222 protein-coding genes, 2 tRNA genes, 3 pseudogenes and 1 riboswitch (2 of these 228 running past the window's edge) are annotated in these 223,005 nt (G+C 61.4%); of the genes and pseudogenes, 135 read left to right on the top strand and 92 right to left on the bottom strand.

What is annotated here, in order from left to right:
- A protein-coding gene (locus tag NXC14_RS21000; RefSeq protein WP_011427159.1) for a response regulator transcription factor crosses the window boundary here: on the bottom strand, positions 1-173 show its 5' end (the start). It extends 511 nt beyond the left edge of the window; only the first 173 of its 684 coding nucleotides appear in the window; it begins with the start codon at positions 171-173; its stop codon lies beyond the left edge, outside the window.
- Between the two features lie 168 nt (positions 174-341).
- Here NXC14_RS21000 and NXC14_RS20995 point away from each other — a divergent pair, with 168 nt between their 5' ends.
- Both NXC14_RS20995 and NXC14_RS20990 read left to right on the top strand, forming a co-directional pair.
- Positions 342-863, top strand: a complete 522-nt coding sequence (locus NXC14_RS20995) for a L,D-transpeptidase (protein ID WP_085779776.1) — start codon at positions 342-344, stop codon at positions 861-863.
- Between the two features lie 131 nt (positions 864-994).
- Positions 995-1,825: an aldo/keto reductase gene (locus NXC14_RS20990; protein WP_085779775.1), complete on the top strand. Its 831-nt coding sequence runs from the start codon at positions 995-997 to the stop codon at positions 1,823-1,825.
- 108 nt (positions 1,826-1,933) lie between these two features.
- On the opposite strand, the gene leuC is transcribed toward NXC14_RS20990, so the two are convergent.
- The 9 genes from leuC to ffh all read right to left on the bottom strand — a co-directional run bounded on the left by leuC (position 1,934) and on the right by ffh (position 9,859).
- Positions 1,934-3,343 (bottom strand): 3-isopropylmalate dehydratase large subunit, encoded by a 1,410-nt coding sequence (leuC, locus tag NXC14_RS20985; RefSeq protein ID WP_085779774.1) that lies wholly within the window; start codon positions 3,341-3,343, stop codon positions 1,934-1,936.
- A 272-nt stretch (positions 3,344-3,615) separates the two neighbouring features.
- Positions 3,616-4,434 (bottom strand): amino acid ABC transporter permease, encoded by an 819-nt coding sequence (locus tag NXC14_RS20980; RefSeq protein ID WP_085779773.1) that lies wholly within the window; start codon positions 4,432-4,434, stop codon positions 3,616-3,618.
- 18 nt (positions 4,435-4,452) lie between these two features.
- Entirely contained in the window at positions 4,453-5,250 is a 798-nt protein-coding gene (locus NXC14_RS20975; RefSeq protein ID WP_085779772.1) for a transporter substrate-binding domain-containing protein, read from the bottom strand.
- Between the two features lie 139 nt (positions 5,251-5,389).
- Positions 5,390-5,926 (bottom strand): 50S ribosomal protein L19, encoded by a 537-nt coding sequence (gene rplS, locus NXC14_RS20970; protein WP_085779771.1) that lies wholly within the window; start codon positions 5,924-5,926, stop codon positions 5,390-5,392.
- Positions 5,927-6,137: 211 nt separating this feature from the next.
- Positions 6,138-6,839 carry a tRNA (guanosine(37)-N1)-methyltransferase TrmD gene (gene trmD, locus NXC14_RS20965; protein ID WP_085779770.1) on the bottom strand — a complete coding sequence of 234 codons (702 nt, stop codon included), beginning with the start codon at positions 6,837-6,839 and terminating at the stop codon, positions 6,138-6,140.
- A complete protein-coding gene (gene rimM, locus NXC14_RS20960) occupies positions 6,839-7,405 on the bottom strand; it encodes a ribosome maturation factor RimM (protein ID WP_085780230.1) in 567 nt (188 codons plus the stop codon). Before rimM ends, trmD begins: the two co-directional genes overlap by 1 nt.
- Before the next feature lie 115 nt (positions 7,406-7,520).
- On the bottom strand, positions 7,521-7,892 hold the full coding sequence (gene rpsP / locus NXC14_RS20955; RefSeq protein ID WP_085779769.1) for a 30S ribosomal protein S16: 372 nt from the start codon (positions 7,890-7,892) through the stop codon (positions 7,521-7,523).
- Positions 7,893-7,941: 49 nt separating this feature from the next.
- Positions 7,942-8,262 carry a chorismate mutase gene (locus NXC14_RS20950; protein WP_085779768.1) on the bottom strand — a complete coding sequence of 107 codons (321 nt, stop codon included), beginning with the start codon at positions 8,260-8,262 and terminating at the stop codon, positions 7,942-7,944.
- A 16-nt stretch (positions 8,263-8,278) separates the two neighbouring features.
- On the bottom strand, positions 8,279-9,859 hold the full coding sequence (gene ffh, locus NXC14_RS20945) for a signal recognition particle protein (RefSeq protein ID WP_085779767.1): 1,581 nt from the start codon (positions 9,857-9,859) through the stop codon (positions 8,279-8,281).
- A 398-nt stretch (positions 9,860-10,257) separates the two neighbouring features.
- Here ffh and NXC14_RS20940 point away from each other — a divergent pair, with 398 nt between their 5' ends.
- The 6 genes from NXC14_RS20940 (at position 10,258) to NXC14_RS20915 (ending at position 15,669) form a co-directional block, all read left to right on the top strand.
- Positions 10,258-10,482: a hypothetical protein gene (locus NXC14_RS20940; protein WP_085779766.1), complete on the top strand. Its 225-nt coding sequence runs from the start codon at positions 10,258-10,260 to the stop codon at positions 10,480-10,482.
- Positions 10,483-10,594: 112 nt separating this feature from the next.
- On the top strand, positions 10,595-11,500 hold the full coding sequence (dapF, locus tag NXC14_RS20935; protein ID WP_085779765.1) for a diaminopimelate epimerase: 906 nt from the start codon (positions 10,595-10,597) through the stop codon (positions 11,498-11,500).
- Positions 11,497-12,768: a tRNA (N(6)-L-threonylcarbamoyladenosine(37)-C(2))-methylthiotransferase MtaB gene (gene mtaB / locus NXC14_RS20930; protein WP_085779764.1), complete on the top strand. Its 1,272-nt coding sequence runs from the start codon at positions 11,497-11,499 to the stop codon at positions 12,766-12,768. Before dapF ends, mtaB begins: the two co-directional genes overlap by 4 nt.
- 16 nt (positions 12,769-12,784) lie before the next feature.
- Entirely contained in the window at positions 12,785-14,332 is a 1,548-nt protein-coding gene (gene ftsY, locus NXC14_RS20925; RefSeq protein WP_085779763.1) for a signal recognition particle-docking protein FtsY, read from the top strand.
- Positions 14,333-14,410: 78 nt separating this feature from the next.
- On the top strand, positions 14,411-15,085 hold the full coding sequence (locus NXC14_RS20920; protein ID WP_085779762.1) for a septation protein A: 675 nt from the start codon (positions 14,411-14,413) through the stop codon (positions 15,083-15,085).
- Positions 15,082-15,669, top strand: a complete 588-nt coding sequence (locus NXC14_RS20915; protein WP_085779761.1) for a DUF2585 domain-containing protein — start codon at positions 15,082-15,084, stop codon at positions 15,667-15,669. The genes NXC14_RS20920 and NXC14_RS20915 overlap by 4 nt, the downstream gene beginning before the upstream one ends.
- Before the next feature lie 88 nt (positions 15,670-15,757).
- Here NXC14_RS20915 and cysE read toward each other — a convergent pair whose 3' ends face one another.
- On the bottom strand, positions 15,758-16,606 hold the full coding sequence (gene cysE, locus NXC14_RS20910) for a serine O-acetyltransferase (protein WP_085779760.1): 849 nt from the start codon (positions 16,604-16,606) through the stop codon (positions 15,758-15,760).
- Between the two features lie 355 nt (positions 16,607-16,961).
- Between cysE and NXC14_RS20905 the strand changes: the two genes are divergently transcribed.
- From NXC14_RS20905 to NXC14_RS20875, 7 genes are all read left to right on the top strand, one after another.
- Positions 16,962-18,380, top strand: coding sequence for an FAD/NAD(P)-binding protein (locus tag NXC14_RS20905; protein ID WP_085779759.1), 1,419 nt, complete (start codon positions 16,962-16,964; stop codon positions 18,378-18,380).
- Between the two features lie 281 nt (positions 18,381-18,661).
- The gene (locus tag NXC14_RS20900) at positions 18,662-19,474 is read left to right on the top strand and encodes a MetQ/NlpA family ABC transporter substrate-binding protein (protein ID WP_085779758.1); all 813 of its coding nucleotides are present in this window, start codon (positions 18,662-18,664) and stop codon (positions 19,472-19,474) included.
- Positions 19,471-20,598, top strand: a complete 1,128-nt coding sequence (locus NXC14_RS20895; protein ID WP_281064502.1) for an ATP-binding cassette domain-containing protein — start codon at positions 19,471-19,473, stop codon at positions 20,596-20,598. Before NXC14_RS20900 ends, NXC14_RS20895 begins: the two co-directional genes overlap by 4 nt.
- A complete protein-coding gene (locus tag NXC14_RS20890; protein ID WP_085779756.1) occupies positions 20,579-21,232 on the top strand; it encodes a methionine ABC transporter permease in 654 nt (217 codons plus the stop codon). Before NXC14_RS20895 ends, NXC14_RS20890 begins: the two co-directional genes overlap by 20 nt.
- An 8-nt stretch (positions 21,233-21,240) precedes the next feature.
- On the top strand, positions 21,241-22,479 hold the full coding sequence (locus tag NXC14_RS20885) for an SfnB family sulfur acquisition oxidoreductase (protein WP_245362113.1): 1,239 nt from the start codon (positions 21,241-21,243) through the stop codon (positions 22,477-22,479).
- 2 nt (positions 22,480-22,481) lie between these two features.
- Positions 22,482-23,714, top strand: a complete 1,233-nt coding sequence (locus NXC14_RS20880; RefSeq protein ID WP_157131453.1) for an SfnB family sulfur acquisition oxidoreductase — start codon at positions 22,482-22,484, stop codon at positions 23,712-23,714.
- A gap of 11 nt (positions 23,715-23,725) precedes the next feature.
- Positions 23,726-24,601 (top strand): LLM class flavin-dependent oxidoreductase, encoded by an 876-nt coding sequence (locus tag NXC14_RS20875; protein ID WP_085779753.1) that lies wholly within the window; start codon positions 23,726-23,728, stop codon positions 24,599-24,601.
- A gap of 117 nt (positions 24,602-24,718) precedes the next feature.
- Here the strand turns inward: NXC14_RS20875 and NXC14_RS20870 are convergent, their stop codons facing one another.
- The 5 genes from NXC14_RS20870 to ccmA all read right to left on the bottom strand — a co-directional run bounded on the left by NXC14_RS20870 (position 24,719) and on the right by ccmA (position 27,843).
- A complete protein-coding gene (locus tag NXC14_RS20870) occupies positions 24,719-25,327 on the bottom strand; it encodes a DsbE family thiol:disulfide interchange protein (protein ID WP_085779752.1) in 609 nt (202 codons plus the stop codon).
- Positions 25,324-25,491 carry a heme exporter protein CcmD gene (gene ccmD / locus NXC14_RS20865; RefSeq protein ID WP_085779751.1) on the bottom strand — a complete coding sequence of 56 codons (168 nt, stop codon included), beginning with the start codon at positions 25,489-25,491 and terminating at the stop codon, positions 25,324-25,326. Before ccmD ends, NXC14_RS20870 begins: the two co-directional genes overlap by 4 nt.
- A 3-nt stretch (positions 25,492-25,494) precedes the next feature.
- The gene (locus tag NXC14_RS20860) at positions 25,495-26,256 is read right to left on the bottom strand and encodes a heme ABC transporter permease (protein ID WP_085779750.1); all 762 of its coding nucleotides are present in this window, start codon (positions 26,254-26,256) and stop codon (positions 25,495-25,497) included.
- Positions 26,257-26,303: 47 nt separating this feature from the next.
- Positions 26,304-26,963 carry a heme exporter protein CcmB gene (gene ccmB, locus NXC14_RS20855; RefSeq protein WP_085779749.1) on the bottom strand — a complete coding sequence of 220 codons (660 nt, stop codon included), beginning with the start codon at positions 26,961-26,963 and terminating at the stop codon, positions 26,304-26,306.
- Positions 26,964-27,198: 235 nt separating this feature from the next.
- Positions 27,199-27,843, bottom strand: coding sequence for a heme ABC exporter ATP-binding protein CcmA (gene ccmA / locus NXC14_RS20845; RefSeq protein WP_085779748.1), 645 nt, complete (start codon positions 27,841-27,843; stop codon positions 27,199-27,201).
- 261 nt (positions 27,844-28,104) lie between these two features.
- Here ccmA and acnA point away from each other — a divergent pair, with 261 nt between their 5' ends.
- The 3 genes from acnA (at position 28,105) to NXC14_RS20830 (ending at position 32,580) form a co-directional block, all read left to right on the top strand.
- Positions 28,105-30,795, top strand: coding sequence for an aconitate hydratase AcnA (gene acnA / locus NXC14_RS20840; protein WP_085779747.1), 2,691 nt, complete (start codon positions 28,105-28,107; stop codon positions 30,793-30,795).
- Positions 30,796-31,139: 344 nt separating this feature from the next.
- Complete coding sequence (locus NXC14_RS20835) at positions 31,140-31,880, top strand: thioredoxin family protein (protein ID WP_085779746.1); 741 nt, start codon at positions 31,140-31,142, stop codon at positions 31,878-31,880.
- 298 nt (positions 31,881-32,178) lie between these two features.
- Positions 32,179-32,580, top strand: coding sequence for a DUF2794 domain-containing protein (locus NXC14_RS20830; protein WP_085779745.1), 402 nt, complete (start codon positions 32,179-32,181; stop codon positions 32,578-32,580).
- 6 nt (positions 32,581-32,586) lie between these two features.
- On the opposite strand, the gene NXC14_RS20825 is transcribed toward NXC14_RS20830, so the two are convergent.
- The 4 genes from NXC14_RS20825 to NXC14_RS20810 all read right to left on the bottom strand — a co-directional run bounded on the left by NXC14_RS20825 (position 32,587) and on the right by NXC14_RS20810 (position 37,401).
- Positions 32,587-33,144 (bottom strand): GNAT family N-acetyltransferase, encoded by a 558-nt coding sequence (locus tag NXC14_RS20825; RefSeq protein WP_085779744.1) that lies wholly within the window; start codon positions 33,142-33,144, stop codon positions 32,587-32,589.
- Positions 33,145-33,251: 107 nt separating this feature from the next.
- The gene (locus NXC14_RS20820) at positions 33,252-33,980 is read right to left on the bottom strand and encodes a Bax inhibitor-1/YccA family protein (RefSeq protein ID WP_085779743.1); all 729 of its coding nucleotides are present in this window, start codon (positions 33,978-33,980) and stop codon (positions 33,252-33,254) included.
- Between the two features lie 173 nt (positions 33,981-34,153).
- The gene (locus tag NXC14_RS20815) at positions 34,154-36,697 is read right to left on the bottom strand and encodes an ABC transporter permease (RefSeq protein WP_085779742.1); all 2,544 of its coding nucleotides are present in this window, start codon (positions 36,695-36,697) and stop codon (positions 34,154-34,156) included.
- Entirely contained in the window at positions 36,694-37,401 is a 708-nt protein-coding gene (locus NXC14_RS20810; RefSeq protein WP_085779741.1) for an ABC transporter ATP-binding protein, read from the bottom strand. Before NXC14_RS20810 ends, NXC14_RS20815 begins: the two co-directional genes overlap by 4 nt.
- Before the next feature lie 72 nt (positions 37,402-37,473).
- Between NXC14_RS20810 and NXC14_RS20805 the strand changes: the two genes are divergently transcribed.
- Both NXC14_RS20805 and thpR read left to right on the top strand, forming a co-directional pair.
- Complete coding sequence (locus NXC14_RS20805; RefSeq protein ID WP_085779740.1) at positions 37,474-38,118, top strand: arylesterase; 645 nt, start codon at positions 37,474-37,476, stop codon at positions 38,116-38,118.
- Positions 38,119-38,186: 68 nt separating this feature from the next.
- Positions 38,187-38,780 (top strand): RNA 2',3'-cyclic phosphodiesterase, encoded by a 594-nt coding sequence (gene thpR, locus NXC14_RS20800; RefSeq protein ID WP_085779739.1) that lies wholly within the window; start codon positions 38,187-38,189, stop codon positions 38,778-38,780.
- On the opposite strand, the gene NXC14_RS20795 is transcribed toward thpR, so the two are convergent.
- The gene (locus tag NXC14_RS20795; protein ID WP_085779738.1) at positions 38,687-39,187 is read right to left on the bottom strand and encodes a low molecular weight protein-tyrosine-phosphatase; all 501 of its coding nucleotides are present in this window, start codon (positions 39,185-39,187) and stop codon (positions 38,687-38,689) included. The genes thpR and NXC14_RS20795 overlap by 94 nt on opposite strands.
- Positions 39,188-39,220: 33 nt before the next feature.
- Between NXC14_RS20795 and NXC14_RS20790 the strand changes: the two genes are divergently transcribed.
- Both NXC14_RS20790 and NXC14_RS20785 read left to right on the top strand, forming a co-directional pair.
- Positions 39,221-39,526: a 4a-hydroxytetrahydrobiopterin dehydratase gene (locus NXC14_RS20790; protein ID WP_085779737.1), complete on the top strand. Its 306-nt coding sequence runs from the start codon at positions 39,221-39,223 to the stop codon at positions 39,524-39,526.
- Between the two features lie 67 nt (positions 39,527-39,593).
- Entirely contained in the window at positions 39,594-39,986 is a 393-nt protein-coding gene (locus NXC14_RS20785; RefSeq protein ID WP_085780227.1) for a YkvA family protein, read from the top strand.
- 15 nt (positions 39,987-40,001) lie between these two features.
- Here NXC14_RS20785 and NXC14_RS20780 read toward each other — a convergent pair.
- Positions 40,002-40,542: pseudogene (locus tag NXC14_RS20780) on the bottom strand (sigma-70 family RNA polymerase sigma factor).
- A 336-nt stretch (positions 40,543-40,878) separates the two neighbouring features.
- Here NXC14_RS20780 and NXC14_RS20770 point away from each other — a divergent pair.
- The 5 genes from NXC14_RS20770 (at position 40,879) to NXC14_RS20750 (ending at position 45,714) form a co-directional block, all read left to right on the top strand.
- A complete protein-coding gene (locus NXC14_RS20770) occupies positions 40,879-41,400 on the top strand; it encodes an invasion associated locus B family protein (RefSeq protein ID WP_085779735.1) in 522 nt (173 codons plus the stop codon).
- 246 nt (positions 41,401-41,646) lie between these two features.
- Positions 41,647-42,876 (top strand): 23S rRNA (adenine(2503)-C(2))-methyltransferase RlmN, encoded by a 1,230-nt coding sequence (rlmN, locus tag NXC14_RS20765; protein WP_085779734.1) that lies wholly within the window; start codon positions 41,647-41,649, stop codon positions 42,874-42,876.
- Positions 42,877-42,969: 93 nt separating this feature from the next.
- Positions 42,970-43,923, top strand: coding sequence for an ABC transporter substrate-binding protein (locus tag NXC14_RS20760; RefSeq protein WP_085779733.1), 954 nt, complete (start codon positions 42,970-42,972; stop codon positions 43,921-43,923).
- Positions 43,924-44,044: 121 nt separating this feature from the next.
- Positions 44,045-44,923 carry an ABC transporter permease gene (locus tag NXC14_RS20755; protein WP_085779732.1) on the top strand — a complete coding sequence of 293 codons (879 nt, stop codon included), beginning with the start codon at positions 44,045-44,047 and terminating at the stop codon, positions 44,921-44,923.
- Positions 44,920-45,714, top strand: a complete 795-nt coding sequence (locus NXC14_RS20750) for an ABC transporter ATP-binding protein (RefSeq protein ID WP_085779731.1) — start codon at positions 44,920-44,922, stop codon at positions 45,712-45,714. Before NXC14_RS20755 ends, NXC14_RS20750 begins: the two co-directional genes overlap by 4 nt.
- Before the next feature lie 60 nt (positions 45,715-45,774).
- Here NXC14_RS20750 and NXC14_RS20745 read toward each other — a convergent pair whose 3' ends face one another.
- The gene (locus tag NXC14_RS20745; RefSeq protein WP_085779730.1) at positions 45,775-46,416 is read right to left on the bottom strand and encodes a LysE family translocator; all 642 of its coding nucleotides are present in this window, start codon (positions 46,414-46,416) and stop codon (positions 45,775-45,777) included.
- Between the two features lie 184 nt (positions 46,417-46,600).
- Positions 46,601-47,452 (bottom strand): SDR family NAD(P)-dependent oxidoreductase, encoded by an 852-nt coding sequence (locus NXC14_RS20740; RefSeq protein ID WP_085779729.1) that lies wholly within the window; start codon positions 47,450-47,452, stop codon positions 46,601-46,603.
- 178 nt (positions 47,453-47,630) lie between these two features.
- On the opposite strand from NXC14_RS20740, the gene NXC14_RS20735 reads away from it, so the two are divergent.
- The 4 genes from NXC14_RS20735 to NXC14_RS20720 all read left to right on the top strand — a co-directional run bounded on the left by NXC14_RS20735 (position 47,631) and on the right by NXC14_RS20720 (position 51,106).
- The gene (locus tag NXC14_RS20735; RefSeq protein WP_085780226.1) at positions 47,631-48,854 is read left to right on the top strand and encodes an argininosuccinate synthase; all 1,224 of its coding nucleotides are present in this window, start codon (positions 47,631-47,633) and stop codon (positions 48,852-48,854) included.
- A 378-nt stretch (positions 48,855-49,232) separates the two neighbouring features.
- On the top strand, positions 49,233-49,706 hold the full coding sequence (locus NXC14_RS20730; protein ID WP_245362112.1) for a TetR/AcrR family transcriptional regulator: 474 nt from the start codon (positions 49,233-49,235) through the stop codon (positions 49,704-49,706).
- Positions 49,707-49,748: 42 nt separating this feature from the next.
- Complete coding sequence (locus tag NXC14_RS20725; RefSeq protein WP_085780225.1) at positions 49,749-50,207, top strand: cupin domain-containing protein; 459 nt, start codon at positions 49,749-49,751, stop codon at positions 50,205-50,207.
- A gap of 257 nt (positions 50,208-50,464) precedes the next feature.
- Complete coding sequence (locus tag NXC14_RS20720) at positions 50,465-51,106, top strand: LysE family translocator (RefSeq protein WP_085779727.1); 642 nt, start codon at positions 50,465-50,467, stop codon at positions 51,104-51,106.
- Positions 51,107-51,136: 30 nt separating this feature from the next.
- Here NXC14_RS20720 and NXC14_RS20715 read toward each other — a convergent pair whose 3' ends face one another.
- A complete protein-coding gene (locus NXC14_RS20715) occupies positions 51,137-51,568 on the bottom strand; it encodes a hypothetical protein (protein WP_085779726.1) in 432 nt (143 codons plus the stop codon).
- A gap of 226 nt (positions 51,569-51,794) precedes the next feature.
- On the opposite strand from NXC14_RS20715, the gene NXC14_RS20710 reads away from it, so the two are divergent.
- The 4 genes from NXC14_RS20710 (at position 51,795) to ppa (ending at position 57,253) form a co-directional block, all read left to right on the top strand.
- The gene (locus tag NXC14_RS20710) at positions 51,795-53,882 is read left to right on the top strand and encodes a M3 family metallopeptidase (RefSeq protein WP_085779725.1); all 2,088 of its coding nucleotides are present in this window, start codon (positions 51,795-51,797) and stop codon (positions 53,880-53,882) included.
- 159 nt (positions 53,883-54,041) lie between these two features.
- Positions 54,042-55,862 carry a translational GTPase TypA gene (gene typA, locus NXC14_RS20705; protein ID WP_085779724.1) on the top strand — a complete coding sequence of 607 codons (1,821 nt, stop codon included), beginning with the start codon at positions 54,042-54,044 and terminating at the stop codon, positions 55,860-55,862.
- A gap of 200 nt (positions 55,863-56,062) precedes the next feature.
- On the top strand, positions 56,063-56,569 hold the full coding sequence (locus NXC14_RS20700; RefSeq protein WP_011427107.1) for a GNAT family N-acetyltransferase: 507 nt from the start codon (positions 56,063-56,065) through the stop codon (positions 56,567-56,569).
- Positions 56,570-56,716: 147 nt separating this feature from the next.
- Complete coding sequence (ppa, locus tag NXC14_RS20695) at positions 56,717-57,253, top strand: inorganic diphosphatase (protein WP_064805467.1); 537 nt, start codon at positions 56,717-56,719, stop codon at positions 57,251-57,253.
- Between the two features lie 4 nt (positions 57,254-57,257).
- Here ppa and NXC14_RS20690 read toward each other — a convergent pair whose 3' ends face one another.
- Both NXC14_RS20690 and NXC14_RS20685 read right to left on the bottom strand, forming a co-directional pair.
- On the bottom strand, positions 57,258-57,569 hold the full coding sequence (locus NXC14_RS20690) for a DUF167 domain-containing protein (RefSeq protein ID WP_085779723.1): 312 nt from the start codon (positions 57,567-57,569) through the stop codon (positions 57,258-57,260).
- The gene (locus tag NXC14_RS20685) at positions 57,566-57,880 is read right to left on the bottom strand and encodes a YggT family protein (protein ID WP_245362111.1); all 315 of its coding nucleotides are present in this window, start codon (positions 57,878-57,880) and stop codon (positions 57,566-57,568) included. The genes NXC14_RS20690 and NXC14_RS20685 overlap by 4 nt, the downstream gene beginning before the upstream one ends.
- A 139-nt stretch (positions 57,881-58,019) precedes the next feature.
- Between NXC14_RS20685 and NXC14_RS20680 the strand changes: the two genes are divergently transcribed.
- Positions 58,020-59,252 carry an MFS transporter gene (locus tag NXC14_RS20680; RefSeq protein ID WP_085779721.1) on the top strand — a complete coding sequence of 411 codons (1,233 nt, stop codon included), beginning with the start codon at positions 58,020-58,022 and terminating at the stop codon, positions 59,250-59,252.
- Positions 59,253-59,265: 13 nt separating this feature from the next.
- Here the strand turns inward: NXC14_RS20680 and NXC14_RS20675 are convergent, their stop codons facing one another.
- The 6 genes from NXC14_RS20675 to hemC all read right to left on the bottom strand — a co-directional run bounded on the left by NXC14_RS20675 (position 59,266) and on the right by hemC (position 65,094).
- A complete protein-coding gene (locus NXC14_RS20675) occupies positions 59,266-60,018 on the bottom strand; it encodes a glutamine amidotransferase (RefSeq protein ID WP_085779720.1) in 753 nt (250 codons plus the stop codon).
- Positions 60,008-60,493 carry a TerB family tellurite resistance protein gene (locus NXC14_RS20670; RefSeq protein ID WP_085779719.1) on the bottom strand — a complete coding sequence of 162 codons (486 nt, stop codon included), beginning with the start codon at positions 60,491-60,493 and terminating at the stop codon, positions 60,008-60,010. Before NXC14_RS20670 ends, NXC14_RS20675 begins: the two co-directional genes overlap by 11 nt.
- Positions 60,494-60,510: 17 nt before the next feature.
- The gene (locus NXC14_RS20665) at positions 60,511-62,112 is read right to left on the bottom strand and encodes a heme biosynthesis protein HemY (protein WP_085779718.1); all 1,602 of its coding nucleotides are present in this window, start codon (positions 62,110-62,112) and stop codon (positions 60,511-60,513) included.
- Between the two features lie 4 nt (positions 62,113-62,116).
- Positions 62,117-63,382: a COG4223 family protein gene (locus tag NXC14_RS20660; protein ID WP_198175479.1), complete on the bottom strand. Its 1,266-nt coding sequence runs from the start codon at positions 63,380-63,382 to the stop codon at positions 62,117-62,119.
- Positions 63,383-63,449: 67 nt separating this feature from the next.
- Positions 63,450-64,157: a uroporphyrinogen-III synthase gene (locus NXC14_RS20655; RefSeq protein WP_085779716.1), complete on the bottom strand. Its 708-nt coding sequence runs from the start codon at positions 64,155-64,157 to the stop codon at positions 63,450-63,452.
- 7 nt (positions 64,158-64,164) lie between these two features.
- The gene (gene hemC, locus NXC14_RS20650; protein ID WP_085779715.1) at positions 64,165-65,094 is read right to left on the bottom strand and encodes a hydroxymethylbilane synthase; all 930 of its coding nucleotides are present in this window, start codon (positions 65,092-65,094) and stop codon (positions 64,165-64,167) included.
- Positions 65,095-65,165: 71 nt separating this feature from the next.
- Between hemC and tsaD the strand changes: the two genes are divergently transcribed.
- From tsaD to NXC14_RS20625, 5 genes are read left to right on the top strand one after another with little or no spacing between them, the layout of a single operon-like run.
- The gene (gene tsaD, locus NXC14_RS20645) at positions 65,166-66,263 is read left to right on the top strand and encodes a tRNA (adenosine(37)-N6)-threonylcarbamoyltransferase complex transferase subunit TsaD (RefSeq protein ID WP_085779714.1); all 1,098 of its coding nucleotides are present in this window, start codon (positions 65,166-65,168) and stop codon (positions 66,261-66,263) included.
- Positions 66,260-67,243 (top strand): NAD(P)H-dependent glycerol-3-phosphate dehydrogenase, encoded by a 984-nt coding sequence (locus NXC14_RS20640; protein ID WP_085779713.1) that lies wholly within the window; start codon positions 66,260-66,262, stop codon positions 67,241-67,243. Before tsaD ends, NXC14_RS20640 begins: the two co-directional genes overlap by 4 nt.
- A 10-nt stretch (positions 67,244-67,253) precedes the next feature.
- Positions 67,254-67,547, top strand: coding sequence for a YciI-like protein (locus NXC14_RS20635; RefSeq protein ID WP_085779712.1), 294 nt, complete (start codon positions 67,254-67,256; stop codon positions 67,545-67,547).
- A gap of 2 nt (positions 67,548-67,549) precedes the next feature.
- Positions 67,550-67,981, top strand: a complete 432-nt coding sequence (locus NXC14_RS20630; protein WP_085779711.1) for an EVE domain-containing protein — start codon at positions 67,550-67,552, stop codon at positions 67,979-67,981.
- Positions 67,982-67,987: 6 nt separating this feature from the next.
- Positions 67,988-68,638 (top strand): methyltransferase, encoded by a 651-nt coding sequence (locus NXC14_RS20625; protein ID WP_085779710.1) that lies wholly within the window; start codon positions 67,988-67,990, stop codon positions 68,636-68,638.
- Positions 68,639-68,675: 37 nt separating this feature from the next.
- On the opposite strand, the gene NXC14_RS20620 is transcribed toward NXC14_RS20625, so the two are convergent.
- Positions 68,676-69,167, bottom strand: a complete 492-nt coding sequence (locus NXC14_RS20620) for a hypothetical protein (protein WP_085779709.1) — start codon at positions 69,165-69,167, stop codon at positions 68,676-68,678.
- 316 nt (positions 69,168-69,483) lie between these two features.
- Between NXC14_RS20620 and sdhC the strand changes: the two genes are divergently transcribed.
- The 19 genes and pseudogenes from sdhC (at position 69,484) to NXC14_RS20525 (ending at position 87,997) form a co-directional block, all read left to right on the top strand.
- The gene (gene sdhC, locus NXC14_RS20615) at positions 69,484-69,879 is read left to right on the top strand and encodes a succinate dehydrogenase, cytochrome b556 subunit (RefSeq protein ID WP_064811779.1); all 396 of its coding nucleotides are present in this window, start codon (positions 69,484-69,486) and stop codon (positions 69,877-69,879) included.
- Between the two features lie 10 nt (positions 69,880-69,889).
- Complete coding sequence (sdhD, locus tag NXC14_RS20610; protein ID WP_085779708.1) at positions 69,890-70,270, top strand: succinate dehydrogenase, hydrophobic membrane anchor protein; 381 nt, start codon at positions 69,890-69,892, stop codon at positions 70,268-70,270.
- Positions 70,271-70,277: 7 nt separating this feature from the next.
- The gene (gene sdhA / locus NXC14_RS20605) at positions 70,278-72,119 is read left to right on the top strand and encodes a succinate dehydrogenase flavoprotein subunit (RefSeq protein ID WP_085779707.1); all 1,842 of its coding nucleotides are present in this window, start codon (positions 70,278-70,280) and stop codon (positions 72,117-72,119) included.
- An 18-nt stretch (positions 72,120-72,137) separates the two neighbouring features.
- Positions 72,138-72,917 (top strand): succinate dehydrogenase iron-sulfur subunit, encoded by a 780-nt coding sequence (locus NXC14_RS20600; protein ID WP_011427088.1) that lies wholly within the window; start codon positions 72,138-72,140, stop codon positions 72,915-72,917.
- 5 nt (positions 72,918-72,922) lie between these two features.
- Positions 72,923-73,741, top strand: a complete 819-nt coding sequence (locus NXC14_RS20595; RefSeq protein ID WP_085779706.1) for a nucleotidyltransferase domain-containing protein — start codon at positions 72,923-72,925, stop codon at positions 73,739-73,741.
- Between the two features lie 135 nt (positions 73,742-73,876).
- A complete protein-coding gene (locus NXC14_RS20590; RefSeq protein ID WP_085780224.1) occupies positions 73,877-74,392 on the top strand; it encodes a protease inhibitor Inh/omp19 family protein in 516 nt (171 codons plus the stop codon).
- 63 nt (positions 74,393-74,455) lie between these two features.
- The gene (zapE, locus tag NXC14_RS20585; RefSeq protein ID WP_085779705.1) at positions 74,456-75,619 is read left to right on the top strand and encodes a cell division protein ZapE; all 1,164 of its coding nucleotides are present in this window, start codon (positions 74,456-74,458) and stop codon (positions 75,617-75,619) included.
- 174 nt (positions 75,620-75,793) lie between these two features.
- Entirely contained in the window at positions 75,794-76,756 is a 963-nt protein-coding gene (gene mdh / locus NXC14_RS20580; protein WP_004679265.1) for a malate dehydrogenase, read from the top strand.
- Positions 76,757-76,790: 34 nt separating this feature from the next.
- On the top strand, positions 76,791-77,984 hold the full coding sequence (gene sucC, locus NXC14_RS20575; RefSeq protein ID WP_085779704.1) for an ADP-forming succinate--CoA ligase subunit beta: 1,194 nt from the start codon (positions 76,791-76,793) through the stop codon (positions 77,982-77,984).
- Positions 77,985-78,003: 19 nt separating this feature from the next.
- Complete coding sequence (sucD, locus tag NXC14_RS20570) at positions 78,004-78,906, top strand: succinate--CoA ligase subunit alpha (RefSeq protein WP_008528022.1); 903 nt, start codon at positions 78,004-78,006, stop codon at positions 78,904-78,906.
- Positions 78,907-79,073: 167 nt separating this feature from the next.
- Positions 79,074-82,058, top strand: coding sequence for a 2-oxoglutarate dehydrogenase E1 component (locus NXC14_RS20565; RefSeq protein ID WP_085780223.1), 2,985 nt, complete (start codon positions 79,074-79,076; stop codon positions 82,056-82,058).
- A gap of 15 nt (positions 82,059-82,073) precedes the next feature.
- Positions 82,074-82,382 (top strand): YciI family protein, encoded by a 309-nt coding sequence (locus NXC14_RS20560; protein ID WP_085779703.1) that lies wholly within the window; start codon positions 82,074-82,076, stop codon positions 82,380-82,382.
- 39 nt (positions 82,383-82,421) lie between these two features.
- On the top strand, positions 82,422-83,681 hold the full coding sequence (gene odhB / locus NXC14_RS20555; protein ID WP_085779702.1) for a 2-oxoglutarate dehydrogenase complex dihydrolipoyllysine-residue succinyltransferase: 1,260 nt from the start codon (positions 82,422-82,424) through the stop codon (positions 83,679-83,681).
- Between the two features lie 11 nt (positions 83,682-83,692).
- Positions 83,693-84,442, top strand: a complete 750-nt coding sequence (locus NXC14_RS20550) for a DUF4241 domain-containing protein (RefSeq protein WP_085779701.1) — start codon at positions 83,693-83,695, stop codon at positions 84,440-84,442.
- Positions 84,439-84,969 carry a hypothetical protein gene (locus NXC14_RS20545; RefSeq protein ID WP_085779700.1) on the top strand — a complete coding sequence of 177 codons (531 nt, stop codon included), beginning with the start codon at positions 84,439-84,441 and terminating at the stop codon, positions 84,967-84,969. The genes NXC14_RS20550 and NXC14_RS20545 overlap by 4 nt, the downstream gene beginning before the upstream one ends.
- Complete coding sequence (locus NXC14_RS20540; RefSeq protein WP_085779699.1) at positions 84,966-85,718, top strand: SDR family oxidoreductase; 753 nt, start codon at positions 84,966-84,968, stop codon at positions 85,716-85,718. Before NXC14_RS20545 ends, NXC14_RS20540 begins: the two co-directional genes overlap by 4 nt.
- A 16-nt stretch (positions 85,719-85,734) precedes the next feature.
- Positions 85,735-85,971, top strand: a pseudogene (locus tag NXC14_RS20535) (LysE family translocator); the annotation flags it as partial.
- A gap of 17 nt (positions 85,972-85,988) precedes the next feature.
- Positions 85,989-87,395 (top strand): dihydrolipoyl dehydrogenase, encoded by a 1,407-nt coding sequence (lpdA, locus tag NXC14_RS20530; RefSeq protein ID WP_085779698.1) that lies wholly within the window; start codon positions 85,989-85,991, stop codon positions 87,393-87,395.
- A 101-nt stretch (positions 87,396-87,496) separates the two neighbouring features.
- Positions 87,497-87,997: a cytochrome b/b6 domain-containing protein gene (locus tag NXC14_RS20525; RefSeq protein ID WP_085779697.1), complete on the top strand. Its 501-nt coding sequence runs from the start codon at positions 87,497-87,499 to the stop codon at positions 87,995-87,997.
- Between the two features lie 12 nt (positions 87,998-88,009).
- Here the strand turns inward: NXC14_RS20525 and NXC14_RS20520 are convergent, their stop codons facing one another.
- On the bottom strand, positions 88,010-89,086 hold the full coding sequence (locus tag NXC14_RS20520) for a TraB/GumN family protein (protein WP_085780222.1): 1,077 nt from the start codon (positions 89,084-89,086) through the stop codon (positions 88,010-88,012).
- Between the two features lie 167 nt (positions 89,087-89,253).
- Positions 89,254-90,189 (bottom strand): tyrosine recombinase XerC, encoded by a 936-nt coding sequence (locus NXC14_RS20515; protein WP_085779696.1) that lies wholly within the window; start codon positions 90,187-90,189, stop codon positions 89,254-89,256.
- A gap of 139 nt (positions 90,190-90,328) precedes the next feature.
- Here NXC14_RS20515 and NXC14_RS20510 point away from each other — a divergent pair, with 139 nt between their 5' ends.
- Together NXC14_RS20510 and NXC14_RS20505 are read left to right on the top strand one after the other, a co-directional pair.
- Positions 90,329-91,279, top strand: coding sequence for a 1-acyl-sn-glycerol-3-phosphate acyltransferase (locus tag NXC14_RS20510; RefSeq protein ID WP_085779695.1), 951 nt, complete (start codon positions 90,329-90,331; stop codon positions 91,277-91,279).
- 4 nt (positions 91,280-91,283) lie between these two features.
- Positions 91,284-91,724: a GNAT family N-acetyltransferase gene (locus NXC14_RS20505; RefSeq protein WP_085779694.1), complete on the top strand. Its 441-nt coding sequence runs from the start codon at positions 91,284-91,286 to the stop codon at positions 91,722-91,724.
- Positions 91,725-91,741: 17 nt separating this feature from the next.
- On the opposite strand, the gene NXC14_RS20500 is transcribed toward NXC14_RS20505, so the two are convergent.
- On the bottom strand, positions 91,742-92,674 hold the full coding sequence (locus tag NXC14_RS20500) for a dihydrodipicolinate synthase family protein (protein WP_085779693.1): 933 nt from the start codon (positions 92,672-92,674) through the stop codon (positions 91,742-91,744).
- Positions 92,675-92,859: 185 nt separating this feature from the next.
- Here NXC14_RS20500 and NXC14_RS20495 point away from each other — a divergent pair, with 185 nt between their 5' ends.
- The 8 genes from NXC14_RS20495 to NXC14_RS20460 all read left to right on the top strand — a co-directional run bounded on the left by NXC14_RS20495 (position 92,860) and on the right by NXC14_RS20460 (position 100,902).
- On the top strand, positions 92,860-95,076 hold the full coding sequence (locus NXC14_RS20495; protein WP_085779692.1) for a primosomal protein N': 2,217 nt from the start codon (positions 92,860-92,862) through the stop codon (positions 95,074-95,076).
- 78 nt (positions 95,077-95,154) lie between these two features.
- A complete protein-coding gene (locus NXC14_RS20490) occupies positions 95,155-95,544 on the top strand; it encodes a DUF4345 domain-containing protein (protein WP_085779691.1) in 390 nt (129 codons plus the stop codon).
- A gap of 255 nt (positions 95,545-95,799) precedes the next feature.
- Positions 95,800-96,366, top strand: a complete 567-nt coding sequence (locus NXC14_RS20485; RefSeq protein ID WP_085779690.1) for a F0F1 ATP synthase subunit delta — start codon at positions 95,800-95,802, stop codon at positions 96,364-96,366.
- A complete protein-coding gene (gene atpA / locus NXC14_RS20480; protein ID WP_008527976.1) occupies positions 96,366-97,895 on the top strand; it encodes a F0F1 ATP synthase subunit alpha in 1,530 nt (509 codons plus the stop codon). The genes NXC14_RS20485 and atpA overlap by 1 nt, the downstream gene beginning before the upstream one ends.
- Before the next feature lie 26 nt (positions 97,896-97,921).
- Positions 97,922-98,806: a F0F1 ATP synthase subunit gamma gene (locus NXC14_RS20475; RefSeq protein ID WP_085779689.1), complete on the top strand. Its 885-nt coding sequence runs from the start codon at positions 97,922-97,924 to the stop codon at positions 98,804-98,806.
- A gap of 22 nt (positions 98,807-98,828) precedes the next feature.
- Entirely contained in the window at positions 98,829-100,256 is a 1,428-nt protein-coding gene (gene atpD, locus NXC14_RS20470; protein ID WP_085779688.1) for a F0F1 ATP synthase subunit beta, read from the top strand.
- Positions 100,256-100,495: a hypothetical protein gene (locus tag NXC14_RS20465; protein ID WP_085779687.1), complete on the top strand. Its 240-nt coding sequence runs from the start codon at positions 100,256-100,258 to the stop codon at positions 100,493-100,495. The genes atpD and NXC14_RS20465 overlap by 1 nt, the downstream gene beginning before the upstream one ends.
- Complete coding sequence (locus NXC14_RS20460) at positions 100,495-100,902, top strand: F0F1 ATP synthase subunit epsilon (RefSeq protein ID WP_085779686.1); 408 nt, start codon at positions 100,495-100,497, stop codon at positions 100,900-100,902. The genes NXC14_RS20465 and NXC14_RS20460 overlap by 1 nt, the downstream gene beginning before the upstream one ends.
- A 402-nt stretch (positions 100,903-101,304) precedes the next feature.
- Here NXC14_RS20460 and NXC14_RS20455 read toward each other — a convergent pair whose 3' ends face one another.
- From NXC14_RS20455 to NXC14_RS20435, 5 genes and pseudogenes are all read right to left on the bottom strand, one after another.
- On the bottom strand, positions 101,305-102,042 hold the full coding sequence (locus NXC14_RS20455) for a sugar transferase (protein ID WP_085779685.1): 738 nt from the start codon (positions 102,040-102,042) through the stop codon (positions 101,305-101,307).
- Positions 102,043-102,209: 167 nt separating this feature from the next.
- Positions 102,210-103,429 (bottom strand): annotated as a pseudogene (locus tag NXC14_RS20450) (acyltransferase).
- An 89-nt stretch (positions 103,430-103,518) separates the two neighbouring features.
- Complete coding sequence (locus tag NXC14_RS20445; RefSeq protein WP_085779684.1) at positions 103,519-104,529, bottom strand: ABC transporter substrate-binding protein; 1,011 nt, start codon at positions 104,527-104,529, stop codon at positions 103,519-103,521.
- A gap of 10 nt (positions 104,530-104,539) precedes the next feature.
- Positions 104,540-105,406, bottom strand: a complete 867-nt coding sequence (locus NXC14_RS20440) for an ABC transporter ATP-binding protein (RefSeq protein WP_085779683.1) — start codon at positions 105,404-105,406, stop codon at positions 104,540-104,542.
- Entirely contained in the window at positions 105,403-106,209 is an 807-nt protein-coding gene (locus NXC14_RS20435; protein WP_085779682.1) for an ABC transporter permease, read from the bottom strand. The genes NXC14_RS20440 and NXC14_RS20435 overlap by 4 nt, the downstream gene beginning before the upstream one ends.
- A gap of 160 nt (positions 106,210-106,369) precedes the next feature.
- A riboswitch (TPP riboswitch) is annotated at positions 106,370-106,483 on the bottom strand.
- 331 nt (positions 106,484-106,814) lie between these two features.
- On the opposite strand from NXC14_RS20435, the gene soxR reads away from it, so the two are divergent.
- The 9 genes from soxR to NXC14_RS20385 all read left to right on the top strand — a co-directional run bounded on the left by soxR (position 106,815) and on the right by NXC14_RS20385 (position 115,974).
- A complete protein-coding gene (gene soxR / locus NXC14_RS20430) occupies positions 106,815-107,285 on the top strand; it encodes a redox-sensitive transcriptional activator SoxR (protein ID WP_085779681.1) in 471 nt (156 codons plus the stop codon).
- Between the two features lie 124 nt (positions 107,286-107,409).
- Positions 107,410-108,180, top strand: coding sequence for an SDR family oxidoreductase (locus NXC14_RS20425; protein WP_085780221.1), 771 nt, complete (start codon positions 107,410-107,412; stop codon positions 108,178-108,180).
- 103 nt (positions 108,181-108,283) lie between these two features.
- Entirely contained in the window at positions 108,284-108,625 is a 342-nt protein-coding gene (locus NXC14_RS20420; RefSeq protein WP_085779680.1) for a metalloregulator ArsR/SmtB family transcription factor, read from the top strand.
- A 77-nt stretch (positions 108,626-108,702) separates the two neighbouring features.
- Positions 108,703-109,596, top strand: a complete 894-nt coding sequence (locus tag NXC14_RS20415) for a LysR family transcriptional regulator (protein ID WP_085779679.1) — start codon at positions 108,703-108,705, stop codon at positions 109,594-109,596.
- A gap of 134 nt (positions 109,597-109,730) precedes the next feature.
- Positions 109,731-110,210 (top strand): formate dehydrogenase subunit gamma, encoded by a 480-nt coding sequence (locus tag NXC14_RS20410; RefSeq protein ID WP_085779678.1) that lies wholly within the window; start codon positions 109,731-109,733, stop codon positions 110,208-110,210.
- Complete coding sequence (locus NXC14_RS20405) at positions 110,207-111,763, top strand: NADH-quinone oxidoreductase subunit NuoF (protein WP_085779677.1); 1,557 nt, start codon at positions 110,207-110,209, stop codon at positions 111,761-111,763. The genes NXC14_RS20410 and NXC14_RS20405 overlap by 4 nt, the downstream gene beginning before the upstream one ends.
- Before the next feature lie 198 nt (positions 111,764-111,961).
- On the top strand, positions 111,962-114,841 hold the full coding sequence (gene fdhF, locus NXC14_RS20395; protein WP_085779675.1) for a formate dehydrogenase subunit alpha: 2,880 nt from the start codon (positions 111,962-111,964) through the stop codon (positions 114,839-114,841).
- A gap of 73 nt (positions 114,842-114,914) precedes the next feature.
- Positions 114,915-115,739 (top strand): formate dehydrogenase accessory sulfurtransferase FdhD, encoded by an 825-nt coding sequence (gene fdhD, locus NXC14_RS20390; RefSeq protein ID WP_085779674.1) that lies wholly within the window; start codon positions 114,915-114,917, stop codon positions 115,737-115,739.
- The gene (locus NXC14_RS20385; protein WP_085779673.1) at positions 115,729-115,974 is read left to right on the top strand and encodes a formate dehydrogenase subunit delta; all 246 of its coding nucleotides are present in this window, start codon (positions 115,729-115,731) and stop codon (positions 115,972-115,974) included. The genes fdhD and NXC14_RS20385 overlap by 11 nt, the downstream gene beginning before the upstream one ends.
- Before the next feature lie 247 nt (positions 115,975-116,221).
- On the opposite strand, the gene NXC14_RS20380 is transcribed toward NXC14_RS20385, so the two are convergent.
- From NXC14_RS20380 to rocF, 3 genes are all read right to left on the bottom strand, one after another.
- Complete coding sequence (locus tag NXC14_RS20380; RefSeq protein ID WP_064707940.1) at positions 116,222-116,698, bottom strand: chemotaxis protein CheW; 477 nt, start codon at positions 116,696-116,698, stop codon at positions 116,222-116,224.
- A 195-nt stretch (positions 116,699-116,893) separates the two neighbouring features.
- Positions 116,894-118,093: an ornithine--oxo-acid transaminase gene (gene rocD / locus NXC14_RS20375; protein WP_085779672.1), complete on the bottom strand. Its 1,200-nt coding sequence runs from the start codon at positions 118,091-118,093 to the stop codon at positions 116,894-116,896.
- Positions 118,094-118,114: 21 nt separating this feature from the next.
- Positions 118,115-119,050 (bottom strand): arginase, encoded by a 936-nt coding sequence (gene rocF / locus NXC14_RS20370; RefSeq protein ID WP_085779671.1) that lies wholly within the window; start codon positions 119,048-119,050, stop codon positions 118,115-118,117.
- Between the two features lie 122 nt (positions 119,051-119,172).
- Here rocF and NXC14_RS20365 point away from each other — a divergent pair, with 122 nt between their 5' ends.
- Positions 119,173-119,610 carry an Lrp/AsnC family transcriptional regulator gene (locus tag NXC14_RS20365; protein ID WP_176536244.1) on the top strand — a complete coding sequence of 146 codons (438 nt, stop codon included), beginning with the start codon at positions 119,173-119,175 and terminating at the stop codon, positions 119,608-119,610.
- A 6-nt stretch (positions 119,611-119,616) separates the two neighbouring features.
- Here NXC14_RS20365 and NXC14_RS20360 read toward each other — a convergent pair whose 3' ends face one another.
- The 3 genes from NXC14_RS20360 to NXC14_RS20350 form a co-directional block, all read right to left on the bottom strand.
- Entirely contained in the window at positions 119,617-126,360 is a 6,744-nt protein-coding gene (locus NXC14_RS20360; protein ID WP_085779670.1) for a translocation/assembly module TamB domain-containing protein, read from the bottom strand.
- A gap of 60 nt (positions 126,361-126,420) precedes the next feature.
- On the bottom strand, positions 126,421-128,349 hold the full coding sequence (locus tag NXC14_RS20355; protein ID WP_198175478.1) for an autotransporter assembly complex family protein: 1,929 nt from the start codon (positions 128,347-128,349) through the stop codon (positions 126,421-126,423).
- A 166-nt stretch (positions 128,350-128,515) separates the two neighbouring features.
- Entirely contained in the window at positions 128,516-128,773 is a 258-nt protein-coding gene (locus NXC14_RS20350) for a YMGG-like glycine zipper-containing protein (RefSeq protein ID WP_004679653.1), read from the bottom strand.
- A gap of 323 nt (positions 128,774-129,096) precedes the next feature.
- Between NXC14_RS20350 and hemA the strand changes: the two genes are divergently transcribed.
- The 7 genes from hemA (at position 129,097) to ugpC (ending at position 137,919) form a co-directional block, all read left to right on the top strand.
- A complete protein-coding gene (hemA, locus tag NXC14_RS20345) occupies positions 129,097-130,311 on the top strand; it encodes a 5-aminolevulinate synthase (protein WP_085780218.1) in 1,215 nt (404 codons plus the stop codon).
- Between the two features lie 252 nt (positions 130,312-130,563).
- Positions 130,564-131,628: a LacI family DNA-binding transcriptional regulator gene (locus tag NXC14_RS20340; protein ID WP_245362110.1), complete on the top strand. Its 1,065-nt coding sequence runs from the start codon at positions 130,564-130,566 to the stop codon at positions 131,626-131,628.
- A 54-nt stretch (positions 131,629-131,682) separates the two neighbouring features.
- Complete coding sequence (locus NXC14_RS20335) at positions 131,683-132,921, top strand: sugar ABC transporter substrate-binding protein (RefSeq protein WP_085779669.1); 1,239 nt, start codon at positions 131,683-131,685, stop codon at positions 132,919-132,921.
- Between the two features lie 73 nt (positions 132,922-132,994).
- On the top strand, positions 132,995-133,912 hold the full coding sequence (locus NXC14_RS20330; protein WP_085779668.1) for a sugar ABC transporter permease: 918 nt from the start codon (positions 132,995-132,997) through the stop codon (positions 133,910-133,912).
- Positions 133,909-134,772: a carbohydrate ABC transporter permease gene (locus NXC14_RS20325; protein WP_085779667.1), complete on the top strand. Its 864-nt coding sequence runs from the start codon at positions 133,909-133,911 to the stop codon at positions 134,770-134,772. Before NXC14_RS20330 ends, NXC14_RS20325 begins: the two co-directional genes overlap by 4 nt.
- Before the next feature lie 127 nt (positions 134,773-134,899).
- Positions 134,900-136,822, top strand: coding sequence for a glycoside hydrolase family 127 protein (locus NXC14_RS20320; RefSeq protein WP_085780216.1), 1,923 nt, complete (start codon positions 134,900-134,902; stop codon positions 136,820-136,822).
- Between the two features lie 23 nt (positions 136,823-136,845).
- Positions 136,846-137,919 (top strand): sn-glycerol-3-phosphate ABC transporter ATP-binding protein UgpC, encoded by a 1,074-nt coding sequence (ugpC, locus tag NXC14_RS20315; RefSeq protein WP_198175477.1) that lies wholly within the window; start codon positions 136,846-136,848, stop codon positions 137,917-137,919.
- A gap of 12 nt (positions 137,920-137,931) precedes the next feature.
- On the opposite strand, the gene dxr is transcribed toward ugpC, so the two are convergent.
- Positions 137,932-139,122, bottom strand: coding sequence for a 1-deoxy-D-xylulose-5-phosphate reductoisomerase (dxr, locus tag NXC14_RS20310; RefSeq protein WP_085779665.1), 1,191 nt, complete (start codon positions 139,120-139,122; stop codon positions 137,932-137,934).
- Positions 139,123-139,500: 378 nt separating this feature from the next.
- Between dxr and NXC14_RS20305 the strand changes: the two genes are divergently transcribed.
- Both NXC14_RS20305 and NXC14_RS20300 read left to right on the top strand, forming a co-directional pair.
- Positions 139,501-140,151, top strand: coding sequence for a hypothetical protein (locus tag NXC14_RS20305; protein WP_085779664.1), 651 nt, complete (start codon positions 139,501-139,503; stop codon positions 140,149-140,151).
- Between the two features lie 60 nt (positions 140,152-140,211).
- On the top strand, positions 140,212-140,502 hold the full coding sequence (locus NXC14_RS20300) for a BON domain-containing protein (protein ID WP_085779663.1): 291 nt from the start codon (positions 140,212-140,214) through the stop codon (positions 140,500-140,502).
- 57 nt (positions 140,503-140,559) lie between these two features.
- Here NXC14_RS20300 and NXC14_RS33075 read toward each other — a convergent pair whose 3' ends face one another.
- Both NXC14_RS33075 and NXC14_RS20290 read right to left on the bottom strand, forming a co-directional pair.
- A complete protein-coding gene (locus tag NXC14_RS33075; RefSeq protein ID WP_176536406.1) occupies positions 140,560-140,712 on the bottom strand; it encodes a hypothetical protein in 153 nt (50 codons plus the stop codon).
- A gap of 101 nt (positions 140,713-140,813) precedes the next feature.
- A complete protein-coding gene (locus NXC14_RS20290) occupies positions 140,814-141,095 on the bottom strand; it encodes a hypothetical protein (RefSeq protein WP_085779661.1) in 282 nt (93 codons plus the stop codon).
- A 146-nt stretch (positions 141,096-141,241) separates the two neighbouring features.
- Here NXC14_RS20290 and NXC14_RS20285 point away from each other — a divergent pair, with 146 nt between their 5' ends.
- On the top strand, positions 141,242-141,766 hold the full coding sequence (locus NXC14_RS20285) for a DUF2937 family protein (RefSeq protein WP_085779660.1): 525 nt from the start codon (positions 141,242-141,244) through the stop codon (positions 141,764-141,766).
- A 90-nt stretch (positions 141,767-141,856) separates the two neighbouring features.
- On the opposite strand, the gene NXC14_RS20280 is transcribed toward NXC14_RS20285, so the two are convergent.
- Both NXC14_RS20280 and NXC14_RS20275 read right to left on the bottom strand, forming a co-directional pair.
- Positions 141,857-141,933, bottom strand: a tRNA-Arg gene (locus NXC14_RS20280).
- A 54-nt stretch (positions 141,934-141,987) separates the two neighbouring features.
- Positions 141,988-143,151: a M20 aminoacylase family protein gene (locus NXC14_RS20275; protein WP_085780215.1), complete on the bottom strand. Its 1,164-nt coding sequence runs from the start codon at positions 143,149-143,151 to the stop codon at positions 141,988-141,990.
- A gap of 157 nt (positions 143,152-143,308) precedes the next feature.
- On the opposite strand from NXC14_RS20275, the gene NXC14_RS20270 reads away from it, so the two are divergent.
- Both NXC14_RS20270 and NXC14_RS20265 read left to right on the top strand, forming a co-directional pair.
- On the top strand, positions 143,309-144,442 hold the full coding sequence (locus NXC14_RS20270) for a D-alanyl-D-alanine carboxypeptidase family protein (protein WP_085779659.1): 1,134 nt from the start codon (positions 143,309-143,311) through the stop codon (positions 144,440-144,442).
- Positions 144,443-144,472: 30 nt separating this feature from the next.
- Positions 144,473-145,642 carry a GTP-binding protein gene (locus NXC14_RS20265; RefSeq protein ID WP_085779658.1) on the top strand — a complete coding sequence of 390 codons (1,170 nt, stop codon included), beginning with the start codon at positions 144,473-144,475 and terminating at the stop codon, positions 145,640-145,642.
- 62 nt (positions 145,643-145,704) lie between these two features.
- Here the strand turns inward: NXC14_RS20265 and NXC14_RS20260 are convergent, their stop codons facing one another.
- The 5 genes from NXC14_RS20260 to NXC14_RS32515 all read right to left on the bottom strand — a co-directional run bounded on the left by NXC14_RS20260 (position 145,705) and on the right by NXC14_RS32515 (position 149,515).
- Complete coding sequence (locus tag NXC14_RS20260) at positions 145,705-145,929, bottom strand: sulfurtransferase TusA family protein (RefSeq protein WP_085779657.1); 225 nt, start codon at positions 145,927-145,929, stop codon at positions 145,705-145,707.
- 5 nt (positions 145,930-145,934) lie between these two features.
- The gene (locus tag NXC14_RS20255; RefSeq protein WP_085779656.1) at positions 145,935-147,167 is read right to left on the bottom strand and encodes a murein L,D-transpeptidase family protein; all 1,233 of its coding nucleotides are present in this window, start codon (positions 147,165-147,167) and stop codon (positions 145,935-145,937) included.
- Positions 147,168-147,363: 196 nt separating this feature from the next.
- Positions 147,364-148,317: an acetyl-CoA carboxylase carboxyltransferase subunit alpha gene (locus NXC14_RS20250; RefSeq protein WP_085779655.1), complete on the bottom strand. Its 954-nt coding sequence runs from the start codon at positions 148,315-148,317 to the stop codon at positions 147,364-147,366.
- A 62-nt stretch (positions 148,318-148,379) separates the two neighbouring features.
- Complete coding sequence (xerD, locus tag NXC14_RS20245) at positions 148,380-149,333, bottom strand: site-specific tyrosine recombinase XerD (RefSeq protein WP_085779654.1); 954 nt, start codon at positions 149,331-149,333, stop codon at positions 148,380-148,382.
- Positions 149,334-149,338: 5 nt separating this feature from the next.
- The gene (locus NXC14_RS32515; RefSeq protein ID WP_157131434.1) at positions 149,339-149,515 is read right to left on the bottom strand and encodes a hypothetical protein; all 177 of its coding nucleotides are present in this window, start codon (positions 149,513-149,515) and stop codon (positions 149,339-149,341) included.
- A 148-nt stretch (positions 149,516-149,663) separates the two neighbouring features.
- Between NXC14_RS32515 and NXC14_RS20240 the strand changes: the two genes are divergently transcribed.
- The 3 genes from NXC14_RS20240 to NXC14_RS20230 are packed head-to-tail and all read left to right on the top strand — an operon-like array spanning position 149,664 to position 152,688.
- Positions 149,664-150,251 carry a shikimate kinase gene (locus tag NXC14_RS20240; RefSeq protein WP_085779653.1) on the top strand — a complete coding sequence of 196 codons (588 nt, stop codon included), beginning with the start codon at positions 149,664-149,666 and terminating at the stop codon, positions 150,249-150,251.
- Complete coding sequence (gene aroB, locus NXC14_RS20235) at positions 150,248-151,378, top strand: 3-dehydroquinate synthase (RefSeq protein ID WP_085779652.1); 1,131 nt, start codon at positions 150,248-150,250, stop codon at positions 151,376-151,378. The genes NXC14_RS20240 and aroB overlap by 4 nt, the downstream gene beginning before the upstream one ends.
- The gene (locus tag NXC14_RS20230) at positions 151,375-152,688 is read left to right on the top strand and encodes an HlyC/CorC family transporter (protein ID WP_085779651.1); all 1,314 of its coding nucleotides are present in this window, start codon (positions 151,375-151,377) and stop codon (positions 152,686-152,688) included. The genes aroB and NXC14_RS20230 overlap by 4 nt, the downstream gene beginning before the upstream one ends.
- 47 nt (positions 152,689-152,735) lie before the next feature.
- Here NXC14_RS20230 and NXC14_RS20225 read toward each other — a convergent pair whose 3' ends face one another.
- The gene (locus tag NXC14_RS20225; RefSeq protein WP_176536407.1) at positions 152,736-153,020 is read right to left on the bottom strand and encodes a BolA family transcriptional regulator; all 285 of its coding nucleotides are present in this window, start codon (positions 153,018-153,020) and stop codon (positions 152,736-152,738) included.
- A gap of 102 nt (positions 153,021-153,122) precedes the next feature.
- Between NXC14_RS20225 and NXC14_RS20220 the strand changes: the two genes are divergently transcribed.
- The 5 genes from NXC14_RS20220 to NXC14_RS20200 all read left to right on the top strand — a co-directional run bounded on the left by NXC14_RS20220 (position 153,123) and on the right by NXC14_RS20200 (position 158,628).
- The gene (locus NXC14_RS20220; protein ID WP_085779650.1) at positions 153,123-153,740 is read left to right on the top strand and encodes a J domain-containing protein; all 618 of its coding nucleotides are present in this window, start codon (positions 153,123-153,125) and stop codon (positions 153,738-153,740) included.
- 309 nt (positions 153,741-154,049) lie between these two features.
- Entirely contained in the window at positions 154,050-155,042 is a 993-nt protein-coding gene (gene cobS, locus NXC14_RS20215) for a cobaltochelatase subunit CobS (protein ID WP_064805316.1), read from the top strand.
- A 13-nt stretch (positions 155,043-155,055) separates the two neighbouring features.
- Positions 155,056-156,981, top strand: coding sequence for a cobaltochelatase subunit CobT (gene cobT / locus NXC14_RS20210; RefSeq protein ID WP_085779649.1), 1,926 nt, complete (start codon positions 155,056-155,058; stop codon positions 156,979-156,981).
- Positions 156,978-158,003 carry an esterase-like activity of phytase family protein gene (locus NXC14_RS20205; RefSeq protein ID WP_085779648.1) on the top strand — a complete coding sequence of 342 codons (1,026 nt, stop codon included), beginning with the start codon at positions 156,978-156,980 and terminating at the stop codon, positions 158,001-158,003. The genes cobT and NXC14_RS20205 overlap by 4 nt, the downstream gene beginning before the upstream one ends.
- Positions 158,004-158,061: 58 nt before the next feature.
- Complete coding sequence (locus tag NXC14_RS20200) at positions 158,062-158,628, top strand: adenylate kinase (RefSeq protein ID WP_085779647.1); 567 nt, start codon at positions 158,062-158,064, stop codon at positions 158,626-158,628.
- Positions 158,629-158,634: 6 nt separating this feature from the next.
- Here the strand turns inward: NXC14_RS20200 and NXC14_RS20195 are convergent, their stop codons facing one another.
- Complete coding sequence (locus tag NXC14_RS20195; RefSeq protein WP_085779646.1) at positions 158,635-159,270, bottom strand: VUT family protein; 636 nt, start codon at positions 159,268-159,270, stop codon at positions 158,635-158,637.
- Positions 159,271-159,379: 109 nt separating this feature from the next.
- The gene (gene rpmB, locus NXC14_RS20190; RefSeq protein ID WP_008527777.1) at positions 159,380-159,676 is read right to left on the bottom strand and encodes a 50S ribosomal protein L28; all 297 of its coding nucleotides are present in this window, start codon (positions 159,674-159,676) and stop codon (positions 159,380-159,382) included.
- A 239-nt stretch (positions 159,677-159,915) separates the two neighbouring features.
- Between rpmB and NXC14_RS20185 the strand changes: the two genes are divergently transcribed.
- Both NXC14_RS20185 and NXC14_RS20180 read left to right on the top strand, forming a co-directional pair.
- On the top strand, positions 159,916-160,695 hold the full coding sequence (locus NXC14_RS20185) for a DUF3108 domain-containing protein (protein ID WP_085779645.1): 780 nt from the start codon (positions 159,916-159,918) through the stop codon (positions 160,693-160,695).
- Between the two features lie 30 nt (positions 160,696-160,725).
- Positions 160,726-161,616, top strand: a complete 891-nt coding sequence (locus NXC14_RS20180) for an EamA family transporter (protein ID WP_085779644.1) — start codon at positions 160,726-160,728, stop codon at positions 161,614-161,616.
- A 3-nt stretch (positions 161,617-161,619) separates the two neighbouring features.
- Here the strand turns inward: NXC14_RS20180 and NXC14_RS20175 are convergent, their stop codons facing one another.
- Positions 161,620-162,042, bottom strand: coding sequence for a cupin domain-containing protein (locus tag NXC14_RS20175; protein WP_085779643.1), 423 nt, complete (start codon positions 162,040-162,042; stop codon positions 161,620-161,622).
- Complete coding sequence (gene gloB, locus NXC14_RS20170; RefSeq protein ID WP_085779642.1) at positions 162,042-162,812, bottom strand: hydroxyacylglutathione hydrolase; 771 nt, start codon at positions 162,810-162,812, stop codon at positions 162,042-162,044. Before gloB ends, NXC14_RS20175 begins: the two co-directional genes overlap by 1 nt.
- 53 nt (positions 162,813-162,865) lie before the next feature.
- Here gloB and NXC14_RS20165 point away from each other — a divergent pair, with 53 nt between their 5' ends.
- The 4 genes from NXC14_RS20165 to NXC14_RS20150 all read left to right on the top strand — a co-directional run bounded on the left by NXC14_RS20165 (position 162,866) and on the right by NXC14_RS20150 (position 166,250).
- The gene (locus NXC14_RS20165) at positions 162,866-163,642 is read left to right on the top strand and encodes a class I SAM-dependent methyltransferase (RefSeq protein WP_085779641.1); all 777 of its coding nucleotides are present in this window, start codon (positions 162,866-162,868) and stop codon (positions 163,640-163,642) included.
- Between the two features lie 122 nt (positions 163,643-163,764).
- Complete coding sequence (gene hisC / locus NXC14_RS20160; protein ID WP_198175476.1) at positions 163,765-164,862, top strand: histidinol-phosphate transaminase; 1,098 nt, start codon at positions 163,765-163,767, stop codon at positions 164,860-164,862.
- Entirely contained in the window at positions 164,859-165,785 is a 927-nt protein-coding gene (locus tag NXC14_RS20155) for a prephenate/arogenate dehydrogenase family protein (RefSeq protein WP_085779639.1), read from the top strand. Before hisC ends, NXC14_RS20155 begins: the two co-directional genes overlap by 4 nt.
- Positions 165,786-165,794: 9 nt before the next feature.
- Positions 165,795-166,250 carry a GNAT family N-acetyltransferase gene (locus tag NXC14_RS20150; protein WP_085779638.1) on the top strand — a complete coding sequence of 152 codons (456 nt, stop codon included), beginning with the start codon at positions 165,795-165,797 and terminating at the stop codon, positions 166,248-166,250.
- On the opposite strand, the gene NXC14_RS20145 is transcribed toward NXC14_RS20150, so the two are convergent.
- Positions 166,247-167,263, bottom strand: coding sequence for a DUF2125 domain-containing protein (locus NXC14_RS20145; protein ID WP_085779637.1), 1,017 nt, complete (start codon positions 167,261-167,263; stop codon positions 166,247-166,249). The two genes, NXC14_RS20150 and NXC14_RS20145, sit on opposite strands and share 4 nt — an antisense overlap.
- Before the next feature lie 49 nt (positions 167,264-167,312).
- Here NXC14_RS20145 and NXC14_RS20140 point away from each other — a divergent pair, with 49 nt between their 5' ends.
- Positions 167,313-167,843 carry a gamma-glutamylcyclotransferase gene (locus tag NXC14_RS20140; protein WP_085780213.1) on the top strand — a complete coding sequence of 177 codons (531 nt, stop codon included), beginning with the start codon at positions 167,313-167,315 and terminating at the stop codon, positions 167,841-167,843.
- Here NXC14_RS20140 and NXC14_RS20135 read toward each other — a convergent pair whose 3' ends face one another.
- From NXC14_RS20135 to ftsE, 4 genes are all read right to left on the bottom strand, one after another.
- Complete coding sequence (locus tag NXC14_RS20135) at positions 167,844-168,641, bottom strand: 1-acyl-sn-glycerol-3-phosphate acyltransferase (protein WP_085779636.1); 798 nt, start codon at positions 168,639-168,641, stop codon at positions 167,844-167,846.
- A gap of 87 nt (positions 168,642-168,728) precedes the next feature.
- Positions 168,729-169,445 carry a YdcF family protein gene (locus NXC14_RS20130; RefSeq protein ID WP_198175475.1) on the bottom strand — a complete coding sequence of 239 codons (717 nt, stop codon included), beginning with the start codon at positions 169,443-169,445 and terminating at the stop codon, positions 168,729-168,731.
- 67 nt (positions 169,446-169,512) lie between these two features.
- The gene (locus NXC14_RS20125) at positions 169,513-170,532 is read right to left on the bottom strand and encodes an ABC transporter permease (protein WP_085779635.1); all 1,020 of its coding nucleotides are present in this window, start codon (positions 170,530-170,532) and stop codon (positions 169,513-169,515) included.
- Complete coding sequence (gene ftsE / locus NXC14_RS20120; protein WP_004671394.1) at positions 170,525-171,184, bottom strand: cell division ATP-binding protein FtsE; 660 nt, start codon at positions 171,182-171,184, stop codon at positions 170,525-170,527. Before ftsE ends, NXC14_RS20125 begins: the two co-directional genes overlap by 8 nt.
- A gap of 206 nt (positions 171,185-171,390) precedes the next feature.
- On the opposite strand from ftsE, the gene NXC14_RS20115 reads away from it, so the two are divergent.
- The 3 genes from NXC14_RS20115 to NXC14_RS20105 all read left to right on the top strand — a co-directional run bounded on the left by NXC14_RS20115 (position 171,391) and on the right by NXC14_RS20105 (position 173,208).
- The gene (locus NXC14_RS20115; RefSeq protein WP_085780211.1) at positions 171,391-172,041 is read left to right on the top strand and encodes a hypothetical protein; all 651 of its coding nucleotides are present in this window, start codon (positions 171,391-171,393) and stop codon (positions 172,039-172,041) included.
- Positions 172,042-172,169: 128 nt separating this feature from the next.
- Positions 172,170-172,712 carry a hypoxanthine phosphoribosyltransferase gene (gene hpt / locus NXC14_RS20110; RefSeq protein WP_064805282.1) on the top strand — a complete coding sequence of 181 codons (543 nt, stop codon included), beginning with the start codon at positions 172,170-172,172 and terminating at the stop codon, positions 172,710-172,712.
- Between the two features lie 136 nt (positions 172,713-172,848).
- Positions 172,849-173,208 (top strand): response regulator, encoded by a 360-nt coding sequence (locus tag NXC14_RS20105; protein ID WP_010028815.1) that lies wholly within the window; start codon positions 172,849-172,851, stop codon positions 173,206-173,208.
- 33 nt (positions 173,209-173,241) lie between these two features.
- Here the strand turns inward: NXC14_RS20105 and NXC14_RS20100 are convergent, their stop codons facing one another.
- The 4 genes from NXC14_RS20100 to argH form a co-directional block, all read right to left on the bottom strand.
- Positions 173,242-175,911: a TIGR02302 family protein gene (locus tag NXC14_RS20100; RefSeq protein ID WP_085779634.1), complete on the bottom strand. Its 2,670-nt coding sequence runs from the start codon at positions 175,909-175,911 to the stop codon at positions 173,242-173,244.
- 268 nt (positions 175,912-176,179) lie between these two features.
- Positions 176,180-177,448 carry a diaminopimelate decarboxylase gene (lysA, locus tag NXC14_RS20095; RefSeq protein ID WP_085779633.1) on the bottom strand — a complete coding sequence of 423 codons (1,269 nt, stop codon included), beginning with the start codon at positions 177,446-177,448 and terminating at the stop codon, positions 176,180-176,182.
- Between the two features lie 12 nt (positions 177,449-177,460).
- Positions 177,461-177,655, bottom strand: coding sequence for a lipoprotein (locus tag NXC14_RS20090; protein WP_003582619.1), 195 nt, complete (start codon positions 177,653-177,655; stop codon positions 177,461-177,463).
- A gap of 149 nt (positions 177,656-177,804) precedes the next feature.
- Positions 177,805-179,208, bottom strand: a complete 1,404-nt coding sequence (argH, locus tag NXC14_RS20085) for an argininosuccinate lyase (protein ID WP_085779632.1) — start codon at positions 179,206-179,208, stop codon at positions 177,805-177,807.
- Between the two features lie 24 nt (positions 179,209-179,232).
- Between argH and NXC14_RS20080 the strand changes: the two genes are divergently transcribed.
- Positions 179,233-179,895, top strand: a complete 663-nt coding sequence (locus tag NXC14_RS20080; RefSeq protein WP_085779631.1) for a TlpA disulfide reductase family protein — start codon at positions 179,233-179,235, stop codon at positions 179,893-179,895.
- A 173-nt stretch (positions 179,896-180,068) separates the two neighbouring features.
- Here NXC14_RS20080 and NXC14_RS20075 read toward each other — a convergent pair whose 3' ends face one another.
- The 7 genes from NXC14_RS20075 to NXC14_RS20040 all read right to left on the bottom strand — a co-directional run bounded on the left by NXC14_RS20075 (position 180,069) and on the right by NXC14_RS20040 (position 185,761).
- Complete coding sequence (locus NXC14_RS20075) at positions 180,069-180,950, bottom strand: 3-hydroxybutyryl-CoA dehydrogenase (protein ID WP_064805274.1); 882 nt, start codon at positions 180,948-180,950, stop codon at positions 180,069-180,071.
- 148 nt (positions 180,951-181,098) lie between these two features.
- Positions 181,099-182,028, bottom strand: a complete 930-nt coding sequence (locus tag NXC14_RS20070; protein WP_085779630.1) for an electron transfer flavoprotein subunit alpha/FixB family protein — start codon at positions 182,026-182,028, stop codon at positions 181,099-181,101.
- A 25-nt stretch (positions 182,029-182,053) separates the two neighbouring features.
- Positions 182,054-182,803 (bottom strand): electron transfer flavoprotein subunit beta/FixA family protein, encoded by a 750-nt coding sequence (locus NXC14_RS20065; RefSeq protein WP_085779629.1) that lies wholly within the window; start codon positions 182,801-182,803, stop codon positions 182,054-182,056.
- 184 nt (positions 182,804-182,987) lie between these two features.
- Entirely contained in the window at positions 182,988-183,770 is a 783-nt protein-coding gene (locus NXC14_RS20060) for a rhomboid family intramembrane serine protease (RefSeq protein WP_085779628.1), read from the bottom strand.
- Positions 183,771-183,802: 32 nt separating this feature from the next.
- The gene (locus tag NXC14_RS20055; protein WP_085779627.1) at positions 183,803-184,381 is read right to left on the bottom strand and encodes a cob(I)yrinic acid a,c-diamide adenosyltransferase; all 579 of its coding nucleotides are present in this window, start codon (positions 184,379-184,381) and stop codon (positions 183,803-183,805) included.
- Positions 184,382-184,705: 324 nt separating this feature from the next.
- Positions 184,706-184,909 carry a twin transmembrane helix small protein gene (locus tag NXC14_RS20045; protein ID WP_085779625.1) on the bottom strand — a complete coding sequence of 68 codons (204 nt, stop codon included), beginning with the start codon at positions 184,907-184,909 and terminating at the stop codon, positions 184,706-184,708.
- Between the two features lie 18 nt (positions 184,910-184,927).
- Positions 184,928-185,761, bottom strand: coding sequence for an SDR family oxidoreductase (locus NXC14_RS20040; protein WP_085779624.1), 834 nt, complete (start codon positions 185,759-185,761; stop codon positions 184,928-184,930).
- Positions 185,762-185,837: 76 nt separating this feature from the next.
- Between NXC14_RS20040 and NXC14_RS20035 the strand changes: the two genes are divergently transcribed.
- Complete coding sequence (locus NXC14_RS20035) at positions 185,838-186,761, top strand: YihY/virulence factor BrkB family protein (RefSeq protein WP_085779623.1); 924 nt, start codon at positions 185,838-185,840, stop codon at positions 186,759-186,761.
- Here NXC14_RS20035 and gluQRS read toward each other — a convergent pair.
- Complete coding sequence (gene gluQRS, locus NXC14_RS20030; RefSeq protein WP_085779622.1) at positions 186,726-187,607, bottom strand: tRNA glutamyl-Q(34) synthetase GluQRS; 882 nt, start codon at positions 187,605-187,607, stop codon at positions 186,726-186,728. The two genes, NXC14_RS20035 and gluQRS, sit on opposite strands and share 36 nt — an antisense overlap.
- Here gluQRS and NXC14_RS20025 point away from each other — a divergent pair.
- On the top strand, positions 187,606-188,298 hold the full coding sequence (locus NXC14_RS20025; RefSeq protein WP_085779621.1) for a DNA-3-methyladenine glycosylase: 693 nt from the start codon (positions 187,606-187,608) through the stop codon (positions 188,296-188,298). The genes gluQRS and NXC14_RS20025 overlap by 2 nt on opposite strands.
- A gap of 111 nt (positions 188,299-188,409) precedes the next feature.
- Positions 188,410-188,967 (top strand): HNH endonuclease, encoded by a 558-nt coding sequence (locus tag NXC14_RS20020; RefSeq protein ID WP_085779620.1) that lies wholly within the window; start codon positions 188,410-188,412, stop codon positions 188,965-188,967.
- Between the two features lie 10 nt (positions 188,968-188,977).
- Here NXC14_RS20020 and NXC14_RS20015 read toward each other — a convergent pair whose 3' ends face one another.
- On the bottom strand, positions 188,978-189,493 hold the full coding sequence (locus NXC14_RS20015; protein ID WP_085779619.1) for a disulfide bond formation protein B: 516 nt from the start codon (positions 189,491-189,493) through the stop codon (positions 188,978-188,980).
- Positions 189,494-189,515: 22 nt separating this feature from the next.
- Positions 189,516-190,106, bottom strand: a complete 591-nt coding sequence (locus NXC14_RS20010) for a YqaA family protein (RefSeq protein ID WP_085779618.1) — start codon at positions 190,104-190,106, stop codon at positions 189,516-189,518.
- A 195-nt stretch (positions 190,107-190,301) separates the two neighbouring features.
- On the opposite strand from NXC14_RS20010, the gene NXC14_RS20005 reads away from it, so the two are divergent.
- Positions 190,302-190,592, top strand: coding sequence for a hypothetical protein (locus NXC14_RS20005; protein WP_085780210.1), 291 nt, complete (start codon positions 190,302-190,304; stop codon positions 190,590-190,592).
- Between the two features lie 15 nt (positions 190,593-190,607).
- Here the strand turns inward: NXC14_RS20005 and NXC14_RS20000 are convergent, their stop codons facing one another.
- On the bottom strand, positions 190,608-192,353 hold the full coding sequence (locus NXC14_RS20000) for a cation:proton antiporter (RefSeq protein WP_085780209.1): 1,746 nt from the start codon (positions 192,351-192,353) through the stop codon (positions 190,608-190,610).
- 212 nt (positions 192,354-192,565) lie between these two features.
- On the opposite strand from NXC14_RS20000, the gene NXC14_RS19995 reads away from it, so the two are divergent.
- Both NXC14_RS19995 and NXC14_RS19990 read left to right on the top strand, forming a co-directional pair.
- Positions 192,566-192,850: a hypothetical protein gene (locus NXC14_RS19995; protein WP_085779617.1), complete on the top strand. Its 285-nt coding sequence runs from the start codon at positions 192,566-192,568 to the stop codon at positions 192,848-192,850.
- 163 nt (positions 192,851-193,013) lie between these two features.
- Positions 193,014-193,301: a hypothetical protein gene (locus NXC14_RS19990; protein ID WP_085779616.1), complete on the top strand. Its 288-nt coding sequence runs from the start codon at positions 193,014-193,016 to the stop codon at positions 193,299-193,301.
- Between the two features lie 200 nt (positions 193,302-193,501).
- Here NXC14_RS19990 and NXC14_RS19985 read toward each other — a convergent pair.
- Both NXC14_RS19985 and NXC14_RS19980 read right to left on the bottom strand, forming a co-directional pair.
- A tRNA-Leu gene (locus tag NXC14_RS19985) sits at positions 193,502-193,586 on the bottom strand.
- Positions 193,587-193,710: 124 nt separating this feature from the next.
- Positions 193,711-195,006: an MFS transporter gene (locus NXC14_RS19980; protein ID WP_085779615.1), complete on the bottom strand. Its 1,296-nt coding sequence runs from the start codon at positions 195,004-195,006 to the stop codon at positions 193,711-193,713.
- A 127-nt stretch (positions 195,007-195,133) separates the two neighbouring features.
- Here NXC14_RS19980 and NXC14_RS19975 point away from each other — a divergent pair, with 127 nt between their 5' ends.
- A complete protein-coding gene (locus NXC14_RS19975; protein ID WP_085779614.1) occupies positions 195,134-195,712 on the top strand; it encodes a TetR/AcrR family transcriptional regulator in 579 nt (192 codons plus the stop codon).
- 65 nt (positions 195,713-195,777) lie between these two features.
- On the opposite strand, the gene NXC14_RS19970 is transcribed toward NXC14_RS19975, so the two are convergent.
- Entirely contained in the window at positions 195,778-196,758 is a 981-nt protein-coding gene (locus NXC14_RS19970; RefSeq protein ID WP_085779613.1) for an aldo/keto reductase, read from the bottom strand.
- A gap of 193 nt (positions 196,759-196,951) precedes the next feature.
- On the opposite strand from NXC14_RS19970, the gene NXC14_RS19965 reads away from it, so the two are divergent.
- Entirely contained in the window at positions 196,952-198,580 is a 1,629-nt protein-coding gene (locus tag NXC14_RS19965; protein ID WP_085779612.1) for an AMP-binding protein, read from the top strand.
- 16 nt (positions 198,581-198,596) lie between these two features.
- Here the strand turns inward: NXC14_RS19965 and NXC14_RS19960 are convergent, their stop codons facing one another.
- From NXC14_RS19960 to secA, 3 genes are all read right to left on the bottom strand, one after another.
- Positions 198,597-199,874: a GNAT family N-acetyltransferase gene (locus NXC14_RS19960; RefSeq protein ID WP_085779611.1), complete on the bottom strand. Its 1,278-nt coding sequence runs from the start codon at positions 199,872-199,874 to the stop codon at positions 198,597-198,599.
- Entirely contained in the window at positions 199,875-201,290 is a 1,416-nt protein-coding gene (locus tag NXC14_RS19955; protein WP_085780208.1) for an oligosaccharide flippase family protein, read from the bottom strand. It lies immediately after the preceding gene.
- Positions 201,291-201,465: 175 nt separating this feature from the next.
- Positions 201,466-204,180 (bottom strand): preprotein translocase subunit SecA, encoded by a 2,715-nt coding sequence (gene secA, locus NXC14_RS19950; protein WP_085779610.1) that lies wholly within the window; start codon positions 204,178-204,180, stop codon positions 201,466-201,468.
- Positions 204,181-204,426: 246 nt separating this feature from the next.
- On the opposite strand from secA, the gene NXC14_RS19945 reads away from it, so the two are divergent.
- The 6 genes from NXC14_RS19945 (at position 204,427) to NXC14_RS19920 (ending at position 208,555) form a co-directional block, all read left to right on the top strand.
- Positions 204,427-205,308, top strand: a complete 882-nt coding sequence (locus tag NXC14_RS19945) for a peptidylprolyl isomerase (RefSeq protein ID WP_085780207.1) — start codon at positions 204,427-204,429, stop codon at positions 205,306-205,308.
- A 114-nt stretch (positions 205,309-205,422) separates the two neighbouring features.
- The gene (gene argJ / locus NXC14_RS19940) at positions 205,423-206,664 is read left to right on the top strand and encodes a bifunctional glutamate N-acetyltransferase/amino-acid acetyltransferase ArgJ (RefSeq protein WP_085780206.1); all 1,242 of its coding nucleotides are present in this window, start codon (positions 205,423-205,425) and stop codon (positions 206,662-206,664) included.
- Complete coding sequence (locus tag NXC14_RS19935) at positions 206,645-207,451, top strand: GNAT family N-acetyltransferase (protein ID WP_085779609.1); 807 nt, start codon at positions 206,645-206,647, stop codon at positions 207,449-207,451. Before argJ ends, NXC14_RS19935 begins: the two co-directional genes overlap by 20 nt.
- The gene (mutT, locus tag NXC14_RS19930) at positions 207,448-207,861 is read left to right on the top strand and encodes an 8-oxo-dGTP diphosphatase MutT (protein ID WP_085779608.1); all 414 of its coding nucleotides are present in this window, start codon (positions 207,448-207,450) and stop codon (positions 207,859-207,861) included. The genes NXC14_RS19935 and mutT overlap by 4 nt, the downstream gene beginning before the upstream one ends.
- A gap of 126 nt (positions 207,862-207,987) precedes the next feature.
- Positions 207,988-208,305, top strand: a complete 318-nt coding sequence (locus NXC14_RS19925) for a hypothetical protein (RefSeq protein WP_064697586.1) — start codon at positions 207,988-207,990, stop codon at positions 208,303-208,305.
- Positions 208,306-208,387: 82 nt separating this feature from the next.
- The gene (locus NXC14_RS19920; protein WP_085779607.1) at positions 208,388-208,555 is read left to right on the top strand and encodes a Flp family type IVb pilin; all 168 of its coding nucleotides are present in this window, start codon (positions 208,388-208,390) and stop codon (positions 208,553-208,555) included.
- A 15-nt stretch (positions 208,556-208,570) separates the two neighbouring features.
- Here NXC14_RS19920 and NXC14_RS19915 read toward each other — a convergent pair whose 3' ends face one another.
- Complete coding sequence (locus NXC14_RS19915; RefSeq protein ID WP_085780205.1) at positions 208,571-209,455, bottom strand: methyltransferase domain-containing protein; 885 nt, start codon at positions 209,453-209,455, stop codon at positions 208,571-208,573.
- 77 nt (positions 209,456-209,532) lie between these two features.
- Between NXC14_RS19915 and NXC14_RS19910 the strand changes: the two genes are divergently transcribed.
- From NXC14_RS19910 to NXC14_RS19895, 4 genes are read left to right on the top strand one after another with little or no spacing between them, the layout of a single operon-like run.
- Positions 209,533-210,309 carry a ComF family protein gene (locus tag NXC14_RS19910; RefSeq protein ID WP_085779606.1) on the top strand — a complete coding sequence of 259 codons (777 nt, stop codon included), beginning with the start codon at positions 209,533-209,535 and terminating at the stop codon, positions 210,307-210,309.
- Positions 210,310-210,341: 32 nt separating this feature from the next.
- Positions 210,342-210,599 carry a glutaredoxin 3 gene (gene grxC, locus NXC14_RS19905; protein WP_085779605.1) on the top strand — a complete coding sequence of 86 codons (258 nt, stop codon included), beginning with the start codon at positions 210,342-210,344 and terminating at the stop codon, positions 210,597-210,599.
- Between the two features lie 10 nt (positions 210,600-210,609).
- Entirely contained in the window at positions 210,610-211,467 is an 858-nt protein-coding gene (locus NXC14_RS19900; RefSeq protein ID WP_085779604.1) for a carbon-nitrogen hydrolase family protein, read from the top strand.
- Complete coding sequence (locus NXC14_RS19895) at positions 211,464-211,892, top strand: DUF1178 family protein (protein ID WP_085779603.1); 429 nt, start codon at positions 211,464-211,466, stop codon at positions 211,890-211,892. The genes NXC14_RS19900 and NXC14_RS19895 overlap by 4 nt, the downstream gene beginning before the upstream one ends.
- 64 nt (positions 211,893-211,956) lie before the next feature.
- Here NXC14_RS19895 and ubiG read toward each other — a convergent pair whose 3' ends face one another.
- On the bottom strand, positions 211,957-212,703 hold the full coding sequence (ubiG, locus tag NXC14_RS19890; RefSeq protein WP_085779602.1) for a bifunctional 2-polyprenyl-6-hydroxyphenol methylase/3-demethylubiquinol 3-O-methyltransferase UbiG: 747 nt from the start codon (positions 212,701-212,703) through the stop codon (positions 211,957-211,959).
- Positions 212,704-212,997: 294 nt separating this feature from the next.
- Here ubiG and NXC14_RS19885 point away from each other — a divergent pair, with 294 nt between their 5' ends.
- From NXC14_RS19885 to clpB, 6 genes are all read left to right on the top strand, one after another.
- On the top strand, positions 212,998-214,272 hold the full coding sequence (locus NXC14_RS19885) for an aspartate kinase (protein ID WP_011426959.1): 1,275 nt from the start codon (positions 212,998-213,000) through the stop codon (positions 214,270-214,272).
- 89 nt (positions 214,273-214,361) lie between these two features.
- The gene (gene ptsP, locus NXC14_RS19880; protein WP_085779601.1) at positions 214,362-216,629 is read left to right on the top strand and encodes a phosphoenolpyruvate--protein phosphotransferase; all 2,268 of its coding nucleotides are present in this window, start codon (positions 214,362-214,364) and stop codon (positions 216,627-216,629) included.
- A 28-nt stretch (positions 216,630-216,657) separates the two neighbouring features.
- Complete coding sequence (gene prfA, locus NXC14_RS19875) at positions 216,658-217,737, top strand: peptide chain release factor 1 (protein WP_085779600.1); 1,080 nt, start codon at positions 216,658-216,660, stop codon at positions 217,735-217,737.
- Entirely contained in the window at positions 217,734-218,594 is an 861-nt protein-coding gene (gene prmC / locus NXC14_RS19870) for a peptide chain release factor N(5)-glutamine methyltransferase (RefSeq protein ID WP_085779599.1), read from the top strand. Before prfA ends, prmC begins: the two co-directional genes overlap by 4 nt.
- 343 nt (positions 218,595-218,937) lie before the next feature.
- A complete protein-coding gene (locus tag NXC14_RS19865; protein WP_085779598.1) occupies positions 218,938-219,666 on the top strand; it encodes a DUF4167 domain-containing protein in 729 nt (242 codons plus the stop codon).
- Between the two features lie 253 nt (positions 219,667-219,919).
- On the top strand, positions 219,920-222,520 hold the full coding sequence (gene clpB, locus NXC14_RS19860) for an ATP-dependent chaperone ClpB (protein WP_085779597.1): 2,601 nt from the start codon (positions 219,920-219,922) through the stop codon (positions 222,518-222,520).
- Between the two features lie 55 nt (positions 222,521-222,575).
- Here clpB and NXC14_RS19855 read toward each other — a convergent pair whose 3' ends face one another.
- Positions 222,576-223,005: the 3' portion of a M23 family metallopeptidase gene (locus tag NXC14_RS19855; protein WP_085779596.1), read on the bottom strand. The gene runs 1,511 nt beyond the window's last position; 430 of the gene's 1,941 nt are visible here — the last part of the coding sequence; its start codon lies beyond the right edge, outside the window; the stop codon is at positions 222,576-222,578.

Genomic DNA, 223,005 nt, shown 5'->3' with positions numbered 1-223,005 from the left:
AGGCCGACATCCATGATCAAGAGGTCGACCGGCGTCGAACGGGCGGTCGCAACACCTTTGCCGGCGTTGGCTTCCTGCAGAACCGTGAATTCCTCATAAAGCGACAATTGCTCCGTCAGGGTCTGACGAAGATCCTCGTCGTCATCCACCAGAAGAATGGTGCGTGCGGTCATGCCGTTGCGTCCTCAAAGTTAAGTCCCCTAGTCCTACGCCAAATTGCAGCTTTGGCAAGGATCGGCCGGCGGTGCTGTTGCCGCGCAGCTTTTCATATGATTTCAATCAAGGCCTCAAGCAATGCAAGACATGCGAGAAAAATGGAAAAAGCAAGGCGGAGCCGGGGCATGCGGTCATCGACGATCATGGTGCGCCCCGCGCCAGGGAAGAAGAGCCGCGCCATCGTCCGATTCGGCGCAATCACCATCCCTGCCGCGATCGGCCGTTCGGGCCGGACCATCCTCAAACGCGAGGGTGACGGCGCCACGCCGATCGCCGCGATGCGGCTGATTTCCGGCTTCCGGCGTGGCGAACGGAATGGTCAGCTCATCACCTCGCTTCCCCTTCGCCGCATCCGCGCAGACATGCTCTGGTGCGACCAGCCCGGCAACGCCAACTACAATCGCCTCGTGCGCACGCCATTCGGCGCAAGTCATGAGGAGATGCGGCGTAGCGACGGCCTCTACGATATCTGCCTTGTCATGGACTGGAACATTTCCTCGCGGGTGCGCAACCGCGGTTCGGCGATCTTCTTCCATCTCATCAGGCCTGGCTACGAGCCGACGGCCGGCTGCGTAGCCGTAAGCCTGCGTGACATGCGCCGCCTTCTGCCCCACCTTCGAAAGGGAACGATTGTCCGGGTCCTCTGATTGTCTTCAGGATGCCGCCACCTATATGGTTCCGGTGACCGGACGCTCCGGCTGAAATGCGTTCCGGGACGTCCGCAGGTGCGGGCGCAATCCATGCCTCGTCCAATTCTTCAAACTCCCGGAGATATATTGTGACCGCTCAACCCATCATCACTTTCCATGACGGACATTCCATTCCCCAGGTCGGTCTCGGCGTCTGGCAGACGCCGCAGGAGATTGCCGCGCCGACGGTACGCACTGCCATTGCCGCCGGCTATCGGCATATCGACACGGCTTCGGGTTACGACAATGAAGAGGGTGTCGGCGAAGGCATCCGCTCGTCTGGCCTCGACCGAAAGGATATCTTCGTCACCACCAAACTCAGGAATACCGACCAGGGCTACGACAATGCGTTGCGCGCCTTCGACGGCAGCCTCAAGAAGCTCGGCTGCGACTATGTCGACCTCTATCTCATTCACTGGCCGTCGCCGCATCGCGGCCTCTACGCCGAGACCTGGAAAGCGTTCGTGCGCATCCGCGAAGAGGGCCGCGCCCGCTCGATCGGCGTGTCGAACTTCTATCCCGAACATCTCGAGCGCATCATCGGCGAGACCGGCGTCGTTCCGGTGATCAACCAGATCGAACTGCATCCCGACTTTCAGCAGAAGGCGGCGCAGGAGGTTCACAAGAAACTGAATATCGCCACCGAATCGTGGAGTCCGCTCGGTCAGGGCAAATTCATCTCGAACAAGGTCATCGGCGAGATTGCCAAGAAACATCGGAAGACACCGGCCCAGGTGATCATCCGCTGGCATATCGATACCGGCCTCGTCGTCATCCCGAAGTCGGTCACGCCGTCGCGCATCGAGGAGAACTTCCAGGTGTTCGACTTCAAGCTGGATGCCGACGACATGGCGGAGATTGCCAAGCTCGACACTGCTGGCGCCCGCATGGGTCCGGATCCGATGACGGCGGCTTTCTGATCGCCGGTTGCGCGAACACCGCCGATCGGCTGTCGGCGCCGCAATGTAAAAGCCGCCCGATGCGCGGAGACGCATCGGGCGGCTTTATCTTTCATTCCGTCGGACGGATCAGTTCCACTCGCGGATATCGACGAAGTGCCCGGCAATTGCGGCGGCGGCGGCCATGGCCGGCGAGACGAGATGCGTGCGGCCCTTGAAGCCCTGACGGCCTTCGAAATTTCGGTTCGAGGTCGAGGCGCAACGCTCGCCCGGCTTAAGGCGGTCGTCGTTCATGGCAAGGCACATGGAGCAACCCGGCTCGCGCCAGTCAAAACCGGCGGCCTTGAAGATCTTGTCGAGGCCTTCGGCTTCCGCCTGTTCCTTGACGAGGCCGGAGCCGGGGACGATCATCGCGTTGACGGTCGAGGCGACGGTCTTGCCCTCGACGACCTTGGCAGCGGCGCGAAGGTCTTCGATGCGACCGTTGGTGCACGAGCCGATGAAGACGCGATCGACAGCGATGTCGGTCATCTTCGTGCCCGGCTTCAGGCCCATGTAGTCAAGCGCACGCCACTTGGAGGCACGCTTCGTTTCGTCCTGGATCTCATCCGGATTGGGTACGATGCCCTGGACCGAGACGACGTCCTCAGGCGAGGAGCCCCAGGAGACGATCGGCGGCAGTTCGGCGGCGTTCAGTTTGACGACGCGGTCGAAATGAGCGCCTTCGTCTGATTTCAGCGTCTTCCAGTAGGCGATCGCCTGTTCCAGCGCTTCACCCTTCGGCGCGCGCGGCTTACCCTTGATATATTCGAAGGTGGTTTCGTCAGGGGCGATGAGGCCAGCGCGGGCGCCGCCTTCGATCGACATGTTGCAGATCGTCATGCGGCCTTCCATCGACAGCGCACGGATCGCTTCGCCGGCATATTCGATGACGTAGCCGGTGCCGCCTGCGGTGCCGATCTCGCCGATGATGGCAAGAACGATATCCTTGGCGGTGACGCCTGCCGGCAGCTGGCCGTCGACCTGCACCAGCATGTTCTTGGCCTTCTTCTGGATCAGCGTCTGGGTGGCGAGAACGTGCTCGACCTCAGATGTGCCGATGCCGTGGGCGAGCGAGCCGAAGGCGCCATGGGTGGAGGTGTGGCTGTCGCCGCAGACAATCGTCATGCCCGGCAGGGTGAAGCCCTGTTCCGGCCCGATGATGTGGACGATGCCCTGGCGCTTATCGTTCTCGGAATAATATTCTACGTTGAATTCGGCAGCGTTCTTGGCGAGCTGCTCGACCTGGATGCGGCTTTCCTCGTTCTTGATGCCGAGATGGCGGTCGGCCGAGGTCGGAACGTTGTGGTCGACGACGGCGAGCGTCTTTTCAGGGGCGCGAACCTTGCGGCCGGACATGCGCAGGCCTTCGAAAGCCTGCGGCGAGGTGACTTCATGGACCAGGTGGCGGTCGATGTAGAGAAGACAGGTGCCGTCTGCCTGCTCGTCGACCAGGTGGTCGTCCCAGATCTTGTCGTAGAGGGTACGCGGTGCGCTCATGGCGGTAAGTCCGTTTTTGGAAGCTTTGGAAAATCGGAAAAAGCGGATCAGGCTCCGCGGGCCGTCATTCGATCAACGAAGTCGGCTGTTGAGCGCACCGGAGACGCATGCAAAGAACCGCGCCGGCAGGCGATAATGATCCTGCAGCACGAATATATGCGCGCCAATGCAACTGAACTTGGATTCCATGGCGCTGGATATAGCGATTTTTGATCGAAACGGCAATTCGAATCGTGAGCGCGTCCTTTCTGCATCCGAATGGACGCAGGTGTTTAGTGTCGCGGCATCTGCTTCATCTTCTTCTCGATCCGCCGCAGCGCCAGCGACAGTCCGATCGTCAGGATCAGATAGATATAGGTGACGATCGAATAGGTCTCGAAGAAGCGGAAGGAGCCGGAGGCATAGACCTTACCCATCTGCGTAATATCGGCCACGCCGAGCACCGACACGAGAGACGAATCCTTCACCATCGAGACGAAATCGTTGGAGAGCGGCGGGAGGATGACCCGGATCGCCTGCGGGAAGACCACGAGCCGGAACCGGCGGTAGCGCGACAGGCCGAGCGACTTTGCCGCCTCGATCTGACCGATATCGACGGACTGGAAACCGGCGCGGAAGACCTCGGCGATGAAGGAAGAATAGCCGATCATCAGCGCGATGATGGCCCGCCACATCAGCGACAGGTCGCGCACCAGGATCGGCTCGGCGATACCTGATTTCACCAGGGGCGTGATGATGAAGTTGTAGGTCGTGACGAAACCGGGCGCACCGACGAAGGCGACGTAAAAGAGCAGCACCAGCATAGGGATGCCGCGGATGATCTCGATGTAGAAGCGGGCGATCTGGCGCAGCACGATGCTGTCCGCCAGCCCGAGCAGCGCGATGCCGAGACCAAGCACGGTTGCCAGCGCAAAGGCGACGAGCGTCACGAACACGGTGACGCCGACGCCATTCACCACGGTCCGGAAGACCTGGGTGTAAATGTCATTGGTGATGATGACGACGGCGAGAACGATGCCGATCAGGACAAGGACGGCCAGCCACCAGGGACGGTCGTCCTTCTCGTGTCGCGGGGATGGTTGTGGCGCCATCTGCGATCGCTCGGCGGATTATTCGCCCATCTTGTAGTCGAGGAACCATTTCTTGTTCAGTGCGTCGAAGGTGCCGTCGGACTTCAGCGCTGTGATAGCCGCATTGACGGGAGCGACGAGATCGGAACCCTTCGGGAAGATGAAGCCGAAATCCTCGGTGCCGAGCGGCTCTCCGACCACCTTGAGGGCGCCGTTCGAAGAATCGACATAGCCCTTGGCAGCGACGCTGTCGGTGAGGACGAGATCGACGTCGCCTGTTTTCAGGGCTTGCACGGTTGCGCCGAATGTTTCGAAAAGCTTGACGCGCGGGTTCTGTTCGTTGCCGTCGAGGATTTCATAGACGGCTGTGTAGAAAGGCGAGGTGCCGGGCTGGGCGCCGATCAGGCCTTCCTTGAATTCACCAAAGGACTTGGCGTCGGTGAAGCGCTTCTCGTCCCCGCGCACCAGCATGAATTGCTGCGAGCGCATATAAGGATCGGAAAAATCCACCTTCTGCTTGCGGTCATCCTTGATCGTGATGCCGGTCATGCCGATGTTGTACTGGCCGTCGGAAACCGCCTGGATCATCGCGTCCCAGCTGGTGTTCTGGTACTCGACCTTGAAATTCAGCCGCTTGGCGATCTCGTTCATCGCGTCATATTCCCAGCCGATCGCCTTGCCGGATTTCGGGTCGACGAACTGCAGCGGCGGATAGGCATTCTCGGTGACGACGACGACGGTCTTGCCGCCAAGATTCGGCAATTCGGCGGCCGATGCGGCAAGCGGCAGAAGAGCAAGGGCGGCAAAGCCAGCAAGAACGGTGCGGCGAAACAACATTGAACGGTTCCCTCAAATGAACGGCAAAAACTGTCACGGAAGATGGGTGTGAGGCAAGGCCGCCGGCTGCGTGGCGAAGCAAAAAATAGAAAAGGCGACCCGAAGGCCGCCTTTCCAGGAATAGAATTTTGCGCAGATCTTATTCTGCTGCCGGTTCCGCTGCGGCGGCTGCTTCAGCAGCGGCCTTGGCTTCGGCAGCTTCTGCTGCTGCCTTTTCGGCCGCGAGCGCCTGGGCGGCTGCAACCTTCTCGGCTTCGATACGGGCCTTCTCCTCGGCGACAGCAGCGCGTTCGGCGTCGTTGAGCTTGCGGGCGCGAACGCCGGTGTCTTCGACGATACGAGCGGACTTGCCGCGACGGTCGCGGAGGTAATAGAGCTTGGCGCGACGGACCTTACCGCGACGAACGACGTCGACGCTTTCGATCAGCGGCGAGTAGACCGGGAATACGCGCTCGACGCCTTCGCCGTAGGAGATCTTGCGGACCGTGAAGTTTTCCTGCAGGCCGCCGCCGGAGCGGGCGATGCAGACGCCTTCATAGGCCTGAACGCGGGTACGGTTGCCTTCCGTGACCTTCACGTTGACGCGGACGGTGTCGCCCGGGGAGAATTCGGGGAGGGTGCGCTTGGCTTCGATCTTGGCGGCCTGTTCGGCCTCAAGCTGCTGGATGATGTTCATCGTCTTAACCTTTGGTTCTTCTGAAACAGCCAGAGCGCTCGACACTGATCCTTTGGGTTAGCCTCAGGATTTTGCCCTTGCGGGCGGGAGCGGATTCGCCATTCTTTGTTTGCTGGCAGACGGGGCTAACCCCATTTCCGCGTGCGCCAATACACGAAAGGCCGGGGCTTGTCATCCCTCGCACGACATTTTTGTGAAAAGGCCGGCGAAATCAGCCGTTTTTCTCGCTTTTAACGCTTTCGAGCAAGTCCGGCCGCCGTTCCCGCGTCAGTCGCACCGCTTCCTGGTGGCGCCATTTCTCGATGGCCCCGTGGTTGCCGGACGTCAAGACGGAGGGAATTTCCCGGCCTTCCCACTCTTGGGGGCGGGTATAATGGGGATGTTCCAGCAGGCCGCCCTCGAAGCTTTCGTGCAGGCCGGAAAGATCGTTGCCCATAACGCCGGGCAGGGTGCGGATGATCGCATCAAGCAGAACCAGCGCCGCCGGCTCGCCACCCGACAGCACGTAATCGCCGATCGAGATCTCTTCCAATCCGCGTGCCTCGATGACCCGCTGGTCGACGCCCTCGAAGCGACCGCAGACGATGATCACGCCGTCACCCGCCGCAAGCTCACGCACGCGCCGCTGAGTCAGTGGACGGCCGCGCGGGCTCATCAGCAGGCGCGGCCGGGGATCATTCTCACCGCCGCTGTCGATCGCGCGAGCAAGAACGTCTGCCTTCAGCACCATGCCGGCGCCGCCGCCCGCCGGGGTGTCGTCGACGGTGCGGTGTCTGTCAGTGGCGAAATCACGTATTTGCACCAGATCCAGCGACCATTGCCCACGCTCCATCGCCTTGCCGGCGAGCGAGAAGCCAAGATGCCCCGGAAACATTTCCGGATAAAGTGTCAGTATGCGCGCCCGGAAAGCCATTACTTCTTCTTTTTCGGCTTGCCCGCAGTGAACTGCGACAGCTCGGGCTCATCGACCAGTCCCGCCGCCAGCGGATCGATCAGCAGCGTACCGGCTTCGAGATCGATTTCCAGCACCGAGGCTTCGGAGAAGGGAATGAGGACCGGGCGCTTGCCCGGACCCTTGAGCTCCAGGAGATCGCCGGCGCCGAAATCGAAGACGCCGGTGACCGTCCCGTAGCTGACGCCCTTGTCATCAAGCGCTTCAAGCCCTTCGAGATCTGCATAGTAGAATTCGTCGTCCTCGAGCTCCTCGTCCGGCAGGTTGTCTCGCTCGATATAGAGTTCGAGTCCGTTCAGCGCTTCGGCGGCGTTGCGGTCGTTGATGCCGCGGAAACGGACGACGACGACGTTCTTCATCTCGCGGATCTCGAGGATTTCGAAGCTGCGTCCGTCCGTGCTGTGCAAAAGGCCGTAATCGCCGAGCGCAGTCGGATCGGCCGTGTAGGCCTTGGCGCGCACCTCGCCCCTGAGGCCCTGTGCGCCGCCGATCGTCGCCATCAAAACCGGGTTTTCAAGCTTTGTCATGGGTTCCTTCATGTGAAGCCGAAAGACAGGTTTCTCATAAACGAAGTGCGGGCGATTGGAAACGAAAACGGGCGGCATGTCGCCATGCCGCCCGCTCGAAAAGGGGATGTCCGGATTATTCCGCGGCGTCAGCAGCAGCTGCTGCGGCGTCGGCGATCTTCTGGGCCTTTTCGGCGGCGCGTTCCTGGGCGCGTTTGCCAGGCTTCGCCTTGAGCGGGTTGTTCTTGGCTTCGCGCTTGGCAACGCCGGCTTCGTCGAGGAAGCGCAGGACGCGGTCAGTCGGCTGAGCGCCGTTGTCGAGCCAATGCTTGATGCGCTCGGCGTTCAGCTGAACGCGCTTTTCGTCATCCTTGGCGAGCATCGGGTTCCAGGAGCCGAGATTTTCGAGGAAGCGGCCGTCACGCGGGCTGCGCGCATCGGCGAGAACGACGTGGTAATACGGGCGCTTTTTGGAGCCACCGCGGGCGAGACGAATTTTCAGTGCCATGTTCTTTACTCCTTAGGCTTTTTCTAGACCGCTTCGTAAGGCGGTATGGTTATCGGGCTGCGGCGTTCTGTTCAGCGTGGTCCGCAGCGATCTGCTCATGATGCCGGATGACTTCCTTGATGACGAAGTTCAAGAACTTCTCGGCGAAATCCGGGTCCAGATTGGCGGCTTTCGCCAGCTGGCGAAGGCGTTCGATCTGGTATTCCTCGCGCGCCGGATCGGCCGGCGGCAGATTGTATTTGGCCTTCAACACGCCGACCTCTTTGGTGCAGCGGAAGCGTTCGGCCAGCATGTGCACGAGAGCGGCATCGATATTGTCGATCGACTGACGATAGCTCCCGAGCTGGGCTTTGACGTCCGGATCAATCATGGGGCAAGCGATCCTTTCACTTCTTCTTCGGCAATCCGGGCAAACCCGGGAAACCACCGCCAAGACCCGGCAGCTTTGCGCCGCCGAGGCCAGGCAAACCACCCGGCAAGCCGCCGAGACCGGGCATACCCCCACCCGGTTTTCCCAAACCCGCCGCTTCCGCCTGTTTCTGCAGGGCTTCCAGCTGCTTCGGGTCGATATTCGAGAGATCGGGCATGCCGCCCATGCCGCCGAGGCCCCCCAGCCCCATCTTGCCGGCAAGGCCGCCCATCATCTGCTTCATCAGGCCGCCTTTGCCCTTGCCGCCCATCATCTTCATCATATCAGCCATCTGGCGGTGCATCTTCAGAAGCTTGTTGATGTCGGCGGCATCGGTGCCTGAGCCGGCGGCGATTCGCTTCTTGCGCGAATGCTTGAGCAAGTCGGGATTGGCGCGCTCGGCCTTGGTCATCGACTGGATGATGGCGATCTGGCGGCCGAAAAGCTTGTCGTTCAGACCGGCGGCGGCCATCTTGTCCTTCATGCCGCCCATGCCGGGCATCATACCCATGATGCCGCCCATGCCGCCCATCTTCTGCATCTGGCGCAGCTGGTCGGCGAGGTCATCGAGGTCGAACTTACCCTTGGCCATCTTGGCGGCCATCGCGGCCGCCTTCTCGGCGTCGATGTTCTCGGCCGCGCGCTCGACGAGCGAGACGATGTCGCCCATGCCGAGGATACGGTCGGCGATGCGGCGGGGATGGAATTCCTCGAGCTCGCTCATCTTCTCGCCGACGCCGATCAGCTTGATCGGCTTGCCGGTTACGGCGCGCATCGAAAGGGCAGCACCGCCGCGACCGTCGCCGTCCATACGGGTCAGCACGAGACCGGTGATGCCGACGCGTTCGTCGAAGTTGCGGGCGAGGTTGACGGCGTCCTGACCGGTGAGGCTGTCGGCGACCAGCAGGATTTCATGCGGATTCGATCGCTTCTTGATGTCGGCCATCTCGACCATCAAGGGCTCGTCGATATGGGTGCGGCCGGCGGTATCGAGGATGACGACGTCGTGGCCGCCGAGCTTGGCCGCCTGCACGGCGCGGGCGGCGATATCGGTCGGCGACTGACCGGTGATGATCGGCAGCGTGTCGATATTGGTCTGGGCGCCGAGCTGACGAAGCTGTTCCTGAGCGGCCGGACGGCGCGTGTCGAGCGACGCCATCAGCACCTTCTTCTTATCGCGCGTCGACAGGCGATTGGCGATCTTGGCGGTCGTCGTCGTCTTGCCCGAGCCCTGCAGGCCGACCATCATGACCACGACGGGGGCCGGCGCATGCAGATCGATGCCGACACCTTCGCCGCCCAGCATCTCGATCAGCTCGTCATGGACGATCTTGACGACCATTTGGCCGGGTTTGATCGACTTCAGGATCTCGGCGCCAACTGCCTTTTCACGCACGCGGTCAGTGAAGGAGCGCACGACGTCGAGTGCGACGTCGGCCTCCAGCAACGCGCGGCGAACCTCGCGCAGCGCTGCAGAAACATCGGCTTCCGAAAGCGCGCCACGGCCTGTCAGTCCATTCAGAATGGATCCGAGACGGTCCTGGAGGTTTTCAAACATCAGCTCTTCCTTGATACGTTTCGGGCGGGTTGATCTGCCCGGAAACGTTGTGCTTTTCCTTGACGAAAACAAGACGCAAAGCCAAAAAGCACCCGAGGGCGCATCGCGCTGTCGGGTGTTGACCTCCGGGATCTCGGTGTCCCGGTCGGCGGCTCGGAGTCATGTGGCTCGTCGCGGATTGGCCGCGATAAACAGGAAAGCGGCGGGAAAGTCAAGGCGAATGCGGGCCGATGGCCGCATGACCGGCTTTTCGGAAGCAATGTGACATGGATCCGGTAGTTAAATGCCGCTTACAGGCCAATACGCTATTTACGCCAGTTGCAAAATATTCCGCTTGTGATTCTACTTTCTACTTAAGTGCGTCCTGTAAAATGATTCGTGAATATCCTTGATGCCGGATGATCCGGCGGAGATATCGAATGATCAATGCTGATATTGAAAGTTGGGCGCTGGCACGGGCCCATCATATTGTTCTCAACGAAGGCCTTAGTCTTGCAAAAGCGGCACAGGATCTGGATCGCAAACGATCCCGCTCGCTGGTCTACGAGCTGAAGAAGGTCATCACCGCCGCTATCGTCGAGGCGCATGCGGCGTCCTTCGAAGCCGACGGCGGGCAGCGGTAGAAGACGGACCGCCCGGAGGCTCAGTCGGCTGCAAGGCCTGCATGGCACTCACCCACTGGTAATTCCCTCGCGTTTCCGCCATATACAGCGGAAAGACGGACGGAATGATATTATGAGCGCAACGGTCGAATTCGCGAGGATGAACGGGCTTGGCAACAAGATCCTGGTCGTCGACATGCGCGGACGGCCTGATAAAGTGACGCCCTCGGCGGCGGTCGCGCTCAATGCCGATCCTGAGACCGAGTTCGACCAGATCATGGCGATCCATGATCCGAAGGCCGACGGCACAGATGCCTTCATCGATATCCTGAACTCCGATGGCTCGAAGGCGCAGGCCTGCGGTAACGGCACCCGCTGCGTCGTGCAGGCGCTTGCCGCAGAGACCGGTCGGAAGGCCTTCACCTTCCAGACGGTCGCCGGGATCCTCAATGCCGTCGAGCACGAGGACGGGACGATCTCCGTCGATATGGGAAAGCCGGTTTTCGATTGGGACAGGATCCCGCTGGCGGAAGAATTTCACGACACCAGCCTTATCGAGCTGCAGATCGGCCCGATCGACAATCCGGTGCTGCATTCGCCTTCCGCCATGTCGATGGGAAATCCGCATGCGATCTTCTGGGTGGATAAGGACGTAATGTCCTATGATCTCGCCCGCTTCGGGCCGCTGCTCGAAAATCATCCTATGTTTCCCGAGCGCGCCAATATCACCCTGGCGCAGGTGACGTCGCCGACATCCGTGACGACACGGACTTGGGAGCGCGGCGCGGGATTGACGCTCGCCTGCGGCTCGGCCGCCTGTTCCGCTGCTGTCAGCGCCGCACGTACCGGCCGTACCGGCCGCAAGGTGACGATCAATGTGGCGAGCGCCAAGCCGCCAGCCGTGCTTTCGATCGAATGGCGCGAGCGCGACGATCACGTCATCATGACCGGTCCGGCCGAATGGGAATGGTCGGGCCGACTCGATCCGTCGACAGGTCTCTGGTCGCGCGATGGTACCCAAGAGGCGGGGGCGCAGTGAGCGGCGTCGAGGTCATTACCTTCGGCTGCCGCCTCAACACATATGAATCCGAAGTGATGAAGGCGCAGGCCGAGAAGGCCGGGCTCAACAACGCCATCCTGGTCAATACTTGCGCCGTCACCGGCGAAGCCGTGCGTCAGGCCCGCCAGGCGATCCGCCGGGCGCGGCGCGACAATCCACATGCCCGCATCATCGTCACCGGCTGCGCCGCGCAGACGGAAAAACAGACCTTCGCCGAGATGGCGGAGGTCGATGCGGTGCTCGGCAACGAGGAGAAGCTTTCGAGCGCCTCCTATCGCAGCCTGCCGGATTTCGGTGTTTCGGCCGAGGAGAAGCTCCGCGTCAACGATATCATGAGCGTCAAGGCGACGGCGCCGCAGATGCTCAGGCACATCGACGGTCATGTTCGTGCCTTCATCCAGGTCCAGAACGGCTGCGACCATCGCTGCACCTTCTGCATCATTCCCTATGGCCGCGGCAATTCCCGCTCGGTGCCGATGGGCGCCGTGGTTGACCAGGCCCGCAAGCTCGTCGACAGCGGGTATCGCGAGATCGTGCTGACCGGGGTCGACGCCACCAGCTATGGCGGCGATCTGCCGGGCGCGCCGACGCTCGGGCTTCTGGCAAAGACGCTTTTGAAACAGCTCCCGGAGATCCGCCGACTGAGGCTATCCTCGATCGACAGCATCGAGGCCGATGCCCATCTGATGGACCTGATCGCCGACGAGCCTCGCTTCATGCCGCATCTGCATCTGTCGCTGCAGCATGGCGACGACATGATCCTGAAGCGGATGAAGAGGCGGCATTCTCGCGCCGACGCGCTGCGTTTCATCGAGGATGCGCGCCGCCTTCGCCCGGAGATAAGCTTCGGCGCCGATATGATCGCAGGTTTCCCAACGGAAACGGAAGAGATGTTCGGCAATGCGGTGCGGCTCGCTGAAGAAGCTGATATCGCGCACCTGCATGTTTTCCCCTACAGCCCGCGTCCCGGCACGCCGGCCGCCCGCATGCCGCAGCTCGACCGGTCGCTGGTCAAGGACCGCGCCGCACGGCTGCGCGCCACGGGACATAGGCTGCATCAATCCCACCTCGATGGCATGGTAGGAACCCGGCAGTGGCTGCTTGTCGAAAACAACGGCCTTGCGCATACGGAAAACTTCACGCTGGTCACAGCCGCCGGCCTTCGTCCCGGCGAACTTGTGCCGGTCACGATCACCGGCCACAATGGCAAGCATCTCGACATGCAATTGACGGCCGCAGCGGCCTGACTTTCACGGAATCCCCATGGCGCTCAGTTTCATTAAAAAGGTCTTCACCTTCGGCAAGCCGGCTGAAGAACCCGTGCCTGAGGCTGTGGAAAGGGAGCTCGAGCAGCGTTCGCGCGACGAAGACCTGCCGATCGCGGATGATCCTGTTCTTCCCGAGGAGATGGATACCGCCGGCGGACCGGCTGCGGATGTCGTGCAGGATGCCGAGGAAGAGCGTGACGATGCCGAGCCAGCGATCCTGCCGGCTCCGGACCAGCTCAGAGATATGGGCGTCGTGCCGCTGTCGCTGCTGGAAGCCGAGGCGGAAGCGGAGGTGAGTGCCGAGAGTGCTGCGGAAGCACCCCCCTCTGTCCCTTCGGGACATGTCCGCTACAAGGGGGGAGATCATTTGGAGTCTGATGCGCCGGCTTCGATCGAAGGGACCGAAGAAGTCGCAGAAGCGCCTGTAGAGGAAATTCTACCTGAGATCGATGAGGTGCTGGACGCCTCTGTTCAGCCGATCTCCCCCCCTGTGGGGGAGATGCCCGGCAGGGCAGAGGGGGGTAGCCCCACGGCGGAATCGGCGACCAGCACTCCCATCCTTCCCAAAGGCTTCGCTACCGGCCCGAAGGTCGCCGAACCCGAACCCGTTGCCCCGCAACCCAGACTCAGCTGGTTCCAGCGCCTGCGCAACGGGCTTGCGCGTACGTCCTCGCAGCTCACCGGCCAGATCACCGCGCTCTTCACCAAGCGCAAGCTCGACGACGAGACCCTGCAGGATCTCGAAGACCTGTTGATCCAGGCCGATCTCGGCGTCGAGACGGCGCTGCGCGTCACCGATACGCTCGCTTCCGAGCGCTACGGCAAAGATGTGACCGGCGAGGATGTCAGCCGGATCATGGCGTCGGAAATCGCCAAGGTTCTGAAGCCGGTCGCCAAGCCTCTACAGCTCGATCTTTCGCACAAGCCGCATGTTATCCTCGTCGTCGGCGTCAACGGCACCGGCAAGACGACGACGATCGGCAAGCTCGCGGCGAAGCTTTCAGGCGCCGGGCTGAAAGTGATGCTGGCCGCCGGCGATACGTTCCGTGCGGCGGCGATCGAGCAGCTGAAGATCTGGGCAGAGCGGACCAATTCCGAATTCATCGGCACAAAGCTCGGCGCGGATGCCGCCGGCCTTGCCTATGACGCTTTCGAACAGGCGAAGGCCCGGAAATGCGACGTGCTGATCGTCGATACCGCCGGCCGCCTGCAGAACAAGGCCGAGCTGATGGCCGAACTTGAGAAGATCGTGCGTGTGCTCGGCAAGCTTGATCCCGACGCGCCGCACACCGTGCTGCAGACGCTCGATGCCACGACGGGGCAGAATGCGCTGAGCCAGGTCGAGATCTTCCGCAATGTCGCCGGCGTCAACGGGTTGATCATGACTAAGCTCGACGGCACAGCGCGCGGCGGCATTCTCGTCGCGATCTCCGCCAAGCACAAGTTGCCGGTCTATTTCATCGGCGTCGGCGAAGGCGTGGAAGATCTGGAGCCGTTCGAGGCCGAGGATTTTGCCCATGCCATTGCCGGACTTCCCCAATGATGCCACAGATATGCCGCCGAAAACCTGCAAGGGACGGTCGGGACACAGGTTTTCAGGAATAGCAGGTTCGAAGAACGCATGACCACCGAAAGCGATATTACGCCTAGCTCGGCCGACCGCCATCATCCGATGCTGAAACTGGCGCTGGAACTCGGGCCGCTGTTGATCTTCTTCTTTGCCAATCTGCGGGCCGAGTGGCTTGCTGTACAGTTTCCGGCTCTTGCGGGATTGGGCGGACCGCTCTTCATCGCCACAGCGCTTTTCATGTTGGCGACGATTGTTTCCCTGGTCGTCTCGAAAGTCGTCCTCGGCCACCTACCGATCATGCCTTTTGTCTCCGGTCTGGTGGTGTTGAGCTTCGGGGCGCTGGCAATTTATCTGCAGAACGAGACCTTCATCAAGATGAAGCCGACTATCATCAACGGGCTCTTTGGTGTCGCGTTGCTCGGCGGGCTTGTTTTCGGAAAGTCGTTGCTTGGCTATGTATTCAATACCGCCTTCGAGCTTAACGCCGAAGGCTGGCGTAAGCTCACCATCCGTTGGGGGATCTTCTTTCTATTCTGTGCGATTCTGAACGAGGTCGTCTGGCGCGGCTTCAACTGGTACTACCAGCCTGACATGAAGGCGGCAGACAATGCCTGGGTAGTCTTCAAGGTCTGGGGCAACCTCCCGATTACCCTGATTTTCACCATGTCGCAGATGCCGCTCATTCTGAAGCATAGCCTCAATCCCGAAAAGGACGGTGAAAATTGAGCGCTGCAGACGCCGAATATCGGGTCAGGCACCAGACCTTCTGGTTCGTCGCCTGCCTTGCGGTTCTGGTCGCCCAGATTATCGCCGAGCATCTGATGGGGCGCGTGCCGATCTGTGCCTGCGGCTATGTCAAGCTGTGGGAGGGAGGTGTCAATACCAGCGGCAATTCGCAGCATCTGTCGGACTGGTACACGCCGTCGCACATCATCCATGGCTTCCTGTTCTACGGCCTGAGCTATCTGCTGTTGCGCCATAAGCCGCTGATGGCGCGCCTGCTCCTGGCGCTCGTCATCGAGTCGGGCTGGGAACTTCTGGAAAATTCGCCTCTCATCATCGATCGCTACCGTACGGCGACGATCGCGCTGGATTATTACGGCGACAGCATCCTGAATTCGGCAATGGACACCGTCTTCATGTGCCTCGGCTTCTTCTTCGCCTGGCGCGCGCCGGTGGCGCTGACGGTGGCGATCGCCATCTTCTTCGAGATTTTCACGGGCTATATGATCCGCGACAACCTGACACTCAATGTGCTGATGCTGATCTGGCCGGTCGAGGCGATCAAGGTCTGGCAGGGCGGAATTTAGGGTCAGAAAAGTCCCCTCCCCAACCCTCCCCAGAAGAGGGAGGGACTAGTCTAATCTGGGGCACCGCCTCGCTCCTCCAAGAACGTCTCTATATCGTATATTCCGGTTCAGATAAGGTCTGGTCCATCGTGATGCCCGGCAGATTGAAATGGCACTTGCCGACCTGTCTCGCCGGAACGCCGGCCACGGATGTGTAGGCTGCCACGGCATTTACGACAACGCTTCCTGCGCCAACCTTGGCGCCGACGCCGATTTCGATGTTGCCGAGGATCTTGGCGCCTGCTCCGATCAGCGCGCCACGCCGCACCTTGGGGTGTCGGTCGCCGGTCTCCTTGCCCGTTCCTCCCAATGTGACGTTCTGGAGGATCGATACGTCGTCTTCAACGATGGCTGTCTCGCCGATGACCAAGCCGCTCCCGTGATCGAGCATGATGCTCCTGCCCATCTTGGCGGCGGGATGAATGTCGACGCCAAAGACTTCAGAAATGCGGCTCTGGATGTGGCGCGCAAGATGCAGGCGGTCATGATGCCAGAGCCAATGGGCGACGCGTTGTCCCTGCAATGCGACAAAGCCTTTGAAATATAGAAATGGCGTCAGGATTTCCGTATTCGACGGATCGCGCTCCTTGATCGCCGTCAGGTCCGCAGCCGCATCCGCAATGATAGTGCGATTGGCGATGAAGGCCTGCGCGATTACCGCCAGCAGTTCGTCCTGGTCGAGATCATGGTTGGCCAGTTTGATCGCGACCCGCTGGGCGAGCGCCTGGGCGAAGCTCGCATGATAGAGCACTGCCGAATTCATGGCGCGCGTGAGTGCGGGGTCCTTGGCCGAAGCATTGACGGCCTCCGCGCAAAGGGCCTGCCAGATCGCGGCAACCTGAGGCGAAGCCGCTGGCTCTGTCGACAGATTGCTCAAGCTGACCAGTGGAGCCGCCATGCTACCTTCCTCTTGCAGCCGATGCCATGGACCCGGCAGAGAGACGTTAAGCCAATCCTCGCTGGAATTGATGGTTCAAGAATTCCGCAGATCGTTGCAGTTGTTCTAAATTTCTCTCTTTTTTCGGCGTTGCTGGGAATTAATTTCCAACCGTCGCCTCTCCCGAATCTTCATTGCTTCAGAAGGCGCAAAGTAGCCAGTCGGCAAGGGAACAGCGGTCCTGCCGCACGCCGACGCCACGTTGTCAACCGAGCGCGTCGAATAGTGCTTGCGTTCGGAACAGTATTTTCTATTATTTTAGTGGAGAATTACGCGGCGCTCGTTCCGGGCGCTCACACGCAGAAGGAGCCGATGAATGACTCTTCTCTCGTCACGTTCTTCGAGGCCGGATGGCCAGAAAGCCGACCATCTCGCACGGATTGCGATCGTCGGCCGGGGCTTTACCGGAATCATGACCGCAATCGCTCTTTTCAAGAGAGTCGATCACCCTTTCCATCTGGTGATGTTCGACCCGCGCGCAAAGATCGATATCAGCGAAGGCATCAGCCAGCCTGCATCGACGGTGCTGACCAGCCGGGTTCGCGACCTTTCCGTCGATCCCGCGCTGCCCGACGATTTCCGTCGCTGGCTGGAAAGAGATGACACATGGCGCGATCGCCTCACCTCGGACCCTGCCGGTCTCGAGCACGCCTTCGTTTCCGGAGATATCTTCAGCAGCTATGTCTATAAACGCTTCTCCGAGGCCCTGACAGATCGGCCCGATGTCGTCGTGCAGTTTGGTTCGGATGCGATCACGGCGATCGGCAGGCATCCGGCCGGAGGATATTCGGTCTTCGCAGGTGCCGAGCAGCCGACCCGCTTCGATGCCGTTTTTCTCGCCACCGGTAACGGCCTGCGTGAAACTTCGGATGCGGCGCTTGCCGATGCTGCGCAAAGCGCTATCGTGATCGGCAGTGGCATTCACGCGGTCGACAGGGCGCTCCGGCTGCTGACTGATTCCAGAATTTCCCGTGTCACGTTGATCTCGGAATCGGGTTTCCTGCCTCAGTCGCATGCTCCCGCTGCGGTTGGATCCGTCGTCACGGACCAGCCCGTGCCGAAGACGCTGCGCGGTGCGTTTCGCTTCTTGCGCGAGGCCGCACGCAGAGCCGACCTGGAAGGTTCGGGATGGCAGGGCGTCATGAACGGTTTTCGTTCCCGCGCGCGAGACATCTGGACTGGCCTGACGCCGGAAGAACGGGCACGGTTCAAACGTCACGTGAAGGCCGTCTACGACAGTCATCGCAACCGCTTGCCGCCGGAGCACTATCAGCGCCTGCATCACGCAATCGCAAGCGGCGCGATTGCCGTGAGGAAGGGAAAGGTAAATTGCATAGCCACCAACGGCGTGCTGTTTTCGGCACTGACCGGGCCGGAGGTCCTTCCCGCGGATCTGACCATCGACTGCCGCTTGCGGCCATCCGGGACCGATAGCCCACCCGTTCGTTCGCTTATTGTTGCGGGTCTGGCAACGAGGGACGAACTCGATATCGGCATCGTCGTGGACGACTGCGGGCGGACCCGGGCGAACCCTTCGCATGGGGTGTTTGCGATGGGGCCACTGGGGCTGGGCAGCCTTCCCGATATCGATCTGGTGCCCCAGATCGTTCAGCAAAGCCATGCCGCTGCGTCGGTGGCCAACAACTTGATCGGTGAAGCGGCGCGGGCAGTTTCAGTCCGGAGTGATTTCCCAGCACGCCATGCTGGGCGAACCGGCGATGACTGCACAATTTAAGCCAACGGTCTCCGGCAATCCGCGCGGTTCAGTTCGTTCTCAAAAACCGCCGCCATTGTCTCATCAAGGCCAATCTTTTGTAGCCGAACGCACATCTCCGGGCCGCGGGGTAGTAATCGCCCGCCCTTCAGGGTTGTCGTCCGCCACCGCAAGCGTTCGCATTGAATCGATGACTTTGGGTTGCGAAAATATTCTCGAAGCGAAAGCCATCTCGCAAAATCATCTTTGTCTATCAATTTCACAGACAATAGGTTGGTCCCTCCAAAACAAGAGGTCAACCAATGAAACTTACGCTTAGAACATTGCTTGTGGCTGTGGCCGCGCTGTCCTTCTCATTGCCTGCAACGGCGGCCACGTTGAAGGTCGGCGTTGTTCCTGGCGTATACGCGGACTCGATTGAAGCCTTGATCCCGGAGGCGAAGGCCAAAGGGCTCGATCTCGAAGTGGTCGAGTTCAGCGACTGGACGACTCCGAATATCGCGCTTCAATCCGGCGACATCGACGTCAACTACTTTCAACACCAGCCGTTCCTCGACAATGCTACCAAGGAACGTGGCTATGATTTCAAGAGCGCAGGCATCGGCGTGCTTGCTAACATCGGGCTGTACTCGCTCAAGTACAAGAAGTTCGAAGATATCCCCGAAAACGGCAAGGTCGCCATAGCGAACGACCCGGTTAACCAGGGCCGCGGACTCCTACTCCTCCAGCGCGCCGGCCTGCTCAAGCTCAAGGACGGCGTTGGGTTCAAGGGATCGCTTGACGACATCACGGAGAATCCAAAGAACCTGAGTTTCACCGAAGTCGAGGGTCCCCAGCTTGCGCGCGTCACTGGCGATGTTGATCTGGCTCAGGGGTACCCTCACTTTATCGTCGCCTCCAAGGCGTTCGATCCGAGTTCGGGCCTCCTCTACTCCGGTGTCGACGACAAGCAGTTCGCCATCATTTTTGCCGTAAAGTCCGACCGCGTGGAAGATCCGGCCGTCAAGGAGCTGGTCACTCTTTACCAGAATTCGCAGGCCGTGAAGGATGCGATCAACAAGGCGTTCGCATCCGACACGAAGCTCTACACGCTGCCTTGGGTGGCAACGAATTGACCGCCTTATCCGTAAGCCGGGTCGAGCCAATCGAGGCACCTTCGCCGGAAAACGGGAAAGGCTTATCGGCCAATCCCGCGCGGGCAATCGCCGTTTCGTTCGACGGCGTGGGAAAGACCTATGACACACACAAGGGCTCCGTCCACGCTCTCAAAGGCATTACGATAGACGTCGCACGAGGCTCGATCTTCGGCATCATAGGGCGCAGCGGAGCAGGGAAATCGAGCCTGCTCCGCACTGTGAATCGGCTGGAGACCGCGACCGAGGGCAGCGTCGTCGTAGACGGGGTTGACGTCCGGTCGCTAAGTGACGGCGAACTCGTGACATTCCGACGCAAGGTCGGAATGATCTTTCAACACTTCAATTTGCTGTCGGCTAAAACCGTCTGGGGTAACGTCGCGCTCCCTCTGATAGTGGCGGGTGTGCCCAAGCTCGAAATTGACGAGCGCGTTGCTGATGTTTTGCGGCTTGTCGGCCTCGAAGGGAAGCAGGACGCCTACCCCTCGCGTTTGTCAGGTGGGCAGAAACAGAGGGTAGGGATCGCGAGGGCGCTGGTGAACCGACCTGAAATTCTCCTTTGCGACGAGGCGACCTCCGCGCTTGATCCGGAGACCACGCTCTCTATTCTCCAATTGCTCAAAGACATCAATCGCTCGCTCGGCATCACAATCCTGCTGATCACGCACGAGATGAGCGTCGTGCGTGAGATCTGTGATGATGTCGTTGTGCTCGAAGGCGGCCAGGTTGCCGAGGCTGGCAAGACCTGGGAGATTTTCAGCAAGCCCGGCCATGCAGCCACAAAGGCACTGCTCAAGCCGCTGGAGCCTGGTATTCCGCGCGATATCGCGGACCGGCTGACATCTGCGCGCGAGCATTTTTACCAGCGGGCGCTCATTGAACTCACCTACGGGGGCAATGGGCGTGAGGGTATCAAGCTTCAGGAGTTGGCGAGGGTCGTCGGCTCATCGGTGCAGATCGTTCAGAGCATAGTGGACCGGATCCAAGGCCACGCGTACGGCCGGATACTTTTGACAACTGACGCAGACGATCAAGTCGGTCTCTCCAGATTCGAGGGACTTGCAGATAACGTAAGGATACTCGGCTATGTCCGCGATGATGTATGAGCGCCTCTGGCAGGCGCTGCTGGACACCGTTCTCATGGTGGGCACATCGGCTCTGATCGCACTGGCCGCCGGTATCCCGCTTGCAGTCTTCCTCGTTCTAGCTGCCCCAGGCGGGCTCATAAAGGCTCCTTATGCCCAACGCTCTTTGGCGGCAGTCATCAACGGTTTTAGAGCAACGCCATTCATCGTGTTGCTCGTCGCGCTGTTACCCCTCACTCGGTTGATCACAGGAACCACAATCGGGGTGTGGGCCGCGGTCGTGCCGCTTTCAATAAGTGCGACGCCGTTCTTCGCTAGAATTGCGGAAGTCAGCCTGCGCGAGGTCGATGGCGGGCTGATTGAGGCAGCCCAGGCCATCGGCTGCAGGAGATGGCATATCGTCAGGCACGTCCTGCTTCCGGAGGCGCTTCCCGGAATCGTCGGCGGCTTCACGATCACCGTCGTCAGCATGATCGGCGCCTCAGCGATGGCAGGTGCTGTGGGTGCAGGAGGCCTCGGTGATATGGCAATCCGGTACGGGTATCAGCGTTTTGACACGACCGTTATGGTGGCGGTGATCGTCGTGCTCATTGCCCTGGTATGTGTCGTACAGCTTGGCGGCGACGCTGTAGTTCGCCGCCTCAAGGCACGATGAGGTCAATGATGGCTGACAATGTGTCTCATCGGCCGGTTGAAAATCGACTACCGCGTCCACCCGCAAAGCCGCATTTGATCACAAGCGACCGCGATGCCCTGGCGATAGCGGAAAAATTGGCCGCGCGTTTCAAAATCGAGGCGTCGTCACGAGACCGCGAACGACGACTGCCTTGGGATGAAATAGAGGAATACACTGCGAGCGGTCTTGGCGGTATCACGGTTCCGCGCGAGTTTGGCGGTGCGGACGTCTCGTTGGTAACTCTCGCCAAGGTGTTCGAAATCCTGTGCGAGGCCGATCCATCGCTCGGCCAACTCCCCCAAAACCAGTTTGGCGTGCTCGCTTTGCTCCGTGATATCGGGAGCGAGAGCCAAAAGACCCGCATTTTCGGTGACGTGCTCAACGGTCATCGGATTGGAAACGCGGGACCTGAAAAAGGCAGCCGGGTGGTTACGGCGAGCACAACTCGACTATCGATGGTCAACGGAGAGCCGAGGCTCACGGGGAGGCGTTTCTATTCGACCAGTGCAATATTCGCCCATTGGATTCCAACCCGTGCGGTTGATGACGACGATAACCCAGTCCAGGTCTGGCTTCGTCGAGACCAGCCCGGTGTGAAGGTTGTCGACGACTGGTCTTCCTTCGGGCAACGGACAACGGCAAGCGGATCGGTCATCTTCGACGACGCAGCGGCCGATCCCGATCTTATTTTCCTGATGGCCGAGTTCAAGGACAGGCCGGGGCTCGCCGGTCCCACTTCGCAATTGATACAGGCCGCGATCGATTGCGGCATTGCTGGCGCGGCAATATCCGATGCGGTGTCCTTCGTTCGAGACCGGGTACGCCCTTGGGTCGATTTCGGCGGCGAGCGCGCCGCGGACGACCCGACTATCATCCACGAAATAGGAAACCTTTACACGAGCTACCATGCGGCCCAGGAGGTACTCTATGAGGCCGCTGCCGCGCTAGATGAGATCGCGAGGCGGCCTGTGACCGAACGTTCCACCGCAGAGGCCTCTGTAGCGGTGGCGAACGCAAAGATACTCACGACCGAAGTCGCGCTGGAGGCAAGCGAGATGCTTTTCGATCTAGCGGGTTCCTCGGCCACGCGCGCCTCCCACAATCTTGACCGCCATTGGAGGAATGCAAGAACGCACACTCTGCACGATCCGGTTCGTTGGAAGTATCACCTTGTGGGCAATTTCGAACTGAACGACATTTTTCCCAAGCGGCATCAATGGAACTAGTGATGAGTGATGAAGCAAAAGCTGCCGCGCCGGCCCCTCGGCCGTCAGGTGTCCCGCCGGTCATTGGTAGCCATGAGCAAGCCCTCGAAGTAGCCGATAAGCTCGCCGCCGGTTTTGCGGTGACGGCTTCCGAAAGGGATCGCGGCCGCGAACTTCCCTGGAGCGAGGTTGAACAGTTCTCCCAGAGTGGCCTTTGGGGTGTCACCGTTCCAAAGGAGTTCGGCGGCCCGGCGCTCGGCTCCAAGACGGTCGCGGATATCATATCGACGATCGGGGCGGCCGACGGATCGATTTCGCAGATTCCTCAGAACCATTTCTATGCCCTTGAGGTGCTACGCGTCGGCGGAAGCTGGGAGCAGAAGCGCTTTTTCTACGATCGCGTCCTCGCCGGAGAGCGTTTTGGCAATGCGCTTGCGGAGATTGGCAATAAGGATTTCAAAAGAAGAACCTCCTTGCGCCAGGAGAACGGCGATTGGATCGTCAGCGGGCGCAAATTCTATTGCACCGGGGCGATCTTTGCGCATTGGATACCGACCCTTGCTGTCGCGCAGGAGGGAGGCGGGCAGGTCTCCTATCTGGTGATGGTTCCAAGATCATCGGACGGCGTCGCCGTCGTCGACGACTGGGACGGCTTCGGGCAGCGCGTAACCGGCAGCGGCTCCGTGACGTTCGATAACGTTCGCGTCGAAGAACGGTGGATCATACCATTCCAGGCTTCGTTCGATACGCCGACTACGATCGGGCCTTTCGCCCAGCTGATGCACGCGGCCATTGATTACGGCATCGGCGTCGGAGCACATGAAGAAATGAAGCGCTTCGTCCGCGAGCGAGCCAGGCCGTGGATTGACGCCAATGTCGGCAGAGCCTCCGACGACCCGCTAACGGTCAGCGCAGTGGGCCAGGTGAACGTCAAGCTAAAAGCCGCCGCGGCATTGTTGCGTCGGGCATCCCGCTTTGTGCATGACGCACAATCCACGCCGACAGAAGCCACGGTAGCCGCGGCATCGGTGGCAGTAGCCGAAGCCAGAATTCTAACGACAAAAGCTGGTCTGCTGGCCGCAACGAAATTGTTCGAATTGTCGGGCACCTCCGCCACGGCGAGTGAGCTTAACCTCCACCGATACTGGCGCAATGTCAGAACGCACACACTCCACGACCCGGTCCGTTGGAAGTACCAGGCTATCGGAAACTATTACCTGAATGAGCGCGCCCCGCCGCGACACGGTGCCATCTAGGCGATTTTACGATGACAAAAAAACTGCTGATCAACGCGTTCAACATGAATTCGGTGGGCCACATCAATCACGGTCTATGGGCGCACCCGCGTGATCAATCCCACTACGCAGATCCGAACAGAGTGAGGCCGGTCATGCACGATGGCCTCTACTACAAGGCCACCGGTTATCATTTGGCGGAGCCTTCCCCTCAACGCACGCCGGTCCTTTATCAGGCCGGCACCTCCGGTCGTGGAAAGGAATTCGCTGCGAAACACGCGGAATGTGTATTCATCACCGCAGTCGACAAGGCAGCCGCTCGCAAGACCGCGCGCGCCATCCGCGAGGGAGCGGTCAGTGCCGGTCGGAATGCCGACGATGTAAAGATATTCGTCGGCATAACGGTCATAACCGGCGCGACACGGAGCGCGGCGCAGGATCTATACCGGGATTATCTCAGCTACGCCAACCCCGAAGCCGGGCTGGCTCACTTTTCTGCTGGCACCGGGATCGACCTCTCCAGGTTCGGGCTGGACGAACCGATCTCCTACGGAACCTCCAACTCCATCCAATCTGTCACTCAGCTGGCGCAGGAGAAGCGTTGGACGAAGCGTCAGCTTTTGGAGGAACTCAAGATTGGAGGGCGCTATCCACTCATCGTAGGGGATGGCGACAGCGTGGCGTCGGAGATGATTTCGTGGATGGACGAGGGCGAGATCGACGGCTTCAATCTCACCAGAACTGTCGTTCCGGAGAGCTACGAGGATTTCGTCAATCATGTCGTTCCGAGATTACAGGAGCGCGGACGATACAAAACCGCTTATTCGGACGGTACGCTGAGGAAGAAGCTTTTCGGAGCAGGGGACCGACTGCCACATCGGCATTTTGCTCGCTCGTTTGCGATCTGACCTTACACTTCGGTCCGCTCTCGACAGCAACAAGCAGTGAGTTGTTAGAATCGGATTCGGAAAGGCGGTGCGACAAGTGAAGCGCCTCCCTGTGGGGAGGCGTGTCTTGCCTGGTGACTACGACGCCGGCTTTCCCAGCGCCCTTTCCATCGCCGGATACAGGCCTTCCTTCAGGCTGATATCGTCGAAGGGGCCGACGCGTTTGTAGAGGATGGTGCCGTCCGTGCCGACGAGGTAGCTTTCCGGAATGCCGTACACGCCCCAGTCGATCGCGGCCTTGCCGTTCGGATCGATTCCGATCGCCTGGTAGGGATTGCCGAGTTCGCCGAGGAAGCGCAGGGCGTTCTCGTTCTTGTCCTTGTAATTGATGGCGACAATGTTCAGCCTGCCGTCTTTCGCCAGTTCCTTCAGGATGGGGTGCTCGTCGCGGCAGGGGAGGCACCAGGAGGCGAAGACGTTGACGAGCGTCAGCTTGCCTTTGACCGCTGCGTCGGTCAGTGCCGGCAGGTTCGCGCCGTCGAGCGGCGGAAGGTTCAGCGCCGGCGCCTTGGTGCCGATCAGGGCGGAAGGGATTTCGGCGATGTTCTTGCCGTGGAAATCCTGGTCGTAGAGCATCTTCGCGGCCGTCGCGGCAATGCCGCCGAACACGATCAGCGGCAGAAGCGCCAGTGCATAGCGGCCAAATCCGCTTGGCTTGCCAGTTTTGGTATCGGGCGTCTCGGTCATTCGCCATCCTTTGGCCGCGCCGAGCGGCGGCGGATACCGGCGGCTTCGAGGCTTGCAAGCTCGCGGCGACGCGCCCGGCCGTCGGCCCAGGTCCACAGGATGACGGCGATCGTCACCAAAGCGGCGATGCCATAGGATACATAGACATAGAAGGCGTGCGTCACGGCCTATTCCTCCCGGCTCGCCATGCGGGCGGCGAGACGGCGCTGGGCGGCGACACGGCGGCGCCAGATCTCGTTTCTCATGGCCATGATATGCAGCGTGAAGAACAGCAGGGTGAAGGCGATCGCCATGACGAAAAGCGGGCGCAGGAATTCCGGATCAATCGCCGGGCCGCCAAGGCGCATCACGCTTGCCGGCTGATGCAGCGTGTTCCACCAGTCGACGGAAAACTTGATGATCGGGATGTTGACAAAGCCCACGAGGGTCAGCACGGCGGAGACTCGCGCCGCCCTCGAAGGATCGTCGATGGCGCGGCTCAGCGCAATGAGGCCGAGGTACATCAGGAAGAGGATGAAGACGGAGGTGAGCCTCGCATCCCAGACCCACCAGGTGCCCCACATCGGCTTGCCCCAGAGCGAACCGGTGATGAGCGCAATCAGGGTAAAGGCGGCGCCGAGCGGAGCTGCGGCCTTGGCGGAAACATCGGCGAGCGGGTGGCGCCAGACGAGCGTGCCGATCGCCGAGAGGCTCATGATCGTGTAACACATCATCGAAAGCCAGGCCGCGGGCACGTGGATATACATGATGCGCACGGTCTCGCCCTGCTGGTAATCGCCTTCGGTCGCGAAGCTCAGATAAAGACCGACCGCAAAACAGAGGGTGGTGATGCCGGCCATCCAGGGAATGATGCGGGCCGCCAGCGCCAGAAACCGCGTCGGGTTGGCAAGATCGCTGATTTTGCTGATGGCAAGGCTGGTTTGGCTCATGACCGCTTCCTTACCTTGATCCGGCTTTTCCCGCAATCGAATGGCTTTCAATCCGACGTGTTTCGCAGCGCAAGTGCCGCGGCGGCCGGGCCGATGACCGCGAAGAAGAGCGTCAGTGCGATCAATATGAGGAAGGGCGGCAGGAATGGCGCCGGCTCCTCGACCGCGGCATAAGTCGCGCTGACGCCGAAGATCAGTACCGGAATGGTCAGCGGCAGCACGAGGATCGAGACCAGCAGGCCGCCGCGGGGCAGAGCGACGGCGACGGCAGCGCCGACGGCGCCGATGAAGGTGATCGCCGGCGATCCGACGAAGAGCGTCAGCACTGTGGCGCCGATCGCCCTCTCGTCCATGTTCATGAACAGGCCGAGCAGCGGCGAAGCGATGACCAGCGGCAGGCTGGTCGCGGTCCAGTGGGCGAAGCATTTGAGGAGCACGGTCAGGACCAGCGGCGTTTCCTGCATCAGCATCAAGTCGAGCGATCCGTCGTCGCGCTCGGCCTGGAACAGGCGGTCGAGGCCGAGAAGGGCGGCGAGCAGTGCGCCGATCCAGACGATGGCGGGGCCGATGCGGGAGAGAAGCTTGAGGTCAGGGCCGACGCCGAAAGGGATGACGGCGACGACGGTCAGGAAGAACAACACGCCGATCAGTGCGCCGCCGCCGGCGCGAATCGAGAGTTTGAGGTCGCGGAGGAAGAGGGCGGTCATGCGGGGTGGCTCTCTGCATCTACGGACGGGTCACCCCCCTCTGCCCTGCCGGGCATTTCCGCCACAAGGGGAGAGATCGGCCGGGGGCGCGCTCTTGCCCCCATCAAACGCATCGGATGAGGCGAGCCGATTTGTGCACGATTAAGCTTTCGCAAAGTCGGCGCATCTTGCCGATCTCCCCCCTTGTGGGGGAGATGCCCGGCAGGGCAGAGGGGGGTGACCACACGGAAAACCATCACCCCCACACCCCCTGATCCACACCGGCGAAGCCCGCCATCTTCATTTCCTGCACATTGTTCAATCCCAGCGGCTGATGCGTCGCCGCGAGCACGATGCCGCCCTTGGCTAGATGCGCCTCGATCAGTGCGGCAAACAGCCGGTCGGCGCTCGCATCCAGTGCCGCCGTGGGTTCATCGAGGATCCAGATGGGGCGGTGGGCGACAAGCAGCTTGGCGAAGGCGAAGCGGCGCTGCTGGCCGGCGGAGAGATAGCCGAAGGGAAGGTGGGTGATCCCCGAGAGGCCGACGGCTTCGGCGGCGTCTTCGAGAGGGAGGCCGGCGGCGCCCGGGCTGCTGAGGAAGGACTGCCAGAATTCCAAATTCTCTGCAACCGTAAGTTCATTCTTCATCGCATTTCGGTGGCCTAGGTAGTGGCTGACCTCACCCGGATAGCGGCCTTGCGGGCTCTCTTTATCGCGGAAGATGACAGTTCCTTTTTCGGGCTTGAGAAGGCCGGCGGCAACGCGCAGCAAAGTGGATTTTCCCGATCCATTTTTGCCGGTCAGGACAAGGGCTTGTCCTGCTGTCAAGTGAAAGGAAATGTTTACGAAAATGAGATCCTCACCGCGCCTTGCAGCCAGATTTTCGGCGGTGAGTTGCATGTGTCGGCTCTTTCTTCGTTTCGGCTCGCGGGAGGGTCAAAAAATCTCCGATTTTGACCGTGCTCGGGTATGGCAAGTTTTTAGGAAATTATCTATAAGACCGGCAACCACGCCAGCGGTCGGCGTGAATTTCATCCTTGCGCCGAACTTGGAGCATCTGCTTCACGTGCGGACAGCGGAAATGGCCGTACCCGCATCCTGATGTGCATTAAGTGCATAGGCGTTCGCACGACTGTGTTGGCTATCAGAACGGGGTCTCTCGTGTCTAAATCTCTTGACAGTTTCAATTGTCGTTCCACGCTTTCCGTGAACGGGAAGGACTATGTCTATTACAGCCTGCCCAAGGCTGAGGCAAACGGTCTGGCCGGCGTATCGAAGCTTCCCTATTCGATGAAAGTGCTGCTCGAAAACCTGCTGCGCTTCGAAGACGGCCAGTCGGTCACCAGGGAGCACATCCTCGCCGTCGCCGCGTGGCTGAACAACAAGGGTGCGGTCGAAAACGAAATCGCCTATCGCCCGGCGCGCGTGCTGATGCAGGACTTCACCGGCGTTCCCGCGGTCGTCGATCTGGCCGCGATGCGCGACGCGATGGTGTCGCTCGGCGGTGATCCCGAGAAGATCAACCCGCTCGTTCCCGTCGATCTCGTCATCGACCACTCCGTCATCGTCGACGAATTCGGCACGCCGCAGGCCTTCGCCAAGAATGTCGAGCTGGAATATCAGCGCAACGGCGAACGCTACCGCTTCCTGAAGTGGGGCCAGCAGGCATTCAAGAACTTCCGGGTCGTTCCCCCCGGCACCGGGATCTGTCACCAGGTCAACCTCGAATATCTCGGCCAGACCGTCTGGACCAAGGAAGAGGACGGCGAGACGATCGCCTATCCCGACACCTGCGTCGGCACCGACAGCCACACGACGATGATCAACGGTCTCGGCGTTCTCGGCTGGGGTGTGGGCGGTATCGAGGCTGAAGCCGCCATGCTCGGCCAGCCGGTTTCGATGCTTCTGCCCGAAGTTATCGGCTTCAAGCTGACCGGCAAGCTCAAGGAAGGTGTCACCGCGACCGACCTCGTTCTGACCGTCGTGCAGATGCTGCGCAAGAAGGGTGTCGTTTCCAAGTTCGTCGAATTCTTCGGCCCCGGCATGGACAACATGCCGCTCGCCGACCGTGCGACGATCGGCAACATGGGTCCGGAATACGGCGCGACCTGCGGCTTCTTCCCGGTTGACGGCGAAACCATCAACTATCTCACCATGTCCGGCCGCACGCATGATCGCATCGCGCTTGTCGAAGCCTATTCGAAGGCCCAGGGCATGTGGCGAGAAGGCGACGGTTCCGACCTCGTCTTCACCGATACGCTGGAGCTCGACCTCGGCGACGTCGTGCCGTCGATGGCAGGCCCCAAGCGTCCGGAAGGCCGCATCGCGCTTGAAAACATCGCTTCCGGTTTCGCGACGTCGATGGAAGCCGACTACAAGAAGCCCGGGCAGCTCAACAACCGCTATGCAGTCGAAGGCACCGATTTCGATCTCGGCCATGGCGACGTCGCGATTGCCGCCATCACCTCCTGCACCAACACCTCCAACCCGTCGGTGCTGATCGCTGCCGGCCTTCTCGCCCGCAACGCCGTTGCCAAGGGGCTGAAGACCAAGCCGTGGGTCAAGACGTCGCTCGCGCCCGGATCGCAGGTCGTCGGCGAATATCTCGCCAAGTCGGGCCTGCAGGCCGACCTCGATAAGCTCGGCTTCAACCTCGTCGGCTTCGGCTGCACCACCTGCATCGGCAATTCCGGCCCGCTGCCGGCGCCGATCTCCAAGACGATCAATGACAAGGGTCTGATTGTTTCCGGCGTGCTCTCCGGCAACCGCAACTTCGAAGGCCGCATCTCGCCCGACGTCCAGGCGAACTATCTCGCGTCGCCGCCGCTCGTCGTCGCCTACGCTCTTGCCGGCACGGTCCAGAAGGACCTGACCAAGGAGCCGATCGGCGAAGACCAGAACGGCAAGCCGGTCTACCTCAAGGATATCTGGCCGACCTCGCACGAGGTGCAGGAGTTCATTCAGAAGTACGTCACCCGCGAACTCTACGAAACCAAGTATGCCGACGTCTTCAAGGGTGATGCCAACTGGCAGGCCGTCCAGGTCCCGCCGGGCCAGACTTATGCCTGGGACGACAACTCCACCTATGTCCAGAACCCGCCCTATTTCGTCGGCATGGGCAAGAAGGGCACCGGCGTCTCCGACATCAAGGGCGCCCGCGTCCTCGGCCTGTTCGGTGACAAGATCACCACCGACCACATCTCTCCGGCCGGTTCGATCAAGGCGGCATCGCCGGCCGGCGCATACCTCATCGGCCATGACGTTGCCGTTGCCGACTTCAACCAATACGGCACGCGGCGCGGCAACCATGAAGTGATGATGCGCGGCACCTTCGCCAATATCCGCATCCGCAATCACATGCTTGGCCCGAACGGCAAGGAAGGCGGCTACACGATCCACTATCCGTCGAAGGAAGAGACATCGATCTACGACGCCGCCATGCAGTACAAGGCCGAAGGCGTGCCGCTCGTCATCTTCGCCGGCGTCGAATACGGCAACGGCTCCTCGCGCGACTGGGCTGCCAAGGGCACCAACCTGCTCGGCGTCAAGGCCGTAATCGCCCAATCCTTCGAGCGCATCCATCGCTCGAACCTGGTCGGCATGGGCGTCATCCCCTTCGTCTTCGAAGAGGGCACGACCTGGCAGAGCCTCGGCCTCAAGGGCGACGAGCTCGTCACCATCGAGGGGCTGGACAAGATCAAGCCGCGCGAGAGGAAGATCGCCAAGATCACCTATGGCGACGGCACGGTGAAGGAAGTTCCGCTGCTGTCGCGCGTCGATACGCTCGACGAGGTGATCTACCTCAACAATGGCGGCATCCTGCAGACGGTTCTGCGTGATCTCGCTGCCTGATTGTCGAGCATGATGCCGAAAAGTGTGAGCGGTTTTCGGACAACATCATGCTCTGCTTCTTTGATGTAGATCCGGATTCAGATTTTAGGCCGAATCGGCCTGGAATCATCCGGATCTAGGAGCTTGCTACGATAATGGCCGCCGGAGAGCAATTTCCGGCGGCTCTTCTTTGCGGCGACAGTATTCGATGGGCTCACGATGATTTGTTTTCAGCGCTTTCCGGGCGAGCTACGTCTCACCCGTTCGTGACTTTTCGTTTGGACCCGGAAGGATTATTCGTACGTTCATGTCTCAGAGCCTTCGGTTCCAAAACGCCGCCGGCGCTGAAAAAGAGGTGCAGGTGAATGTCCCCCCGTTTCTTGATTTCGCTGATCGCCGGCGTTGCTTTTGCAGGCTCGCTGCATGCCGAAGACGGCAAGCCCAGAGGCGTCGTCGAGCTTTTCACGTCACAGGGCTGCTCCTCCTGTCCTCCCGCTGATGCCGCCTTCCGCAAGCTGGTGAACCAAGGCGATGTCATCGCGCTCGCCTATCACATCGACTACTGGAATTATCTCGGCTGGGCCGATACGCTGAGCTCGAAGGAAAATACCGAGCGGCAGTACGGCTATGCGAGGACAATGGGTCGCAGCAACGTCTATACGCCGCAAGCCATCGTCAACGGGCGCGGCCATTTGGCCGGCGCCGATCTCACCGGCATCAACAGCAAGATCGACACCTACAGCAGCGAAGGCAATGGGCTGACCGTTCCCATCAGCGCGGCGATGCGCGGCGACGAGCTGGAGATCAAGATCGGTGCCGGACAGGGCAAGGCCAATGTCGTCATGGTCTATTTCGACAAGGAGAAGACAATCGACGTTGAAAAAGGCGAAAACAGCGGAAAGAAAATCTCCTATCTGCACAGCGTCACCAACGTCGAAACCGTCGGCATGTGGGATGGCAAGGCGACCAGTCTGACGCTACCGGCGAGCGTCTTGCAGCGGCCGCAGCTCGAGGGCTGCGCAATCCTGCTACAGTCGGCCACGGCCGACGGCGATCCGGCGGCGATCCTCGGCGCGACCGTGGTGATGGCGGGAAAAAGCATCTGATATTTCACCCGAGTACGGGTGAAATGCGGGCGGCCCGGCCGAGCGTATTCGGGGCTGGGGTTAAGGTCGATACGCTCCGCCGGGCCCTTTGGCGCGCTGGCGCCAAACCGGGATGCATAAATCTCCCGCAAATGAGGCGCTGTTTTGACTGAAATGCGGCACTGGGGAGAAAGCATTGCTTGGTCCCCAGCGAACGTGACTGGACCTGCGGCGAATGTGAGGAGCGCCGCTCTTGCAATTTGCGGCGGCTCGGGCAAACTGTCACTCTCCTGTCACAAGCGGAGGCCTTGGAGACCTGATGACAGATCAGCCGGATTTGCGACACGGCGAAAGCCGCTCCGTCGACAATAGTTCCTCGGTCATCGTCGATCTCAGGGAATACAAACAAAGCAAGGACCCGCTTCCGGTGACTTTCCATCGGCGCGAGCTGGATGCGATCCTCTGGATCTACGGCCGCATGGTGGGCGAGGGGGAATGGCGCGATTACGCCATTGACCATCTGAAGGACAGAGCGGTCTTTTCCGTCTTCAAGCGCTCTGGCGAGATGCCGCTCTTCCGGATCGAAAAGAACCCGAAGCTTGCCGCCAAGCAGGGTGCCTATTCCGTGATCAATATCAACGGCATGATCCTGAAGCGCGGACACGAGTTGAACCAGGTCCTCAAGGTATTCGACAAAACCTTGAAACTCGTGGACAAATAACTCTTATCAGCCCGCAAACAGCGTACCGGGGTAGGTGGAGGGATTCGGATCGGTTGTCATGCCCTCGCCGAGGCTGCGCTGCATGAGCATCGTGTCCAGCCAGTGGCCGTGCTTGTAGCCGGTGCCCTTCATCAGGCCGACCTCCACAAAACCTGCCTTCAGATGAAGCGCGATTGAGGCCGGGCTCGCGCCACCGATGACGGCCACCATCTGACGAAAACCAAGCGCGGTGCAGCGGTCGATCAGCTCGATCATCAGTGCCTTGCCGATGCCACGGCCGCGGGCTTCGGGGGCCAGGTAGATTGAATCCTCCACCATCCAGCGATAGGCGGGGCGGGTGCGGAAGGCCGACGCATAAGCGTAGCCCAGGAGTTTCCCGTCCGCATCGGCCGCGGCGATGTAGGGATATTGCTGACTGACTATTGCGGAAAAACGCTGGGCCATTTCGGCCTCGGAGGGCGGCGCAATCTCGTAGCTTGCAACGCCATTCAGGACCGAGTCACCATAGATCTCCGTGATGGCGGGGATGTCGGCTTGGGCGGCGTTGCGCAGGAGGAAGGACATCGGGGCGGCAGGTCCATCGGAAGAGCAGGCTCCTCTAAAATCATCCCTGCGAAACCGGCGCAACAAAAAAGGCGGCCGAAGCCGCCTTTTCGATCGCATTGCGCCTGTTATCTGCGGTTGCCCATGAACTGCAGCAGGAACATGAAGAGGTTGAGGAAGTCGAGGTAAAGCGTCAGTGCGCCCATGATGGCCTTGCGACCGGCGACAGCGACGTCATCGGCTTCATAGTAGAGTTCCTTGATCCGCTGCGTGTCGTAGGCGGTGAGGCCTGCGAAGATCAGCACGCCGATCACCGAAATCGCGAACTGCAGCGCGGATGAAGCCAGGAAGATGTTGACGAGCGAGGCGATGATCAGGCCGAAGAGACCCATGATCAGGAACGAACCCATCGCCGACAGGTCACGCTTCGCGGTATAGCCGTAAAGCGACAGTGCGCCGAAGGAAGCGGCGGTGACGAAGAAGGTCTGAACGACGCTCTGGCCGGTATAGACCAGGAAGATCGACGAGAGCGACAGCCCTACCAGGGCGGCATAGATCCAGAAGGTGGTCTGGGCGGCGGAGACGCTCATCTGATGAATGCGGAAGCTCAGGAAGAAGACGACCGCAAGGGGGGCAAGGATGACGACCCAGCGCAACGGCGACTGGAACAGAAGCGCGCCAAACTGGGTGAGCTGGCCGTCCTGGACCGCGAAGTTGAATCCGAGATATGCGGCCACGCCGGTGATCGCCAGGCCGAGCGCCATCAGGTTGTAGACCTTGAGCATATATGCGCGCAGGCCTTGATCAATCATCTCGCCGGTCTGGACGCGGCTTTGATAGTTACGAAGATCAGCCATAGTTTCCTCTTACAAGCTCCGAAGGAGATACGGTGTCGGGGTTCTCGACCCGGGCGCCGCTGCGGAGCTCCAGCATGCCTGCAGACAATATGAGGCCTTCGCCCTTTGCAAACAAGGGGCCTGCAACGGCGCGGCCGGTTAAATCGCCGTAAGGTGAAGGCCTTGGGACAGCTTCAAAGCTCGCGCAGCACGGGCGCCGCCTTCTGCCCGAGGATGCGCCAGGTGCCGATGAGGCCGATGCCGACTGTCAGAACGAGTGCCGTCACCAGCGTCAGGCCCGCCACGTCAGGCAGGAAGGCAGACGGCAGTCGCATGATGCGGGCGACGATGAACCAGGCGGCGATGGCGCCGGCAAAGAGTGCGAAGATCGCAGTCGCCAGTCCGAGGATCAGATATTCGTAGCTGAAGGCACGAATCAGCATGGCGCGGGTGGCGCCGAGCGTCTTCAGCACCACCGCATCGTGGGTGCGCGTCCTGTTGCCGGCGGCGAGCGCACCGGCCAGGACAAGAATCGAGGCGATGAGCGCCACCGATGCGGCGGCACGGATCGCTGTCGCAAGCTGCTCGACGAGCTGGTTGACGATGTCGATCGCGTCCTTGACTCGCACGCTGGTGATCGTCGGATAGGTATTGGTGACGGATTTCAGGATCGCCGCATCTTCGGCCGGCGTCGAGGAGGGATCGGTCAGGGTCGCCAGCCAGGCATGCGGGGCGCCGCGGAAGGTGTTCGGTGAGAAGACCATGACAAAATTGATCGACAGTGATTCCCATCGGACGCGGCGCAGATTGGCAATCTTTGCCGTGATATTGCGCCCCAGCACGTTCACGGTCACCGTGTCTCCGATCTTGAGCCCGAGTTCATGCGCCTCTTCCGAGGAGAAGGAGACGAGCGGCTCGCCGCTATAATCCTTGTGCCACCAGATGCCTTCGGTGAGGGCGGCATTTTCCGGCAGCGTGTCGGCGTAGGTGATGCCTCGATCGCCGTTCAGCACCCATCGGCCGGCGGCCGGCACATTCATCTTGGTGACGTCCTCGCCGTTGAAGGCGACGATCCGGCCGCGCAGCATCGGCACCTCCATCAACTTGCCCTTCGGCGCCTGCGTCTGGACAAGATTGCGGAAGGCGTCGACCTCGGCACTCTGAATATCGACGAAGAAGAAGTTGGGTGCACCCTCGTTCATTCGGCCGGTCAGCTGCTGGCGCAGGTTGCCGTCGATCAGGGTCAGGGTCACCAGCAACGCCAGGCCAAGGCCGAGCGAGAGCACGACCGATGGCGTCAGCGCGCCGGGGCGGTGGATGTTGCCGATTGCGAGCCTGAGCGCCGGCGAATGAACACGCGGGCTGCGGCGCGCGAGCCAGGCGATCAAGGCGGCGACGAGGCGCAGGACGACGAAGGCGAAGACGATCGCGCCGACGAAGACGACGGCGATGAAACGATCATAGGCGGTGAGGATGGCAAGGCCGGCAAGGGCAGCCATGAAGAGGGCGGCAAGCAGGATATAGGGCCAGGACGGTAGACGGCGGGCCTCAAAACCCTGCTCGCGGAAGAGCGCGGTGGCCGGTACTTCGCGGGCATGGCCGAGCGGCAGAATGGCGAAGGCGAGCGTGGTCAGGATGCCGAAGAGCGTCGCAAGCAGCAGGGCACTGGGATAGAGGGTCGGCTCGGTCGAGACCGGCAGGAATTGCGCCAGGAACTGTGCTGCAAAGATCGGCGACAGGGCGCCGATGACGAGGCCGGCCATAATGCCGCCAAGAGCGATGATGGCGATCTGAAAGAGATAAATCAGAACGACGACGGCGGCCGGAGCGCCGAGGCATTTGAAGGTGGCGATGGTGGTGCGCTTGGAATCGAGGAAAGCACGCACGGCGTTGGCGACGCCAACACCACCGACGATCAGGGCTGTGAGGCCGACCAGCGTCAGAAATTGCGAGAAACGGGTGATGTTTTCAGTGAGCGAGGGTGCTGCGCGGTCGCTGGTGCGGATCGCCCAGCCGGCAGAGGGAAACTCCTTGGAGGCACGCGCCTGGATGCCCGACATGGCGCGCTTGTCTTCCAATCGGATCTTATAGGCGTGTTCAACCAGACTTCCGGTCTGGATCAGCCCCGAGGCTTCGAGCGCCTGTCGGCTGACAAGCAGACGCGGCGCAAAACCGAAGCCTTCCGACAGCGCGTCCGGCTCGGTCTTCACTGTACCGGTAATGCTGAGCTTGACATTGCCGAGCAGCAATTCGTCGCCGATCGCAAGGCCGAGCCGATCGAGAAGCAGCGGGGCGGCGACCGCGCCATAGGTGCCGCCTTGGCCGGAAAGCAGGGCTGCAAGCGGATAGTCCGGTTCGGCGACGAACCTGCCGTAGAGCGGATAGGCGTCATCGACCGCCTTGACCTCGACCAGCGCCTGATCGGAACCGTCAGGCTTGCGGGCCATCGAGCGCAGACCCGTTGAAACCGAAACGGTTCCCAGGCCCTGAAGGAAGCTCATTTCCTGAGGTGTCGCCTGGCGATTGTTGAGTTCGAAGCGGACGTCGCCCGCCAGCAGCTCCTGCCCCTGCGAGGCGATCGTGTCGGTGATCGACTGCGAAACGGAATTGACGGAGGCGATCGCCCCGGTGCCGAGTGCGATGCAGGCCAGGAAGATATAGAAGCCGCGGATGCCGCCTCGCAACTCGCGAAGCGCCAGGCGAAAAGCGAGCGCGACGCGTGGCGTGACCATGCTCATGCGATTGCCGCTTCGCTGCGGCGGGCAGCGCTGTCGCCCTCGATCCTGCCGGAACGGACGCGGATCTGGCGCGAGCAGCGGTTTGCAAGCGAGACGTCGTGGGTGACGAGAAGCAGGGTCATGCCGCGCTCGGCCTGCTTGGCGAAAAGAAGGTCGGCGATCTGTCGGCCGGTCTCGGTATCGAGATTGCCGGTGGGCTCGTCTGCAATCAGCAAGGCGGGCGAAGGAGCGAGCGCTCTGGCAATCGCCACGCGCTGCTGCTCGCCGCCGGAAAGCTGGCCGGGATAGTGGTTCAGCCGTTCGCCGAGACCGACCGAACTCAGTTCGCGATGGGCGATCTCGAAGGCGTTGCTGATATTGGCGAGCTCCAGCGGCACCGCGACGTTTTCCAGCGCCGTCATGTTGGCGATCAGATGGAAGGACTGGAAGACGATGCCGATGGTGCGGCCTCGGAAATCGGCAACCTCATCCTCACTGAGGGCGTGGAGCGGCGTGTCATTGATGTTGATTTCGCCGCTGTCGAGCTTCTCCAGTCCTGCAAGCACCATCAGCAGAGTGGATTTGCCGGACCCGGAAGGCCCGACAATGCCGACGGATTCGCCGGCTGATATATCGAGATCGATACCCTTCAGAACATGGACGGAGGCGGCCGCACTGCCAAGGGTGAGATCGGCGCCCTTCAACTCGATGATGGTTTTTGCCAACGGAAATCGCCCTATATTAATCTCTAACGCAATGGCCGCATAACGGCACCTCGCCAATCTAGGGAAGCCAGAATGAGATTTAAAGTTGCCGCGCTTCAATTCACCGTCATCGCGGTGTCGCTGATCTTTGCCGTTGGAGCGAATGCGCGGACGATCAATCTCGTCGGATTCGGGGACAGCCTGATGGCGGGTTATCAGCTGCCGCCCGGCCAGGGCTTTCCGGAAAAGCTGCAGGCGGCGTTGAAGGCGAAGGGGCTCGACGTTTCCATTGCCAATGCCGGGCTTTCCGGCGACACCACGACAGGTGGGCTTGCCCGGATCGACTGGTCGGTCCCCGAAGGCACCGATGGCGTTATCCTCGAGCTTGGCGCCAACGATGCGCTGCGTGGAATTCCGCCGGAAGAGAGCGAGAAAAATCTCGACCAGATGATTGCCCGGCTCAAGGCGCGCGGCATAGCGGTGCTGCTTGTCGGCATGATGGCGCCGCCGAACATGGGAGCGGATTATGCGGCGCGCTTCAATCCGATTTATCGGAAACTTTCGGAGAAACACGGAGTTCGACTCTATGCCTTCTTCCTCGACGGGGTTGCGCTCGATGCGGGGCTGAAGCTCGATGACGGCATGCATCCGAACGCGAGAGGTGTCGACGTCATGGTCGAGAAAATGGAAGCTGATGTCACAAATTTCATCGATACGATTTCTTCTGTGAAGAATTAGGGGCTTGCACGGCCATTGATTGCGTGATTCCGTGTAAGCACCTGCAAAAGATTCGGGGAGTGCTCGTTATGCCGAGACTGTTTACCGCCCTCGAAATTCCGCGCAATGCGGCAATGAGCCTTTCATTGCTGCGCGGTGGCCTCCCCGGAGCACGATGGATCGATGTGGAAAATTACCACATCACGCTACGCTTCATCGGTGATGTCGACGGCCGCACGGCCGATGAAATCGTTGAACGTCTCGACCGGATCGATCGGCCGGAATTTCAGTTCCGGCTCGAAGGCATCGGCTCGTTCGGTTCAAAGAAGCCGCATTCGGTCTGGGCAGGCGTTTCTCATTCGCCTGAAATGTACGCCCTGCAGGCCGAGATCGAACGGATCTGCCAGCGCATCGGCCTGCTGCCGGATCCGCGCAAATTCACGCCGCACGTGACGCTGGCACGGCTGAAATCCTCGCGGCTCGACGATGTCGTGCAATATCTGAGTGGGCGCGGCAACTTCCACACCGCGACCTTCACGGCGCCGCGTTTCGTGCTGCTTTCATCGCGTGAATCGGTCGGTGGCGGGCCCTATCTCACCGAGGAAGTGTTCCCGCTGCACGAAGTACGTCCGGCGACAAGCGTTTCCAGCAGGCTGCTGCAGCCGGTCAAGAGCCTGGTATAGAGCAGCTCGAAACCTTCCGGACCGCCATAATAGGGGTCGGCAATGTCCTCCCCCGTTCCCAGCGCGATATCGCCGAACAGCTGGATATTTGTCTCGGGAGGGGCGATCCTGTTGAGTTCCGCCACGTTGTCGCGGTCCATGGCGACGATCAGATCGACACTGACGAAATCAATCGAACGCATGCGCCGGGCACGTTGCCCTGCTATGTCGAGGCCATGATTGCGGGCAACAGCGATCGAACGGCGGTCGGGCGGTTCGCCTTCATGCCAGTCGCCGGTGCCGGCGGAATCGATCGTGAAGCGATCGGTCAGCCTTGCCTCGGCGACAAGGTGGGTAAAAATTCCCTCCGCAAGCGGAGAACGGCATATATTGCCCATACAAACGAAAAGGATGCTGATGTCTTTCATCGGTAACCTGCTGACAGATGAGAGGACCATGGCATGAAACAGGAAAGACTGGAACGGGCCGCGGCCGAGGCACGAATGGCCGAGCTTTCAGGCTGGGCGCTCAACGATGCGGCCTCTTCGATCTCGAAAACGTTCAAGTTTTCAAATTTCATCGAGGCCTTCGGTTTTATGACGCAGGCGGCGATTACGGCCGAGAAACTCAACCACCATCCCGAATGGTTCAACGTCTATTCCAGGGTGGATGTGACGCTGAACACGCATGATGCCGGCGGGCTGACGGAACTGGATTTCAAGCTCGCCAGGGCGATGGACAAGGTGGCAGCACGCGGTGCCGTTTGAAAACGAGCGCTGATTGAAAGCCCAAGCGCCATCACCATATGTTCGCATGGACGAAAGGATGTCAGGGATGGACGAGGTCAAATTCGGGGAAATCCTGCTGCCGGGCGACGAGGACACCCAGAACCGGCGGGAGGAAACCGTACGGCAGAAGTTCTGGCCGACCTTCCGCCGGGCTGTCCGGCAGATTCCGTTTTCGCGCGACGTCGTTGCTGGTTTCTACTGTGCGCTCGATCCGCAGACGCCGACCAAGGTGCGCGGCGTGCTGCTGGCAGCGCTGGCCTATTTCGTCATGCCGGTCGACATGATTCCGGATATTTTCGCCGTCATCGGCTTTTCTGACGACATCGCCGTGCTTTCCGCCGCCTTCGCCATGGTGCGCGGTCATATCCGGCCGAGCCATTACGACGCGGCGGACAGGGTCCTTGCCGACAGGCCCGCCGAAACGATGAAAACGATTTGAAGACCGCGGCTCGGTTCAGCCGAGTTCCCGCTCCAGCATCTTGCGAAGCTTTCCAAATGCAAGCCGGATACGTGTTTTCAGCGTGCCGAGCGGCAGCCCGAATGCGATTCGCCGAGGAAGAAAGCTGCACGCATCATGTCGCGCTGTTCTTCGGGCAGTTGTTCGACAGCGGCGCGTAGCTTGGCGTCGCGATCGCCATTGGCGATGATTTCATCGGCGCCGGTCTCGGCCGATGGCAGCAGGGTCGGGTCGGTTTCGTCGAAAGTGCGGGTGCTGGTGCGGCGCCGCAGATCGATGCGGCGGTTGCGGGCGATGCGAAAAAGCCAGGTCGACGGAGAAGATCGCGTGGCATCGTAGGGACAGGTCTTGTGCCAGAGCACGACCATGATCTCCTGGACCAGCTCTCCGGCGTCGCCTGAGGTCATCTTCTGGCGCGTCAACCACGTCTTCAGGCGCGGGGCGAAATAGTCGAACAAGATGGAAAGGCCTGCTGGTCGCGATCGTCTGCCACGGCCTTTGCGAGGGCAGCGAAACGCTGTCTTTCCGAGGCACCCATCTCGTCTCACCGGCCCCCTAGGACAAAAATTTCGTCCCGGATTTCCAAAGTCTTAATGAGGTACAGCGGATTTTTGAAAGGTCAAACTCTTGCCTGAATCTTTGTGTCTTAAGTTCAGCCGAACGGCCAGCCGTGCCCATCGGCGCACCGGCATCGCAGCCGATTTCGGCAAGGGGCAAAAGTGGTAGTCGAGCTGAAATGACACAGGCACATACAAATCGCAGCTATTGTTGACCATTTGGTAACCTGAATTAAGTCAAAATAAAGCAGATCGTGATTATGCGGCGCCCGCTATGATCGCTTCGGGCCTTGAATCGCAAGAACCGGCAGGAATCCATGTTTGTAAGAAGTATCGTATCCGCCCTCGCCCTCACCATGACAATGGCCGGAGTGGCGGCAGCGCAGCAGGCCGCGACCGCCGCCGCGCCGACCCGCATTCAGCAGTTCCAGGCCTGGGGGGCTTATTCCTACAAGTCGGGCAACAGCACCGTGTGCTACGTCCTGTCGGTCCCGACGGCAAAGCAGCCGGCAAGCGTCGACCACGGCGACAATTTCTTCATCGTTTCGCAGCGTCCGGGCCAGAACATCTCCTATGAGCCGCAGGCGATGATGGGCTATACGGTGAAGGAAAATTCGAAGATCAACGTCGTCATCGACAACAAGACCTTCGTCATGTTCACCAAGGACAAGGCCGGCTGGGTCGAGAATGCTGCCCAGGAGCCGGCCCTCGTCGCGGCGATGAAGACCGGCCATTCGATGACCGTGAATGCGGTTTCACGCAAAGGCACCGGCACGTCCTACAGCTATTCGCTCTCGGGCATCTCGGCAGCGCTCAAGCAGATCGAAAGCTGCAAGTAAGCGGCTTTTTGCTGAGAGAGTTCAAAAGGCCGGCCTTGCGCCGGCCTTTGTTATTTCCATCTATAGTGACGCGCAGCCAAAATGATGCTAAAGGCCGCGTAAACAGCGGACAGTTCGCGATATCAGTCGCCGTCTGCGATCAATTTCTGCCAATGTGCCGTCATGCGCCCGCAAGTCTTCCGGATCACACCGTGAAGTCAGCGGCTTGCGGAACGGTTACGTGTTTGAATTCGGGGTCAGAAGCCTATGTCCGTCATGGATGCGATCGTCGTCAACAAACCTCAGGCCGCGCGCCCGCCTTCCGGCGCCGAGAAGCCGTCGTTGATCGGGCTCTCCCGCGAGGAAATGGCGGCAGCGCTCCGGGAAAAGGGAGTACCCGAAAAGCAGATCAAGATGCGCGTCTCGCAGCTTTGGAACTGGATCTATGTGCGCGGCGTCTCTGATTTCGACCATATGACCAATGTCGCCAAGGATATGCGTGAAATGCTGAAGACGCATTTCACCATCGCGCGTCCGGAAATCGTCGAGGAGCAGGTCTCGAACGACGGCACGCGCAAATGGCTGCTGCGTTTTCCCGCGCGAGGCGCAGGACGCCCGGTCGAGATCGAGGCCGTCTACATTCCGGAAGAGGGCCGCGGCACGCTCTGCATCTCAAGCCAGGTCGGCTGCACGCTGACCTGTTCCTTCTGTCATACCGGGACACAGCGCCTGGTGCGCAACCTGACGGCGGAGGAAATTCTGTCGCAGTTGCTGCTCGCTCGCGACCGGCTCGGCGACTTTCCGGATCGTGAAGCGCCGCAGGGCACGATCGTGCCTGCCGAGGGCCGCAAGGTCAGCAATATCGTGATGATGGGCATGGGCGAGCCGCTCTATAATTTCGACAGCGTCAAGCAGGCGCTGCTGATCGCCACGGATGGCGACGGCCTGTCGCTGTCCAAGCGCCGCGTGACGCTTTCCACCTCCGGCGTCGTGCCGGAGATCTTCCGCACCGGCGAGGAGATCGGCGTCATGCTGGCGATCTCGCTGCATGCGGTGCGCGATGACCTGCGCGACATCCTCGTGCCGATCAACAAGAAATATCCGCTGAAGGAGCTGATCGACGCCTGCAAGGCCTATCCGGGCCTTTCCAATGCGCGGCGCATCACCTTCGAATATGTGATGCTGAAGGATGTCAACGACAGCCTCGAAGACGCGAAGGGTTTGATCAAGCTCCTGAAGGGCGTGCCGGCGAAGATCAACCTCATTCCGTTCAATCCCTGGCCCGGTACCAATTATCAGTGTTCGGATTGGGAGCAGATCGAGAAATTCGCCGATTTCATCAATTCGGCGGGTTACGCTTCGCCGATCCGCACGCCGCGCGGCCGCGACATTCTTGCCGCCTGCGGCCAGCTGAAGTCGGAATCCGAACGCATGCGCAAGACCGAGCGCCTGGCCTTCGAGGCGATGATGATCGCCAATCACGGCGCCGACGACTGATCAGCAAGTTTGATCCTCGCTACAATTCTCCTGCATTGATTTAAGCATGCGCCTTTCCTAATAGTGCCGCCAAAATCATTCAGGAGGACACCCATGCGCCCGATTCTGCTCGCTCTTGCCGCCACTTTGGCCCTTTCCCTGCCCGCAAAGGCCGACAACGTGACCGTCGCCGTCACCGCGATCGTCGAGCACCCGGCGCTGGATGCCGCGCGCAAGGGCGTTCTCGACGTGCTGACGGCCGCCGGCTACAAGGAAGGCGAGAACCTGAAATTCTTGTTCGAATCGGCGCAGGGCAATCCGGCCACCGCTGCCCAGATCGCCCGCCAATTCGCCGGCGACGAGCCCAACGTCATCGTGCCGATCTCCACGCCCTCGGCCCAGGCGGTCGTTTCCTCGACGCGTGACATTCCGGTCGTCTTCACCGCCGTCTCCGATCCGCTCGGCGCCCAGCTCGTCAAGAACATGAACAAGCCCGGCGGCAATGTGACCGGCCTTTCCGATATGTCGCCGGTCGCCGAGCACCTGGCGCTGATCAAGGAAATCGTGCCGAAGGTCAAAACCATCGGCTACCTCTACAACTCAGGTGAGGCGAACTCGGTTTCGCTGCTCGCCGTCTTGAAGGCCGAGGCCGAAAAGGCCGGCCTGACGGTCGTGGAATCGGCTGCCACCAAGTCTGCCGAGGTTCAGGGTGCGGCGCGCGCCCTCGTCGGCCGCGCCGACGCCATCTACGTTCCGACGGACAACACGATCATCTCCGCGCTCGAAGGCGCCGTTGCGGTTGCCGAAGAAAGCAAGCTGCCGCTCTTCACCGCCGACACGGATTCAGTATCGCGCGGCTCGATCGCCGCCCTCGGCTTCAACTATTACGATGTCGGCAAGCAGACGGGCGAAATCGTCGTGCGGGTGCTGAAGGGCGAAAACCCCGGCGATATCGCAGTCAAGACTGCCGCCGGCAGCGATCTGGTCGTCAACAAGGCGGCGGCCCAGAAGATGGGCGTCACCCTGCCCGAGAGCGTGCTTTCGCGCGCCAACAAGGTCATCGAATAACCGCTCATCGCTGCATCGACCCATTCACATTCAGCCGCTCCCGTTTGCGTGGGGGCGGCTGAAGTATTAAAAGGCTGCGGTTTCGCGACGGGCGGAACGGAAACAAAAGGGGCTGAAAGCCTTGAGCCAAATCGCATTCTGGGGGGCCGTCGAGCTCGGCCTGGTCTATTCCTTCGTCGCCCTCGGCGTCTATCTCGCCTTCCGCGTCCTCGACTTCCCGGACCTGACGGTGGATGGTTCCTTTCCGCTCGGTGCGGCGGTGACCGCGGTGCTGATTATTGCCGGCGCCAATGCCTGGCTCGCGGCGCTGATTGCGATGGCGGCGGGCGCGGCGGCCGGCATGGTGACGGCGCTGCTCAACGTGCGCTTCAAGATCCTTAACCTGCTCGCCTCGATCCTGACGATGATCGCCCTCTTTTCCGTCAATCTGCGGGTGATGGGAAGACCCAACGTCGCTCTCATCAATGCCGATACGATGATCAGCTCCTTCTTCGGTCATGGCCTGCGCGATTTCTACGTGCGACCGCTCTTTGTCGGCGTTCTGGTGATCGTCGCGCTGATCCTTGTCTGGCGCTTCCTCGAAAGCGATGCCGGGCTTGCGATGCGCGCGACCGGCGCCAATGCGCGCATGGCCCGCGCCCAGGGCGTAGACACCAGCCGGCAAATCTATCTCGGCATGGCGATTTCGAACGCGCTGGTGGCGTTCGGCGGCGCTTTGTTTGCCCAGACCAACGGCTTTGCCGACGTCACTTCGGGCGTCGGCACGATCGTCGTCGGGCTCGCGGCGGTCATCATCGGCGAGACGCTGCTCGGACGCCGCGGTCTGCTGATCGCGCTTGTCGGCTGCGTGCTCGGCTCGATCCTCTATCGCATCGCGATCCAGCTGGCGCTGTCGAGCGACGTGATCGGCCTGCAGGCCTCCGACCTCAATTTCGTGACGGCGGTGCTCGTGACCTTCGCGCTCATTCTTCCCCGTCTTCGCCGAGGTGCCGTGTCGTGATCAGCGTCAAAGACATCAAGGTCGTTTTCGGACGCGGCACGCCGCTGCAGAAGCAGGCGCTGAATGGCGTCAGCCTGACCATCGAGCAAGGCTCCTTCGTCACCGTCATCGGCTCCAACGGTGCCGGCAAATCGACGCTGCTCGGCGTGCTCGCCGGCGATGTCATCCCGAGCGAAGGACAGGTGCTGATCGGAAAGAGCGATGTGACGCGCAAATCGACGGCGGCGCGCGCCGGCCTGGTGGCACGCGTCTTCCAGGATCCGCTGACGGGCAGCTGCGGCTCGTTGTCGATCGAAGAAAATCTTGCTCTGGCTGCCCGGCGCGGCGAAAAGCGCGGGCTTGTGCCGGCGCTTGGCGGCAAACGTCGGGACTATTTCAAGGAGCGGATCGCCGAGCTCAATCTCGGGCTGGAGAACCGGCTGAAGGATCGCATGGATCTGCTCTCGGGCGGGCAGCGGCAGGCGGTGTCGCTCGTCATGGCGACACTTGCCGGCTCCGAAGTGCTGCTGCTCGACGAACATACGGCGGCCCTCGATCCCGGCATGGCCGAGTTCGTGATGAACCTCACGCAGAAGATCGTTGCCGAGCGCAAGCTGACGACGATGATGGTCACGCACTCCATGCGCCAGGCGCTTGATTACGGCCACCGCACGATCATGCTCCATGGTGGCGAGATCGTTCTCGACGTGGCGGGCGACAGCAGGAAGGACCTACAGGTCGAAGATCTGATCGCCATGTTCCGCAAGATGCGCGGCCAGACGCTCGATGACGATGCTTTGCTGATTGGCTGAACCAACAGCGTGCTGATCGGCTGAGCTGTCAGCGTGCGGATCGGCAAAGCCGACCGCGACCTATCGAGCCTGGGTGAGCAGGATTTTGGCGGCGAAGATCGAGAAGACGCCGGCGAAGGTGTAATCCATGCCGCGCAGAACCTTCTTGTTGTTCTGCAGCCAGGACGCCAGCCAGTCGGCGGCAAAGACGACAGCGGCATTGACGGGCATGCCGATCAGGATGAAACAAAAGCCGAGAAACAGCAGCTTCTGCGTGACGGCGGGATCGCCGGCGCTGACGAATTGCGGCAGGAAGGTCATGAAGAAGATGATGACTTTGGGGTTCAGGAGATTGACCCAGAAGCCGGATGAGACGTTGGCAAGCGCGGTGCCCTTCTGCGTCTCGACCTTGGCGACCGTCAGCTTCGAGCCGAAGCGGATCGCCTGCACTGCGAGCCAGAGCAGATAGCCGGCGCCGCCGGTCTTCAGGATCAGGAAAGCGGTCGGCGAAGCGGTGATCAGCGCCGAAATGCCGAAGGCGACCAGCATGGTGTGGACGACGATGCCGAGGCTGGTGCCGACGACGACGAAAAGGGCCGCCTTCTTGCCCTGGGCGAGTGAACGGCTGATCGACAGCGTCATATCGGGACCTGGGGTCGCCGCCAGCAGCAGCGTCGCGGCGGCAAAGGCGAGAAGGGTCGGCAGGTTCGGCAGGAAATCCATGGCACGCTCGGAAAGCTGGACAGTCAAGGTGACTACTTATCCAGCCTTCAGAAAATTACCAATCAAACCTTCTCATGCGCGTCGCACTAAACTTGATTCATGCGGCGCGCATTCGCTGTTTGTTTTGTGCATGTCGTTATCCCGGGACCGCTGCACGCTTCCGGGTGAAATGCAGTGGCACCGATTACTTCTCTTCGAGGAAGGCCTTGAACTTGTCGGCGTAATCCTTGTGCCAGCGCGACAGCGGCGGGCGGTTCTCGATGATATCGCCGGCGGCCCAGGTCATGCGGCGTTCATCGACCGCGCGGGTCACGTCGTTGTCGGGGCAGAGGATATAGAAATCGCCGCGTTCCAGGCTTTCGACCATGAAATCGACCGTCTGTTCCGGTGTCCAGGCGCCGGCTGGCTTTTCCGCCCGGTCGCCCTTGGTGAGGCCGGTGAAGACGAAGCCGGGGATCAGCAGATGCGCCGAGATCTTTGAACCCGCGGTGTTGCGCAGTTCGTGTTCGAGCGCCTCGGTAAAGACTTTCACGCCAGCCTTGGAGATGTTGTAGGCGGGGTTGCCCGGCGGCGTGGTGATGCCCTGCTTGGAGCCGGTATTGATGATCAGCCCGGGTTCGCCGTGGGACAGCATCTTCGGCCCGAAGACGCGCGTCCCGTTGACGACGCCCATCAGGTTCACGGCGAAGATATGGTCCCAATTCGCCTGTGCACTGAAGATCGAAGTTTCCGGGCCGATCCCGGCGTTGTTCATCAGCACGTGCACACGGCCGAAACGCTGGAGCACGGCGCGTTCGAGCGCCTCCAGGGAGTCGCGGCTGGCGACGTCGGTCTCAACTGCCATCACATCCTCTTCGCCGGCAATGGCCTTTAGCTCCTCGGCGGCGTTGGCCAGCCGATCACCGCCGAGATCGGCGATGACGACGCTCATGCCGCATCCGGCGAAATACTTCGCCGCCGCAAGTCCGATGCCGGAAGCGCCGCCGGTGATGACGGCAACATTGGACTTCTTGAAAATATCTTGAATATTCGTCACGGGGACAGCCCCTCCTCGAGCATTGTTCGCACGCAGCCGAATATGGGTGCCGCTTGCGCACTGTCAAACGCTATCGGCGCCTCAGCCATCGCACTTGCCCTTGCGTCACGCGCCAATCTCGCTAAAAGTGCCGCGACACCGGGTTTTCGCCGGCCTTTATGCAACGGACCTCATCATCATGGCATCATACAAAGACGTGAAGAAAGTCGTGCTCGCCTATTCCGGCGGCCTCGACACCTCGATCATCCTGAAGTGGCTGCAGACGGAACTCGGCGCCGAAGTCGTCACCTTCACCGCCGATCTCGGCCAGGGCGAGGAGCTGGAGCCGGCGCGCAAGAAGGCCGAAATGCTCGGCATCAAGGAGATCTATATCGAGGACGTCCGCGAGGAATTCGTGCGCGACTTCGTCTTTCCGATGTTCCGCGCCAATGCTGTCTACGAGGGCGTCTACCTGCTCGGCACCTCGATCGCCCGTCCGCTGATCTCAAAGCATCTGATCGATATCGCCCGCAAGACCGGCGCGGATGCGATCGCCCACGGCGCGACCGGCAAGGGCAACGACCAGGTTCGTTTCGAGCTCTCCGCCTATGCCCTGAACCCTAACATCAAGATCATTGCGCCGTGGCGCGATTGGTCCTTCAAGAGCCGCACCGACCTGCTCGAATTCGCAGAGAAGCATCAGATCCCGGTTGCAAAGGACAAGAAGGGCGAGGCTCCCTTCTCCGTCGACGCCAACCTGCTGCATTCCTCTTCCGAGGGCAAGGTTCTGGAAGACCCTGCTCAGGAGGCGCCGGAATATGTGCATATGCGCACGATCTCTCCGGAGGCCGCTCCCGACAAGGCGACGACAATCAAGGTCGGCTTCCGCAAGGGCGATGCCGTCTCGATCAATGGTGTCGAGATGTCGCCGGCGACGCTGCTGGCCACTCTCAACACCTATGGCCGCGACAACGGCATCGGCCGTCTCGATCTCGTCGAGAACCGTTTCGTCGGCATGAAGTCCCGCGGCGTCTACGAAACGCCCGGCGGCACCATCCTGCTCTCGGCGCACCGCGCCATCGAATCGATCACGCTCGACCGCGGCGCCGCCCATCTCAAGGACGAGATCATGCCGCGTTACGCCGAGCTGATCTATTACGGCTTCTGGTTCTCGCCGGAGCGCGAGATGCTGCAGGCGCTGATCGACAAGAGCCAGGAGCATGTTGAAGGCGAAGTGACGCTGAAACTCTACAAGGGCAATGTCATGGTCATCGGCCGCGAGAGCGAAAAGTCGCTCTATTCCGATAAGCTCGTCACTTTCGAGGACGACCAGGGCGCTTACGACCAGAAGGATGCAGCCGGCTTCATCAAGCTCAACGCGCTGCGCCTGCGCACGCTCGGCAAGCGCAATCTCGCGACGTAATCGCGAAATTCGTCTTCGGACGGACATCAGCCCGCCGGCATTGCCGCGCGGGCTTTTTTGTTGGATGCGCGGCAAGCGCGGCACGACCTGTCGAGGCGTTCAAGCTGACCGGATTGCGATTCGCTGTTCACGCGCCGTCGCCTGCGTGCGGGTCTTGCCGATACCCTCCGCGAACGGTCAATAGCACCAGTTGACATGGTCGTAAAATAGTGTCACTGTAAGTTACATTAAAACATCATGAGAGACATAATGTCCCAACAGGCTCCCACTCGAAAGTACAGTTCCCCCTTACGGGAATCGCAGGCCCAGGAAACACGGGAGCGCATCCTGCGCGCCACCTCAGACCTTCTCAACGGCAATGCGTTCGCGGACATTTCCATGGACGATGTTGCGCGGTCTGCCGGGGTCGAGAGGCGAACGGTGTTTCGGCATTTTGCAACGAAGGAAGCGCTGTTCGACGCCTTCTGGGTCTACATTAACCAGAGTATGAATGCGGCGGCCCTTCCAACGACCCTCGAGGAGCTTCTTCGCTCGCCCCTCGACGCCTTTCCGCAGTTCGACAAGAACGAAGGCATCATTCGCGCCAGCCTACATACGCCCACGGGTCACGCCATGCGGATGCGGACGGTCAAGGCACGGCGCATCGCGTTCCGGACGTGCCTCGAAGACGCCAATCTGGATGTAAATTCCAAGAGCGCCCGCAAGGTCGAGGCGCTCTTCCACCTTCTCTACAGCGCCAGCGCCTGGGAAACGCTTAAGGACTACGGCGGATTGACCGGGAAGGACGCGGGACAGGCCGCATCCTGGGCGATGCAGGCGCTGTTGAAGGCTGCCGAGACCGACGAGAACTGATCACACATGCTGGCGAGAGCCGGCTTAACGATGGAGACGATGATGGATCAAGCATTCAAGACACACGACACCGCGGACGCCCTTTGGGTCATTCGCGACAAGGTGCAGTTCATGGGCGAAGTGCCGGAGAAGGGTTTGTCCATCCTGGAGGTGACCGTGCCCCCCGGTTCAGGTACGCCGCCGCATAAGCACGAATCCGTGGAGATATTCCGGGTTCTGAGCGGCGAGATCACCTTCACGGTGTTCGACAGCGTACCTCCCTCACAAATGGTCGCACGGCCCGGCGACGTTCTCACCCTACGCTCCTTCCAGCCGCACAATTATGCCAATACCGGAAGCCTCCCCGCACAGATGATCGCCGTCGTGGAAGACTCGATGAGCCACTTCTTTCGCTACGTCGGCCAGAGCGAAGTCCCGCCAGATGGCCCCCCTTCGGCGGAGGAAATCGGCGCGGTATTGGCGGCGTGCCACAGGCACGGAATCGAAGTCCTGGGCACCTGATGGATGGTCGGGCGACGGCACATCCGTCGCCCTCCCAATCGACAACGACCCGTTGTGGAAGTGCCTCGCACGCGGCGGCGGGCTCGAACCCGGCCGACGCCAATCTGAAGGTGATGTCGACAGGCAGATTGCGATTAGAGCGGTTCAGCTTTTCACGGAAGCGCAGAACTGCTCTGACTTTTTTATGGCCATGTTATTGCCCTTGACGGATGCCTGCCATCGCTTAGTCTGCTGCGATCATTCTCCGGAGCATCCCCATGACGCACTCCCTGCTCTTCGGCGCCTTTCTGGCGGCGCTGTTCTATGTGCTCATTCCGGGACCCGCCTTCCTGCAACTGCTCGGCATCGGCGCCGGTCAGGGGCGCAAGGCCGGGGCCTTGTTCATGATGGGGCATCTGGTCGGGGATCTCATTTGGTCGTCGCTGGCGCTGATTGCGATCGTCGGGGCGAAGACGATCGGGACCTTCGTCTTCGATCTGCTCGGGCTCGCCTGCGGTTTCTACCTCGCCTGGATCGGTTGGGGCGCAGTCAACGCCAAACCGAAACCGGACGGGCAGGCGCTTGTTATGGTCGAGCGGCCGTTCCGGCGTGGCCTGATTTTCGGCGTCACCAACCCCAAGGGTTATCCAGTGGCGCTTGCTACCTTCACGGCGCTGGTCGCGGGCTCGGCCGGCGCGCTCGATTTCGAGGCGCTTCCGATGCTTCTCGTTGTGTCCTTCCTGGGTTTCGTGACAGCCGACGTCATTCTGATCGGCATCATCGGGGCGGGGGCGGTGCGCCGTTTCTATCGCGCGCATGAGCGGCTGATCGTGCGCTCGTCCGGCGTACTGTTCATGGGCTTTGCCGCCCAGGCGCTATGGCATGCAACGCCCGGCCTCATCGGCTGGCGCAAGGCTTGAAGCGCCTCATTTCATGCGAGGCGCATTCGCTCAGCCGTTCAGGAAAGTGACGATCGACTTTAGCGTCTGGACTTCATGAGGATCGCCGATCGACATGGCGACCTGCAGCTGATTCTTGTAATAATCGAGGAAATTGAAACTCGTGCCGTCGGTGACGCTGGAGAGATCGATGATATTGCCCAGTGGATCGATCGCATGCATCGGCAATGGTTCGGAGATCGCGGCGTAAGTGTTCTGATCGATCAGGCCGCTATCGAAGCTTTGGCGGGCGTAGTTGCGCAGCTCGCCAGGGCTGACGGCGGTGAAATCCGGCCCCTCGTCGAGATTATCTTCGAGCTGGAACGAAACCGGGGCCGGAGCCTTGGTCTCGATTTGAATATCGGCAGTCTTCGAATTTCTTGCGTTATTAGGGTTGTTTTTAAATAGCAAACTCTGAGAAGACCGCAGGGAAAAAATTTCCATGGCGCATGTCCCCTGGCAGGAAGATCATCGGGAAACTAGCGCCTGTGGGTGATTCGCGTCAATCGTTAACAAATAGTTAATTTCCAATTGTCAAATCTTGTGTCCCGGCTTTGGCTGACCTGCGTCAGATCGCCCGACGAGGCAAACGCCTAACGCGGCGACATACCAATTCTGTGGCGGCTCTCCTATATTGACCATCCGTTCGCATACCAAAAGGAATTCTCCGATGGCTTCTCCCCATGATTTCAATCCGGCGCTCGTCAACTGGGACGCTCTCCACGGTCTGCCACGTTTCGATGCCATCGATGATGGCGATTTTTCTGCCGCTTTCGACGCGGCGCTCGCCGCGCATGAACAGGAGATCGATGAGATTGCCGGAAATAGCGATGCGCCGACATTCGACAATACGGTGGTGGCGCTGGAGATCGCCGGCGATGCACTGTCGCGCGTTTCGGCGCTGTTCTGGAACAAGGCGGGCGCACATACCAACGAAGTCATCCAGGCGCTCGAGCGGGAGATTTCGCCGAAGATGTCACGGCACTATTCGAAGATCGGGATGAATGCCGCACTCTTTGCACGCATCGATACGCTTTGGGAGAACCGCGCGAGCCTCGGCCTGACGCTGGAGCAGACGCGGGTGCTGGAACGCCATTGGAAAGGCTTCGTCAAGTCCGGCGCAAAGCTCGAAAAGCCCGAGCAGGAGAAACTTGCGGCGATCAACGAAAAGCTCGCGGGTCTCGGCACGCAGTTCGGCCAGAACGTGCTGGCCGACGAGAAGGCCTGGGCGCTGATGCTATCCGAGGGTGCAGAGCTCGACGGGCTGCCGGAATTCCTGCGCGACGCGATGGCAGCGGCGGCGCGTGAACGCGGCGAGGAGGGCAAATATGCGGTAACGCTGTCGCGCTCGATCATCGAGCCGTTCCTGACCTTTTCGGAGCGCCGGGATCTGCGCGAACAGGCTTTCAAGGCATGGGTGGCGCGCGGCGCAAACGGCGGGGAGACGGACAATCGCGGCGTCATCAAGGAAACGCTGGCCCTGCGCCACGAGGTGGCGAAGCTGCTCGGCTACGGGAATTTCGCTGAGCTGAAGCTCGACAACACGATGGCCAAGACGGCCGATGCGGTGAACGACCTGCTGAGGGCCGTCTGGGCGCGGGCGGTGAAACGCGCCGGCGAGGAAGAGCTCGACATCGCGGCACTAATCGCCGAGGAGGGGCGGAACCATGAGGTGATGCCGTGGGACTGGCGCCACTACGCCGAAAAGATCCGGGCGCGGAAGTTCGATTTTTCCGAGGCCGAGCTCAAGCCCTACCTGCAGCTCGAAAAGATCATCGACGCCTGCTTCGACGTGGCTGGCCGGCTGTTCGGCATCCGCGCGGTCGAGAAGAAGGGTGTCGCGGCTTATCACCCCGACGTCAGAGTGTTCGAAATCAGGGATCGGGACGACAGACTGGTCGCCCTTTTCCTCGGCGATTATTTCGCCCGCAGCTCGAAACGCTCAGGCGCCTGGATGAGCTCGCTGCAATCGCAGCACAAGCTGCAACTGAAGAACGGCCGCCGGGGCGAATTGCCGATCATCTACAATGTCTGCAATTTCGCCAAACCCGCTGAAGGCAAGCCGGCGCTGCTGTCGCTCGACGATGCCCGCACGCTGTTTCATGAATTCGGCCATGCGCTTCACGGCATGCTTTCAAACGTCACCTATCCCTCGGTTTCCGGCACCGGCGTCTCGCGCGATTTCGTGGAGTTGCCCTCGCAGCTTTATGAGCACTGGCTGACTGTTCCAGCCATCCTCAAGGAATACGCCGTGCATTTCGAGACAGGCGAGCCGATGCCACAGGCGCTGCTCGACAAGGTGCTGGCGGCCCGCACCTTCAATGCCGGCTTCAATACCGTCGAATTCACCTCGTCGGCGCTTGTCGATATGGCGTTTCATACGCGCGAAGCGGTTGACGATCCGATGGCGGTGCAGGCGGAGGTGCTGGCCGAGATCGGCATGCCGAAGTCGATCGTCATGCGCCATGCCACACCGCACTTCCAGCACATCTTCTCCGGCGGTTATTCGGCCGGCTATTATTCCTACATGTGGTCGGAAGTTCTCGACGCCGATGCCTTTGCCGCCTTCGAGGAGACGGGAGACGCCTTCAACGGCGAGATGGCGCGCAAGCTCAAGGAGAATATCTATTCCACCGGCGGCTCAGTTGATCCCGAGGATGCCTATAAGGGCTTCCGCGGCAAGCTGCCGAGGCCGGATGCTATGCTGGTCAAAAAGGGACTCGCCACCTTCGAGGAATTGACAGGCAGCGACGCTTAAGACAGTTTGATGACAGAGAAGCGAGCGGCATGGCGGCAGCCATGCCGCAGCTTTCGCGCGCGACCCCCTTTCGCAATCGCGAAAAAACCGGTAAGAGCGCGCCAAACGTAAATGGCGCGTCCACTTGGCGTAGCGCCCCAGCCTCAGAGATTATGACATATGGCACTTCGCAACATCGCGATCATCGCGCACGTTGACCATGGCAAGACCACTCTCGTTGACGAGCTTCTGAAACAGTCCGGCTCCTTCCGCGAGAACCAGCGCGTCATGGAACGCGTGATGGATTCCAACGACATCGAAAAAGAGCGCGGCATCACCATTCTCGCCAAGGCGACTTCCATCGAATGGAAGGACACGCGCATCAACATCGTCGACACGCCCGGCCACGCAGATTTCGGCGGTGAAGTCGAGCGCATTCTGTCGATGGTGGACGGTGCGATCGTTCTCGTGGACGCTGCCGAGGGCCCGATGCCGCAGACCAAGTTCGTCGTCGGCAAGGCCCTCAAGGTCGGTCTGCGTCCGATCGTTGCGATCAACAAGATCGACCGTCCCGATGCGCGCGCCGATGAAGTGGTCAACGAGGTTTTCGACCTTTTCGCGGCGCTTGATGCGACCGACGAGCAGCTGGACTTCCCGATCCTTTACGGTTCCGGCCGCGCCGGCTGGATGAACTACGATCCGGCAGGCCCGAGCGACGAAGGTCTCGCGCCGCTGCTCGACCTCGTCGTGAAGCACGTGCCCGAGCCGAAGGTCGAAGAAGGTCCGTTCCGGATGATCGGCACCATCCTCGAGGCCAACAACTTCCTCGGTCGCATCATCACCGGCCGTATCGCCTCCGGCTCGATCAAGCCGAACCAGGCCGTCAAGGTTCTCGGTCAGGATGGCAAGCTCATCGAGCAGGGCCGCATTTCCAAGATTCTCGCCTTCCGCGGCATCGAGCGTCAGCCGATCGAAGAAGCGCATGCGGGCGATATCGTCGCCATCGCCGGCCTTTCCAAGGGCACCGTCGCCGACACCTTTTGCGATCCGTCCGTGACGGAAGCCCTGAAGGCACAGCCGATCGATCCGCCGACCGTCACCATGTCGTTCATCGTCAACGACTCACCGCTTGCCGGCACCGAAGGCGACAAGGTGACCTCTCGCGTCATCCGCGACCGCCTGTTCAAGGAAGCCGAAGGCAACGTTGCCCTGAAGATCGAGGAAAGCGCCGACAAGGACTCGTTCTTCGTCTCCGGCCGTGGCGAACTTCAGCTCGCCGTTCTGATCGAAAACATGCGCCGCGAAGGCTTCGAGCTTGCCGTTTCGCGTCCGCGCGTCGTCATGCACAAGGACGAGAGCGGCCAGCTTCTTGAGCCGATCGAGGAAGTTCTGATCGACGTCGACGAGGAGCATTCCGGCGTCGTTGTGCAGAAGATGTCGGAGCGCAAGGCCGAAATGGTCGAGCTTCGCCCGTCGGGCGGCAACCGCGTCCGTCTGGTTTTCTACGCGCCGACCCGCGGCCTGATCGGCTATCAGTCGGAACTGCTGACGGATACGCGCGGTACCGCGATCATGAACCGCCTGTTCCACAGCTACCAGCCCTACAAGGGTGAGATCGGCGGCCGCGTCAACGGCGTGCTGCTCGCCAACGAAGCCGGTGAAGCCGTTGCTTACGCGTTGTTCAACCTGGAAGACCGCGGGCCGATGATCATCGACGCCGGCGAAAAGGTCTATATGGGCATGATCATCGGCATTCACACCCGCGACAACGACCTCGAGGTCAACGTTCTGAAGGGCAAGAAGCTGACCAACATCCGCGCCGCCGGCAAGGACGAAGCTGTCAAGCTGACCCCGCCGATCCGCATGACTCTGGAGCGCGCGCTCTCCTGGATCCAGGAAGACGAACTGGTCGAGGTCACGCCGAAATCCATTCGCCTGCGCAAGATGTATCTCGACGCCAACGACCGCAAGCGGTTCGAAAAGACCAAGGCGGCTCTCTAAGAGCTCAGTCGTTACCGCTTTCAAACCCCGGCCTTCGAGCCGGGGTTTTTTATTGTGCGCTGCGCTGATTCCGACTTGTGACAATCGTTAAAAAAGCGTTAAATTTTATCCGTCGTCCACATATCAAGTCTGTGGGCAATCGATCACGATGCGCTCGCCGCATATGGTTAATTGCCTGCGGCAGGACCAGAGTAAACGTTATGAAGACGTTGTCGATCGATGTCCGGCGGGCCGAACCGCACGATGCCCGAGCCATTTCGGAAACGCACAGGCTCGCGTGGCAACATACCTATGCAGGCATCATTCCGCATCGCGCGCTGACGCAGATGATCGAGCGTCGCGGCGAGAACTGGTGGCGCAAGGCCACGCGCGGGCCTGCGACATTGCTGGTCCTTGATGTGGCAGGGACGGTCGCCGGTTATGCGACGCTCGGTCTCAACCGTGCCCGCGCCCTGCCGCAGGAAGGCGAAATCTACGAGCTTTATCTTCGCCCCGAATATCAGGGCATCGGTCTCGGCCACATGCTATTCGGCGAGGCGCGCCGGCTGTTGAAGTCGCTCGGGTGCAACGGCCTGGTCGTCTGGTGCCTCGAGGAAAACGAGGCCGCCAGCCGCTTCTACCGCCACCACGGCGGGACCGATTTCTGCGAAGGTATGGAAAATTTCGACCACAAGCAGTTGAAGAAGATCGGTTTCATCTGGAACTGATCGGCCTGCTCGGGCGTCGCACGCCTCTCTTCCAAAGTTTTTGCGGCATCACGCCGGTGTCATCACGCATCGGTGATCTGCCGTGTTGCGTTGCGAGATGAAACTGATTATCTGGCTTCGAGCAATTCAACCCCGCGGGAGTATCCTATGCGCATCGACGCCATTTCAATCGGTAACAATCCACCTGAAGACGTCAACGTTATCGTCGAGGTTCCTGTTGGCGGTCATCCGATCAAGTATGAAATGGACAAGGAGGCCGGCACGCTGGTCGTCGATCGTTTTCTCTATACGCCGATGACCTATCCGGGCAATTACGGTTTCGTACCGCACACCCTGTCTGAAGACGGCGACCCGATCGACGTGCTGATCGCCAGCACCCGGCCGCTGGTTCCGGGCTGCGTCATCAATGTGCGCCCGATCGGTGTCCTGAAGATGGAAGACAATTCCGGCAAGGACGAGAAGATCATTGCCGTGCCGTCGCCGAAGCTGACGCTGCGCTACGAGAAGGTGAAGGACTTTACCGATCTTCCGGAGATCACGCTGAAGCAGATCGAGCATTTCTTCGAGCACTACAAGGATCTGGAGCCCGGCAAGTGGGTGAAGATCTTCGGCTGGGGCGATTCCAAGGAAGCCGGCCAGCTCATCATCGAGGCCGTCGAGCGGGCCAAGAAGGCGAAGGGCTGAACCCTCAGCCTAATAACGCTTCGAGCTTTTTTACCAAATCCTCCGGGTCGCCCTCGATCCGGAGGATTTTTTTGCGCGCCGTCTCGCCGGAGACGAGGCTGACGCTGGATTTCGGAATGCGCAGCGACCGGGCGATCAGAAGGATCAGCGCCTTGTTGGCCTTGCCCTTCTCGGGCACCGATGTGACGCGTGCCTTCAGCAGGGTCTCGCCGTCGCTATCCGTTTCGATGCCATCGATCGCGTCACGTCCGCCATTCGGCGTCAGCCGAATGGCGAGGCGCAGATGATCGCCGGAAAATCTCCAGGGAGGGCTCAAGCGACCAGCGAGTAAATGAAGGGCTTGATCGGATTGTTGAGGATTGCCTGTATGAATACGATGATCAACAGCAGGATAATCGGCGAGATGTCGATGCCACCGAGATTGGGTAGAAACCGACGTATCGGCCGCAAAGCGGGCTCGGTCGCATTATAGAAGAACATGCCAAGCTGGTTTACGAACTGGTTGTGCGAATTGATTACGTTAAATGCGTACAGCCACGAGAAGACGGCGCTGAAAATGATCACCCACCAATAAATGTTCAAAGCCATATCGATGATTAGAAATATAGCTTGAAAAATCCCTGCCATTACCGTCTCCAGTCCGTTGTTGACAGATATGTAGACATTGGCGATTAAACGGGCAAGTGCCGTGTGGAAACGCAGGGCAAATCATGTTTAACGGGCGGCCTCACAGCCAATCCGGCGCCCGCTTCCTCGGACAAGGCCAATGTCATTTTCGCCCACCGGAGACCGTTTTGCCGCGTTTCGGCATCCGTCCTACACGCGCTTCTTCTTCGCGCGTTTCCTGCTTTCCTTCTCGCAGCAGATCGTCAGCGTCGCCGTCGGCTGGCAGATGTACGATCAGACCGGCAAGGCGATCTATCTCGGCCTGATCGGGCTGGTACAGTTCCTGCCGTCGCTGCTGCTCATTCTCGTCACCGGTTCGGTGGCCGATCGGCACAATCGCCGGGCCATCGCCGCTCTTTGCTCTCTTGTGAGTGCGCTTTGCACGCTGGCGCTGCTGATCATGACGGCGACGGAGACCTTCGCGCCCTGGCCGGTCTTTGCGGTTCTTTTGATCTTCGGCATCGAACGCGCTTTCATGTCGCCAGCGGTGCAGTCTCTCGCACCCAATCTCGTGCCCGAGCACGCCCTTTCCAATGCGATCGCCTGGAATTCATCGTCCTGGCAGCTGGCGGCGATCACCGGGCCTGTTATAGGCGGCCTGCTCTATGGCGTCAGTGCGACGACCGCTTATACGGTGGCGGTCATCTTTTCCGTCCTCGGCGCGGCTCTCCTCTTCATGATCCCGAAGCCGGAACAGAAGACGACAGGCGAGGCCAAGAGCTGGGCGATGATCCTCGGCGGCTTCAGCTTCATCCGCGCCGAAAAGGTGGTGCTCGGCGCGATCTCGCTCGATCTCTTCGCCGTTCTGCTCGGCGGTGCGACTGCACTGATGCCGATCTTCGCCCGCGATATTCTGACGCTCGGCCCCTGGGGACTCGGACTGCTGCGGGCAGCGCCAGGACTCGGCGCCATCGTCATGGCGATCTTCCTCGCCGCCTACCCGCTGAAACACCGCGCCGGTCCCTATATGTTCATCGGCGTTGCCCTGTTCGGTGTCGGCACCATCATCTTCGGCGCCTCGACCAATACTGAAATTTCGATCGCAGCACTGGCGCTGATGGGCGCGGCCGACATGGTGTCGGTCTATGTGCGCGAGAGCCTGATCGCGCTCTGGACGCCGGACCAACTCCGCGGCCGGGTCAATGCGGTCAACATGGTCTTCGTCGGCGCTTCCAACGAACTTGGGGAGTTCAGGGCGGGCACGATGGCATCGGTCTTCGGCGCGGTGCCGGCAGTGATCATCGGCGGGATCGGAACTCTGGCGGTTGCGGCGATCTGGGCTTCCAGTTTCCCGAAGCTGCGCAGGATCGACACGCTCGACGCACCCGCCTGACCGCTAAGCGGGATTATGCGTGCAGAGTAATAGACGGTGTCGCCTTCGCCGTCTTTCCCTCGAAGACGAGATCGAGGAATTCTGTCAGCCAGGCTCTCAGCGGCGCGTCGAACAGCATGCGGCCCTCAAGGTGTTCGCGGCCCTGCTGGGCGTTCGGCAGAATGAAGCGATGCGCACCGTGCACGACCCAGCGATGCATCATCACCCGGGTGAGCTCGGCATGGAACTGCAGGCCCCAGGCGTTGCCGTCGTAGCGGAAGGCCTGGTTCGGGTAGGCATCGCCTTCGGCGAGCAGGTCGGCGCCGTGTGGCAGCTCGAAGCCTTCGCGGTGAAAATGATAGACCATCTTCGGCCAGTGCATCAGCAGGCGGCCCTTCTCGGTCGGGTGCAGCGGGTACCAGCCGATCTCCGTCGAGCCGTCGGCATTCGGCTGCACCTTGCCGCCGAGATGACGCACCAGCATTTGGGCACCGAGGCAGATACCGAGAAAAGGGCGCTTTTCCCGTAGCGGGACCTCGATCCAGTCGATCTCCTTCTTGACAAAGTCATCCGGATCGTTGGCGCTCATCGGTCCGCCGAAGACGACGGCGCCGGCATGGTCTGCGAGCGTCGTCGGAAGCGGATCACCGAGGACCGGGCGACGGATATCGAGGCAGTAGCCTTTTTCGACCAGCAATTGTCCGACACGTCCGGCACTGGATCGCTCCTGATGCAGGACGATAAGGATCGGGCGCCGGTCCCGGCTCGGGTTTTGCTCAGTCGGCATCGTCTTGCGCAACCTGGATATCCGTTACCCTGGCGGCCGCCTCCTGCCGCTTTTGAATGCGTTCGCGTGAGGAGACCCCGAGCAGATCGGCGATACGCCAGATGACATGATCTTCCATCTCGCTGCGCTCGCCGTCGGCATAAACGATGTCCCAGAGAATGCCGATCAGCTCCAGACGTTGCTCGGTATCGAGATGGCGTTTCAGATCGGCGGTGAAGCGATAATAGTCGACGGCGGAGCTTTCGGCTTCGAGGCCGGCGGCCATCAAAGCATCGAGCTGCTTGCTGTCGAGCGAATACTGCTCCTTCAAGAGCTTGCGCAGCCGCTTCTTTTCACTGGCCTTGATCTGGCCGTCGGCTTCCATGACCTGCATGCAGAGTGCTGCCACCGCGATGCGCGGGTCATCGGGGGCAAAGCCTTTCTTCGGACGATCGGCGGTGAGATTCTGGAAGAATGCCTGAAAGCGTTCGAACATGCGGGTTTCGTTCCGTGTCAGAAAAGGCGAAGCCGTGTCTTGGGTTCCGGTTCCGTCCTGGGATCGCGAACGCCGGGATCATCCGGCAGCCCGCCGAAAAAGGGCTTTGCTTCGTTCGGTGCTGGCGCTTTGCCGCTGGCGGCGGCTTCAACGGGTTTCGGCTTTGCCGGCGCCGGGCGCACAGCCTCTGCGATCGTTGCGGCGCGTTCCAGCTCAATAATGCGGTGATCGTTGACCGGGCTTTCCGGTTTGACGTCACGCAGCGGCGGCAGGGTCTTCAGAGCAGTTTCTATGGAAGCGGGTGCAGAACCGTCTTCGAGCGGCCCCTCGATCTGACCGAAGGGCGCTTTCCATTCGAAGGCGTCCAAACGGCCGGTGACCGGCGACACCGGCAGCCATTTGTCGGAGACGAAACCATCCGCAACCCAGGCAGGATCGCGCGGGGCTTTCAGCGCCTGCGCCAGCCAGTGGCGCACGCGGCCCTGGTCGCCGGTCTCGGCCTCCTCGATGTCGGCCAGGAGCAGGAAGGCCGCTTCACGCGGCTCAATGCGCGCAGCCGCTTCCGCCTTGGCGCGCGCCTTGGCAAATTCCTGCGCGTCGAGCGCCGCCTTAGCGACGACAAGGAGAGATTCGACATTGTTCGGGCGCATCGCTTCCAGCCGTTCGGCGCGCTTCAGCCGGTCGAGTGTGGAATCGCCGCTGCGGGCTCTGACATAGGTCTGGCCGATCTCGGGATGAGGCGCCGATTTCCATACTTGTTCGAGGATCGAAGCGGCCTTGCGCAGACCGCCTTCGCGGAACAGTGCCTTTGCGGCAATGAGAGCGGCCGGAACGAAATCGGCGGCGAGCTTCAGCGCCTGCAGGGCGTCGTCGCGGGCGCCGGCCGGGTTGCCTTCCAGCTTCTCGGTGGCGCGTGCCGTCAGCAGCACGGCGTGCAGGCGGTTGGCCTCGGGTTTGTCAACGACGCGGGCGGCCTTCTGCTGCTCGAGCAGTCGGATCGCATCGTCCCAGCGGCCGGCTTGGCTGCGATATTCGAGGGTCGCCTGGGCGGCCCAGGGCAGATAGGGGGCGTTGTCGGCGGCCTTTTCGGCATATTGGCGGGCGGCCTCGTTGGCTCCGAGGCGGCGGGCTTCGAGATAGAGGCCGCGCAGGCCAAGTTCGCGCGTTTCCGGGTCGTTGGCCATGGCTTCGAACTTGGCGCGCGCCTCATCATGGCGGCCTTCGATCAGTGCCGCCTGAGCCTCGAGCAGATTGATCAGCGGCTCCTGATCGGCGCGGATGAGGCCACGCGAACGAGCCGCCATCTTGCGGGCGAGCAATGCATTGCCGGCGCCCGCGGCGATCAGGCCGGTCGACAGCGCCTGATAGCCGCGATCGCGCTTGCGGGCGCGGAAATAGCGTGTCACCGAATGCGGCGAAGTCCAGATCAACCGGGCGAACCACCAGGCGATCATCACGGCGGCGATAAGGGCGATGATCGCGCTGACGGCGACGATCAGTTTCGTCTGGTAGATCTGGCCCTCCCAGATCAGCGAGATGTCCCCGGGACGGTCGGCGAACCAGGAGAAGCCGTAGGCAAGAAGCAGGACGAGCAAGGCGAAGATAACAAGCCTGGTCATGGTCTCACCCTTCCTTGCCGGCGCCGCTGACCGCCTTCGACAGCGCCCCGCCAACCAGCTCCTCGACACGGATGCGCGCCTCCAGAGACTGCTTGAAGGCGGCGGACGCCTGTTTGCCGGGGGGCGGTAGAGCATTCCATTCGGCGGAGGCGCCGGGCAGATCGCCGTTCTTCACCTTGTCCTCCATGCGGGCGGCGATCGCTTCGACGCTCTCACCTTCGATATTGCCGACGGGTCGGACCGTCACCAGCGATTTTGCACTCGCCATCAGCCGATCCGACCAGCTCTGGTTCGGACCCGGCTGATTGATCGATTCGATTATGGCGGTTGCAACGTCGGGAACCTGACGCATCAGGTCGGCGCGTGAGGGAACGCCGGTCTCGGCAAAGCCACGCAAGTCGGCGACAGCAGGATCGTCAGGTGCGACGCCGGCGAACGTGTCCAGCTCGGCCAGGAACGGCCCGCCGCGATCGATCGCCGCCTTCAGGGCGGCGGCCGCGATGGCTCGCGCGACGGCAACATCCTCGCGCGGCTCATTGAGTTTCTTTTCGGCCTCGGCGAGGCGCTTGGCGATATCGGCGTCGCTGCTCGTCTGTTGGACGGAGGACTGGGCAAGCATCGAGCGCAGCTGGTCGACCTGACTGCTGAGCTCTGCAACCTTCTGGTTGAGCGCCTCGACATTTGCAGGATCTGCCGATGGCGCCGCTGCGGTGTTCTTCGCAGCCGTTTCCAGCGCGGCAATCCGCGTCTCGAACGCGCCGTCACCCGTGTTTACGGGATTGGCGGCAAGGTTGGCGACGGTCTGTTTCAAGCCTTCGATCTCACCGGAGAGATCGGCGATCTCGGACGAGGTCTGCGGGGCGGAGGAACCCGGGAGGTAACCGGCATATTGAATGACGCCCGCTCCAAGCAGCGCCACGAGGCCGCCGAAAATGCCGGCGGCGATAAGACCGGATGTGCCGGCGCCCCGCGGCGCGGGCTGTTCGGCAGAGGGCGTGAAGGAAGGTTCGGCGACCGCCGGCGTCTCCTCCTCCGGCTCCGATTCGGGCCTGCTTTCGGGTTCAGGCTGCGACGCCGCTTCGGTTTCGGGCGGCGGCCCGAGATCCGCAGAGGGGCTGTCGACGTTGCCGGAATCATTGTTCACCGGCTTTTCGGTATCGGCTTCGGAGGCGAAATCCTGTGCATCGAGGTCGATCGTGACCGGCTCATCGGCGCTCTTCGAATGGCGTGGCGGGTTTCCCGATACCATGAGGTCCTCTTTATCCTGCATTGCAACGAAACTAGACAGTGATGCCAATTAAGGGAAGAGGTTAGATCAAATTTGGGCCGTGGAGCCTTCAAAGCAGCGACAAAAGACTTTGCTCATCCGGCATGGAAGAAATCGCCACGGTTTTTTTCAGGGACATCGGAATGGCCTGTGCTACCGCTTCGCTCAGGCAGAGAAGGCGGGTTTCGCGGTGTTCCGACAGGGCTGATCGCAGCTCCGCCAGGTGAAAAAAATCTTCCACCGCCTGCCGGGAATAGAAGAGAACGGCGTTAGGGCGGCCGCCGGAAAAGAGAGCTTCGATCTCAATCGGGCTCGGAACAACCGGCGTCATGCGATAGCATTCGGCGACGGAAAAACGGATGCCGCGTTCGAGCATTCCTTGTTCAAAAGTTTCGGCGCGCGGTATCCCGGCAAGATAGAGCAAACCATTCACCCCTTGCGCCGCGACGAGCTCGGCGAGATCGCGTCCGTTGCCAGAGGAAGAGGCGACCGATCGGAAGCCGAGGCTTTCCGCGGCGTGCGCCGTCGCGTCTCCGACCGCGAAAAGCGGGCGGGCCAGATGCGGGTGGAGCTGATCGCCGAGGGCGGAAACGACCCTGACCGCCTCGGCGCTGGTCACAGCGATTGCACCGCTGCTGGCCGTAAGCGCGCTTGCGGCTGCGGCCCTGTCGTGCACCGGCCGACGCAGCGGCAGCAGCAGCGGCTCGTGGCCCATGTCGCGCAGACGTTGTGCTGTTCTTATCGCCGAATGCGCGGGGCGGGTGACGAGCACACGCATGGCCGCTTCAGTGCCAGTCGTCGAAGAACGCGCTGCCGGCTCTAGCGCGCACATCCTGGCCGGCGCGGGTGCCGAGTGCGGCCGCGTCGCGGCGGTGGCCGTCGGTGGTCACCGCATGCTGGCTGCGGCCGTCGGGCGTGATGATCAGGCCGGAGAATCGAATGAGATCGCCCTCGCAAACGGCATAGCCGCCGATCGGCGTGCGGCAGGAGCCGTCGAGAGCAGCGAGGAAGGCGCGTTCGCAGGAGACGGTGTCGAAGGTCGCGGCATCGTTGACCGCCGCCAAGAGGTCATCGATTTTTGTGTCGCCGACGCGGCTTTCGATGCAGATCGCCCCCTGCGCCGGCGCCGGTGGGAAGCTATCGGGGTCGAGGATATCGGTGATCACCTCGACCTTGCCGAGTCGTTTGAGGCCGGCTAGCGCCAGCAAGGTTGCATCCGCTTGCCCCTCTTCGAGCTTGCGCAGGCGGGTTTCGACGAGACCGCGGAAGGTGATGACGTTGATGTCGGGCCGCATGCGGCGGATCAGCGCCTGGCGGCGCAGCGACGCAGAGCCGACGGTGGCGCCATGCGGCAGGTCGATCAGTCTGGGTGCGGTGCGGCCGACGACGGCGTCGCGGATATCCTCGCGCGGCAGATAGGCAGAGAGGTGAAGGCCGTCCGGCAGGTGCGTCGGCATGTCCTTGGCGGAGTGCACGGCGAAATCCAGCTCGCCCGACACAAGCTTCTGTTCGAGCTCTTCGGTGAAGAGGCCCTTGCCGCCGATCTCGGCCAGCGATCGGTCGGTGATGCGGTCGCCCTTGGTGGTCAGCACGACGATTTCGAACATCTCTTCAGGCAGATGATGCGCCGCCATCAGCCTGTCGCGGGCCTCATGCGCCTGGGCAAGCGCCAGCGGGCTGCCCCGCGTGCCGATCCGGAAAGGTTTTGTTTGCATCCGCTCTGTTCCGTTGTTACCGGAATTCTCGTAAACGGGTTTCCGTTCCATCGCAATCAACGAACAGGCCAATGGTTCCCTTTCTGCGCATCCTCGGCATCGAAACAAGCTGCGACGAGACCGCCGCCGCCGTCGTCGAGCGTGATGCGGAGGGGCATTGCAACGTCCTGTCGGACGTCGTGCTTTCCCAGCTCGACGAGCACAGCGCCTATGGCGGCGTGGTGCCGGAGATCGCCGCGCGCGCCCATGTCGAGGCGTTGGACGAACTGATCGAACAGGCGCTGAAACGCGCCAATGTGTCGCTTGATGATGTCGACGCCATCGCCGCCACCTCAGGCCCGGGTCTGATCGGCGGATTGCTTGTCGGATTGATGACCGGCAAGGCGATCGCCAAGGCCGCCGGCAAACCGCTCTATGCTGTCAACCATCTCGAGGGCCATGCGCTGACGGCGCGGCTGACCGACGGGCTCTCCTTTCCCTATCTGGTGCTGCTCGTCTCCGGCGGCCATACCCAGCTGATCCTCGTGCGTGGCGTCGGACAGTATGAACGTTGGGGCACGACGATCGACGATGCACTCGGCGAAGCTTTCGACAAGACGGCAAAACTGCTCGGCCTGCCCTATCCCGGCGGTCCGGCGGTGGAGCGGATGGCGCGCGACGGCAATGCCGATCGTTTCGATTTTCCGCGCCCGCTCGTCGGCGAGGCGCGGCTCGACTTCTCGTTTTCCGGCCTGAAGACGGCGGTGCGGCAGGCGGCGCAAGAGATCGCGCCGCTCAGCGATCAGGATGTGGCTGATATCTGCGCTTCGTTCCAGAAGGCGATTTCGCGCACGCTGAAGGACCGCATCGGCCGCGGCCTGCAACGGTTCAAGACGGAGTTCCCGACCAGCGGCGAGAAGCCGGCGCTGGTCGTTGCCGGCGGCGTCGCTGCCAATCTCGAGCTGCGCGGCACGCTCCAGGCGCTCTGCGACAAGAACGGTTTCCGCTTCATTGCGCCGCCGCTCAGCCTTTGCACCGACAATGCGGTGATGATCGCCTGGGCGGGGCTCGAGCGCATGGCGACCGGTGTAGCGCCTGATACACTCGACGTGCAGCCGCGTTCGCGCTGGCCGCTCGATGCCAATGCCGAAACGCTGATCGGCTTTGGAAAGAGAGGAGCCAAGGCATGAGTGAAAAGATCGCCGTCATCGGATCGGGCGCATTCGGCACGGCGCTTGCCGCTGTGATCGCCCTTGCCGGCCGCAGCGCCGTGACGCTCGTCGGGCGCGATCCGTCCCTGATCGAGGATCTGAAAGAAGAACGGCTGCATGATGCTGTGCTGCCCGGCATCCCGCTGCCCGAAGCCCTGGAATTTTCCGCCGAGGCGGATGCGATCACCGGGGCGTCCATCGTGCTTTTTGCGATGCCGTCGCAGGCGCAGGCGGACGCGGCGCGGCAATATGGTCCCTACCTGTCAAAGGATGCCGTTGTCGTCACCTGCGCCAAGGGCATTGAGCGGACGACGGGCAATCTTTTGACCGATATGCTCGAGCGGGAACTGCCGGACCATCCGGTGGCGGTTCTCTCCGGCCCGGGATTTGCCGCCGATATCGCCAAAGGGCTGCCGACGGCGATGGCGATTGCGGCTAATGACATGGAGACGGCCGAGCGGCTCGCTCAGGCGATCTCCGGACGGACCTTCCGGCTCTATGCCTCCACCGACCGCGTTGGCGTGCAGCTCGGCGGCGCGCTCAAAAATGTGCTGGCAATCGCCTGCGGCATCGTCGAAGGCCGCGGCATCGGCGAATCCGCCCGCGCTGCGTTGATTGCGCGCGGTCTCGCGGAAATGTCGCGCTTCGTCGTCGCCAAAGGCGGGCAGGCCGATACGGTGCGCGGACTTTCCGGTCTCGGCGATCTGGTGCTGACGGCAACGAGTCATCAATCGCGAAACCTGCGTTTCGGCATTGCGCTCGGGCGCGGCGAAAAGACCGATCCCACCCACGGCGCCCTGGTGGAGGGTGCGTTTGCCGCTTCCGTCGCCTCCCGGCTTGCCGCGGGGCTTGCGATCAGCATGCCGATCACGGATGCCGTTTCTGCCATCATCGACGGCCGGCTCGACATATCAGACGCCATCGAGCAGTTGATGACGCGTCCAATCACCACCGAATAGGAGAATAGACATGCTTTTCGCCCTGCTCTGCAAGGACAAGCCGGGACATCTGAACGTTCGCATGGAGACGCGGCCGACGCATCTTGCCTATCTCGACAAACTCAATGCCGAAGGCAAGCTCTCTATGGCCGGCCCTTTTCTTGACGACGAAGGCAAGGCCTGCGGCAGTCTGGTGCTTGTCAAGGCGGAGACAGCGCAAGAGGCAAAGGCGCTCGCCGATGCCGACCCTTACGCCATGGCCGGTTTGTTCGAAAGCGTCGATATCAAGCCCTTCAACTGGGTCTTCAACAAGCCGGAGGCGTGAGCATGGCGCATTGGCTCTATAAATCCGAACCTGGCTCCTGGTCCTGGGAGCAGCAGAAGGCCGCCGGTGAAAAAGGCACGGAATGGACCGGCGTGCGCAACTATCTGGCGCGCAACAACATGCGGGCGATGCAGATCGGCGACAAAGGGTTCTTCTACCATTCCAATGACGGGCTGGAGATCGTCGGCATCGTCGAAGTCGCAGCGCTGTCGCATCCCGACTCCAGCGCTAAGGGCGATCCGAAGTGGGATTGCGTCGATATCCGCGCCGTCATGGACATGCCGAAGCCGGTAACGCTGAAGGACATCAAGGCGAATGCGAAACTCGCCAAAATGTCGCTCGTCACCTCCATGCGCCTTTCCGTGCAGCCGGTGACTGATGACGAATGGGCCGAAGTCTGCCACATGGGCGGCCTCGACAATCCGCCGCGCTGAAGACCATTGAAGACCGACCCGGAAACCTTCATTCGCGCCAATACGAGTCTGCTGCCGCCGCCGCATGTGCCGGAGATTTCGCTCTTTCTGGCGAACGAGGCGCATGAACTCTGGCTGAAAACGGAAGAGGAGCTGGAAGCCATCGGCCTGCCGCCGCCCTTCTGGGCTTTTGCCTGGGCGGGCGGGCAGGGGCTGGCGCGCTACATCCTCGATCATCCGGACATGGTGCGGGGCAAACGCGTGCTGGATTTTGCCAGCGGCTCCGGCCTTGTCGGCATTGCGGCGGCCATGGCCGGCGCCGGGGAGGTGATGGCTGCCGATATCGACCCCTGGGCAAAGACGGCAATCCGGCTGAATTCAGAGGCCAATCATGTTGCGCTCGGATTTACCGGCGCCGATCTGGTCGGTGCGAGTGTTGAGGCGGACATCGTGCTAGCCGGCGATGTCTTCTACGATCGCACATTCGCCGATGCGCTCGTCCCCTGGTTCGCGCGGCTGGCGGCCGAGGGCAGGCCGGTACTGGTCGGCGATCCCGGGCGCAGCTACCTTCCGCGGGACCGGCTGGAATTCTGCGCTGTCTATCAGGTGGCGGTGACGCGGGCGCTAGAGGATAGCGACATCAAGAAGACGACCGTATGGCGCTTCGCGCCCGGCTGATACGGAACTCTAACGCGCGTCGCGATGCGCCATGCGGTTAAGGCCGGATGACGCAGACATTGGCTTCATAGGAGCAGGGATCGTCCTGGATGGCGACGTCGATGACCTTTGCCTTCGGCGCCAGCGTCTCAGGCCGGGCTGCAGGATAGTAGCCGTAGCCGTTGCCACCGACATAGGTCCCGCCGTCGGTCTCGTAGACATAGGAAGACCCGGCATAGGTGCCGCCGCCGTATCCGCCCGCTGTCTGGGGCAGGAGGACGACGAGACTACCGCGGGTGACGCGATTGGCTGTCGGCGGCGAAAACCGTTCCAGCATCGGCATCCGCTTTCTGCCGTATCGATAGCCATAAGTGCTGTCGAAACGAATGCCGCGATCGCGCCAACTCAGCCTTTCGCCGAGATAAAGTCCATCGTGAAAGACACGGCGATGGGGAAAGCGACGATCGTCGCGGTGCTCGCCCGCCATGGCGGGAAGTGCGGCCAGCGCGGCAAGGGTAAGCAAGGTAGCTCTCGACAGACTGCGAAACATCGACGCCGGCCTCCGGAATTGCAATCGTTAACAAATCGTTAACGCCAGATTGCGCCAAAAGCTGCAGCTTGTCCATGCGCGCCTGAGAAGTGGCCGAAATATTGAGCGGAAAAGACCAGTTTCGTTAGTCCGCAAACTTCGCGGGTAACCCGAATCGATTAAATTAGAAGCAGACAGCGATTGTGCTTGTCGTATGGCTTTCCGGTGATTAAACGTGCGCAATTGATGCAACGCACACAGAGAATTTTGTCATTCGTGTGGTTGACTGAGCATGCTCCGAAATCCGGGAGCGCAGAGAAGCCGCCGCGAGGTTCTGATGGCGAACGTGACAAATAACCGGCCCCTGTCGCCGCATTTGCAAGTCTATAAACTTATTCCCACCATGGTCATGTCGATCGTCCACCGCATCACCGGTGGCGCGCTCTACGTCGGTACGCTGCTGGTCGCCTGGTGGCTGATCGCAGCGGCAAGCGGCCAGAGCTCTTACGACTGGGCCAACTGGGTGCTCGGCAGCCTTCTCGGCAAGCTCGTGCTGCTCGGCTATACCTGGGCACTGCTGCACCACATGCTCGGCGGTTTCCGCCATCTCATGTGGGACCTCGGCTACGGCTTCGAGAAGGAAGTCTCGACCAAGCTCGCCATCGCCAACGTCATCGGCTCGCTCTGTCTGACCGTGCTGGTCTGGGCGATCGGCTTTCTCATTCGCTTCTGAAGGTCCTCTCATGGATATGCGCACCCCCCTCGGCAAGGTTCGCGGGCTCGGCTCCGCCAAGGAAGGCACAAGCCATTTCTGGCGTCAGCGGCTGACCGCGGTCTCCAATATTCCGTTGATCCTGTTCTTCGTCATCTTCATGATCACCTATGCCGGCGCGCCCTATGCGGATGTTGTTCGCGCCCTGTCGAACCCCTTTGTCGCCGTCGTCATGGGATTGATGGTGATATCGGGCGTCATCCATATGAAGCTCGGCATGCAGGTCATCATCGAGGATTATGTGCATGGCGAATTCGGAAAGATCGCTCTGCTGATGCTGAACACGTTCTTTGCGATCGTGGTCGCCAGCCTCTGTCTCTTCGCCATTTTGAAAATTGCATTCGTAGGATAAGCTCGACATGGCACCGACTTCACCAGCCCAGAATGGCAAGGCCTACAAATATGTCGACCACTCCTATGACGTGATCGTCGTTGGCGCCGGCGGTGCGGGTTTGCGCGCGACGCTCGGCATGGCCGAGCAGGGATTCCGTACCGCCTGCATCACCAAGGTTTTCCCGACCCGCTCGCACACCGTAGCGGCGCAGGGCGGCATCGCCGCCTCGCTGCGCAACATGACGCCGGATAGCTGGCAGTGGCATCTCTACGACACCGTCAAGGGTTCGGACTGGCTCGGCGACGTCGACGCCATGCAGTATCTGACCATGGAAGCGCCGAAGGCCGTCTATGAGCTCGAGCATTACGGCGTGCCGTTCTCGCGTAACGAGGAGGGCAAGATCTATCAGCGCCCCTTCGGCGGCCACATGCAGAATTACGGCGAGGGCCCGCCGGTGCAGCGCACCTGCGCCGTCGCCGACCGTACCGGCCACGCCATCCTGCATACGCTCTACGGCCAGTCGCTGCGCAACAATGCCGAATTCTTCATCGAATATTTTGCGCTCGACCTGATCATGTCCGAAGACGGCAGCCGCTGCACCGGTGTCGTCGCCTGGTGTCTCGATGACGGCACGATCCATCGCTTCGCCGCCAAGATGGTGGTGCTGGCGACCGGCGGCTACGGCCGTGCCTATTTCTCGGCAACGTCTGCCCATACCTGCACCGGCGACGGCGGCGGCATGGTGGCACGCGCCGGCCTGCCACTGCAGGACATGGAATTCGTGCAGTTCCACCCAACCGGTATCTACGGATCGGGCTGTCTGATCACCGAAGGCGCGCGCGGCGAAGGCGGTTACCTCGTCAACTCCGAGGGCGAACGCTTCATGGAGCGTTATGCGCCTTCGGCCAAGGATCTTGCCTCGCGCGACGTCGTTTCGCGCTGCATGACGCTGGAGATCCGCGAAGGCCGTGGCGTCGGCAAGAACAAGGACCACATCTTCCTGCATCTCGACCATCTCGATCCGGCCGTTCTGCATGAGCGCCTGCCGGGCATTTCCGAGAGCGCCAAGATCTTCGCCGGCGTCGACGTCACACGCGAGCCGATCCCGGTTCTGCCGACCGTTCATTACAATATGGGCGGCATCCCCACCAACTATTGGGGCGAAGTGCTGAACGCCGATGGCGCCAATCCGGAGCGGATCATTCCCGGCCTGATGGCTGTGGGCGAAGCAGGCTGCGCTTCGGTGCACGGCGCCAATCGCCTCGGTTCCAACTCGCTGATCGACCTCGTGGTCTTCGGCCGCGCCGCCGCAATCCGCGCCGGCGAGGTCATCGACCGGGCGGCGCCGATCCCGCATCTCAACGTAGCCGCCTGCGACAAGATCATGGACCGCTTCGACGGCCTGCGCCACGCCAGCGGCGGCACGCCGACGGCTGTGCTGCGCGAGAAGATGCAGCGCGCCATGCAGGAAGACGCGGCGGTGTTCCGCACCCAGGAATCGCTGGAATCGGGTTGCCGGCGTATTTCGGCGATCTGGGGCGAAATGAAGGACATCAAGGTCACCGACCGGTCGATGGTCTGGAACTCCGATCTCGTGGAAACACTCGAGCTGCAGAACCTGATGGCCAACGCCATCACGACGATCTACGGCGCCGAGGCCCGCAAGGAGAGCCGCGGTTCGCACGCTCGCGAGGATTATACCGAAGGCGCATTCGCCGGCCGCGACGATGTCAACTGGCGCAAGCATACGCTCGCCTGGGTGAACGATGCAGGCGAGGTGAAACTCGACTATAGGCCTGTTCACACCGAGCTGATCGCCGAAGGCATCGATCCGCACAAGATCGAGCCGAAGGCGCGCGTCTACTGATCTCAAGAGGAACCTCGCATGGTTGAACTCGCTCTCCCCAAGAACTCCCAGATGCGCGAAGGCAAGGTCTGGCCGAAGCCGGCCGGTGCAACAAACACGCGCGAATTCCGCGTCTATCGCTGGAGCCCGGATGATGGTCAGAACCCGTCGATCGACACTTTCTACATCGATGTCGACGATTGCGGCCCGATGGTTCTCGACGGCCTGCTCTACATCAAGAACAAGATCGATCCGACGCTGACGCTGCGCCGTTCCTGTCGCGAGGGCATCTGCGGCTCCTGCGCGATGAACATCGACGGTACCAACACGCTTGCCTGCACCAAGGGCCTCGACGATATTACGGGCGCGGTGAAGATCTATCCGCTGCCGCATCTACCCGTCGTCAAGGATCTGGTGCCCGATCTCAGCAACTTCTACGCCCAGCATCGCTCGATCGAGCCGTGGCTGAAGACGGTGTCGCCGACGCCGGCCAAGGAATGGAAGCAGAGCCATGAGGACCGGCAGAAGCTCGACGGTCTTTATGAATGCATTCTCTGCGCCTGTTGCTCGACCTCCTGTCCGAGCTACTGGTGGAATGGCGACCGTTATCTCGGTCCGGCCGTTCTGCTGCAGGCCTATCGCTGGCTGATCGACTCCAGAGACGAGGCGACCGGCGAGCGTCTCGATAACCTCGAGGATCCGTTCCGTCTTTACCGCTGCCACACGATCATGAACTGTGCGCAGACCTGCCCGAAGGGCCTCAACCCAGCCAAAGCAATCGCCGAAATCAAGAAGATGATGGTCGAGCGCCGGGTCTGATCGGTATGCATCCCACTGGCGGATTGGACGGCTTCGATCCCGGAGCCGTCACGGAGATCAGGTCGCGGCTCGCCTCCGTGCGCGAGCAGGGCATTCGCATCGGTCTGGCGGTCGAAAGCGGCAGCCGCGCTTGGGGCTTTCCGTCTCCCGACAGCGATTATGATTGCCGCTTTATCTATATCCGTCCTGTCGAACATCATATCGCGCTTGTTTCGGCACGCGACGTCATCGAGTTTCCGATCGTCGGCGATATCGATACGGGCGGCTGGGATCTGCGCAAGGCGCTCCGGCTCGCTTTGAAGGGGAACGCAGTAGTGGTCGAATGGCTGAAATCGCCGATCGTCTATGAGGAGGAAGCGGGCTTTCGCTTGCGCCTCGGCGCGCTGCTCGATCTGATCATGGTGCCGGAGAAGGTTGCCGCACATTATGTCGGGCTCATGCGGCAACATTTTCAAGGCCACGGCGAAGAGACGATCAGACTGAAGAAGCTGCTTTACGCCGTGCGTCCGGCCATCGCGCTCGAATGGATGCGGCAGAGTTCGTTTCGCGCGCTGCCACCGATGAATATGCTGGAATGCCTCGGGGCGATCTCCATTGCGCCGGAAGTCCGGGCGGCGATTCTCGATCTCGTGCATGTTAAGAAGCAGACCCGTGAGATGGGGGAAGGTCTGCCGCCGGAGCCGGTGCGGTTATTCCTGCGGAGCTCATTCGAGCACCATTCCGAGACATTGCGGGAGTTTGGCAGAAATCCTGCCAGAGATGAGGGTGCGCAACACCTTGCTGACAAATTCTATGTGCAGGAAGTTTTGCAGCAGGGCAGTTGAACTGTATCGTTTTTCGGTTAGGTGTTGTCACGGGCAATTTCTGCAACCCGACTTGATTAACCAAAGCGAATTACGATAATCGGACTTGTCTCACGCCCGTTCTTTGCGGCGATAGCCGAATTCAGGAGTATGATGATGCAGTTGCGATATGCGATGACAGGTCTGGTGGTGGCTCTCGCGCTAGCCGGTTGTCAGCGTACGGCATATGATTACAGCTCCAACTCGAACGCCGCACCGGCGCCGTTGACGGCGCAGCCTGTGCCCTCCGTCCAGGGCGGCCAGCTTCCGCCGCCGACCGGCAGCTCGCAGTTTCCGGCCGCGCCGACGGCGACGGCACCGATGCCTGGGGCGCAGTCCGGCGCCATGGCAGCGAATGCGCTCGACGTCACCAAGGAATCCATGGTCGGAAGCTGGCGCGTCAACGGCAGCTGCGACATGTTCCTGACGCTCACCAATCTCGGCAGCGGGTCGCGTGGCGGGACGCGCGGCTGCGTCGGCGAGCTGACGGCGATGGGCTCCTGGGAGGTCGCCGGCAAGCAGGTGCTGCTCAAGGATCGTTCGGGCAACCAGATCGGCAGCGTCTACAAGACGGCCGACAATCGCTTCCAGGGCCAGACGAATACAGGTCAGCAGATCAGCCTCAGCCGGTAAACCAACCGCGCGGTAAACGATCCGGCGGTGCGCCGCTGATGACCGACAGGCGGACGTGCCCTCATGCAGCCAATGCCAGATTATACGCTCAGCGTTTGCGAACAGCTTAAATCGCTGACGCTTGCCGGTACATTGCAGGTCGATTCCGCCCAAATGGAGGTGGCCAAAAGCCTGGATCGGGTGCTTGCCGGGCTGAAGCAGTTGCGGCCGGCGGCCAAAGCGAGCGCGCTCGGTTGGCTGTTTGCCAAGAAGAAAAAAGCCGCCGACGGCATTAAGGGGCTCTATATTCACGGCAGCGTCGGACGCGGCAAGACCATGCTGATGGACATGTTCTTTGCCATGGCGCCGTGCAGGAAGAAGCGCCGGGCGCATTTCCATGAATTCATGGCGGATGTGCACAACCGTATCGCGGCACACCGGCTGAAGCTCAAGAACGGCGAGACGAAGCAGGCCGATCCGATGCCGCCGGTCGCCGCAGCCCTCTACGATGAAGCGGAACTGCTCTGCTTCGATGAATTCACCGTCACCGACATTGCCGACGCGATGATCCTGTCGCGGTTGTTTTCCGAACTCTTCGCGCGGGGATGCGTGCTGGTGGCGACCTCGAATGTCGAACCGGACAATCTCTACAAGGATGGGCTCAATCGCGGCCTGTTCCTGCCCTTCCTCGCTCTGCTCAAGCAGCATGTCGATGTCGTCACACTGGATTCGCCGACCGACTACCGGATGGAGAAGCTGAACAGCCAACCGGTCTATCTCGTGCCGATCAACGAACATAATGACATGGCGATGGAGGCATCCTGGACACAGGCGCTGCATGGGCGCAAGGCGCAGCCGCTCGATATTCCGATGAAGGGGCGCTCCATCCACGTGCCGCTTGCCGCCGACCGGATGGCGCGCTTCTCTTTCGCCGATCTCTGCGACAAGCCGCTCGGAGCCGCCGACTTCCTGGCCATTGCCGAACGCTTCGACACCGTGTTCCTCGATCACGTTCCCCTGCTCGGGCCGGAGAAGCGGAACCAGATCAAGCGTTTCATCATTCTGGTCGATACGCTCTACGATCATGCCGTGCGGCTATACATATCCGCGGCGGCGTTGCCGGAGGACTTACTCATCAACCGTCGGGGCACCGAGAGCTTTGAATTCGATCGCACGGCATCGCGCCTGTTCGAGATGCGGAGCGCGGAATACCTTGCACTGCACCATGAGAAACGCGCCGCTGAATAACAGCATTGCGACAAAATATCTTACGTTTACGTAAGAATTTTGGCATCTAAACGATTGAAAACGCTGCATCAAAATTAATGGATTGCCATTTTTAGCCTTTGGGTCTATGCGATTGCGTCATTGAGCGGCCTTGCAGCGTCGTTCGACGAATTTGATCGCAAAGGAAACAGCGAAATGGCGCGTAACAAGATCGCACTCATTGGTTCTGGCATGATTGGTGGTACACTGGCGCATCTCGCCGGCCTGAAGGAACTGGGCGACATCGTCCTCTTCGACATCGCCGACGGCATCCCCCAGGGCAAGGGCCTCGACATCGCACAGTCCTCGCCGGTCGAAGGCTTCGACGCCAATCTGACCGGCGCCAGCGACTATTCGGCGATCGAAGGCGCCGACGTCTGCATCGTCACCGCCGGCGTCCCGCGCAAGCCGGGCATGAGCCGCGACGATCTTCTCGGCATCAACCTCAAGGTCATGGAGCAGGTCGGCGCCGGCATCAAGAAGTATGCCCCGAACGCCTTCGTGATCTGCATCACCAACCCGCTCGATGCCATGGTCTGGGCGCTGCAGAAGTTTTCCGGCCTTCCGGCCAACAAGGTCGTGGGCATGGCAGGTGTTCTCGACTCCTCGCGCTTCCGCCTCTTCCTCGCCAAGGAATTCAACGTCTCCGTTCAGGACGTCACGGCCTTCGTTCTCGGCGGCCACGGCGACACGATGGTGCCGCTCGCCCGCTACTCGACGGTCGGCGGCATTCCGCTCACCGACCTCGTCACCATGGGCTGGGTCACCAAGGAGCGCCTCGAAGAGATCATCCAGCGCACTCGTGACGGTGGCGCCGAGATCGTCGGCCTGCTGAAGACCGGATCAGCCTATTATGCGCCGGCTGCCTCGGCGATCGAAATGGCCGAATCCTATCTCAAAGACAAGAAGCGCGTCCTGCCTTGCGCGGCCCATCTGACCGGCCAATACGGCGTCAAGGACATGTATGTCGGCGTTCCCACCGTCATCGGCGCCGGCGGCGTCGAGCGCGTCATCGAGATCGACCTCAACAAGACTGAGAAGGAGGCCTTCGACAAGTCGGTGGCCGCTGTCGCCGGTCTGTGCGAAGCTTGCATCAACATCGCGCCTGCCCTGAAGTAATCGGCGCTGAAGTAATCGAAACAGGGATAGACCCATGAACATTCATGAATATCAGGCCAAGGCTCTGCTGAAGGGCTATGGCGCGCCGGTTGCCGAGGGTGTGGCAATTCTCAAGGTTGAAGAAGCCGAGGCGGCCGCCAAGTCGCTTCCAGGCCCGCTTTACGTGGTCAAGAGCCAGATCCATGCGGGCGGCCGCGGCAAGGGCAAGTTCAAGGAGCTGTCGCCGGAAGCCAAGGGAGGCGTACGTCTCGCCAAGTCGATCGAAGACGTCGTTGCCAATGTCAAGGAGATGCTCGGCAACACGCTGGTGACTGCGCAGACCGGCGAAGCCGGCAAGCAGGTCAACCGTCTCTACATCGAAGACGGCGCCGACATCGAACGCGAACTCTACTGCTCGCTGCTGGTCGACCGTTCGGTCGGTAAGGTCGCCTTCGTCGTCTCCACCGAAGGCGGCATGGACATCGAGGCCGTCGCGCACGATACGCCCGAAAAGATCCAGACGATCGCCATCGATCCGGAAGCCGGCGTGACGACTGCCGACGTCGCCAAGATATCCGCCGCTCTCAAGCTCGAAGGTGCTGCCGCAGAAGACGCCAAGTCGCTCTTCCCGCTGCTCTACAAGGCCTTCAACGAGAAGGACATGTCCCTTCTCGAAATCAATCCGCTGATCGTCATGAAGAATGGCCATCTGCGCGTTCTTGACGCCAAGATGTCCTTCGACGGGAACGCGCTCTTCCGTCACGACGACGTCCGGGCGCTGCGCGACGAGACCGAAGAAGACGCCAAGGAAATCGAGGCTTCCAAGTGGGACCTCGCTTACGTCGCGCTCGACGGCAATATCGGCTGCATGGTCAACGGCGCGGGCCTCGCCATGGCAACGATGGATATCATCAAGCTGTACGGCAAGGAGCCGGCCAACTTCTGCGACGTCGGTGGCGGCGCCGGCAAGGAGAAAGTCGCTGCGGCCTTCAAGATCATCACCGCAGACCCGAAGGTCGAGGGCATTCTCGTCAACATCTTCGGCGGTATCATGAAGTGCGACGTCATCGCTGAAGGCGTCATTGCCGCGGTCAAGGAAGTCGGTCTCAAGGTTCCGCTCGTCGTGCGCCTTGAAGGCACCAATGTCGAGCTCGGCAAGAAGATCCTGAACGAGTCGGGTCTCGCGATCACGGCGGCTGACGACTTGGACGATGCGGCCAAGAAGATCGTCGCGGCGATCAACGGCTAATTTTGAGGGATCGGAAAGAATGTCTATTCTCGTCAATAAAGACACCAAGGTCCTCGTTCAGGGTCTGACCGGCAAGACCGGCACGTTCCACACCGAACAGGCGCTCGCTTATTACGGCACCCAGATGGTCGGCGGCATCCACCCGAAGAAGGGTGGTGAAACCTGGACCGGCGCAAAGGGCGAAAGCCTGCCGATCTTCGCGACCGTTGCCGAGGGCAAGGAAAAGACCGGCGCCGATGCGACCGTCATCTATGTTCCGCCGGCGGGCGCTGCCGATGCGATCATCGAAGCGATCGACGCCGAGATACCGTTCATCACCTGCATCACCGAAGGCATTCCGGTCATGGACATGGTGCGCGTGAAGGCTCGCCTCGACCGCTCCAAGTCGCGCCTGCTTGGGCCGAACTGCCCGGGCATCCTGACGCCGGAAGAATGCAAGATCGGCATCATGCCGGGCTCGATCTTCCGCAAGGGTTCGGTCGGGATCGTGTCCCGCTCGGGCACGCTGACCTATGAAGCCGTCTTCCAGACCTCCAACGAAGGTCTCGGCCAGACGACGGCCGTCGGCATCGGCGGCGACCCGGTCAAGGGCACCGAGTTCATCGATGTGCTCGAGATGTTCCTCGCCGACGAAGCCACGACTTCGATCATCATGATCGGCGAAATCGGCGGCTCCGCTGAAGAAGACGCAGCCCAGTTCCTCAAGGACGAGGCCAAGAAGGGCCGCAAGAAGCCGATGGCCGGCTTCATCGCAGGCCGTACGGCACCGAAGGGCCGCACCATGGGCCATGCCGGCGCCGTGGTATCCGGCGGCAAGGGCGACGCTGAATCGAAGATCGCGGCGATGGAATCGGCTGGCATCAAGGTGTCTCCGTCTCCGGCCCGCCTCGGCAAGACGCTGGTGGAAGTCCTGAAGGGCTGAAGCCGCCTATAGACCGGGCGGAGGAACGGCATCTGCGCCTTCGCCCGGCTTGCATACGAGAGCAGCAGATGCGCCGCGGACAGGCGGCGATCGGAATGCGGCAGCCGGCGATCGATCCGGCAAAATCATCAAAGTCAGGAGGCGGACGGAAGCGTTCGCATATCACCATGGCACGGCAAGAAGCCAACGAGCAGTTTCAGATCACCTCGTTTCTGGATGGCGCCAACGCGGCCTATATCGAGCAACTCTATGCGCGCTACGAAGAGGATCCGGCGTCGGTCGACGATCAATGGCGCGCCTTCTTCAAGGCGCTGGAAGACGATCCTGCCGATGTGAAAAAGGCGGCAAAGGGAGCTTCCTGGCGTAGAAAGAACTGGCCTCTGGCAGCCGGCGGCGATCTGGTGTCGGCTCTCGACGGCGACTGGGGCATCGTCGAGAAGGTGATCGAGACGAAGGTGAAGGCCAAGGCCGCAGCCGAGGGCAAGCCTGCCGACAGCACCGACGTGCTGCAGGCGACGCGCGATTCCGTCCGCGCCATCATGATGATCCGCGCCTACCGCATGCGCGGCCACCTGCACGCCAAGCTTGACCCGCTCGGAATCGCCGCCACCGTCGATGATTATCGCGAGCTGTCGCCGGAAAATTATGGCTTCACATCAGCCGATTACGACCGCAAGATCTTCATCGACAACGTGCTCGGCCTGGAATACGCGACCATCCGCGAAATGATCGAGATCCTCGAGCGCACCTACTGCTCGACACTCGGCGTCGAATTCATGCATATCTCCAACCCGGAAGAGAAGGCGTGGATCCAGGAGCGCATCGAAGGCCCGGACAAGGGCGTGGCCTTCACGCCTGAGGGCAAGAAGGCGATCCTTTCGAAACTCGTCGAAGCCGAAGGCTACGAACAGTTCCTCGACGTCAAGTTCAAGGGCACCAAGCGCTTCGGCCTCGATGGCGGCGAATCGCTGATCCCGGCTCTGGAGCAGATCCTGAAGCGCGGCGGTCATCTCGGCCTGAAGGAAGCCGTGTTCGGCATGGCCCATCGCGGCCGCCTTAACGTGCTCTCGCAGGTCATGGGCAAGCCGCACCGCGCCATCTTCCACGAATTCAAGGGCGGTTCCTACGCACCCGATGAAGTCGAAGGCTCGGGCGATGTCAAGTACCATCTCGGTGCATCCTCCGACCGCGAATTCGACGGCAACAAGGTACACGTGTCGCTGACGGCGAACCCATCGCATCTCGAAATCGTCGATCCCGTGGTGATGGGCAAGGCTCGCGCCAAGCAGGACATGAGCGCTACGGTGTGGGAGGGCGACATCATTCCGCTTTCCGAACGCGCCAAGGTTCTGCCGCTGCTGATCCATGGCGATGCGGCCTTCGCCGGCCAGGGCGTCATTGCCGAAATCCTCGGTCTTTCCGGTCTGCGCGGCCACCGTGTTGCCGGCACCATGCACGTCATCATCAACAACCAGATCGGCTTCACCACCAATCCGGCCTTCTCGCGCTCGTCGCCTTATCCGTCCGACGTCGCCAAGATGATCGAAGCACCGATCCTGCACGTCAACGGCGACGATCCGGAAGCGGTCGTCTACGCAGCCAAGATCGCGACCGAATTCCGCATGAAGTTCCACAAGCCTGTGGTACTCGACATGTTCTGCTATCGCCGCTACGGCCACAATGAAGGCGACGAGCCGTCCTTCACGCAGCCGAAGATGTACAAGGTGATCCGCGGCCACAAGACCGTGCTGCAGCTCTATGCGGCCCGCCTCGTCGCCGAGGGACTGGTTACCGAAGGCGAAGTCGAGAAGATGAAGGCCGACTGGCGCGCGCATCTCGAGCAGGAGTTCGACGCCGGCCAGCACTACAAGCCGAATAAGGCCGACTGGCTGGATGGCGAGTGGTCGGGCCTGCGCACGGCCGACAATGCCGACGAACAGCGCCGCGGCAAGACCGCGGTGCCGATGAAGACGCTGAAGGAGATCGGCCGCAAGCTCTCGGAAATCCCGGCAGGCTTCAATGCGCACCGCACGATCCAGCGTTTCATGGAAAACCGGGCCAACATGATCGCCACGGGCGAGGGCCTCGACTGGGCGATGGCCGAAGCGCTCGCCTTTGGCGCGCTCTGCCTGGAAGGCCACAAGATCCGTCTGTCCGGTCAGGATTGCGAACGCGGCACCTTCTCGCAGCGTCACTCTGTTCTCTACGATCAGGAGACCGAGGAACGCTACATTCCGCTCGCCAATCTTTCGCCGACGCAGGCCCGCTACGAAGTCATCAATTCGATGCTTTCGGAAGAGGCCGTGCTCGGCTTCGAATACGGCTACTCGCTCGCCCGCCCGAATGCGCTGACGCTCTGGGAAGCGCAGTTCGGCGATTTCGCCAACGGCGCGCAGGTGGTCTTCGACCAGTTCATCTCCTCGGGCGAACGCAAGTGGCTGCGCATGTCCGGCCTCGTGTGCCTGTTGCCGCACGGCTATGAAGGTCAGGGTCCGGAGCACTCCTCGGCTCGCCTGGAACGCTTCCTGCAGCTCTGCGCGGAAGACAACATGCAGGTCGCCAATGTCACGACGCCGGCGAACTATTTCCACATCCTGCGCCGGCAGCTGAAGCGCGACTTCCGCAAGCCGCTGATCCTGATGACGCCGAAGTCGCTGCTGCGCCACAAGCGAGCGGTCTCGACACTTGCCGAACTGGCCGGTGAATCCGCCTTCCACCGCCTGCTGTGGGATGATGCCGAGGTGATCAAGGACGGCCCGATCAAGCTGCAGAAGGACAACAAGATCCGCCGCGTCGTCATGTGCTCCGGCAAGGTCTATTACGATCTTCTCGAAGAGCGTGAAAAACGCGGCATCGACGACATCTATCTCCTGCGCGTCGAGCAGCTCTATCCGTTCCCGGCAAAGGCGCTGATCAACGAGCTGTCGCGCTTCCGCAATGCCGAGATGGTCTGGTGCCAGGAAGAGCCGAAGAACATGGGCGCATGGTCGTTCATCGACCCGTTCCTCGAATGGGTGCTCGCCCATATCGATGCGAAATACCAGCGCGTCCGCTATACCGGCCGTCCGGCCGCCGCCTCGCCGGCGACGGGCCTGATGTCGAAGCATCTGTCGCAGCTCGCCGCATTCCTCGAGGATGCATTGGGCGGCTAAATCAAGGGGGGCGCAATGGCTTACTTCTTTCTGAGACTGCTGCCGCCTCGCCCCACTTTTCCGCACGACGGGACGGGGGAGGAAATGGCGGCGATGAAACGCCACGTCGAATATTGGCATCGGCAGGCCCTTGCGGGATCGGCAATTGTCGTCGGTCCCGTGTTCGAGGGTCAAGGCGCCTTCGGCATGGCAGTCGTCGAAGTCGAGGATCAGGCGGCGGCACAAGCGCTTGCCGACGGCGATCCCATCATCGCTTCCGGTCTCGGTTTCCGTTTCGATATCCTGCCGATGCCCTCGATCATTTTGCGGCCGCCCGCCGTCTGAAACGCATAAACGAAAACACACGAAATCAGGATTTGAACAATGGCCACAGAAATCCGCGTTCCAACTCTCGGTGAATCCGTCAGCGAGGCAACCGTCGGCACCTGGTTCAAGAAGGTCGGCGACGCCATCAAGGCCGACGAGCCGATTCTGGAGCTTGAAACCGACAAGGTGACCATCGAAGTTCCCGCGCCCGTCTCCGGCACGCTTTCGGAAATCGTCGCTGCCGCCGGCGAGACCGTCGGCCTCGGTGCGTTGCTCGGCCAGATCTCCGCAGGTGCCGGCGCCGCCGCCGCGCCGACTGCTGCCGCACCGGCCGCCGCTCCCGCCCAGCCAGCCCCGGCTGCCGCGGCCCAGCCAGCTGCTGCTGCCGCTGCATCGTCGTCGAGTGCTTCCGTCTCCACCATGCCGCCGGCACCGGCGGCTGCGAAGATGCTGGCCGAAAGCAATCTTTCCGCCGATCAGGTCGACGGCAGCGGCAAACGCGGCCAGGTGCTGAAGGGCGATGTCATCGCCGCCGTCGCCAAGGGCATTTCCGCTCCGGCGGCCGTACCGGCAGCGGCGCCGGTTGCAGCGCGTGGCCCGTCGACGGTCGAGGATGCCTCACGCGAAGAGCGCGTGAAGATGACGCGCCTGCGCCAGACGATCGCCAAGCGCCTCAAGGACGCGCAGAACACCGCCGCCATGCTGACCACCTATAACGAGGTGGACATGAAGGCAGTCATGGACCTGCGCAACAAGTACAAGGACATTTTCGAGAAGAAGCACGGCGTCAAGCTCGGCTTCATGGGCTTCTTCACCAAGGCGGTGACGCATGCCCTGAAGGAACTGCCGGCAGTCAATGCCGAGATCGACGGCACCGACATCATCTACAAGAACTACTGCCATGTCGGCATGGCCGTCGGCACCGACAAGGGCCTCGTCGTTCCTGTTATCCGCGACGCCGACCAGATGTCGATCGCCGAAATCGAGAAGGAACTCGGCCGCCTTGCCAAGGCGGCCCGTGATGGCTCGCTTGCTATGGCCGACATGCAGGGCGGCACCTTCACCATCACCAATGGCGGCGTCTACGGTTCTCTGATGTCTTCGCCGATCCTCAACGCGCCGCAGTCCGGCATTCTCGGCATGCACAAGATCCAGGAGCGGCCGGTTGCAATCGGCGGCCAGGTGGTCATCCGTCCGATGATGTATCTGGCGCTGTCCTACGATCACCGTATCGTCGACGGCAAGGAAGCGGTCACCTTCCTCGTGCGTGTCAAGGAGAGCCTCGAAGATCCGGAACGTCTGGTTCTCGATCTCTAAGGAGCATTTCGATGCGGAACCGGGTCATGCGAGCGGCGCGCCTTCTTCTTTGCGCTGCCGTCGCGCATGCGCCGGTCTCCGCGTCGGCTGCCGGCTGGGATGTCGGCAAGGCCAGCAGCAATTTCGAGTTGGTGGCGCTTGATGATGCCGAACTCTCCAGCCGGTCGATCGACGTGGTCCATATGGGCGATGTCGAGCTGACGTCGGGGCGCATTGTCGCTGCCGATCCGCTTGCTCAGCCGGATCGTCCGGCGCTGGCAAGAACGGTTGCGCCGGGCGACTATCCGGTGACGCTCTACCGGGCCTTCGGGCGCGTCGCGGCGGCCAGCATGCGGTTTGCCGAGGGCAAGCCCGATCATTGGGAGCTAGCTGTCCTTCCCGGGCAGGACCCGGCGATGCTGAAGGATGACGAGATCTTCGGCTATCCCGTCGATGCTAGCATCGGCTGCTACATGGATGCCGATACGCTGGCGCTGATCGATGAGCGTGAAGCGCAGGTCCAGGCGCAGAAGCCGGGCGTCGACATCAACTATTATGATGACGTGCTGGCTTCGGACCTCGATGCCAACAAGAACCACTATGCGCTGCACCGGCCGATTGCCGGCAAAAAGGGCAACGTCGCTGTGTTCTGGAGCGGCTGGGGCGACGGTGTCTATCCTGTCCTCTGGGGCCTCGACAAGGACGGTCGTCCATTGGTGCTGTTGACGGATTTTGGTGTGATCGAGAATGCCGATGGACGGCGAGAGGCGATGGTGCAATGAGCGGGTCGATCGGGATCATGGCAGGGCGGAAAGGCGTGGCTGCAATTGCAGCCGCCGCGGTTTTCACCACTCCGGTTGCCGCGTTCGCCGCCGACTGCAAACAGGAGCACGCCGCTTACGTCGACCGTGACGGCGCCTATGAACTGCGTTTTATACCGCTGAATTCTCCCTCGGCTGCCGCCAGCAACCAGTTCAAGGTCAATGCGCTCGAGACATCCGTCGTCATGGAAGGCTACGTGATGCCATCGGAAGATCCGGTGCGGGCGATCGGCATCCTGATGTTCAACTGCCCGGAGGGAGACGCGACCGGCGCCGACCTCGATGCATGCACCGTCTGGCAGGGCGCCGTCTACGGTATGAATGCCCAGGGCGAGATGGACAATCTGCAGCCGGAGGGCGCGGCGGCGGCCGAAAAGCTCGTGCTTCCCGGCCTTGGTCCCGCCATTCGTGAATCGAGCGCCTGGGGCGAGGGCAAGGCTTCGGTGGCGCCGTGGGACGTGCTGACTTTCAAGGAGTGTGCGACATGAGTGATGCACCTGTTGTTCTCGTGACCGGCGGCAGCCGGGGTATTGGCGCCGCGGTCTGCCGGCTCGCCGCGCGCCAGGGCTGGCGCGTCGCCGTGAATTACGCCTCCAGCCGACAGGCGGCGGAGGCTGTCGTTGCGGCGATCACCGAGGCCGGCGGCGAGGCCGTGGCGATCCAGGGCGACGTCGGCAAAGCTGCCGATATCGCCGCGATGTTTGCAGCGGTCGACCGTCATTTCGGCCGGTTCGACGGGCTGGTCAACAATGCCGGCATTGTCGATTATCCGCAGCGGGTCGATGAGATGTCGATGGAGCGGGTCGAAAGGATGCTGCGCGTCAATGTGACCGGCTCCATCCTGTGCGCGGGAGAGGCCGTTCGCCGCATGTCGAGCCGTCATAGTGGGCGGGGCGGCGCGATCGTCAATGTTTCGTCGATGGCGGCAATCCTCGGCTCGGCCACACAGTATGTCGATTATGCGGCTTCGAAGGCGGCGATCGATACCTTCACCATCGGGCTCGCGCGTGAGGTCGCAGCCGAGGGTATTCGTGTGAATGCCGTCAGACCCGGTATCATCGAAACCGATCTGCATGCTTCGGGCGGACTGCCGGACCGGGCCCGCGAAATGGCACCGTCGGTCCCGATGCAGCGTCCAGGCACAGCCGAGGAGGTGGCAGACGCTATCCTCTATCTTCTTTCTCCTTCCGCCTCCTATGTCACCGGCGCGATCCTCAACGTGAGCGGCGGCCGCTAGAAAGACGGGTAAAAACAGCATGCAGTATACGCTCGTGCATCACGATACGCCTGTCCTTATCCAGTTTTTCCTACGGCATCGGCATGGCGACGGCGCTGGTCGCCTTGTTTGCCGGCGTCTTCTATTTCTTCACGGTCAGGCGATCCGTGACCGCTTCATCGCCAGCGGCAAATGGTTCAACCGCATCACCGGAGCGGCACTCGTCGCCTTCGGCTTCCGCCTGGCGCTGTCGCGCGAGTCGACTAATCGATAAATTCAAAGGGAAAAGTAATGTCTTATGATGTGATCATTATCGGAACCGGCCCGGGCGGCTATGTCTGCGCCGTCAAGGCAGCCCAGCTCGGCCTCAAGGTCGCCGTCGTCGAAAAGCGCGCGACTTATGGCGGCACCTGCCTGAACGTCGGCTGCATTCCGTCGAAGGCGCTGCTACATGCTTCCGAAATGTTCCATCAGGCCGGCCACGGATTAAGCGCGCTTGGCATCGACGTGCCGGCGCCGACGCTCAACCTCGGCAACATGATGGCGCACAAGGATGCGACGGTGAAGTCGAATGTCGACGGCGTCGCCTTCCTCTTCAAAAAGAACAAGATCGACGCTTTCCAGGGTACCGGCAAGATCGTTTCGGCCGGCAAGGTTTCCGTCACCGCCGAGGATGGAACGGCGCAGGAGATCGAGGGCAAGAACATCGTCATCGCCACCGGCTCCGACGTCGCCGGAATTCCCGGCGTGCAGGTCGAGATCGATGAAAAGACCATCATTTCCTCCACCGGCGGCATCGCACTGGAAAAGGTGCCGGAAACGTTGATCGTCGTCGGCGGCGGCGTCATCGGCCTCGAACTCGGCTCGGTCTGGTCGCGTCTCGGCGCGAAGGTCACGGTCGTCGAATATCTCGACACCATCCTCGGCGGCATGGACGGCGAGGTCTCCAAGCAGTTCCAGCGCATGCTTGCCAAGCAGGGCATCGATTTCAACCTCAGTGCCAAGGTCACCGGCGTCGAGAAGGGCGGCAAGGGCGCCAAGGTCACATTCGAGCCGGTCAAGGGCGGTGACGCGGTGACGCTCGACGCCGAAGTCGTGCTGATCGCCACCGGCCGTAAGCCCTATACCGCAGGCCTCGGCCTGGAAGAGGCAGGAGTCGTGCTCGACAATCGCGGCCGCGTCGAGATCGACGGCAACTTCAGGACCAATGTCGCCGGCATCTATGCGATCGGCGACGTGGTGAAGGGTCCGATGCTGGCGCACAAGGCGGAAGACGAGGGTGTGGCGCTCGCCGAAATTCTCGCCGGTCAGCATGGCCACGTCAATTATGAGGTCATTCCGAGCGTCGTCTATACCCAGCCGGAGGTCGCCTCGGTCGGTAAGACCGAGGAGGAACTGAAGGCGGCGGGCATCGCTTACAAGGTCGGCAAATTTCCGTTCACCGCAAACGGCCGCGCCCGCGCAATGCTGGCGACCGACGGCTTCGTCAAGATCCTCGCGGACAAGGAGACCGATCGCGTGCTCGGCGGCCATATCGTCGGCTTCGGTGCCGGCGAGATGATCCACGAGATCACCGTGCTGATGGAATTCGGCGGCTCATCGGAAGATCTCGGTCGGACCTGCCATGCACATCCGACGATGTCCGAAGCGGTCAAGGAGGCTGCACTCGCGACCTTCTTCAAGCCGATCCATATGTAATCTTACATCTTCGTAATGAAGCGCGCAGCCGCTTGCCGAGAGGCAAGCGGCTGTTTTAGTTGTCTCATATCGCAAAGTTCGAGCATCGGGGGAGATCAGGAATGCAGCAGCCGTCCATCCTGAGTTACAGTCTCAGCCAACGTTTCCTCCACTGGGCCGTGGCGCTGCTGATCTTCTTCAATCTGCTGTTTCCCGACGGGATGAATATTTGGCACCGCCTCGTTCGCAGGGGCGAGGTTCCGACGCCCGAGCAGATTGCCTCGGCGAATATTCACGCCTACGTCGGCATCGCCATTCTGCTGCTTGCCGTCCTCAGGCTCTGTCTGCGTTTTATGCAGGGTGTGCCGCCTGAGGTTTCGCAGGAGCCGGCGATCTTTCGTCTAGGGGCAAAGCTCGCCCATGCGGCGCTTTATATCCTGCTCTTCGCGCTGCCGCTTTCCGGCATCGCCGCTTACTATTTCGGCATCAATCCCGCCGGCTTCGTGCACGCGGATGTCTTGAAGATCGTTCTTTGGGGGCTGATCGCCGCCCACGTCGCCGGCGCGCTCGTCCATCAGTTCTATTGGAAGAGCAATGTGCTGCGCCGCATGACGCTCGGCTGACCGAAAATGAGTTCAGTTCACGGCGGTAACGGTGAAGCCCTGCTTGCGCAGCAACTCGATGACGCCGCCCTCGCCGGGCAGATGCAGGGCGCCGACGGCCATGAAGACGTTGCCACCGTCGAGAATGGGTGCGGCGCGCTCTGCCATGACCTTGTTTCGATCGAGGATGACCCGCTGTTCGAAGGCAGCATAGTCGCTGCTTTCTCCTTCGTTCTCCGGCGTCACTGTCTTCAGGATCGGCATGGTCATGCCGATATCGCCGGAGAGGTAGAGATCGGTCATCGTTTCGACGACATCATTCATTTTGGCTCCGAGTTCCAGCGTCTCGATCAGCGACTTCATATGGAATTCGACCGGCAGATCGGCCATGGCCTGGATCTGCTCGGCAAGGGTTTCCAGCCCCTTGACCTGCTTGCCTTCAGCAACGGCGTCGCTGGCAATTTTCTGGTCGAGAAACTGCACGCCTCTGGCCTTGCGTGCGAGTTCGCAGGCCGGAAGGGCGACGGCGCTGGCGATCATCCATGGCCGCATGCGGGAGACGGCGGTGAGGGGGATGCCGCGCTGCTTGAGGCCGGCTTCCAGGCGCTTGTAATCCTCGGCAGAGAGCAGCTTGTCGATCGTCGTGCCGTCGGTGAACATCGTCAGTTCCGGCCGCGCGAGCAGGGCGGCGGTTGCCTTGCGTTCATCGAGGATCTCGTCGGATTCGATGATGATCGTATTGGCTGCGTCGTGGGCGGCCTGGGCGCGCGGTGGCAGGGCAAGCACACGGGGATCGGTCACATGCATGCTGCCGAGCAGCCATGAGGGGGCAAGTCCAGGCTTTTCGATCTTCCAGAAGATGCCCTTGCCGTTCGGCGTTGCCTCGGCTTCCTTGACCGCCTCGGCATATCGGGCGGGGTCGCTCTGCTGCAAGTCGACCATCAGATTGCGGCCGGTGCACGCAGCGTCTTCGGCCGCCGCCGGCCTTGCGGCCAGGAGGGCGACAAACAGGGCTGCTACAAGCAGCATGTGGAAGGCCGCAATCAGCCAGAGCAGCAGATTGCCGGGTGCTGCGAGGAAAAAAGCCCGGCGGCTGATCGAAGTCGTCATCATGGTATTCCCCACATGCCCAATCGCTTCTGCTCTACGCTCGGCTTACGCATAATCCTTTAAGAGAATGCGTTAACGAAAACTTAGCGCATCGCATCCAGCCGAATTCATGGGCGCTGAGCGTGTCGAATGTGGGGTGCCGTCGTCACAAGCGCTGCAGAAATGCATCAAGCGCGCGGATGCGCTCGATCATACACCTGAAGCAGCCGCGACGCATCGACGCCGGTATAGACCTGTGTTGTCGAAAGGCTGGCGTGGCCGAGCAGTTCCTGGATGGTGCGCAGATCGCCTCCGCCGGCAAGCAGATGGGTGGCGAAGGAGTGGCGGAGCGCATGCGGCGTCGCCGTCTCCGGCAGGCCGAAGGCGCCCCGCAGCTTCTGCATGGTCCGCTGGATGATCGCCGCCTGCAGCTTGCCGCCGCGGGCGCCGCGAAACAGCGGCCCACCGCTGTCGAGATCATACGGGCAGAGTGCGCGATATTTTTCGACCGCGTCAAAAACCACGGCCAGAAGCGGCACCAGCCGTGTCTTGTTGCCTTTGCCGGTGATGCGCAGCGTCGTCGCGCCCTTTTGCAGGTCGGCGGGAACGAGATTCAGTGCCTCGGAGATGCGTAGGCCGCAGCCGTAGAGCAGCGTCATGACAGCCGCATCGCGCGCGGCAATCCAGGGTTCGTCATGCAATTGGGCTTCATCGCTGACGATGGTGATCGCCTGCGTGTCCGACAGCGGTTTGGGCAGCGACTTCGGCTGCTTCGGCGAACGGATCGCGCCGGCGCCGGCGGCATTGACCAGGCCCTTCTTTTCCAGGTGACGCAACAGCGAGCGAAGGCCGGCAAGATTGCGGCCGAGCGAACGGGCGCCGGAGCCTTGTCTGCGCCGAGCGGCAAGGAAGGCGCGGAAATCGGCGGGGCGCAATTCCCTGATATCCGCGAGGGTCGCCGGGCCGGCGAGATGGCCGGTCAGGAAGGTCAGAAACTGGCGGGTGTCGCGCTCATAGGCATCGAGCGTATGCTCGGAAAGACGGCGTTCACGAGCGAGGTTTTCGAGCCACGCAGCGCGTTCCGCCATCAGGCGCGGGTCGGCGATTACAAGCAGTTCATTCACGTTGCTGGCCTTGAATTTGCCTTCAAGTCCGCCAATTTGAAGCAGGAACGGTTATCGAATTGCTAATGCCGGCCAAGCCATTGTCATCCTTCGATCATATTGTACTGCGATAGCTTACAGCCCATAGACAGGATCTTTCATGGCACGGCGCGACTCCATGACGGCTTTCGGACAACTCGCGGAAGCGATCGCTCTCGTTTCACAGGGAAAGCCCGGTCACATCGTCGATACGCTGATTGCCGAACGCGGCCAGAGGATCGTGAAACATCCGCTCTGGCCGGTCATGCGACCATTCCTCTACACGCTTCTGCGCTATAACAAGGCGATCGAATTCGCCAATGCGGTTGCCAAGATGCCGGGGTTCCAGTCGTTCGAATATTTGAGCGACGTGCTGAAGCTCGACATCGGCGTCGCCAACGGCGAACGCATTCCCAACAGCGGCGGCTTCATCCTCGTAAGCAATCACCCCACTGGCATTGCCGACGGGGTCGCCGTATTCGATCTGCTGAAAACGCGCCGGCCCGATATGATGTTCTTTGCCAATCGCGACGCCATCCGCGTCAACCCGCGTTTTGCCGAGATGGTCATCCCCGTCGAATGGCGGGAGGAGCACAAGAGCAAGCTTAAGGCGCGCGAGACGCTACAATTGACGAACCACGCTGTGCGGGAAGGCAAGGCCACCGTGCTCTTTCCGTCCGGCCGCATTGCCTATTGGGCGAACGGCCAGCTCAACGAGCGCCCATGGAAAACGTCGGCCGTCGGGCTGGCGCGCAAATACAATCTGCCGATCCTCCCCGTCCACATGACGGCGCGCAATTCCGGCCTGTTCTACTGGCTGGCGAAGTGGTCGACGGAGCTTCGCGACATGACGGTTTTCCACGAACTCTTGAACAAGCGCGGCGACCGTTTCGATTTCGTCATCGGCAATCTCATTCCCGCCGAACATCTCGATGGCGATGTCAACGAGGTGACGAAGGCGCTGGAGAAACATACGGTCCACGACATGGCCCGCGATGGGGACGCGACCTTCGTGCCGGTCGCCGGGCCGGCTGCGGCGATGCCGCGCGAGATGTCGGTTCTGGCCGTCTAGAACCGTGACGATCGATATTCGCATCTTCCGTGATCGTTTGCCGGAGGCGATGGCGGGGCTTGCGCACGACGCCCGGCAGGAAGGCCATCTCCATATCGGCCGGCTTATCGATGAGTGGGCAGCTGGCGACATCCGCTTCGTGGGTGACGGCGAAAGGCTGCTCGGCGCCTTTGCCGGCGAAACACTCGTTGGCGTTGGTGGTATGACCATCGAACCCACCCTGCCGGAAGCGCTGCGGATGCGGCGCTTCTACGTCCGCCCTGGGATGCGCAGTCGCGGCGTCGGGCGGATGCTTGCGCTCGTCCCTCTGGATCACGCGCGGCGCTTCTGCCGTTGTGTCACCGTGCATGCGGGAAACGACGGTGCGGCGAAATTTTGGGAGTCGCTTGAGTTTCGTCCCAGCGAGCAGGATGGCTACACCCATGTTCTCGACCTGCGCGGTTGAGGCGAAACCGCACACCATTATGCGCCGATCTCCTTGAGGCGGACGTCCTGGCGGGCCAAAAGCCGCTCGACATCGGCAATGTCGAGCGCTGAAAGTCTAGGCCCCGGCTCGCGCACAGTGGCGGACTTGATGACGCCGCGCTTGGCAAGCACGTATTTGCGGCAGGCAAGACCGATGCCCTGCTGCTGTTCATAGCGGGCGAGCGGCAGGTAGGCATTGAAGATTTCGTAGGCGCGATCGGCATTGCCGGCGCTATAGGCATCGACGACGCCGACCATCATTTCGGGATAGCAGAAGCCGGTCATGGCGCCGTCGGCGCCCCGGCCCATTTCTTCGGGCAGGAAAAGCCCTCCATTGCCGCAGAGAATGGAGATGCGCCGCATGCCGCGCGTGTCGCTGGCTGCGCGGAGTGCGGTGATTTTCGACAGGCCAGGCCAATCCTCGTGTTTGAGCATGACGCAATTCGGCACCTCCCTGACGATGCGCTCGATGACCGCGGATGCGATCGTCACATTGGTCGTGAGCGGATAGTCCTGCAGCACGAAAGGCGTATCACCCAGGGTTTCACCAACCGACTGGTAGAAGGCGAAGGCCTGATCGTCGGTCCTGATGGTCCACGGCGGCGCAACCATGACGCCGGCGGCACCTTCGCCCATGACGGCCTTGGCGAGTTCCCTCATGGGGGCAAGTCCGGGCGCCGACACGCCGACGACCACCGGCAGGCGCCCGTCGAGGCGCTTCAGTACACGCTCGACCACGATCCGCGATTCGTCCGCAGTCAGCTTCGGGGCCTCGCCGAGCTGGCCGAGCACTGTCAGGCCGGTGACGCCGGCGCCTTCGTAGAAATCGACCATGCAGTCGACGCTTTCGAGATCGAGCGCGCCGTCGTCGGCAAAGGGAGTTACGGCGATAACGTAGACGCCTTTGGCGTTCTCGGTCAGTCTGGCCATTCATGCTCTCCGATTCAGCTGTCGAACAAATCTACCGAAATCTAGGCGGCCGATTGCTTGCCCCGCAACCTTTTCGTCAAGACGCGGTCCGTCTTGGCGCGTCTTCGTTATCCACATTCTCCACCGACGAGCCATCGCGTCTTTGCGGTTCCAATTCCAGCGATTTGCGGGCATGGTCTCGCGCGATGAGCATAGATTCGTCCGATCTCTTTGGCGCGCTTTTCGAAGCACCGCCCGTGAACCGAACGGTTCCGGTGCTGGTGCCGATGCCGGCGCCGAAACCCTATTCCTACTCGGTGCCTGAGGGCATGGCGGTCGAGCCCGGCTCGGTCGTGCAGGTGCCGCTCGGGCCGCGTCAGGTGATCGGTGTCGTCTGGGACGGCGGCGAAGATGGCGTCGATCCGAAGAAGCTTCGGCCGATCAGCCATGTCTTCGATTGCCCGCCGCTTTCCAAGGAAATGCGGGATTTCATCGATTGGGTGGCGAGCTATACGCTCTCCCCGCCCGGTCTCGTCGCGCGCATGGCGCTCAGGGCGCCGAACGCCTTCGAGCCGGAGCCTATGGTGGAGGGGCTGAAATTCGTCGGCGGCGAACCTGAGCGGATGACACCGGCGCGTGCGCGCGTGCTCGCGGCCGCCTCCGACGGTCTGTCCTGGACGCGCAGCGGTCTGGCGCATGCGGCAGGTGTTTCGACGAGCGTGGTCGATGGACTGGTCACGCTCGGCATTTTCGAAACGGTGTTCCTGCCGCCGCCGCCAGTCGTGGCGATGCCGGATCCCGACTTTGCCGCCGCGCGCCTCGAAGGGCCGCAGAAAGAGGCGGCGGCGGAAATCGTCTCCGACGTCCGCAGGGGCGAATTTTCGGTGTCGCTGATCGATGGCGTCACGGGTTCCGGCAAGACGGAAGTCTATTTCGAGGCGATCGCCAAGACCCTGAAACGTGGCAAGCAGGTGCTGATCCTGCTGCCGGAGATCGCGCTGACGGCCAGTTTCCTCGAGCGTTTTCAGGATCGCTTCGGAGCAAAGCCGGCCGAATGGCATTCCGATCTCGCCCCGCGCATGCGCGAAAAAGTCTGGCGCCAGGCGGTGACCGGCGAAGTGCGCGTCGTGGCCGGCGCCCGCTCGGCGCTCTTCCTGCCTTTCGAGAATCTCGGCCTCATCATCGTCGACGAGGAGCATGATCCCGCTTACAAGCAGGAAGATCGGGTCTTCTACAATGCCCGTGACATGGCCGTCGTGCGCGGCCGCATCGGCGATTTTCCCGTCATCCTGGTCTCTGCGACACCATCGGTCGAAAGCCAGGTCAATGGGCAGAACGGCCGCTACAGCACTGTCCACGTGCCCACGCGTTTCGGCGACGCGGCGCTGCCGGACCTGCATCTCATCGATATGCGCAGACACGCGCCGGAGCGGGGTGGCTTCCTCTCGCCGGTGCTGATCCGGGCGATCGGCAAGACGGTGGAGAGGCGGGAGCAGGCGCTGCTTTTTCTCAATCGGCGCGGCTATGCGCCGCTGACGCTCTGCCGGGTCTGCGGTCACCGCTTCCAATGCCCGCAATGTTCGAGCTGGCTAGTCGAGCATCGCTTCCGCAAGCAGCTGCAGTGCCATCAATGTGGTCATGCCGAGCGCACGCCCGAGGCATGCCCGGAATGCGGGACGCTCGACCATCTGGTCGCCTGCGGGCCAGGCGTCGAGCGCATCGCCGAAGAGGTGGAACGACATTTCCCCGAGGCGCGGACGATCGTCCTCTCCTCGGACATGATGGGCGGCGTGAAGCGGCTGCGGCTGGAGCTTGATGCGATCGCGAAGGGTGAGGCCGATATCGTCATCGGCACCCAGCTCGTTGCCAAGGGGCATAATTTTCCGCTGATGACGCTGGTCGGCATCGTCGATGCCGATCTCGGCCTTGCCAATGGCGATCCGCGCGCGGCCGAGCGCACTTTTCAGCTTCTGTCGCAGGTGACGGGCCGCGCCGGCCGCACCGGTCTCAAAAGCCACGGGCTGCTGCAGACCTACCAGCCGCAGCATCCGGTCATGCAGGCCATTGTTTCCGGCGATTCCGATGCCTTTTACGAGCGCGAAATCACCGAGCGCGAACGTGCGGCATTGCCACCCTTCGGCCGGCTCGCCTCAATCATCGTTTCGGCCGAAACGCGCCATGACGCGGAGAACCATGCGCGTGGCATGCGCAACGCTGCACCCCAGGTCTCCGGCATCTCGGTGCTCGGCCCGGCCGAAGCGCCGCTTGCCCTGGTGCGCGGCCGCCACCGCTTCCGCCTTTTGGTCCACGGACGGCGCAACTCCGACATGCAGGGATTTCTGCGGGCGATGCTGTCGCAATCTCCGAAGGAGCGCGGGTCGGTGCAGGTGCAGCTCGACATCGATCCCCAGAGCTTTCTCTAAAATAGTACGCCGCCATTTCCTCCTTTTCCAGCGCATGCCATAAAACAGCGAATCATCTGGGCGATTCGGGGCTGATGCATGGAATTCTATTTTCCGACCGAACTCGGCGAGCAACTCGCCTTCTGCGCCGCCGCTTTTACGGCGCTGGCCGGCTTCATCATGATGTTTGCGCCGGGCCATGCTTTCCGTCTTCTCGGCTTGCAGGTGCAGGAGGGGCGGTCGGAAGGATATGGCGAGGGACGCTCGATGGGCGGCTTCTATCTCGGCTTCGGGCTTTCGGCGATCCTGCTTGCGCAGGACTGGATCTACATGGCGCTCGGCGCCTCCTTCAGCATGGCTGCCTTTGCGCGGATCATATCGATCCTGTCCGATAAGGGGAGCAATCTGGTCAACTATTTACTTCTGGTTGTGCAAGTCGTGCTTGCTGCGTTACCGCTGCTTTATGTTTTCGGCTTCATTCAAACGTGAATTTCACCGCTGGCGGGCCGCCTTCGCGGCCTGTCCGGAAGCCTTTGCGCAATTTTGCGAACAGAAATTCATGCGAAAGGCGTATTCGGACGTTACGCGTGTTGCGAGTCCGAACATCCTATGTTAGACGGACCCCGAATTTCGGAAGAAGCAAGAGGCTTCTCTTGTGATTTCTGGGGGAAATCAAAACGAATTCAAGATCATAGGTTCGGCGCCCGCCGAGAGCCGGATTTTGGATTGAAATCAGGGAAATTTGTGCCAGTGGCAGACACGTCCCAGCTTACTTCTGGTGTTGCAGAGCGCTATGCCTCGTCGCTTTTCGAGCTGGCGCTCGAAGAGGGTGCCGTCGCTACCGTAACTGCAGACCTTGACCGTTTCCAGGCGATGCTGGATGAGAGCGATGATTTGAAGCGCTTCATACTGAGCCCGGTTTTCTCTGCCGAGGACCAGCTGAAGGCCATCGTCGCCATCAGTGAAAAGGCCGGCATCTCGGGCTTCTTTGCCAACTTCCTGAAGGTCGTGGCGCGCAACCGCCGCCTCTTCGCTCTGCCCGGCATGATCAAGGCCTTCCGGCTGATCGCCGCCAATCATCGCGGCGAAATTTCTGCCGAGGTCACCTCGGCCCATGCTCTCTCAGCAGAGCAGGAAAATGAATTGAAGGCGGCGCTGAAGGGCGTCACCGGCAAAGACGTGGCAATTGCTGTCACGGTTGATCCGTCAATTCTTGGTGGTCTGATCGTCAAGGTCGGGTCCCGTCAGATTGATACGTCTCTTCGTACCAAACTCTCTACCCTTAAGCTTGCATTGAAAGAGGTCGGCTGATGGATATCCGCGCCGCGGAAATTTCCGCAATTCTCAAAGACCAGATCAAAAATTTCGGCAAAGAGGCAGAAGTCTCGGAAGTCGGCCAGGTTCTCTCCGTCGGTGACGGTATCGCTCGCGTTTACGGTCTGGACAATGTTCAGGCTGGTGAAATGGTCGAGTTTCCCGGCGGCATCCGCGGCATGGCCCTGAACCTTGAATCCGACAACGTTGGTGTCGTTATTTTCGGCTCCGACCGCGACATCAAGGAAGGCGACACCGTCAAGCGCACCGGCGCCATCGTCGACGTGCCGGTCGGTCCGGAGCTGCTCGGCCGCGTCGTCGACGCTCTCGGCAACCCGATCGACGGCAAGGGCCCGATCAACGCGACCCGCCGTGCGCGCGTTGACGTCAAGGCTCCAGGCATCATTCCGCGCAAGTCGGTTCACGAGCCAATGTCGACCGGCCTCAAGGCCATCGACGCTCTGATCCCCGTCGGCCGCGGCCAGCGCGAGCTCGTCATCGGCGACCGCCAGACCGGCAAGACTGCCATCCTGCTCGACACCTTCCTGAACCAGAAGCCAATCCACGACAACGGCCCCGACAACGACAAGCTCTACTGCGTCTACGTCGCCGTCGGCCAGAAGCGCTCCACGGTTGCCCAGTTCGTCAAGGTTCTCGAAGAGCGCGGCGCCCTGAAGTACTCGATCATCGTCGCTGCGACTGCTTCCGATCCGGCTCCGATGCAGTTCCTCGCTCCGTTCGCAGGTTGCGCAATGGGCGAATACTTCCGCGACAACGCTCAGCACGCCCTGATCGGCTATGACGACCTGTCCAAGCAGGCTGTCGCTTACCGTCAGATGTCGCTGCTGCTGCGCCGCCCGCCGGGCCGCGAAGCTTATCCGGGCGACGTTTTCTACCTGCACTCGCGCCTGCTCGAACGCGCCGCAAAGATGAACGACGACAAGGGCGCCGGTTCGCTGACCGCTCTGCCTGTCATCGAAACGCAGGGCAACGACGTTTCGGCCTTCATTCCGACCAACGTGATCTCGATCACCGACGGCCAGATCTTCCTTGAAACCGACCTATTCTATCAGGGTATCCGCCCGGCCGTTAACGTCGGCCTGTCGGTTTCGCGCGTCGGTTCCTCGGCCCAGATCAAGGCGATGAAGCAGGTTGCCGGTTCGATCAAGGGTGAACTCGCCCAGTATCGTGAAATGGCCGCCTTCGCCCAGTTCGGTTCGGACCTCGACGCTGCGACGCAGCGCCTCTTGAACCGCGGCGCACGCCTGACCGAACTCCTGAAGCAGCCGCAGTTCTCGCCGCTGAAGACGGAAGAGCAGGTCGCCGTGATCTTCGCTGGCGTCAATGGCTATCTCGACAAGCTGCCGGTCGCTCAGGTCGGCAAGTTCGAACAGGGCCTGTTGTCCTATCTGCGCTCGGAAGGCTCTGCCATCCTCGACGCGATCCGAACGGAAAAGGCTATCAGCGACGATACTCGGGGCAAGCTCACCGCTGCTCTCGATAGCTTCGCCAAGTCTTTCCAGTAATCGGGCCCAGTTAGGACGGATAACGGATGCCTTCACTTAAGGATCTGAAAAACCGGATCGCCTCCGTCAAGGCGACGCAGAAGATCACCAAGGCGATGAAAATGGTCGCCGCGGCGAAGCTTCGGCGTGCGCAGGAGGCGGCCGAGGCCGCCCGGCCCTATTCGCAGCGCATGGGTGCGGTTCTGGCGAACATTGCCAAGGCCGTCACCGAGGCGGATGGCGCGCCGGCGCTGATGACCGGCACCGGCAAGGACCAGGTCCATCTGCTGGTGGTCTGCACGGCCGAACGCGGTCTTTGCGGCGGTTTCAACTCGCAGATTGCCCGCTTTGCGCGCGACCATGTCCGCAGGCTGCTTGCCGAGGGCAAGACGGTGAAGATCTTCACCGTCGGCAAGAAGGGCTACGATATCCTGCGGCGTGAATATGCATCGCTGATCATCGAGCGCAAGGAACTGCGCGAAGTCAAGAAGATCGGTTTCGAGAATGCCGACCAGATCGGAAAGCGCGTCATCGAGATGTACGAGGCCGGCGAGTTCGACATCTGCACGCTGTTCTACTCCGAGTTCAAGTCGGTCATCTCACAGGTTCCGACCGCCCAGCAGCTCATCCCGGCCAAGGCTCCCGAAGCCGTCGCCCAGGATGCAGAACATGCAAGCGCCGTCTATGAATACGAGCCGGATCCGGCGTCGATCCTCGACGACCTGATCCCGCGCAATATCTCCGTCCAGATCTTCCGTGCTCTCCTTGAGAACGTCGCGGGCGAGATGGGCGCCAAGATGAGCGCGATGGACAACGCGACGCGCAATGCCGGTGAGATGATCAACAAGCTGACGCTGAGCTACAACCGTCAGCGTCAGGCTCAGATCACCAAGGAATTGATTGAAATCATTTCGGGCGCGGAAGCGCTCTGAGTTAGGGAAAGAGGGTAAGAATATGGCTGAGGCAGCTACCCGCTCTGTCGGCAAAGTCACCCAGGTTATCGGCGCCGTCGTCGACGTTGCTTTCGAAGGCGAACTGCCGGCGATTTTGAACGCGCTTGAAACCGACAACAACGGCGTCCGCCTGGTTCTCGAAGTCGCTCAGCATCTGGGCGAAAACGAAGTCCGCACCATCGCCATGGACTCGAGCGAAGGTCTCGTTCGCGGCCAGCAGGTCGTCGATACCGGCGCTCCGATCTCGGTTCCCGTCGGCGACGAAACGCTCGGCCGTATCATGAACGTCATCGGCGAGCCGGTCGATGAAGCAGGCCCGCTGACCACCGCTCACAGGCGCGCCATCCACCAGGACGCTCCGGCTTACGTCGAGCAGTCCACGGAAGCGCAGATCCTCGTCACCGGCATCAAGGTCGTCGACCTTCTCGCTCCTTACGCAAAGGGCGGCAAGATCGGCCTGTTCGGCGGCGCCGGCGTCGGCAAGACCGTTCTCATCATGGAGCTGATCAACAACGTCGCCAAGGCGCACGGTGGTTACTCGGTCTTCGCAGGCGTGGGTGAGCGTACCCGCGAAGGCAACGACCTCTACCATGAAATGATCGAATCGGGCGTCAACAAGCACGGCGGCGGCGAAGGCTCCAAGGCTGCGCTCGTTTACGGCCAGATGAACGAACCGCCGGGCGCCCGCGCTCGCGTCGCTCTGACCGGCCTGACCGTCGCAGAACATTTCCGCGACCAGGGCCAGGACGTTCTGTTCTTCGTCGACAACATCTTCCGCTTCACGCAGGCAGGTTCGGAAGTGTCGGCTCTGCTCGGCCGCATCCCGTCGGCCGTCGGCTACCAGCCGACGCTCGCAACCGACATGGGCCAGATGCAGGAACGCATCACCACGACGACGACCGGCTCGATCACCTCGGTTCAGGCCATTTACGTTCCGGCCGACGACTTGACCGACCCGGCACCGGCAACCTCGTTCGCCCACTTGGACGCAACGACCGTTCTGTCGCGCTCGATCGCTGAAAAGGGTATCTACCCGGCCGTCGACCCGCTCGACTCCACCTCGCGCATGCTCGACCCGATGGTCGTCGGCGAAGAGCACTACGAGGTCGCTCGTAAGGTTCAGTCGACGCTGCAGCGCTACAAGGCCCTGCAGGACATCATCGCCATCCTCGGCATGGACGAACTGTCTGAAGAAGACAAGCTGGCCGTCGCCCGCGCCCGCAAGATCGAACGCTTCCTGTCGCAGCCCTTCTTCGTCGCCGAAGTCTTCACCGGCTCGCCGGGCAAGCTGGTTGCTCTGGAAGACACGATCAAGGGCTTCAAGGGCCTCGTCAACGGTGAATATGACAACCTGCCGGAAGCTGCCTTCTACATGGTCGGTTCGATCGATGAAGCCATCGAAAAGGCCAAGAAGCTCGCTGCTGCTTGATGAGCGACGCTAAGGACGAGATATTCTGCTGCGACTCCCTGAAAGGGGTCGTGGCGGAACTCCCAGAGCCAGCCGCACCGATCATCTACCGTGCCGATAACGGCGTGATCATGATGGTCGTGGGACTGGTTCAGACCGAAGAAGGTCTCGGATATCTCGACCAGGCGATACTGCACTGCCCGTTCTGCGGGACCAAATTGCAAGATGCAAAAGCCATAGCCGAGAAGGTAAGTCACTGATGGCTGACAATTTCAACTTTGAGCTCGTTTCGCCGGAGCGTCTGCTGCTGTCGGAGATGGTGACCGAGGTCGTCATTCCCGCGACTGAGGGCGAGATGACCGTGATGGCGCACCATGCGCCGACGATGACGACGGTCAAGCCGGGTGTCGTGAGCGTGCGTTCAGCTTCTGGGAAGAAGCAGGACTATGTCGTGTTCGGCGGCTTTGCCGACATTCTGCCGACCGGCTGCACGTTGCTGGCAGAGTCCGCCGTTCCAGTCGAGGAACTCCATAAGGACGAACTGACCCGTCGCATCGAGGCAGCCCGCAAGGAACTCGAACATGCCGAGTTGCACGAGCACAAGTCGAAGCTCGAGCATTTCATCATGGAACTGACGCATCTTAGTGGCATCGTCCAGCAGGATTGACCAATCGACAGCTTCGATGAAAGGCGGCCCGCGAGGCCGCTTTTTCATTTCTGCGAGCGAGCTCGAAGCGCCTCATCAAAGATTTGAAAAAGAGCGGGCGTTCAAAACCGCTTTTGTCGGGCTCATGACCGAGAGGCCACATTTGCAGCGCCGCGCGTCTTCAGGGCGCGCAAAGGCGCTATGGCCCTTGATACCCGCGTTGCTGACTTGCTTCTCGCGCTTTAGCGCTTCGTTTGGCTGATGTCGTTTTTGCAGTGTCGCACTTTTGCGCGTGCGACGCTATGGACCAACCAGGAGGGTTCGAGAGCGGTTCAGGTTTTCACCGAAGCGCAGAATCGCCCTAAGATTTTATTTTACGCAATTCCGAACGGAAAACCGTCCCATACTTTTCCTGGAATTGCTCTAGAAGCCGGTGCCGCCGCGCAGCTCGATGACCAGCGTCTTGAACAGGATTTTCAGGTCGAGCAGCAGACTGAAATGCCTGACATAATAGATATCGCAGGCGATCCGGGCCCGGGCTTGCAGCGGCCGTGCGGTCGGCCCGCGCCAACCGCGTGTCTGCGCGAGGCCGGTGATGCCGGGGCGCATGACGTGGCGGTGGTGGTAGTTCGGGACCAATTCTTCGTAGAGCCGGCCGGCTGCGCGCATGTTGATGGCATGGCAGCGCGGACCGACCAGGGACATGTCGCCCCTGAGGACGTTCAGAAGCTGCGGCAGCTCGTCAATGTTGGTCCTGCGGAGCATAGCGCCGAAGCCTGTCACCCGGCTGTCGCCCTTGACGGTCTGCTGAATGCCGCTGGGATCGCAAGCTTCGATGTGCATCGAGCGGAACTTGAAGACGGTGATCTTCCGCCCGTTCAGGCCCCAACGGATCTGGCGGAAGAATACGGGGCCTCCATCGTCGAGTTTGATGAAAAGAGCGATTGCCAGGAAAAGCGGCGCCAGTACGAGCAGAGCGCTGGCCGAGATGACGATATCAATCAGCCGCTTTACGGCCAATCGCAGAGCCGCCCTCCCTTCGACACCGGAAAAGCTGTCCGGCTGGCGAATGTTGGAGTTCGCTACAACCAGGGTCCGGATTTTGTTCTGACGCTGAGACGAATCGAAGCGTGAACTTATCTTCGAAGTAAAAGCATACATTACTCAATGCCCAGAAGTTTAGATGCGATACTGAACAGCGGGGAGACAGATACATGCTTACGTATGGTTTGTCATCGTTATAAATAAGAAATCGGTAAGCATAAAGACGCCAAAAATGGGAGTATTTCGCGTTAACCTTAATGCCTCTAGTTGAGCGGCGTTCGAAGTTATACTTCTAAAGGAGTAGCCCGATGAGGCGGCGCGATGTCAGGCGATTGCCAAAATCGATTACTGGTCGTTCCAACAGATAATAACTGAGGCTTGCCACCAGAAAAACGAGCGCCGCTGTCAGTGTGCAGGATTGCATCCAACCGGTGACCACATTCTCCGAGGAGGCGCCGAACGAGCCGGGGTCCAGTCTCTGGATCAATGTCAGGATGATCTCCTGCCAGATGTAAATGCCGAAGGAGATCTTGGCGATGTAGCGGAAGGGAGCGTTATCAAGCAGCCTGCCCAGACGCTGCGAATGGCTGAGTGAAACGAGCGCTGTTGCAACGGCCAGTGGGAAGACCGGAAATCCATAGGGGATGTGAAGCCAACCGTAACCTTCGGCCGAGCCGCCTGGGGATATGAGGAGGCGGTAAGCGGCAACCGCGACGGCGAGGAGTGCCGCGGCGTCGAACCAGGGAGATCGTCTTGCGGGCAACATCACTTCGATGCCGGCGGCAAGCGCGCCGAGCGCGAAGACAGCAAAGAAGCCGATCGGATTATAGTTGGGCATCCATTCCTTCGCTCCACCCTGAAGGCCATATGCCCAGCCGCGCCCGATATCATCGAGCGCAAAGAGCCTCAGGATCATCAGATGGGCAAGAAGGACCACGGCAATGACGCAGAGCCAGGCGGCGCGGGCGAAGAACGGACGTTGCCGCAGCAGCGGCAAGCGAAACAGCACGAAAAAGCCGACCGGGAGGAGCACATAGCTGGTGACCTCGAAGGGAATGGACCAGAGCGGCCCATCGGCTTCGACGGGAAAAAACGTGCGCCAATGCCACTGGCTCATGAACAACAGTCCCGAAATATAGCGGACGACGAGTTCCGGCGTCAGCGGCAGGGCAAGCAGCGTCAGGCTAAGGACGAAGCTGACGCTGGTGGCGACCCAGAAGCCCGGAGCGATGCGCGCCAACCTGCGGATGGCGTAGTGCCCAAGGCTGGGCATGGCGCCGCCGGCGTCGAGAGCGTGCCAGAAGGGGCGGGCAAGCAGAAAGCCGCTGAGCACAAAGAAGATGGCGACGCCGAAATTGCCGAAGCGGAGGACGTTTGCCGTTGCCGCAAATTCATCCGGAATTCTGCGCATATCCAGCCGGAGCGCGAGATGGTGCGCGAGCACCAACAAGCAGGCCATTGCGCGCAGAAAGTCGGCTCCGGCCAGTCTGTCCTGTGCTCGCATGTCGTTCCCCGCCCTGCCCGATTCGGCTCAAACCGCCCGGGCGCAAAGAATTGCCTGGGAAGACCGCCTCGGCAAGGCCCCGGGCGGGCTCAGCCGAGGAGTTCGTTGGTGTAATAGGTGGAAAAGTCCGGCTTCTCCTTGAGCACGACGCCATTCGCATCGACGAGAATGCCGTTCTCGACCAGGAAAGCGCCGATGGCATCGGCCTTTGCCGGATCAAGCGTGCCGATCACGCCGGCTTCGGATCTCAGGAAATGGCCTTCGATCAACGCCTTCTGAGATGCTCTTACCAGTTCCGTGTTCATCAGCGCACCGTTACTTCCTGATATCAGCAGGTCGCAGGCTTCGTCGGGATGATCGATGGAGTAGACGTAGCCTTGACGCGTGGCCTGGATGAAGGCGCGCGCGTGTTCTCGACTGGCAGAGAGATAGGCGTCACTGGAAACGATGACTGTCGTCTGCTCGTCGGGAATGCCGTAATCGGAATAGTGGAAGCGGCTGATCTTCCGATTCTCCAACTCAGCGGCGATGCCCTCCCAGGTGTAGATCTCCAGCGTGAAGTCAATCGAGCCATTGTCCAGCGCCTCATAGGCGGAGGTGCCGAGGGTGACGGTCTTGACGTCGCCCTTGCCGCCGTCATTGCGGATCATCGCCGAGACCAGCGCGCTTTCCCAAGTGCCGCCGAAGCCTCCATAGGTCTTTCCATCGAGATCTCTAGGGCTCTTGATGTCGTCCCGCCCGCCCTTGAAGATCAGGCGTGCGGTTTCCGTCTGGACGACGCCGTAGACCATCTTCACGTCACCGCCGCCAGCACGCTGCGTCAGGGCCTCGATCTCGCTACTGATGCCGAAACCGGCGACCCCGTTTGATACCAGCGTGCCGGCACTCGTGTCGGTAAAGGGTAGAATTTCGACATCGAGGCCGGCGGCCGTGTAGAAGCCCTTCGCCTTGGCGACGTAGATGCCGATGTGGTTGGTGTTGGGCGTCCAGTCGAGCGCGATACGAACCTTTGCGGGCGCCGATTGAGCGAAGGCGACGCGGCCGGCGAGGCTTGTCGCGATGGCGGCGAGCATCGTCTGGCGGCGGGTGAGAAGCGGCATGGTGACCTCCTCAGGTCTTTAGAGCATGACGCCGAAAAGTCCGGTTTTCGAACGACATCAGACTCCAACTCTTTAAATTGGAACAGGATTCAGATTTTGGGCCGACCGGCCTAAAACCATCCTGTTCTAGCGGATGAAGCAGGGTTTGCAGGATTTCGGTCTCGATCGCCTGGGCCGCCGGCGAACCGAGATCGGCAATGCTTCTCGGGCGGGGCAGGGGAACGCGGAATTCGCGGATGACACGCGCCGGACGGGCAGACAGCACGTAGATCCGGTCGGAGAGGAAAACGGCCTCGCGAACATCGTGGGTGATCAGCAGCGCCGTCCAGCGATGTTCGGTCCACATGCCTTGCAGCCACTCCTGGATCTGCGTGCGGGTTAGCGCATCGAGCGCGCCGAAGGGCTCGTCGAGCAGCAGCATGTCCTGCTCCTGGATGACGGTGCGCAGCAGCGCAGCACGTTGGCGCATGCCGCCGGAAAGAGAGGCGGGGTAGTGATGTTCGAAGCCGGCAAGGCCGAACCGCTCGAAGAGGGGCGCGACAGCGGCGCGGGCAGCCCGGCGAGCCATGCCCTTCACTTCCAGGCCGAGCGCGGCATTATCGATGATCCGGCGCCAGGGCATCAGCGCATCGCGTTGCGGCATGAAGGCAAAGGAATGCGGCGTCTGTTCCAGCGCTGCACCGTTGAAAAGCATGGCGCCGGAATCGGGTCGCAGCGCCTGTGTCAGCAGTCTCAGCACGGTCGATTTTCCGGAGCCGGATGGGCCGACGATCGAGACGAACTCGCCGTCTGCGACGGCGAGCGAAATGTCGTCTAGAACCTTCATGCCGTCGAAGGACTTCGAGATGTTGCGCAGCTCAAGCATCTGACCGGTCATCGGCGCCGCTCCTGGGATGGCTGCCAGGGCATGACGAAACGCTGGATAACCAGCGTCAGCGCGAAGAGGCAGAGCGTCAACAGAGCGCTGACGATCACGGCGGCGAGCACGAGATCGGGACGGAAATTGTTCTTGGCGTTGAGGATATAGATGCCGAGGCCGCTTGCAGCGCCGGCATATTCGGCAAAGATCGCACCGACGACGGCATAGGTGATCGAGATTCGGAGGCCGGCGAAGAAATAGGGCAGGGACGAGGGAAACCGCGCCAGGCGAAAAATGCGCCAGCGGCTCGCTTTCATCGAATTCAAGAGCTCGGCAATGTCGCGATCGGTCGCCTCATAGCCCTGAAGCAGGGCAACAAGCAGCGGAAAGAAGGTGACGAGCGCCACCAGCAATATCTTCGGCAAAAGGCCGAAACCGAACCAGAGGACGACGAGAGGCGCGATCGCCACCAGCGGCAAAGTCTGGCTGGCGATGAAGATCGGCAGCATTGCCCGGCGCATGAAGGGCATGAAATCCATCAGGATCGAGGAGACGAAGGCGAAGGCGAGCGACAGGGCGAAACCACCGAGTGTCGCTCCGAGCGTCGGCCAGGTGTTTGCTATCAGCGCCTCTCGGTTCAGCCAGCCCTGGACAAGGATACGCGAAGGCGCCGGCAGAATGGACGGTTTGATACCGGAAAGATCGACATAGAGTTCCCATGCCGCCAGAAAAGCAAAGCCTGCGAGCAAGGCGGGCATTGCCCGGTACACGGCGAGATAGAGCGTCGCAAGGCGCGAATCCGATGGTCGTGGCGATGTCATCGGCGTTCGGTTTCAGGCTTTCGCCGGGCCGTTCGCGCAAACCTGTCGAGGGCATCGGTGTCGATGCGCAGCCTGCCGCGATTTGGGGCGGTTGCCTTGAGGGCATCGATAGGGATGCCGACGGAATTGCCGGACGTCCGGTAGAGTGACACTTGCGCGCCGGAATACATTTGGACCTCGCTCCGCTGGCATTACCCAGATCAGCTTAGAAGGGTCCGGAGGCTTGCGCCTCACATCTCAGCCCCGGCGACACGGAGCTCCCCTGTTATTTCGGCGAAAACTATCATCGGGGTTTTCTTGCCGCAACCGCAAAATTGCAAACCCGTCCGCCCGGTCGGATGGGGCGCAGATAAAAAACACCCGGACGGAGGTCCTGTCCGGGTGTTTTCCGAGGTTCCGTACCTGCCGGGAACGGACCCCGAGCGCTTGTCTTTCAGGCGGCAATATCGGCAGGGGCGATCGGCGCGGGCCGGGCAAGCGCCGACGCCATCATTTCAGCTTGTATCGACCGGATGATCTCACTGACGCTCCTTCCTGCGCCTCGTGCTTTACGGCCGGGGAAGCAGCGGTTATAAAACCTCAACTAATATTGAGGTCAATAGGCGATGAATAGGATTTCTGCCACGCCGCTCGGCAGGCTTCTGACGGTCGGCGAAGTGGCGCAACGCAGTGGTCTTGCCGTCTCGGCGCTACATTTCTATGAGGCCAAGGGGCTGATCTCGAGTATCCGCACGCGCGGCAACCAGCGGCGCTACGGACGCGATGTCCTTCGCCGGCTCGGCATCATCAAGGTGGCGCAACGTGTCGGCATTCCGCTTTCGGAAATCCAGACGGCATTTGCCTCCCTGCCGCAGGGGCGTACGCCGACGATTGCCGACTGGCAGACGCTGTCGGCGCGCTGGAAGGATGAACTCGACACGAGAATCAGACGGCTGAGCCTGCTGCGAGACCGTCTGACCGGCTGCATCGGCTGCGGTTGCCTGTCGATCGAAAGCTGTCCGTTGCGCAATCCCTTCGATCAGCTCGGCGAGGAAGGGCCAGGCGCACGGCTGCTGGAGACCGAAATCGAAGTATGAACTTTCAGCGAAGAGCGCCAGCCTCTGGCGGAAAGATGATCCCTGCCTTTCTTTCGGTCGGCGCGCTCATATGTTAAGGGCGAATGGCGCAACAGTCGGCATTGTCCGCGAGGAGGACAGCTTCGTGTTCCATCCGAGACTATTCGAGAATCGCAATGTCATCGTAACCGGCGCCGGGCGGGGCATCGGTCTCGAAGTGGCCCGGCAGTTCCTGGACTGCGGCGCGAAGGTGATCGTCCATACTGGACGCAAACCGGGGCGCGATCTGCCGGATTTTCTGCTGACGGCTGAATCCGAAAGACGGGCGCTGTTGCTGCACGCCGATTTCACTGCCGCTGGCGGCGCTGCGCAATTTGCCGAAAATGCGCTTACCTTTTTCGACAAGGTGCATGTGCTCGTCAACAACGCCGGCACTATGCTCGGCCGTTTTCCAGCTGCCACACTGACTGACGCAGATTATGAGGCGATTGTGCGTTTGAACCAGACGTCGGTGGTGGCGCTGACGCGTGCGTTGCTGCCGGCATTGAAGGCGGCGGAAGGCGCTGCCATTGTCAACACCGTTTCAATTTCCGCGCTGACCGGCGGCAGTCCCGGTTCTTCGATTTATTCTGCCTCGAAAGCCTTCGTTTCGACCTATTCCAAGGCGCTTGCCCGCGAGCTCGCGCCGGATGGCATCCGCGTCAATTGTGTCTCGCCCGGAACGATCGAGACGGATTTCCACGAGCGCTATTCCTCCCGCGAAAAGCTGGAGCAGACGAGAAAGACTATTCCCTTGCAGCGGCTGGGCACAGCGGAGGATTGCGCTCCCGCCTATCTGTTTCTGGCGGCGCCCTCGCTCTCCGGATACATTACCGGCCAGGTCCTCGAGATCAATGGCGGCCAGCTTATCTGCTGATTTAGTTAGACCTTTTTTGACATTTCTTCACTTTTGGCAAATTCGTGTGTGCGAATATGCTATTGTGCTGATCTGCCTTTTTGCTTCCCTTCCGAGATGTCGAATGCCATTGCCCAAGCCCGAGCCGGGAATGTCCGGTCAGGAACTGCACAAACTCGCTGGAAACGCTCGTGAGGCGAGCGATCTGCTGAAGGCGCTGGCGCACCAGACTCGACTTCTGATTCTTTGCATACTCGCGACCGAGGAGCGGACGGTGAGTGAAATCGAAAACATCCTCGGCATTCAGCAGGCAATGGTCTCGCAGCAGCTCGCGCGTTTGAGGCTCGAAGGTCTCGTCAATACGCGCCGTCAGGGCAGGCTGGTCTATTACCGTATCGGTAATACAAACGTGCTTGCCTTCCTTGAATCGCTCTTCGATCTTTTTCCGGCTGCTGAAAACAATTAGTACCCGCCCTTGCGGAGCACGGTTGCTGCGTCGAAGATAGCTGATCCGGATGATTTCGCGCCGGATCGGGAGACCGGATGATCGACAAGCTGGAATTTTTCATCGCCCTTGCCAACGAAAAGCATTTCGGCCGCGCCGCGGAGGAGTGCGGGGTTTCCCAGCCGACGCTTTCAGCCGCGATCCGGCAGCTCGAGGATCAGCTTGGTGTCATGCTGGTGCAGCGCGGCTCGCGCTTTCAGGGGCTGACGCCGGAGGGCCAGCGCGTCCTGGAATGGGCCCGGCGCATCGTCGGCGATGCCCGCACCATGCGCGAGGAGATGCGCGCGGCCCGCCGCGGACTTTCCGGCCATATTCGCCTTGCCGCCATTCCGACGGCGCTCGCCATGCTATCGCGCATCACCACGCCCTTTCAGGAACGACATCCGGGAGTGACCTTCTCGATCGTCTCGCGGAACTCGCTGCAGGTGCTGAGCATGCTCGAAAATCTCGAAATCGACGCCGGCATCACCTATCTCGAAAACGAGCCGCTCGGCCGGGTCACCAGTGTTCCGCTCTATGCCGAGCGCTATCATCTGATCACTGCTGCAGGCAGCCCGCTGTCCGATCGCGACAATGTGACCTGGAAGGAGGTCGGCGATCTTCGGCTTTGTCTATTGACCGCCGACATGCAGAACCGCCGCATCATCAACCGGCATCTGACGGAAGCCGGCGCCACTGTGCATCCGACGCTCGAATCCAATTCGATGATCGTGCTGTTCTCGCATGTCAGGACCGGACGCTGGGCGAGCATCATGCCGCGCAACGTGGCGAAATCATTTGGTTTTCCGGTGGAGATCCGGATGATTCCGATTGTCGAACCGGAAGCCCACCATCTGGTTGGCCTCGTCGCACCCTATCGGGAGCCCTTCACCCCGCTCGTTTCGGCCCTGCTGCACGAAGCGAGAGTGCTCGTGCGGGATGAGGAACTCTGATAGAAAAAACCTATCAATCCACGAGATAGCTTTATTGATCGTCATCGGCTTCCCTGAGATGTTGTCTGCACGATGGCGCTCGGCTGGGGAGGCCTGCCATCCCGAAACGAGCGAGCCGCCGGGAGGGCTGCCTGATGACCATTCATATCGCCCAAGGCGATATCGCAGCGCGTACGCGGACCATCGTCGCCGACCTTCGCTTCCTTGAAGGACCGCTGCTTCCCATTCTGCACGAGGTTCAGCGAGAATTCGGTTATGTGCCGCAGGAAGCCCTGCCTGTGATTGCGGAGGAACTGAACCTCTCGCGCGCCGAAGTGCACGGGGTGATGACATTCTACCACGATTATCGCGACCATCCCGCCGGCCGCCATGTGCTGAAGCTCTGTCGCGCCGAGGCCTGCCAGTCGACGGGCGGCGACGCGTTGGCCGATCGCGTCAAGGCGCTGCTCGGGATCGATTTTCATCAGACGACGCTCGACGGCGCCGTGACGCTGGAGCCGGTCTACTGTCTCGGCCTTTGTGCCTGCGCCCCGTCGGCGATGCTCGACGGCGAGGTTTATGGCCGCGTGGACGATCAGATGGCGGCGGAACTCGTTGCGGAGGCACGTCGATGACAGTCAAGATTTATGTTCCGCGCGATGCCGCTGCGCTGGCGCTCGGGGCCGAAAAGGTGGCAAAGGCGATTGCCCAGGAGATCGCCGCCCGCGGCTTCGATGCAGAGATCGTGCGCAACGGCTCGCGCGGAATGTTCTGGCTGGAACCGCTGGTCGAGGTCGAGGCCGCCGGCAAGCGCATCGGCTACGGGCCGGTGAAGGCAAAGGATGTGCCTGCTCTGTTCGACGCCGGAATGCTGAACGGGAGCGGCCATCCGCTCTGTCTCGGGGAGGTTGAAGACCTCCCGTTCCTGAAGGAACAGACCCGCCTGACCTTCGCCCGCTGTGGCATCACCGACCCGCTTTCGCTCGGCGATTATGAGGCGCATGGCGGCCTTGCCGGCCTTCGCCGCGCCGTTTCGATGACGCCTGCCGAAATCGTCAAGGAAGTCACGGATTCCGGCCTGCGCGGACGCGGCGGCGCCGGTTTTCCCACCGGCATCAAGTGGAAGACCGTTCTCGATGCCAGCGGCGAACGCAAATATATCGTCTGCAACGCCGATGAGGGCGATAGCGGCACCTTTGCCGACAGGATGATCATGGAAGGCGATCCCTTCGTCTTGATCGAGGGCATGGCGATTGCGGGGCTTGCGACCGGCGCCACGAAGGGGTTCGTCTACACCCGTTCGGAATATCCGCATGCGATCGCTGTGATGAGCGAGGCCATCGGCATTGCCAGACAGGGCGGCATTCTCGGCCCATCGGTGCTTGGCTCGGGCCGCGCCTTCGATATCGAGGTGCGCACCGGCGCCGGCGCCTATGTCTGCGGTGAAGAAACGGCTCTCTTGAACAGTCTCGAAGGCAAGCGCGGCATCGTGCGCGCCAAGCCGCCGCTGCCGGCGCATAAGGGCCTGTTCGACTGTCCGACCGTCATCAACAATGTGATTTCACTGGCCTCAGTGCCTGTGATCATGGAGAAGGGCGCCGCCTTCTACCGCGATTTCGGCATGGGCCGCTCGCGCGGCACCATTCCGCTGCAGATCGCCGGCAATGTCAGATATGGCGGGCTTTATGAGACCGCTTTCGGTCTTTCGCTCGGCGATATCGTCGACAGGATCGGCGGCGGAACGAGGACCGGCCGGCCGGTCAAGGCGGTTCAGGTCGGCGGGCCGCTCGGCGCCTATTTCCCGCGGGCGCTGTTCGATACGCCTTTCGACTACGAGGCCTTCGCCGCCAAGGATGGGCTGATCGGCCACGCCGGCATCGTCGTCTTTGACGACACGGCCGACATGCTGAAGCAGGCGCGTTTCGCCATGGAATTCTGTGCCGTCGAAAGCTGCGGCAAATGCACGCCCTGCCGCATCGGTTCGACGCGCGGCGTCGAGACGGTCGACAAGATCGCGCGCGGCATCGAGCCGGAGAAGAACCGGGTACTGCTTGGCGATCTCTGCAATACCATGAAATTCGGGTCGCTCTGTGCGCTTGGCGGCTTCACGCCCTATCCCGTGATGAGCGCCATGACGCATTTCCCGGAAGATTTTTCGCCGGCACCGGTCGTGGAGGCGGCTGAGTAATGGTTTTTTATTCGAAGTTGCCCCTCACCCTAACCCTCTCCCCGCCTGCGGGGAGAGGAGACGTGCCACGAGGGCGCGTATCGAGTGAAGGTGGTGCGGCATACCCCTTCGCCCCGCTTGCGGGGAGAAGGTGCCGGCAGGCGGATGAGCGGCATGCCTCAAGGCGCCCGATACTGAAATCTAGCGGAGGTGCAATCCATGTCTCTCATCCATGAAATCGACTACGGCACTCCCGCTTCGAAATCCGAAACCATGGTGACGCTCACCATCGACGGGCAGCAGATCAGCGTGCCGGAGGGCACCTCCATCATGCGCGCCTCAATGGAAGCCGGCATCGAGGTGCCGAAGCTCTGCGCCACCGACATGGTCGATGCCTTCGGCTCCTGCCGGCTCTGTCTTGTCGAGATCGAGGGCCGCGCCGGCACGCCGGCCTCCTGCACGACGCCGGTGGCGGCAAACATGGTGGTGCACACGCAGACGGGACGATTGAAGGATATCCGCCGCGGTGTGATGGAGCTTTATATTTCCGATCATCCGCTCGACTGTCTCACCTGCGCTGCCAATGGCGATTGCCAATTGCAGGATATGGCCGGTGCTGTCGGCCTCCGTGACGTACGCTACGGCTATGAGGGCGACAATCACGTCAAGGCGCGCAGCAACGGCGACATCAATCTGAAATGGATGCCGAAGGACGAGTCCAATCCATATTTCACCTATGATCCCTCTAAATGCATTGTCTGTTCGCTTTGCGTGCGCGCCTGCGAGGAAGTGCAGGGCACCTTCGCGCTGACGATCGAAGGGCGTGGTTTTGGCTCCCGCGTGTCACCCGGCATGCATGAGAATTTCATGGATTCCGAATGTGTTTCCTGCGGCGCCTGCGTCCAGGCCTGTCCGACGGCGACGCTGACGGAGAAATCGGTGATCGAGATCGGCCAGCCGGAGCATTCGGCCGTCACAACCTGCGCCTATTGCGGCGTCGGTTGCTCCTTCAAGGCGGAGATGCGCGGCGAGGAGCTGGTGCGCATGGTGCCGTGGAAGGACGGACAAGCCAATCGCGGCCATTCCTGCGTCAAAGGCCGCTTCGCCTACGGTTATTCCACACACAAGGACCGCATTCTCAACCCGATGATCCGCGAAAAGGTCAGCGATCCCTGGCGGGAGGTGAGCTGGGACGAGGCCTTCGCGCATGTGGCGTCGGAGTTCCGCCGGATTCAGTATCAATATGGGCGCGACGCGATCGGCGGCATTACCTCCTCGCGCTGCACCAATGAGGAAACCTATCTGGTGCAGAAGCTGGTCCGCGCCGGTTTCGGTAACAACAATGTCGATACCTGCGCCCGCGTCTGCCATTCCCCGACCGGCTACGGTCTCGGCCAGACATTCGGAACCTCGGCCGGAACGCAGAATTTCGACAGCATCGAAAATTCGGATGTTGTCGTCATTATCGGCGCCAACCCGACGGATGGCCATCCGGTGTTCGGCTCGCGGCTGAAGAAGCGGCTGCGCCAGGGGGCGAAGCTCATCGTCATCGATCCGCGCCGTACCGATATCGTCCGGTCACCGCATGTCGAGGCCTCCTACCACCTGCCGCTGAAGCCGGGCACCAATGTCGCGGTCATGACGGCGTTGGCGCATGTGATCGTCACCGAAGGGCTTTATGACGAGACGTTCATCCGTGAGCGCTGCGACTGGTCGGAGTTCGAGGACTGGGCGGCCTTCGTCCTCGAACCGCAGCATAGTCCCGAAGCGACGGAGATTTTCACCGGCGTGCCGGCGGCAGATCTGCGCGGTGCGGCAAGGCTCTATGCCAAGGGCGGCAATGGTGCGATCTATTACGGCCTCGGCGTCACCGAACACAGCCAGGGTTCGACGACGGTCATTGCGATCGCCAATCTGGCGATGGCGACCGGCAATATCGGCCGTCCCGGTGTCGGCGTGAATCCGCTGCGCGGCCAGAACAATGTGCAGGGCTCCTGCGACATGGGCTCATTCCCGCACGAACTGCCCGGCTACCGGCATGTTTCCGACGATGCCACGCGCGATATCTTTGAAAAGCTCTGGGGTGTGAAGCTCAGCGACGAACCGGGCCTGCGCATTCCGAACATGCTCGATGCGGCGGTCGACGGCTCCTTCAAAGGCCTTTACGTCCAGGGCGAGGACATTCTCCAATCCGATCCCGACACGAAACATGTCGCGGCAGGCCTTGCGGCAATGGAATGCGTCGTCGTGCAGGACCTGTTCCTCAACGAAACCGCCAACTACGCCCATGTCTTCCTGCCCGGTTCGACCTTCCTCGAGAAGGACGGCACATTCACCAATGCCGAGCGACGCATCAACCGCGTGCGCAAGGTAATGATGCCGCGCAACGGTTATGGCGATTGGGAGGTGACGCAGAAGCTTGCCCAGACCATGGGGCTCGACTGGAATTATGCCCATCCGTCCGAGATCATGGACGAGATTGCCGCGACGACGCCGAGTTTCGCGCTTGTGTCCTACGATTACCTCGACAAGATGGGCTCGGTGCAGTGGCCTTGCAACGAGAAGAACCCGCTCGGCTCGCCGATCATGCATGTCAACGGTTTCGTCCGCGGCAAGGGCAAGTTCATCCGCACCGAATATGTGGCGACCGACGAGCGCACCGGCCCGCGCTTCCCGCTGCTGCTCACCACCGGCCGCATCCTCAGCCAGTATAATGTCGGAGCGCAGACACGCCGGACCGAGAACGTCGTCTGGCACGCGGAAGACCGGCTGGAGATCCACCCGCACGATGCCGAACAGCGCGGCGTCCGCGATGGCGACTGGGTGAAGCTCGCCAGCCGCTCCGGCGACACTACGCTCCGGGCGTTGATCACCGATCGTGTCGCGCCCGGTGTCGTCTATACGACCTTCCATCATCCCAATACGCAGGCCAACGTCATCACCACCGACTTTTCCGATTGGGCGACCAACTGCCCGGAATATAAGGTGACGGCGGTGCAGGTCTCGCCGTCGAACGGGCCGAGCGAGTGGCAGCTCGAATATGACGAGCAGGCACGGCAATCGCGCCGCATCGCCGGCAAGCTTGAAGCGGCGGAGTGACGATGCCGGGGCGATTTGGCGTTGTCGGCGAGATCCTCCCATCTTTCCTCGGGGAGAAGAGGAGGCGTCTGTGATGACTTTCGCCACCACCGCCCGTGCTCCCGAAACCGCCCGCCGCAACGGCGTCATGCACAGCGGTTCGCGCATCGTGCCCGAGGAAGTGCCGATCGCCTTTTCCTATGGCGGCAGTTCGCATGCGGTGATGATGGCGACACCGGCGGATCTTGAGGATTTCGCCGTCGGCTTCAGCCTGACGGAAGGGATTATCGCCAAGCCGGCGGAGATATCCGCCGTCGAGATCGTCGAGGGGGGGCAGGGCATCGACGTGCAGGTCAGCCTTACCGACGACGTCGCCGATCGGCTGCGGGCGCGCCGCCGCAGCATGGCCGGACCAGTCGGCTGTGGGCTCTGCGGCATCGAATCGATCGAGCAGGCGGTGCGGCCGGTGCCCGATGTCTCGGCATCGCCGTTGACGCTGTCTCATGCGGATATCGTTCAGGCCGTTTCGCTTCTGAACGATGCGCAGCCGCTGCATCAGGAGACGCGGGCCGTCCATGGCGCTGGATTCTACCTTCCCGGCCGCGGGCTGATCGCGGTTCGCGAAGATGTCGGCCGCCATAACGCGCTGGACAAACTCTGCGGCGCCGTCATCCGCGCCGGCGAAAGCGGCGGAAACGGCGCAGTCGTCGTCACCAGCCGGCTGTCGGTGGAAATGGTGCAGAAGGCGGCGATCCTCGGCAGCCCAGCGCTCATTGCCATTTCAGCGCCGACGGCCCTTGCCATCCGCACGGCCGAAGCGGCCGGCATGACGCTCGTCGCGCTGGTGCGCGGCGAAGATTTCGAGATTTTCACACACCCGCACCGCATCTCGCCCGGAAGCATCGCCGATGTCGCATGATACCAAAACCAAGCTTGTCTATATGGCAAACCAGATCGCCACCTTTTTCAAAAGCCAGCCGCAAGACGAGGCCGCGCAAGGCGTCGCCACGCACATCAACAAATTCTGGGAGCGGCGCATGCGGCGGCAGTTGTTTGAAATTCTCGAGAAAGAGGAGAATGGCCTGGATGCTCTCGTGCTTCAGGCCGCTCCACTGATCCGCAAGCCGGAGGCGGAGGCAAACCGGGTCCGGTAATTCAAAGTGGTGTCTGCCGGAGGGGAGACAGCAGCAAACTGCCTGCGCACGCGCCACTGCCTTCTACCGGCACCATGTATATTCTTGCCGTCATGCCGGCGCCCGGTCTCATCGCCAACGCGCTGGTCAGGCCGCTTCCGGACAAGTGGTTCTGAGGGATGGCGAGGTCGCGGCGCTGCAAGAAACTCGGCGGCAATAAAAAACCGCCGAAAGCGGCGGTTTTCCGATATCCAATTGTTCCGGCAGATCAGGCAGCCAGTTCATCCGTCTCATTTTCCTTGAACATCTTGGCGAGGTTCAGGAAGCAGATCATGCCGTTTTCCGAAGCGATGATACCTTCGCAGAAAGCGCGGTCGAAGGAGGCGGTCACCTCGGGCACCGGCTGGACCTGGCTGGACGAGATGGTGAGAATATCCGAGACGCGGTCCACGAGCATGCCGATGACCATGCTATGAACTTCGGCGACCACGATGGCGCTGCGTTCGTTGGCAACCGTACTCTTCATGCCGAGCTTATAGGCGAGATCGATGATCGGGATGACCGAACCACGCAGGTTCATGACACCGATAACATCGGCCGGCGAATGCGGGATCGGGGTCGAGGGCGCCCAACCGCGGATTTCGCGGATGGTCGTGGTCTTGACGCAAAATTCCTGATCATGGAGGCGGAAGGCAATGATCTCGAGCGTATCGCCGCTGAAGCTAGTGGAATTGATCGTGGCCATTAGAATTCTTCCCAACTGTCGTAAGCCAAAGCAGAAGCGAGTGCGCCACCATTGGCGCGGACGAGCTTTGCCTTCACACCACGCGATGACTCTGCACTCAAAGCATCGTTACGGTTAGCGACGACATTAACGGAAGAGTGTTGCCCAAATCTGAATCGGGAACGGGAGCATAAAGCTTTTCCGCCTCGCTCTACTTCAGCCGATCGTCTTTTCGATCTGCGAGACGGCCCAATCGACCTGCTCCCTCGTTATGACAAGTGGCGGAGCGAGGCGAATCGTGTGGTCATGGGTGTCCTTGGCGAGAAGGCCGCGCTCCTTCAGCGCATGGCAATATTGCCGCGCGCCGCCGGCTTCGGGCTCCAGCTCGATCGCCATCATCAGGCCACGGCCACGTACATCTCTGACAATGTTGGAGCGGATCGACCTCAATCCGTCGAGGAAATAATCGCCCATCGCGGCGGCGTTCTCGATCATGCCTTCCTCCACGAGCACCTTGAGGGCGGTGCGCGCCACCGCGCAGGCGAGCGGATTGCCGCCGAAGGTCGAGCCGTGCTGGCCAGGCTTCAGCACGCCCAGCACCTCGGAATTGGAAAGGACGGCGGATACGGGATAGAAGCCGCCGGAAAGCGCCTTGCCGATCAGCGTCACATCGGCCTCTATGCCTTCGTGCTCCTCCGCCAGCAGCTTGCCGGTACGGCCGAGGCCGGTCTGGATCTCATCGAGGATTAGAGTGACGTTGTTATCAGTGCAGAGCTCGCGGATGCGGGTGAAATAGCCGACCGGCGGGATGATGACGCCGGCTTCGCCCTGGATCGGCTCGATCAGGGCTGCCACGGTATTGCCGTTGATCGCGGCTTCGAATGCCTCGGCGTCGCCGAAGGGAATGATGCGGAAGCCCGGCGTATAGGGGCCGAAGCTGGTGCGGGCGTCGGGATCTGTGGAGAAACTGATGATGCTCAGTGTGCGGCCATGGAAATTGTCGGCGCAGACAATGATTTCCGCCTTGCCTTCAGGAACACCCTTGACCTCGTAACCCCATTTGCGCACCGCCTTGATGGCGGTCTCCACCGCTTCAGCGCCGGAATTCATCGGCAGGATCTTGTGCGAGCCCGTCAGCGTCGCAAGCTCCTCGTAGAGATGGGCGAGCTGATCGTTGCGGAAGGCGCGGGATGTGAGCGTCAGCTTCCCCGCCTGTTCGACCATGGCGGCGAGGATCTTCGGGTGGCAATGGCCCTGATTGACGGCAGAATAGGCCGAGAGGCAATCGAGATAACGATTGCCGTCGGTATCCCAGACATACACGCCTTCGCCACGCGTCAGCACCACGTCGAGCGGCTTATAGTTGTGGGCGCCGAGCCGCTGTTCCGTTGCGATCAGTTTTTCCGAAGTGTTCATGGCGCTTCTCCCTCAGCTTGTCTATGCGGCGCGTGTCGGACGATCGAAGATGCGGCGGCCGAAGAGGCTTGCCGTCAGTTCCACCAGTATACGGGCGCTCTTGCCGCGATCATCGAGGAACGGATTGAGCTCGACGAGATCGAGCGACGAGACGAGGCCGCTGTCGGAAAGCATTTCCATGACAAGATGCGCTTCGCGGAAGGTCGCACCGCCAGGCACCGTCGTGCCGACTCCGGGCGCGATGTCGGGATCGAGGAAGTCGAGATCAAGGCTGACATGCAGCAGGCCGTTGGCCTTTGCGACAACAGCGAGAATCTCGCGCATGACGGCGCCGATGCCCTGCTCGTCTATCGCCCGCATGTCGAAGACGTTGACGCCGTGTTCATGGATTTCCTCGCGCTCGCGCGCATCGACCGAACGGATACCGACCTGGAAGACATTCTTCGGGTCGACGAAGGGCCGGTCCTTCGGGAGGATTTCGGCGAACTCCGCCTCGCCGCAGAAGAAGGCGACGGGCATGCCGTGAATATTGCCGGAGGGTGACGTTGCCGGAGAGTTGAAATCGGCATGGGCATCGAGCCAGAGCACGAAGAGCGGGCGCTCCTTGCTGGCGGCATAACGCGCCATGCCGGAGACGCTGCCCATCGACAGACTATGATCGCCGCCGAGAATCAGCGGAAAGCGGCCGGCGGCGGCGACGTCATAGACGCTGCTTTCCAATGCGCGGGTGAAGGCACCGACGATCCTCAGATTATGGGCTTTCGGATGATTCGGCAGATCCATCGCCGGCACGATAGAGAGATCGCCGATATCGGCGACGTCGTGGCCGAGATCAATCAGGGTCTGGTCGACGCCGGCGATCCGCAGGGCCGCAGGGCCCATGGCGGCGCCTCTGCGACCCGAACCTTCTTCCAAGGGTGCGCCGATGAGGGTGACAGATCGCGATTGCGCATTCATTCGAGGGCTCCGTTTGAGGCCTGTTTTCGGCCAATAGTGGGATAAAGGGCTGGCGGCAAAAAGATGGAAAAGTGCCAGAAATGGATTATGATTGCGCAGATTGATAAAGCTATTTTGACAAAGTGTTCGACGTGGACGATCTCGATACCGAACTTCTGAGTGCGCTTCGCCACAATGCTCGCATGTCCGTCTCCTCGCTCGCGGCAATGACCGGTGCATCGCGGGCAACGGTCGCCGCCCGTATCGACCGGCTGGTCGCCAGCGGCACCATCGTCGGCTTCACCATCCGCACCAGTCACGAGACGCGATCCGCCGGCGTGCGCGCGATCGTCATGATCGAGGTGCTCGGCAAGCTCGCCGACAGGGTGGCCGATCAGCTCAGGGGCTTGCCGCAGGTGCGGGCGCTTCACAGCACCAACGGCAAATGGGATTTCGTCGCCGAGCTGGAGGACCGCGATCTTGCCGCCTTTGACGAGACGCTGCGTCGAATCAGACTGATCAACGGCATCAATTCGACCGAGACCAACATTCTTCTTAAAACGAGCAAGACGGGTTTCTAAGCTGCTTTAATATTCCCGTTCATAGACGATGCCCGCTTCGCCGGCGCCATTCCCGCCGGCGACTCCCCGCAATTTGACGCCACGGCCGACATCGAGATTGATGATCGCCTTGGCGCCGGCCGAGCCGCCCTGCTGCAATTCGAAATAGGTACGGTCGTTGAGATAGCGGCCGACGCTGACGCTCGTCTGGCCCTTCGCGTCGGTGCTGATGTCGAAATCGTCGACGCCGAGCTGGTTGCGCAGACCCTCGAAAAGCGAGGTGGAGCGGTTGCCGGCCAGCTGGCTGACGGCGTCGGCGAGCTGGGCGATCTGCACCGGCGAGAGCTTCGACATCGACTGGCCGAAGATCAGCTGCGCCAACACCTCGTCCTGCGGCAGCTGCGGCGAGGAGGAAAAGGTGATCGAGGGATCGGTGGCAAGGCCTGAGACATCGACCGTCAGGGTCGTCGTGCCGGAGGTGGAGGTCGCTTCCATGTCAAGCGCCGGCGTCAGGTCGCCGGCAAAGGTGATTTTGCTCTTGTCGGAGAAATTGAGGCGACGATTGAGAATGATGAGCCGGCCGCGGCGCATTGTAAAGCCACCGGTGACGCTCGGTGCTGCCGCCGTTCCGCGGATCGTCACGAGACCTCCAAGCTCGGCATCGATGCCGCGGCCGCGCACGAAGATCTGCGAGGGCGCATCGATTTCGAGGTCGAGTGTGATAGTCGAGGACTTCTCGCCCGGCTTCCGTTCACCGTCATCGCGCAGCTGCGCCAGCACCGCTCGCGGTGCGTTTTTATGCCGGATGTCGATTTCACGGAGTGAGGTCGGCAATCTTTCCGGCACGGTGATCGAGGTCTTGTCCAGCCGAAGCTTGCCGCTCAGCGTTGCACTCAGGATCGGCCCGCGCAGGCCGACCGTCCCGTTGACGGTCGAGACGACAAGCGTTCCGTCGACATAGACGGCCTTGTCGAGCTTGATCGAAATGTCGGCGGGAAATCCGCCGGCGGGCTGGATGCCGATGGTACCGCTTGCCGAAATCGTGCCGCCGCCGCCCAGATTGCCGCTGAGGCGCGAGATGACGGCCTGGTTGCCATTGAAGGTGACGGTGGCTGCGAGATTGTTGACGGCAAGATTGCGCCTGACGTCGACAAGCTTGGCGCCTGATGTCGAGACCGTGCCGTTGATGACGGGGGCTGCGGCCGTTCCGCCAATCTTAAGATCGACCTTGGCGACGCCGTCGGCGACAAAGCCCTGCTGTGCGAGCGGGGCGCCAAGCACGGCGAAGGGAACATTGCCGTTGAAGCGCATGTCGAGGGCGCGGTTGCCCGATATCACGACGCTGCCGCCGCCTTTCAGCGACATACCGGCGTCGCCGGCAAGGTTGGTGTCGACCGTCAGCCTGTTATCGGCAAGCTTGCCGGATGCGCCGATGGTGAATGGCGAAAGACCGGCGCCCTTCGTCTGGCTCGTTGCCGCATTCTTCCAGTCGACCTTGAAGTCCACGACGGGCGAGCTCAGCGTGCCAGTCACTTTGGCCGTCGCCGAGATCGTGCCTTCGGCTCCTATGCCAGGAACAAAACCGTTGGCGATGGCGGCCGGAACATTGGCGGCGTTTGCGGTGACGTCGATCGATCGGATCGTTGTGCCTGCAATGGAAAGATTACCAGCGGCTTTCAGCGAAATACCACCACCGCCGCTGAGGTCGGCATCAAAATCCAGCCGGTCGCCGGCATATTTTCCCGTCGCCGCCAAGGCAAGGCGGGAGAGGCCGGCGGCCTTGGTGTGGCTTGTCGCGGCATCTTTCCAGTTCAGCTTGAAATCGACGATCGGGTCTGCCGGCGTTCCCGATGTCTGGGCGCTCGCCGACAGCGTGCCTTCGGCTCCGAGGCCGGGAACAAAGGCATTGGCGATATTTGCGGGCAGCGCCGGAATATCGGCATTGATCGAAAGGTCGCGTATCGCGGTTCCCGCGATCGTCGCGCCACCCGCCGCCTTGGCCAACATGCCGTCCTTGCCGGCAAGGCTAGCATCGAAATCGACCCTGTCATTGGCGAACTTGCCGGTGACCGCGGCACTCAGGCCCGACAAGCCGCTGCTCCTGGTCTGGGCGGTGGCGGCGTTCTTCCAATCGAGCTTGAAATCGACGGCGGGTTTGGGCAGCGCTCCTGAGGCGGATGCCGTTCCCGACACGGTGCCTTCCGCGGCAAGACCGGGAACGAAGCCGTTGGCAAGGCCCGCGGGCAGATTGGCAAGATCGGCTTTGACGTCGATGTTGCGGATCGAAGTGCCCGATATCGCCACATTGCCAGCGGCATTCAGCGACAGGCCGTCCTTGCCGCCAAGATTGGTGTTGAAGTCAAGCTTGTTGTCGGCGAGGTGTCCCGATGCGGCAAGCGCGAGGCCGGAAAGATGCGCGCTTCTGGTGTGGCTGGTCGCGGCGCCCGTCCAGTCGAGCTTGAAATCGGCCTTGGGTGCAGCGGGTGTTCCGGCTGCCGAGAGCGTGCCTGATATTATGCCGCCGGCCGCCAAATCGGGGACGAAGGCATTGGCGAGAGCAGCCGGGAGTTTGGCGATTTCGGCATCGACGTTCACGCTGTCGATCGCCGTACCAGCGAGAGCGACATTGCCCATGGCCTTCAATGAGAGACCTTGATCGCCACCGGCGGCCGCGTTGAAATCCAGCTTGTTATCGGCGAATTTCCCCGACGCGGTAATGTCGAGAGCGGCAAGGCCGGCACGCTTCGTGTGGCTCGTCGCAGCGTCTTTCCAATTGAGGTCGAAATTGGCGGTCGGGGCGGAAAGCGAGCCCGCAGCCGAGATCCTCCCCGAGACTGTGCCTTCGGCGGCGAGATCGGCGACGAAGCTGTTTGCCAGGCTTGCCGGGATATTTGACAGCGTCGCATCGGCCGCGACGGTGCCGATCGTCGTGCCGGTCACGGCGACATTGCCGTTCGCCTTGAGCGAGAGGCTGTCTGCGCCGGCGACCACGGCGTCGAAATCAAGCTTGTTGTCGGCAAATTTGCCGGACGCCGTGGCATCAAGACCGGTTAGGCCGGCTCGTTTCGTGTGGCTCGTCGCGGCGTTTTGCCAATGGAGATCAAAATCAGCGATCGGAGCCGCAAGCGACCCGCTGGCGGCGACCGTTCCGGAGAGAGCACCTTCCGCTGCGAGATCGGGAACGAAGCCGTTGGCAATAGCCACCGAGATATTGTCCAGTGTTGCGTTGACCTTGACGCTGCCGACCGTCGTTCCGGTGATGTCCACGTTGCCGTTTGCCTTGAGCGAGAGGTTGTTGGCGCCGCTGGCCGCAGCGTCGAAATCGAGCTTGTTGTCGGCGAACTTTCCGGACGCCCTAGCTTCAAGACCGGTAAGGCCGGCTCGTTTCGTGTGACTCGTCGCGGCGTTTTGCCAATGGAGATCAAAATCGGCGATCGGAGCTGCAAGCGACCCGCTGGCCGCGACCGTTCCGGAGAAAGCGCCTTCCGCTGCGAGATCGGGAACAAAGCCGTTGGCAATAGCTGCGGGGATATTGTTCAATGTTGCGTCCGCCTTGACGCTGCCGACCGTCGTCCCGGTGAGATCGACGTTGCCGTTTGCCTTGAGCGAGAGGTTGTTGGCGCCGCTGGCCGCAGCGTCGAAATCGAGCTTGTCGCCCGCGAATTTGCCGGACGCGGTCACATCAAGAGCCGCGAGGCCGGCCCGCTTTGTGTGGCTCGTGGCAGCGTTTTTCCAGGCGAGATCGAAATTGGCGGTCGGAGCCTTAAGCGAACCGGAGGCAGTCACCTTTCCCGTGATGGCGCCCTCGGCGGCGAGATCGGAAACGAAACCATTGGCGACCTGCGCCGGCAGGTTGAGGATATCGGCGTCGATATCGAGCACCGGCGTCGTCGGATCAGCGAGCCCGACGTCGCCGCTTGTCTTGAGCAACAGGCTGTCCGCACCGGCGATTGTCGTGTCGAAATCGAGCTTCTTGTCGGCAAATTTACCGCTGGCGATGATGCCGAGCGGTGCCAGGCCCGCGCCCTTAAGCTGTCCTGTGGTCGCATCCTTCCAGTCGAGTTTGAAATCGGCGATGGGTGCTGCCGGCGTTCCCGTCACGGCAATCGTTCCCGAGATCGTGCCGCCAGCCGAAAGATTCGGCACGAAACCGTCGACGAGTGATGCTGGCAGCTCTTTGATGATGGCATCGAGCTTCAGCGTCTCGCCGGCCGAACCGGTAACCGATACCGAGCCGGCGCCGGTCTTCAACGTCAGTCCGTCCAGATTGGCGACGCCGCCGGTGACTGTGACCCGCGTCGGCGCGGCGAGTTCGATCAGAATGTTGCGGGGGCTTGCCGAGAGCCGATCGAGGTTGAGGCCGATATTGCCGGCGGCCATCTCGATGGTGCCGTCCGCCATCACGGGATTGCCGTCATAGGCAGCATCGAGGTCGAAGTTGGTGCGGTCTTGCTGCTTGGTAAAACTGAGAGAAAGTCCGCCAAGTTTGTTCGCTCCGGCAGCTACCTCCTCGGCCCTGAGCGTGCCGTTTGCCGCAAGGGTGCTGAGATCGCTGACCGTGAGGTCGATATCCGGCTTAGCGATCGCGAGCGTATCGCGGCGGATCGAGGCGCCTGACGCAACGAGCTTGAGCGCGATCTTGCCGTCGTGGCTATCGATGCCGAGCGAACCCTTGAGGTCTCCTTCGGCTTTCTGTCCGCCGAGCGCGGCCAGCAAGCCGAGCTTGGGAAAATCGAAGGTCAAGGCGCCCGAGGGTGTAAAGGAGGGCGAGAGTTCCAGATTGCCGGTCAGCCGGTTGCCGCCGACATCGGCGGTCAGTGCGGGAATGTTCGTCTTGCCGTTTTCAGAACGGATGTCGCCGTTGATGCCGAGCGGCTGTCCGTCGATCGTGCCGGTGGCCGCAAACTTCCCCTGCGGCGCCTTGGGATCGGCGACACCCCACAGATCGATATTGAGGTCGGCGAGCGCGCGATCAGCTATCTCAAGGCTGGGAGCCTTGATATTGGCTGTCACGGAGATCGCCGGCAGTTCGCCTCCGATCCTCAGCGCGTAACCTGCTCCGCCGCTGGCGCCTGTCATCAGCTTGCCGATATCGGGCAGCCGGCCTGAAAGATCGGCGTTCAACATCGAGCCGTCGAGCGCGACGTTGCCGGCAGCTTCAAGCGTGCCGGATTTCAGGACGAGGTTGGACAGCGCGAGTTTCGACGGGATCGTGCCAGTCACTTGGCTTTCGACCAAGATCGGCTGATCGAACCTGCTCGTCGCCGCAGCCGGCAGGGCCGCCGGTTCGACGCTCAGCTTGACATTGCCGGTCAGCGCGCGGTCCGCCAGCCGATAGGAGCCGTTGAGGCTGCCGTTGATATTGGCGCTTTCGACGGTGGTGCCGTTGAAGCCGATGTCGCCCGGCGAAATCTGGAGCGGCGCGGCGATCGTGATAGGGCCTTGAACTGCGCGGTTGAGGTTCGGCTCGGCAAAGGTTGCGTCGCCGGCCACGAGGCGTAGCTGAACGCTGCCGGAACGGGCGGCAAGATTGAAGGCGTCGCTCTTTGCTGTCAGCTTGACGTTGCCGATATCGGCCTGCGGCAGGGTTGCGCTGTCGAGCGAGCCGCTGAGGCTCAGTCGGGCGGTCTGCGCCTCGCCTGTTAGAGCCAGGTTGAGGCCTGATATCAGAAAGCGCGCTTCGCCTTCGGCGAGCGGCCAGCGGAAATCGACGGGGCCGGATGTGCCGAGGAGATTGGCGTTCAGGCTGTTGTTGCCGGCCGGATCAAGCGCGCCCGATGCGGCGATGACGACGCTGCCGGTGGCGATGTTGCCGGTCTGGATATCGAGCTTGCCATGATCGTCGAAGGTGGCGGCAAGGTCGATATTGGTTTGGCCGGCGAAAAGCGGCCGGAATGCCGCGGGAAGAAGCGAACTCAGGTCACCGCCACCCTTGAGATCGAGATGGTGCAGTCCGTCTGTGCCAATCGCATGCCGGCCCTCGATTGCAGCGCGCTGCTGTCCGTCGAGCGCAGCCTGCACTTTGCCCGTCCAGTCGGATATCGGTCCCTGACCGTCGAGGTCGATGTTGACGGCAGGATTGTCAGGCAGGCCGAGGAAGCCTGCCAACAGCCCACCCTTCGGCTCGGCAAGCTCAGCCTTCAGCCGCAGCCGGTTTTCGGCCGGCGCATAGGCGATATCGGCAGTAAGGCGCGCATCCGGAACCGCGTGGCGGCTGACATTGACCATCGCTTCGCCGCCGTCGCCATCCGCCGAAAGGCTGCCGTTGGCGGCGAGCGCGAAGGCGCGCCCGGCAAAAGCTTCGGCCAGTTTGATATCGGGCAGGGCCACATGGTCGACATCGATCTTGACCGGAAGTGCGAAGCCGCCGGAATTTTCGGCGCCGGGCCGCGAGGGCAGGGTGCGCACCGGCTTGCGCAGCACGTTGATCGTGTCGATCTGGAAACGCTTGGCGTGGAATGTTCCCGTCAGCAGCGCCAGCGGGTTCCAATCGATTGCCACGCCGTGAATTTCCGCAAAAACGCCCCTGGTGTCGGATAGGGAGATTTCGGCGGCGCGAAGCCCGCCAGTCAAAAGCCCTTCCGGTTCGCGCACCTCGATCGTCATGTCGCGGTTGGAAAGGGTGGAGGCGATCCTTTCGGTGACGATGCGGGCGCCAAAGGAGGTGAAGCCGAAGATCGCAAGTGCCGCGACAGCGAGAATCAAAATGGCGCCTACGGCATAGCCGGTGACCCGCACTATCCAGTTGACGATTTTTGCCAGCGTTTGCATTGGCGCGGACTACCCCGTTTTCATGCGGCCCATCGATCGGAAGAAGCCGGAATCGCAACCCTAGAAGGATTGGCCGATGCCGGCATAAATTCCATAATCTGTGCCATCTTCGTACTTGTTCAGCGGCACGGCAAAATCAAGCCGCAACGGCCCGAAAGGTGTGGCATATCGTATTCCCGCGCCGGCGCCGGCGCGGATATCGGAAAAACCCGGGAAGGTGCTATCCGATACGGTGCCGACATCGATGAAGGGCACGAGGCCGATTGTATCGGTGATCTTGAAGCGGGCCTCCAACGACCCGGTCACATAGGAGCGGCCGCCGGTGGCATCGCCATTGTCATTGTAGGGCGAAATCTCCTGATAGCTATATCCGCGCACTGAACCGCCGCCGCCGGCGAAAAAACGCTGCGTGGCAGGAATGTCCTCGATCCCGCCGCCGCCGATCAGCACGCCGGCCGCGATCTTGCCGGCAAGCACGAGGCGGTCCTCGGCGCCAAATGGCAGATAGCCGGAGATCGAGCCCTCGAATGCCGCGTAGGGTGTGGCGTTGAAGATCTCGTAGCCGGGCTTTGCAAATGCTGTCGCCCGATAGCCTTCGGTCGGATTGAACTTGTCGTCGCGTGCGTCACGATCATATTGAAGCGGCAGGGCGATGGTCAGATAGTCATTGGTGCCGAAGGCGTCGTCATCACGCTCCCAGCTGACTTCGCCGCTCGCCGACACCGTGTCCTTGTCGGTCAGTTCATAGGAAAGGCCAAGCGAGGCGGTGACGAGCGTCGCATTATAAGCGTCCGGGTTCTGGGTCTTGGCGACGATGCCGGCCTTCAGCGTGGCGGCCGGGAAGAAGGCGCCGGGCTTGGTGAAGAGGATGCCGGCGGAGTAGTCGAGGCTGCCGACATCGGTTGTTTCGCCGAGCCGCGAGACCGAGCCTTCGATCCTCAGCGTCTCGGCCTCGCCGAACAGGTTGCGGTGGCCCCAATAACCCTGGATGCCGAGGCCGTCGGTGGTGGAATATTGCGCGCCGACGCCGAAATAACGCCTCTTGCCTTCGGAAACCTCGATCGTCATCGGCAGCGTACCATCAGGCGCCAGCACATCGCCCTGATGAATAGTGACGCTCGAAAAGACGCCGAGGGCGCGAAGCCGCTCGCCGGCCTTCTTCAGCCTTTCCGGCGAATAGGCGTCCCCTTTGTTCAGCCGGGAATAACGCTGGATGAAACCGGGCCGCACGGTTTTTTCGCCGGTGACCCCGACATCGCCGATCGGGGCGACAGGCCCACCTTCGGCAGCAAGCACGATGTCGACCGTATCGCTCCTGTGATCGGCGACGACCTTGCGTTCGGTCAATTTGGCGAAGGGCCGGCCTTCACTTTTCAACTGTTCGACGATCTTGTCGCCGGCCTTGATGATGGCGAGCGAGCCGGCCTCGGCGCCGGGGGCAAGGTCGTAATCGGCGGGATTGCGATCTGCGGCGTCGCCGCCGAACTGCACCTCTCTGACCCTGAACACGGGACCGGGTGTTATATTGACGGTGACGGGGATCGGCCCGGAGCGGTCGAAGGTCGGATTGGGGGGCAGGTCGTCGATGTTTCTGCCATCGATGGTGATCGTCACCACGCCGCCATAGCGCGCCTTTTCGTACAAGGCGGCGATCAGCCGCTCGCGGTCGTCACGCGCCTTGACGACGATGCCGAGATCGCCGGAGACCGGCTGTTTCTGGTCCCTGACGAGGCGGGAGCTGTTTTCGAGTGCTTCCTTAAGATCGGGATCGGCGGTGTCGGCCTTGAGGTCGACTTGATAGCGCACCGGATCGGGCACCTGTTCGCTCTCGTCCTCCTCCTTGCCGAAGATGGTGATGCCGAAAAGCTTGAAGGCGTAAGCATCGCCGATCAGGACCGGTGAGAAAGCAGCTGCCGCTGCGACCACCATCATGGTGCCTGTTCGCCGATACGCAAAACCTATTTTCGGACTTGTCCCTCTAATCCGCATCCGCTGCTTTTGGTTACGCCTACATGAAGCTTCGTTGCCCAGCCGTGAACAGCTTAGCGGCAAAATCGCGCAGGGTGTACCATTTTAAATTGCCCACGCACTAATTCAGCACAAAAAATCCCGGATGTGTGTCCGGGATTTCCTGTTTTGCCGCTTGTCAGCGCTCTCAGCGCGGGCAAGCGTCGATGTAACGGCGACCATAGCGGTCGCGATAGTAGCACTGGCCGGGCTGTTCCGCGACGCTGCCGATAAGAGCGCCTGACACGCCGCCGATGGCGGCCCCGACGGCCGCGCCGCGGACATTGCCGGTGACCGCGCCACCGATGACGGCGCCCGATGCAGCGCCGATACCGGCGCCCTGCTGGGTCGGCGTGCAGCTTGCGATCGACAGGCCGATCAATGCGAGTATGACAGCTTTTTTCATCTCTTCTCTCCGAGGTTGTTGTCCAGTGGGCAAAGGCCGTCCCTTTTGTTTTTTTGGCAGGCTAGCTGGAAAACTATGTCGGAAGAAAGGGTTGTCCACCGGTGATCCGATAATTTTGCAGGACCGGCGTCGTGCCCGAGGCTGCGGTTTCGCGATTTTCATCGTTGTGCCCATCAAACTCATTGATGATTGTGCGCGTATTTTTTATCTGGAATCATTCAAAAATCTGGGCCTTTTGCCGCAGTTGATGTTAAAGCAAAGGGTAAGCATTGACGCGCGGACGTCCGGTCGGCAAGAACGGCCGCGCGATACTGGAGCATATGATGGATTTCGAAGCATTTTTCAAAAACGAGCTGGACGGGCTTCATGCCGAGGGCCGCTACCGCGTTTTTGCCGATCTCGAGCGTCACCGCGGCAACTTCCCGCGTGCGACGCGCCATACGGCCGATGGCGAGAAGGAAGTCACGGTCTGGTGCTCCAACGACTATCTCGGCATGGGCCAGAACCCGAAGGTGATCGAGGCGATGAAGGCCGCCATCGACCACTGTGGCGCGGGTGCGGGAGGCACCCGGAATATTTCTGGCACCAACCATTACCACGTCCTGCTCGAGCGTGAGCTTGCCGATCTGCACGGCAAGGAATCAGCACTGATCTTCACCTCAGGCTATGTCTCCAACTGGGCCGCACTCGGTACGCTCGGCGCCAAAATTCCCGGCCTGATCATCTTCTCCGACGCGCTCAACCACGCCTCGATGATCGAGGGCATCCGTTACGCCAAGTGCGACAAGGTGATCTGGAAGCACAACGACGTCGCCGATCTCGAAGCCAAGCTCAAAGCCGCCGATCCGAAGGCGCCGAAGCTGATCGCCTTCGAGAGCGTCTATTCGATGGACGGCGATATCGCCCCGATCAAGGAGATCTGCGATCTCGCCGACAAATACGGGGCAATGACCTATCTCGACGAAGTCCATGGCGTCGGCATGTACGGCCCGCGCGGCGGCGGCATTGCCGAGCGGGAGGGACTGATGGACCGGCTGACGGTGATCGAGGGCACGCTCGGCAAGGCCTTCGGGGTGATGGGCGGCTATATCGCCGCGTCGATGGCCCTTTGCGATTTCATCCGCTCATTCGCCTCCGGCTTCATCTTCACCACGGCGCTGCCGCCGGCGCTCGCCGCCGGTGCGGTGGCCTCGATCCAGCATCTGAAGGTCAGCCAATTCGAGCGCGCCCGCCACCAGGACCGGGTGCGCAAGCTGCGCTCGCTGCTCGACCAGAACGGCATTCCGCATATGCACAATCCCAGCCATATCGTACCGGTGATGGTCGGCGATGCCGCCAAGTGCAAGTGGATCTCCGACCTGCTGCTCGACAATTGCGGCGTCTATGTCCAGCCGATCAACTATCCCACCGTGCCGAAGAAGACCGAGCGGCTGCGCATCACCCCGACGCCGCTGCATTCCGACGCCGATATCGCCCATCTCGTCGAGGCCCTGCATTCGCTCTGGTCGCGTTGCGCGCTGGCAAGGCACGTCGCCTGATCTAGCGATCGCTTGGGTTCTAGCTCCGCGAATCAGAACCTCCATCGGGTTCTGACGGCGGTTGTTTGTTCCACATTCATTAGCCGGGCAAGATTGTCCAGCGGTGGGCTGGCGCACTACCCGTGAATGACGCATTGCAATCCCGTCTCATGGATTCGCATTGGCCGTTTCCCCGCCTTCCTTCCTGCTGCCTGCCTCGATGTTCCGTCTCTGGATCTACATGAGAAAACCTTTTCTCACTTGACAGAAAGATTGGTAAAAGCTTTTCTCAAGCCACTTGAGAAGGAGGAAGGCCTGAACATATCGGGAGGAAAAAGAGGCAGGATCACCATCCATGAGGTCGCGTCGGCCGCCGGCGTGAGCATCTCGACGGCGTCGAAGGCGCTCAACGACACCGGCCGGATGGGGGCAGAAACCCGCGAGCGGGTTAAGCGGATTGCCGGCGAAATCGGATATCGGCCGAATGCGCTGGCAAGAGGTCTTCTCAGCAAGCGCAGCTTCACCGTCGGGCTGCTGACGAACGACACCTACGGCCGTTTCACGCTGCCTGTGATGGCGGGTATTTCGGACGCTCTCGTCGATCATGGCGTTTCGGTTTTCCTGTGCGCCATCGAAGATGATCCGGCACTCGCCCAGATCCATGTCGATGCGATGCTGGACAAGCAGGTCGACGGTATCATCGCAACCGGCAAGCGGCTGGACAAGCGTCTGCCTGTCGATTTGTCGAATTTGCATGTGCCTGTCGTCTATGCCTTCACCGAGGGGACGCCGAACAGCGTTACTTTCCGTTCGGACGACGAGCAGGGTGCGAGATTGGCGGTGGAATGGCTCGTGACGATCGGGCGGCGGCGGATTGCCCATATTACCGGGCCGGAAGACTTCTTTTCGGTGCGGGAGCGGGCCGGGGCCTATCATCAGGTGGCGGGCCACCGCGAGCCGGTGCTCTACGGCGTCTGGTCGGAAAGCTGGGGTCATGAAGCGGTGGAACAGCTTTGGAAGAGGCCGGGGGAAAAGCCGGACGCGCTTTTCTGCGGCAACGACCAGATCGCCCGTGGCGCGGTGGATGCGCTGCGCGAGCGCGGCGTCAAGGTGCCGCAGGACGTTTCGGTGATCGGCTTCGACAATTGGGAGATTGTCGCGGCCCAGACGCGGCCGCCGCTGACGACCGTAGATATGGAACTGAAGGAACTCGGGCGGCAGGCCGGATTGACGGTGCTGGCGCTTGCGGAAGGACGGCCTGTCGAGCCGGGAGTGAGAAAATTGCCCTGCCGGCTCGTTGTCCGGCGGTCATGCGGGGGTAGGCCTCCCGAGGAATGAGATCAGGGAAATGAGCAAAGGCGCGAGGAGATGCGCCATATTGGGAGGAGTGTCATGATCAAGCGTCTATTGGCTGCGACCGGCATCGCTACTTTGTGCATGGTGTCGGCTGCATCGGCGGCCGAAAACGTCGAAATGTGGGTCCGCTCGGGGATCGGCGACGCCTTCAAGAAGGTCGTCGAAGCCTATAATTCCAGCCACGAGAACAAGGTCGTAATGACCGAAGTGCCGTTCTCCGAGCTGGTGCAGAAATATGCGACGGCAATCGCCGGCGGACAGGCGCCCGACGCGCTGTCGATGGACCTCATCTACAATCCTGCCTTTGCCGCGGCGGGCCAGCTGGAGGATCTGACGGACTGGGCGAAGTCGCTGCCCTATTTCAACTCGCTTTCGCCGTCGCATGTCCGCCTCGGCACCTATCAGGACAAGATCTACGGCCTGCCGCTCTCCGTCGAGACATCGGTCTTCGCCTGGAACAAGGATCTCTACAAGAAGGCCGGTCTCGACCCGGAGAAGGCGCCGGCGAACTGGGATGAAATCACCGCCAATGCAGAGAAGATCCGGGCACTCGGTGACGACACCTACGGCTTCTATTTCTCCGGCGGCGGCTGCGGTGGCTGCATGATCTTCACCTTCACGCCGCTCGTCTGGGGTGCGGGCGCCGACATCCTGTCGGCCGACGGCAAGACGGCGACGCTCGATACGCCTCAGATGCGCAAGGCCGTCGACATCTACCGCAACATGGTCAAAAAGGACCTCGTGCCGGCGGGTGCGGCCAGCGACAACGGTACGAACTTCCTGACCTTCACCAACGGCAAGATCGGCCAGCAGAGCCTCGGCGCCTTTGCGATCGGCACGCTGGTGACCCAGCATCCCGAGATCAATTTCGGTGTGACCCTCATTCCCGGGGTCGACGGGAAGCCTTCCTCCTTCGCCGGCGGCGACAACTTCGTCATCACCAAGGGCACCAAGAAGATCGACGCCGTGAAGGAGTTCCTCGAATATATCTATTCCGAGGACGGCCAGAAGGTGATGGCGAAATATGGCAGCCTGCCGACCCGCGGCGACATCGCCGGTAAGGTGCTGGAAGGTCTCGATCCGCGCATGCAGGTCGGCCTCAAGGCGATCAGCGTCGCCAAGACGCCCTATACGCTGCAGTTCAACGACCTGATCAACAGCGCCAACGGCCCATGGGCAAGCTTCACCAACGCGGCGATCTTCGGCGACGATGTCGACGGCGCGTTCTCGAGCGCCCAGTCGGAAATGCAGTCGATCATCGATAGCGGCCAATAACTCTCCCAAGGCCGCGGCCGGGGAGCGGTGGCAGCTTCCCGGCCAATTTCCATAGACAGATGCGGAGCGTTTGATGACCGGTTCCGGTTCAGAGACCCTATTGCCGCGGCGCCGGCGGCGGCGCAGATCCAACTGGCACGGCCTTGCCTACATCGCGCCGGCGATGGCGCTGGTCATCGTCTTCTTCGTCATGCCGGTTCTCTTCACGGGGTGGATGAGCCTTCACAACTGGCCGCTGATGGGAGCGTCGCGCTGGATCGGCTTCAACAATTATTTCCGCATGTTCAACGACACCCGTTTCATGGCGGCACTGAATTTCACCGCCTATTACACCGTGATCGTCACTGTCGCGATCTTCGCCGTCGCCTTTCCGCTGGCGATCTTCGTCGAAAAGGAAAGGCAGTTCGTCAGCGCCTACCGCACGATCATCTTCCTGCCTGTTGTGGTCGGCCTTGCCACAGCCTCGCTGCTCTGGGTCTGGCTTGCCAATGTCGATAGCGGTTTCATCGGCCCAGCCCTGAAAGCACTCGGTCTTCTGGAAAAGAGCCCCAACCTGCTTGCGACCTTCGACACCGCCTTTCTGACGGTCGTGGTGATGGTCGTCTGGAAGATCGCCGGCTTCACCATGATCATTCTGCTGACCGGGCTGCAGGCCATTCCATCCGAGCTGACGGAGGCGGCCCGCATCGACGGCGCCGGCCGCTGGCAGCGCTTCCGGCACCTGACGCTGCCGCTGATGCGCAAGACGATCGCGCTAGCCCTGATCGTCTCGGTTACCGGCTCGATCCTCGCCTTCGACCAGTTCTATATCATGACGGCCGGTGGACCGCAGAACAAGATGATCTCGGTGGTCTATTACATCTTCAGCCAGTCCTTCGTCTCCTTCAATCTCGGCTATGGCGCGGCCCTCTCGATTGCGCTCCTCGCCATTCTGGTCGCCATCAGCATCGTGCAGCTCTGGCTGCTGCGCGTCGGGGAGGAGCGTCCATGACGACCTCAAGGCAACGCCGCGCCCGCAAGGCCATCCGCACGAAGTCGACCTATCATCTGGCAGGCATCGCCATTTCGATCTTTTTTCTGGCGCCGTTCGCGGTCACGCTGCTCGCTTCCTTCCGGCCGGGTGCCGAGGCCACCCTGCCGCCCTTGCCGCCGTGGCCGACATCCAGCATCAGCTTCGATGCCTATGCGCTGCTCGATACGTTCGGCGCCGGCATCTGGCGGCACATGATCAATTCGCTGTTCGTTTCGGTCGCCACCGTGGTGCTGACCGTTCTTGTCAGCCTGCTCGCCGGCTATGGCTTCTCGCGTTATCGCTTCCCGATGAAGAATGCACTGTTCGTGCTGATCATTGCTACGCTGATGATCCCGTTCCAGTCGATCCTGACGCCGCTCTTCATCATCCTGGCAAAACTCGGCCTCAACAATTCGCTGCTCGGGCTGACGCTCGTCTATGTGACGCTGCAACTGCCCTTCTCCGTTTTCATGATGCGCAATGCCTTCGACGCCGTGCCCAAGGAGATCGAAGAGGCAGCGCGCATCGACGGTGCGCGCGATCTGAGGCTGCTGGCGCGCGTCCTGCTGCCGCTGGTGCTGCCCGGTGTCGCGACGGTGGCGATCTTCGCCTTCCTCAACGCCTGGAACGAGTTTCTCGCTGCGCTCGTGCTGCTTTCCAGCAATGAGAAATACACCCTGCCGGTACTGATGACGGCGGTTCGCGCCGGACGGCTCGGCGCCATCAACTGGGGAGCGGTGCAGGCCGGTGTCGTCGTCATGACGATCCCCTGCCTGATCGTCTTCCTGCTCCTGCAACGCTACTACATGCGCGGGCTGATGGCCGGCGCGGTGAAATGATCGCAAGAACAGGATGATTTTAGGCCGTCGGCCTAAAATCTGAATCCAGTTCTAAATTAAAGAGTTAGAGCATGATGTCGTCCGAAAACCGCTCACACTTTTCGGCATCATGCTCAAGGTAGAGCCCATGACCAAGTCAAGCAATGACCGCCAGTTTCGTCCCGTCGCCGTTCCCGATGTCGAGCTCGCCGGCTTCTGGGGCAAGTGGCAGGACGCCGTCTGCAATTCCACCGCCGAGACCCTGCTCGACCGCTGCGTCGAGGCCGGGATGTTGAAAGCGATCGACGTCAACCAGCCGAGCCCGGGCGTCGTCATTCCCATTCAGCCCTGGGGCGGGACGACGCAGATGTTCTGGGATTCCGATCTCGGCAAGTCGATCGAGACGATCGCCTACTCGCTTTATCGCCGGCCGAACCCGAAGCTCGAGGCGCGCGCCGATGAGATCATCGACATGTATGAGCGAATGCAGGACAAGGACGGCTATCTGAACGCCTGGTTCCAGCGCGTCGAGCCATCCCGCCGCTGGACCAATCTGCGCGACCATCACGAACTTTATTGTGCAGGCCATCTGATGGAAGCCGCGGTCGCCTATTATCAGGCGACCGGCAAGCGCAAGCTGCTCGACATCATGTGCCGCTACGCCGATTACATGATCAAGGTTTTCGGCCATGGCGAGGGACAGATTCCCGGCTATTGCGGCCACGAGGAAATCGAGCTGGCATTGGTCAAGCTCGCCCGGGTGACCGGCGAGAAGAAATATCTCGACCTGTCGAAATACTTCATCGACGAACGCGGCACCGAGCCGCACTTCTTTACGGCCGAGGCCGCTCGCGACGGCCGGAGCGCTGCCGACTTCCATCAGAAGACCTATGAATATGGCCAGGCGCACCTCCCGGTGCGCGAACAGACGAAGGTGGTCGGCCATGCGGTGCGCGCCATGTACCTCTATTCCGGCATGGCCGATATTGCCACCGAATACAAGGACGACAGTCTGACGGCGGCGCTGGAAACGCTTTGGGACGATCTGACGACCAAGCAGATGTACATCACCGGCGGCATCGGCCCGGCCGCCTCCAACGAAGGCTTCACCGATTATTACGATCTGCCCAACGACACGGCCTATGCGGAAACCTGCGCCTCCGTCGGCCTGGTCTTCTGGGCGAGCCGCATGCTCGGGCGCGGACCGAACCGGCGCTATGCCGATATCATGGAGCAGGCGCTTTATAACGGCGCGCTGCCGGGTCTTTCCACAGACGGCAAGACCTTCTTCTACGACAATCCGCTCGAAAGTGCGGGCAAGCACCACCGCTGGAAGTGGCATCATTGCCCCTGCTGCCCGCCGAACATCGCCCGTCTGGTGACGTCGATCGGCTCATACATGTATGCGGTTGCCGATGATGAGATCGCCGTCCATCTCTATGGCGAAAGCACCGCCCGGCTGAAGCTTGCCAATGGTGCCGAGTTGGCGTTGGAGCAGCGCACCAATTATCCGTGGGACGGCGCGGTCGCCTTCACTGTCAAGCTGGCAAAGCCGGCTCGGTTCGCGCTGTCGCTGCGCATTCCGGATTGGGCAGAGGGCGCAACCCTCAGCGTCAACGGGGCGATGCTCGACCTCGGTGCCCATGTCCGCGACGGATATGCGAGGATCGACCGCGAATGGGCCGATGATGATAAGGTGGCCCTCTACCTGCCGCTGGCGCTTCGTCCGCAATATGCCAATCCGAAAGTGCGCCAGGATGCCGGCCGCGTCGCCTTGATGCGCGGTCCGCTCGTCTATTGCGTTGAGACAACGGACAATGGCGAGGACCTCAACACCATCGTTCTGCCCCGCGACCTGTCGGCCGCCGAAACCGTCGTGCTGAAGGACCTCAATGATGCCGTCGCTCTCGATCTCAAGGTCGAGCGTGAGGAAACATCGAATTGGGGCACATCGCTCTACCGCAAGGCGCCGGCCGAAAGGCGGGTCGCCACAGCACGCTTCGTGCCCTATCATCTCTGGGACAACCGCGCGCCCGGAGAGATGCTCGTCTGGGTCCAGGCGGACAAGTAGGTCGTTTGGGGATGACGAACGGTATGGGTAACAAGAGCGTCGTCCTTCAGGACGTGCGAAAAAGCTATGGCAATCTGCAGGTGGTCCATGGCATCGACCTGACGATCGAGGAGGGCGAATTCGTCGTCTTCGTCGGTCCGTCCGGCTGCGGAAAATCGACGTTGCTTCGCATGATCGCCGGCCTGGAGGACGTGACCGAGGGCGAGATCGAGATCAAGGGACGTGTTGTCACCGATCTCGATCCGTCCGAGCGCGGCATCGCCATGGTCTTCCAATCCTACGCGCTCTATCCGCATATGAGCGTGCGCGACAACCTGGCCTTCGGCCTGAAGATGGCGCGTACGAAGGGTGCGGAGATCGAGAAGCGCGTCAAGGCAGCCTCGGCGATCCTGAAGATCGACCATTTGCTCGACCGGCGCCCCGGCCAGCTTTCCGGCGGCCAACGCCAGCGCGTGGCGATCGGCCGGGCGATCGTGCGCGAGCCCGATGTTTTCCTGTTCGACGAACCGCTGTCCAATCTCGATGCGGAGCTGCGTGTGTCCATGCGCATTGAGATCGCCCGCCTTCATCGCGAACTCGGCAATACGATGATCTATGTCACGCATGATCAGACCGAGGCGATGACGCTCGCCGACAAGATCGTCGTGCTGCGCGACGGCCGCGTCGAGCAGGCCGGAACACCGCGGGAAATCTACGAGAATCCGTCGAATACGTTCGTGGCGGGTTTCATCGGCTCGCCGAGGATGAATCTCCTGAACGCCCGATGGGGCGAAGGCGGCCTGGTCGATATCGCCGGCGGGGGCGTCGAAAGCGGCCTGCTGGCGAAAGACAGGCTGGCCGGTGCGGCCGTGACGCTCGGTCTGCGGCCGGAGCATCTGAAAGTGGCGCCCGAGCTCAATGGCAGCCTGAGGGCAAGGGTCGATTTTTCGGAGTATCTCGGAGGAACGCAGTATCTCTATTGCCAGCTAGGCGATGGTCAGTCGCTCACCGTCGAGCACCGGTCGCCGACCAGCATTGCGGTCGGCGAAGAGGTCAGCCTGCAGTTCGAGCCTTCGAATTGCCGATTGTTCGACGAGCACGGCAATCGGCTGCGCTAGCCGACCGAGCTCTCAACCGACGAGATCAAGCTTCAGCAGCGCTGCCGCGCGCTGCCGGGCTTGCCGGTCGGCGTTGAAGACATCGTCCATGCCGGCAGCCGGCGGCAGGTGGGCCAGGTCATCCATGATCGTCTCGGTGACCTCGGCCATGGCGAGGAAGGAGAGGCGCCCCTCGATGAAGGCCTCGAGCGCCACTTCCTTGGCGCCGTTCAGCACCGCGCCCTGAACGCCGCCGCGCGTCATCGCAAGGCGCGCCAGCCGCAAGGCGGGAAACCGCACCTCATCCGGCGCCTCGAAATCCAGCCTCGCGAGCTTGGCGAAATCCAGCCGCTCGACCGGCAGGTTCGGCCGGCGCGGAAAGGACAGCGCGTAACCGATGGCGGTGCGCATATCAGGCGCGCCGAGCTGCGCCAGCACCGAACCGTCGGTATAACCCACCATGGAATGGATGATCGACTGCGGATGGAAGATCACCTCGATCTGCTCGGGCCTCAGTCCGAAAAGATGGCGGGCTTCGATCATTTCCAGCGCCTTGTTGAACATCGAGGCGCTGTCGATCGAGATCTTCAAGCCCATCGACCAGTTCGGATGGGCGCGTGCGGTTTCCACCGTCACATCGGCCATCTCCTTCAACGAGGCGGTACGGAAGGGACCGCCCGAGGCGGTCAGGATGACACGCTCGACGGCATGGCGCTGGTTTTCTTCCAGCACCTGGAAAATCGCATTGTGCTCGCTGTCGACGGGAAGCAGCTTGCCGCCGCCGGCGCGGATCGCCCCGATGAAGAGATCGCCGGCCGAGACCAGACATTCCTTGTTGGCAAGGGCGATATCAGCGCCACGGCGCGCAGCGGCAAGCGTCGGCGCCAGACCCGCCGTGCCAACGATTGCCGCCATCACCCAGTCGGCTTCGCGGTCGGCCGCTTCCATCAGGCCGGATTTCCCCGACGCGACCGCGATGCCGCTGCCGAAAAGTTCGCCCTTCAGCGCTTCATAATGCCGGTCGTTTGCCGTCACCGCCAGCCGCGCGCCGAAGGATCTGGCCTGCCGGGCGAGCAGCTGGACATTGCCGTTGCCTGTCAGAACGGAAATTTCGAAGTTCTCCCGCCCGCCCAGATGTTCGACGACATTGAGGGTATTGCGGCCGATCGACCCGGTCGAGCCGAAGATGCTGAGGCGCCGCGGCGCGGTTTTGCCGGTCATCATTTGGAATTTCGCGAAAAATGTCTCTCGTAGGCTCAGGCTCTACTAGGGTTTGGAGGGTGCGGCAAGTGTGCGGTGCAGCAGATTTCAGCTCCTCGGGGGTTTACAGAGCGGCGGCGGGGTGTGATCCTTATGGCATTCCTGAAGGGATGTGATTCCCCTGCCGCCGCTCGTCGGCGCATGGGCAACCGGGGCGCTGCGGCGGCCATTGAAAAAGGGCACTTGGCTGCCCTCGGCCTTTTCGGCCAAACACTAAATCGAGGATGACATCGGGATGAACGGCTTGGCCGTGCTGCCTGTCCGCGTTCGCTGCCGGCACTTTGGTGCGGTATCGTCCCATTCGATGAGCCAGCACGTGTCAGGTCAAAACGATCGGAACACATGACGATATTCAGAATAGCCATCATTCTTTTCGCCATCGTGCTTTCGCTGACCGCGACCGCAAAGGCGGACGACCTGTTGATCTGGTCGCCTGCCAAAGTCTCGGATCGATCATACAAGGCAACGATGGGTTTTCGTCTGCCGGCGGAATGGGAGACGAGCGCCGGCGCCGATCTCGCATTGGCAGCGACAAAAGGCGGCGCGCCGCTACCCGATTCCGAACAGGCCATGCTCTGGGGCAGGATCAGCAAGACGAGCGTTACGCCGGCAGGCCAATCGCAGCAGGGCGCCAGGGTCAGCGTCGATACGCTGCGCGGCAGCGGCGCTCTGACGCTCAGCCGCTCGCGCAACTGGATCCTGTCGGATTCGCTCGACATGCAATCAAGCCGCTCCCTGAGCGTCCGTTACGATCCAGTCGATGCCAGGGAGACTTCGGTGACGGCGTCACAGGCGCTGAAGTTGATCCATCCCTGGACGGGAACCTCGCTTTCGGCAGGCGCCGGGGTCAGCAATGCCAGCGGCGACTTCTCGAGCACGGTGGCCGTCGACCAGGCGATCCTGCCGAACCTCAACCTCGATGCCTCGGTCAGCAATCCGTTCTCGCCTGATGAGGCGAGCAGCGTCAATCTCCGCTATCGCGTCAGCTGGTAACGCAGGAAACCAAACCAGGCCGATGGCGTTTCTTCTTGAGATCTTTCGGAGGAACGGAATATGGTTTTCAAAGAGCCGACATTTCACGGGCTTGCGCCCGAAGTGGAAGCGGAGATCGCCAATCGCGCATCTCTCGAGGCCGCCGTCGCCAATGCATTGGCAATTGCCGGCGGCATCGATGCATCGGATGTGGAAGTGACGATGGAGGAAGATCAGGTCGTGTTGACAGGCACCGTCGGTACGGTCGGGGAAATCGAACGGGCAACCGCCGTCGCCCGGGCGGTCGAGGGCGTGACCGCGGTGCAGAACCGAATCCTGCTCAGCGGGTCTGCCGTCGGCTACCCACATTGATATTAGCGAAACGCGTCCCGCTTGCGAGCGCCGGCCTCTACGCCGGCGCTCGGCTGATCAACCGGCGAAGCGCTCGACGAGGAAGGACGCGCCTTCCAGGCGATCGGTCTTCGCTGTGGCCACCGACCCCTGCGGCTGATACGCGATGGCGAGCAGCAGAGCGCTGACGGCGACATAGGCGATTGCCAAAAGAGTCATCTTGATACGCATGATGAGTTCTCCCTTTTTCGCGATAAACGCAGCCGATGTTGCGAAGTTCCTGAAGAGCCCGGCCGGGGAGGAGCGACCGGGCTTTTCATGCATGGACCGCCTTATCGGCAGATCCGGGTCTCCTTGATGATCGTATGACCGTGACGGCGGATTCTTTCCGTCTTGGTGAAGCAATCATCGGAGACGCGGCGCATCATGTGATGGCGGTAGTAGGGCCGGTGGCGATAATAAGGGCGCTCCGAATCGCGATAATAAGGACGCTCCAAATCTCCATAATAAGGACGCGGGTTATCGGTGGTGATAGTCACGCTTGCCGCCTGGGACGGCATGGCGGAAAGGACGGACGCTGCAGCGAGCGTGCAAGCAAGAATGAACTGTTTCATGACGAGCCTCTCTTTCTGAGTTGGTCATAGTCTCAACTCGCCGGAAGCGCCGCCGGTTCAATCACATAGCGTTACCGATTGTGTCGAAGGTAGAAACCTTTGCGGCCGCGGATCGTTAGCGCAGGAAACAGCCGGAGACCACGGTCGTGGGACAGATTGCAAGGATCATCGCCCTTGTCGCCGGACTTGCCGGCGGCACGGTCTTTTCGCAAGCGCCTGAATTTGCGCAGCAATATCGCCAGCGGATCGGCGGCGCGATCGATGAGCTGCGTGTCATCGTCGAGGACTTCAACCGCCAAGCCGCCCAGCATCAGCTCGACCGCGAGCAGGCGCTGAACGCCTATGCCCAATCTTCCGATGATTTCCTGCGCGACCGCGGCGTCTCGATGCAGAGCACGATTACTCGTTATGAAAGGCTGCAGTCGCAGCAATTGAAACTCGGCGCCGCGGCCCCCGTCGCCAAGCCCTTCGTGCTGCTAAGGAATGCGGATGATGTGGTTTTCGCCAATACCTGGCGCGATTTCGTGCCTGGGGTGCCTATGAGCTTTGCCGGCCTCTTCTGGGGCGCAATCGGTTTTGTCGGCGGATCGGTTGTGGCGGCGTTGCTGGGACTAGGGGCACGGCGGATCATAAGAAGACGAGGAGCCTATCGTCAGGTACCGCGAGCTTGAAACGAGGCAAATCCTTCAGCGGCGATCTACAAGACGAGATCAGTCATTCCACCCATTCTCGCAGTGGCCATATGGCTCAGCGTTTGAGAATGGTGATCCCGGCGCGATTCGAACGCGCGACCCCCAGATTAGGAATCTGATGCTCTATCCTGCTGAGCTACGGGACCACTTGGATGCCATGCATACAAAAGGCTTGGCGCGAAGCCAAGCCTTAATTCTTATCAGAGACCCAGGCGTTGTTCGGCAAGGCGCACCCAGTAGGAGATGCCGTGGGCGATGGCTTCGTCGTTGAAGTCGTAGGCCGGGTTGTGGAGGCCAGCGCTGTCGCCGTTGCCGATGAAGATGAAGGCGCCGGGACGGGCGTTCAGCATATAGGAGAAGTCCTCGCCGCCCATCATCGGATCGATTTCGGCATTGACGTTTGCTTCGCCGGCAATGGCGCTCGCAGTGGCGACCGCGTGGTCGGTCTCGTCGGGATGATTGACGGTGACGGGATAGTTGCGGTTGAAGCTGATTTCGGCCTCGGCCCCATGAGCCGCGACCAGGCCCTCGATGATCTGCCGAAAGCGCGTCTCGGCAAGTGTGCGCATCTCAGGGTCGAGGGTGCGAACGGTGCCGGCGAAGGTCGCATCGTTCGGGATGACGTTATGGGCGAAACCGGCATTGAACTTGGTCACCGAAACGACGACCGAGCGGATCGGGTCGGCGGTGCGCGAGGCGATCATCTGCAGATTGCCGACGATCTGGGCGGCGATGGCGATCGGGTCGATCGTCCGGTGCGGCTGGGCGGCGTGGCCGCCGCGGCCCTTGATGGTGACGGTGAATTCGTCGGTTGCCGCCATGATGGCGCCCTTGCGGATCGCAAACTGTCCCACAGGCAGGCCCGGCAGGTTGTGCATGCCGTAGACTTCTTCGATCCCGAAGCGCTCCATCATGCCATCCTTGACCATCAGATTGCCGCCGCCGCCGCCTTCTTCGGCGGGCTGGAAGATGACGGCGACATTACCATTGAAATTGCGGGTTTCGGCGAGATATTTCGCGGCGCCGAGCAGCATGGCGGTATGGCCGTCATGTCCGCAGGCATGCATCTTGCCCGGCGTCTTCGAAGCCCAGGGCTTACCGGTGATTTCAGTCAGCGGCAGGGCATCCATGTCGGCGCGCAGGCCGATCGTGCGGCGGCCTTCGCCCTTGCCCTTGATTAGTCCGACGACGCCGGTGCGGCCGATGCCGGTGACGATCTCGTCAACCCCGAAATCCTTGAGTTTCTCAGTGACGAAAGCGGCCGTGTTTTCCACCGCGAAAAGAAGCTCGGGCCGGGCATGGATATGGCGGCGCCATTCGGCGACTTCGTCCTGCAATTCGGCGGCTCTGTTCAAAATCGGCATCTTGGCGTTCCTGTTATCAAATTCCGACAATCGTTCGTCGCTTCAAATGGGCGTGAGGCCCGTGCAATTACTTCGTCAATGACCTTTGCCATGTCATAGCCATATAGGCTAGATAGATGAAGGTTGCGAGATTTTCCGGACCTCTGAAGGACGAACCGTGTCGACGAGCCACTTCCGTTTGTTTGCCGCCATGCGGCCGTTTCGTTTCATGGTTGCGGCGACTGCCGCTTTTGTCGCTTCCGTTTCGCTCGTCCAGGCCAATCCCCATATTCTCGTCGACGTGCAGACAGGCCGCGTTCTCGAACACGAAGAAGCCTTCCGAAAGTGGTATCCGGCCTCACTCACCAAGCTGATGACCGTCTATACCGTCTTCGATGCGATCCGCGCCGGCCAGATCAGCCTCGATACGCCCATCGTCATGAGCAAGCGCGCCGCCGCGCAGCCGGCCGCCAAGATGTATTTCAAGCCGGGCCAGAAGCTGACGCTCGACAGTGCCTTGAAGATCCTGATGGTGAAATCGGCCAACGATATTGCGGTCGCGGTCGCAGAAGCCGTCGGCGGTACGCAGGAAGGTTTCGTGACCCGGATGAACGGCGAGGCGCTGAAGCTCGGCATGACGGATTCGCATTTCGTCAATCCGAACGGCCTGCCGGGCAAGGGGCAATATACGACGGCGCGCGACCTGGCGGTGCTGACGGTGGCGCTGCGTCGCGAGTTTCCGCAATATGCCAGCTATTTCGCGCTCGAGGGCTTCACCACCGGCCAGCAGAACGTGCCGAACCTCAATATGCTGATCGGCCGCTTCGCCGGCGCCGACGGCATGAAGACCGGCTTCATCTGCGCCTCGGGCTTCAACCAGATCGGTTCGGCGACGCGCAACGGCCGTACGCTTGTTTCCGTCGTGCTCGGCACGGACAGTCTCGCGGCGCGTGCCGATGCGACGGCGAATCTGTTGCAGAAGGGCTTTACGACGCAGTTTCCCGGCAATGAGACGCTGGGTTCGCTAAAGCCCTACGGGCCCGGACAAGACCAGGTGACCGACATTACAGCCGATATATGCAGCGCCAAGGGCGCCAAGATACGCAGCGAAACGCGAGACGAGGTCGGCCGCATGAAGGTGCACTCGCCCTACATTTTGGAAATGGACCACGACCCGCAATTCGTCTTCGCCGGCCTCATTCCGGGGCAGGACCCGCAGCCGTCTCAGCAGCCGGAAAAGGTGGCGACCGGCGATACGGCTGGCGGCATCGCCAACGTGCCGGTGCCGCTGCCGCGCCCGACCGCGTTTTAAGACAAGATGGGCTTCTAAGGTAAGGCAGATATGAGCGCGTTTAACGACAGGATTCCGGTCACCATACTGACCGGCTTTCTCGGTGCCGGCAAATCGACGCTGCTGAACCGCATCCTCAAAGATCCTGACATGAAGGATGCGGCTGTCATCATCAATGAATTCGGCGATGTCGGCATCGATCATCTGCTGGTCGAAAGTTCCGGCGATTCGATCATCGAATTGTCCGACGGCTGCCTCTGCTGCGCGGTGCGCGGCGAGCTTGTGGATACGTTGGCGAACCTGATGGACGCCGTGCAGACGGGCCGAGTCAAGCCGGTAAAGCGCGTCGTCATCGAAACGACCGGTCTTGCCGATCCCGCGCCCGTCATGCAGGCAATCATGGGCAATCCAGTCATCGCCACAAACTTCGAACTCGACGGCGTCGTGACGGTCGTCGATGCGGTCAATGGGCTGCAGACGCTCGACAATCACGAAGAAGCGCGCAGGCAGGCTGCGGTTGCAGACCGGCTGATTGTCTCGAAGAGGTCGATGGCCGGCGCAACGGCGGAGCTGGAACAGCGCCTGCGGGCGCTCAATCCGCGCGCGGCGATGATGGATGCCGACGTCGCCGAGGCCGGCAGCGCCGCGCTCCTGGTGAACGGTCTCTACGACCCGGCAACGAAGATCGCCGATGTCGGGCGCTGGCTGCAGGACGAGGATGCGCATGAGGCGCATCATCATGATCATGACCACGATCACGATGGCCATCACCATCATCGTGATGGCCACGGCCACCACCATCATGATCATGCGCAGCAGGATCCGCACGACGTCAATCGTCACGATGCTTCGATCCGGTCTTTCTCCATCGTCGAAGAAAAGCCGATCGATCCGATGGCGCTCGAAATGTTCGTCGATCTCCTGCGCTCGGCCCATGGCGAAAAGCTGTTGCGGATGAAAGCGATCGTATCCGTCTCCGACCGACCGGAACGGCCGCTGGTGCTGCACGGCGTCCAGAGCATCTTTCACCCGCCGGTGCGGCTGCCGGCGTGGCCCGATCCGCAAGACCGGCGCACGCGCATGGTGCTGATCACCAAGGATCTGCCCGAAGCTTTCGTGAAGGATCTTTTCGACGCCTTCCTCGGCAAGCCGCGGATCGACACACCGGATCGTCAGGCGCTGTCCGACAATCCACTCGCCATTCCGGGTTTGCGCATCTAAAGGCGCGCCGCGTCGTTCTTATCGAGTCCGATTTTTCAGGCTGCTACGTCAAGTGACATGTTTTACCGCTTGCGGATTAGGAAGCGGTGGCCGTCTTCGGTCTTTTCCGTCGCGACCAGTTCGTGACCGTCCTCATTGCAGAAATGCGGCATATCGATCACTGCCATCGGATCGCTGGTATCGACGAGGACGAGCGTGCCGCTTGTCATGGCGGCAAGCTTCCGGCGCGTCTTCATCACGGGGAGTGGGCATTTCAGGCCGCGAAGATCGTAGCGAACGGGGTTCAAGCCGTTCAGTTCCGCGCCCAGAATTTCCAGAACGGCTTCTTTGCCGCGGCTTCTGCCGTCTCCTGCGGTTCGGGCGCTGGCGCGGCATAAGCGAGCGGATTCTGCATCGGCACCGGCACGACCGCAGGCGTTGCGGCGGCGACGGTCGTTGCCTGCGGCTGGGCCGGCGTTGCGGGTGTGGCGCCGGCCGCGGAGTTGGCGGTGAGGCTCTGCGTCGTGCGCTTGGCCATCAGGTCTTCGAGTTCGGCGACCTTGACCATGCGGCCGGCTTCCAGCGAGGTGCCTGTCGGCGCGAAAGCGAGTTCGCGGCCCTTGCGCAGCTTGGCGACCACGGCCTTGCGCTCGGCTTCGGACGGGTCGTACCAGGCCATGCCATCATATTTGCTCATCGCCTTGGCATAGTCGGCGTCATAGGTCTTGCCGTAGGAGGCAAGGGCTGCCGTCAGCGCCGGCGGCGTCGACATGGCAGGGCATTTGCCGGCGGCGTTGAAGGCGCCGCCATCGGTTGCCTGCTGGTTGAAGACGTATTTCTTCTCGCAGACGTTCACCTCGGGCGGGCGCTTCGTCACTTCGAAATTGTCGTAGCCGACCTTCAGCATCTTCCAGAAGTCATAGTTCGGGTCGAGGCGATGCTTGACCATGTTTTCCGCCGTCATGCGGAACGGGAAGGCCTGCAGTTGCACGGTCGACTGGCCGCCCTTGAAGGCGTCACGGGCGAAGGCATAGATCTCCAGCACCTGCTGGTCGGTCATCGAATAGCAGCCGGATGACGAGCAGGCGCCGTGGATCATCAGATCGGAACCGGTGCGGCCGTTCACTGCGTCGTAGCGGTTCGGGAAGCCGGTGTTGATCGCCAGATAATATTTGGAATTCGGGTTCAGGTTGGCGCGGGTCAGCTCGTAGAAGCCTTCCGGCGCCTGCCGGTCGCCGGTCTTGACCTTCGGACCGAGGCGGCCGGACCAGGCGCAGATCTTGTAATCGGCGATCTTGTCAAAACGGTTGTCGGTCTTCGCTTTCCAGATCTCCATTGCACCTTCTTCCTTGAAGATGCGGATCATGATGGGCGAATTGCGGTCCATGCCTTTTGCGGCCATGGCGTTCAGGATATGGGGAGGGAGCGGCTGTTCGACCTTGTTCTTGACCTTGGAAAGATCGACCTGTGCCACTTCCAACGTATCGTTGCAGCCGGCGAGAGCCAGCGCCATGACGGAAACATAGGCAAAATGACGTATGCGCATCCAAACTAGCCCATAAAGATAGTGCGACCCGGTCCGCCTATGGAGTTCGGGCATTGGAAGGAATCATAGGCGGCTTATACTTTATAAAACCTTACCAGCCTATGACGTGCCTCGAACATCCCCGCAAGCGCGAATGTTACAGATAATATCAATGTGGCCAAGATTTGGCCCCAATCGCGGAAAAGCGCAACTTGTCTTAGAGGTTGCGGCCCATATTGAGGAATTTCTGACGCCGCTCATTGCGCAGCTGTTCGCCGGAACGCGAGGCCATTTCGCCGAGCGCATTGGCGATCACGTCGCCGGTTGCGGCGATCACGCTATCGGGATCCCGATGGGCGCCGCCGAGCGGCTCGGAAATGATGCCGTCGATGACGCCGAGCGATTTCAGGTCTTCGGCGGTGATCTTCATGTTGGTCGCCGCTTCCCGGGCGCGGGTCGAATCGCGCCAGAGGATGGAGGCTGCCCCTTCCGGGGAGATGACGCTGTAGATCGAATGCTCGAGCATGTAGACCCTGTTGCCGGTGGCAATCGCGATCGCGCCGCCCGAGCCGCCCTCGCCGATGACGACGGAAACGAGGGGAACCTTGACGCCGAGACACATTTCCGTCGAGCGGGCAATCGCCTCGGCCTGGCCGCGCTCCTCGGCGCCGACGCCGGGATAGGCGCCGGCCGTATCCACCAGCGAAATGACAGGCAGGCCGAAACGGTCAGCCATTTCAAGGATGCGGATCGCCTTGCGGTAGCCTTCCGGCCGGGGGCTGCCGAAATTATGCTTCAGGCGAGTCTTGGTGTCGTTGCCCTTTTCCTGGCCGATGACGGCGACCGGCTGGCCGCGGAAGCGGGCAAGGCCCGCCTGGATCGCGGCATCCTCGGAAAACTTGCGGTCGCCGGCGAGCGGGGTGAATTCCTGAAACAGCGTCTTGGCGTAATCGACGAAATGCGGGCGCTGCGGATGGCGGGCCACCTGCGTCTTCTGCCAGGCATTGAGCTTGGAATAGATTTCGACGATCGCTTCGCGGACGCGAACCTCCAGCCTGCCGATCTCATCGGTGGTGTCGATGCTCTCGTCTTCCATTGCGAGCTTCTTCAGCTCGATGATCTTGCCTTCGAGGTCGGAGATCGGCTTTTCGAAGTCGAGATAATTGTGCATGAGGTGCGTTTCCGTTCCTTGTGCCCGGGGCGTTTTCCTGGCTCCGCCCCTTGTCGCCGGTCCTATTCGTGCTTTTTCGCCTGTTTGGCAAGGGGGTGATGCATCTGGACGAGCTGCTGCAGCCGCTCTTCGAGGACATGCGTATAGATCTGTGTGGTCGAAATGTCGGAATGGCCGAGGAGTTCCTGCACGACGCGCAGATCGGCGCCGTTGGCAAGCAGGTGGCTGGCAAAGGCGTGGCGCATGACGTGCGGCGAGATCAGCGACGGCGTCAGGCCGGCGCGGATCGCCAGGTTCTTGAGGTCGCGGGCGAAAACCTGGCGCGGCAGGTATCCCTCCTTGGAGGCGGCAGGAAAGAGCCAAGGGCTTTCCTGCGGCTCCTTCGCCGCGGCGGTCTCGGTCGCCAGCAGGCGCCCATACGATTTCAGTGCCGCGATCGCCGAGTGCGACAGCGGCACCAGCCGCTCCTTGTTGCCCTTGCCGCGGATCATCAGGAAACGGCCCTCCTGGTCAAGTACGCGGGCCGGTAGCGAGACGAGTTCGCTGACGCGCATGCCGGTGGCATAGAGCAGTTCCAGCAGCGCCAGCATGCGCAGGCGCTGCAACTGGCCCGGGGCCGGGTCGTCGGCCTCGGCCTGCGCTTGCGACAGCAGCCTGCCGACCTCTTCAACCCCCATTGTCTTCGGCAGCGGACGTCCCTTCTTCGGCGCATCGAGAACGCCTGTGGGGTCGTCGGTCCGCAGGCCCTCGGCATAGAGGAACTTGTAGAATTGCCGCATGGCGGCGAGCCGGCGTGCTTGCGAGGAGGGCTTGAAGCCCTGGCGGGCGAGCGAGGCGAGATAGGCGGCCAGGTCGGCGGAACCGGCTTCGGTCAACCTTATGCTGCGGCCGTTCAGGAAAGCGCTGACATCGTCGAGGTCGCGCTGGTAGGATTGCAGGGTGTTGGCGGCAGCGCCACGTTCGGCGCTCATCATTTCCAGAAAGGATTCCACGTGGACGCGGCTTAGATCCATCATCTCACTCACTTACCGGTCGTGTTGATTGTGCCCGTCGCCGGCGGGTTGACCCGCTCGGAGGGAAGACGAATCGTCACGTCGCGCGGCTCGGGCTCGACGAAGGTCACGAGCGCCAACATCGCTCCGTAAACCGTCCCGGCGAGGATCGCGCAGAAGAACAGGAAACGGAACAGGGTCGGCATCCGGCAACTCCTTCATGCTGTGCTTCTGTTATAAGAAGCGTATTCGCAAGTGCAAGAAGCGCCATTCGAGCCATGATTCCCTTGTCCGCGACTTGACGCTCTACCTGCATTTGTCGATACGGTTTGCAAACAAAGTGTGAATGGACCGATGAGTGAACCACTGCTGACCGTTGCTGACAGCCTGAAAGACAGAGCTCGCGCTGCGCTCGGTTCACGCAATCTGATCCTCGTCGGCCTGATGGGCGCCGGGAAATCCTCTGTCGGGCGCATCGTCGCCAGCCAACTCGGCATTCCCTTCATCGACAGCGATCATGAGATCGAGCGGGTGTCGCGCATGACCATTGCCGAACTTTTCGCAGCCTATGGCGAGGAAGAGTTCCGGGCGCTGGAAACGCGAGTGATGAAGCGGCTCCTGAAGAGCGGACCGCGCGTCGTCTCCACCGGCGGCGGCGCCTTCATCAATGACCGCACCCGCAGGCATATAAAAAAGGGCGGGCTTTCGATCTGGCTGAAGGCTGATCTCGACGTGCTTTGGGAGCGGGTCAACAAGCGTGACACGCGGCCGCTGCTCAAGACCGAAAATCCCAAGCAGACCCTCGAAAATCTGATGAAGGCGCGTTACCCAATCTATGCGCAGGCAGACCTCACCATACTCTCGCGTGATGTGCGCAAGGAAATCATGGCGGACGAGGTGCTGAAGGCTGTGGTCGAACAGAAAGAAAGTGCAGCGTCATGAATGCGATAAGCTCCACCTCATCAGTCCAGACGGTGCATGTGCCGCTCGGCGAGCGCGCCTATGACATCCTGATCGGGCCAGGGCTGATTGCGCGGGCCGGCGCCGAGATCGCCTCGCGTCTCAAAGGCCGCAAGGCGGCCATCATCACCGACGAAAACGTCGCTCCGCTCTATCTCGAGGCCGTCGTTGCGAGCCTCAATGCGGCAGGTATCGTCTCGGCCGAGGTCGTGCTGCCGCCCGGCGAAAAGACGAAGAGCTTCGAACATCTCATTGATGTCTGCGACAAGGTGCTTGAAGCCAGGGTCGAGCGCAACGACTGCGTGATCGCGCTCGGCGGCGGCGTCATCGGTGACCTCTCGGGTTTTGCCGCCGGCATCGTCCGCCGCGGCGTGCGCTTCGTGCAGGTGCCGACTTCGCTGCTGGCGCAGGTCGATTCCTCCGTCGGCGGCAAGACCGGCATCAATTCCCGCCACGGCAAGAACCTGATCGGTGTCTTCCATCAGCCGGACCTGGTCCTGGCCGATACGGATGTGCTGAATACGCTGAGCGGGCGGGAATTCCGCGCAGGCTACGCCGAGGTCGCAAAGTATGGGCTGATCGACAAGCCGGATTTCTTTGCCTGGCTGGAAGCGAACTGGAAGTCGGTGTTTACGGGCGGCTCGGCCCGCATCGAGGCCATCGCTGCCAGCTGCCAGGCGAAAGCCGATGTCGTCGTTGCCGACGAGCGGGAAACCGGCCAGCGGGCGCTGCTCAATCTCGGCCATACGTTCGGGCATGCGCTGGAAGCGGCGACCGCTTATGACAGCCGGCGGCTGGTGCACGGTGAGGGCGTGTCGATCGGCATGGTGCTGGCGCATGAATTTTCCGCACGAATGAACCTTGCGAGCCCAGACGATGCGCAGCGCGTCGAGCGGCATCTGAAGGAAGTCGGCCTGCCGACCCGCATGGCGGATATCATGGGCGAGCTGCCGCCGGCTGAATCGCTGATGGATGCGATCGCGCAGGACAAAAAGGTCAAGAGCGGCAAGCTCACCTTCATCCTGACGCGCGGCATCGGTCAGTCCTTCGTCGCCGACGATGTTCCGGCATCCGAAGTGCTCAGTTTTCTCCGGGAAAAACATCCTTGACGACGATCGAAGGCGCTTTGGCGTTTCTTGCGACATACTGGCCGGAGATCTTTTCGATCACGGCGCTCGTGCTGACGTCCGCCTTCTTCTCCGGCACCGAGACGGCGCTCACCGCCGTTTCGCGCAGCCGCATTCATACGCTTGAGGTCAACGGCGATGAACGCGCCGGCCTCGTCAGGCAGTTGATCGAACGGCGCGACCGGCTGATCGGTACGCTGCTGATCGGCAACAATCTTGCCAACATCCTCTCTTCCTCGATCGCCACCAGCCTTTTTCTCGGGCTGTTCGGCAGTTCGGGTGTGGCGGTGGCGACGCTCGCCATGACCATCATCCTCGTCATCTTCGCGGAGGTGCTGCCGAAGAGCTGGGCGATCTCGGCGCCGGAACGCTTCGCGCTCGCCGTCGCATTTCCCACCAGATTGTTCGTGGCCATCGTCGGCCCGGTGTCCTCCTTCGTCAATGCGGTTGTGCGACAGATCCTGGCGCTGTTCGGCATCAATCTTTCGCGGGAAGTTTCGATGCTGACGGCGCATGAGGAGCTGCGCGGCGCCGTCGATCTGCTGCACCGCGAGGGATCGGTGGTGAAGGCCGACCGTGATCGCCTCGGCGGCGTGCTCGACCTCAGCCAGCTGGAGCTATCAGACATCATGGTCCACCGCACCAAGATGCGGGCGATTAATGCCGACGATCCGCCGGAAGCGGTGGTGCGCGCCATTCTTGAAAGTCCCTATACGCGCATGCCGTTGTGGCGCGCCACGATCGACAACATCATCGGCGTCGTCCACGCCAAGGACCTTCTGCGGGCACTGGCCGAGCCGAACATGGAGCCGCAGAATCTCGATATCGTGAAGATCGCGCAGAAGCCGTGGTTCGTGCCCGACAGCACCAATCTTGAGGACCAGCTCAACGCTTTTCTGCGCCGCAAGCAGCATTTCGCCGTCGTCGTCGACGAATATGGTGAGGTGCAGGGCATCGTCACGCTGGAGGATATTCTCGAGGAAATCGTGGGCGACATTTCCGACGAGCACGATATCGAGATGCAGGGCGTGCGTCAGGAAGCGGACGGCTCTGTCGTCGTCGATGGCAGCGTGCCGATCCGCGATCTCAACCGCGCGCTCGACTGGAACCTGCCCGACGAGGAGGCGACGACGATCGCCGGCCTCGTCATCCATGAATCAATGACCATCCCGGAAGAGCGTCAGGCTTTCACCTTCTACGGCAAACGTTTCGTCGTGATGAAGCGGGAGAAGAACCGCATCACCAAGCTGCGCATCCGCCCCGCGCAGGAAGACGATACGAAACCGGTGTGATCCGGTTGGATTGCCTGCGCCCTATACCCATATAGGCTGCTGTGCCTCTACCAGCGGGTGGGTTCACCAGGTGCCGCCGGTTCGACGGCCAGCGCGTGCAGGCCGGCATCGAGCTCCGGTTTCAACAGATCGGTGATCGCCCGGTGGCGCGCCAGGCGGGAGAGGCCGGCAAATTTAGTCGAAACGATCCTCACCCGCATATGGGTTTCGCCGGTGCCCGTGATGTCAGGCTGGTGGCCGGCATGCAGATGGCTTTCGTCGATGACGCTCAAGCGTTCGGGCGCGAAGGCTTCGATAAGTTTTTCTTCGATGCGGGTCCGCAGGGTCATCATCCGGTCTTGCTGCTTCGCGAAAAGGGTTCCCACCAAGCCAGCAACATTCCCATTTGTCAATTCTTGTTGTCGCCTCGCGACAGCCCCATAATTAGCGCCGCCATGAGACTTGATTCAAAATACTTCGATCGCATCCGCACACGCCGCAAACGCGAGCAGGAGACAGAGCAGGCGCCGCCTACCTGTCAATGGGACGGCTGCGATAAGAAAGGTGCGCATCGCGCTCCGGTGGGGCGCAATGCGGAAGGCCAGTTCTTTTTGTTCTGCTTCGAGCACGTCAAGGAATACAATAAGGGCTATAATTATTTCTCCGGACTTTCGGACGGCGAGATCGCGCGCTACCAGAAAGAGGCGATCACCGGCCATCGACCGACATGGACCGTCGGCGTCAATAAGTCGGCCAAGGACAGCCCGCTGCATTCCGAGGTGCGCTCCGGCGCCTACTCGCGCGTTCGCGATCCCTTCGGCTTCGTCAAGGAAGGCGGCAAGGGCAGCGGGCCGCGCTTTCCCCAGGCGCGCAAGCTGAAATCGCTCGAAAGCAAAGCCTTCGACACAATGGGTCTCCACGCTAACGCGACCTCGGCGGAGATCAAGAGCCGCTACAAGGAGCTGGTCAAGAAGCACCATCCGGATGCCAATGGCGGCGACCGCGGCTCGGAAGAGCGTTTCCGCGCCGTCATCCAGGCGTATCAATTGTTGAAGCAGAACGGTTTTTGTTAATTCCCGTCCTTGCTCTTGGGCTTCAATCGGGTATGGTCCAAATCGGCTGAGGCCGCAGGCAAACGCGGCTCCTATCTGCGTGTTTTCCCGACATCGCCTCGGCCGACCTTCCGGACGCGGCGTTTCTTGTCCGGGACTCTTTCAAGAATGCTCGCACGCGGTCATCATCCCGCCGAGGTTTCGTCTCAGTCCCGGAGAAGTATCGCCGACGTTCCGACCTGGACGGGCGCGGAATAAAATCGCGGCGTCACGGTTGCGACATGGCCTGAGACAGTTTGGCCGGGTGGCTTCACCCGCCTTGGAGACATGATGAGCAAGATCGACCTCGATATTTCAGAACTGCCCGATACTACCGTTTCGGTCCGCGAGACCTTCGGCATCGATTCCGACATCCGCGTTCCCGCCTACAGCAAGGGTGACGCCTATGTGCCGGATCTCGATCCCGACTACCTGTTCGACCGCGAGACGACGCTCGCCATTCTCGCAGGCTTCGCGCATAACCGCCGCGTGATGATCTCCGGCTATCACGGCACGGGCAAATCCTCGCATATCGAGCAGGTGGCGGCGCGCATCAACTGGCCCTGCGTGCGCATCAACCTCGACAGCCATGTCAGCCGTATCGATCTCGTCGGCAAAGACGCGATCGTCGTCAAGGACGGGCTGCAGGTTACCGAGTTCAAGGACGGCATCCTGCCTTGGGCCTATCAGCACAATGTCGCGCTCGTCTTCGACGAATATGATGCCGGCCGTCCCGACGTGATGTTCGTCATTCAGCGCGTCCTGGAATCGTCAGGCCGCCTGACACTGCTCGACCAGAGCCGCGTCATCCGGCCGCATCCGGCTTTCCGCCTGTTTGCGACCGCCAATACGATCGGCCTCGGCGACACCACCGGCCTTTATCACGGCACGCAGCAGATCAACCAAGCGCAGATGGACCGCTGGTCGATCGTCACGACGCTGAACTACCTGCCGCATGATCACGAAGTGAATATCGTCGCCGCCAAGGTGAAGAGCTTCGGCAAGGACAGGGAAGGGCGCGAGATCGTCTCGAAGATGGTCCGCGTTGCCGATCTGACGCGCGCCGCCTTCATGAACGGCGATCTTTCGACCGTCATGAGCCCGCGCACGGTCATCACCTGGGCCGAGAATGCCGAAATCTTCGGCGATCTCGCCTTTGCCTTCCGCGTCACCTTCCTCAACAAGTGCGACGAGCTGGAGCGCCCGCTGGTCGCCGAGCACTATCAGCGCGCCTTCGGCGTGGAGCTGAAGGAAAGTGCTGCCAACATCGTCCTCGGAGCCTGAGGCCCGACCGATCATGGCAGCTCGCGGTGACAATTCGAAAGCAAAGCCCAGTGCGCCCGTCGACGTCGAGCCGTTGCGCCGGGCGATATCCGGCTGCGTCCGCTCGATCGCCGGCGACGGCGATGTCGAGGTGACCTTCGCCAACGAACGGCCTGGTATGACCGGCGAGCGCATCCGGCTGCCGGAGCTTTCCAAGCGGCCGACGGCGCATGAGCTGGCGGTCACCCGCGGGCTAGGCGATTCCATGGCATTGCGCCTCGCCTGCCATGACGAGAAGATGCATACGACGATGGCGCCGCAGGGCTCCGACGCCCGAGCGATCTTCGATGCGGTCGAGCAGGCGCGTGTCGAATCGATCGGGACGCTGCGCATGGAGGGCGTGGCGGCGAACCTGCGTTCCATGACGGAAGAGAAATATGCCAAGGCGAATTTCACCGGCATCGAGCGCCAGGAAGACGCGCCGATCGGCGAAGCCGTCGCCATGATGGTGCGCGAGAAGCTGACCGGCCAGCGTCCGCCTGCCTCCGCCGGCAAGGTGCTCGATCTCTGGCGCGGTTTCATCGAAGACAAGGCGGGGGCTGAACTCGGTAACCTGTCGGGTGCGATAAACGACCAGCAGGCCTTCGCCAAGGTCGTCCGCAACATGCTGTCGGCGATGGAAATGGCCGAGGAGTATGGCGACGACGACAGCGAAGCTGACAATGACGATCAGTCGGAGCAGGAAGACCAGCCGAGCGGCGAGGAGCAGGACCAGGACGAGGTCGACGAGGATGCCGGCACCGATGCCGCCCCGGTCGAGGACAGCGAGGTTTCCGACGAGCAGATGGAGGACGGCGAGACTGAAGGCGCCGAAATCTCCGACGACGACATGATGGAAGAGGGCGAGGACGATTCGGAAACGCCTGGCGAGACCCGCCGCCCGAATACGCCGTTTGCCGATTTCAACGAAAAGGTCGATTATCACGTCTATACCGAAGAGTTCGACGAGATCATCACCGCTGAGGAACTCTGCGACGCCGCCGAGCTGGAGCGCCTGCGCGCCTTTCTCGACAAGCAACTGGCGCATCTGCAGGGCGCGGTCGGGCGCTTGGCCAACCGGCTGCAGCGCCGCCTCATGGCACAGCAGAACCGCTCCTGGGATTTCGATCTGGAGGAGGGCTATCTTGATACGGCGCGGCTACAGCGCATCATCATCGACCCGATGCAGCCGCTCTCCTTCAAGATGGAGCGGGACACGCAGTTCCGCGATACGGTCGTCACCCTCCTCATCGACAATTCCGGCTCCATGCGCGGCAGGCCGATCACGGTAGCCGCCACCTGCGCCGACATTCTCGCCCGCACGCTGGAGCGCTGCGGCGTTAAGGTCGAGATTCTCGGCTTCACCACGAAAGCCTGGAAGGGCGGGCAGGCGCGTGAAACCTGGCTTGCCGGCGGCAAACCGCAGACGCCGGGTCGTCTCAACGACCTTCGCCACATTGTCTACAAATCGGCCGACGCGCCGTGGCGGCGGGCACGCGCCAATCTCGGGCTGATGATGCGCGAAGGCCTGCTCAAGGAAAACATCGACGGCGAGGCGCTGATCTGGGCGCATAACCGCCTGCTCGCCCGCCGTGAACAGCGCCGCATTCTGATGATGATCTCGGACGGCGCGCCGGTCGACGATTCGACGCTGTCCGTCAATCCGGGCAATTATCTCGAGCGGCATCTGCGCGCCGTCATCGAGCAGATCGAGACGCGCTCGCCCGTCGAACTGCTGGCAATCGGCATCGGTCACGATGTAACGCGCTACTATCGCCGCGCCGTGACGATCGTCGATGCGGACGAGCTTGCAGGCGCGATGACCGAACAGCTCGCCTCGCTCTTCGAAGATCAATCCGCCCAGCCTCGCGGCGGCCGGTACGCCGTGCCGGCTGACGCGGGAAGGAAACATATCGAATGATGGTCAAGCGCCTGTGCCGCGCGGCATCGATCTCGCTCTGCCTGGCAGGGGGAGCTTCCGCGGCGATGGCCGGCGACGAAATACCCATAATTAGCCGGCAAATTACCGATTACAGGATCGGATCGTCGGAGACGACGTTCGGCTCGCTGGAATTCCTTGGCGGGCTGGAGATGGTTTCCAGCCGAGCGTTGTTCGGCTCGCTTTCCTCCATCCGTTTCCGTCAGGACCAGAAACACTTCATCGTCGTGCTCGATACCGGCCAGTGGCTGACCGGCAGCATCGAGCGCGATGCGAGGGGCAGGCTTTCAGGCCTTTCTCAGGTCGAGATCACCCCGATGAAGAACCGCGCCGGCCGCAGCCTCGAGGGCAAGGGCTATATGGATGCCGAGGGCGTGGCGCTCGATGGCGATCGGATATTCGTCTCATTCGAGCAAAATCATCGCGTCGACGTTTATCCCGATCCCGGCTTTGCCGCATCGCGCGCGACCGCTACCCTGCCGATCCTCATCCCGCGCAAGATGCTGAGCGACAATCGCGGTATCGAAACCATAGCAGTGGCACCCGCCTCCAGTCCGTTGAAGAGCGGCGTGGTCATCGTCTCCGAGCGCGGTCTCGACAGCGAGGGCAATCGGATGGCGGCTATTCTCAGCGGCCCGCTGAAAGGGCTGTTCTCGATCAAACGCGATGGCAGCTTCGACGTAACCGACGGTGCTTTCCTGCCGGACGGCGACCTGCTGCTCCTGGAGCGGCGCTTCAACATGGCCGAAGGTATCGGCATGCGGCTTCGGCGCATCAAAGCCGCCGATATCCGGCCGCAGGCCGTCGTTGATGGCGAGTTGCTGCTCGAAGGCAATTTCAACTCGCAGATCGACAATATGGAAGGGCTTGACGTGTTTCAGGCCGCCGACGGCACGACCCATATCATCATGGTGTCGGACGACAACCATTCGATCCTGCAGCGCAATCTGATGCTGGAATTCCGGCTCTCCGATAGCCGCATGCTCAGCGCGGCGTCAGATTGACGTCACATGTCCCGGCTATGCCATTGTCGCGTCGAGAGCAGCTTTCGGAGGGACAATCATGGTGCATATTCATATCATGGGTGCATCCGGTTCCGGCACGACTTCGCTCGGTCATACGCTTGCCGTACGGCTCGATATCGCCCATCTCGATACTGACGATTTCTTCTGGCTGCCGACCGACCCGCCATTCACGACGCCGCGTGACGCCGACGAACGCATTCGGCTGCTGCTTGCAGAAGCGGCACGGCATGACGGCTGGGTCCTCTCCGGATCGGCGCTGAAATGGGCGAGGCAGATCGAGCCGTTCTATGATCTGATCGTGTTTCTCAGGGTCGAGCCGGAGCTGCGGATGGCGCGGATTCGCGCGCGGGAGATTGCCCGCTACGGAGACAGGATCGGGCCTGGCGTTGACATGGAAATCAAAAGCGGGGAATTCATGGAATGGGCGGCAAGTTACGACACTGCCGGTCCGGAACGCCGCAGTCTTGCAGCGCGTGAGCAATGGCTGGAAACGCAGACGGCCCCGGTCCTGCGGCTTGATTCGTCACGAGAGATCGATGACCTGGCTGCAGAGGTTCTGCTGCATCCCGCAATCGCCGCCGGCGCGGTCCGGCAGCGCCGTTGAAAGGCTTTAGCTGACGCGTGCGGGCTGCATCGGCCGCAGCACGTTCATCAGCGCGCCGTAAGGCAGCAGCATCACGAGGCCGACGATCATCTTGACGGCGAAATCGCCGATCGCCCAGGAAATCCAGCGCGGCGCCTCTATGGCAAAGACGCCGAGGACAGGAGCTGCTTCGAGCGCAAAGGGCTCGTTCGGGCCGAGGAAGACGAAAAACGCGGCAAAGGACAATGAGAAGAACATCACCGTGCCGAGCGCCGAGCCGATCAGCGAGCCCAAAAGCGGCGCGCGCCACCAGGCTTGGCGGCGAAGGCGGTTGAAAACGGCGATGTCGAGCAACTGACCGGCGAGATAGGCCGAGCCGGAGGCGATGGCGATGCGTGGCACTGACGTGAAGAACGACAGCGTCACGCCGACGACGAAGCCGGCAAAAACGACCTTCCGGGCTGCCTGCGGGCCGAACTGACGATTGGTCAGATCGGTGATCAGGAAGGCGATCGGATAGGAGAAGGCGCCCCAGGTCAGGATGTCGGCCAAGTTGATACCCGCGACTTCGGCGTTCAGTGGAAACTGGACGAGGAAGTTGGAGGCGACGACGACAAGCGTCATCAGTGCGATATAGGCAAGGGTATAGCGGGTCTTCAGCATTTTTTTATCCTGGGTGATGCCACCAGTTGGAGTGCCCAGGCAAAGCAAAAGGCTTGTCCGGCATCATCCGTTCAAGCCTTTTGAAGCCGTATAAAAGAAGGTCAGAAGCTTACGCAGCAGCGGCTTCGGCGGTCTTCTTGACGATCTGACGGCGCAGCAGGCGCGCGCGCATCGACAGTTCGTTTTCGCTTGCCTTGATCAAGAAGGCATCGAGGCCGCCACGATGTTCGACGGAGCGAAGAGCCGCAGCCGAAACGCGAAGACGGTAACGCTGGTTGAGAGCGTCGGAGATCAGCGTTACCTGGCACAGGTTCGGCAGGAACCGGCGCTTGGTCTTGTTGTTGGCATGGCTGACATTGTTACCAGTCAGGACGGCCTTGCCGGTCAATTCGCACACGCGGGACATTGAACACCTATTCTTGTTTTTCTCGGGCCATCGAATTGCCATCCCCGGCAAAACCGGGCTCGCAATCCAACAGGCTGATTGGAAAGTTGCGGTTCTATAGTCAGAGAGGCTGCGCGCGTCAAGCCAAACCTTGGCCTTTCCCGCAATTCTGTCAAAAAGCTGCTGTTTTCTTCTGTTCACGGCAGGAGTATAGAGCGCTCGGCAGGACTGCCGGCGCGCGGCAAGACAAGGCTTCACTCATGGCTCATTCGGGCAGACGCATTTTCATTTCGGCCATCGCCGCACTCTTTGCCATACCGGCATCGGCGGCCGAAATCCAGCATCAGACCGTCTATCGGGTGACGCTTGCCGGCCTGCCGATCGCGCGCGCGGCGTTTCTGACGCAGATCGAGGACGATCACTCTTACAAGATTGCGGGCGATATCAAATCCGCCGGGCTTGCCGATCTCGTCAAGACGATCTCGGCAAAGACCAGCGTCACCGGCGTCGTCCGGAACGACAGGCTGCAGGCGCTGAAATATTCGCTCTATTACAAGAGCGGCAAGAAGGCCCGCGTCTACGAGGTCAGCTACCGCAACGGCAACATCATCTCGGCGACGACGACGCCGCCGCCGAAACGGCCGAAGAACTGGATCGACGTCACGCCGGGCGACATGCGTTCGGTGCTCGATCCGATCTCCGGCCTTGTTTTCACCGGGGATACCAAGGTCTGCGCGCAGACGCTGCCGATCTTCGACGGCGAGACCCGCATGGACCTGGTGCTTTCGCCGAAAGGCGACGAGGATTTTTCGACCGACGGCTTCAAGGGCAAGGCGGTCGTCTGCGGCGTGCGCTTCGTGCCGCGCTCCGGCTACAAAAAAGGCCGCAAGGACATCGACTATCTCAGCAAGAGCGACCGCATGGAAATCTGGTTTGCCAAGTCGGAGGCGGCCAATGTATATGCTCCGGTCTATGTGCGCATTCCCACAGAATATGGAATGGTGACGATCACTGCCGTCAAATATGGCAGTGTCAGCTGACGGAGCTTTCGCCTCCGTGAAGGGGGACAGGTGAAGCTTCGTGCGACTGTGGTCGGTTTTACGGCTATTCTGATGTGGTCGTTCCTGGCACTGCTGACGGCTTCTTCCGGCAAGATGCCGCCATTCCAGCTTTCGGCCATCTGCTTTGCGATCGGCAGCATTCCGGGCCTCGTCGTGCTTGTCCTCAACCCCGCGCGGCTGGGGCTGCTGAAGCAGCCTGCCGGGGTTTGGATCACCGGTATTGCTGGTCTTTTCGGCTATCATTTCCTTTATTTTACCGCGCTTAGGAGCGCGCCCGCGGTGGAGGCAGGGCTGATCTCCTATCTCTGGCCGCTTCTGATCGTCGTTGGCTCGGCCCTTCTGCCGGGAGAGCGGTTGCGCTGGTATCATGTGGCGGGCGCGCTTGCGGGGCTTTGCGGCACCTTCCTGATCGTCGGCCGCAACGGCATCGATTTCGATGGGGCTTACGCGGTCGGTTATGGCGCTGCCTTCCTCTGCGCCTTCACATGGTCGGGCTATTCCCTTTTGACACGGCGTTTCGAGGCTGTCTCCACAGATGTCGTCACCGGCTTCTGCCTTGCGACCTCCATCCTGTCCTTCTTCAGTCACCTCGGCCTGGAGACGACTGTCTGGCCGGAAAACAGCGTCGAATGGGTTGCCGTCGTCGGGCTCGGCCTCTTTCCGGTCGGGGCGGCCTTCTATGCATGGGATTACGGCGTCAAGAATGGCGATATTCAGATTCTCGGCGCCGCAAGTTATGCCGCGCCGCTGCTTTCGACGCTCATCCTGACGCTGTTCGGATTTGCCGAGCCGAGCTGGCGCATTGCTCTCGCCTGCCTGCTCGTCACCGGTGGAGCGGTGCTCGCTGCCCAGGAAATGTTCCGCCGCAAAATTCCGGCGCAATCTGCGGCAGCGGAGTAGCCCTCAGTCGCCAGGCTTCCAATCCGCCGGGGCCATCTCGAAGCTCGAAAATTCGAAGCCGGGCGAGACGGTGCAGCCGACCAGGGTGAAGTCCCCGAGGGTTTCTGCCGATTGCCACCAATTGGCGGGAATGATCGCCTGTGGCCGCTCGCCGGCAGGAAGGTTGGTTCCGAGCGTCAGGGTCTCGCTTGCCATCCCGTCCTGCGAGCGGTGCAGCGCCAGCGGCGCACCCGCGTAATAATGCCAGACCTCGACCGCGTCATGGACGCGATGCCAGTGCGAACGCTGTCTTTTTGTCAGCAGATAGTAGATCGCCGTCGAATGGCCGCGCGCTCCACCCGCCGTGTCGCGGAATGTCTCAACATACCAGCCGCCTTCGGGATGCGGCTGCATGCCGAGCGCGCGAATGATCTCCTCAGGCGACATCAGAAATTGTCCTTGCGCTTGCGGATCTCGGCAAAGACCTCCTCGTTCGTCTTGCCTTCCATGACCAGATTGCGGCGGATCGCCGGATCGGCGGCGCGTAGAAACGGATTGGTTTCCTTTTCCAGCCCGAGCGTCGTCGGGACGGTGAATTTGCCTTCGGCGCGCAAGGCTTCGATCTCGGCGGCGCGGCTCTTCAGGCGTTCATTGTCGGGATCGATCGTCAGTGCGAAGCGGGCGTTGGACAATGTATATTCGTGGCCGAAATAGACGGCAGTCTCATCCGGCAGCACGGCGAGCTTCTGCAGGGAATGCCACATGTCGGCGGCGGGGCGTTCGAACAGGCGGCCGCAGCCGAGCGCAAACAGGGTATCGGCGGCAAAGAGCAGCTTGTCGTCGACGAAGTGATAGCAGATGTGACCGGCGGTGTGACCGGGGGTCTCAATGACCTTGACCGTGTGATCGCCGAAAAGAAAGCTGTCGCCATCGGCCATCGTTCGGTCGAGACCAGGAATGGCGATGGCCTCGTTGATCGGGCCGATGATCTCGCAGCCGAACTGCTCCTTCAGCGTCAGGTTTGCGGCGACATGATCAGTGTGGTGATGCGTGGTGAAGATGTGGGTGATCTTCCAGCCGCGCTGTGTTGCCGCTTCCAGGATCGGCGCCTCCTCCGGCGCATCGATCGACGCGGTAAATCCTGTCTCCGGATCGTGCACGAGCACGCCGAAATTGTCGGTGCGGCAGAGAAAAACGTCTAATTCCAAAGGTTTCATCTTCAAACAATCCCTTGTCCCACGACTCTCGCGGGAATGTAGAGACTCCGGCCTTGAAGTCCAACCGCCCGCTGATAACATTTATCGCGATGCACGCAGATATCGTCGACCTTCGTCAGTTCTATCACTCCGACCTCGGGCGTCTTGCCGAGCAGTCGATCGCCATGGCGCTCTCCTCGCTCTGGGTGCGCCTGCCACAGGAGCGTCTCGTCGGACTCGGTTATGCCGTGCCATTCCTCGATCGCTTCCAGGCCGATACCGAACGCACCTTCGCCTTCATGCCGGCCGGACAGGGGGCGGTGAACTGGCCGATGGGCTCGCTGTCGTCGACGACGCTGATTTTCGATGAGGAACTACCGCTGCCGGATTCCTCGATCGACCGGGTGCTGATGGTGCATTCGCTCGAGTTTGCGGAAAGCCCGCGCGAGACGCTGAAAGAGCTTTGGCGGGTACTGGCACCGGGCGGGCGGCTTGTTATCGTGGTGCCGAACCGGCGCGGGGTCTGGGCCCGCATGGAACACACGCCCTTCGGCTCGGGCCGGCCCTATTCCCGCGGTCAGCTGACGCATCTGCTGCGCGAGACGAATTTCACGCCAGGTGCGACCGCCGAAGCGTTGTTCTTTCCGCCCTCGAAACTCAGAACCATCCTGCGCCTTCGCCGCGCTTTCGAGCGGATCGGCCGCACTTTATGGCCAGCCTTTTCGGGTGTCATCATCGTCGAGGCGCACAAGCGGCTCTATCAGGGGTTGCCGGTCGCCGCCCGCGCCTCCCGCCGTGTCTTCGTGCCCGTTCTCGCGCCGCACGGCGTACCGACCACACGCAACAGCTGAAGAACATGGGACATTCTCCGGTTGCTTGTGTCACGCCCATGCCTCTCGACAACAATCACATTCCGCTTTAATGCCACTTGGTCATTTTCCGGAAAATCTAAGGTCGACCCATGAGCGTTGAGATGAGCAAGCCCGTTCCGCGTCCCGGTATTCTCGATATCGCATCCTATGTGCCGGGCAAGGAACATGCGCCGGGTGTCGCCCGCGTTTACAAGCTCTCCTCCAACGAGACGCCGCTCGGCGCCAGCCCGAAGGCGATAGAGGCCGTCAAGGCAGCTGCCGACAATCTGGGACGTTATCCCGACGGGCAGGCGGTCGAACTGCGCGAGGCGATCGCCGCTGTACATGGCCTCAATCCGGCAAACATCCTCTGCGGCAATGGTTCCGACGAGCTGCTCGGCCTGTTGTGCCATGTCTATCTGGGCGCCGGTGACGAAGGCATCATCACCGAGCACGGCTTCCTTGTCTACAAGATCCAGATCATGGGCACGGGCGCCATGCCCGTCATCGTCAAGGAGAAGGACTATACCGTCGACGTCGACGCGATCCTGGCGGCGGTGACGGAAAGGACGAAGATCGTCTTCATCGCCAATCCCGGCAATCCCACCGGTACATACGTTCCCGTCAGCGAGATTCGCCGCCTGCAGGCCAGCCTGCCTAAGCATGTCGTCCTCGTGCTCGATGCGGCCTATGCCGAATATGTACGCCGCAACGATTATGAAGCCGGCATCGAGGTCGTATCGTCCAGTTCCAACGTGGTGATGACCCGCACCTTTTCGAAAGCCTACGGTCTTGCGGCTCTGCGCGTGGGCTGGATGTATGCGCCCGTGGAGATCGTCGACGCCGTGAACCGTGTACGCGCTCCGTTCAACCTGAATACGGCCGCGATCGCCGCCGGTGCCGCGGCCATCCGCGACCAAGCCTTCGTCCAGCAGGCCGTCTCTTTCAACCAGATGTGGGTGGAGACGCTCACGGAGGCTCTCGAAGCGATCGGGCTGAAAGTGACGCCGTCCGTCGCCAATTTCGTCCTTATCCACTTCCCCGACATCGATGGAAAGCGCGCGGCCGATGCCGACGAGCTTTTGACGAGCCGCGGTTATATTCTCCGCGCCGTGCGCAGCTACGGCTTTTCCAATGCGCTGCGCATGAGCATCGGTCCGGAAGAGGCCAATCGCGGCGTCATTGCCACGCTGCGTGAGTTCATGGGACGGCAGGCATGAGCGTGCTGTTCGATCGCATCGCGCTGATCGGCATCGGCCTGATTGGCTCTTCGCTCGCCCACGACATCAGGCGGCTCGGGCTTACCAAGGAGATCGTCGTTGCGACACGCAGCGCCGAGACGTTGAAGCGCGCCGAAGAGCTCGGTCTCGGCGACCGCTATACGACCTCTTCGGCCGATGCTGTTCGAGATGCCGACCTCATCATCGTTTCGGTTCCGGTCGGCGCTTCGGAAAGCGTGGCGAAGGAAATCGCCGGCAATCTCAAGCCCGGCGCTATCGTCACCGATGTCGGTTCCACCAAAGCATCCGTCATCGCGCAGATGCAGCCGCATATGCCCGACAATGTGCATTTCATCCCCGGCCATCCGCTGGCCGGCACGGAAAAATCCGGGCCGGATGCCGGTTTCCCCGGCCTCTTCGAAGGCCGCTGGTGCATCTTCACGCCGGTTGCCGGCACCGACGAGACGGCGCTGAAGCGGTTGCGCGGCTTCTGGGAAGCGCTCGGATCGAAGGTCGACGAGATGGATGCGGAGCATCACGACAAGGTGCTCGCGATCGTTTCGCACCTGCCGCATATCATCGCCTACAACATCGTCGGCACCGCCGACGATCTGGAGACGGTGACGGAGTCCGAGGTCATCAAATATTCGGCCTCCGGCTTTCGCGATTTCACCCGTCTTGCCGCTTCCGACCCGACGATGTGGCGCGACGTCTGCCTGCACAATCGCGATGCGATCCTCGAAATGCTGGCGCGCTTCTCAGAAGATCTCGCCTATCTGCAGCGCGCGATCCGCTGGGGTGAAGGCGACAAGATTTTTGAACTCTTCACCCGCACGCGCGCGATCCGCCGCTCGATCATCCAGGCCGGCCAGGATGTCGACGCCCCCGATTTCGGCCGCCCCCACGCGCTGGATAAGAAGTAGACTCTCGCGATGGTGGAGGTGGCGAGCGCAAGTCAGGCGGATATCGACTGGCTGGCTCGCGAGGATGCCACTGCAGGCAAGGTGTGGGTATCGCGATGCGTCGCGCTTGGCGAATATCTCGTTGCCAGGGAGGCCGGCGAGATCGTCGGCTTCCTGCGCTTCTCCCGCTTCTGGGGCAGGGTTCCCTATATGGAGATGATCCGCGTTCTGCCTGGCCATCGCCGGTCGGGCGTCGGCACCGCGCTGTTTCTCGCCTGGGAAAGAGCCATGCGCGGCGAGGGCGCTCGGCTGCTGATGACGTCGAGCGAATGCGATGAGAGCCGGCCGCAGGACTGGCATCGCCGTAACGGATTTACAGAAACTGGTGCGATCGAGCTGCCTGGTCTGCAATCGGTGCCTGAGGTTTTTTTTATCAAGCGGATTGATTACGGCCTTTCCAGCACTCCAGCCCCGGAAAAGCCTTAGATCGGTGGGATCTGACCGAGCGGAATGAAGCCGCTGACGGTGGCATTGCCGCGATCGACGACGAGATCGACTGAGACCTTGTCTCTACCGCCGGCCAGCGCCTTCAGCATCTTCGTCGCCGTGTTGACGGTCGGAGCAAGATCCGGGAAAGCTTGTTTCAGGCTGTCGCCCCAGGGGCCGAGCCGTTCAATTTCCAGCTTGAACTTCCCGGAGAGAAAGCCTTGCTCGTCGAAGGAAAACGGACCGGTGAGCGTCATCACCTTGCCATCGCCGATGTCTGCAACGATGCGACGCAGTTCGCCGGCAGAACCATTGAGGCCGTTCGGGTCGCTGCCGTCGATCAGGCCGGCCTTGCCGGCAATCGTGAGATCGATGCTGGCAGAGAGTTTCGGGAAGAGCTGCGGCCAGTCCTTGATCGCGGTGTTCGCATCCTGCAAGGAGATCGCGCCGTCGAGATCGGCGCCGTTCTGGCGCAGGTGAATTTCGGTGCGAGCCGCGTCGAAGCTGATCGTCTGGCCGGTATAGGAGGAGACCGCCGTCGCCTTCAGGCCCTCGATGACAGTCGAGCTGCGCTCGATGCCCTGCAGCCTGGTCGTCAGGCTCGCCTGCAGATTCGTCCACTGAGCCGAGACCGAAAGGCCGTTTGTGGTGCGGATTTCGGCCGGTGAATCGAGCTCCCAGACGATATGGCTCGGCGCATAGACCTGCGCGGCGGAGCGCAATGCGCCGAAGGTGGCGGAGACGCCATTGACATTGTCGTCGACATCCACCTTGGAGCAGAACAGACCGATGCGGAAAGGATAGCCGCGGAATTCGATATCGGAGCATTCGCCGGTGACGCCGGCCTGATCGCGCGGCGCGATTGCTTTCAGCACCGTCGTTTTCAAGGCCGATGCGGCATAGAACCAGCCGCCGGTATAAAGCGCGATCACCAGGAGGATGCCTCCGCCCAGCAACAAGAATTTCTTGCTGTTGCCGGTTTGGCTGCTGCCGGATCGGCTTGACGCTGCCATGATGTTCTCCAATGGTGAATCGCAATGTGATTCCGGTCTGGCGTGCGATATGGACGAATTTTGGGTGTTTGGCTACGGCTCGCTGATGTGGAATCCGGGCTTCGAGTTCCTGGAGCGGGCAGAAGCTCTGGTGCATGGTTACCGGCGTTCGCTGTGCGTCCGATCCTTCGTCCATCGCGGCACCCCGGACAATCCCGGCCTGGTTCTCGGCCTCGACAGGGGTGGAGCATGCCGTGGCATGGCGTTTCGTGTTTCGCCGCAGAAATGGGACGAGGTGATCGATTATCTCCGCGCCCGCGAACTCGTCACCAATGTCTATCTGGAGCGCCGGGTTCGGCTGCAGTTTGCCGGCGGTCGCCGAACGGAAGCGGTTACCTACATCGCTGATCGCGACCACGAGCAATATGCCGGTACGCTCGATGCGCTTGCGGCCGCGCGGGTGGTGAACGAGGCCAGGGGGCAGTCAGGCCCGAACGACGCCTACGTCTTCAACACGCTTGTGCACCTGAGACAGATGGGCATTCGCGACCCGTGGCTGGAGCAGGTCGGCAACGAGGTGGAGCGCCTGCGGGCCGGCTGATCAGGCCGTCGCCGCCCTCACTTTGCGCAGCTCGGTCAGCCGAGCGACCGCTGTCGGCGGCAACGGCAGATGCGGATTACGGTCGACGGTGTCGATGAGGAGCTCGTCGCTTGCCCGTTCCGTGACCTCGATCAGATGAGCGAAGAAAGCATCGGGATCCATTCCCGGCATGATCGGCGGCAGGATCCTGACCTTGAAATGACCGGGATAACGGCGGACGCTCCGCCGCGGCCAGAAGAGGCCTGGATGCATCGCAACCGGCACGACGGGAATGCCAAGATCGCGGTACATGCGGGCGATGCCGTATTTATAGACCGGCTCGGCACCCGGCGGGCGGCGGGTGCCCTCAGGATAGATGATCAGCTGGCGACCGGTCGAAAGCTCCTCCCTGGTGCGTTTCAGCACTTCCACCATCACCTTGCCGCGGGCGCCGCGGTCGACCGGGATCATGCGCTGCTTCTTCGCATACCAGCCAAAGAGCGGAATCCACATCAGCTCGCGCTTCAGGATGTAGACCGGATCCTTGAGATCAGGCAGCAGCGCATAGGTGTCCCAGAAGGACTGGTGCTTCGGCGCCAGGATAAAACTGCCCTCAGGCAGGTTCTCCAGCCCCTCGATCTCGAAGGTCGTGCCGACGATCATGCGCATCAGCCAGTGGTTGGAGCGCGCCCAATTCTTTGGGATCTCATAGGCGGTCAGCCGCGGCACCACGAAATAATATGGCGAGAGCACGATCATCCGGACGATGAGATTGGCATAGAAGATCGTGTTGAAGAGGACGGAACGCAGGGCGATCATGAAATTATCCCGAGGCATGCTCATGCGACCGGCCTACACGATATTGCCCGTGATAAAAAGCGTTTGATGCCGCCCCGATGCAAAAGCTCAGTCTGCGCCGGATACACTTGCCGAGCGCAGTCCGGTGTGACGGCCGAAGCCGGTGATATTGCGAGCGCCCGTTAACAGCACCTTTGCATATTCGGCGAGCATGACCCGCATCGCGTTCGGGTCGGTAAACCAGTTGCGGGTCTTCAAATCCGAATTGACCACCGGATAGGGGATAAACTCGATCTCCGGATCGACATAGGAGAGTTCTGCGAGGCTGCGCGGCATGTGATAATTGTTCGTGACAACGAGAACGCTTCTGTATCCCCTGGCGTGGATCCAATTGGAGGTTTCCTCGGCGTTGCCGATCGTGTCTATCGCATCGTGGCCGATATCGACGCAGCAGGAGAAAAGATCGGCCGAGCCTTGCGTCATCTTGCGAATCTGCGCCGGCGTCGTCGTCGGATGGACGCCCGAGATCAGCAGTCGTTTGCCCGCCCCCTTCTGCAGCAGTTCCACGGCCTGGTCGATACGCTGGTAGCCGCCTGTCAGCACGACGATCGCGTCTGCCTTGGGCTCGGCCGGAGGCTTGAGCGTTGTCACGGAATCGGCAAACCGCAGAAAGCCGCCGAACACCAAGGCGATTGCCAGGATGCAACCAAAGCCGCCCCAGCGCAGCAGGCGGCGGATCGGACCGCGCCGCGGCGGCAGGCCCGCCGGACGATCAAGCTCCGGGTCCTGCCGAATCGGATTGCGTGTCGTATCGCCCATGGTCATGAATCGTGATTATACGTTGATTGCGGCGCGGAACAGACGCTTTCACGATAAAACGGCATGGTCACGATCAACTTGCGATGCCGTCGGTGCGTGTCGGGTCCGAACGCAATGTATCGATTTCATAGATCGTCCGCATGACGGTCAGCCGCGCCGTGACGGTCGTCAAGAGCGCGATGACGATCATTGTCGCGAAGATGCCGGCATAACCGAGGACACCAACGGAAAAGGTGCCGAACAGCGCCGTTGCCTGATCCGTCTCCGGTGTTGCCAGCGTGCGGCTCTGCCAGAAGCCGGCGGTGGCGAAAAAAAGAGCCGCAAGCGCGCTGCCGATCGCCGAGCCCTTGAAACTGATCTTCAGAAAATGCTTCTGAAATTCGGTGGCGACGAAGGAGCTCTCGGCACCGACGAAATGCAGCACTTCGACGATGTGGCGGTTGCCCGACAGCGCACCGCGCGTGGCGAAGACGACGGTGAGCACCATTGCCGAGAAGACCAGGAGCAGCACGCCGGTGCCGATCAGCACCGTCGTATGCGCCATGGAGACCAGCCGGTCAACCCAGGTGCGGTGATCGTCGAGGCTCGCCTGCGGAATGCTGTCCTTGAGGAGCCCTCGCATTGCATCGAAATCCGGCGGATTGTTTTCGTCGATGGTGATGACGACGAGACGGGGAACAGGCAGATCCTTGAGATCGAGGCCGGGGCCGAGCCACGGTTCGAGCAGCCGGGCGGTGGCTGCCTCGTCGACGATCTGGCCGCTTTTGGTACCGACGAATGTCAGCGCCAGGTCGCGTGCCTGCGTCAGCGCTTTTTCCATATCGAGATTGTCGTCCGGCTTGATCTGGATGGTGATCTCGCGGGAGATCTGGCTCTCCCAGCTTGCCGCCGTCGAACGCACCATGCTGACGCCGCCGAGCGTCAGGCAGGCGAGAAAGGCCATGATCGATATGACCACCATCAGGGCATTGCCCTGGATATTGGAAGGCGGCAGAATCGGCGCGGTCGGGCGCACGCGCATTTCCGGCCGCTTCTGCTGGGCGGCAGGCTGGACCGGCGCCTTCTCTCGGTTCCTGGACGGGGGCTCAGTCATAGATATCGAGATGCCCCTCCGAGAGGATCATACGGCGGGCTTCTACCTGTTCCATCAGCGCCAGATCATGGGTGGCGATGACGACCGCCGTACCAAGCCGGTTGAGTTCGAGGAAAAGATTGAGCAGGCGCCTGGCCATCGGCGGGTCGACATTGCCGGTGGGCTCGTCAGCCAGCAGGACTTCCGGCCGGTCCATCAGCGCCCGGGCGATGGCGGCGCGCTGCTTTTCCCCACCGGAGAGGACCGGCGGCAGCACGTTGATGCGTTCGCCGAGGCCGACCCATTTCAATAGTTCCAGAACGTCGGTTTTGTAGGAGCTTTCCTCCTTGCCGCGCACCCGTAAGGGCAAAGCGACATTCTCATAGGTCGTGAGATGGTCGAGCAGGCGAAAATCCTGGAAGACGATGCCGACACGCCGGCGCAGCAGCGGCAATTCCGGCCGAGGAATTTCGGAAATGTCGCGCCCGAACATGCGGATGAGGCCACGCGTCGGCTGCAGCGACATGAAGAGCAGCCGCAGCAGCGAGGTCTTGCCGGCACCGGATGGCCCCGTCAGGAACTGAAAGGATTTCTTCGGAATGTCGAATGTCAGGTCCCGGAGGATTTCCGGGCCCATGCCATAGCGCAAACCGACATTCTCGAAGTGGATCAACGGGCAGCTCAGTCTGTTCTTGGTTTCACCGCGTGACTTGTTAACCAACACCGTTAACAGCCGGTAAATTTTGCCGGAAAGACGCCCGTTTGATGGCAATCTTTGCGAAGCATTAACCATTAAAATTTACGACTGAGGAGGATTCGTTTCAATGCCAAGATTTCTTGCGGCAGCGAAACCATGTGGACATCTGCGAGGCAGCCACCATGGAAGCATCCTCCTTCAGCCGCCGTACGCCGGGCCAGGCCTATGATTTCCTGCCGCCCGAACCCGTACGCCAGTATCGTTCGACACGTCCTGCTGATGTCTCCGACGCCGAATTCGTGACGGTCGGCAAAACCCGGCCGAAGGACTTCAGCACCAAGATCCATAACGACAACGGCGGGCGCATGGCGGCAGCGCGCGTCGCACGGCCGCCGCTCCTGTCGGCGATGGCTGCTTCCGCTCTGCGAAGGGCGGAATCCTGGCTGCAGCGAGCGTCGCCGCGCAGTTTCGCGGTGCTGGTACTGGCGCTCGCCGTGCTCGTTTTCGGGCTCGCAGGCGGCTTTTCCGGCCTTTCCGCCGCGGGCGCCTCCTCCGGAGCGCCGCTGCATTTCACCCATGTCACCGTGACGCCGCGTGATGCGAACGGCATGCGTGTGCTCGTCGTCAACGGCATCATCGAAAACGAAAGCGGCACAACGCAGACGGTGCATCCGATCCGCGCCGATCTGGTGACCGACGAACGGCTGACGGCAAGCGTCGTCATCGATCCGCCCGCCGACGTCATCTACGACGGCCAAAGCCGTGGCTTTTCAGCCCGCGTCCAGCACGCCGGCGGAAAATTGCCGGAGGTCCGGCTTTCTTTCCTGCCGTAGAAATAACGGGTTTCGTGATGGCTTTCCGCCACAGGACGCACCAATCCCGTTGATTTCATGAGCGGCGAGGCTGTTTCAGGCGCGCATATGTGCTAACGGCTTACCCTTCTTTTCATGGAGCAAGCCTTATGCCTGTCGTGCGCGGAAAAAATATCGAGCCGCTCTTCACCGCCGAGCAGATCGCGGAGCGCAATCATGCGATGGCGCGGGAGATCGCCAACGGTCCGACCAAGGACCTGCTCGTCATTGCCGTGCTCAAGGGCTCCTTCATCTTCGCCGCCGACCTGATTCGCGCCCTGCACGACACCGGACTTGCTCCCGAGGTCGAGTTCATCACGCTGTCGAGTTACGGCACCGGCACCGTTTCGCAGGGCGTGCGCATCGTCAAGGATATCGACAGCGACGTACATGGCCGAGACGTCCTCCTGATTGACGATATTCTCGAGTCCGGCCGCACGCTGCTCTTTGCCAAGGAACTGCTCTTCGAACGTGGCGCGCGCAACGTGACGATCGCCGTGCTGCTCGACAAGCGGGTCAAGCGCAAGGAAAAGCTGGAGGCCGATTATGTCGGCTTCGAATGTCCCGATTACTTCGTCGTCGGCTACGGCATGGACGTTGCCTATGCGTTTCGCGAACTGCCTTTCGTGGGCGTAGTGACCGGCGACGCCTGAGGGAATGCAGGCGTCGCTTCATTGCCGCGTGAAGACGGGTTGTTAACCATCTCGCCTATCGCTTCGCCATCTTTACCGATCGAAAAGGAAAGTCTGGTGATTTCCGTCGCGGGGCTGAAGACGGAGCAATGCACATATGGCAAGAATTCTGATTACGGAAGACGAGGATTCCCTGCGGTCTTTCGTAGCCCGGGCCTTGCGGCTTGACGGTCACGAGACCGATGAAGCGGCTGACGGCGCCGAGGGGCTGGAGAAGCTGAAGGACGGGGTCTACGATCTGCTGCTGTCGGACATCCGCATGCCCGTGATGGACGGCATCGAACTCGCCCATCAGGCGAAGGACGCCTTCCCAGCTTTGAAGATCCTGCTGATGACCGGCTATGCCGAGCAGCGCGAGCGCGCCGACGATCTCGCAGAAAAAATCATCGACGTCGTCGCAAAGCCATTTGCGCTTCCCGATATCCGCAAGGCTGTCGCCCGGGCACTTGTCGCTTAAAGCGCACGCCTATCTTTGACGGCGGTATAAGGCTTACTGGATGTCCAGAAGCCGTTCGAGATACCGCCGTTCCATTTCCTGTGGCGGATTGTTGCCGAGCTTCTCGCGGATCGCATCGAGAATTTCGCGTGCGCGCTGAACGTCGATTTCGTCAGGCACCTTCACGCCATCGTTGTCGATATAGCCGTTGGTCATGCGCGGTCGCCCCAACGGATCCCGGCCGTTCTGATCGCCCTGGCCGACCTGGCCGTTCGGGCCTTGTCCCTGCTGGCCCCGCTGCGCCTGCATCATCTGGTTCATCATGTCGCGAGCGCCCTGGCGAAGGGCTTCCAGCGCACGGCCCTGGTTCTCGACGGCCGTGTCGCCGCGGCCCTGGCCGAGCTCGCGGCCGGCGCCGTCCATCTCGCGTTGGGCCTGGCCGAAGCCCGGGCCGGGCTTCATGCCCATTTCGCCGAGTTTCTTCTGCAATTCCCCGAGCTGCTTGCCGAGGGCATCCTGCTGGGCGCGCAACTGCTTCAGCGCTTCTCTGAGCTGCTCGGCGGTCATCTGGTCGGAAGGTTTCTGGCCCTGACCTTGCTGGCTCTGGTCTTGCTGCCCTTGCTGCTGGTCCTGCGGTTCGCCATTCTCTCCCGGCATCATATCGTCGAGCAGCGGATCGTTTTCGCCCATATCGGATTCGCCACGCTGCATACGGTCCTTGAGCTGCTGATCGAGGCGGAAGGTTTCTTCCATCAGCTTCTGCTGATCGCGCAGGATCTCGCCGAGCTTGTCGATCTGCTTGCGAGCTTCGCTGTTTTCCTGACCCTGCTGGCCCCGCTGCGGCCGGCCGGCCTGCAGGTTGTTCATCATGCGCTGCAATTCCGACAGCATCTGCTGTGCCGCGTCGCGATTGCCGGAGCGGGCGAGATTCTCGATCTGGTCCATCATCCGTTCCAGATCCTGCTGGCGCAGGATGTTCTGCGCGTTCTGGTTCGGCTGCATCGTCGGGGCATTCTGCATGCGTTCGGCAAGCTCCGTCAGATAGTCCTGCATCGCCTTGCGCAGCTCATCCATCAGCTTCTTGATCTCTTCGTCGGGCGCGTTGCGGTCCAATGCGTCTGCAAGCTTCTGCTGGGCTTCACGCAGCTTGCGCTCGGCAAGCGAAAGATCGCCGTCCTCCATGCCGAGCGCGATTTCCCAGAGATACTGGGCAGTATCCTTCAGAGCCTCCTCGCCTCTTGCCAGCTTCATGCGGGCCAAGGCCGATTCCAGCAGCAAGTAGTTGGTAAGCTTGGGGATGGTCTCCTCGGGACGGATGGTCAGCGCCTCGTTCAGCGCGATCGCCTGCGGCATCTTACGGGTATCGAGCGCGAAAACCTGCCGTTCCTCGGCGACAGCTGCGGCAAGCGGCTCGTTGAAGGGTCGCGACGGCAGCGTCATCTCGTAGGGCGGGCTGCGGCCGGTCTGGCCGGCGGCATCCTTGGCGACGAGGGTAATGCGCACCGGCTTGCCGGCAAGCGGATGTTCGGTCAGATTCCGGCTGGTCACGCCCTTGGCGTCGCGGGCGTTGCGACGGGGAATATCCAGCCGGTACTCCGGCAGCGGATATAGCGGCGTCGCCGTCGGATCATTTTCCAGAGGAACGATCTCCGCATGGGCCTCCTGGACGCCGTAATCGTCCTTGACGGTGAAGCCGATTTCCAGCGCGCCGTTGACGCTTGCCTTCGGCATGCCGTCAAAGGCGATTTCAGGCGCCTTGTCAGGCAGCACGTCGAAGCTCCAGCGGCGACCGTTGACTTCGAGCGCGCCGTTTTCCTCAAGCTTCATCACATGCGTCTGCGCGATGAGGGCATTATTGGCAGGCGCGCCGGCCGTCGGCTGCTCGCCGGCAGGCGCGCTTGCCTGCTGTGGCTTTGCGTCAGCCTGCACGGCGATATCTCGCGCCTCGCCGTTCGCCTTGTGGAACACGACCTTTTCGGCCGTCTTTCCGCCGCTGACGCGCACGGTGAGGCCGGAGAACTGCGGAACGCCGATCGGCGCCTGTTCGCTGCCGTCGGCGGTCAAGTAAACCGGCGCGCGACCGGTATAGGAGGGCGGCGTCACCCAGGCATCGATGCGCACCGCCGGATCGACCGCCACCTGTTCGGGCGCTGACTGCAATGCGTCACTGACCGAGCCACCGTTGAGCGACAGCGAATAGCCAAAAGCGGTGACAACAAGCAGAGCAGGGATGGCGCGCAGGGCGAAGCGGTCATGTGCGGCGATATCAGGCCGCGGCATGCCGGCATCGAGTGCTGCGATCTTTTCGGCCATGCGCACCTGGTGCTCACGCCAAAGTGCCCGCGAAAAGGGTGTGTCGTAGGCCGGCTCGTCTTCCTGGACGGCAACCGGCTGGTGCGGCAGGCCGTTGCGCTCTTCCAGCATGCGATCGGCTTCAGCGGTTTTGGGCCAGCGCAGATGGCGGAAGGGAACAAGCGAGACGAGGAACGCCGCGGCAAAGGCGATCAGCAACAGGATGCGCAGCCAGTCCGGCACGTTGCGGAAGATACCGAACCAGGAGGCCGAAAGATAAATGGCGACGATGGAGAGGACCGGCATCAGCAGCGGCAGCAGTTGCTCGAAGAAGAGCACGGTGCGCGCCAGCAGGCGTTTCGTCGTTACCAGCCGGGCAAGCGAGGGACGGAGCGCAAATGCACCCTTCCTCTGCCTTGAGGGGCTTGTCATCGGTCCGGTCTCCGCGATCTGGCGTTCTGGTACAGAGGGCGCTTCCGGCGATTGCGGGGCAATACGCTCATGAACGAAAGGATAACACTCTTTGTGGCGAAGGCGAGGGCGAACGGGCAGGAATACCGCCTTTTCACGTTTACTCGCCGAAAAGTGATGGTGCTGCTAAAGCGCGCCGCGATCTTTCAGATTCGCTTCTTGCGCTTTAGCTCTATGCTTTACGGATGTCGTTAACGCAAAATCGCTTCACACTTTTGAGCGACATGCTCTAGTCGAGCCAGGCCGGAACGGAATCGAGGCTGATCAGCTCGGCATAGGTCCTGCGCGGGCGGATCACATGAAAATCGCTGCCCCTGACGAGAACTTCGGGCACCAGCAGGCGGCTGTTATAGGTGCCGGCCTGCACGGCGCCATAGGCGCCGGCAGTGCTGACGGCCATCAGGTCGCCGGGCTTCGGCATCGCCATTTCGCGGTCGAGCGCCAGATAATCGCCGGTCTCGCAAACGGGGCCAACCACGTCGGCGCGGATGCGCGGCGCGTTTGCTGCCGATATCGTCACCGGACGGATCTCGTGATAGGCCTCATAGAGCGTCGGTCGAATGAGGTCGTTCATCGCGCCGTCGACGATGACGAAGGTCTTCTCGCCGCCGTCCTTAACATAAAGAACTTCGGTCACGAGAATGCCGGCATTGCCGACGATCAGGCGACCGGGTTCGGTGACGATCTTGCAGTTCAGGCCGCGAAGCTGGTTCTTGACGATCGCCGCATAGGCATCGGGCAGCGGCGGCGGATTATTGTCATCCTTATAGGGAACGCCAAGGCCACCGCCGATATCGACGTGATGGATGGAGTGGCCGTCGGCACGCAATGTCGCGACGAGATCGCGCAGCAGCTTGAAGGCGTCGTCGAAGGGCTGCAGCTCGGTGATCTGGCTGCCGATATGCATGTCGATGCCCGTGACTTCGATGCCGGGCAGCTTAGCGGCATGGGCATAGATGCCGCGGGCGCGATCCCAGGAGATGCCGAACTTGTTTTCCTTCTTGCCGGTCGAGATCTTCGCATGCGTCTTGGCATCGACATCCGGATTGATGCGGAAGGAGACCGGCGCCTTCTTGCCGGCGTTGACGGCGCGCTGGTTAAGAATCTCCAGCTCAGGCTCGGATTCGACGTTGAAGCAGTAGATGCCGGCCTCAAGGGCGAAATCCATCTCCTGCGGCGTCTTGCCGACGCCCGAAAACATGATGCGGCTCGCCGGAATGCCGGCGGCAAGTGCACGGCGCAGTTCGCCTTCCGAAACGACGTCGATGCCGGCGCCGAGGCGTCCCAGGGTCTTCAGCACGGCTTGGTTCGAGTTCGCCTTCATCGCATAGCAGACCATGGAGTCGACATCGGCGAAGGCTTCCGAGAAGACGCGATAGTGGCGCTCCAGCGTTGCGGTTGAATAGACGTAGAACGGCGTGCCGACCGCCTTGGCGATCTCCGGAACGGGGACGTTCTCGGCGTAAAGGATGCCGTCGCGGTAATCGAAATGGTTCACGAGGTGCGCGCCTTAAAGGAGGGGGTCAAGGAGGAAGGGCTTGTCAACGGTGCCGGGCTGTTTCGTCGGCTTGGAAACGTCGCCTTCCTTCGTCGCCGCAGCACTCGGCGGATCGAGATCGCCCTTGCGTCCGCATCCGGCAACGGCAAGGCCGATGACGGCGAGCACCGCCGTCAGGCGGATGAGGTGCGGCAAGCTCTTCTGCATGGATATCCTCTTGTGCGGCCTATGGCTGATATCGTTCATCGAACGACGGGATCTTCATAGCGAAGTTTCTCAGCCTTGTGCACCCTGATTGTTGGCCGGTTTCGAGCGCTGGCAGAAGGGCGAGGCGGCTTTCGGCCTGCCCTGTACCCTCAATTGCGGGCGCGCCAGAAGGCGATCTGCTTGCGGACTTCGGACGGGGCCGTGCCGCCGAAGCTCTTGCGGCTGGCGACCGAGGCTTCCACCGTCAACACGTCGTAGACCTTGTCGGTGATTGCAGAATGGATCGCCTGCAGGTCGGAGAGCGGCAGTTCGGCAAGATCGCAGCCCTTGCTTTCGGCGAGCGCCACGGCGCGGCCGGTGACGTGATGGGCATCACGGAAGGGCAGGCCCGCTTCGCGCACCAGCCAGTCGGCAAGATCGGTCGCCGTCGAGAAACCGGAGCCGGCCGCCGCCTTCATGCGCGCGGTATTGACGGTCATGTCGCGCACCATGCCGGTCATGGCGGCAATCGCCAGTTCCAGGCTCTCGGCGGCGTCGAACACCTGCTCCTTGTCTTCCTGCATATCCTTTGAATAAGCGAGCGGCAGGCCTTTCATGATCGTCAGCAGCGCGATCAGCGAGCCGTTGATGCGGCCGGTCTTGGCGCGCACCAGTTCGGCTGCGTCTGGATTCTTCTTCTGCGGCATGATCGAGGAGCCGGTCGAGAAGGCGTCGGACAGGCGCACGAAACCGAATTGCGGGGTCGACCAGATGACGATCTCTTCCGCGAGGCGCGACAGGTGCATGCCCGTGATCGCGGCGATCGCCAGGAATTCGATGGCGAAGTCGCGGTCGGAGACCGTATCGATGGAATTGCGGGTCGGCTCGCGGAAACCCAATGCCTTGGCCGTCATATGGCGATCGATCGGATAGCCGGTGCCGGCAAGGGCGGCAGCGCCGATCGGGCTCTCGTCCAGATGCTCGATGGCATGGCGCACGCGCGAGCGGTCACGGCCGAACATTTCGACATAGGCCATGCAGTGATGGCCGAAGGTGACGGGCTGGGCGGTCTGCAGATGGGTGAAGCCCGGCATGGCGCTTTCGGCATGTTCCTCGGCGCGGTCGAGGAAGGCGGCGATCAGGCCGGTCAACATCCGTTCGGTCTTCTCAAGCTCTTCCTTCACCCAGAGACGGAAGTCGAGCGCCACCTGATCGTTGCGCGAGCGGGCGGTGTGCAGCCGGCCGGCCGCCGGACCGATCAGCGTCGCCAGGCGTGCTTCGATATTCATATGGATGTCTTCGAGCTGGCGGGAGAATTCGAAATTGCCGCTTTCGATTTCTGACAGGATCGTGTTTAGCCCGTGAACGATCTTGTCCTTATCGTCTGACGAAATGATCCCCTGATGGGCGAGCATCGTCGCATGGGCGACGGAACCACGGATATCCTGCGCGAATAGCTTCTTGTCGAAACCGATCGAGGCATTTATCTCCTCCATGATCGCGTCCGGGCCGGAGGCGAAGCGCCCACCCCACATCTGGTTGGAGGATTTGGTGTCCGTGTTGTTCTCGGCCATAAGATGCCCGTCCTGGAGAATGAAATGACGACGAAAAAACCCTTCGGCCTGCCGTCCGGAAAACTGATCGCAATCGCCGCCGTCGCAGGTGTCGTTGCAGGTGCGGCAGCGGTATACGTGAAGGAGACGGGCATTGGCAATGGCATCGGCAGTAGCGCTTCGGCCGAATGCCCGCAGGCAAAGGAGAGCGCCGCCAAACTGGCGCCGCTGATGAAGGGGCAGGTCGCCGCCATGGTTGCCGCCAACGAGCCGCGCAAACTGGCGACGGTTTCCTTCAACGGACCGGATGGTAAATCGCTGACGCTCGATCATTTCGCCGGCAAGACCGTGCTGCTCAATCTCTGGGCCACATGGTGCGTGCCCTGTCGCGAGGAGATGCCGGCGCTGAACGCGCTGGAAAAGGAAATGGGCAGCGACAAGTTCCAGGTCGTGCCCGTTAATATCGACACTGGCAATGATGAGAAGCCGAAGACTTTCCTCGCCGAGACCGGTGTCGATGCGCTGCAGCTTTACCGCGACAATACGATCGGCGTCTTCAACAGCCTGAAGAAGGAAGGTCTCGCTTTCGGCCTGCCGGTGACGCTGCTGCTCGACGACAAGGGCTGCCTGATTTCGGCCATGAACGGGCCTGCCGCCTGGAACAGCGAAGATGCAAAGGCGCTGATCAAGAGAGCGATCGGGTCGTGAGTGCGCTCAGGAGTCCCCATCGCCTCTTATGAGGAAGACGCCCGCGAGTCCGATCAGGACGCAGCATTGCAGCAGGAACATGGGTGTTTCGGTCGACATGGCATTCCTCCCGTTCCGGCAAGGAAAGCATTTAGCGGGCGTGCGGTCCACTCGCCCTTTCTGATGATCTCTGCTTATCGGGTCGGGACGGGCACTTCGCCACGATAATCGTAGAAGCCGCGGCCGGATTTGCGTCCGAGCCAGCCGGCTTCGACATATTTCACCAGCAGCGGGCAGGGGCGATACTTCGAATCCGCCAGCCCGTCGTGCAGCACCTGCATGATCGAGAGGCACGTGTCGAGGCCGATGAAATCGGCAAGCTGCAGCGGCCCCATCGGATGGTTGGCGCCGAGCTTCATCGCCGTGTCGATGGCGTCGACGGTGCCGACACCTTCGTAAAGCGTATAGATCGCCTCGTTGATCATCGGCAACAGAATGCGGTTGACGATGAAGGCCGGGAAGTCCTCGGCGACGGTGACGGTCTTCTCCAGCGAGCCGACGAATTCCTTGGCGGCGGTGAAGGTCTTCTCGTCGGTCGCAATGCCACGCACCAGCTCGACCAGCTTCATCACCGGCACCGGGTTCATGAAATGTATGCCCATGAAGCGCTCGGCGCGGTCGGTGGCAGCAGCAAGACGGGTGATGGAAAGCGAAGAGGTGTTGGTGGCCAGCAGCGCTTCCGGCTTCATCACCGGGCAGACCTGGCTATAAATCTTGCGCTTGACGCTTTCGTCCTCGGTGGCCGCCTCGATGACCAGATCGGACGGGGCGAGATCGTTGACATCGGCGGAGCCTGATATGCGCGACAGGGTCGCCTTGCGTTCCTCGTCGGTCATCTTGCCGTTCGTCACCAGGCGGGCGAGATTGCCGTTGATGGTGGCGAGGCCGGATTCGATGCGGTCCTGCGAGAGATCGTAGATGTGAACCCTGTAACCTGCGGCGGCCGAAACATGCGCGATGCCGCAGCCCATCTGGCCAGCACCGATAATACCAATATTCTTCAACACCGCATTCATCTCCAAACCCCCGCCGGCAGTCGCCCCCGCGTTGCCGTATTATATTAGCAATACTGCCGGACGAAAGGTCGCCCGGCAGTAAGTAGTAGACCGATAAAAGACAATTTTCCAGTCATTCGCAAGTGCGAAAGAAAGGCATTTGCCTCGCTCAGAGCGCCTTTTGCAATTCCGGCAGCGCGTCGAACAGATCGGCGACGAGGCCATAGTCGGCAACCTGGAAGATCGGCGCCTCCTCGTCTTTGTTGATGGCGACGATCACCTTCGAATCCTTCATGCCGGCCAGATGCTGGATGGCTCCGGAGATGCCGCAGGCGATATAGAGATCGGGCGCCACCACCTTGCCGGTCTGGCCGACCTGCCAGTCGTTCGGGGCATAACCGGCATCGACGGCGGCACGGCTGGCGCCGACGGCAGCACCGAGCTTGTCGGCCACCGGCAGGATGACCCCCTTGAACTTCTCGGACGAGCCGAGCGCGCGGCCGCCCGAGATGATGACCTTGGCCGAGGTCAGTTCCGGACGTTCCGACGCCGACAGTGCATCGGAGACAAAACGCGACAGGCCCGGATCGGAGACCGCCGGGATCGCCTCGACCGTTGCCGAACCGCCTTCCGCTGCCGAGGCAAAGGAAGCGGTGCGCACGGTGATCACCTTCTTGGCGTCGCTTGATTGCACCGTCTGGATGGCGTTGCCAGCATAGATCGGCCGCTTGAAGGTGTCGGCGGAGACGACCTCGATGATCTCCGAGACCTGGGCGACATCGAGCAGCGCTGCCACCCGCGGCAGCACCGTCTTGCCGACCGAGGTGGCGGCCGAGACGATCGTGTCATAGGAGCCGGCAAGCGAGACGATCAGTTCGGCCAGCGGTTCGGCGAGATTGTTGGCAAGCACGTCGCTTTCGGCGAGCAGCACCTTGGAGACGCCGGAGAGTTTTGCCGCCTGATCGGCCGCAGCCCTGGCAGCCTTGCCGGCAACCAGCACATGCACGTCGGGGCCGATCTGGCTTGCGGCGGTCAGCGCCTTGGCGGTCTGGTCGGAAAGGTGATTGCCGTCATGGTCGGCCAGAAGAAGAATGGTCATGATAGTTGCTCCTGTTCCAGCCCGATTACAGCACGCCGGCTTCGTTCTTCAGCTTGTCGACGAGTTCGGCGACCGACTTGACCTTGACGCCGGCCTTGCGGCCGGACGGCTCCTCGGTCTTCAGCACCTTCAGCCGCGGCGTCGTGTCGACGCCGAAATCGGCAGGGCTCTTCTTGTCGAGCGGCTTCTTCTTCGCCTTCATGATGTTCGGCAGCGAGGCGTAACGCGGCTCGTTCAGTCTGAGGTCGGTGGTGATGACCGCCGGCAGCTTGATCTCGATCGTCTGCAGGCCGCCGTCGACCTCGCGGGTCACCTGAGCCTTACCGTCACCGATCTCGATCTTCGAGGCGAAGGTCGCCTGGGCCGAGCCCAGCAATGCCGCCAGCATCTGGCCGGTCTGGTTCGAATCGTCGTCAATCGCCTGCTTGCCTGATATGATCAGCCCCGGCTGTTCGGCATCGGCCACACCCTTGAGGATTTTGGCGACGGCCAGGGGCTCGACGGCGTCGTCGGTCTCGACCAGGATCGCCCGGTCGGCGCCCATGGCGAGCGCCGTGCGCAGCGTTTCCTCGGCCTTGGCCGGGCCGATCGACACCACCACCACTTCTTCCGCCTTGCCGGCTTCCTTCAATCTCAGCGCCTCTTCCACCGAGATCTCGTCGAACGGGTTCATCGACATCTTCACATTGGCAAGCTCGACGCCCGTGCCATCCGGCTTCACCCGGATCTTCACGTTGTAGTCGACAACCCGCTTGACGGGCACGAGAATCTTCATGGGAGCCTTCCTTCAAGAGAAACTGGTTTCACGAGTTTTTAGGAAAATGCGCGCTCAGGCGCCGCTTCGATTGTCGAATGGCGACATGGATACGCGTTTTTCCTCCAAATACAACGCTTGCATGATGCCGGCAGGGAATCGCCTCGGCAATATATGGACGTTTACGTACACGTCAATATATCGGTCAACGCCGGTCTCGACCCCAGGGAAGACGCTGCCCGTTGCGGCCGCCCGTGCCGGCCGCAACGGCGCCGGCTTCATCCCTTACGGCGCGGGGCGTTACGATTTCACGGTCGAAGAGCGGCACGCCTCGACGGCGCAGGACGAGAATCAGCAGGGCACCGGCAAGGATACCGCCGACATGGGCGCCCCAGGAAACATCGCCATCCGGCGCAATCGCCAGCATGAAGAATTGTTGTCCGATCCACAAAAGCAGCGGCACGAAGGCCGGCAGGGGCAAGGGCACACGCAGGAACACCAGCACCCAGACCCTGACGCGCGGATGCAGCATGACATAGGCGGCAATGACGCCGGAGATCGCCCCGGAAGCGCCGACCAGCGGCGCTTCCGACGTCGTCGTCAGCAGCCCGTGGCAAAGGGCGCCGGCAGCGGCGCAGAGGAGGTAGAAAAGCAGGAAACGCATATGCCCCATCGCGTCCTCGACATTGTCGCCGAAGACCCAGAGGAAGACCATGTTGGAGGCCAGATGCCAGAAGCCGGTATGGACGAAGGCATAGGTGAGATAGGTGAGCGGTTCCGGCACGATTTCCAATCCCTGTGCCAATTGGGCGTGCCCGAAGGCGATCGCCGGGATGAAGCCGAGGCCGACCGTCGTCGCCTGGGCTGCCAGTTCGCTCTCCAGGCTGGTGAAGAGCCAGACCGCGACATTCAGGATGATCAAAGCCAGGGTCACCCACTGAACCTTGATATGCTTCAGCGTATTGGCATCATGAAGTGGTATGAACATAAGGCCCCCCGGCGATCGTGATCGCGGCAAACCTATCTGTTTTTTCCCGGAACCCAAAGCACATCAGCACGACCGCGTTCATTCGCGTGACGGGCCGCCACGAAGAGGAAATCCGAGAGCCGATTGACGTATTTCCTTGCAGGCTCGCTGACGATTTCACCGTCGCTGCGGGCAAGCGCCACCATCAGACGTTCGGCGCGCCTCGCTATCGTGCGGGCAAGATGCAGATGTGCGGCAGCGGGACTGCCGCCCGGCAGGATGAAGGATTTCAGCGGCTCGAGACCGGAGTTCAACTGATCGATGTCGCGCTCGACGCGGTCGACTTGGGTCCCGACGATCCGCAGCGGTTCGTAGGCCGGCGTCTCTCCGGTATCGGGCGTGGCGAGATCGGCGCCGAGATCGAAGAGGTCGTTCTGGATCGATATCAGCATGGCGTCGAGCTCGGGCAAGCCTGATGTGTGCAGCCGCGCCAGGCCGATCGCCGAATTGGCTTCGTCGATCGTGCCATAGGCTTCGACGCGCAGATCGTCCTTAAGCCGGCGCGGGCCGGAAACCAGCCCGGTCGTGCCGTCATCGCCGGTTTTGGTGTAGATCCTGTTGAGTTTCACCATGTAGCACCGTCCCCAGACGCGAAGGTGGCCGTGCCGCACCACCCGCGGTCAGACTCGACGCGGGGTAAGTCAAAGGAATCCAATGCGCGTCCGCATCGTGGATAGGTCCGGCCGCCCCGACCTCCGTCATGCTCGGGCTTGACCCGAGCATCCACGCGGCGCCCACCAGCAGCCACGGCTTGGATCCTCGGCTCAAGGCCGAGGATGACGGAGAATGGAGTTCGCCCTTTCGCCAAACCTGACGCTGCCTGGAGAGACACCTCATCCGGCATCACCTCGGCTCTGTCATTCCCATTCGTCATCAAAACCTCCACTATGGTTTCGTCACGTCGGCCGGCCGCCGCCGGTGATCCAGAGGGTGATCATGATCAGGATGACGGCGATGGCCTGCAACAGCACACGAAGCTGCATCAGCTTGTTGGAACGGTTGGCATCGCCGCCCTTCATCATGTTGAAGAGGCCGCGGATCAGCACGAGGGCGACGAGGCCCATGACGATGATCGCAAGGATATAGGTGGCCGTGGACATGGTATTCAACTTTCTCGGTCAATCGGTCCAGCGCATCAGATTGTAGAAGAGGTCCGCCGGAAGCAGCCGCTTCAGGAGCATGCCCTGTTTAGCCGGAGTCGTTACAGGATAATGTGGCCTTGGTCTTTTCGAGTTCAATGCGTGTTTCAATACCGAATAGACCGAGTCCGGGCCAAGTTTGTGGCGGTTGACCGGCCCGGAGCCGTCAAGTCTCGCCAACTGTCTGGCATAATCGGCTGCGTGCGGCGAATTCTCGAGGTCGATGTTTTCTTTGAACTTTGCGAGCGCATTGGCGGTGAAACGCGTGGCGATCGGCCCGGGCTCGATCAGGCTCACATGGATGCCGCTGCCGGAGAGCTCCATGCGCAGCGTGATGCTGAGGCCCTCGAGCGCAAATTTCGAGGCGGTGTAGGCACCGCGATAGCGATAAGGAACCAGGCCGAGAATGGAGGAGCATTGCACGATCCGTCCGCGACCATGGTTGCGCATCGACGGAATGAGCTGCCGCGTCAATTCGTGCCAGCCGAAGAAGTTCGCTTCGAACTGCGCTCGCAGCGCCGCCGTCGACAGATCCTCGACGGCACCAGGCTGGCCATAGGCACCATTGTTGAAGAGTGCGTCGATGCGGCCGCCGCTGCGATTGAGGACCGCGGCTGCCAGGTCGAAGATGGTGTCGGCCCTGACATAGTCCATCACGAAGGCTTCGATGCCGTCGGCTTCCAGTGCCGGCAGATCGTCCGCCTTGCGCACCGTCGCAAAGACACGCCAGCCATCGGCTTTCAGCGCCCGGGCGCAGTAAGCGCCGATGCCGGAGGAACAGCCGGTGACGACGATTGTGCGCTGTTCCGCCATGGAATGATTCCTGTACAAAATGGGACTCGTTTCCCATATTCGGCCAGAGGATACAATCTGGAAACCCGGAGACGGAATGCCGAAGGTGCTGCGCACGATCTACGACGTGGTCTATGACGCGATCTGTCACATGGTCGAGGATGACGGATTTGCGATGGCGAGCCACGTGGCTTTGTCGAGCCTGCTTGCGGTCTTCCCTTTCCTGATCTTCGGCACGGCGCTTGCAAGCTTCCTCGGCGCCGATCAGTTTTCCTCCACCGCCATCCATCTGATCTTCGACACCTGGCCGGAAGCGATCGCCAAGCCGCTCGCCGACCAGGTGCTCCAGGTCCTGACTATTCAGCGCGGCGGCCTGCTGACGATCTCGGTGCTGGCGGCGGCCTATTTCGCCTCGAACGGGGTAGAAGCGCTTCGAATCTCGCTCAATCGTGCCTACCGGGTGCAGGAAACGCGGCCGTGGTATTTCACCCGCCTCGCCAGCCTCGGCTATGTGCTGATTGCCGTCATCATCTTCGCGGCGATCAGCATTCTGCTGGTGGCCGTGCCATTGGCTCTCGACTATGCCCGGAAGTGGCTTCCGCTGTTTGCCGATACGCTCGACGTCGTCTTCAGCTGGCGCATCTACGGCACACTTGTCGTGCTCACCGTTGGCCTGCTGGTCATGCATCTGTGGCTGCCGGCCGGCAAGCGGCGGGTGTTCGACGTCATTCCCGGCGTGCTGCTGACGCTGCTTCTGTGGCTCGCCGGCGCGTTGGTCTTTGCCTATTATCTCGCGACCTTCGCCAATTATACCGCGACCTATGCCGGTCTCGCCTCGGTGATGATCGTGCTGATCTTCCTCTACATGGTCGGCGTCATCTTCATCATCGGCGCAGAGATCAACGCGGCGCTGATCAAGTTCCGCGTCTTCCGGATGTTCTCCCACACACTTTCGATCGTCGGCAGAGAGCGTGTCGAGCGGCGGTCAGAGCCCGACAAGGCGGCGAATATCGGCCCCTGACATGCCCTGGGCACGCAATTCGGCAAGGCCGCTGTCACCTTCGCTTTTCGAAAGCTTGCGGCCATTGGCATCGAGAATGAGACGATGGTGGTGATAGAGGGGCTGCGGCAGGCCGAGCAGCACCTGCAGCAACCGGTGCACGGATGTGGCGTGAAAGAGGTCGAGCCCGCGTACGACATGGGTGACGCCCTGCAGCGCATCGTCGACGACCACCGAAAGATGATAACTCGAGGGTGCATCCGAGCGAGACAGGATGACGTCTCCCCAGACCTCGGGTTCGGCGGCGATCTCGCCCGTCCTGCCGTCGCCGGTTTCGGTCCAGAACAGCAGTTCGCCGATCAGGTCGAGCGCCTTGCGCATATCGAGCCGCCAGGCATGTTTTTTCCCCGAGGAAAGGATGTCCCGCCATTCGGCCTCAGGCCGCTCGCGATCAATCGGCGGGTAATGCGGCGTGCCATCGGGGTCGCGCGGCCAGGATTGGCCTGTTGCCTCGTAGGCGGAGACACGCGCCTTCACCTCGCCGCGCGTCAGGAAGGCCGGGTAGACCAGGCCGCGTTCGATCAATGCGTGGAGCGCCGCCTGATATTCCGGGAAATGTTCCGATTGGCGCCGCACCGGGCTTTCCCAGTCGATGGCAAGCCAGTCGAGGTCCCTCAGAATGCCGGCCTCGGATTCAGGCGTGCAGCGCGTCTGGTCGATATCCTCGATGCGCAGCAGCAGCCGGCCGTCTTCGCTTTCGGCCATATCCCGGTTCAAAAAGGCCGATAGCGCATGGCCGAGATGCAGCGATCCGTTCGGACTCGGCGCAAAACGAAAGACAGGTTTTTGACGCTCGCTCGTGGTCATGCTTTCTTCTGCCACGGATTTTCGTTTCGAACCACTGGGAGGACGCGTGCAGATCATTCGCAACGACGATGACGTCAAGCTGGGGCTCGAAGCATTGATGCGTCTCGATCCGCGCCTTGCACCAATCGCGGCGGACGCAGGGCCTGTTCCACTGCGGTTGCGCGAACCCGGTTTTGCTGGCCTTGCCCATATCATCGTCTCGCAAATGGTCTCGCGTGCCAGCGCCGAGGCGATCTGGCGGCGCATGCTGCCGACGGACGGGCCGCTGACGGCCGAAGGTTACATGCTGCTAGGGCCCGAGGCATGGCGGGAATCCGGCCTGTCGCGCGCCAAGGCCGACACGCTGTCGCGGGTTGCGGAAGCCGTTGCCTCCGGCCGCCTCGATCTTTCCAGACTCTGTCAGGAGCCACCGGACGAAGCGCTTGGCGAACTCACCGCCTTGAAGGGCGTCGGTCCATGGACGGCGCAGGTCTATCTGATGTTCTGCGGCGGCCACGCCGATGTCTTCCCGGCTGGCGATGTGGCGCTGCAGAATGCCGTCGGCGCTGCGCTTGGACTTGCGGCACGGCCGCAAACAAAGGCGCTTGCCAAGCTTTCGGAGATCTGGTCGCCGTGGCGCTCCGTGGCGGCGCGGCTTTTCTGGGCCTATTACGCAACGAAAATGGGGCGCGACATGGTACCGACCGGCTGATCGGCAACACTCTTCAAATTGCCTTTATCCTCTGAATTTATTGGACTTCACAATCCTGTAACAACCGGCCTAATATACAGGAGCAGATGCCGAATCGATCAGGAGAGTCCCTTGACGATTGCAGTCTCCCCGCAGGCCCTGCCGGCGCTCGTCCTGAACGCTGACTACCGGCCGCTGAGTTATTATCCCTTGTCGCTTTGGTCCTGGCAGGACGCGATCAAGGCGGTCTTTCTCGACCGTGTGAATATCATCGCGGAATATGAACATTCGGTTTCCTCACCGAGCTTTTCGATGCGGCTTCCGAGTGTCGTATGCCTGAAGACTTACGTTCAGCCATCCCGCAATCCGGCTTTCACCCGGTTCAATGTCTTCCTGCGCGACCGGTTCGAGTGCCAGTATTGCGGCTCCCACGACGATCTGACTTTCGACCACGTCATCCCGCGCGCCCATGGCGGCGAGACGACCTGGGAGAATGTCGTGGCAGCCTGCTCGCCCTGCAATCTGCGCAAGGGCAGCAAGCTTCCGAAGCAGGCGGGCATGTTCCCGTCGCAGAAGCCCTATCAGCCAACGGTGCAGGATCTGCACAATAATGGCCGGCTGTTTCCGCCCAACTATCTGCATGAAAGCTGGCTCGACTATCTCTATTGGGATACCGAACTGCAGCCCTGATAGGCTCACCTCACGCAGATTTGCGGACGCCGACGAAGGCGAAAGCTGCGAGCAGAATGCCGGCGATCACGTTCCAGCCTGCAAAAGACAGGCCAAGCACCCTGAGCGCTGCATCGGTGCAGGATGGACCCTTGATCGTATTGAGCTCAGTCAGCAGATCGCCGGCATTGCTCGTCATGCTGTTTGCGGTCGTCGAGCAGGTCGCCGGTCCCGGCCAGAAATGCCATTCCACGCCAGCGTGATAGACGCCCATGCCGGCGGTCACCAGCATCAGGATGCCGGCCGCAAGCAGCATCGCACGGGAAATCCAGTTCGGTAGACCGGCAAGCTCGCAGATGGCAGCGAGAATGGCGATCGGAATGGCATAATAATAGGGTTGGCGCTGCAGCAGGCAGAGTGCGCAGGGAATATAGCCGCCGAGATATTGGAAGCCGAGTGCGGCGCCGACCACCGCCGCCATGCCGATAGCGAGCAATATGGAATAGGTAAAGCCGGGGCGGGCGAGCGGCGAGGAAGTGGCAGTCATGGCGGAACTCCGCAAAATGGGCCTAGTGAGCGAAAGAGCGGTAGCCGACATATAGCACGATCACGGCACCGGCACCGATGCCGACGATGTGGCCGAGGCGCTTTTCGATGAAATGCCGGATCGGCTCGCCGTAGCGGCGCAGCAACCAGGCGAGGAACAGGAAACGCGCGCCGCGCGCAACGATCGCCGAAATAATGAAAAGACCGAGATTGACGTGGATGACGCCGGACAGGATGGTCACGATCTTGATCGGCGGCAGATGTGCGAGACCTGATGTGACGAGCAGCAGCAGGATCCACTCGTAGGTGACATAGGCCTTCATCTGCTCAAACGCATCGAGCTTGCCGTAGAATGCGAGAACCGGCCGCGCCACCGTCTCGTAGGCGTAATAGCCGAGCGCCCAGCCGGCAATGCCGCCGAGCACGGAGGCAACGGTAGCGATCAGTGCATAGCGATAGGAGCGTTCCGGCTTGGCAAGTGCCATCGGCAGGAAAAGCACGTCGGCGGGAACGAGAAAGACGGAGCTTTCGACGAAGGCGATGACGGCGAGCCAGACTTCGGCCGATTTGCGCGAGGCCAGAGACATGGTCCAGTCGTAAAGTCTGCGAAGCATTCCATTCCTTTCCTATTGCGGTGCAAAAAGCTTTAGGGGTCGTATGCGGCGCTGTAAATGCTCGCCCGTGTCCTTCGTGCCACCGCCGTTTAAAAATTTTGTGATGCGGAGGCGTCGCCGCCTCTCCCAGGATTTCATGGGATTGCGAATCGGCCATTCTAGGGCAAGGTTTACGTGGTCGACGTGCAGGGTGGCATGAGAATGTTCAAAGTAATTGAAGGCGGCCTTGGGCGGGCCGTGCAGATGAATGACCGGGCCGAAGCGGGTTCAGGACCGAGCCGGGAAGATGTGCGCCGGGAAGCGAACCGGCGGCTCAAGGAAAGTGGTTATCACCCGTCCCGCATTCGGGAATTTGCCACCGGCGTGCCGATGCTGGCCTCCCTGAAATACCTGTCGCTGCAGATCGATTTCGCAGCCGAGACCTTGTCGCGGCTCGACCCGATCCCGGACGATTTCCGCTCTGACGGTTATTGGCCGGCGGGTTGAGACGAGCGCCGCGCCTCAGGACAGATCCATCGACTTTTCCCATTGCTGACGCAGGACGTTCATTTCCGTGCGTTTTTGCGCCATTTCGCTGACGATGGCGCGCAAGTTGGGGTGATGCGACATGAACATATTGAAATCGCGCCGCTCGAGCACTTCGAACTGACAAAAGTCGACGGCGATGACGTCGGCCGTACGCCTTCCGCCGCTCAGCAATGCCATCTCCCCGAAGAAGGCGCCCGGCTCCAGGCGGATCGCGCCGCTGGCTAGGCGCACTTCGACCGCGCCTGAGGAGATGAAGTACATGCTGTCGCCGCGATCGCCGCGACGAATGACACGTTCGCCAGGGGGAGCCGACTTTGCCTTGAAGAGCAGCAGCAGCTCTTCCTGCGCATCCTCCCCGACCTGGGAGAACAGCGGAAAGGTTTCGATCAGCTGCTGCATCTTCAACTGATGCTGGCGTTCGCGTTCCTCGCCGAGCGCCCTGATCTTTTCCAGTTCCTTGCCGAGCGTTATCTGCCTCTTTCTACCGAAGCTTTCGAAGACAGAGGGCCATTGCGCATGGATATATTTCTTCAAGCCCTCGGATGCGATGATCACGATCGGGTTGAGCGTGATCGACAGGATCGCTGCAGCCAAGATGAGATCCTGGCCTTCATGCGGCAGCAGCCCGAGCGAGACGCCGAGGCCGGCGAGGATGAAGGAAAATTCGCCGATCTGGGCAAGGCCGCCGGCCAAGGTCAGCCCCATGCCGATCGGATATCGCAGCAGCATGACGATGGCGAAGGTGATGACGGCCTTGCCGAGAATGACGAGCGCCAGGGCGCCAATCACCGCCAGCGGCTGGCGCACCAGGATCGAGGGGTCGAAGAGCATGCCGACCGAGACGAAGAACAGCACGGAGAAGGCGTTCTGCAACGGTAGCGAATCGGCCGCCGCTCTGTGACTGAGCTGGGATTCGCTCATGACGACGCCGGCGAAAAACGCGCCGAGCGCGAAGGAGACGCCGAAAATCGCCGCCGAGCCGAAGGCGATGCCGAGCGCGATCGCCAGCACCGTCAGTGTGAAGAGTTCGCGCGAGCCGGTGCGCGCGATCATCGTCAGCAGCCAGGGCACGATACGGGGGCCGAGGAAGACCGCCATAGCGGCGAAGGCCAGCACCTTGAACAAGGTCAGTCCGATCGTCAGTGCCAGCGGCAGCTCACCGAAGCCGTGATTGGTGTCGACGGCGTGGCCGCCGAGAAGCTCTGCCAGCGCCGGCAGCAGCACCAGCGCCAGCACCATCACCAGATCCTCGACGATCAGCCAGCCGACGGCGACGCGCCCGCTTGGCGCATTGACGAGATTACGTTCCTCCAGCGCCTTCAGGAGCACGACCGTACTCGCCACCGAGAGGCTGAGCCCGAAGACGACGCCGGCACCGAGGCTCCAGCCCCAGAGCATGCAGAGGCCGATGCCCAGCAGGGTGGCGAGGATAATTCGGCCGATCGCGCCCGGCACGGCGATCCCGCGTACAGCGAGCAGGTCGGAGGCGGAAAAATGCAGGCCGACGCCAAACATCAGCAGGATGACGCCCATTTCGGCGAGCTGGCCGGCAAGAGCGGTATCGGCGACAAAGCCCGGCGTGAACGGGCCCATCAGGATGCCGGCCATCAGATAACCGACGAGCGGCGGCAGCCGCAGCCGGTCGGCGCCATAACCGAGGACGGCCGCGAAAACAAAACTGACGGCGACCGTCGCAATGAGTCCTACTTCCTGATGCACGTCTGCCCTCGCCTGATGGTAACGGCCGCCACCTTGGACGAAGCGCAAGCAAAATTAAATAGTTGATTTGCGGTTTGCTGCCGCCGACGGGGGCTTTATTCAGTCGGAAATAATGGGCCTGCGACTGCTCGCGGCATGAACGAGCTGTTGCTGATGCTGGAACCACTTGCGTCTTGGGTCGTTGCCTTTTCATCAAGAGAAGGAGAAAGGATATGCGGAAGATCATCCTGAACTGTGCTGTGGCGGCCCTTGCCGCCTGTTCGTTTGCGGCGCCGGTGCTTGCCGATAGCGTCTATGTCAGGGAGCGTTCCTATGACTACGATTATCGCCAGGAGCGGGTACGGCCCGGCATCACCATCAGTGAGCGCGGCGTCACTTTCGGTGCTGTGCGTGAACGTGAGCACCGCCGCTATCGACATGATGGCTGCGAAACCAGGAGTGTCACGCGCCAGACCGATGAAGGCGAGGTGACCAGGACGGTCAGGCGCTGCTATTGACGAAAATCCGCGGCAAAGACGAAGCCCGGCTTCGACAAGCCGGGTTTTCGCCTTTCGCGGCACGGACAGCTCAATGCGGTGGCGGACGTGATCAATCGATGTTATGAGCCCCTTCGCTCGGAGCGCATTCCAAGCGCAAAGAACCCGGCACAGGATTTTCGATATGATTGAGCTTACCCCATCCCAGATCACCGCACTCAAACTCGCCAGGGATGGCGATCTCTATCCTCAGCCGGCCAATAAATGGACGCATCAGAACGCGACGGTGACCTACGCAAAAACCGACCGGTGGAAAGAACGGCCGCAGAAAGTGAAATCGGTCACGGCAAAGACGCTCAGCGAGTTGAAAGAGCCGGGCTTCCTCGAGCGGCGGCACCTGGATGATGATGCATCAAAGGATGTCTACGGCATTACCATGGCCGGCAAGATGTGGCTGCTGAAGAACAAGTAGGCTTCACTCGGAGGCGAAACTTGCTCCGTAGTCCCGCTTAGGTCTTTAGAGGTAGGGGCTACACAAAGTCATTTGAGACGATGGTGCAGCTAACCGGAGATTGTCGAACAATCCGCCTTCGTTCCTGACGGAACTACGGCGCGACAGCCCCCGCTTGGCTGCTCTTCGGCTCGCCGAGCCGAAGCTCACAGAGCGTAGGCTGGTGCCCCATGCCGGGGTCGAACCAGCACTTCTTTCGAAACTCGATTTTGAGTCGAGCGCGTCTACCAATTCCGCCAATGGGGCAACGGATACAGACGAGGCGGGTGTCTAACATGCGAGCGGGCGAGCGCGCAAGACGGGCGAGCGAAGTTATCGCGGCGATGCCGCGGGAAATCCGGCCTCGTTACGAGGCCGGATCCTGTCGATCTCAATGAGCGGCGGCGGGTGCCGCACTGGGCAGCCCGGACTTCTTCAGCGTAATCGCCAGGATCGAAGCCAGCAGGCAGAAGGCACCGGCGACGAAAAAGGCGGGCAGGTAGCTCGATAATTCCGTGCGCGACAGGCCGGCGCCATAGGCGGCCGTGGCAGCGCCCAGCTGGTGGCCGGCAAAGACCCAGCCGAAGACGAGACCGGCCTTTTCGCGGCCGAAGCGATCGGCGGCGATCTTGACGGTGGGCGGCACGGTGGCGATCCAATCGAGGCCGTAGAAGATCGCAAAGATGGAGAGACCGTAGAAACTGAAATCGCTGAACGGCAGATAGAGCAGCGAGAGGCCGCGCAGGCCGTAATACCAGAAGAGCAGCCAACGATTGTCGAAGCGGTCGGAGAGCCAGCCGGAGCCGATGGTGCCGAAGAAATCGAAGATGCCCATGACGGCAAGGACGCTGGCGGCGGCAACCGGCACGATGCCGAAATCACCGCAGAGGGTGACGAAATGCGTCTGGATCAGACCGTTGGTGCTGAGGCCGCAGATGAAGAAGGTGGCAAACAGGATCCAGAAAGTCGAGGTCGTCGAGATTTCGCGGAGGGTGGTGATCGGCGTCATCAGCGCAGCGCCGAGCGTCGTTCGGGTCGGCGCCGGCGCCACATGGGCTTCTCCCAATAAAGGCAGATTCACGTCCGAGGGGCGGTCACGCATGAAGAGAAGGACGAGAAGGGTGGCCGCCATGATCATGGCGCAGACGAAGAACACGGTGGCACGCCAGCCGTAACGTTCGGTGAGTTCCGCCATCAGCGGCAGGAAGACGAGCTGCCCGGTCGCCGAGCTTGCCGAGAGCATGCCGACGACAAGGCCTCGGTGCTTGACGAACCAGCGCGTCGAAACCGTCGCCGCCAGCACCATCGCCGTCAGGCCGGTGCCGAAGCCGACGACGACACCCCACAGCGCCAGCAGATGCCAAAGCTTGGTCATGAACAGCGAGCCGACAAAGCCCGCGCCGATCAGCGCCAGCGCAAAAACAATAACCTTACGGACGCCGAAATAATTCATGAAGGCCGCGGCGAACGGACCCATAAAGCCGAAAAGGATCAAGCGAATCGCCAGCGCAGAGGAAATCTGCGACGTTTCCCAGCCGAACTCGTCCTGGAGCGGCTTGATGAGGACGCCGGGCGCGCCCATGGCGCCTGCTGTCACCAGCATGGTCAGAAAGGTCGCGGCAACGACGACCCAACCGTAATGAATGTTGCGCCGCGCAAGGGAGGAGGCAAGAACTGTTGAAACCATGAGGGGATTCCATTCGAATTCAGGTTGGGGAAGATACAGAACATTTTACATGATGGTCATCATATTTCTTGCTTATTCATGATGGACATCATATATTTTGTCAAGCGACGATTTCTGGAGAATGAAGATGCGGGTCAGCCGCGAAAAATTTGCCGAGAACCGCGAGAGGATCCTCACTGTTGCCGGCGTGCTCTTTCGCGAGAACGGTTTCGACGGTGTCGGCGTCGCCGACATCATGAAGGCGGCGGGGCTGACGCATGGCGGCTTCTACGGCCATTTCGGCTCCAAGGACGAACTGGCTCTGGAGGTCAGCCGCAATCTGATCGACAAGGTCGAGAGGCGCTGGAAGGAACATATTGCCGAGTCTCCGGACAGGCCGCTGCAAGCGCTTCTCGACCATTATATCCACTGGCGCACTGTTGACGATCCAGGCGGCAGCTGCGTCTTCGCCACCTTGATTCAGGAGGTCAGCCGCAGCCGCGGCGCGGTCCGCGCGGCCTTCAGCGATGGGTTGTCCGTACTGGTCGACACACTTGCCGATATCGTTCCCGGCGAGACCGAAGAGGAGCGCCGCGCCAATGCAGCGACGACGCTCTCGTCGATGATGGGTGCCGTGATTCTTGCGCGCGCCGTCGAGGACAGGGGACTTGCCGAGCAGTTCCTGGTGACGATGCGTCGGCAGCTCGATCCCGCCAGCCGGAGATAGTCCCGAGCGCCGAAGCCGAGGGCACGACCCTCTCCACGCCAGTCTGCCGATCGAGATGCCGGCGGCTATTTGAAGCCGGCGATGGCGTGCGGGATGTAGGGCGCTTCGAGTGCCGCGATTTCCTCGGTGGTGAGTTTGACCGACAGCGAGGCAACGGCGTCCGTCAGGTGGTTCGGTTTGGATGCGCCGATGATCGGCGCAGTGACCACGTTCTTCTGCAGGATCCAGGCGGTGGCGACCTGGGCGCGGGAAATGCCGCGGGCTCCGGCGATTTCGGCGACGGCATTGACGATTTTGCGGTCGGCATCGACGGACTGCGTGTAAAGCGTCTTGCCGAATTCGTCGGTTTCGCTCCGCGCCGTCGTCTCGTCCCAGTCGCGGGTCAGGCGGCCACGGGCCAGCGGGCTCCAGGGGATGACGGCGATCTTCTGGTCTTCGCAGAAGGGCAGCATTTCCCGCTCTTCTTCCCGGTAAAGCAGGTTCAGGTGGTTCTGCATGCTGACGAATTCGGTCCAGCCGTTCAGCCGAGAGATGTAGAGTGCCTTGGCGAATTGCCAGGCATACATCGATGAGGCGCCGATATAACGCGCCTTGCCCGATTTGACGATGTCGTGCAGCGCTTCCAGCGTTTCCTCGATCGGCGTCGTATAGTCGAAACGATGGATCTGGTAGAGGTCGACATAGTCGGTGCCGAGACGGCGCAAGCTGTGGTCGATCTCGTCGAAGATCGCTTTGCGTGACAGACCGGCGCCGTTCGGGCCCGGCCGCATGCGGTTGAACACCTTGGTCGCCAGCACGATGTCCTCGCGCTTGGCGAAGTCTTTGATCGCACGGCCGACGATCTCCTCCGAGGAACCGTTGGAATAGGTATTGGCGGTGTCGAGGAAATTGATGCCGAGGTCGATCGCCTGTTTGATCATCGTCCGGCTTTCCTCTTCCCGCAGGCTCCAGGCATGATTGCCGCGGCTGGGATCACCGAAGGTCATACAGCCCAGGCAGATTTTCGAGACTTCGAGACCGGTCTTTCCGAATTTGACGTATTCCATGAAAAACTCCAAGACCTGAGATAACCCCGCGCGGCGTTTCATGATCTAGTGCGCAACCGCGAAAGTCGCAGGGGCAGAATGAACAATCTGCGGACAATGCGCACACTGGTGCGTGATCTGCCGTTTTTCCCTGCAGCTTGCGTATCCGCGCCGCAAGGTGTTAGCTGGTGCAGCATTTCACCGGAATCCGACTATGCGACTGCCGTCCTTCGATCGTTATGGCGATCTCTACCGTGATTTTTCCTGGCGGATTCCGGAGGATTTCAATATCGGCCGCGCCGTCAGCGACGAATGGGCGGTGCGAGATCCGGAGCGCGTTTGTCTGGAGCATTTTAGTCCGGACGGCAATCATCGTTCGCTGACCTATGGCGAGCTTTCCGGTACTTCCACCATGTTCGCCAATGCGCTGGCGTCGCTCGGCATTAAGCGCGGCGATCGCGTCGCTCTGCTGATGCCCCAGTCCTTCGAGACCGTGATTGCGCACGTCGCGATCTATAAAATGGGTGCAATCGCCCTGCCACTGGCACTGCTGTTCGGCGTCGAGGCGCTCGAATATCGGCTCAGAATCTCAGGCGCGGCGGCAATCATCACCAATGATTTCGGCCTTGATCGGGTCCGGCAAATCCGCGATCGCCTGCCGGAGTTGCGACAAATGATCAGCGTCAGCGACGCTGCCGACGCCCTCTCCTTTGCCGATCTGACCGCCTCGCATGCGCCGGTCTTCGAGGGAGAGAAGACAACGCCCGACGATCCGGCGCTGATGATCTTCACCTCGGGCACGACGGGGTCGCCCAAGGGCGCATTGCATGGCCACCGTGTTCTGCCCGGGCATATCCCTGGCATGCAGTTCGCCCATGAAGGGTTTCCCAAGGCGGGCGACAAGGTCTGGACCCCGTCCGACTGGGCCTGGGCCGGCGGGCTGCTCAACGCGTTGCTGCCGAGCCTTCTGCTCGGCGTCCCCGTGGTCTCGTCGCCGGCGCAGAAATTCGATGCCGAGATGGCCTATCGGATCATGGCAGAGATGAAGGTGCGCAATGCCTTCATTCCACCGACGGCGCTTCGGCTGATGCGGTCGGTTTCCGACCCCAGGTCGAAATATGATCTGGTGCTGCGCACCATCGGCTCGGCGGGAGAAGCACTCGGCCGCGAGACCTATGATTGGGCGCAGCGCACGCTCGGCATCACCGTCAACGAATTCTACGGCCAGACGGAATGCAATTTCGTGCTGTCGTCGAGTGCCGCCTTTGGCGTCACCAAGGCCGGCGCTATCGGACGCGCGGTGCCCGGCCATCGTGTCGCGATCGTCAGCGAGGCCGGCGACGAACTGCCGGCGGGCGAATCCGGTCAGATCGCTATCGCCAGTCCCGATCCCGTCATGTTCCTCGGCTATTGGAACGACGCGGCGGCGACCGAACGAAAATTTCTCCACGGCTGGCTGCTTACCGGCGACATCGGCCGGCAGGACGAAGAGGGCTACGTCACCTTCGAAGGCCGCGACGACGACGTCATCACATCGTCCGGATATCGCATCGGCCCGGCCGAGATCGAGGATTGCCTGATCGGCCATCCCGCCGTTCAGCTTGCCGCGGCCGTCGGCAAACCCGATGCGGTGCGCACCGAGATCGTCAAGGCCTATATCGTGCTGTCACCCGGTCATTCGCCGAGCGAGGCGCTGGCCGCCGAAATCAGGGAATGGGTGAAGATGCGGCTTTCGATGCACGAATATCCGCGCGAGGTGGAATTCGTCGAGTCATTGCCGTTGACGACAACCGGCAAGGTCATCCGCCGGCTGCTGCGGGAGAAGGCTGCGGCTGAGGGCTAAGCATCCCGGAGATGCTTTAGCCTCGGCCGGCGAGCGACATGATCTTCTCGCGCAGCATTTTCGCCATGTTGCGGGTGCTGCGATACATGTGCAGCTGGGCGGCGGCCTGGCGCATGTCGCGGTCGCCGTTCTGCGTCAGACCGATGACCAAAGTTCCCATCTCCTCGCGCTCCTGCCAAAAGCGGCTCATGATCGGGTGGTCGGAGACGGCGCAGGAATCCGAGCGCACGATATTGGCGTCATCGAGATGCCATTCCGTGAGCTCGCTCATCAGGAGCTTGCCCGGCGAATAGCGGGCATAGTTCTCGTCATAGGCCGTCTTCCAGGTATAGGCCTCGCCGCCCATCATCAGAACGACGATGGCGGCGATCGCCTTGCCGTTGAGATCGATCGTATGGATGCGCACGGCGTCGACGGCGGCAAGGTTCGAGACGGCTTCGCGCGCGAAGGCGGTATGGTAGCGATCGGTGACGAGAGCACTTCGGCGTTTGCCCTTCCAGCCGCCGGCCTCCATTGCCAGGAATTCTTCGAAGCGGACGTGGACGTCGCGCGGCTGACGGGCGACGGCATAGACCGCCGTTCCCTGTTCCTCAAGCAGGCGCCACTGTCGGCGCATCTCGCGCATATGCGACGAGGATATTGTTTTGCCGAGATAGGCGGGCGCCTCTTCCTCACTCTGCAGCATGGGGCGCAGATAGGGATTGGCCACGGTGAGCGGCAGGTTGCGGCCGAGCGCCACGGCCTTGAGCATGCGCACGAAAATGCCGTTCAATCTCAGATCCGGCAAGACCAGCGTGCTCGGCAGGTTGAGGTCGGGAACGGTCAGTCCCTCGAAGAAATTGTCGAGGGTTTCGGCCGCATCTTCGCTGTCGACGAGCGGTGTGCCCAGCGGACCGAAGCTGTTCGACCAGCCGCGGATGATCGAGGGGCCGACGGCAAAGCCCGGTCTGTCGACCGAAAACGGCAGGAGGAAACGCATGCGGCTACGGCCGGCGCCGTGATCGCGGATCAGGGCGAAATTGACCTGCCGGTCTTCGATCCGCGGCATGGCGGGCGCAAGGAAGCGGCCGGAGAAAAAGACGTTTGGTTCCATCGCCCGGTTGGACAGGAAGTCGAGCTCATCCTGAAGTTCGTAGCCGAGCTTGCCAGGATAGAGGCAGAGCTCGCGCCCCGGCCGGCCGATCTCGGCACGGGCTTCGGCCTGCGGCGCTTCGAAATGCAGCGCCGCGAGTTCATGGATCATGCGGTTGCTGATGCTGTCGGTGCTTTCGGTGACGGGGGGCAGGCGCACCATCTATCGAACTCTCATTTCTGGCATTGCGGCGGAGGGGCTGGCGAAGGCGAATAGGGCGATGCCGAGCGTGCGGCGCACGGCGACATGCAGGAGGATAGCCTCGACCGCCATGGCCGAGGCCGTGGCGACGGCGGTGCCTTCGATGCCGTGGTGCGGGATCAAAGCAAGGTTGAGGCCGACATTGGCAGCCAATGCGCCGGCATAGAGCGCCACACAGAGGTTCTGCTTGCCCGCCATCATCAGCAGCGTTTCAGCCGGGCCGACCAGCGACTTGGCAAGGATGCCGGCAAGCAGGATCGCCATGACAAGATAGCCTGACGTGAAGGCGCCGCCGAACAGCGACAGCAGCAGATGGCCGGTCGCGAGCACCGCAAGGCCGACCACCAGCGCCGGCCAGAAGGTCCAGCGGGCGGCGTCGACAGCGGCGTTGGCGAGCTGGGATTGATCGCATTCGGCAATGATCGAGGAAAAGCGCGGGCCGGAAGCGGCCTTGACCGAGAAATTGATGAAATGCACCAGCGCCATGGTCTTGGCGGCGGCGAAATAGACGGCGACGTCGTGCGGTTCAAGGAAAATGCCGACAATGATGACATCGGAATTGGTGAGCAGGAAACTCACGCCCTCAATGAGGAAGATCGGGAAGGCGACGCTCAGCCAGGCGAGGAAATTGACCTTGCGCGGACCTTCGTCATAATGCCGGCGGAGGCGCAAGAGTGTCGCGCCATACTGGCCAAGAGCGGTGACGAAGGTCGCGACAAGCGCTGCCTGCATGGCAGTGACAGCCGTATGCTCTGCGCCCATCGCAATCGCGATCAGCATGAAGGCGATGATGAGAATCGGCCGGATGATATAGACCGGGCTCAGCGCCATCACCGGCCAATGGTTCGCCCGCGACGTGCCCTCCAGAATATCGCCGAGCGCGATCATCGGCATGGCAAGCAGGCCGATGAAGATCGGGACGAGATAGTAGCTTTCGATCCTATCGCCGAAGAAATGCAGCCCGATCATGCCGGCGGCGAGCATCACCGTGCCGGAAAGCATCGCAAAAATGCGTGCCGTGCCGGTCAGGCCGCGGATTTCGTCGAAGGCGCCCGCCGCCTTGTACTGCGGCAGAAAGCGGACGATCGCGGTGTGGAAGCCAAGGCAGGAGAGATCGCCGAAGACAACGATCAAAACCCAGATGAAAACGAAGATGCCATATTCATATTCGCCCATCAGCCGTGCGAGCACGATCTGCGAGATAAAGGCGAGCGCGGCGCTGAGGATACGGATCGAAAAGGCCGTCAGCGCCATGCGACGGGCATTGGCTTTTTCGCCGCGTTCGGTGAGCATGGCGGCTAACATGCGCAGCGTGCGGCCGCCGATCGGGCGCAGGCCCGCGGGCAGCAGTTTCTCCGCTGTTTCTATGACCGCCATGATGAACACGCAAAACTCTGAGGTCAGGCAAATCGTCTCTGAAGTCTTGACAGAGCAGGGTTAAGAAACGGTTCCGGATCAGGTCGCGATTCGGCTGCGAAGGCCGGGTTTCGGTGCTGCCGCAGAAAAGAAAATGCCGCCCCAAGGCGGCATTTCCAGTTTTTCGCGATTTGCCTCAGACCTGCTCGAAGGCGCCGTGGCAATGCTTGTATTTCTTGCCGGAACCGCAGGGGCAAGCCTCGTTGCGCCCGACTTTGCCCCAGGTGGCGGGATCGTCCGGATTCCGGTTCTCAGGTGAGACGAAGACTTCGGAAGCTTGGTAGATCGGGGCGAAATCGTCCTCGCCTGTCGTCGGATCCAGGTGATGAGCTTGCATCACCGGCGGTTCGGGCTCTGCAGGCGCCTGCTGCACCAGTTCGACGCGCATCAGCTGAGCGGTGACGGCCTCGCGCAGATTGTTGAGGAGGCCGGTGAAAAGCTCGAAGGCTTCGGACTTGTATTCCTGCAGCGGATCGCGCTGGGCATAACCGCGGAAACCGATGACGGAGCGCAGATGGTCGAGGTTAACGATATGCTCGCGCCAGAGATGATCGAGCGTCTGCATGACGATCGAGCGTTCGACATAATGCATGATGTCGTCGCCGAAGCGCTCGGCCTTTTCCGTAAAGGCGGCATTGGCGGCCTGCGTCAGGCGCTCGCGAATGTCATCCTCGCCGATGCCTTCTTCCTTGAACCACTCCTCGATCGGCAGATCGAGGTTCAGGATATTGGCAACGCCGGTCTTCAGGCCGACGGCATCCCACTGTTCGGCATAGGCGCGCTCGGGGATATGCTTTTCGACCAGATCCTCGATCACTTCGCGGCGCATGTCGGAGACGGTCTCGGAAATATTGGTCGATTCCATCAGCTCGAGACGCTGCTCAAAAATCACCTTGCGCTGATCGTTGAGGACGTCGTCATACTTCAGCAGATTCTTGCGGATATCGAAGTTGCGGGCTTCGACCTTCTTCTGCGCGCGCTCGAGAGCCTTGTTGATCCACGGATGGACGATCGCCTCGCCCTCCTTGAGGCCGAGCTTGGTCAGCATGCTGTCCATGCGGTCGGAGCCGAAGATGCGCATCAGGTCGTCCTGAAGCGAAAGGTAGAATTTCGAGCGGCCGGGGTCGCCCTGACGGCCGGAGCGGCCGCGCAGCTGGTTGTCGATACGGCGGCTTTCGTGGCGTTCGGTGGCGATGACGTAGAGACCGCCGGCAGCAAGCGCCTTTTCCTTGAGAGTTTTGATTTCCTCGACGATCGCCTGGACCTTTGCGTCGCGCTCCGGACCGGCTTCGACATCGCCGAGCTCGCGTTCGATACGCATTTCCAGGTTGCCGCCGAGCTGAATGTCGGTGCCGCGGCCGGCCATATTGGTGGCGATCGTGACGGCGCCCGGTACACCGGCCTGGGCGACGATATAGGCTTCCTGCTCGTGGTAGCGGGCGTTCAGCACCTGGAAGTCGTTGAAACCCTGCTTGCGCAGGCGCTCGGCAAGCAGCTCCGACTTCTCGATCGAGGTCGTACCGACGAGCACCGGCTGACCGCGCTTATGAGCATCGAGGATCTCGTCGATGATCGCCTTGAACTTCTCGTCGAAGGTCCGATAAACCTCATCGTCCTCGTCGATACGCTTGATTGGCAGGTTGGTCGGGACTTCGACCACGTCGAGATTATAGATGTTGGCGAATTCTTCCGCTTCGGTCTGCGCCGTGCCTGTCATGCCGGCGAGCTTGTCGTACATGCGGAAGTAGTTCTGGAAAGTGATCGACGCCAGCGTCTGGTTTTCCGGCTGGATCTGCACCTTTTCCTTGGCTTCGAGCGCCTGGTGCTGGCCTTCCGAATAACGCCGGCCCGGCATCATGCGGCCGGTGAATTCATCGATGATGACGACTTCGTCGTTGCGGACGATATAGTCCTTGTCGCGCTGGAAGAGTTTGTGGGCCTTCAGCGCATTGTTGATGTGGTGGACGATCGCGACGTTCTCGATGTCGTAGAGCGCGTTACCCTTCAAGAGGCCGGCCTGACGCAGCAGGTTTTCCAGCTTCTCGGTGCCCTCTTCGGAGAAGTTGGCGGAACGCTGCTTCTCGTCGATCTCGTAATCGCTGGGCGCGAGCAGCGGAATGAAGGCGTCGATCGTATTGTAGAGCTCGGAACGGTCGTCGAGCGGACCGGAGATGATCAGCGGCGTGCGCGCTTCGTCGACGAGGATCGAGTCGACTTCGTCGACGATCGCGAAATTGTGGCCGCGCTGGACCATCTGATTCTTCTCGTACTTCATGTTATCGCGCAGATAATCGAAGCCGAGCTCGTTGTTGGTGGCATAGGTGATGTCGCAGGCATAGGCCGCGCGGCGCTCCTCGTCAGAGAGGCCATGGACGATGACGCCTGTGGTCATGCCGAGGAAGCCGTAGACGCGGCCCATGGTCGCGGCATCGCGCTGGGCAAGATAGTCGTTGACGGTGACGACGTGCACGCCCTTGCCGGAAAGCGCGTTTAGATAGACCGGCAGGGTGGCGACGAGGGTCTTGCCTTCGCCGGTCTTCATCTCGGCGATCGCATTCGAATGCAGGATCATGCCGCCGATCAGCTGTACGTCAAAAGGTCGCAGGCCGAGAACGCGGCGCGACGCCTCGCGCACGACGGCGAAGGCGGGAATCAGAATGTCGTCGAGCGTCTTGCCTTCGGCGAGAAGGGCGCGGAATTCGACGGTCTTTGCCGCGAGCTGCTCGTCCGTCAGCGCCTTCGTCTTCTCTTCGATGGAGTTGATCGCGGCGACGTTCGGCTGGTAGGACCGCACGCGGCGATCATTGGACGACCCAAATAACTTGCGGGCTATACCGCCAAAGCTGACCATGTGACTGGTCCTTTCTCAATATTCATCCGCGACGTTTCTTGTCCGTGGCCCAGCCGAAAATCAGGCGCACGCCTTGAAACGCCCGGAAACTGTTCTGGACGCGAGGTTGCGTGACAGATAAGAGGGGGGTCGAATGATGTCAACGGATTTGGCGGATACAGAAAGGCCACAATCCGGTGTTGATGGCTATTTTGAGCTGGAACAGGCGATGCTGAAGCCGGCGATGTAACTGTGAAGGGTTATTTGATGTTGAGCACCAATAAATTCGCCGTGCTGGCGTTTGCAACTTTTGTTGCATTCCAGGCTCCGGCCCATGCAGAGGACGCCGTCGTCGCCATGGTCGGCAATCTGGAGATCCACCAGTCTGAACTCGATCTCGCCGTTGCCAACCTCGATCCGCAGCTGGCGCAGCTTCCCGATGACCAGAAGAAGGTCGCGGCGCTCTCCGCAGCCATCGATGTGAAACTGCTTGCGACCGGTGCCACGACTGAGAAGCTCGACCAGACCGACGAATTCAAGAAGCGCATGCAGTATCTCACCGATCGTGAGCTTCACAACGCCTATTTCAAGAAGCACGTCGTCGACACAGTGACGCCTGACGAAATCAAGGCTCGTTACGACAAGGAAGTCGCAGCCCTGCCGAAGCAGGAAGAAGTCCACGCCCGCCACATCCTGGTCAAGACTGAGGACGAAGCCAAGGACATCATCAAGCAGCTTGACGCCGGCAAGGATTTCGCCGAACTCGCCAAGGAAAAATCCACCGACCCCAACAAGTCGGAAGGTGGCGATCTCGGCTATTTCTCGCGCGGCCGTATGGTGAAGGAGTTCGAGGACGCGGCCTTCGCGCTCGAGAAGGGTGCCTATTCGAAAACGCCGGTCAAGACTGATTTCGGCTATCATGTCATCAAGGTCGAGGACAAGCGCGACGCTCCGCCGCCGCCTTTCGATCAGGTGCAGGACCAGGTTCGTCAGCTCGTCATGCGCGACAAGTATCTTGCCCTGCTCAATCAGGCGAAGTCTTCTGCCAAGATCGAGATCTCGGACGAGACTTTGCGCAAGGGTTACGACGAGGCCAACAAGCAGCCGGAGCCGGGCAGCGAGCCCGCCCAGCCGGCGCCGAAGCAGTAAATATTCGCATCAGGGCCCGGTTCTTCCGGGCCCTTCCTTATCGTTGTTGTCGCATTTCCGGCCGGCGAGCCGGTTCTTTCAGTCGCCGGGAAATGCTCATTGGCAGGTTTCATCATGTCCGGTTCCGTTTCGCCGCTCGCCCCGAAATCCTTCGTTCCGATGCCTTCGCTGCGCGGCGTGCGCATGGCGACGGCTTCGGCCGGCATCAAGTACAAGAACCGCACCGACGTGCTGATGATGGTCTTCGATAAGCCGGCATCGGTCGCGGGCGTCTTCACCCGTTCCAAATGCCCCTCCGCGCCAGTCGATTTCTGCCGTGCGAACCTGCCCCACGGCACTGCGCGCGCCGTCGTCGTCAACTCCGGCAATGCCAATGCCTTTACCGGCATGAAGGGCCGCCAGGCGACCGCGCTGACGGCGAAGTCGGCTGCTGCGGCCGTCGGCTGCGGCGAAAACGAGATCTATCTGGCATCGACCGGCGTCATCGGTGAGCCGCTCGATGCCACCAAATTCGCTGGCGTTCTTGACAGGATGCAGGCCGAGGCGACCGGCGATTTCTGGTTCGAAGCCGCCAAGGCGATCATGACGACCGATACCTATCCGAAGGTTTCGACCCGCAGCGCCGAGATCGGCGGCGTGGCCGTGACGATCAACGGCATTGCCAAAGGCGCCGGCATGATTGCGCCCGACATGGCGACTATGCTCTCCTTCGTCGTCACCGATGCCGATATCGCCTCCGAAGCGCTACAGGCGCTTCTGTCCGACGGCGTCGGGCCGACCTTCAATTCCATGACCGTCGACAGCGACACGTCCACCTCCGATACGCTGATGCTGTTTGCGACGGGGGCTGCGGCCGAGGAAGGCCAGGCCCACATCGAACGCGCCGACGATCCGCGCCTTGCAGCTTTCCGCGCCGCCCTGAACGAAGTGCTGAAGGACCTGACGCTGCAGGTTGTGCGCGACGGCGAAGGCGCCACCAAGATGCTCGAAATCACTGTAACGGGCGCCGAGAGCGATGCCGCCGCCAAGCGCATTGCGCTGTCGATCGCCAATTCGCCGCTGGTCAAGACGGCGGCCGCCGGCGAAGACGCCAATTGGGGCCGTATTGTCATGGCCGTCGGCAAAGCCGGGGAGATGGCGGATCGTGACCGGCTCGCCATCTGGTTCGGCGATATCAGGGTCGCCGTCAACGGCGAGCGTGACCCGGATTATTCCGAGGCCGCCGCCTCGAATGTGATGAAAGCGCAGGACATCCCCGTTAAAGTCGATATCGGCCTCGGTACGGGGTCGGCAACCGTCTGGACCTGCGACCTCACCAAGGAATATGTTGCAATCAATGGCGACTATCGGAGCTGATCGTCCATTGGGCCAGGCATCCATATCTTCAAAGAATCTGCCGTTGGTCCGCAGGCTGGAGGCCGTCGGCTTTCGCGCCTGGCCGGCGGCGTCCGTGCAATATGACGGCAGCTGGCAGGTGCGGCTGACGGCGGGCCACCCGTCCAACCGGCTGAATTCCATTGTGCCGCTCGACCCCTCGGACCATCGCGATGTCGAGATCCGTCTGGAAAAGGCGAGCCGGAAGTTCGAGGCCTATGGCCGCGCCGCCGTGGTCCGCCAAACACCGCTCGCCTCGCCGGTGCTGATCGAGCTTCTCAGCGCCCGGAACTGGACACGGTTCGACGAGACCGTGGTGATGACCTGCGATCTCACCGAGGCCGAGCTGCCGGACACTCTCGATCATCTGCCGACCCACGATGTCGGTCGTTTCGTCGATGCCAATCTGGCGGTCGACGGGGCGCCAGTGAGCCTGAAACCGGCGCTTGCGGAAATCATTTCGGCGATCAAGCCGCCGTCGGGGCTTTTCCTCATCGAGAATGCCGTGGAGGGACCGCTCGCGACCGTGCTCTGCGTCCAGGATAACGATCTTGCCGGCATCATGTCGCTTTCGGTCTGCGAAACGAGACGGCGCGAAGGGCTCGGCACCGAAATCTTGACGTCAGCGCTACGCTGGGCGCGCATGCGTAGCGCCCGTTCGGCTTGGCTGCAGGTCAAGCTTTCCAATCGCCCGGCCATCGCGCTTTACGAGCGCCTCGGGTTTCGCGACGCCTATCATTACTGCTATTGGCAGCGAGGGTCGCGATGAGCGAGGCAGGCCGGAAGATATTGCTGGTCGCCGCCTGTGCGCTGATCGATGCCGACGGGCGTATCCTATTGGCACAGCGTCCTGAGGGAAAGTCGCTGGCGGGGCTCTGGGAGTTTCCCGGAGGGAAAGTCGAGCCCGGCGAGACTCCGGAGGAGACGCTGGTGCGCGAGCTCGAGGAGGAGCTTGGTGTCAAGACCAAGATCGCCTGCCTGGCGCCGCTCACCTTTGCCAGCCATTCCTACGAGACGTTCCACCTGCTGATGCCGCTTTATATCTGCCGGCGCTATGAGGGGATTGCCCAGGGCCGCGAGGGGCAGGCTCTGAAATGGGTGCGTGCGCAGGCGCTACGGGATTACCCGATGCCGCCGGCCGACGAGCCGCTGATCCCGATGTTGCAGGATTTACTTTAGCATTAGCTGATTATTGTCTCGCCGCGGCATTTTCGGCTGTGGATATTAATGGATCGTTTAACACCTTCTGCCAAAGATCGGCCTCAATCAAGCATCTGGCGTGCGTGTATTAAAAGGCTTGACGTCATGGACGATGATTTCTGGAAAGCTGTCCGGGAAAAGGAACGGGCTTCGTCTGCCTCGCGCAGGACGGGTGCGCTCAATATCGCCCTTCTGTTCGGCACGGCGGTGGTCGCGTTGACGTTGATTCTGACGCCCATGCTTGCGGATTCCTCGAAGAAAAGCGTCTTTGCGAGCGCACCTGTCGATTTCGATACGATCACCACCGGATCGATTCCGAAGAACGAAAGCGGCAAGCACTATACGATTCGTCGTAGCGTCCTTCAGGACACGCCCGGCTCAGTCTGCGTCGTCCAAGGCTACGGCGTCGGCGCCGGTTGCTGAAGCCGGACGCTTGGAATGACGGCCATCGCTCGGTGGCTGTGGAATTGATCGTTGCAGGCGGTTCACGCAGAAGGTTGGGGTAATGCGCCTTTGGAAAGCATTTCTTGCAGATGACATCGGCGCAACCGCGGTCGAATACGGCCTGATCGCCGCCATCATTTGCACGGCGCTTGTCTCCGGTCTCGGCATCTTCACCGGCAGCCTGCAGAACGTCTTCAACGTGGTCAGCAACAATATCACCGTCAATTGAAGAAGCTGCGGACGATCACTGCTTGAGCCTGTGTTCGTCCACTTTCAGCGCGTCGGCAAGGCGTGCTTTGGCCGAGCCCGGCTGGAGCGGCTTCTGTTGGCTCTCGTGCGGAGCCCATCCGGAGACATAGATGATCGAGAATGTCGCGCGAATGCGTCCGTCGGGATCGGAATATCGTTCGGCGTAGATCTCTGCGGCGCGCAGGAAGAAGGCGCGCGTCAGCGGCATGCGGCTGCGGGCTGCAAGGGGATTGCTCATGCCCATCGCCCTGAGATCGCGCATCAGCGGGAAGAGCGAGTCATATCGGACCGTATAGTTCTCTGCGTCGATCACCGGCAGGGTGAAGCCGGCGCGCTGCATCAGACTGCCGATATCGCGCACATCGGCGAAGGGAACGACACGGGGGCTTGCGCCGCCCGTCGTCTCGACCTCGGCGGCCAAAAGTACTTCACGCAGTTCCTGCAGCGTGCCGGCGCCGGGAATGGCCGCCAGGAACAGGCCGTCCGGCTTCAGGGCGCGCCGAATCTGGATGAAAACGCCGGGCGTATCGTTGGTCAGATGCAGGCTGAGCGGTGCGAGGATGAGATTGGCCGATTGGGGCGGAAGCGGCACCTCCTCGAGCGGCGCCTCGATCAAGTTTTCGCCCGGGCCCGTATAGGCCCTTTCGCTCTCCACGCGGATCATCGCGCCGATCTTGCCCGTCGCCAGCGCCGCGCGGGCGGCTGCACCGGTCGTGCCATGCAATTCAACGGCGGTGTCGAAGCGCCGCTCGACGACATCAAGCCTCTCGGCCATTTCCTCGGCCGCGATGTCGAGCAGGAAAGCGGCTTTCAGGTCGTTGTTGACAAGCGCGCGATGGCGATGTGCGGCGATCAGGGCTCTGTCGAAGATCGTTTCCATGGGAATGTCCATAGTCCCGGCTCGCTGAAGCGGCAAGGCGATTTTCCTTTCGAAGAGAACAGGCTAGTCTCGACCTTATGAAACGGATCTATTCCGAATGGCCGGCAGATTTGCTCCGGGCGCATCTCCTGCGACCGTTTTCGGCGCTCGCCGATTTTCTCTATCCGCCCGCCTGTTCCGTCTGCGGCATTTCGACCGGCGACCATCGCGGACTGTGTGCGAAATGCTGGTCCGGCATCCGATTCATCGAGCGGCCCTATTGCGAAGTGCTCGGCATTCCCTTCTCGCATGATCTCGGCGTCGGCATCCTCAGCGCCGAGGCGATCGCCAATCCGCCGCCTTTCGACCGGTTGCGGTCAGCGGCGACGCACGATCATGCCATCCGAGATCTTGTTCACGGGTTGAAATATCGCGATCGTACCGATCTGGCGCCGATGATGGCCGGCTGGATGCTGCGCGCCTCCGACGGCGCGGTGGAAAGCTGCGATGCGCTGATCCCGGTGCCGTTGCACCGCACCCGCATGCTGGCTCGTAAGTTCAACCAGGCTGCCGAACTTGCCCGCCATATGGCGAGCCTATCGGGCAAGCCGCTGCTTGCCGCAACGCTCATCCGCGTCAAGCGCACCAGTCAGCAGGTCGGCCTCGGCGCCAAGGCGCGCGAGGACAATGTCAGAGGTGCTTTCGCGATTGCCAAAGGCTGCGAGAACGACGTTTTCGGCAAGCGTATTGTGCTTGTCGACGACGTCTATACGACCGGGGCGACGGTCGCCGCCGCCAGCCGGATGCTGCGCAAGGCGGGTGCGGCCGAGATAACGGTTTTGACCTTTGCAAGGGCTCTCTCCGAGCCTATATGACAGAAAATACCCGGCATTCGTCTGGAGATATCATGGTACCCGTCACGATCTATACACGGCAGTTCTGCGGCTATTGCAGCCGCGCCAAGTCCCTTCTCGAACAGAAGGGTGTCGACTATGTCGAGCATGACGCTACATATTCGCCGGATCTCCGCCAGGAGATGATCGGCAAGGCGAACGGGCGCACGACATTTCCGCAGATCTTCATCGGCACCAAACATGTCGGCGGCTGCGACGACCTCTTCGCGCTCGACCGGGCCGGCAAGCTCGATCCGATGCTGGCGGCCTGAGGACGAACCGATGAGCTTCAGGGCCGCCGCCGTCCAGATGTGCTCCGGGGTCGATCCGGAAAAGAACGCCGCAGCGATGGCGCGGCTGGTGCGCGAGGCAGCCGCTCAAGGCGCGACCTATGTGCAGACACCCGAAATGACCGGAATGTTGCAGCGTGATCGGGCGGCGGCACGCGCCGTGCTTGCCGACGAGACTCGCGATATCATCGTCAAGACCGGTTCGGCGCTTGCAGCGGAACTTGGCATCTACATGCATGTCGGATCGACGCCGATCGCGCTTGCCGACGGCAAGATTGCCAACCGCGGGTTCTTGTTCGGTCCCAATGGGCGGATTCTCAATCGTTATGACAAGATCCACATGTTCGACGTCGATCTCGACAATGGCGAAAGCTGGCGAGAAAGTGCGGCCTATACGGCCGGCTCGGAAGCGCGCGTCCTGTCGCTGCCCTTCGCAGAAATGGGCTTCGCCATTTGCTACGACGTTCGATTTCCGGCGCTCTTCCGTGCGCAGGCGATCGCCGGTGCCGAGGTTATGACGGTTCCCGCCGCGTTCACCAGGCAGACCGGTGAGGCGCATTGGGAAATCCTGCTGAGGGCACGCGCGATCGAGAACGGTGTCTTTGTCATTGCTGCTGCGCAAGCCGGCCGCCACGAGGACGGACGCGAGACTTTTGGCAATTCGATGATTATCGATCCTTGGGGAACGGTATTGGTGTCCGCCGGCGCGACCGGCGAGGCGATCATCCTCGCCGAGATCGATCCCGGCGCGGTCAAGGCCGCCCGTGACAAGATCCCGAATCTGAGGAATGGCCGGGAATTCTCGGTCGAGAAGATCGCGGGGGCAGTCGCAGGAGGCGTCGCCGCTTGATCCGCTATTCCCTTACCTGTGACAATGCCCATGAGTTCGAAGGCTGGTTTTCGGAAAGCGCCGATTTCGACCGCCAGGTCGCCAGCGGCTTCCTGACCTGCCCGGTCTGCCATTCCGCCGCCGTCTCCAAGCTCCTGATGGCGCCTTCGGTGTCGACCGCGCGCAAGAAGGACGAGCGGCAGACGCTGGCGATGGACGCCATGCGCCGCGAGGCCCTGGAAAAGCTGAAAGAGGCGGTCGCGGCCGTCAAGGCCAATTCCGAGGATGTCGGTGCGAAGTTCCCTGAGGAGGCCCGCAAGATCCACTATGGCGAGGCGGATGCCCGCGGCATCATCGGGCAGGCGACGGTCGACGAGGCCCAGGCGCTCGTCGAAGAGGGCATTGAGATCGCCGCCATTCCAGTGCTGCCGGAGGACGTAAACTAAGATGCAGTCAGTGCACTCGGCCTTCTTGGCGGGAGCATCCGCCGAAGTGTAGCCGGCTTGTTGATTATGCCGGCCGCTTCGCCAGCAACATATAGTTCACATCCATATCTCGGGACAGGTTCCACTGGTTCGACAGCGGGTTGAAGAAGACGCCGGTGCGGTCGGTGATCTCGAGACCGCTTGCCGCGAGCGGCTTTTCCAATTCTTCGGGGCGCACCAGCTTTTCATATTGATGCGTCCCGCGCGGCAGCCAGCGCAATATGTTCTCGGCGGCGAAGATGGCAAGGGCCGCCGCCTTCATTGTGCGGTTGATAGTGGCGACGAAGATCAGGCCGCCGGGGCGGACCATTTTCGCGCAGGTCGTCATGAAGAGTTCGACGTCGGCGACGTGTTCGACCACTTCCATGTTCAAGACGATATCGAAGGTCTCGCCGGCATCTGCAAGCTCCTCGGCAGTGACGGCGCGATAGTCCACCGGGACGCCGGACGCCTTGGCGTGGGTCGAAGCAATGCCGATATTCTTCTCGGAAGGATCGGCGCCGACGACGGAGGCGCCCATGCGGGCGACTGGCTCAGACAGGAGGCCGCCGCCGCAGCCGATATCGAGCACGCGCAGACCTTCGAGCGGCCGGGCGTTTTTCGGATCACGGCCGAAATTCTCGCAGGCCTTGTCTCTTATATAGGCGAGGCGGACGGGATTGAACTTGTGCAGTGGCTTGAACTTGCCGGTCGGGCTCCACCATTCCGCCGCCATCGCCGAGAAGCGGTCCACTTCGCCCTGGTCGATCGTGCTTCTGGCGGTTTTCGTCATGGTGTTCTCCATCGTTCATGTCATGTGAAGTCGGACGATCGGGGGCATAAGTCAAGGGGCGGCGCATAAGGGAGGGGCGAGCGTGCAAATGGCCGGTAATTGCTTTTATCGTGTACGCTTGCCTCCCCCCGCCAAACTCGCTAAGAGACGCCGCAACTTGGGGCCTTCAGGGGCCTGGGCTTTAGAGCGGTTCCAGAAATGGAAGCCCGGCTCTTTCGCCAAGCGGTTCGCCCCAGAGCTTTCGTGATGCCGGGTAGGGTTTCCGCTGTCCGGCGCCAGTCGTGGTAGAGGCATATGGCACGCATCGTAATGAAATTCGGCGGCACGTCCGTCGCTGACCTGGACCGCATCAAGAACGTTGCCCGCCACGTGAAACGCGAAGTCGATGCCGGCCACGAGGTCGCGGTGGTGGTCTCGGCCATGTCCGGCAAGACCAATGAGTTGGTCGGCTGGGTGCAGGGTACGCCGAAGGTCATCGGCGCCAATTCGCCATTTTACGATGCGCGGGAATATGATGCCGTCGTCGCCTCCGGCGAGCAGGTGACCTCGGGGCTGTTGGCGATTGCATTGCAGGCCATGGATATCAATGCGCGGTCCTGGCAGGGATGGCAGATTCCGATCCGCACGGACAATGCGCATGGCGCTGCCCGGATTCTGGAAATCGACGGCTCCGACATCATCAAACGCATGGGCGAGGGACAGGTCGCCGTCATCGCCGGCTTCCAGGGGCTGGGACCCGACAACCGCATCGCCACTCTGGGACGCGGCGGATCGGACACGTCGGCCGTCGCCATTGCCGCGGCTGTCAAAGCGGATCGCTGCGATATCTATACCGATGTGGACGGGGTCTATACGACCGATCCGCGTATCGTGCCGCAGGCGCGCAGGCTGAAGAAGATCGCCTTCGAGGAAATGCTCGAAATGGCCTCGCTCGGCGCCAAGGTGCTGCAGGTGCGCTCGGTCGAGCTTGCCATGGTGCACAAGGTGCGTACCTTTGTGCGATCGTCTTTCGAAGATCCCGATGCTCCGGGCATGGGCGATCTGTTGAACCCGCCCGGAACGCTGATTTGTGACGAGGATGAAATCGTGGAACAGGAAGTAGTCACCGGCATCGCCTATGCCAAGGATGAGGCTCAGATCTCGCTTCGCCGTCTTGCTGACCGGCCGGGCGTCTCCGCCGCGATCTTCGGGCCGCTTGCCGAATCCCATATCAATGTCGACATGATCGTCCAGAATATCTCCGAGGACGGATCGAAGACCGACATGACCTTCACCGTGCCGTCAGGCGACGTCGAGAAGGCGATCAAGGTGCTCGGCGACCATAAGGAGAAGATCGGTTACGATGTCGTGCAGAACGAATCGGGGCTGGTGAAAGTCTCGGTCATCGGAATTGGCATGCGCAGCCATGCGGGTGTTGCTGCCACCGCGTTTCGTGCACTTGCCGAAAAAGGCATCAACATCAAGGCGATCACCACCTCCGAGATCAAGATTTCCATCCTGATCGACGGTCCCTATGCAGAACTCGCTGTCAGGACTTTGCATTCCTGCTACGGTCTGGATAAGAATTGATTCCCAGTGGGCGGCCTGCCCCTTCAGGTTGAGTAGACGAGGGCCGGCCTGCCGGGACTGAGTGCGTTGTTTCGGGAGCTTGAGACGCCATGAGAGACCTTTCCGGCGGTCCGCGCGTGCTGCTCAGGCGGCTGCGCGAGTTGATGGCAGAGCCGCTGGAGCCGCAGGATCGTCTTGACCGGATCGTCCGCCAGATTGCCAGCAACATGGTGGCGGAAGTCTGCTCCGTCTACGTGCTGCGCGCCGACGGTGTGCTCGAACTCTATGCGACCGAAGGCCTCAACCGAGAGGCGGTGCACCTGGCGCAGCTGAAGATGGGACAGGGCCTGGTCGGCACGATTGCGGCCTCGGCGCAGCCGCTGAACCTTTCCGACGCGCAGTCGCATCCGGCCTTCCGTTACCTTCCGGAGACGGGCGAAGAAATCTACCATTCCTTCCTCGGTGTGCCGATCCTCAGGACCGGGCGCTCGCTTGGCGTTCTCGTCGTACAGAACAAGGCGAGCCGAAACTATCGCGACGAGGAAGTGGAAGCGCTCGAAACGACGGCGATGGTGCTTGCCGAGATGATCGCCACCGGCGAGCTCAAGAAGATCACCAAGCCCGGCCTCGAACTTGATCTGACACGCTCGGTGACGATCGACGGCGACACCTATAATGACGGCATCGGCCTCGGCTATGTCGTCTTGCACGAGCCGCGCATCGTCGTCACCAACCTGCTGAACGAGGATACGGAGAAGGAGATCCGGCGGCTGGCGGAGGCCATGGGGTCGCTCAGGATCTCGATTGACGACATGCTGTCGCGCCGTGACGTGTCGATGGAAGGCGAGCATCGCGAGGTGCTCGAAACCTATCGTATGTTTGCGCATGACCAGGGCTGGGTGCGCAAACTCGAGGAGGCGATCCGCAACGGCCTGACCGCCGAAGCGGCGGTCGAAAAGGTGCAGAGCGACACCAAGGCGCGGATGATGCGGTTGACCGACCCTTATCTGCGCGAACGCATGCATGATTTCGAGGATCTGGCGAACCGATTGCTCAGGCAGTTGACGGGTTATACCGGGCGCACGACCGCCGAAGGTTTTCCCAATGACGCGATTATCTTGGCGCGGGCCATGGGAGCGGCCGAGCTGCTCGATTATCCCCGCGCCAATGTGCGCGGACTGGTGCTGGAAGAAGGGGCGGTGACAAGCCATGTGGTGATCGTCGCCCGCGCCATGGGCATTCCCGTCATCGGCCAGGCGGCGGGCGTTGTGGCGCTCGCCGAGAATGGCGATGCCGTGATCATCGACGCCGACGAAGGGCATGTGCATCTTCGCCCGATGGCCGATCACCGGCGCTCCTACGAAGAAAAGGTGCGCTTCCGCGCGAGGCGGCAGGAGCAGTTCCGGGCGCTGCGCGCCATCGAGCCGGTCACCAAGGACGGCCAGCGGATTTCGCTGATGATGAATGCCGGCCTGCTGGTCGACCTGCCGCAGCTCTTGGAATCGGGTGCGGAGGGTATCGGTCTCTTCCGCACCGAGCTGCAGTTCATGATCGCTTCGACCATGCCGAAAGCGGAAGAGCAGGAGCAGTTCTACCGTAATGTGATCAAACAGGCGGCAGGCCGCGTGGTCACCTTCCGCACGCTCGATATCGGCGGCGACAAGGTGGTGCCTTATTTCCGAGGCCATGAGGAAGAAAATCCCGCGCTCGGCTGGCGCGCGATCCGGCTGTCGCTCGACCGGCCGGGATTGTTGCGCACCCAGCTGCGCGCCCTGCTGAAGGCATCGGCCGGCACCGAGCTGAAGCTGATGGTGCCGATGGTGACCGAGGTTTCCGAGTTGAAGATGGTGCGCGAGCTCCTGCAGAAGGAAGTGCAGCATCTATCGCGCTTCGGGCATGGGCTGCCGCGCAAGCTGCAATTCGGAGCGATGCTGGAGGTACCCGCGCTGCTCTGGCAGCTTGACGAACTGATGGAGGCGGTCGATTTCGTCTCGGTCGGTTCCAACGACCTCTTCCAGTTTTCTATGGCGGTCGATCGTGGCAATGCGCGGGTGTCGGATCGCTTCGACCCTCTTGGCAAGCCTTTCCTGCGGATCCTCCGCGATATCGTGCGTGGGGCGGATCGGAACAAGACGCCCGTGACGCTTTGCGGGGAGCTTGCCGGCAAGCCACTTTCGGCAATGGCGCTGCTTGGCGTCGGCTTTCGCTCGATCTCGATGTCGCCGGCCTCGATTGGTCCGGTAAAGGCGATGCTGCTCGGGCTTGATGTCGGGGCATTGGCGAAGGTGATGGACGAAGTGCTGGACGATCATCGCAGCACGGTGCCGATGCGCGAGGTGCTTGCCCGCTTCGCCGAGAGCCACAATATTCCCCTTTAGAGAAATATAGGAAGAATCGGAGTGCAGGGTGGCGAAGCTTCCCGTTGAAAAGATGCGCGAGCTGGAACGCCGTTTCGGCGAGATCGAGGCGCGCATGTCGGCCGGTCCGGCCGCCGATGTTTATGTGAAGCTTGCATCCGAATATTCCGAGCTGCAGCCTGTCGTGACGAAGATCCGCGCCTTTGAGAAGGCTGTCGCCGAGCTTGCCGATCTCGAAACGCTGCTCGAGGACAAATCGGTCGATCGTGAGATGCGAGACCTCGCCGAACTCGAACTGCCCGAGGTGAAGGAGCGGATCGAGGCGCTGGAGCAGGAGATGCAAATTTTGCTTCTGCCGAAAGATGCGGCCGACGAGAAAAGTGCAATCCTCGAAATCCGCGCCGGCACCGGCGGCTCGGAAGCAGCACTTTTCGCCGGTGATCTCTTTCGCATGTACGAGCGTTTCGCCTCCGAGAAGGGCTGGAAAGTCGAAGTGCTCTCGGCAAGCGAGGGCGAAGCCGGCGGCTATAAGGAAATCATTGCGACGATCACCGGAAGGGGCGTCTTCGCCAAGCTGAAATTCGAATCTGGCGTGCACCGCGTGCAGCGCGTGCCGGAGACCGAGGCGGGCGGGCGCATTCACACGTCGGCCGCGACGGTGGCGGTGCTGCCGGAGGCCGAGGAGATCGACATCGAGATCCGGCCGGAAGACATCCGCATCGACACCATGCGCTCTTCGGGAGCCGGCGGCCAGCACGTCAATACCACGGACTCGGCAGTGCGCATCACCCACCTGCCGACAGGCATCGTCGTCACCAGCTCGGAAAAATCGCAGCATCAGAACCGCGCCAAGGCGATGCAGGTGCTGCGCTCCAGGCTTTACGACGCCGAGCGGCAGCGCGCCGACAGCGAGCGCTCGGCCGATCGCAAGAGCCAGGTCGGCTCCGGTGATCGTTCCGAACGCATCCGTACCTACAATTTCCCTCAGGGGCGCGTCACGGACCATCGCATCAATCTGACGCTTTACAAGCTCGACCGGATGATGGAAGGAGAGATCGAGGAGGTCGTCGATGCGCTGATGGCCGACTACCAGGCAAGCCAGCTGGCGCAGCTCGGCGAACAGCAGTGAGCGCTACGGTCGCCGATACGCTTGCCGAAGCGCGCCGTCGTTTCACAGAGGCGGGCATTGTCGATCCGGCGACCGATGCGCGGCTGCTTGTCGCAGGTCTTTTGAAACTGTCGTCGACGGAGCTGTTGACGCGGTCGGCCGAGAGGCTTTCACCTGAGCAGATTGATGTGATTTTCAAGGCGGTGGAACGCCGGCTCGGCCATGAGCCGGTGCATCGTATTCTGGGCGAGCGGGAATTTTATGGTCTGCCGCTTGGCTTGTCGGCGGAAACTCTGGAGCCGCGTCCGGATACGGAAATCCTGGTCGATACGGTGCTTCCTTATCTGAAGGACCTTGCAATGGCGCAACGCCATCTCCATATTCTTGATATCGGAACCGGGACTGGGGCGATATGCCTTGCGCTTTTGAGCGAATGTCCCGAGGCGTCAGGTATCGGCAGCGACATATCGTCGGATGCACTTCGGACGGCAAAGTCAAACGCAGAAAGAAACGGGTTGCAGGATCGCTTTCAGGCCGTGCAGTCGAGATGGTTCGAGAACATCCAGGGCTCGTTTCACGCGATTGTCTCAAATCCGCCCTATATTGCCTCCAATGTCATTCACGATCTCGCTCCTGAAGTGACGAAATTTGATCCGGTTGCAGCGCTGGATGGCGGCCCGGATGGGCTTGACGCTTACAAAGCCATAGCCAAGGATGCGGCAAGGTTCATGAGGCCCGAAGGGGTCGTGGGACTGGAAATCGGCTACGATCAGCGAAACGATGTGACGGCGATCTTCGAAGCGGAAGGCTTCAGGTGCCTCAAATCCGTGAAAGATTATGGTCAGAACGACAGGGCGCTCGTTTTCGCGCTCGCGTAAAAGGCGATAATTGCGGCATTGGGCGGGACATTATTGCTATTGCGAAGAAAAGGCTTGGATTTCCCAGGGAAGCAATATAGGTTGCGGACACGTGTTGGGCAGATAGGAATGAACGAGATTCGTTCGGTACTTGGTTTGCCTCGGGGGTCCGCTCTTTTAAACGAGAGTTTCAACGGTTGAACACGACCCAACGCGTGAATCAGTCAAACTGACTTGAGAACCAAGCGGCAGGTCGGCGCAAAGGCGCAGTATGCTCGCGGCACAAAGGTCCTGACCCGGTTTTCCGGTCATGGCGGTTGGTGCCATGTATCCATCACAAACAGAGAATTCAGGTGAACGATCTATGAGGCCAGGACAGCAAAACAAGCGCGGTCGAGGGCGTGGTAACAACAATAACAATGGCGGCGGCGGAAATAACAATAACAACAATTTCAACCGCAAGGGCGGCAACCCGCTGACCCGGACCTATGACAGCTCCGGCCCCGATGTGAAGATTCGCGGTACTGCACAGCATATCGCCGAGAAATATGCGCAGCTTGCCCGTGATGCCCAGAGCTCCGGCGACCGTGTGATAGCCGAGAATTATCTTCAGCACGCCGAACATTACAATCGGATCATCGCCAGCGCTCAGGCGCAGATGCAGGAGCGGTTCCAGCGCGACGATCGCAGTGACTACAATGACCGCGACGCGACGGATCGCGACAGCGACGACATCGATGTCAGCGACAATGACGGCGACGATGTCGTCGTCGTCCAGCCGCCGCAGAGCAGACAGCATCAGCCGCAGGCGCAGACAAAGCCGGCGCCGGCACCAGTTGCGGCGCCTGCCCCGGCACCCCAGCCCGAAATCATCGACGGAACCGGCCCACAGCCGGAGATCGAAGGCATTCCCGCCGAGGTCGCCATGGACGAGGAAGGCTCTGCCGGCCAGTCACGCGAACGCCAGCCCCGTCGTCGTAGCCCCGGCAATCGTCCCCGTCGCCCGCGTCGCGGCGCAGACGGCGATGCAGCCCCCGAAGGCGAGGGTGCTTCCGCCGAGGCACCGGTTCTGGCGGATGCCGCATCGGAATAAGGGATCTGGCCGTTCCTTTCGGGGAGAGCCGGGTACTTATGCCATCTGTTCGAATTTCCTTGAAAATCCCCGGCCTTCGTACCGGGGATTTTCGTCTTACGGGCTCTTTAAACTCCCGGAACAGCGTACCATATTCTCTTCGACTGCTTCGCCCAAATCCCAGACGGGCCAAGCGCGACCTGCCTTTTAAGGGGGTCGATCTCAATCATCGGTCTGCGCCTCGTAAGGGCAGGGCGATCAATGGAGGTAGAATATGAATATCGAGAAATATTCCGAGCGGGTGCGCGGTTTCATCCAGTCGGCCCAGACCTATGCGCTGGCGCAGGGGCATCAGCAATTTTCACCCGAACACGTGCTCAAAGTTCTGCTCGATGACGATCAGGGCATGGCCGCGTCGCTGATCGAGCGTGCTGGCGGCGATGTCAAGGCTGCTCGCCTCGCCAATGACGCGGCTCTTGCCAAGTTGCCGAAGATATCAGGCGGCAACGGCAACATCTACTTAGCGCAGCCGCTCGCCAAGGTGCTTTCGACCGCGGAAGAGGCGGCCAAGAAAGCCGGCGACAGTTTCGTCACGGTCGAACGTCTGCTGCAGGCGCTGGCGATCGAATCCTCGGCTTCGACCTATTCGACGCTGAAGAATGCAGGCGTGACGGCCCAAGGCCTCAACCAAGTCATCAACGATATCCGCAAGGGCCGGACGGCGGATTCCGCCAGTGCCGAGCAGGGCTTCGATTCACTCAAGAAGTTCGCCCGCGACCTCACTGGCGAGGCCCGCGAGGGCAAGCTCGATCCGGTGATCGGCCGTGACGATGAGATCCGCCGCACCATCCAGGTCCTGTCGCGCCGCACCAAGAACAATCCGGTGCTGATCGGCGAGCCGGGCGTCGGAAAGACCGCGATCGTCGAAGGTCTGGCTCTGCGCATCGTCAACGGTGACGTGCCGGAATCGCTCAAGGACAAGAAGCTGATGGCGCTCGACATGGGCGCGCTGATTGCCGGCGCGAAATACCGCGGCGAATTCGAAGAGCGGCTGAAGGCCGTGCTCAATGAAGTGCAGGCGGAAAACGGCGAGATAATTTTGTTCATCGACGAAATGCACACGCTGGTCGGTGCCGGCAAAGCGGACGGGGCGATGGATGCCTCGAACCTTCTGAAGCCCGCCCTTGCCCGCGGCGAGCTGCATTGCGTCGGCGCGACAACGCTCGACGAGTATCGCAAACATGTCGAGAAGGATCCGGCGCTTGCGCGCCGCTTCCAGCCCGTCGTCGTCGACGAACCGACGGTCGAAGACACGATATCGATTCTGCGCGGACTCAAGGAGAAATACGAGCAACATCACAAGGTGCGCATCGCCGATGCGGCGCTGGTCGCCGCCGCGACGCTGTCCCACCGCTATATCACGGATCGCTTTTTGCCCGACAAGGCGATCGATCTGATGGATGAGGCAGCGGCGCGACTGCGCATGCAGGTGGATTCCAAGCCGGAAGAACTCGATGAACTCGACCGCCGGATCATTCAGATGAAGATCGAGCGCGAGGCGCTGAAGAAGGAAACCGACGTTGCTTCCGCCGACCGGCTGAAGCGGCTTGAGACCGAACTCACCGCGCTTGAAGAGGAGGCCGATGCGCTTACGGCCCGCTGGCAGGCGGAAAAGCAGAAGCTCGGCCTTGCCGCCGATCTCAAGAAGCAGCTCGACGATGCCCGCAACGAACTGGCGATCGCCCAGCGCAAGGGCGAGTTCCAGCGCGCCGGCGAACTGACCTACGGCGTCATTCCGGATCTCGAAAAGCAACTGGTCGAAGCCGAGAAGCAGGACGGCGAGCGCGGCGCGATGGTGCAGGAGGTCGTCAGCCCCGACAATATCGCCCATGTCGTTTCCCGCTGGACCGGCATCCCGGTCGACAAGATGCTGGAAGGCGAACGTGACAAGCTGCTTCGGATGGAAGACGAGCTGGCAAAATCGGTGATCGGCCAGGGCGATGCGGTTCAGGCCGTGTCGCGCGCCGTCCGCCGCGCCCGCGCCGGCCTGCAAGATCCGAACCGGCCTATCGGCTCGTTCATCTTCCTCGGCCCGACCGGCGTCGGCAAGACGGAGCTCACCAAGGCGCTCGCCCGCTTCCTCTTCGATGACGAAACGGCGATGGTGCGCATGGACATGTCGGAATACATGGAGAAACACTCCGTCGCCCGACTGATCGGTGCACCTCCCGGCTACGTCGGCTATGACGAAGGCGGAGCGCTGACGGAAGCCGTACGCCGACGGCCGTATCAGGTCGTGCTGTTCGACGAGATCGAGAAGGCACATCCCGACGTCTTCAACATCCTGCTGCAGGTGCTTGACGACGGACGGCTGACAGACGGCCAGGGCCGGACAGTCGATTTCCGCAATACGATGATCATCATGACCTCGAACCTCGGAGCCGAATATCTGACGCAGCTCCGGGACGGCGACGATAGCGATACGGTTCGCGAGCAGGTGATGGATGTCGTGCGTGGGCATTTCCGGCCGGAATTCCTGAACCGCATCGATGAGATCATTCTCTTCCACCGCCTCAAACGCGAGGAGATGGGTGCGATCGTCGACATTCAGCTGAAGCGGCTGGTGGCATTGCTGTCCGAACGCAAGATCGTCATCGACCTTGACGAGGACGCTCGTCACTGGCTGGCGAACAAGGGTTACGATCCGATTTACGGCGCAAGGCCGCTGAAGCGGGTTATCCAGAAGTTCGTGCAGGACCCGTTGGCCGAGCAGATCCTGTCGGGCCAGGTGCCGGACGGATCGACTGTCAAGGTGACGAACGGCTCGGACCGGCTGCAGTTCAGCACGCGGCAGACGGTCAGCGCTGCGGCTTAATTTAGTTTGCTTCGGAATGAGAAATGGCGGCTTCGGCCGCCATTTCGTTTAGAGATTACTTGCTCGCCACCTGCTCCGGCGTCGGGTTGTTCAGCAGCGTATCGATACGCTTTCGCTCGTCTTCGAATTTCGCCAGCGCCTCGCCCTGCAGCGACTTCCCGCCCGGAAGGCGGATGCGCAACGGATCGACCTTGGTGCCGTTGACGATCAGCTCGTAATGCAGGTGCGGGCCGGTTGATTCTCCCGTGGTGCCGACCCAGCCGATCACCTGGCCCTGACGTATTTTCGCGCCGGGAACGACGCCTTTGGCGATGGCGCTCTGGTGATTGTAGGAGGATTCGTAGCCATTGGCATGGCGGATGATCGTCTGGTTGCCGTATCCGCCGGAATCCCAACCGGCTTTTTCGACTGTGCCATTGCCGGCGGCGATGATCGCGGTGCCACGTGGCGCGGCCCAATCGACGCCTGTATGCATTCGGGCGAAA

Origin of the sequence: Rhizobium sp. NXC14, assembly GCF_002117485.1 — a bacterium.
In the GTDB taxonomy this organism is placed as follows: Bacteria; Pseudomonadota; Alphaproteobacteria; order Rhizobiales; family Rhizobiaceae; genus Rhizobium.
This window is presented reverse-complemented; position numbering and strand designations above follow the sequence as displayed.

What these genes read in the sequence shown, in the direction of transcription:
- NXC14_RS20640 (WP_085779713.1), top strand. Translation starts at nt 66,260, where the DNA reads ATGAGTGAAAAGATCGCCGTCATCGGATCGGGCGCATTCGGCACGGCG.
- NXC14_RS20905 (WP_085779759.1), top strand. Translation starts at nt 16,962, where the DNA reads ATGACTCTTCTCTCGTCACGTTCTTCGAGGCCGGATGGCCAGAAAGCC.
- NXC14_RS20875 (WP_085779753.1), top strand. Translation starts at nt 23,726, where the DNA reads ATGACAAAAAAACTGCTGATCAACGCGTTCAACATGAATTCGGTGGGC.
- atpA (WP_008527976.1), top strand. Translation starts at nt 96,366, where the DNA reads ATGGATATCCGCGCCGCGGAAATTTCCGCAATTCTCAAAGACCAGATC.
- hemA (WP_085780218.1), top strand. Translation starts at nt 129,097, where the DNA reads ATGGATTTCGAAGCATTTTTCAAAAACGAGCTGGACGGGCTTCATGCC.
- hisC (WP_198175476.1), top strand. Translation starts at nt 163,765, where the DNA reads ATGAGCAAGCCCGTTCCGCGTCCCGGTATTCTCGATATCGCATCCTAT.
- NXC14_RS19900 (WP_085779604.1), top strand. Translation starts at nt 210,610, where the DNA reads ATGAGCTTCAGGGCCGCCGCCGTCCAGATGTGCTCCGGGGTCGATCCG.
- NXC14_RS20040 (WP_085779624.1), bottom strand. Translation starts at nt 185,761, where the DNA reads ATGGCGGAACAGCGCACAATCGTCGTCACCGGCTGTTCCTCCGGCATC.
- NXC14_RS20465 (WP_085779687.1), top strand. Translation starts at nt 100,256, where the DNA reads ATGAGCGACGCTAAGGACGAGATATTCTGCTGCGACTCCCTGAAAGGG.
- NXC14_RS20880 (WP_157131453.1), top strand. Translation starts at nt 22,482, where the DNA reads ATGAGTGATGAAGCAAAAGCTGCCGCGCCGGCCCCTCGGCCGTCAGGT.
- NXC14_RS20525 (WP_085779697.1), top strand. Translation starts at nt 87,497, where the DNA reads ATGCAGCAGCCGTCCATCCTGAGTTACAGTCTCAGCCAACGTTTCCTC.
- zapE (WP_085779705.1), top strand. Translation starts at nt 74,456, where the DNA reads ATGCAGCCAATGCCAGATTATACGCTCAGCGTTTGCGAACAGCTTAAA.
- NXC14_RS20710 (WP_085779725.1), top strand. Translation starts at nt 51,795, where the DNA reads ATGGCTTCTCCCCATGATTTCAATCCGGCGCTCGTCAACTGGGACGCT.
- NXC14_RS20950 (WP_085779768.1), bottom strand. Translation starts at nt 8,262, where the DNA reads ATGATTGATCCGGACGTCAAAGCCCAGCTCGGGAGCTATCGTCAGTCG.
- ccmB (WP_085779749.1), bottom strand. Translation starts at nt 26,963, where the DNA reads ATGACCGCCCTCTTCCTCCGCGACCTCAAACTCTCGATTCGCGCCGGC.
- NXC14_RS20540 (WP_085779699.1), top strand. Translation starts at nt 84,966, where the DNA reads ATGAGTGATGCACCTGTTGTTCTCGTGACCGGCGGCAGCCGGGGTATT.
- NXC14_RS20225 (WP_176536407.1), bottom strand. Translation starts at nt 153,020, where the DNA reads ATGATGACCCTGCGGACCCGCATCGAAGAAAAACTTATCGAAGCCTTC.
- NXC14_RS20600 (WP_011427088.1), top strand. Translation starts at nt 72,138, where the DNA reads ATGGTTGAACTCGCTCTCCCCAAGAACTCCCAGATGCGCGAAGGCAAG.
- NXC14_RS20715 (WP_085779726.1), bottom strand. Translation starts at nt 51,568, where the DNA reads ATGGAAATTTTTTCCCTGCGGTCTTCTCAGAGTTTGCTATTTAAAAAC.
- ptsP (WP_085779601.1), top strand. Translation starts at nt 214,362, where the DNA reads ATGAGAGACCTTTCCGGCGGTCCGCGCGTGCTGCTCAGGCGGCTGCGC.
- NXC14_RS20790 (WP_085779737.1), top strand. Translation starts at nt 39,221, where the DNA reads ATGAAACAGGAAAGACTGGAACGGGCCGCGGCCGAGGCACGAATGGCC.
- ccmA (WP_085779748.1), bottom strand. Translation starts at nt 27,843, where the DNA reads ATGCAACTCACCGCCGAAAATCTGGCTGCAAGGCGCGGTGAGGATCTC.
- rimM (WP_085780230.1), bottom strand. Translation starts at nt 7,405, where the DNA reads ATGACAAAGCTTGAAAACCCGGTTTTGATGGCGACGATCGGCGGCGCA.
- NXC14_RS20980 (WP_085779773.1), bottom strand. Translation starts at nt 4,434, where the DNA reads ATGGCGCCACAACCATCCCCGCGACACGAGAAGGACGACCGTCCCTGG.
- gloB (WP_085779642.1), bottom strand. Translation starts at nt 162,812, where the DNA reads ATGAAACCTTTGGAATTAGACGTTTTTCTCTGCCGCACCGACAATTTC.
- NXC14_RS20135 (WP_085779636.1), bottom strand. Translation starts at nt 168,641, where the DNA reads ATGATCGCCCTGCGTTCCGTCCTCTTCAACACGATCTTCTATGCCAAT.
- trmD (WP_085779770.1), bottom strand. Translation starts at nt 6,839, where the DNA reads ATGGCTTTCCGGGCGCGCATACTGACACTTTATCCGGAAATGTTTCCG.
- NXC14_RS19885 (WP_011426959.1), top strand. Translation starts at nt 212,998, where the DNA reads ATGGCACGCATCGTAATGAAATTCGGCGGCACGTCCGTCGCTGACCTG.
- NXC14_RS20055 (WP_085779627.1), bottom strand. Translation starts at nt 184,381, where the DNA reads ATGGTGAAACTCAACAGGATCTACACCAAAACCGGCGATGACGGCACG.
- NXC14_RS20815 (WP_085779742.1), bottom strand. Translation starts at nt 36,697, where the DNA reads ATGAGCATGGTCACGCCACGCGTCGCGCTCGCTTTTCGCCTGGCGCTT.
- NXC14_RS20100 (WP_085779634.1), bottom strand. Translation starts at nt 175,911, where the DNA reads ATGACAAGCCCCTCAAGGCAGAGGAAGGGTGCATTTGCGCTCCGTCCC.
- NXC14_RS20455 (WP_085779685.1), bottom strand. Translation starts at nt 102,042, where the DNA reads ATGTATGCTTTTACTTCGAAGATAAGTTCACGCTTCGATTCGTCTCAG.
- atpD (WP_085779688.1), top strand. Translation starts at nt 98,829, where the DNA reads ATGGCTGAGGCAGCTACCCGCTCTGTCGGCAAAGTCACCCAGGTTATC.
- NXC14_RS20105 (WP_010028815.1), top strand. Translation starts at nt 172,849, where the DNA reads ATGGCAAGAATTCTGATTACGGAAGACGAGGATTCCCTGCGGTCTTTC.
- NXC14_RS19910 (WP_085779606.1), top strand. Translation starts at nt 209,533, where the DNA reads ATGAAACGGATCTATTCCGAATGGCCGGCAGATTTGCTCCGGGCGCAT.
- sdhD (WP_085779708.1), top strand. Translation starts at nt 69,890, where the DNA reads ATGGATATGCGCACCCCCCTCGGCAAGGTTCGCGGGCTCGGCTCCGCC.
- rlmN (WP_085779734.1), top strand. Translation starts at nt 41,647, where the DNA reads ATGTCCGTCATGGATGCGATCGTCGTCAACAAACCTCAGGCCGCGCGC.
- NXC14_RS20045 (WP_085779625.1), bottom strand. Translation starts at nt 184,909, where the DNA reads ATGTCCACGGCCACCTATATCCTTGCGATCATCGTCATGGGCCTCGTC.
- NXC14_RS20770 (WP_085779735.1), top strand. Translation starts at nt 40,879, where the DNA reads ATGTTTGTAAGAAGTATCGTATCCGCCCTCGCCCTCACCATGACAATG.
- argH (WP_085779632.1), bottom strand. Translation starts at nt 179,208, where the DNA reads ATGGCCGAGAACAACACGGACACCAAATCCTCCAACCAGATGTGGGGT.
- NXC14_RS19980 (WP_085779615.1), bottom strand. Translation starts at nt 195,006, where the DNA reads ATGGTTTCAACAGTTCTTGCCTCCTCCCTTGCGCGGCGCAACATTCAT.
- NXC14_RS20075 (WP_064805274.1), bottom strand. Translation starts at nt 180,950, where the DNA reads ATGAATGCGGTGTTGAAGAATATTGGTATTATCGGTGCTGGCCAGATG.
- NXC14_RS19975 (WP_085779614.1), top strand. Translation starts at nt 195,134, where the DNA reads ATGCGGGTCAGCCGCGAAAAATTTGCCGAGAACCGCGAGAGGATCCTC.
- NXC14_RS20885 (WP_245362113.1), top strand. Translation starts at nt 21,241, where the DNA reads ATGGCTGACAATGTGTCTCATCGGCCGGTTGAAAATCGACTACCGCGT.
- NXC14_RS20495 (WP_085779692.1), top strand. Translation starts at nt 92,860, where the DNA reads ATGAGCATAGATTCGTCCGATCTCTTTGGCGCGCTTTTCGAAGCACCG.
- NXC14_RS20405 (WP_085779677.1), top strand. Translation starts at nt 110,207, where the DNA reads ATGACAGTCAAGATTTATGTTCCGCGCGATGCCGCTGCGCTGGCGCTC.
- NXC14_RS20220 (WP_085779650.1), top strand. Translation starts at nt 153,123, where the DNA reads ATGAGACTTGATTCAAAATACTTCGATCGCATCCGCACACGCCGCAAA.
- cobT (WP_085779649.1), top strand. Translation starts at nt 155,056, where the DNA reads ATGGCAGCTCGCGGTGACAATTCGAAAGCAAAGCCCAGTGCGCCCGTC.
- NXC14_RS19990 (WP_085779616.1), top strand. Translation starts at nt 193,014, where the DNA reads ATGATTGAGCTTACCCCATCCCAGATCACCGCACTCAAACTCGCCAGG.
- ugpC (WP_198175477.1), top strand. Translation starts at nt 136,846, where the DNA reads ATGGGTAACAAGAGCGTCGTCCTTCAGGACGTGCGAAAAAGCTATGGC.
- ubiG (WP_085779602.1), bottom strand. Translation starts at nt 212,703, where the DNA reads ATGACGAAAACCGCCAGAAGCACGATCGACCAGGGCGAAGTGGACCGC.
- NXC14_RS20595 (WP_085779706.1), top strand. Translation starts at nt 72,923, where the DNA reads ATGCATCCCACTGGCGGATTGGACGGCTTCGATCCCGGAGCCGTCACG.
- NXC14_RS20670 (WP_085779719.1), bottom strand. Translation starts at nt 60,493, where the DNA reads ATGTTCGAACGCTTTCAGGCATTCTTCCAGAATCTCACCGCCGATCGT.
- ftsY (WP_085779763.1), top strand. Translation starts at nt 12,785, where the DNA reads ATGGCGCTCAGTTTCATTAAAAAGGTCTTCACCTTCGGCAAGCCGGCT.
- leuC (WP_085779774.1), bottom strand. Translation starts at nt 3,343, where the DNA reads ATGAGCGCACCGCGTACCCTCTACGACAAGATCTGGGACGACCACCTG.
- NXC14_RS20460 (WP_085779686.1), top strand. Translation starts at nt 100,495, where the DNA reads ATGGCTGACAATTTCAACTTTGAGCTCGTTTCGCCGGAGCGTCTGCTG.
- secA (WP_085779610.1), bottom strand. Translation starts at nt 204,180, where the DNA reads ATGGTCAGCTTTGGCGGTATAGCCCGCAAGTTATTTGGGTCGTCCAAT.
- NXC14_RS20560 (WP_085779703.1), top strand. Translation starts at nt 82,074, where the DNA reads ATGGCTTACTTCTTTCTGAGACTGCTGCCGCCTCGCCCCACTTTTCCG.
- NXC14_RS20060 (WP_085779628.1), bottom strand. Translation starts at nt 183,770, where the DNA reads ATGTTCATACCACTTCATGATGCCAATACGCTGAAGCATATCAAGGTT.
- NXC14_RS20385 (WP_085779673.1), top strand. Translation starts at nt 115,729, where the DNA reads ATGTCGCATGATACCAAAACCAAGCTTGTCTATATGGCAAACCAGATC.
- NXC14_RS20435 (WP_085779682.1), bottom strand. Translation starts at nt 106,209, where the DNA reads ATGACATCGCCACGACCATCGGATTCGCGCCTTGCGACGCTCTATCTC.
- NXC14_RS20025 (WP_085779621.1), top strand. Translation starts at nt 187,606, where the DNA reads ATGCTTTCTTCTGCCACGGATTTTCGTTTCGAACCACTGGGAGGACGC.
- NXC14_RS20760 (WP_085779733.1), top strand. Translation starts at nt 42,970, where the DNA reads ATGCGCCCGATTCTGCTCGCTCTTGCCGCCACTTTGGCCCTTTCCCTG.
- NXC14_RS20200 (WP_085779647.1), top strand. Translation starts at nt 158,062, where the DNA reads ATGGTGCATATTCATATCATGGGTGCATCCGGTTCCGGCACGACTTCG.
- cobS (WP_064805316.1), top strand. Translation starts at nt 154,050, where the DNA reads ATGAGCAAGATCGACCTCGATATTTCAGAACTGCCCGATACTACCGTT.
- NXC14_RS20070 (WP_085779630.1), bottom strand. Translation starts at nt 182,028, where the DNA reads ATGACCATTCTTCTTCTGGCCGACCATGACGGCAATCACCTTTCCGAC.
- NXC14_RS20080 (WP_085779631.1), top strand. Translation starts at nt 179,233, where the DNA reads ATGACGACGAAAAAACCCTTCGGCCTGCCGTCCGGAAAACTGATCGCA.
- NXC14_RS20590 (WP_085780224.1), top strand. Translation starts at nt 73,877, where the DNA reads ATGCAGTTGCGATATGCGATGACAGGTCTGGTGGTGGCTCTCGCGCTA.
- NXC14_RS20335 (WP_085779669.1), top strand. Translation starts at nt 131,683, where the DNA reads ATGATCAAGCGTCTATTGGCTGCGACCGGCATCGCTACTTTGTGCATG.
- NXC14_RS20065 (WP_085779629.1), bottom strand. Translation starts at nt 182,803, where the DNA reads ATGAAGATTCTCGTGCCCGTCAAGCGGGTTGTCGACTACAACGTGAAG.
- NXC14_RS20175 (WP_085779643.1), bottom strand. Translation starts at nt 162,042, where the DNA reads ATGTCGCCTGAGGAGATCATTCGCGCGCTCGGCATGCAGCCGCATCCC.
- NXC14_RS20290 (WP_085779661.1), bottom strand. Translation starts at nt 141,095, where the DNA reads ATGAAACAGTTCATTCTTGCTTGCACGCTCGCTGCAGCGTCCGTCCTT.
- NXC14_RS20920 (WP_085779762.1), top strand. Translation starts at nt 14,411, where the DNA reads ATGACCACCGAAAGCGATATTACGCCTAGCTCGGCCGACCGCCATCAT.
- NXC14_RS20890 (WP_085779756.1), top strand. Translation starts at nt 20,579, where the DNA reads ATGTCCGCGATGATGTATGAGCGCCTCTGGCAGGCGCTGCTGGACACC.
- NXC14_RS19995 (WP_085779617.1), top strand. Translation starts at nt 192,566, where the DNA reads ATGCGGAAGATCATCCTGAACTGTGCTGTGGCGGCCCTTGCCGCCTGT.
- NXC14_RS19970 (WP_085779613.1), bottom strand. Translation starts at nt 196,758, where the DNA reads ATGGAATACGTCAAATTCGGAAAGACCGGTCTCGAAGTCTCGAAAATC.
- NXC14_RS20035 (WP_085779623.1), top strand. Translation starts at nt 185,838, where the DNA reads ATGCCGAAGGTGCTGCGCACGATCTACGACGTGGTCTATGACGCGATC.
- NXC14_RS20240 (WP_085779653.1), top strand. Translation starts at nt 149,664, where the DNA reads ATGAGTGAACCACTGCTGACCGTTGCTGACAGCCTGAAAGACAGAGCT.
- NXC14_RS20015 (WP_085779619.1), bottom strand. Translation starts at nt 189,493, where the DNA reads ATGACTGCCACTTCCTCGCCGCTCGCCCGCCCCGGCTTTACCTATTCC.
- NXC14_RS20150 (WP_085779638.1), top strand. Translation starts at nt 165,795, where the DNA reads ATGGTGGAGGTGGCGAGCGCAAGTCAGGCGGATATCGACTGGCTGGCT.
- NXC14_RS19865 (WP_085779598.1), top strand. Translation starts at nt 218,938, where the DNA reads ATGAGGCCAGGACAGCAAAACAAGCGCGGTCGAGGGCGTGGTAACAAC.
- hemC (WP_085779715.1), bottom strand. Translation starts at nt 65,094, where the DNA reads ATGCAAACAAAACCTTTCCGGATCGGCACGCGGGGCAGCCCGCTGGCG.
- NXC14_RS20255 (WP_085779656.1), bottom strand. Translation starts at nt 147,167, where the DNA reads ATGCGCATACGTCATTTTGCCTATGTTTCCGTCATGGCGCTGGCTCTC.
- NXC14_RS20785 (WP_085780227.1), top strand. Translation starts at nt 39,594, where the DNA reads ATGGACGAGGTCAAATTCGGGGAAATCCTGCTGCCGGGCGACGAGGAC.
- NXC14_RS20300 (WP_085779663.1), top strand. Translation starts at nt 140,212, where the DNA reads ATGGTTTTCAAAGAGCCGACATTTCACGGGCTTGCGCCCGAAGTGGAA.
- NXC14_RS20660 (WP_198175479.1), bottom strand. Translation starts at nt 63,382, where the DNA reads ATGCAGGATAAAGAGGACCTCATGGTATCGGGAAACCCGCCACGCCAT.
- soxR (WP_085779681.1), top strand. Translation starts at nt 106,815, where the DNA reads ATGAATAGGATTTCTGCCACGCCGCTCGGCAGGCTTCTGACGGTCGGC.
- NXC14_RS20860 (WP_085779750.1), bottom strand. Translation starts at nt 26,256, where the DNA reads ATGAGCCAAACCAGCCTTGCCATCAGCAAAATCAGCGATCTTGCCAAC.
- NXC14_RS20510 (WP_085779695.1), top strand. Translation starts at nt 90,329, where the DNA reads ATGGCACGGCGCGACTCCATGACGGCTTTCGGACAACTCGCGGAAGCG.
- rpmB (WP_008527777.1), bottom strand. Translation starts at nt 159,676, where the DNA reads ATGTCCCGCGTGTGCGAATTGACCGGCAAGGCCGTCCTGACTGGTAAC.
- NXC14_RS20415 (WP_085779679.1), top strand. Translation starts at nt 108,703, where the DNA reads ATGATCGACAAGCTGGAATTTTTCATCGCCCTTGCCAACGAAAAGCAT.
- NXC14_RS20005 (WP_085780210.1), top strand. Translation starts at nt 190,302, where the DNA reads ATGAGAATGTTCAAAGTAATTGAAGGCGGCCTTGGGCGGGCCGTGCAG.
- NXC14_RS20725 (WP_085780225.1), top strand. Translation starts at nt 49,749, where the DNA reads ATGGATCAAGCATTCAAGACACACGACACCGCGGACGCCCTTTGGGTC.
- NXC14_RS20685 (WP_245362111.1), bottom strand. Translation starts at nt 57,880, where the DNA reads ATGGCAGGGATTTTTCAAGCTATATTTCTAATCATCGATATGGCTTTG.
- NXC14_RS20870 (WP_085779752.1), bottom strand. Translation starts at nt 25,327, where the DNA reads ATGACCGAGACGCCCGATACCAAAACTGGCAAGCCAAGCGGATTTGGC.
- grxC (WP_085779605.1), top strand. Translation starts at nt 210,342, where the DNA reads ATGGTACCCGTCACGATCTATACACGGCAGTTCTGCGGCTATTGCAGC.
- NXC14_RS20720 (WP_085779727.1), top strand. Translation starts at nt 50,465, where the DNA reads ATGACGCACTCCCTGCTCTTCGGCGCCTTTCTGGCGGCGCTGTTCTAT.
- ppa (WP_064805467.1), top strand. Translation starts at nt 56,717, where the DNA reads ATGCGCATCGACGCCATTTCAATCGGTAACAATCCACCTGAAGACGTC.
- NXC14_RS20820 (WP_085779743.1), bottom strand. Translation starts at nt 33,980, where the DNA reads ATGGCTGATCTTCGTAACTATCAAAGCCGCGTCCAGACCGGCGAGATG.
- NXC14_RS20440 (WP_085779683.1), bottom strand. Translation starts at nt 105,406, where the DNA reads ATGACCGGTCAGATGCTTGAGCTGCGCAACATCTCGAAGTCCTTCGAC.
- NXC14_RS20940 (WP_085779766.1), top strand. Translation starts at nt 10,258, where the DNA reads ATGATCCGGCGGAGATATCGAATGATCAATGCTGATATTGAAAGTTGG.
- sdhA (WP_085779707.1), top strand. Translation starts at nt 70,278, where the DNA reads ATGGCACCGACTTCACCAGCCCAGAATGGCAAGGCCTACAAATATGTC.
- NXC14_RS19925 (WP_064697586.1), top strand. Translation starts at nt 207,988, where the DNA reads ATGGACGATGATTTCTGGAAAGCTGTCCGGGAAAAGGAACGGGCTTCG.
- fdhD (WP_085779674.1), top strand. Translation starts at nt 114,915, where the DNA reads ATGACTTTCGCCACCACCGCCCGTGCTCCCGAAACCGCCCGCCGCAAC.
- mdh (WP_004679265.1), top strand. Translation starts at nt 75,794, where the DNA reads ATGGCGCGTAACAAGATCGCACTCATTGGTTCTGGCATGATTGGTGGT.
- NXC14_RS19915 (WP_085780205.1), bottom strand. Translation starts at nt 209,455, where the DNA reads ATGGAAACGATCTTCGACAGAGCCCTGATCGCCGCACATCGCCATCGC.
- NXC14_RS20830 (WP_085779745.1), top strand. Translation starts at nt 32,179, where the DNA reads ATGACAGATCAGCCGGATTTGCGACACGGCGAAAGCCGCTCCGTCGAC.
- rplS (WP_085779771.1), bottom strand. Translation starts at nt 5,926, where the DNA reads ATGAACATCATCCAGCAGCTTGAGGCCGAACAGGCCGCCAAGATCGAA.
- thpR (WP_085779739.1), top strand. Translation starts at nt 38,187, where the DNA reads ATGCCGAGACTGTTTACCGCCCTCGAAATTCCGCGCAATGCGGCAATG.
- sdhC (WP_064811779.1), top strand. Translation starts at nt 69,484, where the DNA reads ATGGCGAACGTGACAAATAACCGGCCCCTGTCGCCGCATTTGCAAGTC.
- cysE (WP_085779760.1), bottom strand. Translation starts at nt 16,606, where the DNA reads ATGGCGGCTCCACTGGTCAGCTTGAGCAATCTGTCGACAGAGCCAGCG.
- mutT (WP_085779608.1), top strand. Translation starts at nt 207,448, where the DNA reads ATGAGCGAGGCAGGCCGGAAGATATTGCTGGTCGCCGCCTGTGCGCTG.
- NXC14_RS20545 (WP_085779700.1), top strand. Translation starts at nt 84,439, where the DNA reads ATGAGCGGGTCGATCGGGATCATGGCAGGGCGGAAAGGCGTGGCTGCA.
- lpdA (WP_085779698.1), top strand. Translation starts at nt 85,989, where the DNA reads ATGTCTTATGATGTGATCATTATCGGAACCGGCCCGGGCGGCTATGTC.
- NXC14_RS20360 (WP_085779670.1), bottom strand. Translation starts at nt 126,360, where the DNA reads ATGCAAACGCTGGCAAAAATCGTCAACTGGATAGTGCGGGTCACCGGC.
- ffh (WP_085779767.1), bottom strand. Translation starts at nt 9,859, where the DNA reads ATGTTTGAAAACCTCCAGGACCGTCTCGGATCCATTCTGAATGGACTG.
- NXC14_RS20635 (WP_085779712.1), top strand. Translation starts at nt 67,254, where the DNA reads ATGCTTTTCGCCCTGCTCTGCAAGGACAAGCCGGGACATCTGAACGTT.
- sucD (WP_008528022.1), top strand. Translation starts at nt 78,004, where the DNA reads ATGTCTATTCTCGTCAATAAAGACACCAAGGTCCTCGTTCAGGGTCTG.
- NXC14_RS20125 (WP_085779635.1), bottom strand. Translation starts at nt 170,532, where the DNA reads ATGACTGAGCCCCCGTCCAGGAACCGAGAGAAGGCGCCGGTCCAGCCT.
- NXC14_RS20195 (WP_085779646.1), bottom strand. Translation starts at nt 159,270, where the DNA reads ATGCTGAAGACCCGCTATACCCTTGCCTATATCGCACTGATGACGCTT.
- NXC14_RS20445 (WP_085779684.1), bottom strand. Translation starts at nt 104,529, where the DNA reads ATGCCGCTTCTCACCCGCCGCCAGACGATGCTCGCCGCCATCGCGACA.
- rpsP (WP_085779769.1), bottom strand. Translation starts at nt 7,892, where the DNA reads ATGGCACTGAAAATTCGTCTCGCCCGCGGTGGCTCCAAAAAGCGCCCG.
- fdhF (WP_085779675.1), top strand. Translation starts at nt 111,962, where the DNA reads ATGTCTCTCATCCATGAAATCGACTACGGCACTCCCGCTTCGAAATCC.
- NXC14_RS20550 (WP_085779701.1), top strand. Translation starts at nt 83,693, where the DNA reads ATGCGGAACCGGGTCATGCGAGCGGCGCGCCTTCTTCTTTGCGCTGCC.
- NXC14_RS19945 (WP_085780207.1), top strand. Translation starts at nt 204,427, where the DNA reads ATGTTGAGCACCAATAAATTCGCCGTGCTGGCGTTTGCAACTTTTGTT.
- NXC14_RS20620 (WP_085779709.1), bottom strand. Translation starts at nt 69,167, where the DNA reads ATGTTTCGCAGTCTGTCGAGAGCTACCTTGCTTACCCTTGCCGCGCTG.
- dxr (WP_085779665.1), bottom strand. Translation starts at nt 139,122, where the DNA reads ATGATGACCGGCAAAACCGCGCCGCGGCGCCTCAGCATCTTCGGCTCG.
- NXC14_RS20825 (WP_085779744.1), bottom strand. Translation starts at nt 33,144, where the DNA reads ATGTCCTTCCTCCTGCGCAACGCCGCCCAAGCCGACATCCCCGCCATC.
- NXC14_RS20130 (WP_198175475.1), bottom strand. Translation starts at nt 169,445, where the DNA reads ATGACCATGGGCGATACGACACGCAATCCGATTCGGCAGGACCCGGAG.
- aroB (WP_085779652.1), top strand. Translation starts at nt 150,248, where the DNA reads ATGAATGCGATAAGCTCCACCTCATCAGTCCAGACGGTGCATGTGCCG.
- rocF (WP_085779671.1), bottom strand. Translation starts at nt 119,050, where the DNA reads ATGAATGCGCAATCGCGATCTGTCACCCTCATCGGCGCACCCTTGGAA.
- NXC14_RS20745 (WP_085779730.1), bottom strand. Translation starts at nt 46,416, where the DNA reads ATGGATTTCCTGCCGAACCTGCCGACCCTTCTCGCCTTTGCCGCCGCG.
- NXC14_RS20410 (WP_085779678.1), top strand. Translation starts at nt 109,731, where the DNA reads ATGACCATTCATATCGCCCAAGGCGATATCGCAGCGCGTACGCGGACC.
- NXC14_RS20805 (WP_085779740.1), top strand. Translation starts at nt 37,474, where the DNA reads ATGAGATTTAAAGTTGCCGCGCTTCAATTCACCGTCATCGCGGTGTCG.
- NXC14_RS20730 (WP_245362112.1), top strand. Translation starts at nt 49,233, where the DNA reads ATGGACGATGTTGCGCGGTCTGCCGGGGTCGAGAGGCGAACGGTGTTT.
- NXC14_RS20155 (WP_085779639.1), top strand. Translation starts at nt 164,859, where the DNA reads ATGAGCGTGCTGTTCGATCGCATCGCGCTGATCGGCATCGGCCTGATT.
- tsaD (WP_085779714.1), top strand. Translation starts at nt 65,166, where the DNA reads ATGGTTCCCTTTCTGCGCATCCTCGGCATCGAAACAAGCTGCGACGAG.
- NXC14_RS20975 (WP_085779772.1), bottom strand. Translation starts at nt 5,250, where the DNA reads ATGTTGTTTCGCCGCACCGTTCTTGCTGGCTTTGCCGCCCTTGCTCTT.
- NXC14_RS20700 (WP_011427107.1), top strand. Translation starts at nt 56,063, where the DNA reads ATGAAGACGTTGTCGATCGATGTCCGGCGGGCCGAACCGCACGATGCC.
- argJ (WP_085780206.1), top strand. Translation starts at nt 205,423, where the DNA reads ATGTCCGGTTCCGTTTCGCCGCTCGCCCCGAAATCCTTCGTTCCGATG.
- NXC14_RS20275 (WP_085780215.1), bottom strand. Translation starts at nt 143,151, where the DNA reads ATGCCGATTTTGAACAGAGCCGCCGAATTGCAGGACGAAGTCGCCGAA.
- NXC14_RS20350 (WP_004679653.1), bottom strand. Translation starts at nt 128,773, where the DNA reads ATGAAAAAAGCTGTCATACTCGCATTGATCGGCCTGTCGATCGCAAGC.
- NXC14_RS20355 (WP_198175478.1), bottom strand. Translation starts at nt 128,349, where the DNA reads ATGCGGATTAGAGGGACAAGTCCGAAAATAGGTTTTGCGTATCGGCGA.
- NXC14_RS20145 (WP_085779637.1), bottom strand. Translation starts at nt 167,263, where the DNA reads ATGGCAGCGTCAAGCCGATCCGGCAGCAGCCAAACCGGCAACAGCAAG.
- hpt (WP_064805282.1), top strand. Translation starts at nt 172,170, where the DNA reads ATGCCTGTCGTGCGCGGAAAAAATATCGAGCCGCTCTTCACCGCCGAG.
- NXC14_RS20325 (WP_085779667.1), top strand. Translation starts at nt 133,909, where the DNA reads ATGACGACCTCAAGGCAACGCCGCGCCCGCAAGGCCATCCGCACGAAG.
- NXC14_RS20475 (WP_085779689.1), top strand. Translation starts at nt 97,922, where the DNA reads ATGCCTTCACTTAAGGATCTGAAAAACCGGATCGCCTCCGTCAAGGCG.
- NXC14_RS20680 (WP_085779721.1), top strand. Translation starts at nt 58,020, where the DNA reads ATGTCATTTTCGCCCACCGGAGACCGTTTTGCCGCGTTTCGGCATCCG.
- NXC14_RS20320 (WP_085780216.1), top strand. Translation starts at nt 134,900, where the DNA reads ATGACCAAGTCAAGCAATGACCGCCAGTTTCGTCCCGTCGCCGTTCCC.
- NXC14_RS19960 (WP_085779611.1), bottom strand. Translation starts at nt 199,874, where the DNA reads ATGGTGCGCCTGCCCCCCGTCACCGAAAGCACCGACAGCATCAGCAAC.
- NXC14_RS20420 (WP_085779680.1), top strand. Translation starts at nt 108,284, where the DNA reads ATGCCATTGCCCAAGCCCGAGCCGGGAATGTCCGGTCAGGAACTGCAC.
- odhB (WP_085779702.1), top strand. Translation starts at nt 82,422, where the DNA reads ATGGCCACAGAAATCCGCGTTCCAACTCTCGGTGAATCCGTCAGCGAG.
- NXC14_RS20185 (WP_085779645.1), top strand. Translation starts at nt 159,916, where the DNA reads ATGGCTCATTCGGGCAGACGCATTTTCATTTCGGCCATCGCCGCACTC.
- NXC14_RS20305 (WP_085779664.1), top strand. Translation starts at nt 139,501, where the DNA reads ATGACGATATTCAGAATAGCCATCATTCTTTTCGCCATCGTGCTTTCG.
- dapF (WP_085779765.1), top strand. Translation starts at nt 10,595, where the DNA reads ATGAGCGCAACGGTCGAATTCGCGAGGATGAACGGGCTTGGCAACAAG.
- NXC14_RS20205 (WP_085779648.1), top strand. Translation starts at nt 156,978, where the DNA reads ATGATGGTCAAGCGCCTGTGCCGCGCGGCATCGATCTCGCTCTGCCTG.
- clpB (WP_085779597.1), top strand. Translation starts at nt 219,920, where the DNA reads ATGAATATCGAGAAATATTCCGAGCGGGTGCGCGGTTTCATCCAGTCG.
- NXC14_RS20140 (WP_085780213.1), top strand. Translation starts at nt 167,313, where the DNA reads ATGGACGAATTTTGGGTGTTTGGCTACGGCTCGCTGATGTGGAATCCG.
- rocD (WP_085779672.1), bottom strand. Translation starts at nt 118,093, where the DNA reads ATGAACACTTCGGAAAAACTGATCGCAACGGAACAGCGGCTCGGCGCC.
- NXC14_RS20735 (WP_085780226.1), top strand. Translation starts at nt 47,631, where the DNA reads ATGGCATCATACAAAGACGTGAAGAAAGTCGTGCTCGCCTATTCCGGC.
- NXC14_RS20265 (WP_085779658.1), top strand. Translation starts at nt 144,473, where the DNA reads ATGAGCGCGTTTAACGACAGGATTCCGGTCACCATACTGACCGGCTTT.
- NXC14_RS20380 (WP_064707940.1), bottom strand. Translation starts at nt 116,698, where the DNA reads ATGGCCACGATCAATTCCACTAGCTTCAGCGGCGATACGCTCGAGATC.
- NXC14_RS19965 (WP_085779612.1), top strand. Translation starts at nt 196,952, where the DNA reads ATGCGACTGCCGTCCTTCGATCGTTATGGCGATCTCTACCGTGATTTT.
- NXC14_RS20330 (WP_085779668.1), top strand. Translation starts at nt 132,995, where the DNA reads ATGACCGGTTCCGGTTCAGAGACCCTATTGCCGCGGCGCCGGCGGCGG.
- NXC14_RS19935 (WP_085779609.1), top strand. Translation starts at nt 206,645, where the DNA reads ATGGCGACTATCGGAGCTGATCGTCCATTGGGCCAGGCATCCATATCT.
- NXC14_RS20630 (WP_085779711.1), top strand. Translation starts at nt 67,550, where the DNA reads ATGGCGCATTGGCTCTATAAATCCGAACCTGGCTCCTGGTCCTGGGAG.
- NXC14_RS20090 (WP_003582619.1), bottom strand. Translation starts at nt 177,655, where the DNA reads ATGCAGAAGAGCTTGCCGCACCTCATCCGCCTGACGGCGGTGCTCGCC.
- NXC14_RS20565 (WP_085780223.1), top strand. Translation starts at nt 79,074, where the DNA reads ATGGCACGGCAAGAAGCCAACGAGCAGTTTCAGATCACCTCGTTTCTG.
- NXC14_RS33075 (WP_176536406.1), bottom strand. Translation starts at nt 140,712, where the DNA reads ATGCGTATCAAGATGACTCTTTTGGCAATCGCCTATGTCGCCGTCAGC.
- NXC14_RS20520 (WP_085780222.1), bottom strand. Translation starts at nt 89,086, where the DNA reads ATGACGACTTCGATCAGCCGCCGGGCTTTTTTCCTCGCAGCACCCGGC.
- NXC14_RS19920 (WP_085779607.1), top strand. Translation starts at nt 208,388, where the DNA reads ATGCGCCTTTGGAAAGCATTTCTTGCAGATGACATCGGCGCAACCGCG.
- NXC14_RS20490 (WP_085779691.1), top strand. Translation starts at nt 95,155, where the DNA reads ATGGAATTCTATTTTCCGACCGAACTCGGCGAGCAACTCGCCTTCTGC.
- NXC14_RS20665 (WP_085779718.1), bottom strand. Translation starts at nt 62,112, where the DNA reads ATGACCAGGCTTGTTATCTTCGCCTTGCTCGTCCTGCTTCTTGCCTAC.
- NXC14_RS20115 (WP_085780211.1), top strand. Translation starts at nt 171,391, where the DNA reads ATGGAAGCATCCTCCTTCAGCCGCCGTACGCCGGGCCAGGCCTATGAT.
- NXC14_RS20675 (WP_085779720.1), bottom strand. Translation starts at nt 60,018, where the DNA reads ATGCCGACTGAGCAAAACCCGAGCCGGGACCGGCGCCCGATCCTTATC.
- typA (WP_085779724.1), top strand. Translation starts at nt 54,042, where the DNA reads ATGGCACTTCGCAACATCGCGATCATCGCGCACGTTGACCATGGCAAG.
- xerD (WP_085779654.1), bottom strand. Translation starts at nt 149,333, where the DNA reads ATGATGGATCTAAGCCGCGTCCACGTGGAATCCTTTCTGGAAATGATG.
- NXC14_RS32515 (WP_157131434.1), bottom strand. Translation starts at nt 149,515, where the DNA reads ATGCCGACCCTGTTCCGTTTCCTGTTCTTCTGCGCGATCCTCGCCGGG.
- gluQRS (WP_085779622.1), bottom strand. Translation starts at nt 187,607, where the DNA reads ATGACCACGAGCGAGCGTCAAAAACCTGTCTTTCGTTTTGCGCCGAGT.
- NXC14_RS20250 (WP_085779655.1), bottom strand. Translation starts at nt 148,317, where the DNA reads ATGCACAATTATCTCGACTTCGAAAAGCCGATCTCCGACCTCGAAGGC.
- NXC14_RS20010 (WP_085779618.1), bottom strand. Translation starts at nt 190,106, where the DNA reads ATGCTTCGCAGACTTTACGACTGGACCATGTCTCTGGCCTCGCGCAAA.
- NXC14_RS20795 (WP_085779738.1), bottom strand. Translation starts at nt 39,187, where the DNA reads ATGAAAGACATCAGCATCCTTTTCGTTTGTATGGGCAATATATGCCGT.
- NXC14_RS20835 (WP_085779746.1), top strand. Translation starts at nt 31,140, where the DNA reads ATGTCCCCCCGTTTCTTGATTTCGCTGATCGCCGGCGTTGCTTTTGCA.
- NXC14_RS20500 (WP_085779693.1), bottom strand. Translation starts at nt 92,674, where the DNA reads ATGGCCAGACTGACCGAGAACGCCAAAGGCGTCTACGTTATCGCCGTA.
- NXC14_RS20655 (WP_085779716.1), bottom strand. Translation starts at nt 64,157, where the DNA reads ATGCGTGTGCTCGTCACCCGCCCCGCGCATTCGGCGATAAGAACAGCA.
- NXC14_RS19955 (WP_085780208.1), bottom strand. Translation starts at nt 201,290, where the DNA reads ATGGCGGTCATAGAAACAGCGGAGAAACTGCTGCCCGCGGGCCTGCGC.
- NXC14_RS20900 (WP_085779758.1), top strand. Translation starts at nt 18,662, where the DNA reads ATGAAACTTACGCTTAGAACATTGCTTGTGGCTGTGGCCGCGCTGTCC.
- NXC14_RS20995 (WP_085779776.1), top strand. Translation starts at nt 342, where the DNA reads ATGCGGTCATCGACGATCATGGTGCGCCCCGCGCCAGGGAAGAAGAGC.
- sucC (WP_085779704.1), top strand. Translation starts at nt 76,791, where the DNA reads ATGAACATTCATGAATATCAGGCCAAGGCTCTGCTGAAGGGCTATGGC.